Raw genomic sequence first — 228,879 nt, 5'->3', positions numbered from 1 at the left:
GCTGCGCCTACGCACCTGGCGCAGTTGAGCCAGCCCTCTTTTCACAACATCGCTTTGCATCGATATCTATCAACCCTATCCGCAGCCTAGCACCGCTGCGCGCAGCATGCCCTCCTTAAAGGCATAATTAATTTAACAACCTATTGCCAACTTTCCTTTTGCGAAGGCCGACGCCCAACCGCCCTAGCGGTCGAGGAAGCCCGGCGCGGGGGCGCTGGCCCCGTCGCCGCTGCTGCCGCCCCCAAAGATGTCGCGCAAGACCCGGTCGATCACGTTGTCCGCGCCACCGCCTTGGTTGCCGCCCCCTTGGGGTTGCTGCACTTGAGGCTCCGGCGCGGGCTGCGCTTCGCCGAAATCGCTTGGCGGTGCGGGGGCCAGCATCGGCAAGTCCGTCAATGGCATCCCCTCATGCACGCGGCTCATGGTTTCACGCCAAATCTCTGCCGGCAGGCCACCGCCAGTAACCCCTGTCAGCGGTGTGTTATCGTCATAGCCCATCCAGACACCGGCCACATAATCCGCCGAGAAACCGACAAACCATGCATCTTTGTTCGCTGAGGTCGTGCCCGTTTTCCCGGCCAACTGACGACCGCCAAACTTGGCGCGTTGGCCCGTCCCTTCAGAGATGACCTTCTCCATCATGTAGACCAACTGCCGCGCGGCATCTTCTTGAATGACACGCTCGTTGATGCCGCCACCGGTCCCCATCAAGGGTTCGGTTTCGCCCAGTAGACGCAGATCAATCAAACCATAGGGCGTCACGGACGACCCGCCGTTAAGAATACCCGCATAGGCACCGGTCATTTCCAGCAGCGTGCTTTCCGATGCGCCAAGCGCCAGCGCGGGGCCAGCAGCCAGATCGCTTTTGATCCCGAATTGCGAGGCGACCGAACTTACGATTTCACGACCCACACTTTCAGAGACCTTGACCGCCGGAATGTTAAGCGAACTTTTTAGCGCCTCGGTCAGGGTGACCGGTCCTTTGAAATTCTTGGTGTAGTTTTTGGGGCACCATTGACCTGAGCCGGGGATATTAAGGCAGTAGGATTCATCAACAATTATGTCGTTTGGTGAATAACCCAGATCAAGCGCGGCGGCATAGATGAAGGGCTTAAACGCCGAGCCCGTCTGACGCATTGCCTGCGTGGCACGGTTGAATGCGCCTGCGACTTTGGTTTTGCGCCCCCCCACCAGTGCGCGCACCGCACCGTCCGAAGACATAACAACAATCGCTGCCTGCGCTTTCGAGCTTTCGCGCACCTTGTTCTCGAAAATCCATTTCAAGCCGTCTTCAGCCGCACGCTGGATGCGCTGATCGAGCGTCGTTTTGATGATGACATCTTCGGTGGTGTTGCGCGTAAAGAATTCCGGCCCCGAGGACATGACCCAATCGGCAAAGTAACCACCTGCTTCGGCTTCTGCCGCTTCGGACAGTTGCGCGGGGTTGGCGATGGCTTCATCGGCTTCGGCAGCAGACAAATAGCCCTGCTCTTCCATCAGGCGGATCACTGTGGCGGCGCGGCTTTGTGACCGATCGAGGTTGTTGGTCGGCGACAGCGTTGTGGGCGCGGTCAAAAGACCGGCCAGCATCGCCCCTTCGGATGCCGACAATGCTGCAGCAGGCTTGCCAAAGAAACGTTGCGCTGCGGCCTCGGCGCCAAAGGCACCGCCGCCCATATAGGCGCGATTAAGATAGATCGAGAGGATGTCGTTCTTGGTATATTTAAGCTCCATTGCCATGGAAAAGAGCGCTTCCTTGGCTTTGCGGCCCAAAGAAGAACGTCGGCAATCGGCCTCATATTCTTTTTCCGTCATGCCTGTGCTGGGGTCATAGGGTTCCCCAAGACAGAGCAGTTTTGCCGTTTGCTGCGTGATGGTGGAGCCACCGTGCCCCTGTAATGGGCCGCGCCCCTCGCTGAGGTTAATGCGAACAGCCGAAGCGATGCCCCGCGGGCTGACCCCGAAGTGACGGTAGAACCGCCGATCTTCGGTGGCGATGACCGCGTTTTTAAGGTGTTTGGAAACGGATTCAGCCGACACCACGCCACCAAACTGATCCCCGCGCCACGCAAAGACGTCGCCTTCGCGGTCCAACATGGTGACAGAGCCGCGCGCGCGGCCATCCAGCAATGCGTCAAGCGGCGGGATTGTGGTATAGATATAGCCGACAGCCAAGCCAAGAACGAGGATTGCCACAAGGCTGACGCGCCAGGTTATTGTCCAAATCAAGCGCCAGAACCAACGGGCCAACCCAGCAAAGAACCCACCGATCCCCCCGCGCCGGGGCCGTTTGCCGCGGGCTGGCTTACGGCGCGCGGGCGCCGCCTTGCGCGCGGCAGGTTTGGCCTGCGCACGCGACTTGGGCTTCGGCTTTGCCTTACCCGGATACCGCTTGTCCGCCACCAAGGGGCGCTTTCGCTTGTTCTTGTCGGTCATAAAATTGCCTGCCCGGCCCTATTTTTTGCCACTTTAGCCTGACTGCAGCGGTTTGTTTAGCGCTGCAAGGCGCAATCGGCGTCAATTGTCTGATTAATTTATAGGCAGATTCCAGCCAGCGCCCGCTTTTTAGGCAGCAGTGCCAATGAATGGCGCAAATTTGGCAAGGAAACCTGTCCAAGAGCGCCTGATTCCCGGTTTTCTCATGCTGCACGGGCAACCGCCCGCTTCGGTAAGCACGCATTCGGACCCGCAGACAGGAAACGACCATATGAAACCCATCTTAATACTTCCCCTCGCAGCGGCGGTCAGCGCCCTGCCCGGGCTGGCGCTGGCACAGGACGCGGAATACGCGACGCTGGCGGATACGACCTTCATCTTCAACACACTCCTCTTCCTGATCGGCGGCTTCCTCGTCTTTTGGATGGCGGCAGGCTTTGCCATGCTGGAGGCCGGGCTTGTCCGCTCCAAGAACGTCACAACACAGCTGACCAAGAACATGGGCCTCTTTGCCATCGCGGCGGTCATGTATTGGCTCGTTGGTTACAACATCATGTACCCCGGTGACGGCAATTGGATCATGGAAGGCGTCTTTGGCACCTTCGCAACCAAAGACATCAAATCCGAGATCGACGCGGGCGGCTACTCCAACGCTTCTGACTTCTTCTTTCAGTTGATGTTCTGTGCCACCACGGCCTCCATCGTTTCTGGTGCGCTGGCTGAGCGGGTCAAACTTTGGCCCTTCCTGATCTTCGTGGTCGTACTGACAGGCTTTATCTACCCGATCGAGGCATCTTGGCAGTGGGGCGGCGGTTTCCTCTCCGCGATGGGCTTTAGCGACTTTGCTGGCTCGACCCTCGTGCACGCTGCTGGTGGCTTTGCCGCACTCGCCGGGGCCATCGTACTAGGGCCGCGTTTGGGCAAATACGGCAAGGATGGCCGCGTGATCCCGATGCCGGGCTCCAACCTTGCGCTCGCCACTCTGGGTACCTTCATCCTGTGGATGGGCTGGTTCGGCTTTAACGGCGCCTCGCAACTTGCCATGGGCACCATCGAAGACGTCGACGCCGTGGCGCAGATCTTTGCCAACACCAATATGGCCGCTGCCGCTGGTGCCGTTGCCGCGCTGATCCTGACACAGGTGCTCTACAAAAAGGTCGACCTGACCATGGTGCTTAACGGCGCGTTGGCTGGCCTCGTCTCGATCACTGCCGGGCCGCTTGACCCGACATTGTTCGGCGCGCTTTGGATCGGTGCCGTGGGTGGTATCATCGTGGTGCTGACCGTTCCCATGCTCGACAAGTTCAAGATCGATGACGTGGTCGGCGCGATCCCGGTTCACCTGATCGCTGGCTTCTGGGGCACGCTGGTTGTGCCGGTCTACACCGAAGGCACATCCTTTGTGACGCAGATCATTGGCTTTGCCGCAGTTGGCATCTTCGTCTTCGTGGTCAGCATCGTGGTCTGGATGATCATCAAGGCCGTAGCAGGCATCCGCGTCAGCGAAGAGGCTGAGATCACCGGTCTGGATATGTCGGAACTGGGGATGGAAGCCTACCCCGAGTTCGCCAAGGGCTAAGCACCCCCACATTACCATGACAATTGACCGCCCGGCCTGAAAAGGCCGGGCGGTTTTGCGTTATGCCACCAGCGGTAAAGAAATCGTAAAGGTTGTCCCGACGCCCGGTGCGCTGACATAGCGGATGCTGCCATTGTGACGGTCCAGAATCTGCCGTGTGATATGCAGCCCCAAACCGCTGCCATAGGCGGTTTTTGTGTCGGAACTGTCCAGTTGGCAAAACCGTGCAAACACTTGTTCTTCGGCCCCCGGCGGGATGCCACAGCCACTGTCATTCACGGCTACCACGGCCATCCCCTCTTCTTGCCGCAGGCTGACCTCGACCAACCCACCCAGCGGTGAAAACTTTACCGCGTTCGACAGCACGTTGGACAAAGCTTGGGCCAGCCGCTCGGCATCGCCCTGCACCATCAGCGCAGCTTCAGGAATGTCACAGGCAAAGCGAATATTCTTCTCGGGCTGCAAGCTCTCGGCCCGCGCCAGCGCGTCTTGAACCATGGGGCCGAGTGCGCATCGTTTCAGGTCTATGCTGAACTGCGCGCTGCTGAGGCACTGGGTATCAATCAAATCATTCACCAGCTTTGTCAGCGTCTCGGAACTGCTGGTCGCCTTTGCGATCAAGCGGGCCTTTTGCGCGTCGTTTACCTTGGTGCCGCCTTGCGACAACAAGCCAAGCGCGCCGTTAATCACCGTCAGCGGGGTCCGCAGTTCGTGACTTACCGTGGCAAGGAATTGCGCCTGCATCTGTTCGGCGGCAATCGCCTTTTGCGCGGCAATCTTCTGTACGGTGACATCCAAAAGCGCCACGGCCCAGCCGACGTGCTTTTGCCCCATTCCCAAAGAAATCGCATGGGCACGCACGGCGAAATGGCGGTGACCCAACTGAATGTCTATCACATCTGGCAAGCAGCCTTGTGCCGCAAGATAGCGAATAATCGGCCCTAACTCTCCGAATTCACGCAGCGCCGGGGCATGCACGGCCTCCCGGCGCAGCAATTCTGCCGCCGCTGGGTTCGTCTCAATTGCCTCGCCCTCGGGGTCGATCACGAAAACCGGATCGGTGCTGTTGTAAAACAAAAGCTCCCGCGCAATTGCGTTAACGTCAATCCAGCGGTTGTCGGCCACCAGCCAAACCACCAGCGTCAGCGAGAGGGCAAAGGAAAATGGCGTAGGGTCGGTGTGAAACAGGGTAACTCCGCCTATAATATAGGTCAGATTGGCCACCATCGGGATGAGCGTCGCAGCAAAAAGCTTGAGAAAAAAGCTCCGCACTGCTGGATTTGCCGTCCGCACCGCGCGGCCCGCGACGACTGCAGCCGCCATGATGACCACATAAAGATATGCAATCGCTATGAAAAACAGCGGGCCATGGTCCGAAAGAATATATGATCCATTCTCCCCCGACAGCCATTTGGTCTCTGACCCGTAGAACTTTCCATGCCAATTGTTGGTCACCGCCCCAAGGGTGATAAGCGCAGGCGCGACAACACCGCAAAGCGCCACAAGCCGCCGCGGCACCTTGGCCCCAAGCGCGTATTCATAAAGAAAAAAGGCCCAGAAGGTCGGCAGCAACACAAAGCCGATCCAAGCCCAACGGCTGACCGCAAAGGCGCAGGAGGCCGAAGTGGCAGAAAGCTCTATCCCGACCGACAAAAGCCAGAAATCCATGGCAAAGATGGCGCATAGGAACCAATGTTTACCGGGCAGGCTGCTATGTCCACGCACCCAAAGGGCCAGCACGGTGACGAGCGAAGCTGTCACAATCACCAGCTGCACGGCTGGCATGCTTACATCCATTCGAATGCACTGAAAAATTGATTCTAAAATCGGCCTGACCCTGAGTTTCCCCCAAAGGTATCCAAACAGACCATTCCGACCAAGTTTTGATCTAATCTGGACAGAACCGGGGCAATGGTGCCGCTGTGGTCCGGATCAACCCGGTACAGATAAAGAGATCGGGCCGCGACAAGCGCGGCCCAGATTGGTGTTAGATACCTACGTCAATGATCGCGCGGGCCAGAATTGGCACACTGTTTTGGTTCAACCCTGCGATGTTCATGCGGCTGTCACCAACCATGTAGATACCATGCTTTTCGCGCAGCGCTTCGACCTTGTCCGGGGTGGTGCCAAGGCGCGAGAACATGCCCCGGTGCTGGGCGAGGAAGCCAAAACGGTCCGATCCAGACAGGCGCTGCAATTCACCCGCCAGTTGCTCGCGCAGGGCCAGCATGGCGTTGCGCACCTCTTCCAGTTCGGCCATCCAGTCGGCCTTGAGTTTGTCATCGGTCAGGATGGTCGACACGATCCGCGCGCCGTGATCGGGCGGGAAACTGTAGTTCTGGCGGTTGAGGAAGGCCAGCGTGGCTTGGTTCAGCCCTTGGGCCGCCTCGGAAGCCACCACCATCAGGATGCCGGTCCGCTCACGGTAGATGCCGAAGTTCTTGGAACAGCTTGCCGCGATCAGACATTCCGGCACCGAAGAGGCCACTTTGCGCGTCGCCGCGGCATCGGCTTCCAGCCCGTCGCCAAAGCCCTGATAGGCGATGTCGATCATCGGCACGGCACCAGTGCTTTGCAGCACTTCGATCACCGCGTCCCATTCGGCACTGTTCAGGTTCGCGCCAGTCGGGTTGTGGCAGCAGCCGTGCAGCAGGACCACATCACCCTTCTTGGCGGTCTTGAGGTCTTCGATCATGCCGTCAAAGTTCACGCCGCCGGTGTCGCTGTCGAAATAGCGATAGTTGACCACTTCCATGCCCAGATAAGACAGGATCGACAGGTGGTTCGGCCATGTCGGGTCAGAGACGAAAACGCGCGCTTCAGGGTTGGCCATGCGCACCAGTTCAAACGCTTGACGCACAGCACCTGTGCCGCCGGGGGTGGCGGCGGCGGCAATCGCGCCGCGTGGCACGGCATCGCCCAAGACCAGTGCGGCCATCGCGTTGGTATAGGCCGGATCGCCGGCAAGGCCTGTGTAGACCTTGGTATCTTGGCTTTCCCAGATGCGCTGCTCGGCTGCTTTGACGGCGCGCATCACCGGGGTGTTGCCGTTGGCGTCTTTGTAGACACCGACGCCGAGGTCGATCTTCGTGTCGCGCGGGTCTTCGCGGTAGGCCTGTACAAGGGCGAGGATCTTGTCAGCGGGCTGGGCCTTGAGCGTCTCGAACATGGGGTTCTCCGGTTGGAAGTTAACTAAAAAGGGTTAAGCCGCGCCGGTGGCGACGGGCACGGTGGGGAACATGCCCCATTCCGACCATGAGCCATCATAGAGCGACCATTTGCGATGCCCCATCCGGTCTAGCGCCAGCGCCAGCACGGCAGCGGTGACGCCAGAACCACAAGAGGTGATGACGGGCTGCGCCAAATCCACGCCCGCCGCCTCGAAAATGGCGCGGGTCTGTTCGGGGGTCTTCATCGTTTTGTCGTCGTTGAGCAATTCGGTGAAGGGTACATTGCGTGCGCCGGGAATATGGCCTGCGCGCAGCCCTTCGCGTGGCTCTGGCGCATCGCCGCGGAACCGCGCCGCGGCGCGGGCGTCCACGATCTGCGGATCGCCGAGTTTCGAGGCATGGGCCACCTGCGTCACATCGCGCACCAACTGGTTCTGAAAGCGCACGGTCATATGGCGGTCGCGCGGCACGGGCGGCATATCTTCGGTCTCGCGCCCCTCGGCCTGCCATTTGGGCAGACCACCATCGAGCACGGCGACATTCTCCTGCCCCATCAGGCGGAACAGCCACCAGACACGCGCCGCTGACATCAGCCCGGCGCCGTCATAGACCACCACCTGATGCCCGTCGCCCACGCCCATCGCCCGCAGGCGCGACATGAATTTTTCAATCGGCGGCGCCATATGCGGCAGGTCCGACCGCGCGTCCGAGATGTCATCAATGTCAAAGAACCGCGCGCCGGGGATATGAGCGGCGTCATACTCGACCTTCGGATCACGCCCGGCGTCGGGCAGATACCATGACGCATCCAAGATGCGCAGGTCCGGGTCTTTCAGGTGCTGAGCCAACCAGTCGGTTGAAACCAATGTCTTGGGATCGTCGGCCATCGGGGCCTCCTTCGTCGCGGGCGTTGCCCTTGACTATAACCGGCAGGGGGTGCTGGCAAGTGGAAGGGGGCGGTGAGAGGGCCATCGCCTGCCCGCGGGTCGGCGATGTGACGTCGGTTCATGCCACTTTATGGATTAGACGAGATGTGCGTCCCGCGAGGTCGCGCCAAGCCTCACCAAATCGCCTACCCGGTCGCAACAAAGGTGCGCCTAGTATATTCTGGCACGCCTTTGGCGTGACGGGCGGGCAGGCGATGGCCCGGCGCCTGCGGCTTGATTTCGGGCCTGCCGCACGTATCAGCCGTGATCCTTCAACAACCGCTGCTTCTGCCGCGACCAATCGCGCTTGGCCGCCGTCTCGCGCTTGTCATGCAGCTTCTTACCCTTGGCCACACCGATCTTGATCTTCGCCATGCCGCGATGGTTGAAATACATCACCAGCGGCACCAGCGTCATGCCCTTGCGCTGCGTCGCATTCCACAGGTCCGCCAATTGCTTGCGGCTCACCAACAACTTACGGCGGCGACGTTCCTCGTGCTGAAAGGTCTTGGCCTGACGGTAAGGTGCCACGTAAGAGTTCACCAACCACAGCTCACCATCTTCCACGGCGGCGTAACTCTCGGCGATATTCGCCCCACCTTCGCGCAGGGATTTCACCTCGGACCCTTCAAGGATGATGCCGCATTCGATGTCTTCTTCGATAGCGTAATCAAACCGCGCGCGGCGGTTTTCGGCGATCACCTTGTAGTTCGGATCGGATTTGGAGCTGGTTTTGACCTGTGACATGCCAAAGCATGTAGAGCGCCCCCCGCCCCGGTGCAAGATGTGCGGTCAGGGTTCTTACACGTCAGTCGCCCAGTTTGGCGTGCACCTCATCCAAATCAATCTCGCCCACGGGTTGCTTGTTGCCGGGGTTGTCAAAGTCATATTTGAACAGATCGAAGTCGCGTTTGTAGATCTCGCGCATCAAATGCATCGACAGATCGTCAAAGTAATCCTCAACCGGATGTGCCCGCTTGGGCCCATGGCCCTCGCTCTCGTTAAAGCGCGGGATCGCCGCCAGATCGACCTGATGCGGCGTCTCCACGGCATCGAGCACCTTCTGCATGCCACCGTTAAACTGCTCGGTCCAAAAGATATTGTCGTAGGTACCGCCGTTGATGATGAAGGTGCTGACGTGCCCCGACACCGCAGACCAGTGAATGTCCGGGTCCATCGGCCGCCGCCAACGAATGGTATCGCGCGCAAACAGCAAGAAACGCCGGAAACTGGCGATCTGGTCGAATTCCTCTTTGCCGTCATCGCCGCCCACGTCGATCCCGTATTTCTGCACCAGCAGCGGCACCAGATTGCCGCGATACCGCCGCCCATTGCGCTGGATGCCGCAAATCTTGTCAAAGAAGGACGATAGGATACGCGTGTATGGGTTGCGCACGCAGGTGAAGGTATAAGATTTATGCGCCGTCACATTTTCGGAAATCGGCCCTTGGGAGGCATCCAACGCCCATTTGTGAATGCCTGTATTGGCATCGTGAATGTCCCCGTCAAAGAACGTGCCATGATCCGAATAATACATGATCTGGCCAATCGTCGAACAAGCGCATTTGGGCACCACCCGGTACACCAAGCTTTCGCTTTCCGTCATCCAAATTCCGGGGAAACCCATGCGCGCTCTGCCTCCTGCTGCCGCTGACTGTTTTAAGCAACAGTTTGGCATTGCCGTAGAAAAGCAAAGAAATGCTGTTTATTCAATCAGTCTTCACGATTAACTAGGTAAATGACCCACGACAAAAGGCCGATGCAAGCGGGCCGCGACAAGGACATTCGGAATCCTGCATGGCGAAAATTGCCTACATCCTGCTGTGCCACAAGGATCCGGAGGCCGTCATCCGGCAGGCCGAGCGGCTGACCGCCGTGGGCGACTATATGGCGATCCACTTCGACGCTTCCGCCAGTGCCGAGGATTACGCCCAGATCACCGCCGCCCTTGGCGACAACCCCAGCGTTACCTTCCCGCGCAAACGCGCCCGCTGCGGCTGGGGTGAATGGTCTTTGGTGCAGGCCACGCTGGATACGCTCACCGCCGCGATGGAATGCTTCCCCCGGGCCACGCATTTCTACCTGATGTCCGGCGATTGCATGGCGATCAAATCCGCCGAATACGCACATCAGTTTCTTGATGAGAATGACACCGACTTCATCGAAAGCGTGGACTATTTCAACAGTGATTGGATCAAGACCGGCTGGAAAGAAGAGCGGCTGATCTATCGCCACTGGTTCAACGAACGCACACAGCGCAAGCGGTTCTACGCGATGTTCGAGGTTCAGAAACGCCTTGGCCTCACCCGCCAAATTCCCGCCGACCTTCAAGTGCAAATCGGCAGCCAATGGTGGTGCCTGCGCCGCCGCACCATCGAGGCGCTGATGGAATTCACCCACAAACGCCGCGACGTGATGCGCTTTTTCCGCAGCACATGGATCCCGGATGAGACCTTCTTTCAAACCCTCGTGCGCCATCTGGTCCCCGAGGCGGAGATCTCCAACCGCAGCCTGACCTTCCTGCTCTTTACCGATTACGGAATGCCGGTGACCTTCTACAACGACCACTACGATTTGTTGCTAAGCCAAGACTACCTTTTCGCACGCAAGATCAGCCCCGAAGCGCTGGACCTCAAACGCCGCCTCGGCCTGCTCTATTCCGCCCGAGGGGTACAGTTTCAGATCAGCAACGAAGGTCGCAACCTCTTTAAGTTTCTCACCGCGCGGGGCCGTATCGGCCGCCGCTTCGCCCCCCGCTTTTGGGAGACCGAAGCCAGCCTTGGTCGCGAACGCGAACTGCTGATCGTCATCGCAAAGAAATGGCATGTGGCCAAACGTGTGCTCGAACGCATGCGTCAGGTGACCAACTTACCCGGCATCGACTTTCTGTTTAATGAGGAGGACACCCCTCTGCCTGATCTTGGCGGCACCCAAACCACGCTGGAAAAACGCACCCGCCACCGGCGCGCGCTGATGCGGATGCTCTATAACTATTACGATAGCGAGCGGCTGATCGTCTGTATGGATACATCCAACCTCGACCTGCTGAATGATTTCGCCTCGGACCGCGCCCAAGTGCGCATGCTTGAGATTGAGTGCAAGCTGACAGACCGGTACTTGAGTGACCACGCCCTACGTATCGGGCTGGCCGGAGAGCAGACGTCCCAAGAAACCCTGACGCGCCTGCTGCCCCCAATCCGAGGCGACATGCTGCACGAAGCCAATCAAATTCGTGATGCCCAGTTTGAAAACTATAGCCGCCTGTCTGAGTACGCCGACACAGAGACAAATACCGCAGCATTGGCACGCTTCTTGACCGTTACTGAGGATAAGGCCCGCGCGATCGCGCAGACTGATAATCTCTTCGCAGATTAGCACCACCACTCTAACTACATGGAACAGCCCCGACCGACAGGCGTTGGACCCGGAACGCCGATACCGCGCACCATCTGCGGATCGGCAAAACCAACATGCACCCAATGAGGTTATCCATGCACCCCAAGTTCACCGCCATCGCCACTTCCCTCCTGCTTGCCCCAGCTGCCCTCCTTGCCCAAGAGACCGCCCCGCAGGTAGACCGTATCAGCATGTCCCAGGCCATCAAGGCCGCGCAAAGCAGCATCGACGGCGGCGTGCTAGAAGCTGAAATCGAAACCGAAGGCGATGCGCTGGTCTACGAAATTGACCTCGTCCGCGGTGATGCCGTCTACGAAGTGACCGTGAATGCCGCTACGGGCGAGGTGCTCTCGCAATCCGAAGAGCAACTGACCAGCTTCCTCAGTGGTCTATTCCAGGAGGATGAGCTACGCGCCGCCGGTGAATCTCGCGAAGCCTTGATGAAAGCGCTGACCGAACTCGAAGGTCAAGACGGCACGCGGGTTGAAGAGCTATCGCTCGACGATGAAGACGACCACATGGTCTATGAAGTCGAACTGACCGACGCCACGGGCGAACGCGACGTGCTGATCGACGCCAGCACCGGCGAGATCACAAACGACGACTGATCCACAGCCTCAAGGTGCGGCTGCCCGAGCTGGCCGCACCTACACAGCCAAAAAACGCCCCTCCCCCTCATTTCATCCTTTCTTAAATACCGCTGCGCAACATCGGCCCCAGCCGCAACGTCAACGTTTACCCCCGCCTCACCGCTCAAATCTTACCGTCACCGGCCACCAAATCCACCGGATCGATCCCCCGTTTTTCCGCACTGGCCCGCACGGCGTCTCGCAGCGCGGCGCTCCGTTCAAGCAGGCGTCGGAAGCGGTCTTCGTCCAGCACCAGTAGGGTCGTGGGTGCGATGGCCCGGACATCCACCCGACGTACACGGTTGGTCAGGATCGCCATCTGCCCAAACATTTCCCCGCGCCCCAAACGCCAAGTTTGTCCCGCGCTTTCTAACTCAACCGCGCCCGAAGCGATGAAGAAAACGCTGCTCGCAGGGCTATCCTTGTGCAAAACCACATCGCCAATATCGACATAGCGGGTTTTGAGCGTCCGGCTCAGCCGCTTTAGCGCGGCATCCCCCAGATCTTTAAACAGAGGAAACTGCTCAATAAGCGCCCCGCGCCGCACGGCGAGATCCAGCCCCGGTCGACCTTCCGCTGCCATGCGCCGTGTCGTCAATTCCTGCATGAGTGCGGTATAGACTTCGGCCCCGAACAGCCCGTCTTCGCGCATCAACGTATATTCACGCTCTTCCAAACGCAGCGCGGTCCGGCGAATGAAACGGCGTTCCAATTCCTCGGCGTAACCGGGGTACTGTAGCCGCAAACCTTCCAGAGCGGTTTCAATCCCTTCGATGCGGCGCGCCAGCAGATCGTGCAGCAGTTCCGCCACCCGGCGCCCATGAATACGGCGAATGCGCCCGTCGATGAATGTCCCCAAGTCGCGCAAGATCAACCGCTGCGACAGCAACATCTCAAAGCGGTCCGCCGTCATCCGCGCCAATGGGCCAGACACACCATAGCGTCCGTGCAGAACCGCCGCTGCGCGGAAAGTGCGCCCATAGGCCACACTGCGCCGCGCCGCACGTTGATAGCCACTGCGGCCTTGGGTCCGCGCCCCTTCGATCAGCCGGTCAGCGTCAGAGAGCACCAGATCGGCCATCCGGGCCGAGATCGTCCGCTCCCGCACGCGGGCAAGGATCGTGTCGCGCTCATGGCCCGCCAGCGCGATCAGGCCAAGTGCGATGCGGTCCCGGTCAAGGATGTCGGTCGCCTCTTCGGCAGTCTTCACCGCCGTCTCTAACCGCTCGCCAAAGCGCTTGGCCTCAGACCGCACGATATCGCGGTTCAGATCGTAGTTTTCGGTCGTTTGGGCCACGTCCTCGCGCACGGTCTGTAGGGCAACAGCGATCACCTGCCGCGACAGCGCGTGGTCGATGGGGGAAAGCTGATCCAAGCCCAGCCGCCCAATGATCCAACGCAGCGTCGTACCTTGGGCCAGCAGGGTAAACAGGGTGAAACCGGTGGCCAGAATACCCACGATCCGTTGGATATCATCCGGCACCCGCACGCTTTCCGTCACCGCCAGCGCCAGCGCCAGCGTGACCGCCCCGCGCAAGCCCCCCCAGAGGATCGCCACCCGGTAGGGCCGCTCGACCGACGGCGAAAGTTTGGCGGCCGTCAGCAATGGCAGCAGGCCAAAAAGGATCACCGCGCGGGAAAGGATCGCCGCAATGACCACCACCGCAATAAGGAAGAAATCCTCCAGCCGGACTTCCTCCAGCAAGCGCGGGATCAGCAAAGCGGCAAGGATAAAGATGAGCGCCCCCGCCCAATGGGCCAGCACGTCCCAAAGTTCGCGCAGGTTGGTCAGCGCCTGCGGTGGCAACCGCCCCGGCGCGGTGAGGTTCAGCGTCAGCCCCGCCGCGACCACGGCGATCACACCCGACGCGCCAACGCTTTGCTCTGCCACGATATAGGCTAGGTAGGGCAGCGCGACCGAGATCGATTGCTGTGCCAGTTCGTGCCGTGCAAACAGCGCCATCACCCAAACAGAGACCCGCGCGCCCAGCCAGCCCACCAACGCCCCGCCCGCGATCAACATCGGAAATTGCGCAAGCGCACTGCCCAGCTCCGGGTCGGGAATGCCCAGCATGACATAGCCCATAAACAGACCGAAAAGCGCGATCGCCGCGGCATCGTTCAGCAGGCTTTCACCCTCAATGATCCGCGCCAACCGACGCGGAGCCGAGATTGAGCGAAAGATCGAGACCACCGCCGAGGGGTCAGTGGTCGAAACAATCGCCCCGATCAGTAGACAGGCCGCCAATGGAATGGCGCTAAACCAGAAAAGCGCGTAGCCAATGCTGACCGTCGCCACCACAACCGCCACAACCGCCAGCACAAGGATCGGCACCCAATCGTCGACCATCCGGCGCAGGTTCATCCCCAAGGTCGCTTGGAACAACAGCGTCGGCAGAAAGACGTATAGAAATACGTTCGACCGGATCGGCAGCCCCAGAATGGCGGCGGCCATCGGGTTCAGCGCATCGGTCAAATCCGTGCGCAACAAAAAGATCGCCGAGGCCCCGATAAGGATACCCACAACAGCAAGGATCACGCTGAATGGCAGGCGCAATCGCGCCGCCAAGGGCTCGGCCAAGCCGATGACCACAAAGAGCGACGCGATGATCGTGGTGACGAGGATGATGTCCATATAGGATGGAATACCAGAGTTTTACCTGAATGCGGGACACTTCTTGCCCCGCTCAGCGCTTGCAGTTCTCAGTGATGTTACTTCCGCGCGCGGCGTTCGGCCCGCCAGCGGGCAAAACGGCCCCGTCGTACGGCGATGTCGTCTTCGAACGCTTCGATCCTTGGGTCCAGCCGCGCCCGGCGGAAGCGCCGCCAGCGCACCCAGATCGCATAGACCAGCGCCGCGAAAAGCAGCAGCACAATGATGGTGACAAAGGGAATGCCCTTGGCCGCATCAGGCCCTTCGACCGCTCGCAACGAGATGGCATTGGGGTAGATCGACAATAGCTCACTGCGCCAACCATAGTGTTTCAGCGCGTAATACTGTGGTGCGCCGGTGGTGCTGCGTGCGTCTGCCGCCTCGGCCTGAAGGTTGGCGGTGTCGAATTTGAAATAGGGCGGCCAGCCCCAGCCCGTATCTTCGTTACGGTAGACCATGACATCGCCCTTGGCGCGGCGGGTCTGAATGAAAAAGACATCGCGGTTGACCGCCTGCCCGGCGCTGTCAGTCGACGACCCGGACCAGAATATAGAGCTGTTGCCGAAGTCGATCCGCTTTTCATAGGTGTCCGTGACACGCACGATATCGGTCTGTGGCAAGGTATAGTGGAAGAACGCCCCCACCATCACCCAAATGGTTACCCAGAACACCCATTTGACGATTTTCATCTTCGGCCCTTTCAATTACGTCGCGCGGCCGATCAGGGGCCTTCCCCTCCCGACATAGTGCCTCTGCGGCACTGCGGCAAATGCCTTACGCCTTAGCGCGAGGCATTTGTCGCGACCCACAAGCGATTTAGCTGCCCAAAAGTGCTTTGGTCAGGTCGCTGTCCGGCTCGGCCAGCGGGTCGATCACATCGAAATGATGCTTGCCCTCGGCCACAACCTGCTTCGCGCCCCAACTGCGGGCGAAATTCTCAGCCTGCTCAAGGAAAACGGGCCGCTCATCGGCGCCCACCCAAACCGTCACGTCAACCCCATGGGGCGGGGTCATGTTCATCGGGCTTTCAGCGGCGGCTTCGGCCTCATCCAGCTGCAAAGTGTCGTTCATCTCGGTCTGAAGCAGCGGTGTCAGATCGGCCACGGCTGAGATCGGCACGATCCGCGTGATCCGGTCGCGCACCTCGGCCCCCAGCAGCAAGGGGTCGGTCATCCGGGCCACCAGATGCCCGCCCGCTGAATGGCCCGACAGCACGATGGTGCCCTGCGTGCGGTTCGCCACTTCGGTCAACGCGGCGGCGATTTGTGTCGATATTTCCGAGATGCGCACATCGGGGCATAGGTCATAAGACGGCATCGCCACGGCATAGCCCCGCGCCAATGGCCCGGCAGCCAGATGCGACCAATAGCTCTTGTCGAACGCCTTCCAATAGCCGCCATGCACAAAGACGACAGTGCCGCGCGACACGCCCTCGGGCTGGAAGAAATCGAATTTTTGACGGTCCGAGGGGCCATAGCGCACATTCAACTGCGCCCGCGCGCCCAAGTTTGCGCGAAACGCCTCTGCCTCCTTCTCCCAGCGGGGCGGAAAGCCGTCGGCCCCATCGATATAGGCTGCATTTGCATAGGCGTCATCTAGCATCATTTGGGTCTCCCACCCCGGATTTGATCAAACTGAACTGGACAATCATACTCGTTGTTGCTTTGGAGGCTATAGAGAATAGCGGAGAGATGACATGACTGATGCTAAGACGGATCTGAAATCACTACTCAAAGACCCCAGCTTGCTGGAGACCCGCGCCTATATCGGCGGCCAATGGGTCGACGGCGACGACGGCACATTTGACGTGACCAACCCCGCGCGGGGCGATGTCATCGCACAGGTCGCTGACCTAAGCCGTGCACAGGTCGCAGGTGCTATTGCACAGGCAGAAAAGGCGCAGAAGGACTGGGCCAGTTGGACCGGTAAGGAACGCGCCACCGTGATGCGCAAATGGTTCGACCTGATGATGGAGAACCAAGACGATCTGGGCACCATCCTCACCGCCGAACAGGGCAAACCGCTGGCCGAAGCCAAGGGCGAGATCGCCTATGGCGCGTCCTTTATCGAATTCTTCGGCGAAGAGGCCAAGCGCGTCTACGGCGAGATGATCCCCGGCCACCAGCGCGACAAGCGCATCATGGTGATGAAGCAGCCCATCGGCGTTGCTGCTTCGATCACGCCGTGGAACTTCCCCAATGCGATGATCACCCGCAAGGCGGCCCCCGCGTTGGCGGCGGGCTGTTCCTTCGTGGCGCGCCCGGCGGCTGAGACACCGCTCTCGGCCATCGTCATGGGTGTGCTGGCCGAACGTGCGGGCATTCCGGCGGGCGTGTTCAACGTGCTGCCGTCGTCGTCCTCTTCGGCTGTGGGCAGGGAGTTCTGCGAGAACCCCGCCGTGCGCAAGCTGACCTTCACCGGCTCCACCGAGGTTGGGCGCATCCTGCTGAAACAGGCCGCCGATCAGGTGATGAAATGTTCGATGGAACTGGGCGGCAACGCGCCCTTCATCGTCTTTGACGACGCCGATCTTGATGCCGCCGTCGAAGGCGCGATCATGTGCAAGTTCCGCAACAACGGCCAGACCTGTGTCTGCGCCAACCGGATCTATGTGCAGGCGGGCGTCTATGACGAATTCGCGACCAAGCTGAAGGACCGGGTGAGCAAGATGAAGGTCGGCGACGGCCTTGAGGAAGGCACCGACCTTGGCCCGCTCATCAACCCCGAGGCGTCGGACAAGGTGCGCGAGCACATCAAGGATGCGGTCGACAACGGGGCCGAGATCATTCTGGGCAATGCCAAGGACGACATGGGCGGCAACTTCTTCGGCCCGACCATCGTGACCGGCGTGACGCAAGACATGAAGGTCGCCAAGGAAGAGACATTCGGCCCGCTCGCGCCGCTGTTTAAGTTCGACGATGTGGACGATGTGATCGCCATGGCGAACGACACGATCTTTGGCCTCGCGTCCTACTTCTATGCCAAAGACCTCAGCCGTGTGTACAAGGTCGCCGAGGCGCTGGAATACGGCATCGTTGGCGTGAACACCGGCATCATCTCGACCGAGCTTGCCCCCTTTGGTGGGGTCAAGCAATCCGGCCTTGGCCGCGAAGGCAGCCACCACGGGATCGAAGACTACCTTGAGATGAAATACGTCTGCTTGTCGGTCTAAGAACCGACCGGAGGAATGAAACGGGGCGTGCCTAAGGCGCGCCCCGTTGTGTTTTGCCTCAACGCTCCGGGCGGTCCTGCGCCAGCATCCAACCTTCTGCGCGGCTCAGGTGATGCGCGGCCTCAGCCACATCCCCTTCGCAGCGCTGCAACGCCCGACACCAAATCCGATGCGCGGATTGTGGCGACCACGGCAATGCCGCTTGCGCAAGCCAAGCCCGCAGAGCCGGTGGCAGGCGATCATATGCCGCCATTGGATCCCCCTGCCGCCGCCTGTGCTTCAGCCCGCTGCGCAGGTTTCGCTTTCTGCCAGACATGCTGATGGGCCGCCTTTAGTGCGCTTGCATATCCGCCGCGATGTCAGCGGCGCTCATGCTGGTGGGGAAATAGGTTGGCCAGTTGGTGAGTTCCGCAAGCACCTCGGCGCGATCATCACCCCAATAGAGGTGGTAGTGGTCGGCCTTTTCGGATGCGATTATATGGTCGCTGAATTGAATATACGCCGGTGCTTCGGCATCTCCACCCTCTTTGGCGAAAACATAGCGCACGCCGCGGTTGCCCTTTTCGTAGGTCAGCACTTCGTAGCCATCGCTGGCATAGCGCCCCTGCACCGGATCACCGTCCCGAAAGAAGGTCACAGCGTTGCCTTCGATGGTGATGCGATCCACATCGGTGGCATAGCCAACCTCGTAGTAGGCTTTGTATTCCTCCGCGGTCTTGTCGCCTTCTTCGGCTTTGTGCTGCATCACCGGATCAAGCGCGCCCTGTTGCAACAGCGGGAACACGGATTGCCAGTCGCCTGCCCAATCAGACAAGGGGCGATCCTTGATCTGCTCATCGTCGAAGTAGCCTTTGTAGATGTCTTCTTTGGCATGGTCGTGATCATGAGCGTGGTCGTGGTCGTGGTCGTGGTCGTGGTCGTGACTATGCGACTCATTCTTTGTCTCGGAAGCCGTTTCCGCATAAACCGGTGCAGAAAACGCGAGGCCAGCGCCAAGAGTGAGAAGGTAAAGCGGGGATGCGAGTGTCTTTTGCAATGTCGAGCTCCGTAGTTATGCCGAATGGCGATACTGATATGTTATATCATAACTCAACCGCCTTAGCCCTCTTAGGGCATCTTGGCAAGCTGACAGAACTCTCGACCGAAGGGCGGCAACAAAAAAACCGACAGCACTTTCATGCTGCCGGCTTCCGGGCGCGGGAGAGGTCGCCCTATCGGAATGACCTAACTTAGTTGGTCTGGGTCTGTGCCGCGCCGCCCGCATTCATCTGCTGGGTCAAGGCTGCCGCAAATTCTTCGCCTGTCATGCCGATAGCGAGCTGGCCGTCGGCGTCAACAACCTGATCGATCTGCACCACTGCACGGTCACTATCGACGTCCAGATCGCTGGACAGATCAATGGAATAGCGCACGGAACCATCGGGCTGCGGTTCAACGTTCGAGATCGTGCCGATTACAGTGTCATCTGAGGCCACAGCGATAGAGCTGCCATCAAGCGCGGTGTCCACGTCTGTGGCGCCAGTGGCGGCCTGGTCTGCGGGCAGGTTGCCTTCGACTTCAGCCGCGACATTCGCGTCGACTTCGGTGCCTGCCACATCGGCACTCACGTCAGAGCCCACTCCCGCATCCAGCGACTGTGCGGCGACTGGCGCGGCCATCAATGCTGCCACAGCTGTGGTCAGAGTCAGTTTGCGTAGGGAATTTGCATAGGTTGTCATGGGTCTTCCTTTCATTGCGCGTGCGGATTTTTGCACGCAGTTGCCCGAGCACGCCTGCCCGGTCCCCCCCCTCAACCCGGTTGCTGACGCTTGGTTTCGCGCCCACCGCTGCGCAGCAAAAACACGCCGTTTTCGACTCCCTCACCGGCAGATATCCTCCCAAAGCCATGCCCGCAGTTGCCCACCACCCAACGAAAAAGGCCCGCTTGATAGCGGGCCCTCACAAGCTTCAGCACAGGGCTGGGCTCAGTTCACGGATTTGGCGTCAACCACGTCCTTGTCGATCGCCTTCACCTCGGAAGAGATCGCAATTTGGCGCGGTTTCAGGGCTTCTGGAACCTGACGCTCAAGCTCGATATGCAGCATGCCATTGGCATGGGCCGCACCGGTCACCTGAACATGGTCTGCCAGATGAAAGCGGCGCTCAAAGGCGCGGGTGGCGATGCCACGGTGCAGGTAGGACTTGGCTTCATCCTCATCCGCCTTGCGGGCCGAGACGATCAGCGCCTTCTCACGCACTTCGACGCTCAGGTCGCTGTCAGAGAAACCGGCGACGGCGATGGAGATGCGGTAGGCATCGTTATCGAGCTTTTCGATATTGTACGGGGGATAGCTGGGGGTGGCCCCATCATTTGTCAGAACCCGGTCCATCATATTGGCGATCTGGTCGAAACCAACGCTGGAGCGGTAAAGGGGTGCGAAATCAAAGCTACGCATGTGTTCATCCTCATCATTGAGCGATTGACATATCGGGCCTTCCACCATTGGACAGACCCGATTTTTCAAGCGCCGAAGCCCTATAGAGGCACCTCGGCAAAGCTCATGTGGGAAGAATTTCGCGCGGTTTCAAGTCTTGGGGGCGCAGATTTACGGGCGGATAAATTTCGCCCCTGTCTCGCGCTCTTCGCCGACCCGGATGCGTTTGCCTGCGGGGTTGGAATCCAGAAACACACCTTTGCCCGCCACCAGTTCCGCCTGCAACAATGCCAATGGGGCACCAAGCGCCGTGCCAAGTGACACCTGCGCGCCCTTGACTTCGGCCTTGGCCGACACGACCGAGACAATGTGTGCCTCACCCGCGACAATGCTAAAGATTGGCGCCCCGCTAGAGCCGAAATCGACTGAACATGAGGTGACAAGAACCCCTTCTTGCTGGGCCAGAACCTTGCAAACCTCTTGGAGTGAAGGCGCTTCGGCCCGGTCGCGGGCATAGCTGACCACGCCCACACTGTCGCCGGGACGTGGGCGCGCGGCAGTACCGAAGGGGCGGATCGTCGTGTTGCGGATGGGGCGCGACAGTTCCAAAAGCGCTAGATCGTTGCGCACCCGGCCCGAGGAGACCTCACCATCATAGACGTAGTCGGGATGCACCACGGCGCGGCGGATATCGCGGTAGGCCCCGGCGCGGCCATTGCGCCAACCGGCAAGGAACTGCACCTCGCCATGGTCGATCCGGGCCTTGGTTTCGCGGTCAAACAGGCAATGCGCGGCGGTCAACACCAGACGCGGCGCAATCAATGTGCCCGTGCAAAATCCGGTGCCGCCGATGTCCAAACGGCCAACGGCCTCCCAAGCGGCGGCATCGACACCATTGTCGAGCGCTTTGAGCGCGCTGTCCTGCGCCACTGCCATAGTGGCCAAGGTAAAGACGCCGATAATAGCCGCCAACAATTGTCGCAAAATGTACCTCAAACTCATGTTCACTTTGGCGGATATAGGGGAGTTGCGGCGAAAATACGGCGTAGGCTTAACGCAAACGCGGCACCTGCGCGGGCGCATCGGGGTCGCGGCTGAGCGCGGGTGGTTTTGGCCCACCACAGGCCCAATCCAGCAGTTCGACACTATGCACCACAGGCACACCGGTGCCCGATCCGATCTGCATCATGCAACCGATGTTGCCCGCCGCGATGACATCTGGGGATTTCGCCTCTAGCGTCTTGATCTTTCGCTCTTTCAGCTTGGCCGAAATCTCTGGCTGCATCAAGTTATAGGTGCCCGCCGACCCACAACAAAGGTGACTGTCCGCCGGTTCCACCACAGTGAAGCCTGCCTTTTTAAGCAGTGCTTTCGGCGCGGTCTTGATTTGCTGCCCATGCTGAAGCGAACAAGCCGCGTGATAGGCAACGATCATGCCCTGCCCAGCTCTGACTGCAAAAGGCAGGTTCAACTCAGACAGTAATTCCGTGACATCCTTCGCCAGCGTCGAGACCTTTGCGGCATCTCCGGCCAGCGGGTCATTGCGGAACATATGGCCGTAATCTTTGACCGTCGTGCCGCAGCCCGAGGTATTGATCACGATGGCATCCAGCCCCTTGCCGTCGATCTCGGCGCTCCATGCGCGAATGTTGCGGGCGGCATGGGCGTGGCTTTCATCGGTCTTACCCATGTGATGGGTCAGCGCTCCGCAACAGCCCGCGCCTTCGGCCACCACCACCTCGCAACCCGCGCGGGTCAGCAGCCGGATCGTGGCATCGTTGATATCGGTGTTCAGCGCTTTTTGCGCACAGCCGGTCATCAGGGCGACACGCCGCAGCGGTTTGCCTTTTGCCGGAAAGCTTTGCGGATCGTCATTGCGGCTGACCGGGGGGATCATCTTGGGGGCCATCTCTAACATCGCGCGCAGCCGGGCGTCGGGCATCAGCCGCGCGAAGGGCCGCCCGATCTTGGCCCCCAAAAGCGCCAATCGAAAGCGTGTCGGATAGGGCAATATCCGCGCCAGCATCCAGCGCAGCGCGCGTTCGCCTAGGGGCCGTTTATACCGTTCCTCAATATAGCTGCGCGCGTGGTCGACCAGATGCATGTAATGCACGCCCGAGGGGCAGGTCGTCATACAGGCAAGGCAGGATAGGCAGCGGTCGATGTGCAGGACCGTCTTTGGGTCCGGGTCGCGGTCATTTTCCAGCATGTCCTTGATCAGATAGATGCGTCCACGCGGGCTGTCCAATTCATCGCCCAAAACCTGATAAGTCGGACAAGTCGCCGTGCAGAAACCGCAGTGCACACAGGCGCGCAGAATGTCGTTGCTGCGCTGCGTGTCAGGATCCTGCAATTGTTCGGGGGTGAATGTGGTTTGCATGGATGCTCCGAAATTATGTGCTGCGCATGAGGTTCGCGAGGACAAGGCCGAACCAAGGAACTGTGGTGCCCACTGCCCCCAGAACCCCGCTCCATCGGCGCATGGCGGGGCGCGGGTCGGCGCGGCGCAGCGCTTGGACCACCAGCGCGATCACCGCTATCCAAGCGGACCAGAGTGCGAGGGCCACGGCTCCGAGCAACCACAGGCTGTCGTTCCAATATCGCAAGAGGCCGTAGCGCAGGCCGATTGCGATCAGAAAGGCGGCCAGAACCACGGCCCCCAAGGCACGGATGGCCTGCAGGGAGGGTGGCATGGCGACCAGCGCTTTGAACAGAAACGGGCCGATCAGAAAAACGATGAGAAAGACCAGCATCAATGTCATGGGGTCAGCGCCAAGGCTTCGGCGTTGAAGATGCCGCGCGGGTCGAACTTAGCCCTGAGCCCTGCGGTCAGGCGCGCCACGCCTTGTGCTTCGGGTTCCTGCCGGGGCAGTGCCTGCGCTGCGTCATCGGCCCGCAAGAGTGTCGCATGGCCGTCATAGCCGCCCAACCGGGCACGCAGATCCGTGCCGGGGGCCATGCGCAGCCAGATCAGCCCCCCGGCCCAGTCATAAAGATGCGCCTCTGCCCCGGCCTTTGCCGCCAGCGCGGGGGCCTCGGTCGGGCGGCAATGCACCCGCCAGACATCCCCCGCCGCCCCATGAAAGGCCGCTACATCACGCAGGTCGCGCCAGAGCGTAGTGGAGGGTTTCGCCGCGAGACTCTCAAGCGCGGCACCGGTTGCCGAGATCAAATCCTTCAGCCGCTCGATGCGGTAGGTGACTGAGGTCTCAAACCCCTCCAATCGTAGATACGTCCGGCGCTCTGCCGGATCATGGGCGGCTGCGGTGACTTCGAAAGGGCTGCGCATCGCCTGTGCCATGGCGGCAATGGCTGCGGGGTCGTCCAGCCCCGAAAGGGCAAGCGTGGCGCTTGTCTCCGGTTCGGGCAGTACCTTGAACGAAACCTCGGTCAACGCGCCCAGTGTTCCACGCGATCCGGCCATCAGCTTGACCAGATCATAACCGGTGACATTCTTCATCACCCGCCCGCCATTCTTGATGACGTTCCCTTGTCCATCGACAAAGCGTACGCCCAACAGGAAATCTCGCGCTGCGCCGATGGCAAGCCGCCGCGGGCCGCTAACGTTGGCCGCAAAGATCCCGCCGATGGTCGGCGTGCCGCTGCGGCCCATAAGCGCGCGGTGGTCCATCGGTTCAAAGGCCAGCCGCTGCCCTTCGGCGGCCAATGTCGTCTCAATCTCGGAGACTGGCGTCCCCGCCTGCGCCACCAGCGTCAGCGCGCCCGGCTCATAGAGGCTGATGCCCCGCAATCCGGCAAGCGACAGGTCCGCCCCTGGCCCGGCCATGCCGCGCGTATTGCCACCCCGCAGGGACAAGGGCGCCTGCGCGGATCGGATCGCCTCGACCACTTCTGCTTCAGTCGTTACCGTCACGCGGCCACCGATGCACCGCTGCCGCGCCGCCCTTCCGTGACATCCAAAGGAAAGACCTTGGCCGGGTTCAACAGCCACGTCGGATCAAACACGTCCTTTACCGCCAGCTGCGCCTCAAGATCCGCTGCGGCATATTGCACATGCATCAGGTCGCGCTTTTCAATGCCGACGCCATGCTCTCCGGTCAGGCAACCGCCCGCCTCAACGCATAGCCGCAGGATATCCGCGCCAAAGGCTTCGCATTTTTCAAGGTCACCGGGTTTATTGGCATCAAACAAGATCAGCGGATGCATATTGCCGTCACCTGCATGAAAGACGTTACCGACCCTCAATCCGTATTCGACCGACATCTCGCCGATGCGCCGCAGCACCATGGGCAGTTCCGTCACCGGGATCGTGCCATCTAGGCACATGTAGTCGTTGATCTGCCCCATCGCGCCAAAGGCCGATTTGCGCCCCAACCAGATCGCCGCGCTTTCCTCGGCGCTGGTGCTTTCGCGCAATTCCACCGGGTTGTGTCGCTGGGCGATCTCGGCAATCAGCGCAAGCTGGTGGTCGATCTCGGCGTCGGAGCCTTCGACCTCGACGATCAGCAGCGCCTCGCACATCGGGTAGCCTGCATGGGCGAAAGCCTCCGTCGCCTCGATACAGGGGCGGTCCATAAATTCGATCGCGACAGGCAAGACGCCCGCCTTGATGATGTCGCTGACGCAGGCCCCGGCGACGGCGTTGCCGTCAAAGCCCATTAACACGGGCCGCGCGCCTTCGGGCTTGGGCAGGATGCGCAGCGTCGCCTCTGTCACCACGCCAAGCTGCCCTTCAGAGCCGCAGATCACACCCAAAAGATCCAGCCCGCTCGCATCCATATAGCCGCCGCCGATCTCGACCACTTCACCATCCATCATCACCATGGTGACGCCCAGCAGGTTGTTGGTGGTGACCCCGTATTTCAGACAGTGCGCCCCGCCGGAGTTCATCGCGATATTGCCCGCGATGGCGCAGGCCAGCTGGCTGGAGGGGTCAGGGGCGTAGAAAAAACCATCCTCCTCAACCGCGCCGGTCACGCTGAGATTGGTGCGCCCGGTTTGCACCCGCATGAGGCGGTTGTCATAATCAACCTCTAGCACTTCGGCCATGCGCGCCACGCCCAGCACCACGCTGTCCGCCGTGGGTAGCGCCCCACCCGCCAGCGATGTGCCCGACCCGCGCGGCACGACCGGAACGCCCTCTTCATGGCAGATGCGCAGCACGGTTGAGACTTCTTCGGTGTTGCCAGGCAAGGTGACAGCGAGGGGCGGACATTTATAGGCGGTTAGCGCGTCGCATTCATAGGCGCGAGTTTCATGCACATCATCGATCACGGCGCCCTGCGGCAAGGCCGCACTCAGCCGTGCAACGATCCGCGCCTTGCGCGCAATGATACCGGCATCTGGTTTTGGCATGTCCATCGCGATCCTCCCCCTACCGCGCAGCATAGGTATCGTGGCGCGGGTTTGACCAGTCTGCCGCGTGTTTGGTGCAATTGCACCACGAATTCACGGTATCACAGTGATTTGCGCAGCCCAAGCTTGGCCAAGCTTGGAACCGCGGCAAAATGCTCTATATAAAGCTTGTTATTTTAGTTGGTGTCATATGTTAAAACGCAGCCTCATCCTTGCCCTATTGGCTTTTGCCACACCGGCCTTGGCCGATCCTCCCGCCATTTTGAATGTCAGGGTCGATCAGCTTGGCGACCTGTGGAAGTTTGACGTGACCATCCGTCATAACGACAGCGGTTGGGATCACTATGCTGACGCTTGGCGCGTTCTTGACCCCGATGGGAAACCTCTGGGCACGCGCAATCTGGCGCATCCACATGTTCAGGAACAGCCCTTTACCCGGTCGCTCTCGGGCGTACGTATCCCCGAGGGTGTGACCGAAGTCAGCATTCAAGCGCGCGACAGCGTAGATGGCTGGGCGTCGGAAATTGTCCGCGTTCCACTGCGCTAAGCCAAGACGGGCCTAGACCCGGTGATAGGGTCCGCCCGATAGGATCGCCGCCGCACGGTAAAGCTGTTCCGCCAGCATGACCCGCACCAACATATGCGGCCAGACCATCTTGCCAAAAGAAAGCGCATGATCTGCCTGCGCCCGCAGGCTGGGATCAATGCCATCCGCCCCGCCGATGACAAAGGCCAAATCGCCCCGCCCGGCATCACGCCATGTGCCAAGACGTTCGGCGAAAGCGGGGGAGGTTTCGACCTTCCCGCGTTCGTCCAGCACACAGATCACCGCCCCTTGGGGGATCGCGCGCTGCAACAACGCAGCTTCGGCAGCCATGCCGCCGCCTTTCTTATCTTCCATCTCGACCACGCGCGCAGGGCCAAGGCCCAGACCGCGCCCGGTCCGGTCGAACCGGGTGAGATAATCATCAACAAGAGATTTTTCGGGACCGGCGCGAAGCCGGCCCATGGCGCAGATATGTACCCGCATGGCTTAGCCCCGCAAAAGCGGGATCAGTGCGGCATGACCGCGGCCGCGTCTTCGCCGCCCAGCCACATCTTTTCGAGTTGGTAGAACTCGCGCACTTCGGGGCGGAAGACATGCACAACAACGTCGCCTGTGTCGATCAAGACCCAGTCGCCGGTTTCGCGGCCTTCCATCTTGGACGTGCGTCCGGTGGCGTCTTTGACCGCCTGTGCCAGCTTTTCCGAGATCGCCGAAACCTGCCGCGTGGAGCGGCCTGAGCAGATCACCATATAGTCGCCGATGGCCGTCTTGCCGCGCAGATCGATCTGCACGATGTCTTCGGCCTTGTCGTCATTCAGCGAGGAAAGAATAAGCGCCAGCAGGTCGTCGCTGGTTGCGATTTGCGAGGCGGCAGTCATTGCGGCCCCATGGTCAGCAGCCTGCGCTGCGTCAACGTTAAGAGACAGGACATTGTCCTCCTTCGTAATGCACCGCCAATGCTGAACGCTTGCCCCGGTGCCGAGCCCCCCTAATTTAGCGATATAGGCCAGATTTTTCAATGGACCCTATGCGCTCCGCGTGAACCGGGGCGCAAATCCCCGCCTAGTCAGGCAAATTCTCTGCCACCGCGGCCCGTGAGAGCGCCAATTGACTGTCTTCGATGACTTTCACCTCGCGCTGCGGGAAGGGGATTGAGATGTCGTTTTCCTTGAACGCATCCCAAAGTGCCAGATAGACATTGCCGCGAATGTTGGTCAGCCCGCCAGTCGGATCCTTAATCCAGAAGCGCAGGATGTAATCCACCGACGAATCGCCAAAGCCGACGATATGGCAGACTGGCGCCTTGTAGCTCAGCACCCGGTCGACGCCCTTGGCCGCCTCAACCGCCAGTTTGCGCACCACATGCGGATCATCCGAATAGGCTGTTCCGAAATAGATATCGAGGCGCACAAAGTCGTTGGAGTGCGACCAGTTCACCACCTGCCCTGTAATGAGGTCTTCGTTCGGGATCAGGTATTCTTTGCCGTCCCGCGTCACCACAGAGGCATAGCGCGCGCCCAGCGTTTGGATCCAGCCAAAGGTCTCACCCAGACTGATCACATCGCCCGGTTTGATCGACTTATCCAGCAGGATGATCACGCCCGAGACGAGGTTCGACACAACCTTTTGCAGACCAAAACCAAGACCCACACCGATCGCACCCGACAGCACCGCAAGCCCGGTGAGGTCGATCCCCACGGCCCGCACACCGATGAAGAACGCCAAACCGTAGAGTAGGATCTGCACCCCCTTCACGGCCAGCACCTGCATGGAGGGGCTGATGTCTTCGTTCTTGCGGATCGTCGCGGCGGTGGTGGTGCTCACCAGCCGCGCCATGGTCAACAACGCACCGACCACCACAAGCGCGGTCAAAACGGTCAGCACCGAAAGCCGGAATTCACCGATGGTCAGCGCCACGTCATCCAGAAACACTGCCACATCATCGGCGACATTCAACATATAGAGCGTGGCATAGATCCACAGCCCCCATGTCACCATGCGCCGCAGCGGGCGGTTGCGCACCAGCCGCGCGGCAAAGGCGATGCCGACATAGATCGCCGCCAAGGTCGCCGCCAAACCGATAAGATAGGACCGGGATGGCCAAGTGACATTCTGCATCACCTGATACAAAAGCCCCGCCAGCAGCGCGAACCATATCAACCCCAGCCGCCGCTTGACCTGCACCACGCCCCGCAACTGCCATTTGGACCACCCCTCGCGGGAGCGGACCCAGTTTTGCAGCATCGTCCCGGTGACCCGATGCAAAATCCACGCCACCGCCACCAGCGCCAGCAAGATCAAGATTTGGTTCTGCCGCCAGCCGGGGCTGAGAACACTCTCACCAAAACCCAAAACACCGTCAAACAAAGCCCGCAGCGAAACGAGGAAGTTCGTAAAAGGGTGAGATTCAGGGATCATGGGCGTCCTTTGCAGCTAAGGGAAGATCACGGTTACATAGCCACAATGATAGGGCAAGTTCGCTGCACGGCGATGCCACCTTGCGAGACTCGCCAAGGCGCTATATCCCTTGCCCCATGATACTGGTGTTTGATCTTTGCGACCGTGCGCGTCTGCGCGAACGCTTTTTCGGCGCGACGCATAGCGTTCTGGCTCGACTATAAGCCAGCCCTCTTAGCCACACCCTTAGCCATTCCAAACCACGGGAGAGGACCATCATGTCCCCCAAGACGCTTTACGATAAAATCTGGGACGCCCATGTCGTCCACGAAGCCGATGACGGTACCTGCTTGCTTTATATCGACCGTCACCTCGTCCACGAAGTGACCAGCCCGCAGGCCTTTGAAGGGCTGCGCATGTCGGGCCGCACCGTCCGTGCACCGGACAAGACCATCGCCGTGCCGGACCACAACGTGCCCACCACCGAAGGCCGCGAAGACCCCGAGGCGATGACCGAAGACAGCCGCATTCAGGTCTCCGCCCTCGATAAAAACGCGCGTGAGTTCGGCGTGCATTACTACCCGGTGTCGGACGTGCGCCAAGGCATCGTGCATATCGTCGGGCCCGAGCAGGGCTGGACCCTGCCCGGCATGACCGTCGTCTGCGGCGACAGCCACACCGCGACCCACGGCGCTTTTGGCGCGCTGGCCCACGGCATCGGCACCTCCGAGGTTGAACACGTTCTTGCCACCCAGACGCTGATCCAGCGTAAGGGCAAGAACATGAAGGTCGAGATCACCGGCAAGCTGCGCCCCGGCGTAACGGCTAAGGACATCACCCTTTCCGTCATCGGCGCCACCGGTACGGCGGGCGGGACCGGCTATGTCATCGAATATTGCGGCGAAGCAATCCGCGACCTGTCGATGGAAGGCCGCATGACCGTCTGCAACATGGCGATCGAAGGCGGCGCCCGCGCGGGCCTGATCGCGCCGGACAAGAAGACCTTTGAGTATTGCAAAGGCCGCCCCCACGCCCCGAAAGGCGCACAATGGGAAGCGGCAATGGACTGGTGGAAAACCCTCTTCTCTGACGAGGACGCCCATTGGGACAAGGTCGTCACCCTCAAGGGCGAAGACATCGCGCCGGTCGTCACATGGGGCACCTCGCCCGAGGACGTGCTGCCAATCACTTCGGTCGTTCCTGCGCCCGAGGATTTTAAAGGCGGTAAGGTCGACGCGGTGAAACGCGCGCTGGAATATATGGACCTGACACCGGGCCAGAAACTCACCGACATCCAGATCGACACGGTTTTCATCGGTTCCTGCACCAATGGCCGCATCGAAGACTTGCGCGCTGCCGCTGCGGTGCTGAAGGGCAAAAAGATCAAGGACGGGTTGCGTGCCATGGTCGTGCCCGGCTCAGGCCTCGTGCGTGCTCAGGCCGAGGAAGAGGGACTGGCGGATATCTTCCGCGAGGCGGGTTTCGAATGGCGTCTTGCGGGCTGCTCGATGTGCCTGGCGATGAACCCCGACCAGCTTGCCCCCGGCGAACGCTGCGCGGCCACGTCAAACCGCAACTTTGAGGGGCGTCAGGGCTATAAAGGCCGCACGCATCTCGTCTCCCCCGGCATGGCCGCAGCCGCTGCACTCACTGGCCACCTTACCGACGTGCGCGAATTGGCGTGAGCGATCGGGGCGTGGATACCGGGCGCGTTGCGCAGGGCTCAGTCGGCCTTGCGCAGCTCACTGCCGGACTTCAGCACTTCGCTGCCGTCGTCCTGTTCGATTTTATAAGCCGGTTCGTCATCACTCGCTTTGCGGGTCACCTCGCTGCCCTGCAGCTTCAACGTGATCTTCTGCGTGTATTTCTTGACGATCTTGCCGGTCCCGGTGCCATTGCCCCAGTCCCATTCCACTTTCGTGCCAGTTTGGTACGACATGCCATGCCCTCCTGATTACCTAATTGCAAATAACGCGCCGGTCGGCGGCGCAGTTCCCGCACTCTCCGAAGGATACCCCGATGGAAAAGTTTACAGAAATCACCGGCACCGCGGCTCCCATGCCGCTGGTGAACATCGACACGGACATGATCATCCCCAAAGTCTTCCTCAAGACGATCAAACGCTCCGGCCTTGGCGTGAACCTGTTCGACGAAATGCGCTATGACCGCGAAGGAAATGAAATCCCCGATTTCGTGCTGAATCAACCGCAATACCGCGACGCTCAGATCCTCGTCGCGGGCGACAACTTCGGCTGTGGCTCTTCGCGCGAACACGCGCCTTGGGCGATCAAGGATTTCGGCATCCGCTGCGTTATTGCACCCAGCTTTGCCGATATCTTTCACAACAATTGCTTCAAGAACGGCATCCTGCCCATCGCCCTCCCGCAAGAACAGGTCGACGTGTTGATGAAGGACGCCGAAAAAGGCTCAAACGCGCGGATGACCATCGACCTTGAAGGTCAAACCATCACAACATCTGACGGCGAGAAATTTCCGTTTGAGGTCGACGCCTTCAAAAAGCACTGCTTGCTCAACGGTCTGGACGACATTGGCCTGACACTTGAGAAGGGCACGGCGATCGACACCTATGAGGATTCGCTCAACCAAAGCCGTCCTTGGGTCTAAGCGCGGCTTCCAAACTCAACTTGTGGGCGTAAATTCAGCGCCCACAAGATGTTGCGACTTGCCATTAAACCGCCATCTAATTGATGCAAGATCGCACCACCCTTTCCCTCAAAATACCCCATAACCCTGCTCTTCTCCACGCGGAGCCTTGAGGCGCGCTCGGAAAGAAGGCAAAAATTGGACAAGAATGAGGCGAGCCCCATCAAATGGGGCCATCAAGTTGGAACAAGCACGCGGCATCGTATCGCGGCTGGCCAGTTTGAAAGGGCAGAGCAGTGATCGGACGAATGACAGGCGCGGCGACGCGTGGCCTATTGGTGGCGCTATTGATAGCCACCCCCGCCCTGCTTTTGCCGGGTGCCGATGCGGAATCGAGCCAGATCACCGTGCTTCTCGCTTTTGTCGCGGCGATCTTAACGTTCTTAGAGTACAACTCGCGCCAGCCTAGCATCGTCGAATTCCGCGATGCGCCGCCGTTCAATCGCTTGCGGTTTATCAGCCTGCTTTTCACCATAGTCGTGCTGTCGCTGATCGCACGAGGCCAAGTCTCCGCCACTCTGCTGACAGGCGCGTTGACCTCCCTCGGCACAATCTTGGGCAATGCGCTCGACTTCCCCTATTCTCCGGTACGGCTGGTGGTGCTGATGATGCCCGTCGATGCGTCCTATGAGTCCGTCAATCTGATCCGCACGGCAGCAGGGCTGGCCTACCTCGTCTCGCTCATCGCACTGGCGACCTTTGTGCTGCTGGTGCGCGTCATGGGCTGGCCTGCCCGCCAAGGCGCATTTAACGTTTGGGTAAACCTGCCGCTCTTTGACCCAACCGCTGGTGGCGACGTGCTCTACCGCCTGCAACGCGACGCGCGGATCAACATCGCGCTTGGGTTCTTGTTGCCCTTCATAATCCCCGCAGTGGTCAAAGCCACTGCCGATCTGCTAGATCCGATCTCACTGAGCAATCCGCAAACCATGATCTGGACAATAAGCGCATGGGCATTCCTTCCGGCCAGTATGATCATGCGGGGCATCGCCATGGGGCGCGTGGCCGAGATGATCCACGACAAACGCCGCCGCGCCTACGCCGAAGCGCATATGCAGGCCGCCTGATCCGCCTGATCCGCCTGCTGCTGGCGTTTTTCCTGCTGACCGGTTTCGCGCAGGCCGAGCCACTGCGCATCGCCACCTTCAACACCGAATTGTCACGCAAAGGGCCCGGCATTCTGCTGCGCGACATCTTGCGCGGCAATGACCCAAGCGTATCGTCGGTGGTGCAAACCATCACCGCCGCCAATCCCGATATCATCGCCCTCCAAGGCATCGACTACGATCTCGAACGCAGCGCCCTCAACGCCCTTGCCGACGCCCTCACCGCCGCTGGCACGTCCTACCCCTACCACTTCGCCGGACCACCCAACGCTGGCCGTCAAAGCGATGTCGATCTCGACGGAGACGGCGAACTCGGCAGCCCCCGCGACGCACAAGGCTATGGTCGCTTCTTTGGCCAAGGCGCCATGGCGATCCTCTCGCGCTATCCCATCCAGCTAGAAAACCTGCAGGACTTCAGCACCCTTCTCTGGCGCGACCTCCCCGGCACGCTCTACCCTATGGTCGACGGCACCCCCTTCGCAGGAGCAGAGGCCCATGCCACACAGCGCCTGTCGTCCAACAGCCATTGGTCTTTGCCCATCCAGACACCCGACGGCCCCGTCACCCTGCTGACCTATCACGCCACCCCGCCCGTCTTCGATGGCCCCGAAGACCGCAATGGCCGGCGCAACCACGATGAAACAGCCTTCTGGTCTCACCACCTCGATAGAAACATCGGCACCCCGCCCCCTGACCATTTCGTCCTGCTCGGCGATGCCAACCTCGACCCCAAACGCGGCGACGGACGCGGCGACGCCATTGCCGCCCTGCTGTCCCACCCAGCCCTACAAGACCCGCTGTCCGGGCAATCCACAGTCAACTGGTCCCAAACCGGCCCGATGCGGGTCGACTATATCCTGCCCTCCCGCGACTGGCAGGTGGCCGACGCAGGCCTGATTTGGCCCAAGGGCGACGCCGCCAGCCGCCATGCGCTGGTTTGGGTCGATCTCACCCGTTAAGCCCCGCTATCTTGACCCTTCGGAACCCGCAGGCTACCCATCAGCAATAGTATTTTCAGGAGTTTCCCATGGCCAACCCATCCTTGCTCATCCTCCCCGGCGACGGCATCGGCCCCGAGGTCATGGCGCAGGTCACGCGCATCATCGACTGGTTCGGCGAAAAGCGCGATCTGGCCTTCGACGTAGAGCATGATCTGGTCGGCGGCGCGGCCTATGACAAACACGGCACGCCCCTGCACGACGACACGATGACCCGCGCCCTCGAAGTCGATGCGGTGCTTCTGGGTGCCGTTGGCGGCCCGAAATACGACGACCTCGACTTCTCGGTGAAACCCGAACGTGGCCTTTTGCGTCTGCGCAAGGAAATGGACCTTTTCTCCAACCTGCGCCCCGCGCAGTGCTTTGACGCACTGGCCGATTTCTCGTCGTTGAAGAAAGACATCGTCGCGGGCCTCGACATCATGATCGTTCGCGAACTGACCTCCGGCGTTTACTTCGGCGAACCGCGCGGCATTTTCGAAGAAGGCAACGAGCGCGTCGGCATCAACACGCAGCGCTATACCGAAAGCGAGATTGAGCGCGTCGCCCGCTCAGCATTTGAACTCGCCCGCCGCCGTAGCAGCAAGGTCTGCTCGATGGAAAAAGCCAATGTCATGGAAAGCGGCATCCTGTGGCGCGAAGTCACCCAACGGGTCCGCGATGCCGAATACCCCGACGTTGAGCTCAGCCACATGTACGCCGACAACGGCGCCATGCAACTGGTCCGCGCGCCCAAACAGTTCGACGTCATCGTCACCGATAACCTCTTTGGCGACATCCTCAGCGACTGCGCCGCGATGCTCACGGGCAGCCTCGGCATGCTGCCCTCCGCCAGCCTCGGCGCGCCCAATGCCGATGGCCGCCCCAAGGCGCTTTACGAGCCCGTCCACGGTTCAGCCCCCGACATCGCAGGCCAAGGCAAAGCGAACCCAATCGCCTGCATCCTCAGCTTCGCCATGGCACTGCGCTATTCCTTCGACCAAGGTGACGAAGCCGCGCGTCTGGAAAAAGCCGTCGAACAGGCACTGGCCGACGGCGCCCGCACCCCCGATCTGATGGGCCCCGAAGGCGGCACCCCGATCACGACCGAGGAAATGGGCAACGCGATCCTAAAGGCCCTCGACGCGAGCCTCTAACAAACGCGGGCGAGGTTTACCGCCTCGCCCCCCTCCCCTTCATCCTTTCTTAAATACCCGCGGGGGTGCAGCCGCAGGCTGCGGGGGCAGCGCCCTCAATTCCACCCTGCCAACCCAATGCAGCCCTTCCCATCCTTGACCAGACTGCATTTGCCAAACTTACCAAGCTACGCTATGCGCAGCGCATCGGTCGGGCTGTAGCGCAGCCTGGTAGCGCACCTGCTTCGGGAGCAGGGGGTCGGAGGTTCGAATCCTCTCAGCCCGACCAGTTTCCCTCTCGTATCAAGACGCAGTGTCAGAGATCGTACCGCGGCAACGGATTTGCTTAGCTATAGACCTTGATCAACATCCAGATCCCCATCCCCAACATCATGACATTCTCGGTAAGCGACACAAACCCCAGAGGGACATTGCTGGCCCCGCCCACGCAGGCGCATTTAAGTTCGCGTTTATCGACATAGACCGCCTTGATCACCGACACCGCACCAATCGAGCCGATTACGAGCGCGACCGGGGCCGATAGCCAGGTCAATGCACCCGCGGTCATCAAGATACCCGCCAGTGCCTCGCCAAAGGGATAGACCTTTCCATAGGGCACCCAACGCTGCGCCAGCAGATCGTAATTCAAAAACATCGTCGAAAAGCTCTCGATGTTCTGCAGTTTTTGCACGGCTAAGAAACACATGGATATTGAGATGAACCACTCGAAGGCACGCAAGGTAAGGATCGTGTCAAAAGCATACCACGACAAGCCCAACGCCATTAGAAAAGCCACACCAAAAATTGCGATAACAGGCTGATAGCTAGTGTCTGATTGTTCGTCTTTGGGTTTATCCAAGCCAAAATGGACGCGCAGATCATCGTACCCACCGATCCGCTCGCCGTCGATATAGGTCTGCGGAGTGGTATCGACCCCTTCTTTCGCCATGAAGGCATCCGTCTCTTCACGGGTCGTAAGGTGGTGATCGTCAATGGTATAGCCCTGCCGTTCCAACAGGTCTTTCGATTTCAATCCGTAGGGGCAGAGATGTTGCTCCATCACCATCCGGTAAAGGGTTGCAGTCTTGCTATGACCATCGGCCATCATATCCTCCAATTTACGCGTTTAAGACGCATTGCTGAGGAGGAAACAAGTTTCCAGCGCAGGAGAGTTCCGCAACCAGTGTAAATAGTTCCACGAGAAACAGGTTGCGCCCACTTCGTCGCGCGCGACAGGCACGTCCTTTTCGACGGCTTTCAGCCGGGGCTACTTAGATGCGCGGCCGGGATCGTGACCGTCCATGTCAATGTGTTTTCACTGGTCACGGTATCTGCTGACCCGTTGACCATGGCAGGTGCCAGAACCGAAAGGACTTTGCTGCCAAAGCCTGTCGTTTTCTTAAGCGAAGGATCAAGGGTGATCCCCGTTTCTGCCCACTGAAAGCGCAGCCCGCCCTTTTCTGTATAAGACCACTGGCAGGCGATATGCCCGTGCCCGTCGCTCATCACACCGTATTTTGTGGAATTGGTCGCCAGTTCATGCAGCGCCATACCGATCAACTGCAATGCCTGTGGGCCCAGTGAAACGGGGGGACCGGTCACATCAATAACGTCGTCTTGACCGTGCAAAAACGGGTCCAACTGCGCCCGAACCAACTGTTCTAGGTCAACAGACGACCACCCCCCATCAACCAATAAGTCAGTCGAACGGGCAAGCGCCTGAATGCGATCCCCGAAGGATTTGTTAAACTCGGCCAGTGATTTGGCAGAATTGGCCGTTTGGCGCTGCATCGCTGTGACCAATGACAGCATATTCTTTGCCCGGTGAATAACTTCACGCGACACCAGATCGCGCACCTCCTCAGCCTTCCGCGTGGCCGTCACATCATGGTGAATGTTTGAGATCGAAACGATGTCGCCAGAGAGCGTGCGAATGGGCGTGCAGGCAATCGTCACATGGCGCTTTGTGCCATCCTTGGCGATACGTACTGCATCGAACTGGCGCAGATTTCCCGCCACGATCTGATCGCGATACTCAAGCACGCTGGTTGGCCAATCCTGCGGATAGAGCAACTCAACCGACTGGCCCAAAGCCTCCTGTTCGGTATAGCCATAAAGCCGCTCTGCCGCCGGGTTCCAACTGATGATGCACCCTTCCAGATCATAGGTCAGGATCGCTTCGCCTGTGGTGGCGACCAGCGCGGCGAAGGTCTCGGCCTGCACATGGGCGCGCTCAATATCGCCATGGGCCATACGCCGCGTGGTCACATTGCGGTGCTGAAGCAGCAAACAAGGCACCCCCCGGATCGCCATACGGTTGGCATTCAGTTGAAACCAACGCCGCACGCCCGGACCATCGCAGGGGTACTCCCCCTCAAAAGACGCGCCGGTTTTCAGCGCTGTCCGAAGTCCGTCCAAAACGGCCTCGGCCTGCAACACGGCGTCCAACACAGCCATTTTGCAGATGTCGAAGTAATTGGCCCCCACATAATGCGACTTCAGGTCACCGCCGTTTTCTTCGCAAAAGAGTTTCCAAGCCGTATTGGCCGCCACAATCGTTCCCGTGGCGTCAAGGATCACGACCTCATCGGTCATTGCCTCTATCAATTCAAAATGGCTGGCGTCGAGCGCTACGCTCTGGGTGCTTTTCAACATATCAGTACAATAGCCCAGTTCCGGGACTGGCTAAAGTTAACATAGGTTTAATTACTAAGCGAAAACCCTTGTTTTATCGGCCTCGCTGGCCTCAGTCGCGCCAAAAACCGTGTGTTTTTAATCACATTTGCTTTAGCAAACACCTTCTTCCTTGAACCTCCAGCGGGGAAAGGCCGTTAGTCCCTCATACACGCATATGCGTCTGCCTTCGGCAGTGGCGCAATTACGGAGCGAATACATGCTGACACGACGACATTTCATTCAGACAACCACCGCGCTTTTTTCCGGCGCCATCGCCACGCCGCTGATGGCCCGCACCCGCCCCACCGGCGCAGAGAAGGCCGCGTGGGACGCACGGATCACCCCGGCAGGCTTTGACCCGGCCACCAGCAACCCATGGGGTGTACACCCGCGCTTCTTGCCGCAACGCGTGGTTGCCAATGATAACCTACGGGTCGGCGACGTTCACGTGGACGCCGTTGCGCGCTATGTTTACCACATCGAAGAAGGTGGCACCGCGATGCGTTACGGCGTGGCGATTGCGCGCGGCAACCTTTACGAGCCCGGCACTTATACGATCAAGCGCAAGGTGGAATGGCCGCATTGGACACCCACCCAAAACATGATTAAGCGCGACCCAGAACTCTATGCTGGCCTTGAAGACGGCGTACCACCCGGCCCGGAAAACCCGCTCGGCTCGCGTGCGCTGTATCTATTCGAAGGCAACCGCGACACCTATCTGCGCATCCACGGCACCCCCCAGCCGCAAAGCATCGGTGGCCGGGCAAGCTCGGGCTGTGTGCGGATGATCATGGCGCATATCAATCAGCTTTACCCGAATGTGCGGACCGGCTCGACGGCCTACCTGTACTCGGCAGAAGAAAGCGTTGTCGCGCGCAGTTAAGCGATAGCGACAAACGGGGGGCCACCCAGTAGCGGCCCCCCGTTAGCAATTCAGACCTAAATTCAGGCCGCGCTTTTGGTGCAGATCGGGTTGCCGCCCACCGCGCGCAGCGGCACCAAAGTTGTCTCAACCGGGCCGTTATGTTCGTACCAATAACAACCATCTTCGGGCAGCAAACGCGCCGTGGACAAGTCTTGGTTTGGCGCGGCGAGGTTAACCACCGCCTCTGACACTTTGCCTACGCGGGCAGGTTTGCCCTCTGGCCCAGTTGCGGGTACTGTACAGCCGGCGACGACCAGCAATGCCGCCCCGATCACATATGTTCCTGTCTTCATTGAAGCCTCTGCCATTCCTAATTATATCGCGGGCAATCTGACAGACCGGGTGGGGATTTCAAGCAGCAAGGGGCGCTGGCCTGCTGTTTGAGACGCGAGCTCACGGCCTTGTTAAGCCTGTGTCCCTGTTATGCCGCTTGAAGACCGTTTCCGCATCGCAAAAGGCCTGCGATGCGCTGACCCGCCCTATGGCCAACCAACAGGCTCCAAGCGCTCTCTACAGCAGGTTAGGTCTGTTCCGCCGCGAACCCTTTCCCGATGATCGGTCCCGTCGGGCGACCGGTCGGAGACCCTCCAAGAGGTTCAAGCGTAACCTCATAAAGCTGTTCGGCGCTTGGGTCCGGCAGATCGTCAAATGACAACTGCGCCGCCCCTGCGCCTGTCAACACACCAAGTGATGTTGGGCCCATGTCGGCTGATGGCAGGGTCCAGACCTGCAAACTTCGGTCTGCGGGCACGGGCACATCCGCCACGAAACGGACGGTTGCCGTATCATCACCATAATCGTCGACAACCGCCTGCGGCACGCCTTGGGCATCCATCAAAACGGCAACGACCTTGGGCGCTGGTGTCGGCTGCATCCACGCAACCCCAAAACCCACAGCAATGCCCGTAACCGAAGCGGCCAACACCCCGGCTAGCCAAGGCTTGGGCGCGGCGGGCTGGTTCGCGGGTTTTTCTGTCGGGACCCCGGCAAATTGCATCTTGGGTAATTGGTCTTTGTTGGCCAACTGTTCTGCAACTTGCACGCCAAAGCCATCCGGCAGGTCCACCGGAGCCGCAGACAGATCAAGCGGCAATAGACGGTCGCGCAGGTCACCGACACGCTGTGCCAACTCGATATCGCGGGCCATAATCTCTTCCACCAGCGCGGCTTCGGTAGGCGATAGAAGGCCCAGAACATATTCGTCTGAAAGGGCGATGATCTCTGCTGATAGATCGGTCATGACAAACACTCCTTCAGAGCCTGTAAACCCCTACGGATCAAAGACTTGATCGTACCAAGGGGCACATCCTGCCTCGTTGAGATTTCGGCGTGACTGTAGCCTGCGACATGAGCCAGCAGAATTGCATGGCGGCTTTGACTGTCTAACCCGCCAAGGCAATCACGAATGCGGCTCGGCCCGGCGAGGATTTCCCAGCCTTCCTCAGGCACGATCTGCTGGCGGCTTTCTTGCAATGTCGCAAGATCGGCCGGAGCCAGCGTGCTAAGCCGCTTGCCCCCCCGCAGAATATTCAAACAACGATTGCGCAATATCGCATAGATCCAGCCACGTGCAGAGCCGCTACTGGCGTTGAACTGTTTGGCCTTACGCCACACTTGCAGCATGGCATCCTGAAGCGCCTCTTCGGCCAGATCGCGGCGGGCCAGAATACGCTGCGCGACACCCAAAAGCTGTCTACCCTCGCTCTCAAGAATGGCATCGACACCAGCCTGATTACCCGCAGCACAATCGGCAAGCGCCCGCGAAAGCAGAGTGGACCGCGCGTCTGCGTCCGTATCTTTAGCCAAAATGGACTCCTCCCTGAATTCCCACACCGTAATGGGCAACCCCGTCGGAATGAAAGGGAAAGCCTGTCGTGGCAACGCGAATGCGACCGTTAAATTCTGCATAGATTTAACCTCTCTTACCCCTGAAGACACCCGGCGAAGCGATGCGGATGCAATTTTTCAAAAAACCTGCATCCAATTTTCGGGCTGGCGTGTCTTCGAGATATGGACGGCGATAACCGCCGTGCTTTTGAAGTCCAAACAAAGGGAATTTAACCATGCTTCGTATCGCAGCTTTCTCCACCACAGCTTTGACCCTGTCGCTTTCGGCCGCCGTCGCGGCACCGGCGGTTGGCCTTGTCGGTGAAAAGACATTGGTCATGTTCGACACAGAAACCCTGGCCGTTTCGGGCACGATGGATGTAACCGGCGTTGACAGCCTGCTTGGCCTTGACCTGCGCCCTTCCAACAACACATTGATCGGCGTCACACCTGACATGCAGATCGTGAGCATTGATCCCGCGTCTGGCGAAGCGACAGAAATGTCGATGATGGACACGCCGCTGCCAGTCGAAGACCAACCCGTCATCGTTGATTTCAACCCAATGGCCGACAAACTGCGCTTTATGACCGGTACGACCAACCACCGCGTTGACGTTGATTCCGGCGCCGTGACCGTCGATGGCAGCCTTGACTGGGAAACCGGTGACATGCACGTCGGCGAAACACCCGCGATTGCCGCCGCCGCTTACATCAACAGCTACGGCAAACCCGACAGCACCGCGATGTTCGACATCGACTCGACCATCGTTGCCGTGATCCAACAGGTTTCCCCCAACGACGGCACATTGGGCGCGATCGGCAAGCTGGGCATCGACGCCCCCGAAGCGGCCTACGCATTCGACATCCAAACCACTGCCGAGATGGAAAACATGGCATGGTTGGTCAACGGCAACACGCTTTACTCCGTTGATCTGGAGACAGGTGCCGCCACCGAAACAGGCATGATCGAAGGCGTCGACGGCATGATCCGCGACATCACCATCCTGCCAGCAATGTAATTTGCCACGATACCACAGTAGCGGGCCCAAACCGGGGCCCGCTATACGACAGAATTTCTGGATATCTGCGCGATACGTGTACAAGTTTCGCGTTTGGAAAGATCAGCCAGCGTTACAGCGCGTATGAAATATAGCGTAACGGCCCATACGATCGGTTCACGCCCCCAAGCCTTTTCCATCATTTTCAGATTTGGCCCGACGTGTGCAAAAATCAGAAAAGCCGCAGGTTAGTTCATCAATCAGATGGCGCCCCCGGCGGTGTTCGAGCCTGCAAGTTGTCCCACAAAATCATGAGGCTGCCATATGCGATCCACTTTTCAGCCACTTCAAATACCAAGCACATGAAGCTCAATTGATTTGAACGACTGTTGTTCCGTCCCAAAGGGGGACAGTGCTTTTTTAACATCCGCTAGGTAGTGTGGTTTCACGTCATCGCCATGCTTAGCCTCTGCGGAGCGATAGAGCAGGTCCAGAACCGCAATAGAGTCTGTTAGACCTGGCGCAGACAGGCCAAGGCGCTCCGAATTTAGTTCGTAGGCGACGGGCTTTTCCGCAGCTTCGCGCGCCGGCAACCGGATTTTGGGTCCATAAGGACGCGCGGGACAAGTCACTTACGAAACGGTACGATGCCGATCAAGTTGACCAACCTTAGGACACCCCATGACGATCACACATGAAGATGAACTTAATGGTCTTAAAGAAATTGGCCGGATCGTCGCGAACACGATGCAGCTGATGGCTAAGGCGATGAAGCCGGGCATGAAGACGCAAGAGCTTGATGATATCGGCCGCGCGCATCTGGAACTTGAAGGGGCGGTATCTGCGCCTAACCAAGTTTATGACTTCCCGGGAACGACCTGCATTAGTGTAAATGAAGAAATCGCACACGGCATCCCCGGCGAGCGCGTCATCCGCACCGGGGATCTGGTAAACATCGACGTGTCGGCGTCAAAGAATGGCTTTTTTGCTGACACCGGCGCGACTTTCCGTGTCGGGGCGGTCAAACCCTCTCTGGATCGCCTGTGCAGGGATGGAAAACGCGCGATGAAGATCGGAATTGATCAAGTTGGCAGTCACAAGCCAATTGCGGGCATTGGTAAAGCAATAGGTAAATTTGCGTCGCACCGCGGCTACACGCTTATCCAGAACCTTGCCAGTCACGGCGTCGGACGATCGCTCCACGAATACCCGACCGAAATCGCGACTTGGCCCACGCGGGGCGACAAACGCCGCATAAGCAGTGGGTTGGTGTTGACGGTCGAACCGTTCCTGTCCTTAGGCGGCCTTTGGGCAAGGGAGCGCGATGACGAATGGACACTTTATAGCGAACCCGCCGCGCCTGTCGTCCAATTCGAACACACGGTCGTTGCAACAGAACGTGGACCGATTGTTGTGACGTTGCCGGGCTGAATCGAATGCTTACTGAAGGGATCAACTAATATGATCGGACCTGGGCTCTCATTCCTCATAAGCCCAGTCGATCACGCGGGTGGCCCCGAGAGAAACAACAAGTTCGATGGGCCGCAGCACAGCGTTTGAGCGACACCGATGCAACCTTGCGCCGTCAAAGGACGCGGCAGAAAGCGCTGACACGTGTCGCGCTTGCACCAGATGAGCCACGCATAACCAGATACTCGCTCACAGTGGTTTTTGTGACATGAAGCGAATGATCGACTTTCTGCCGATGATACAGGCTGCCGTTTCCGCACCCTAGCGGGCATTGGCTCCCATGAAGGGTAAGCGATCGAACTGGCAAAAATCGGACGTTGTTCTTAACGTTCGGACCTCGCCACATCAAACAATTCCGCCGTCCGACACCAAAAAAGACAACGCAACGATTGCCTAATCCGATGTAGACTGACAGCCCTTAACTAAAGGGTAGGCTTGGCCCATGGTTACGCACGAGAATCATTTTCGGTTTCTGCTTCTGAACCGCCCCCGTCCCCGGGTGGCGAACGCCTAAGCGTTTCTTCGACCCCCGGGGCCTCTCAAATCATTTATTGAGACTTCGATCCTTTCCGGGGGACCATCATGCCTATTTCTTCACCACTGCACCTGCCTCTCGGCGGTGCATATCCAATCTCTTTGAGATGCCCACCACTTAGAGGAAGGTTCCAACTGACCCGTGCCGATCGGATCGGTATTGAACGGTTACTGAGCCTTGGCCTCACCGCAGCCTGCCCAAACCCAATTCTGATCGAAGGCTTTTTGCGGCACAAGTTGCGTCTGGCCCGGCCTGCGCCCGATCAGCCCCCAACGGACCTTGTGGTGGCTGGGCGACGCGTCACCTACATGACCAGCGGAACCAATGCCCGCAGCGGCAAACTGACCATGGTGTCAGATAGCGATAAAAGCTGCGTGCCGGTGACCTCATTCTTGGGGGCGACGCTGCTGGGCATGCGCAAGATGCAGAAGATGCCCCTGCTGTGTAGATTTCCACGCAGAAGTGAGCCGGGTGAGCAGATAATTTCCACTGAGATTTGAGCCATGTGACCTTTCCTCCAGCGCGATGCGCAACGGGGGACATTGGAGTGATACACATGGGACTTTTGAACATCATTCGACGTATGGCACTGCGCGAGAAACTATCGACCCGCGAGATCGCGCGTCGCACGGGGATGTCGCGCAACACCATCACCAAATATTTGAACGCGGGCACGATCGAGCCGCAGTTCACGACGCCGGAGCGGCAAAGTAAGCTCGATCCGTTCGTCGACAAGCTGACCGGGTGGCTGAAGGCGGAGGCCGGCAAGTCGCGCAAGCAGCGGCGCACGCTGAAGCAATTGCATGCCGATCTGATGGTTCTCGGATTTGACGGGTCCTACGGCCGGGTTGCGGCTTTTGCGCGTGAGTGGCGGGCCGATCGGCAACGGGATCAGCAGACGACGGGGCGCGGCACCTTTGTGCCGCTTTCGTTCCGCCCGGGCGAGGCGTTCCAGTTCGACTGGAGCGAGGATTTTGCCGTTCTGGGTGGTGAGCGCACGAAGCTGCAAGTCGCCCACATCAAGCTGTCGCACAGCCGTGCCTTTCTGGTCCGAGCCTATCTGCTACAAACGCATGAGATGCTGTTCGACGCTCATTGGCATGGGTTCCGGGTCTTCGGTGGCATCCCGGGGCGCGGGATTTACGACAATATGAAGACGGCAGTCGATCGCGTCGGTCGCGGAAAGGAGCGACAGGTCAACATGCGCTTTCTCGCAATGGCGAACCACTATGTATTTGGGCCAGCGTTCTGCAATCCGGCCGCAGGCTGGGAGAAGGGGCAGGTCGAGAAGAACGTGCAGGTTTCCCGACATCGACTGTGGCAACCCATGCCGGACTTCCCCGATCTTGCGGCTCTGAACGACTGGCTGGAACAGCAGTGTGTCGTATTATGGGGTAAGATCCCGCACGCAGCATTACCCGGGAGCGTTGCTGACGTTTAGGCCGCCGAACAAGCAGCTCTGATGCCATTACCACCCGCATTCGATGGCTTTGTCGAGCATAGCAAGCGGGTATCGCCGACCTGTCTGATCAGCTTTGAACGCAATCGCTACAGCGTTCCAGCGTCATTTGCGAACCGCCCGGTGAGCTTGCGGGTTTATCCTGAACGTCTGGTGATCGCCGCCGAAGGACAGATCCTGTGCGAACATACGCGGGTGATCCAGCGCAGCCACCAATTGCCACCACGCACGATTTACAACTGGCGGCATTACCTGGCCGTTCTCCAGCGCAAGCCCGGTGCCTTGCGGAACGGTGCCCCCTTTTCCGAATTCCCTCCAGCCCTCAAGCAGCTGCAAGATCTCATGTTGCGTCGCCCCGGCGGTGACCGGGAGATGGTCGACATCTTGGCGCTGGTTCTGCATCACGACGAACAGGCTGTGCTGGTCGCCGTGGAAATGGCCCTGGCTGAAGGTGTCGCGACCAAGACCCATGTGCTGAACCTTCTGCACCGTCTTATCGACGGAAAGACGGTCGGCGGGCCCGACATCGATACGCCGCAGGCGCTGATCCTTCAGCGCGAACCAGAAGCCAATGTCGAACGCTATGATGGTCTGCGGGCCCGGACCGCCGGAGGTCATCATGCGTCATGATCCCGCCAGCGGCGCCATCATCATCATGCTCCGCAGCCTGAAGATGCACGGCATGGCGCAAGCTGTCACCGACCTCATGGAACAAGGCGCACCAGCATTCGACGCTGCGGTGCCGATGCTTGCCCAGTTGTTGAAGGCTGAGGTCGCAGAACGGGAGGTGCGCTCCATTGCATATCACATGAAAGCCGCACGCTTCCCGGCTTATAAAGATCTGTCAGGCTTCGACTTTGCGGCCAGTGAGATCAACGAGGCCACTGTAAGGCAGCTGCATCGCTGCGAGTTCATGGATGGTGCCCAGAACGTTGTGCTGATCGGTGGCCCCGGCACCGGCAAAACGCATGTCGCGACAGCCCTTGGCGTGCAGGCTGTCGAACATCACCGCCGCAAGGTTCGCTTCTTCTCGACCATCGAGCTCGTCAACACGCTCGAGCAAGAGAAGGCAAAAGGCAAAGCTGGGCATCTTGCCGAAAGCCTCGTCCGCCTGGATCTCGTGATCCTGGACGAACTTGGCTACCTGCCGTTCAGTGCATCAGGCGGCGCGCTGCTCTTCCATCTGCTCAGCAAACTCTACGAGCGCACCAGCGTCGTCATCACCACGAACCTGAGCTTCAGCGAATGGGCTACCGTCTTCGGCGATCCTAAGATGACGACCGCACTCCTCGACCGCCTAACCCACCGTTGCCACATCTTGGAGACCGGAAACGATAGCTTCCGCTTCAAAGCCAGTGCAGCCGTAGCGGCGCAGAAAAAGAGGGAGGACAATCATGCATTGACCAGAGCCTGACACCCGAAACATAACTTAAAGGTGGCTCAAATCTCGATGGAAAACCCGGCTCACTTCTGCGTGGAAATCTACAATGCGACATATCTGAAAGCCTATCGCATCCCGTCCAGCCTGGGCGCAAAAAAGGGGGGCGTGGCCGCCTGATCGGTCGCACCAGGGGCGGCATGAAGGCGCTGCTCAGCAGCCTGCCGAACGTCGATTGGTTGCTCGGAGATCGCGGCTATAATGCAGATTGGCTCAGGGAAGCGTTGGAAGACAAAGGGATACGCCCCTGGCCCCCCGGACGAAAACAACGCAAGATCCCCGTCAAATATGACAAGCGCCGCTCCAAACGCCGCAACCGCATTGAGATCATGTTCGGCAGGCTAAAGGACTGGCGTCGTGTCGCAATCAGATATGATAGATGCCCGGCGGTATTCGGCTCAGCCATAGCTCTCGCCGCAATCGTCATGTTCTGGCGATGAAACGAGAACGAGTCCTGACCCTTCTGTATCTCAGTTTTGCTATGTTGCCCCCGTCAGCCGCCTTGGCCGAGGTCGCTGACGGGGCGGTGTATGGCGTCTGAGCCTTGTGGGTTTGACCACGTTTGCTAGCGAGCCAGCGCCGTCTCTCTTCATCATCTCGAACAGTTGAATGTGGCCAATCAGGACCACGGACCAGAAGGAAGAGAACATGGATAAGTTAACACACTCTGCGATCATCGGCACAGATGTCAGCCGCGATTGGCTGGATATTCACTGCCTGCCAGGCGGACAGCGACAGCGCCTGCCCAACACTGAGGAAGGCCACGCGCAGATTGCCGACCTGGCGGCTTCACTCAACGCGCTTGTGTGCTTTGAGGCGACTGGTGGGCAAGAATGGCGCTTGTGGTCTGCTCTGGATGCCGCAGCAATCGCGACACGGCAATTGCCACCCGCTCAGATCAAAGCCTTCGCCGCCAGCCGTGGCACACGCGCCAAGACGGACCGGATCGACGCGGAGCTTATCGCGCGGTTCATGGTCTTCAGACCTGATGCCGGGCGCAACCTGCCGCACGAAAAGATACGCGTTCTCAGAGCCTTGGTATCAAAACGCGGTCAGCTCGTGGAAACGCGGAAGCGACTTCTGGCGCAGGTCAAGGCGCATGGGAAGTTGGGGTCGTCTGACATATTTGCGAGTATGGATGATGAGTTGAAAACCCTTCTCGACCACCAAATAGCAGACCTTGAGGCTCAGATCGAACAGGCCATTGCGGCGGATGAAACGCTTGCCAAAACCGCCAACATCTTGCGCTCCGTTCCTGGCATTGGCCCTGTCGCCAGCACCATGTTGATCGCCGAGATGCCCGAACTCGGCCAAATCTCAGGCGAGCAGGCCGCAGCGCTCACGGGCCTTGCCCCCATTGCCCACGACAGCGGCGCGATGCGCGGCAAGCGTGCAATTGCCGGTGGTCGACGACTGCTTCGGCATGTCATGTTCCAAGCTGCCCTCGTTGCCAGCCATCACAACCCAGTCCTCAGAATCTTCGCCGATCGACTGCGCAACGCCGGAAAATCACACAAGGTTATCATCACAGCCGTTGCGCGAAAACTCGTCACAATCGTCAATGCGCTCGTGAAAGCAGATCAGAAATGGCGCACTCAGAGCGCTTGAGAAATACAGTTGCTAAAAGGGGAATCTTGAGACCGTCCGACAGGGCGGTCTTTTTTTGTGCGAATGATCGCAGTAGAAGGTTTCAGACTTAAGGCTTGTGCCTTGAAAATTCGGCATTTTACGTTTGCATAGAAAGGGCTCCTTTTGATTGCAAAATAGCCAATTAGGTGGCCGAAATTCAATTCCTTGTAAGCGATATCAATGGCTTATTTTTTCGAAATGGCCATTATTCGGTTGTCGTGATACGCCTAATTGGAGGGCTGACGGTGAAAGATACAGACGCGCGGCTGGGGATACTGATGCTTGATACGCGGTTCCCTCGAATTCTGGGGGATGTCGGCAATGCGGGCAGTTGGCCGTTTCCGGTGCGCTATGCGGTTGTGCCCGGCGCAACGCCCGAAGCGATTGTATGCGACGATATCGAACCCTTTGTGCAGGCGTTTATCGCGGCGGGGCGGGCGTTGGTTGCCGAAGGCTGCACCGGCATCGCCACCACCTGCGGGTTCTTGGCGCTGATCCGGCCTCGGCTGGCCGAAGCGCTTGGCGTGCCTGTTGCCGCCTCGGCGCTTGAGCAAGCGGGCCAGATCAGCGCCTGTCTTCCGCCAGAGCAGCGGGTGGGGATTTTGACGATCTCAGCGGGCTCATTGTCGTCCGCCCATCTGCGCGCCGCTGGTGTGCCTGATGGCAGCCCGGTGGTGGGGTTAGAGGGCAGCAGCTTTGCGCAGACCATCCTTGGCAATCTCCCCGAGCTTGATATCGCACAGGCGCGGGCCGAGATGGTGCAGGCGGCGCTGCGATTGGTAGACGCCCATGCAGATGTTGGTGCTATACTGTTGGAATGCACGAATATGGTGCCCTATGCGCCTGACATCGCGTTGGCGACTGGGCGGACCGTGCATTCAATCCACAGCTATCTCAACTGGTTTCACGCAGGCCTGCTGCCGCCCCGTTTCGCCTAGACCGGATCGCGCAGCCAGCCTTCGGCGAAGTGCATCTGACTGACCCCGGCAAGCGGCAGAAGGCGGTGCAGTTCCGCCTCAAACGCTTCTTGCCGTAGCTTGCCCCAGCGAACGCCACGCTCGGGCCAGAGCGCGTTGATGCGCAAGGTGTCCACATCGCGGTGCGCTTTCATATCGACGCGGCCCACCAACCTGTCGCCCTGAAGCAAAGGAAAGACATAGTAGCCGTATTTGCGCTGCGCCTCGGGCACGAAAACCTCGATCCGATAGTCGAAACCGAAAAGCCTTGCCGCGCGCTTGCGGTCCCGCAGGGCCGGGTCGAACGGGCTGAGCACGCGCAGCCGTTTGGGTGGACCACGGGTGAGGGCGGGGTCATCGGCCCAACCGGGGCGGATAAAGGCGGGCTTCAGGCTGCCATCAGCGGCCTCGATGTCGATCTCTTCTAGCCGTCCGGCAGCCAGCTCAGCCGCACACCATCCCCGCGCCTCGGCTGGCGAAATATGCGCCCAGAAGGCGGCCAATTCGCCCGCCGTGGCAAAGCCCAACCGCGCCAGTGCCTGATCGCAACACCAGTCAATGGTCTGCGCGGTATCGGGGGCATGGGCCGGATCATGTAGGGCGGCGGGCACCACTCGTTCCGTCAGATCATAGCGCTTGCGAAACCCCTCGCGCCCCGCCACTGCCAATTCACCGCTGCGCCAAAGATACTCCAGCGCGGTTTTCGACGGATGCCATTCCCACCAGCCCCCGCTGCTGCGCGGTTCGTCAAGTCCCACATCTGAAGAGGTCACTGGCCCCTCGGCGCGGGTCTGATCCATCACGCTTTTTAACTGCGCCTCGAAATCACCGCGCTGCCAGTTCTTCCAGCGTTCTAACAGCTTGGCCGCATCGCGCGTTCGGCGCAGATGCCACTGCGGGTAGAATTTCATCGGGATGACGGCGGCGTCATGGGTCCAATGCTCAAACAGCGCGCGGTCTTTTTCATAGAGCCGTTTCAATGCTGTCGGGCGATAGCGGGGGCGGCGGGCGAAAAGGATCAGGTCATGCGCCCGCGCTACGGTGTTGATGCTATCAAGCTGCACGAACCCCAAATCATGGATCACCTTCAACAGCGCCGCACCCTTGGCCGGCCCCTGTGGCGGCTCAGACAGCAGGTGTCGCGCCAAAAACAACCGCCGTGCGGCGGCATTGCCAAGCGTTGGGCGGGTCACCCCGGACGGCGGCGGCGCAGGGTATCGCCCAGCGATAGGGTCGGGGTAAGGGTGATCTGGGACTGCACCTCGGGGTCCGGGTCGGGGACCGTCTGGTTGAGGATGATCCGCGCGGCGGCTTGGCCTATCTCGTTCCGGCAAGCATCCATCGTTGCCAATTGACGCGGCAGGCCTTGCAGCAATTCGACGTTGTTAAATCCGGCGAGGCCAATTTGACCGGGAATGTCGATGCCCTGGTCGATCAGATGCAACAACCCGCCCGCGCCGATCATGTCGTTGGAATAATAAAGAAAATCTAGGTCGGGCGACCGTTCGAGCATTTCTTGCGTCATCTCGCGCCCCTTGGCCAAAGCCGAACCGCCAGAGTAAAAGGCGCGGTCTTCGATCTCGACCCCTGCCTTGGCCAGCCCTTCGGTGAAGCCTTCAAACCGTTTGCGGGCGCGGTGATCGAGCGGCATTTTCGTGCCCATAAAGCCGATCCGCTCATAGCCTTCGCGCAGGATCGCCTGCGCCATCTCGCGCCCCGCGCGGCGGTGCGAAATACCCACCATCGCGTCAATCGGTTTGCCATCGGTGTCCATAATCTCAACCACCGGAATGCCCGCATTGCGCAGCATGGCGCGCGTTGCCTCGGAATGCTCAAGCCCGGCGATGATCACCCCCGAAGGCCGCCACGACAACATCTCATACAGCACCCGTTCTTCCTTCTCGGGCAGGTAGTCGGTGACCCCTACGACCGGCTGAAGCGGTGTATCTTCAAGAACCTGATTGATGCCGTTCAGCACTTCGGGAAACACCATATTGCCCAGCGAAGGGATCACGACGGCAACGAGGTTCACCCGTTGGCTGGCCAACGATCCGGCGATCTGGTTTGGCACATAGCCAAGGGCCTTGGCAGCAGCAAGCACGCGGTCGCGGGTGGCGTCGGATACGTCACCACGCTTGCGCAGCACACGGCTGACCGTCATCTCGGAAACGCCGCATGCATCGGATACATCGCGCAGGGTCAACGGGCGTTTGGGGGGTGTGGTCAATTTAGTTTTCCTGTTTGCCTCTGCCATAGTTAGCGCGAAGCGAGACGCGCGATCAAGCACTGCCGCCGCAGTACTGCGAAGCAGGTCCAATCGGTTGCCATTCTGCCGATGACATCGCCCCGTGCTTGCGATAAACCGCCCCTGTCGGCCCCGTGGCTCAACTGGATAGAGCAGCCCCCTCCTAAGGGGCAGGTTGCAGGTTCGAATCCTGCCGGGGTCGCCAATAATATACTAACTAGTGCCAACGAAAGCCAATGTCTGCGCAAAAACAAGCAATAGTCTGCGCAAAACGAGGCCCAAGGTGCCGCAAAATCAAAATTTATATTTCAATTTCAGATAGTTGTGTCTTGCTTCGATCAGGGGGAGACTTCACCTGTACTGGTCACTTTTGCGCTGATTTGACAGCGAGATCGATTTCCTTTCACTGGGTGACACCAAGGTTCCGGAACCTTTCACCCCCCGTCTTTCAGGCCTGAACGGCCCGGGAGCACCGCCGCGGCCTTCACACCGCGCCATGAAAGGACTCCGCCATGACACTTGCGACGACCACGATCCCGTTCAGCACGATCAAATTCATCGACAACATCCCGCGCCTGTCGGATCTGACCGAGCGGCTCACACAGAAGCTGCGCGAGATCCGAATGGACTTGACCAATCGTGAACCGCAAAGGGTGGCCGACGGGACACCAGAGAGCATCTACGACCTGATCACCGACGCCGATACGGCGAGGATCAGGCGGCGGGCGATGCGGTATCTCGAGCGGCTGCATAGCTCCACCGGAGTACAGCATCTGCCAGAGCGCGACGCGGCCTTGCTGACGCCGTTGCGCGGCGGCCTGCCGGTTGCCCGGATCGAGACGGAACATGAGGCGGACGAAATCGCGGCCGCGCTTCACGCAGAAATGCCGTGGATGGCCCCGGCCACGGAAGTCGTCTGGCATGGCCTGAGAGCTTCGGCCCGCAAGGAATTGCCCGGACTACGGTTCGACCCGCTGGTGCTGGTCGGCTCTCCCGGCATCGGCAAGAGCTTCTGGGCGCGCCGCCTTGCGCATCATCTCGGGGTGCCGACTACTTCCATCGATGCTACGGGAGAGCCTGCTGCCTTCTCCCTGGTCGGCGCACAACGCGGCTGGAGCAGCGCTGCGCCAGGCAAGCTGATGCAGACCGCCCTGCGAGAGCGGCATGCCGGGCCCATCGTGATCATTGACGAGGTGGAGAAATCTGGGAATGTCCAATCGAAACAGGGATCGCGTCATACGCTAACCGATGCCTTGTTACCCCTCCTCGAACGGATGACAGCCGAAACCTGGGAATGCCCCTACTATCAAATCCGTGTCGACATGTCCTGGACGAACTGGGTGATGACCGCCAACAGCCAGTGGGGGTTACCCGCACCTCTGATAAGCCGCTGCGTCGTGCTCGATCTGCCGGATCTGACGCAAGCGCAGCTACAGTTCTTCGTCGAAGAGCAGGGCGCGAAGCGGGGCCTCCCCCGACTAGCCATCGACGCCACACTGGAAGCCATCGAGCGCAGGATGGCCGCTGCTGGCCGAACGCCCAGCCTGCGGACTGTCAGCCGCATGCTTGACCGCGTGGAATTGATGGCGCAGAGGCCGGTGCTCCAATGATGCTCATCGAGAACAAAGCGAGCCGTATCCGCCGCTCTTCGCACGAAGGTCGGCTAAGGGCCGTTTCTAATATAGGTGAGTTTCCGCTGTGCCCCTTGAGGTTATCGAGCTATAGCCATATCCATGACTGATACATTTCCTCCATGTCCTGAATGCTCCTCGACTTATGTCTATCAGGTCGATCATTTGTTGAACTGCCCAGAATGCGGCCACGAATGGGGCCCCGAGGACCAGGCCGATACAGCGTCAGACGTGCGTGACAGCGTTGGAAACATTCTTGTGGATGGCGACACGGTCACCGTTGTCAAGGATTTGAAGGTTAAAGGGTCTTCGTTGGTGGTTAAGGTCGGGACTAAGGTGCGCGGTATTCGGTTGGTCGACGGCGATCACGACATAGATTGTAAAGTTCCGGGGATCGGCCAGATGGGCCTGAAATCTCAATATGTGAAGAAAGTTTCTGGATAGCTTCGATCGCCCAAACAGGTCCATTTTGACCGTTCATAGATCAAAGTCATCAGCAAACGGCAGCGTCGTCAGTAATACATATCGACCTGCTCATTAGATCTATCCTGTCCAAGGGCAATCGCAACCGTTTGGTGGCGTATCTTTGCGTCAAAACGTGTTCGGGCGTTGCGCACGCGTAGCTCGATCGTGGCTTCGGAGATTCCAAGTTTATAAGTCACTTCGGCAGTGCGGAGTGCGGAGTCCTTCAGCAGAATATGCAAGGCAGTCGCGCTGTTTGGCGGACAGGGATGTCACAGACTGAGATCGGGGTGGCTTATGTCAGCGATGTCGAGGATGATCCTCCATGGGGGGAGTGTCATGAACTCTGTGTATCTGGTCTGGCCCATGCGGGTTTTAGATACAGTCACGCATTGAAGCGATCCTCGAACATTATGGCGAAATGATTGCGGGCCGCAAACCATTCTCGAACATTCCGGCCGCCTTTCTCAAAGTTGCGGATCGCCAAGTAGATCAGCTTCGTGGCTGCGTCTTCGGTCGGGAACGATCCTCGCGTCTTGATCGATTTTCGGATTACCCGATTCAAGCTTTCAATTGCGTTGGTGGTGTAGATGATTTTCCGGATGGCGGGATCAAAGGCAAAGAACGGTATTACCTCTTGCCAAGCCCTGCGCCAGGCGGGGGCGATAGAGGCATATTTCCCGGCCCATTTTTCTTCAAAGGCATCCAGCTCCGCAGCGGCTTGCTCGGCTGTAGGGGCACTGTAAATCCGCCGCAGATCAGCGGCCACCTCCTTGCGATCTTTCCAGGCACAGAAATTCAACGAGTGGCGCACGAGATGGACAATGCACGTTTGCACGACCGTGTCCGGAAAGGCTGCGGTAATGGCATCAGGGAAGCCCTTGAGGCCGTCCACGACCGCAATCAGGATGTCTTGAAGCCCACGGTTCTTCAGCTCTGTCATCACCGAGAGCCAGAATTTGGCGCCCTCGTTGTCAGCGATCCAAAGACCAAGAACCTCGCGCACGCCATCCCTGCTGACACCAAGGGCCACGTAGACGGCTTTGTTCTTGACCATGCGGCTATCGGCGTCGCGGATCTTGACCCGTAGAGCGTCAAAAATGACGATGGGATACATCCGGTCCAGCGCTCGGGATTGCCACTCCCGAACCTCATCCAACACCGCATCGGTCACGCGGCTGATCAAGTCTGGCGAAACTTGCAGGCCATAGACGTCCTCAAGATGAGCACGGATGTCGCGGACGGTTAGACCCGCAGCGTAAAGCCCGATAATCTTGTCATCCATCCCATCAATGCGGGTCTGTCCCTTCTTCACCAGTTCAGGCTCGAAGCGGCCGTCCCGGTCCCGCGGCACAGCGATAGGCAGTTCGCCGTCTTGCCCCTTCAATCTCTTAGCAGATGAGCCGTTGCGACGGTTGGCCTGATCAGGCGGGGCATCTTTTCCGTCTTCATAGCCCAGATGTGCAGTCAGCTCAGCCCCGAGCATCCGTTCCATCAGCTTGATCTTGAGCTCTTTCATTAGCCCGGCATCGCCAAGCAGATCTTCAGGCCGCTCGCAGCCCTTCAGCAGCTCGTCCAACAGTTCCTTGGAAATAGTCATAGTCTTTGCTCCTCTCAGGAAGCATGGACCAGATCCCAGTTACACAGAAGACAGGACACTCTCTCCATGGGGTAAAAACCGCGAATGAACTCTTCGTCCGCACCTCCCGGCAGCTCTCCAAATCTAATGGCTCGAAAGAGACCTATCCCGCCTTCGCAGCCCTCGGCTTCGTTGCCGAGATTGACGTTTCATCGCTGCGCAAAGCGATCGCGGTCAATAATAGGCCAGAACTTCCTGCCACAAGGAAAGCGACAGGAACGATGACGACGCCACCTGCATAAAAGGTGCCTGCGATCAAGGCGAACAGGGTGGCGACGAGGCTGGAGCCGGATGCGAGTAGGGACGATCCAATTCCGGCGACATCGCCAAGAGTGCGCATTGCCATAGCGTTCAGGTTTCCGAACAGTATCCCGATCGCAAAGAAAATCCCGAATCCAAGCACAATGAAGATCACGAGAGGTAGCACATCATCTGTGAGAAGGCAGGCCGCGAGCATGACTACGCTCGCGGCACTCATTCCAATAAAGCCAGAGCGTGCCATTGCACTGGCCCCGAAACGTTCGACAAGCATTCCATTCGTATAAGATGCCAGTCCTATACCGGCTGCGAGGATGGCGAAAAGAAGCGGGAAACCCCGGTCGATACCATAGGCGTCGAAGAACAGCTCGGCAGCTACACTCAGATAGAAAAGCTGAGCGCCGAAGACCAAGCCGGTCGCGAATATCAGTAAGACAACACGGCGGTTTGTTAAGATGCGGGCTGCGTTCGAGACCAGAGGCGTGAAACGGATGGGGATCCGCCTCTCCGGGGGAAGTGTCTCGGGATGCCGCAGAACCATCCAGATGCCGAGCGCAAGCGCCAGCACCAGATACATGACGAACACCCCCCGCCATCCAGCAAGAACGATAATACCTTGGCCAAGTGCAGGCCCGATCATGGGGACCAAAATGAAAAGTGTGAACATAAACGACATCACGCGGGCCATCGCGTCACCTTCGAACTGATCACGTATCATCGCCCGCGTCGCGATCTTGGGGCCGGAAACGCCAATACCTTGAAGGATCCGGCCAAAGATAAGGACTTCCATTGAGGCAGCCGTCATCGCGACGACCGTGCCTGCAATATAGACGGTCAAGCCGGCGATAAGTGCGGCCTTGCGTCCGAAGGCATCGGAGGCCGGACCGATCAATAGTTCACCGAACACCATGCCGAAAATGAACAGCGAGACCACGTGTTGCGTGCGAAGCGGTGGCTGTGCCTGAAGAGTTTCCTCAATGGAAAGAAGCCCGGGAAGTATCGCATCAATACTGATGGCGGTGAGGGAGGTCAGGAGCGCATAGAGGATCAGTCGTGACCGCCCTTCCACGGTCATGGTCTCACGGTGGGGCAAGGTGACCTCCTGATATCCTAACAAGGCATTCTTCAAATTGGAAAACGATTTGGGAGTCCACCCTTAGCCGATGCAGAGATACCATCTGCGAATGCCTGCTCCGTCCGCTTTGCCGCCTGTCGTTCTTAGAAAAATGCTGTGCAATGCAATAACGACCGCTTCGACGGGCTGCAACGCAGCATTGGAACATCGACTGAATGACCGGTCTGGGCCGAAAGCCGCCATCCGCCCACTAAGCGAGATGCTGCCGTCGCAGCCAGCACAGCCGACATTCGCCGCGACCGCGAAATTTGAACAAGCTCGAACCTAAAGTCTGCGGACGAAGTGAGCTTTCGCTGCGGATGCGCAAGGCTGCTTACCAAAGGCCAACTTCTAAGTCAGATTACCAGGGGCATCTGCGATCAAGCGATGAAGCAGGCCGGACAGCTGCTCCAAATCTCCCTCGGTCCAACGGTCACGAAAAACATAGCCTGCCTGTTTTGTGAATGTGACACGCGCCTCGTGAACTTTCTCCAACCCAGATTCGGTCAGGACTACAAATGCCAACCTTGCGTCCCTTTCGTCCGTTTGTCGCGCTACCACCCCGATCTTCTCCAAGGGCGCTGCCATACGCGTTACCGTCGACGCGCTCACGTGCATCCGCTTTGCAAGTTCGACACGGGACAGGCGATGTAGCGGCGCTTGTTCCAAGTGCATGAGGAGAAAAACCTCGTTCACCGAGAGACCGTGGACTGAAGCGAAATCGCCCGAAAGTCGTGCTTTGATCTGATCCGCTGATTGCAGAAGGCGAAGAGTGTTTGTGAGGCATAAATCATTCATGTCGCCAATGTATACATATTGCTTGCGGACGCAAGCACATTGCAATACTGGTGCGCGAATTATCCTGATCAACAATTGGTGACGTCATGGACCTTGAAATTGTTTTCTCTATTGCTGGCTTACTTGCGATGGCAGGCTGGCTTGTTTTGCTCGCATCGCCACTCATTCCACATTGGTCTGACCTGATTGCTGGTCATGTCATTCCGACCTTGCTCTCATTGGGCTATGTCACTCTCGTCCTCTTTTTTCCATCAAATGACGGCGGCGGATTTGGCAGTCTCGCCGAAGTTATCGACCTGTTCGCGAACCCAAATGCGATGATGGCAGGGTGGGTGCATTATCTGGCGTTTGACTTATTGATCGGAGCCTGGATGTGCAGAACGTCAAGGCGCGATGGTCTGAGCTTCTGGCTTGTCGCGCCCTGCCTTCCATTCACGTTCCTTTTTGGTCCAGCAGGTTTCCTTGCCTTTTCAATCGTTCGCATCTTTGCGCCGAAAAAAGCGACCTAAACTGGTTCAAACCAAAGAAAGATTTTTTCTATGCATGACGATGACACACAACACATTCACCTGATTTGCGGCTCAACGGGCGCGGGCAAAACGACATATGCCCGCGCGTTGGCCAACAGCAGCGGAGGTGTCGTATTTTCGATCGATGAATGGATGGTATCCTTGTTTGGGGAGGACGCACCGGACGCCTTGGACCCCGCATGGATTTTTCCACGCGTCCATCGTTGCGAGGCGCAAATGTGGGCAATGGCATTGCAGCTTGGCAAGTTGGGTGTTCCGTCGATCCTGGACTTTGGATTTCAGCGGCAAGAACACCGTCAGACGTATGGCAGACTCGCGAAACAAGCCCAGTTTACGGCAAAGCTGCACGTCCTAAATGTCGATGCTTCAGAGCGCTGGAAACGTATTGAGGCGCGCAATACCAACCAAGGTGAGAGCTTTCATATGGAAATCACACGCGGCATGTTTGACTATATCGAAACGACTTGGGAACTGCCCAGCGATGATGAGGTGGCCTCAATGTCGCTGGCAGATTTGGAATAGCGTCTAACAATTACTTCATAGAGCGGTCGTTCGTACAGCATGCAACGTCATGCACTTTGGGCTCGAAGTCGTCGTTAGCTGCAGTGAGCGCGGAGGTCTGCTGGGCGCCCAAAGAAGTCATTGCTCATTTAAGCGCAATCGCCCGCCTTTGCCCAGCGCGACTAGAGGAGCCCGGTGAGAACCGCCAGGCTCACCGCCAAAGTTGTAGTGACCGATTTGAGAATTGTCGCCGCGCTTGTGGCATAGACAACGTAGTCCGCTAAGTCTGGCCAACTTAGAATGATCGCCACAATTCCGATATTCTTGATATAGTCGAACAGCCCGCTGCCGACCGCAAGGAAAACACTGAGATGCATGAACCTTCTGTTTGGCATGCGGCTCCCAAACCAGAGAATTGTGTTGCTTAGTGTCATCGCGAGCAAGACCGGATAAAGCATATCCAAAGGTATCTGATGTGAGAGATAGTATTCACGCCCAGCAATGCCCAGAGCATCAAGAAACGTGGCTGCATCTGAAGGACTGTAGCCGAACGGACGCATGTCGAATGGCCGCTGTCCGGAAACGACTTCGAGGTGAGCGAGTGTGACGCTGACCATTACAAGATAAACAGTGGCGGCCAGTATCGCCGCAACAATTGCGATTTTTCCGACGCGCATTGAAAGGTATCTGTTCTTCATTCTGTGGCCTCCTTGTTCTGAGCCACACATGCAATCAGACGAAGCCACCCGCATTATCATTTGATAAGGCTTGCCAAGATGGATCTGAAAACCTTTCTTACCCAGTCACCTGATCTGTCAGAGGAGGCCTGCGAGGAATTTGTGACCCATTGGAAGCAGAGGCGCTTCGACAAGGGCGCGCACGTTTGCCGCCAAGGAGAACCCGAAACAGGAGAGTATGTAGTCCTGGCAGGGTGTTTGATGAGCAGTATTTGTGATGAAGAGGGCAAAGAGGTGTGTGTTGGGTTCTACGTTGGTCCCTGTGTCGTTACGCCAAACATCGCGCGAACGCGGGATGGTGTGTCGCTCGTTTCCATTACGGCAACGAACGATGCCTTAATGGTCAGAATCGACAGTCATTTGCTCATAGATCAGATGGTCGCATCTCAGCCCATCCGCGATTGGGCAAATACGATCCTACGAAATGCTCTGAGTGAGAAAGCACAGCGGGAGTGGTGCCTTGCAGCTCTTGGCGGGGCTGAACGGCTCGACTGGTTTCGCCGAGCTTTCTCGGGCTATGAGGCCATATTCACACACACATCCATCGCATCCTATTTAGGGATGACACCGGTTACGCTGAGCCGCCTGCGGGCTCGCGAAAAGGCAACCGCCAAGTCGAAACCGGCGGGTTGATGCGTTCGGACAAATTGTGGCTTTCGGACTACGCACAACACTCCACCTCAAGGGCCTAAAGCCGCCAAGCGGCAGTGCGACAGGCGCGGCATACCGCAATCGCACCGCAGTAGGGAAATTTGGTATGTTCGTCCGTCAGCATGATGCTGAAGAGGACCGCATTGCGCCGTTACATTGCAGCGCGAGCCGGGTCGGTCTCAGTTCCGCAGGAACTCGCAAGTCCGCATGACAGCATCTTGGTCTTCAATGATATCCAGATGACCGGTTTCAGGAAGGATTTCATAGGCACCGTTCTCGGTTACCGGCGACATTACCGGCTCGAACAATGTAGCGTCAAAGGCTTCATCATCGGCACCCGCCAACAAGAGAAAGCGGGGCAACTCGGCGATATCAGCAAGGTAGTCATCGCGGGGGGCAAATGAGGCGTTCAAACGATAGCTATAGCCGGTCGTCGCCGTCGCACCTTGCGGACCGTCCAATACCTTTCGTGGAAACCGAAACTGAATAACCGTCAGTCCGTTCAACATCCTGAGACCAACCTTGTTCAACATTGTCAGACCGATCATCCGGCGCACAAGAACATGGCTCCATCCCCCGGCGTCGACGCGCATGGTCGGGGCGTCGTATTTCAGGAAAGGGGCCAGCAGCACCGCCTTGCTGATCATGCTTCCATGATCCCCACCGGCAAACCGAACGACAAGCCCACCTCCGCTGGAATGGCCAATCATGTATACCGGCTGCTCGGGCCGCCTATAGGCCGCGATTAGATCCGCCAGATCGTCTTCGAACGCCCCGATGTAGCCGACATCACCTCGTATCGCGGGCGCTACGCCGTGCCCCCGCAGATCAGGCAAAAGAACCTCGGAGCCACAATGCCGCGACAGATAATCCGCGACCGGGATGTAAGCCGCACCATGCCAGCCCGATCCATGCAAAATGACGGCCAAGGGCGCGGTAGGAGCAGCAGTTGGAAAATGCCGCAAAGGCAAGTCTGCTCCATCCCGAGCACGATAGGCTATCAATTCGCCTGTCGTGTTCAGCTGATCACCTTGGTCAGTGAGAGACGTGAATTCCAGCGTTTCGCCGGGGGCAATCGGGGTGGGCCACTGCGATAGAATAAGACCCACCGCGATCATCAGATAGGCTGAGACCGATAGAGTGGCGAAGACCACAAGCTTCTTTAGCATTCTATGCACGTCGGGCCCCATGGATTGCCACCCCGCCACTATAAACGCGATTGCTTAGTCGCGGATAAAGCAGAACAGGTTTTCAAGAAAATAGCCGCCAGACCGATTTGGCCTGCTCGAGCCAGTTCAGTCGGACAGGCACAGCTTGTTGCCGTGGAGGTCTCTAACATAGGCAGAGAACTTCGGGCCACGCTGACCGGGAGCGCCTTCGCATGTGCCGCCCAGTTCGAGCGCACGGCGGTGCATCCTTTCGACATCTTCCTTGCCGCCCACGCAGAAGCCGACCATCGAGCCATTGCCGATGGTCGCCGGCCTTTCGTCGAAAGGGCGCGCGACGGCGAAGGCAAAACCCTCGCCGAGCCAATAGGTCATGCGGTCCGAAGGTGCCATGCTGTGGAGACCTTCGCCTTCAAAAAGAGCATCGTAGAAAGCTTTGGATGCGGGCATGTCGTTCGTTCCGACGACAAAGTAGTTCATTTTCATAATAGGAGTTCCGGTAAGATTTGGGGGCTAAATTGTTGTTCCCGTCTATCACACCACGACGACGTTGCCACGTTTGTGCCCGGTCTCGACGTAGGCATGGGCCTCTTTCAGATCGGCGAGTGGATATATTCGATCCATGACCGGCGCGAGGCGGCCTTGATCGATGAGGATTATAATCTCGGCCAGCAATGCACGCAAACGCTGCGGCTTTTCCAGACCCACGGCTGCGAACATCGCGCGTTTCTGGCCGATGAGACTGGACAACAGGACCGCGGGTAAGCGCCTCAGCGTCAGCACCGGGCAAAGGTAACGTCCCGCCTCGGCCAGCGCAGGTTTGGCGGCAGAGAAGGACGTGACGCCTACCGTGTCGAAAATCACATCGTATCCGGCCCCGCGAAGCAATGCCTCTTTGGTGGCGTAGTCTATCACGCAGGTGGCCCCGAGGGATGCCACGAGATCGGCGTTGCGGGCGCTACTGGTGGCCGTCACCTCTGCGCCCATGTCGGCGCCGATCTGCACCGCGGCGCTGCCGAGGCTTCCAGCCCCGCCGAGGATCAGCACACGGTCGCCGCTTCGGACGCGACCGAGGTTGCACAGGTAGTGCCATGACGTCAGCACGCCGTCGCACAGAACGGCCGCATCCTCATGCGAAAGGCTGTCGGGCTTGAGCATCAGAACCCCGTCCTCGTCGAGGCAGATATGGCTGGCATTTGCTCCGAAGCGCATCCCGGCCTCGCCGAAGACCATATCACCCGGTGCAAAGCGGCTGACCTTATCGCCGATCGCGATTACCTCGCCTGACAGGCCAGTGCCGGACAGACCGTTCCGCGGACGCCGCAGGCCAAGGAAAGGACGGGCAAACAGTGGCTCACCCCTGCGCATCATGCCGTCGGCGCGTGTGACGGCAGAAGCGCCGATGCGGATCAGCACCTCTGACGGGCCAGGTTCGGCCAGTGGAAGCGTGACGGGGGTGAGGACGTCGGGGCGGCCATAGCGAGGAATGTGCCAAGCAGAGCGGGTCGCGGTCATGGGGTTCTCCTTGCTCCTTAGGTTTCCATTGGATTAAAGGTTTCAATTCGTTCCGCGCAGGGCCTATGATGCCCCACTGTGGTTCAAAAACGATCCGGATGACGCATGGCCTGGAAATCCCTTCCCGCCTTCCTTTCCGTTGCGCGACACGGCTCGCTCAGGTCCGCGGCCGAGCAACTGGGCGGGACACATGCAACCCTGCGCCGCCAAGTCGAGGCGCTTGAGGCACAGCTCGGCACGCAGCTCTTCCGGCGCGGCGCGGAGGGCTTGTCCTTGACCGCTGCCGGGCGGCTGCTGCTGCCGCAGGCGCTCGAAGCTGAGGCGGCATTGCTCAAGGGGTTCAATGCGGTGCAGGGGCTCGACCGCGAGGCCGCTGGGCGCATCCGGCTCTCGGCCGACCCTATGACAGCTCATTACCTGCTGGCGCCGGTGCTGGCCGAATTTGCCGCGCTCTATCCTGAGATCGAGATCGAGCTGCGGCTTGCCTATACGCCCGACTCGATCGCTCGGAATGAGACTGACGTCTCGATCCGCCACGCCGCCGCGATCGAGGACGACGCAGTGGGGCGCAAGCTCTTTCCACTTTCGATCGGCGTGGTGGCATCGCGGGACTACATCGACCGGGCGCTACCTGCGGCAGACCGCAATGGGCGCGGTCTGAGCTGGATCGGCTATGGGGACGTGCCCGAGCTTGCCACCATGATCGCAGAATCCGCCTTTCCGGAGGCGAGCGTCCGCCACTCTGTGCCCGACCCGGAAATGCATTTGCACTTGGTCCGCGCGGGCGCGGGGATGACCTTCCTTGCGACCTGGGTCACGGCGGTCTTCCCCGAGCTCCAACGCGTCCCCGGCACCGGGCTCGACCAGCGGCGTTCGACCTGGGTTCTCCTGCACAGCGATCTGCGCCGGGTGCGCCGGGTCCGGCTCTTCGTCGACTACCTTTGCAGCGCTCTCCAGGAACGGCGCGCGGCATTTCTGGGTTCTTAATTTGATCGACTTCCCGTTGAGGTCGGGACGCATGGTCAGACCGCTATCGAGACGAAACAGACCTTGATCCGGATTGTCCGACGCCGCTCACCTACAGTTGGAATAAACCTAAGGCATTCACCACCTCGCGCTTTGTCGTCTCGGTTCGCTCACGAGCCCGTTCCGTGCCCTCTTTGATTACCTCAAGAACGTATCCCCGGTCCTGGGAGAATTGCGCCCTGCGTTCACGAATTGGGGCAATGAGGTCTTGGATAATACCTTCCAAACGCGCCTTGATCTTGCGATCGCCAAGCCCGCCGCGTTGATACTGCGATTTGAGATTGGCAAGCTCGCCCTGGTCTTGGTCGAAGGCGTCGAGATAGGTGAAGACGACATTGCCTTCGATGCAGCCCGGGTCTTCGACACGCAGGTGGTTCGGATCGGTGTACATCGCTCTGACAGCTCTTCTAATTTCCTCCGACGATGCCGACAGCGCAATGGCGTTACCACCGGATTTCGACATTTTGGCCTTGCCATCGATACCCGGCAACCGACCTGATTTCGGGATGATCGCCCGAGCCTCGGGCAGCACGGGGCGACCTGCGACTGCATTGATCCGCCGCACGATTTCGTTCGTTTGTTCGATGAGCGGGGCCTGGTCCTCGCCGACCGGAACGACAGTTGCCTTGAAAGCCGTGATATCCGCAGCCTGTGCCGCTGGATAACAGAGAAACCCTGCGGGAATATCGCGCCCGAACCCACGCGCGCGAATTTCATCCTTGATAGTCGGGTTGCGTTCGAGCCGCGCGACCGTGACAAAATTCAGGTAGAGCATCGACAGTTCGGCCAGCGCTGGAAGTTGCGATTGCAGGCAGATCGCTGTGCGACCAGGGTCAATGCCCACGGCCAAGTAGTCAAGCGCGACCTCGATCACGCTACGACGCACTTTCTCTGGATCATGCGCGTTGTCTGTCAGGGCCTGGGTGTCCGCCAGCAGAAGGAATTGTTCATGGCTGTCCTGATAGCGCAGCCGGTTTGAAAGTGAGCCTGCATAGTGCCCGATGTGAAGCGGTCCAGTCGTGCGATCGCCTGTCAGTATGGTTGGCCTGTTCATTTACTTCTTCTCATAAAACGAGAGGCAGCGCATCGGGAAGCTTGGAAAACAAAAGGCCGCCCCTGCGGCGGCCTCGGAATACGTTTGGTCATCCGGCCACCCTGTCAGGAGGCCAGCCACCAAAACATTGCGATGGTCGTAGAGTTTTCCATAAAACACTAATTAACGTCGACATGATCGTGCGTCAATCGAATGGTGGAAAGGGTTTGATTCAGCCTTTCGCTGCAGGAGGAATGAAAGTCCGCTCAGTCCTGTGGATCGGCGTTACTGCGGCGCGCAGCGAAGGTCCGGTTTCCGCCCTTTCTGTAGGCCACCGTTCCCGACCAAAACCGGTTCTTACCCAAGACCATTATTCCGACGATGAAGCTTCCTCAAAGCGGACTTTCGCGGCACTTTTCAGAATTATCCAACAGGTAGAAGCAGGGAATGCGGGACGAAGCTGCCGGCTCGCAGCTTGCCGTGCTAATATTCTTTTGTCCCCGGGGCTTGTTGAAGGCGCAAAAAATCTCAATTCTACTCGGGCGGTTCGCCATCTACACAAGCAATATGAGACATAGGCGTATTTTTACGCCATGCGCTTTGAGTTCTTCCTGTTGCAGACTAAATGCGACCGCATCGCCGAGCTGAGGTAGCAAGCTTACGATATATCTCGGCTTGCTGCTTCCGAAGATTCATCAAAATTGCTTATAGCAGGCTTTAGCTTGACCCACAGACACAAGCACCCCGCCAGCCCGCTGATAGGGTGCTTGTGTTTTTTGTTCATCCGGCACGAAGACCCGGCATTCCGACTGACCAATTCGCGGCCAACGAAAGCGCCTTTTCCGCTTCGGCATCGTTTAGCTTCTGTCGAAACTCATGCCATGTCGCGCCGTCGGTAAATTCACCAAAATCGTGAGCTAATTGCTCATAGGCCAGCGCAAGGACGGAATCCAGCGGCACACCACGCCCCTCGTCATATAGCGTCGCCATCCAGCGCATGGCGCGCGGCTCGCCACATTCCGCAGCTTTGAAAAGCCATAGTGCGGCATCAATATCGCTTTGCTCGATCCCCTCCCAATTCAGATACATAAGGCCAATATTTAGATAGGCTACAGGTTCCCCGCCGTTTGCCGCGCGTTGATACCAAGCAAGCGCTTCATCCATATCTTTGGCAACGCCCCATCCCATTTGATATTGTTTGCCCATGTTGATCTCGGCGGCGGGCACACCCATTACGGCGGCTCTGTGGTACCATTCTGTTGCCCTTTGGTGATCCTGTGAGACACCGATCCCTTCATTGTACAAGTTACCCAGATTGATCTGGGCAGCAGGGTGATCTTGATTGGCAGCGGCAAGGTAATACGTCCTTGCTTTGGCATGATTAACGGGTATGCCCATGCCTTCATCATATATAAGGCCCAAGGTGTATTGCGCATCCGCCAGACTTTGGTCCGCAGCAATTTGCAAAAGACCAACGGCACGGTCGGGGTTTGGGTCAGAACCTTGCAAAACCAATACTGCTGCACGGTAAGCTGCCAGCGCGTAGGTCCTATCCGCCTTCAGACACTTTTCGTACCAGCTAAGCGCTTGGCCGGGGTCATGTGCCAGTTCCCCTCCTACATCGTGCATATTGCCCAAGTTGAACATTGCTTTGACGGACCCTTGTTCCGCCCCGCGAACAAAGTAGGACATCGCCACATCAAGATCAGCGTCGACGGCCAGCCCATTCCGGTAGCACACACCGACAGAGTTAAGCCCGCCCGCATGGTTCTGATCAGCGGCCTTCCGCACCCATTCGAGAGAGGTTACAAAATTCTGCGACACGCCCAACCCGTCAAAGTACAGGCGGCCCAACTCACATTGAGCTTCAGCATTTCCCTCGTTGGCTAAAGCACCGAAAATTTCATGCGCTCGATCATACTGACCTTCCTCCCGCGCTTTCATTCCACTTTCTATGTCGAATGATCCCGTGCCAAACGATTGGAATGGTTTCAATATACGGTCGAGAAGTGAGCCTTTGTTGCGAGTTTGCATTTTAAAGTATCCTCTATTGCCATGCCCCACGGCCTCAAGAACGCACGCCTTTATGGCGAGGTATCGACCTGATCTTGACCTAACGCTGCCGGCAGAGGATCACTACATACCTTGCCGGTTTTTTAAGAACAGGCTAAATTTGCAGCGAAGAATTGCTGAACCACTGGCCCGCCACGCATTTATCAATCGCCAAGGGTGGATGGCTTTCTCTCCACTCAATCCAAGGATGCGCTTTCGCTCATAGCGAATGACGGCTCTTCGCCATTCCTGAAACCTGCCGCTTCGGCCAAAACCTGATTTTCAGCATGCAATCCAAATGCTGCATTGCGGCCCCTTATAGAAGGCATTGGTTTCACCCTGGAAAACCAATAATTTTGCGTGGATCGCGGTGGCAAAATCTGGGTCAGGGCCATCAACGTGCCGCCTATCTTAACAAGGGCCGTAATTATGAGACTTGTAAAAAAGGCCATCAGCGGTGACCTTTCCATTGCTGAACCGGGCGATCCGCTTGCCTACCGCAAGGCTTGGCGTGAACATCGCCAGCACACGCCACTGAATATCCCAAGCTGCGTGGTCATCTGCGAAACGGTAAAACTCGACGCAAGACGCATAGAGCCCTGTCAGAAACGTTCCCAAACAGATGACTATGAACGCCCAAGTCATATCCCACCAGCGGCTATCAATCCTGACAACACGCCAACCAATCCCTTAGCGAGGTTACAGTCGATCACTGGCAACCTATAGATTGGCAAGGATCAGCACCGTAAGATTGCGCGCCCGAAATCCGGCGGTTTCGTCAACGTTTATCATCTATGTCACCATATTTCACCCGTACGCCCATCATGCCCTTTGGATTGGCGCAGCGTGCTCTTATTGGCCTAAAGGGGCCCCAAAACCATTCGTGCGGTGATCAGATCTGCATGGTTTCGTGCAACGCCAGCGTTCTGGCCACATGTTCTGCCGCCTCTAACGCGCCCTCAAGAAAGCCTCCGAATTCCGGGGCTGTCTCGGTCGAGGCAAATATCACCCCGCGTGCGGAAAGAGCACGCAGGTTGGTCGGCAAACCATAGCGGGGGTGGCTTCGGACCGGGTGACGATCCTGTGGCCGCGCGATGTCCGGAATGGTCGCCCAGTCCTGCAATACAAGGTGCATCGGGTCGGCCATTTCCGGACCGAACATCGCCGTCAGCTGCATCACCGCAAGGCGCATCATCTCATCTTTGTGCTGGGCACGTGCATCCGCGGGGACCCCGACGAAACCGAATAGCGCATAGGGACCGCCCTGCCTTGGTGAAGCATCATGGATTTCGACCATCGGCCCTTGCTGGCTCATGGCGTCGCCGGACAGCCCGGCTTTTCGCCAGTAAGGCTCGTCGTAGACCGCAACGATCTTGGCCTGACCGGCCATCCAGGTCGGTACGTTTTGTAGGGCCTGCATTCGGGCCGCATCCAGGGCAGGTTCAAAAGTAACGGTATCGGCGATGACCCGAGGCGGCATGGCCATCACGATCCTGTTGGCCTTGATGGTCTGTGCTCTGCCGTTTTGATCAACCTGGGCCGTGACGTTGTCGGCCGAATGATCGACCGACGTCAGCCGCGTGTTGGTAATAATCATTCCCGGGTCCAGCGCCTTGGTCAAGGCATCGACCAAACGGCCGATCCCTCCCGCCAAGCGGTAGGACCCCTCCATAGAGGCATAGCCGCGTCCGCGCTGCACGGTCCCGTTTTGCTCTTGATAGACCAAGTCACCTGTTGAGAACTGCTCAAACACAGGGATCTGAAATCGTTCAGCAAGGGCCGCGATGCGCAACTGGCCCGGCCAGAACCACGCAGGCCCAAGGTCGAACGCGCCGCCCGAAAACTCTTTGGTCAGGATACGCCCGCCAAGGCGGTCCTGTGCTTCAATCAGTAAGAAATCGCGGCCTTGGCGAGCCAGATGGTCGGCAAGCGCAAGACCCGACAGGCCACCGCCCACGATCAGAGTATCGGTCTGCATCAGAACCCCTCTCCCATCGGTCTGAGGTCCAGCTCATGGGTCCAGGTGGACCGAGGTTGATCCGCCAGCGCCAGATAGGTGCGGGCAATATCGGCTGGTTTTATCATCCTTGCAGGGTCCATTTTGTGCAGCGCGCGGCTGACATTCGTGTCAACAATCCCGTCAAGAACCACATGAACGACGTGGATACCCTGCGGCCCATATTCACGCGCCAGCGATTGGGTCAACGCCCGCAACCCTGCCTTGGCCGAGGCAAAGGCAGCAAAATTCCTGCCACCCCGCAGACTCGCTGTTGCGCCAGAGACGATGAAGGTGCCACCGCCATCTTCTACCATCGCAGGCAACACGCTTCGGGCCAGATTAACCGCCGAAAGCACCATCGCACGCCATGTTGCCTCAAAGTCTGCATTTGTGGTGTCCTCGAAGCCCCCGATCACCAACTTCGCCGCGTTGTGAACCACCAGTTTTGGTGCCCCAAGGGTTTGGATCAGGTCAGACACGGTTTGAGCCGTTTGAGCAGGGTCGGATAGGTCTACGGCATGTGTAGTGCCCGCCGCCGCATCGGGGATCGAGCGGTTGAGACCGACGGATGTATAGCCGTTCTGTGAAAAGACGCGCATTAAGGTTTGCCCAAGCCCGGCACCCGCCCCGCCAATGATTGCAAGTGGATCTGACATCTCAACCTCCGACATTGAGGGCTGTTGGCGTTTCCGCAAGATGGCCGGATTTGATCCAAAGCCGCGCGCCCTTGGGCCCGGAAACGACGTTCAGCGGCGTGTGGGGCGGTAGGCGCAGCCAAGAATTGATCGCGAAGACCTCATCGCCTTCGATAAATCTGCCTTCGATCACAAGGGCTTCGAACCCGTTGTGGCCGGTCTGCGCAACCGTCACATCGGCCGCCCAAAGCTCGATCCGCACCCGTTCCCGCGCATCCTCGAACAGCGGGATTTCTGAAACACCCGCACGCACTGGCTTCGGGGTCTGGGTGGTGGTGTCTATGGTGATCTGCTGACGGTCATTCATGTCAAACTGCCACAGCTTGACGAAGATCGTCGCCCCCGCAGCCGAGCTTGGGGTATGCGAAGACGTCGGCGGGTTGCGCACGTAGGTGCCAACCGGGAAGTCACCGTGTTCATCCTGAAAGACGCCCTCAAGCACCAGAAACTCTTCGCCGCCCGTATGGGTGTGCGCCGAAAACGCGCTGCCCGACGCATAGCGGACGATGGTCGTCGCCCGCGCGACTTCGTCCCCGATCCGGTCCAGCATCCGCCGGTCCACGCCCTTCATCGGGGATGCAACCCACGGCTCCCTGTCCGAATGTACAAACGCACGTTCATCAAAATTTGCGTTCAGGTCCATGGTGCATCCTTCCGGTTCAGCGCGAAGAGGCGCTACATAACTACCTATCAGTTGGTAGGCTTCCAGTTAGATATTGCCCTCCCCACTGTCAACACCTATCTACCACATGATAGACAGGAGTCTCACATGCCACCGACAATGAAAGACAAGATCCTTGATGCCGCTGAAAAGCGTGTCCGCGGTGCGGGTTTCTCAGCGATGAGCTTTCGCGATCTGGCAAGCGATGTCGGCATCAAAAGCGCAAGCGTTCACTATCACTTTCCGACCAAACCCGATCTGGGCGAAGCATTGGTTGATCGCTACACCAGCCAGTTCAAAGAGGAACTTGAACAGATCGGCACGACAAGCTTGCAAACGGCGTTGGACAACTACGTTGCGCTCTACTCTCAAGCGCTTGTTTTGGACGAAACCATCTGTCTTTGCGCAATCATGGGCGCAGAAGCGATCGGGCTGCCCAAGAATGTAAACCAGAAAACAAAAGCATTTTTCAAAATGAACAGGATATGGCTGCTTGACCTGTTCCAACGCAATGGCGTTCAAAACCCCGAAGACACGTCCTGCCTCATCGTCGCGGCGCTGGAAGGCGGCATGATCGTTGCTTCATCCTCCGACGATCGTGCGATGTTCGACCAGATCGCCAAGGCCGCGATCCGAAGTATCGCAAAGATTTGACGTCTACAAAGAGCACTCTTGGTTGCCGATAGCTGCGCTTGTACGTCGAGAAACTGTATCACCGCACTGAACGTCCTATTTTTCGAGTTCAACTATGCCGGTTGCGCAGGCAATCAAAGACCACTTTCCGCCCAAGGTTTCGGTCGACATGAACGGCCCAAAGCGGACGCTTGGTTCGGTTCCGAAGTACTGCAGCTGCGGCGAACCAAGCCGCCATTCGGAGCAATAGCAAATCTTGTGACGTCTTCCTTTGGATCTGTAATTTAGCCTGTGAACTCGCAACTGGAGCTTTCGCAAGTGCAATGGATAATCGCCAACGACTTTGTGTAGGATATTAAGATCTGTTCAGCACCCTTAAGTCACCCGCTCGCAGCCCCCCCCCCCTTTCCGAATCAATCCTATGCGGACCTATGACGGCCAATCTTGGCTTGTCATTTCGGTTCCTTTCCTTTCGGCCCCCGCGGGCTAAGTCATCATGAAGGCGTAGCTCAAGGTCACAGCAGCCCATTATGCTTTCAGCGCGAGAAAAGAGAGACACGGATGACAGTTCGCAAATCCCCGCAAGAACCCTCAAAACGAGAGACTATCGCCGAGCGGACCAGTGCTGCCGCAACCGAAATCATTGGTAAAGAAACCAGCCAACGATTGCAAAAGAGTGCTCGGCTGCGTGCAGCCCGGTTGTCGCAGGAGCAGGCTGGGCTTTCCAGGACTTCAAAGACAGCTTGAAGATGCCCGCGCCATCTAATTCCAACAGTATAGGCTGGAAGTCAGTTGGCGAGGCATCCTACTGGTCGCTACCATGGTAAGAAAAACTTTGCCGCTACGGAATTCAATCCCCTTCTGTGCTTCAAAGGCACCCGCTAATCTGACTGACTTTGAGTTGGCGACGCGCTAAGGTTCGATATCGGCTCGAGCCTAACTTAGTTCAGTAGAGGTAGCACTTGTTAGAACAACACGACTTCCGGGCCGACATCGACGCTGTCGGTCGCAGCAACGCAATTCTTACCCTTTTAGAAACCGTCGCGTTGGCCACCGGGATGGGATTTGCAGCAGTCGCACGAGTTACTGAATCTCGGTGGGTAACTTGTCGTGCTATCGATCACATTTCATTCGGACTAATGCCGGGGGACGAGTTGGATGTCGAAAGCACACTTTGCCACGAAGTGCGGCAATACAACCAGGAGATCGTTATCGACGATGTCTATGCCGATGAAACCTATGTCGACCACCACTGTCCTTCTCGCTATGGATTTCGTGGCTATATCTCTGTCCCAATCTATCTTCAGGACGGCTCCTTCTTTGGCACTCTGTGTGCCATCGATCCGCAACCTCGTAAGCTGAAGAATGACCGCGTGCTGTCGATGTTCAGACTTTTTGCGCAAATTATCGGCGAGATTCTGGATGCCGACGAGGAACTGACTGCCAGCCGAGAGGCCGTAGCACACGAACAAGAGCTGGCCCGTATTCAAGAGCGTTTTATTGCCATCCTGGCCCATGATTTGCGCAATCCCGTCAATGCGCTCAAAGCTGGCCTACGCCTGATAGCGCGGCGAAATATCGATGATAAGACGGTTGAGCTGGTCGACCTGATGCGTGGCTCGGCCAATCGGATGGAGCATCTGATTGAAAACCTTCTCGATCAGGCCCGCCGTCGCCAAGGCGAGGGCATCGTTATTGATAAAACCTTGAGCTCAACCTTGAAGCCAGCGCTGCACCAGATTGTCGCAGAACTTCAAGCGGCGGCACCGGACCAGAAGATCGAAACCAACTTTGATCTCCTTGAACCAATCGCTTGTGACGTGCCTCGTATATCTCAAATGTGTTCGAACCTTCTGGCGAATGCGGTGACCCACGGGGCTTCGGGTGCGCCCATCCAAGTGGAGTCCACCGCGATAACAGGGAACTTTTCGCTGTCGGTCACCAATTCGGGAAAGAAGATTCCTGATGACATGTTGCCCAGTCTCTTCCTACCATTCGAGCGCCGCAAAGACCGCCCGAGCCGAGAAGGGTTGGGGCTGGGACTTTTTATCGCCTCCGAAATCGCGAAAGGGCACGGGGGCACCCTGGACGTGTCATCAGACGACAACCGCACTGTCTTTACCTTCCAGATGCCCATCCGGGAAGCGACCACAACTTGAGGATCTGGAGTGTTGGTTGGGGCTGATCATCGACACGCCACGGATGCTCGAAGCGTCAGTTTTCAAGGGACAACTCAATTCAAGCTCCCATCAACAGTCTCGGCAGCCTGCCGAAACGCTCCCCGCCCATTCCTGCCGTTCACCTCACCTCGGTTATGCTGCGGTGCAGCCCGTCAGGCCGGCCATTCGCTGCACCCGCGAAATCAGAGGCCGCTCGAACTCACAGTCTGCGGACAAAGCCGCCGCCGACACTTTTGGTTTGAACGGCCGCTCTCCGCGAATGGCGTCGATCAACACGAACGTCCCTGAACCGACCTTCATCACCACGACTGGAGCCGCGCCGCAGCATCCTCCACAATGCTGACCTCCGCAGCGCTACTGACGCATGGTATTTTCTGGCGATCTCAAGGGGGGCTTATCCAAAACGAAGCGAGAGCGGCCAAGATTTCTCGGCCGCTTTCGTTTGACGAGTTTCATAGGTGGCAAGCGCCGCGAAACGGATCAGGCGAGGGTCAACCCCATTTCATCTCGCCCGTCAGAACCTTGGCGCCGACATCCAATGCGACGCTCATCCCCAGATCGGGGTAACGGGCTGTCATTGCTGCGTGCAGCTCTTCCGAATTTTCCGCGGTAGCCAGCTCTTCCTCAATGGCCAGAAGATACCCTTTCGTGAATTCCACTGCATCCAGACCCATCGGTGCGTCCAGCGTCATGTGGCCGGGCACAACAACCTGCGGATTGCGGGCGATGATCGCGTCAAGATTGGCGATCCATGCGGCGCGCTGTTCCTTGGTCGGGGTGTCAGCTGTCCAGACATGCGTGCCGGAAAAGACCATAACACCACCGAACACGGCCTGCAGGTCTTCGACCCAAAGATAGCGACGGTTCGCCGGCCCATCGGCCGCGACAATCTCGATGGCGTGACCATCCACTGTCAACGTCGTGCTGTCGTCAGCGTCGGGAATGATCACCTCTGCCACAGTTGCAGGGCCGTTTTCGCCCAGTTGCGGCCCCCATGTTTCGACCTTTTTGGCCACGTTGGCGTTGATGGCCGCAACGGTTTCGCTGGCTGCGATGACGCGGGCCTCGGGGAAGGCTTCGACGATCGGGCTTAGGCTGAAGTAGAAATCAGGGTCGCTCTGGCTGATATAGATCGTGGTCAGGGTCTTGCCTGTCGCCTTGATTTTTTCGGCCAATGCGCGGCCATCGGGGAGGGTGAAGCCGCCGTCAATCAGCACGGCCTCGTTTGCGCCTTCAATCAGAACCGGAGCGCGGTAAAAGCCGTTTTCGCCAGCAGGGAAATGTGTCCAGGTGAGGCCGTTTTCATCGGCAAATGAGAGTCTGGGCGCGATCAGGGCGGCGGCCCCGGCTGCGGTGGAAAGTCTTAGAATGTCTCTGCGATTCATTGTTTTGTCCTTTTGTTAAACTGGGCTCAGGCCAGCCCGAGTGCGGCGCGTACCGCATCGGGGCCGGAATATAGGGTGCTGGAGTCCAGCCCGCGGCGGGTGCCATCGACCTCGGCAATGAGGGCGGGAACGCCTTGCAGGTTAAACGCCGTCATCAATTTGCGGGCCTCTGCGGTACGGGTTTGGACCAGATCAACGAGGGCGGCGTCAGGTGTCGAAACTCGCGCGGCGGCATCGGCAAGTCCAAGGTCGGCCAGCAGGCGTGCGACGACCACAGAGGAGGTCACATCCTTGCCATCCACATATCGTGCCGATTGAATGGCCACGAGCGCCTCGATCACGCGATCAGGGCTGCTGTCAGCCACCGCCGTTACAGCAAGAGTTGCTACTGTGGAGTCCAAAGACGCATCGTCGGCCCCCAGAACATCGCGGCGATAGGCTTCGGTGAATGGTCGACCGCTTAATTTGGCGATGCGCTGATCGTTTGCCCAGGCTTGCGTTGCGAAGCTTTTCATCGGACGCGCGCCGCTGCCGGCGAACAGTCCGGTCGCATGTGGCTGAAGGTCGATGTCGGCATCAGTCGCAAATGTGCCAATGGTCGCCGAAGCGCCGTAGCACCAGCCGCAGAGCGGATCAAAAAGATAATGCAGTGTCGTTTTCTGTGTCATGGTCTGTCTCCTTGGTCCCTATATACGCGCATCAATTACCCGCGATAAGATAAACAATTTTGACACTGCGTATGCTAAAGACTTACAATCTGGTCATGACTAAATCACATAACCTTAACCGTCTTGCCTATTTCGCGGCCGTGGTCGAAACCGGCTCCTTCACCAATGCCGCAGACCGCCTTGGCGTGACAAAGGCCGTGGTCAGCAGCCAAGTCACGCAGTTGGAGCAAGAGCTGAAGGCAGCTTTACTGGTGCGCAACACGCGCAAGGTCAGTGCCACCGAGGCGGGCAAACTGTTCTACACGCGCTGCGCGTTGATCCTGATCGAGGCGGAAGAAGCCTTCAGCGAGCTATCGCAACTCTCAGAGCAGCCCGTGGGCACATTGCGCATTACCGCCCCAAATGATTACGGTACGGCGATCGTGGCCCCGCTTGTTGCGGCGTTCCGGCGTCAATACCCCGAATGTCAGGTAGAGCTATACCTCGGGGATGATCACAGGGATCTCATGGCGGGCGCGCTTGATCTGGCCATTCGGGTCGGGTGGCTGCGCGATTCCACCCTGTTGGCGCGCAAGCTGGGCGGGTTTCGACAGCTTCTCGTCGGCGCGGGCGACAAATCCGGCCAGTTTGATTACATTCAACACCCCAGCGATCTCGCCACGTCACCCTTCGTCGCTAACAAGGCGCTGTCTAATCCGTTGCACTGGTTGTTCGAAAACACCGCTGGCGAAACGGCCTCCGTCACAATGCAAAGCGATCTTTCAATCGATAGCGCGCCAGCGATCATGGCCGCCGTGCAGGAAGGAGCAGGTTTGGCGATCCTACCTGACTATCTGGTGCATGATCGTCTGACCTCGGGCGCGCTGACACAGGTATTGCCCGCGTGGCAACTCCCTGAAGGGGGGGTCTTCGCGGTGCTTCCGGCGGCAAAATTCCACGCCGCAAAAGTATCTGTCTTTACGGAAATGCTGCGGCAAGCGGAAAAGGTAAGGAGCAGTGGTTGAGCGCCATAGGCCCGCACTATCTCTGGATATTCGTGAATGCCCACTATCACTAATGGGGAGCCGTATGTGCAAATACAGCTAACGGCAGGTCTCCGCTCTTCGCACGTGCCGCAGCATAGGTCAGTTTGGGCTCACTGCCGCCGTTAGATCGGTTGCAGCATGTCCGCCCTTCAAGCCGCACTGGGCCGATGAGGACGGCCCAGAGCTGCCGTTCGCCCGCTTTGGATATGTTGCAGTGCAGCTAACCAGCCCTTTGCGTCGGCAAGTTGTTTCTGAGGTTCACTTCTTGTGAACTGTCTGGCTACTGTGCTTCGATAAACAGCATTGCAAGGGGCATCAGCGTGACGATACTTGAAGAGGTAGAGAAAGGCCGCAAAGAAATCCGCACCGACGACTACGCGATGTCGATTGGCGAATGGGTATCTATGTATGAAGACGGTGATCTGGACATTCATCCTGAGTTTCAGCGATTTTTCCGCTGGACAGAAGAGCAAAAGAGCAATCTCGTCGAGTCCATACTTCTCGGTATCCCGCTCCCACCCATCTTTGTTTCTCAGCGCGAAGATGGTGTGTGGGACGTGATTGACGGCTTACAGAGGCTATCAACAATTTTTCAGTTGATGGGCATTTTCGTAGATCACAAAGGTGTCAAGCAAGACGCGCTGGTTCTTACAAAAACCAAGTACATTCCATCGCTTGATGGAGCAAGCTGGGACGGGGAAAAACCAATTCCACCAGAACTTAAGCGGATTTTGCGGCGAAATAAACTTAGCGTCAGTATCATTCTTCGGGAGAGTGACGAGAACACAAAATTTGATCTGTTTGAACGATTAAACACAGGAGGAACTAAGCTTAGCAATCAGGAAGTGCGCAATTGCATTTTGGTTATGGTCAATCAGGATTTCTACAACTGGATACGAGAGCTCTCCAATGACGAAAACTTTGTCGCTACAACTGCGCTCAGCGATAAGAACCTACAGGAAGCATATGATGTGGAACTCGTTTTGCGGTTCCTGCTGCTGGTAGACGCAAGTGAGGATGAGTTGAAATCCGTTGGCGACGTCGGAGTTTACCTTAGCACAAAAATGGTTGAGCTGGCGAAAGACGCCGCCTTCGACCGTGGCTATTGGGAGGCGCGCTTCAGAGGCGTGTTTCAGTTGCTTTCGGATCACGTCGGTGACGCCTCATTTAAGCGCTATTCAAATGCCAAAGGCCGTCATGAAGGTGGATTTGTTATTTCTCAATATGAGGCCGTAACAGCTGGCGTAGCTGCTCGTATTGATGCGGAGTTGGATGAGGCGGCAACAGCGACGCGAGTTCAACAACTTTGGGAACATGAAGAATACACTGAATGGGCCAAATCTGGAGTTACGGCCGCCCGGAGACTTCGTCGAATAATACCATTTTCTCGCTCTCACTTCACCAAATGAAAATCCGTACTGTTGATGATCTTGTCAGAAAGATTGCAGAGGATAGAGTTTGGCGAATTCGAGAAATCTCTATGCTTAAACGAGCATGTCTCAATCCGAAAAGTAGCGACCGTGAAAAGGAAGTACAACGACGATCAATGATCCCGTTGGCCTATGCTCACTGGGAAGGCTTTGTGAAAGGAACCGGGCAAAATTATCTGAATTTTGTCGCAAGTCAGAGGCTAACCCTTTCTGAACTCACGCCATGTTTTCAGTCAATATACTTTAGTATCGAGATGGCTGGCGAGCTTCGAGCTGAGAAGCGATACAAAGTCTTAAACGTGTTGAAGAAGCTGGAAGAGAGTTCGAAAAATCGGGTACATATCAGAACCAAAGGAGTAATATCGACACAAGACAACTTAAATAGCGATGCTTTGCGCGATGTCTGTCTGAATTTGGGATTAGACTTTTCCAATTTTTCGCCTTTTGTGCCTTTTATCGACAAAATTCTTCTCGCCAAACGCAACTGTATTGCACATGGTGAAAATATCTTCATCACAGAGGAAAACGTAGATGAGGTTTGTTCTAATGTAGTTACCTGTATCGACCAATTTAGGAATGAAGTTGAAAACTCTGCTGTCAACGGTAGCTACAAGCGATAAGCGAGCCCGCAAAAACTCTAAACTGAAAGATTTTTGTTGGTCTACGTAGCCGTCAGCGCTGCCGCAATGTCAGCTCTTGAATGGGTCAGAAGTGTATGCATGCAAATGCAGCGAACTTCCGGAATCCGCCCAGAGAACTTGCAACATGCCAAACTTCGCACAGCTGGATAGGCACCTTCTAAATTCCAAATAAGACCATGAAGGCAAGAGCCGCGCAAAGGAGGAACAACGTTTCGACTACCAAAATGATGCTGTAGCTGAGTTTGACCTTTACGACCTTGGCGAGACTCGTTTTCACCCCTAAGGCCGCTATTGCGATGACCAAACACCATTTCGATAGCTCGTTCAGCAAGGCGAGCACTGCACTCGGCAGCATCTCCAAATTTGCCAAGACCGCACAACTGGCAAACATCACCAGAAACCACGGCACGCCGAGCGACTGCTGCTGCGCGCCTCTGAAGCTGAACATCACGACCAGCATCACGACGGGCAGAAGTGCGACGCGCAGGATCTTGACGTAGGTGGCAAAGACACCGGCCTCGTCACTGATGGAGTACCCTGCCCCTACCACCTGCGCGACATCGTGGATCGTGGCGCCAACCAGAAAGCCGCTTTCGATATCGCTGAGACCCAGCGACTGGAAAAGAATGGGATAGGTGATCATTGCGATGGTCGACAGGGCTGTGACCCCGATCACAACGAAAAGCGTGTCCTGCTCACGGTCTTTATGCGGGGGAAGGACGGAGGTGATCGCCAAAGCCGCTGAGGCCCCGCAAATCGCGACTGAACCGCCCGCCAGCATGCCAAAAGCGGTGCGGCGACCAAAGAAACGGGCCATCACCACGCCGCACCCAAAGGTTGCCAGAACGAAGCCGATAATGGCGATGACGGGGGTAAGCCCAAGACTCATGACCTCCGCCAACCCCAATCGCAAGCCCAGCAGACCGACCCCAAAGCGCAGCAGCGCTTTCGCGGCAAAATCGACCCCAAGGGCGCAGGAGCTGTCTTCCGACAGGAAGTGAAAGGCCATGCCGAGCAGTAAGGCAAAGAGCATCACAGGCGCGCCATAGTGGTCAGACAAGAAGGTGGCAGCTACCGCGATGACAGTCGCAAGCAGCAGCCCCCCGGCGTAGGGGGAGACGCGGGATTTAACGGTCAGTAACATAGGTTTTCCTCAGCGCAGCTTCAGGCCGTCTGCTGTTTCAGCCGCAACTCGGCAGAACGGGCATGTCCTTCCATCCCCTCCATCCGGCTGATGCGGGCGGTGCGCAGGGCCAGCTCATGCGAGGCCTCGGCATCGCAACGTTGCCATGTCACGGTCTTGGTAAACTTGTGGACGGACAAGCCACCGGTATAGCGCGCAGCTCCGCTGGTCGGCAGCACATGGTTCGGGCCCGAGGTCTTGTCGCCAAAGGCAACCGTGGTCTCCTCTCCCAGAAACAGCGAGCCATAAGCAGAGAGCCTGCCTAGCCACCAGTCGAGGTCTTCGGCCTGCACCTGAAGATGTTCCGGCGCGTAGCGATCGGCCACTTGGGCGGCTTCTTCGCGGGTGTCGCATAAGACCACCTCGGCGCGTTCCGCCCACGCCACGCGTGCGGCGCTGGCGTTTGGCTCGGGCAGGCTGTCGATCATCTCCGGCGCGCGTTTCAAAACTGTTTCTGCCAGCCCACGGTCCGTCGTGACCAGCCAAACCGGACTGTCGGCCCCGTGTTCCGCTTGGCTGACAAGATCCCAAGCAACCGTTTCTGGGTCTGCGCTATGATCGGCGACGACAAGTGAATCGGTCGGACCTGCGAACATGTCGATCCCCACAGCGCCAAACAACATGCGCTTGGCCTCCGCCACATAGCTGTTGCCAGGACCGACGAGGATATCAGCAGGCGCACCCCCAAACAGCCCCCTCGCCATGGCCGCGACCCCCTGCACCCCCCCGAGGTTCAGGATCAGGTCCGCCCCGCAAAGGTCCATCGCAAAGACAATCGCATCAGGAATACCAATGCCGAGGCGCGTGGGCGAGCAAGCGGTGATATGCGGCACGCCTGCGACTTTGGCGGTGGTGATCGTCATCAAAGCGCTGGCGATATGGCTGTATCTGCCGCCGGGTACATAGCAGCCCGCGCTTGAGACGGGGATTTGCTTTTGGCCCGCAATCAGCCCCGGCATGACTTCGATTTCGCAATCGGCCATTGTCGCCTTCTGTGCTTCGGCGAAGCGACGGATGTTGGCATGCGCGAAGCGGATATCGTCCTTCAGGTCTTGCGGCACCCGCGCAGAGGCGGCGGCGCGCTCTGCTGCAGAGACCGGGATGTCCCCGGTCCAGCCATCAAGGTCACGCGCATAGCCCCGCACGGCTGCCTCGCCGCCCTCTTCAATTTTGGTAAGCATCTGTGCAACCAGGCTGCGAATGTCTTTGCCCTCGACCGCAGGGCGGGTCTCGACTTGCTTCAGATACGTGATTGCCATGCTCTTACCTCGGTTCAATGTGGGAATGTCGATGGATGGCCTCGGCCAATACGTCGATTGTGTCGATGATCGGAACGGGGGCGGTCAACGCCGGGGCAAGCAACGAAAACTCTGAACAGGCGACGAATAGAAGCTTGGCCCCCTGCTCGGCCAATTCGGTGGCCGCCCCGGTCAATGTCTGCTGCGCCTGTGGGGAGGCCCCCTGCGCCTTGATCAGCCGGATCGCGGCCAACATGCGATCGGCATCGGCAGGCCAAAGGGCCGTCAGCCCGGCGCGCTCCAACGCCCCGTTAAACACACCGGCCATGCGCACGGCGGGAGAGGCGAGGATGCCAATGGCGGAGCCAGAAGGAAGCTGCTGCGCCGCGCGGTCAATGGACAGTGTCACCATGTTCAAGAACGGGATCGAGACTGCCGCTTCGATCGCCGGAGCGTAGTGATGGGCGGTGTTGCAGGGCATGGCGAGGGCCGTGGCCCCGGCCCGTTCCAACCGCTGCGCCATAGTTGCCAACGACGGGCCGGGATCCTCTCCCGTCCCCTCGATCAGATGCGCGATCCGCGACGGCACCTGCGGGTTCATATCGATCAAAAGCGGTAGATGATCAGCGTCGTCGTCTGCATCCACGGTGGCAAGCACACGCTGCTGCAAAAGGATCGTCGCCTCCGGCCCCATACCGCCCAACACGCCAACGACCGGGCGGCTCATGACGCCACCTCACCCACTGCAGCGCAAATCAGGTCGGCGATCAGCGAGCAATCGTCCAGCGAGAAGCTGAGCGGCAGGCGCATGTCGAACAGGGTCGCCATGATCCGGTCTGTCTCCGGCAGGCTCTGTGCCGGAACATAGCGCCAAGAAGGATGCGCGGAGGTAAAGCCCGCAGGTTCTTGCGCACCGAACCATTTAAGCTCCACCCCACGGGAAGCGGCAGCCTCCAATACTGCGCGGCAGGCGTCGGGGGTGAAGTCCGGCAAACGGAATTGGATGGAGGATCCGACATGCGTCTCGGCGGCGGGGAGGTTGATCGTCGCCACGCGGTCCTGCGCTTCCAGCCTCTTTTCAACCAGCGCATAGCGCGCGTTCCAGCGGGCGATGTTGCGGTCGAGATCGGCAAGCTGCGGACGCAGGATTGCCGCACGCAAAGCGTCCATCCGGGCGGAGCAATTAGGCATGTCATAGCGCGCATCGGCAAAGGCCTCTGGCGCCGGTCCGGCGCCATGGCGTTCGTAGAGCATATAGCTGCCAGACAAGACCGTCGCTCGAGCAGTAAGGTCGGGGTCATCGGTGGTGAGCAAGCCCCCCTCGCCAGAATTCATGTGTTTGTAAGTCTGGGTCGAGAAACAGGCCAATTTGCCGAAATTTCCGGACCGCATGCCGTTCCACCGTGCCCCCATCGTGTGGGCGCAATCTTCGATCACGGTCACCTGCTCTGCGTCACAGGTCGACATCAGCCGGTCCATGTCACACAGATGCCCGCGCATATGAGACAGCAGCAGCACCCGCGCGCCGGAACTGGCGATTTTGCTTTGCAGATCATCGAGGTCAATCCGCAGGTTCTCGTCAATCTCGACCAACACCGCATCGCCGCCCACCGCCCGGATCGCACCGGGCACTGGGGCCAGCGTATAAGCGTTGGTCAGCACCTTAGCGCCGGGCCCCACGCCACAGGCGCGCAGGGCGATTTGCAACGCCTGCCCGCCTGAGGTGACGGCAAGGCAGAATTTGCTGCCCTGCCAATCACGATATTCGGTCTCAAGCTGGGCCACGTCCCCTGCCTCATCCGGCAAAAGGTTGTAGCGGTGCAAGCGCCCCGATTGCAGAACCGCAACTGCGGCTGCGATCGCGCTCTTGGAAAGCGCCTCTTGCTGAGTGAAACTGCCGGTAAACCTGCGCGTCACGAGAGCTGTCCTCTTTACAGATTGACCCGGCGGTTGGACATGTCGAAGGCGAAGTCATAGCCACCAAGCGCCGCTGCTCCGCCAGTGTGGAGGAATACGACGCGCTCGTCTTTGAACTCGCCTTTACGGGCGAGATCGATCAAACCAGCCGCGCCCTTTGCGGAGTAGCAAGGATCAAGCAGGATGCCTTCAAGCTCGGCGAACATCTGGATCGCCTCAATCCCGCTGTCGGTGGGGATTCCATAGCCGTCGCCAACGTAATCGGTGTTGGCCATCACGTCCTCGCGCTTGACTACGCCGGGGCAGCCCAGCTTTTCTGCGGTTTTGCAGGCGAGGTCATAGACCATCTGTTCCTGTTTGGGCTGAGGCGCACGGGTGCCGATGCCGAGGATGGGGATTTGGGCGTTCATCGCGCACATGCCGGTGACAAGCCCGGCCTGCGTGCCCGAAGAGCCCGTGCCGTGGACCAAGCGGTCGATCTTCATCCCAGAGCTGTTCACCTGATTAAGGAGCTCAAACGCGCAGTTCACATAGCCCAAAGCGCCCGTGGGGTTCGAGCCGCCACCGGGGATGACATAGACCTTATGTCCCTCAGCCCGTTTCTGCCCGGCAGCCTTTTCCATTTCGCCGGGCATGTCGTGACCGCCAGGGAATTTCTCGGTGGTGGCACCGTGGAGATGGTCCAGCAGCACATTGCCGTTGGTATTATAGTTGGCATCGTCATAGCCAGTGCGGTCTTCCAACAGGATGTGACAGGCCAACCCCAGCTTGGCCGCGGCTGCGGCGGTTTGACGGCCATGGTTGGTTTGGGTGGCGCCTTGGGTCATCACCATATCCGCGCCTTGTTCGATGGCCTCTGCCATCAAAAATTCCAGTTTGCGGGTCTTGTTGCCGCCCGTCGAAAGACCAGTACAGTCGTCGCGTTTGATCCAGATCTCGGTGCCAAGTTCCTTTGACAGCCGTTTCATATGCTCAACCGGTGTCGGCAGATGGGCAAGGTGGACGCGGGGAAAACGGGATAGATGCATGGGTGTTCCTTAAATTTGCTGTGGTGTGAGCGGCGTGGCGCGCTGCTGCGAGATGGGCTTGCGGATCTGACAGGGGCTGGAATTGCTTCGGCCTCCGCTCGTCATTTTATCCGCGCATGCGGGCGTAAGACGGATCATAGGGCGACGCCTCGATCACCTCGGTGCCGACCATTTCCCCATATAGATCAAGCGGGATCTGTGTGCCGGGCGTAGCCAGTGTGGGGTCAACAAAAGCATAGGCGAGGTTCATGCCAACCCGGTGCCCCCAGTCGCCCGAGGTCACGGTGCCGACCACCTTGCCGTCTTGCATCAGCGAGGCGCCGCCATGCGCGGGGGCGTGGGTCGCGTCGACCTTAAGTGTCACCAGCTTCTTGCGCGGCCCTTTTGACATGCGCTTGTGCAGCGCCGCTTTGCCAATGAAATCTGCAGGCTTGTCGGGTTTCACAAAACGGTCCAGCGCGGTCTCGAATGGGTCGAATTCGGTCAGAAGATCGGCTTTCCAGTGCATGAACCCCTTCTCTAACCGCATCGCGTCAACGGCACGGGCACCGAAGAGCTTCAGACCATGCGCCGCGCCAGCCTTGCGCAGCGCCAGATAGGCCGCATAGAGCGCGTTATTTGGCACGTGAATTTCATAGGCCAACTCGCCCGAGAAGCTGACACCGAGCACGGTGGCAGGCACAAAACCGATGAAGCATTCCTTCACGCTTAGCCATGGGAACGCCTCTTTCGACCAGTCGCCGCGAGAACAGGCGCTGAGCACATCGCGCGCCTTTGGGCCCGCGAGCACGAGGATCGTCTGGTCGTTGGTCAGGCTGCGGATCTGCACCTCTTCATCATCACGCAGATGCATCTGCAGCCAGTCCATGTCGTGATATTCGCTGGCGGCTGCCGAGCCGTACCAGACACGCTGCGGACCGCGATCTGAAGCGGGCAGATTGGCCACCGTGGCCTCGCCCTTGACCATCCCGTGGTGGTTCAGCAGGTAGCCCAGGCCCACCCGTCCGTCGCGCTTGGTCACGGCACCGCAGAACATCCGGTCAAGAAAGCTGTGCCGGTCGCTGCCGGTGATCTCGAACCGATTGAAGCCGTTTACTTCGCAAAGGCCGACATTCTCCTGCACGTTCTTCACTTCAGCCGCGACCACGTCAAAGGCTTCGTCGAAGTTGAAGCTCAGGGTTGGATGGAAGTCCGGCGACGGCTTGATGTAGTCGACCCGTTCCCAGCCGTTGACGACGGTGAATTCGGCCCCTTCAGCAGCCATCACCGGGGTCAACGGTGTGGTTTTGGCAGGCCGCGCTGCGGGGCGATGCTCATGCGGGAAATGGAAGCGGAATTCGTTCTGGTAGTCCTCGATGGCCTTGAGTGCGGTGAGCTCGACATTGGCATGGCCGGTGAAACGGCGTGGGTCGATCACCCAAGTGTCATACTGCGCTTCGCCATGGACGATCTGCTGAGCCAGCAACCAGCCGTGCCCCCCGCCCTCGCCCAGACCTGCGCGCAGGCCGATGATACAATAGGCGTTGCGCTTGCCGGGAATCGGGCCGACCAGCGGCGCGCCGTCGATGGTATAGGTGATCGGGCCGTTGACAATGGACCGGATGCCGGTCTCGGCCAGCGCGGGCATACGCTCAAAGGCACCTTCGAGCACGTCCATGACCCGCTCAAGATCATCCGGGCAAAGGGCGTTGACGAAATTCGGGTCGATCCCGTCCATCCCCCAAGTCTTGCAGTCCTGCTCATAAAAGCCGACCAGCAAGCCGTTCTTTTCCTGTCGGCTGTAGTAATCCGAGATCGGACAACGCAACAGAGGCATGCGGTGACCGGCCTCAACAATGGCGGGAATGTCTTCGGTCAGAAAATACTGGTGCTCCATCGAGGCCACCGGATGATGCACCCCCATCATGCTGCCAACCTCATTCACCCGGTAGCCACAGGCGTTGACGACGATATCACAGTCGATATCGCCATGTTTGGTGTGGACCGTCCAGGTGTCGTCTCTGTGCTGCGTCAGGGCGGTGACCGGCGTATTGCGGTAGACCTCGGCCCCGGCCTTGCGTGCGTGATAAGCTAAAGCCTGACAAAGCTGTGCGGGATCGATGTCGCCGTCCAAAGGGTCCCAAAGCCCGCCCAGCAAGTTCTCAGTCGAGATCAGCGGGTGGCGTCGAGCGCATTCTTCGGCGTCGATGACTTCCAGATCCACATCCATGCCGCGCGCCATTGAGGCAAAATGGCGATAGCCCTGCATCTGCGCTTCAGTGTTGGCCAGTCGGATGCCGCCGTCCGCGTGGTGGTAGTTGATCGGATACTCCGGGTCTTCGGACAAACGTTTGTAAAGGTTGATGGAATGGGTCTTAAGCCCCACCATTGTCTGGTTGCCGCCGAAATTCGTGACCTGCGCCGCCGAATGCCAAGTTGTGCCTGACGTAAGCTCATCACGCTCAACCAAGACGACATCTGTCCAGCCTTCTTGTGTGAGGTGATAAAGCGTCGAGCAGCCAGCGATACCGCCGCCGATAACAACCACTTTGGTCCGAGATTTCATGGGGTGCGCCTCCGATACATATTGAGATCAGAGGGGCAGAGCGATGGTCAAACAGCAAACGCTGACGTGGGTGTTCGAAAAAATCAAAAGATAGTTTCGATAATATGCTTAGAGCGATTTTCAGGCGGTAGAAGGGTCTCCGCCCCGCCCCCGTTAATCAATCAGCTGGAAACTCTCTGCCAACCAAGGTTCGCTGGCGTGCAACGGTTCAATCGCGTGCTGGCGAATGAGGTCGCGGACTTTGGCGTCGACCAATTCGACGACGGAGCGAGAACAATCTGGTGTGGTCATTAGAGCCAATGTCCGAGCAAAAGCCTTGCCCGGAAAGCGATGCATGCGCAGATCGCCGTGAAACCGCTTGGCGCGGGAAAACAACAGCGGGGTTGTGATTGTCCAGCCCGCGCTTGCCGCCACCATCGCCATCAAGGTTTGGTTATTGCTGCATTCGAACCGATGCGGGGATGTCACCCCCAAGCGCCGCAAGTGGGTGTCGATCTGCCGGGCGATCATCAGGTTGCCGGAGAACCGCAGGAAGGGCAGCTTTGCCGTGCCCTCCATGATCTGCGTGAGGGACTCCGGGACAAGGCGTGGCAGTACGATGATAAAAGGGTCGCGCAAGAGCGGGCGCTCTTGCAAATCGCTGATCGATTCCCCCGGCGCGGTGCATATGCCGAGGTCAAGCTGGCGGTTGCGCAGCATACCGATCAGGTCGTGGCTTACCCCGGTGTGATACATGAAATCACAGGTGGGCATCATCTTGGTCAGTGAGACGGCCAAATACGGCACGATATCGCTTTCAAAGTCCTCAATTGCACCAATTCTGAGAAAACTCGCGTCGGCCACGCTGCCCGCCGATGCCTCCGCCTTAGCCCGGCGGATCGTGCGCAGCGCTTCGTCGATCTTGCGGGAAAAGACCTGTCCTTTGGGCGTCAGAACCATCGGGCGCCGCGCATGGTTGAACAGCTCTACGCCCAGGTGGTCTTCCAAACTACGCAGATGATGCGACACGGTGCTTACCGTCAATCCGGCATCCCGCGCCGCGGCTTGCAGCGAGCCTTCCTTGGCGCAGACCTGAAACAGTTCGAGCGATTTCAGGCTGATATCTCTTGCGGCTTTGGTTCGAGACATGGCGGCGTCCTATTCCTGCTGACGTTACGTTAACTAATCGCAATTTTTGAAAGTATAAATATCAAATCTTCGCAGGAGGCATTTGGTCTTCTGAGGTTGCCCAAAAACGTGGAAGCCTCAGACCACATAAAAATTCGAAAACGACGCCAACGGGAGACGACATGAGACATCTACTTTTAGCCAGCACCTGTACTCTGGGTTTCGCAGGGACGGCCTATGCCCAAGACTGCGGAGAAGTCAGCATCACGCAAATGGACTGGGCCTCGGCCAATGTGGTGACGTCGGTCGCCAAATTCCTGATGGAGGAAGGCTACGGTTGCGACGTGACCTTGGTGCCGTCATCAACACCCACAGCCTTGACCGCCGTGGCAGAGACCGGGACGCCGGATATTCTGACCGAGCTTTGGGTCAACACGGCCCCGGCCTATAGCAAAATGGTCGAAGCCGGTAAGCTTGTTGAACTGACCGACGTGCTGTCCGACGGCGGCATTGAGGGCTGGTTTGTCCCGCAATATGTGGTCGACGCAAACCCCGAAGCAGCCACACTTGATGGCATTCTTGCCAATCCCGACCTGGCCGGCGGGCGGTTTGACAATTGCCCCGATGGATGGGCCTGCCGCACCGTCAATGATGCCATGAACAAGGTCATCGATATGGAAGGCAAAGGCATCGAAGTCTTCAACCACGGCTCTGGCGAAACCCTCGCCACCGCGATCGCGTCAGCCTATGCGGATGAGGAACCGTGGTTTGGCTTTTATTGGTCGCCGACCTCGATCTTGGGGAAATACCCGATGGTGCTGGTCGATATGGGCGGCTACGACGAGAAAACTCATGCCTGTAACAGTGACAAGGAATGCACCGAGCCCGGCATCTCCGCCTATCCACGCGCTGCGGTGAAAACGGCAGCCACCACAGATTTCGTGGAGCGCGCGCCGGAAGTCGCTGAACTGATGTCGAACCTGTCTTTCACCAACGACAAAATGAACGCGATCCTTGCGTGGATGGAAGACAACAATGCCTCCGCCGAAGAGGCCGCCGTGTACTTCCTGTCGAACAACCCCGACATCTGGGGCGAATGGCTGAACGATGCGGCACGCGAGAACCTCTCAGCGCTCCTTCAATAACCGATAGGCTCACTGCTCGGCCCCGCGTCAACGCGCTTGGGGCCGGGCATCCAAGGCAGCGAGAGGTCTCCCCAAGCAATGTACGAGCAAGTTTTCAATGGATTTGGGCTGCGAGGGTGGTGCGACACAGATGCCGCCACGGGGCCAATGAGCATGGCGCAGTTGCTGCAAAGAAAGAACAGCAACGATGCCGCCGAGACTGGCCCGCTCCTGCCCTTTCCGTCGTTTGACAAGCTGCATGAAGCCTGCAATGCCATCCCGCAATCACGCGATATTACCTTGAACGTCGAGCGGGGTTTTTTAGGGATCAAAGACGGTCTGAAGCTTGTTCTTGATCCACTTACCCAGCCCCTGTCTTGGATGCTCGACGGTGCGCTCTATGTCTTTACCACCGTGCCGTGGTGGGTGCTTGTCCCGCTCTTGGTATGGGCCGCCTGGGGGGCGACGCGTAAGGTTGGGGTGACCGTTTTTGTTGCCATCGTCTTTTTGTTCTTCGGCCTGATCGACCATCTGGATGTCGCTCTGCAAACCCTCGCGATTATTTTTGTCTGCACCGGGCTTTGCGTACTCATAGGTGTTCCTGCTGGTATCTTGATGTCGCGGTCCGACAGGATGCAAAGATTGATGCTGCCCGTGCTCGATATGCTGCAAACTCTTCCGAGTTTCGTCTATCTGATCCCGCTTATTTTCCTGTTCTCGGTGACCGAGCCCAAGCTCTACGGCATCGCGATCATCCTTTACGCGATTGTGCCCGTGATCCGCCTGACTGACCTCGGCATACGGCTGGTGGATCAAGATGTCGTCGAGGCGGCCAATGCCTTTGGCATGACGGACCGGCAAAAGCTCTTTGGCGTGCAGTTACCACTGGCCCTGCCCAACATCATGGCGGGCGTGAACCAGACCATCATGATGAGCCTCGCCATGGTCGTGATTGCGTCCCTCGTCTCCGCGCCGGGCTTGGGCGTCTTGGTGCTCCGCGGCATCCGAAATCTGGAACTGGGCGTCGGGCTTGTCGCGGGCTTTGGCATCGTGCTGCTGGCGGTGGTCTTGGACCGCTGCTCAAAGGCCGCGCTCCTACGCATTGATCCTGCACATGACACAGAGTGAGCGGAAGATGACCCACCCCAAGATCCAGATTCGCAACCTCTACAAGATTTTCGGCGCGTCCCCCGAGCGTGTGCTGCCCTTGGTCAAAGATCAGGGGATCGGCAAACCCGAACTGCTTGCCAATCATGGCCATGTGCTGGGGCTGCGAGACATTAGCATCGACATGCAAGCTGGCGAAATCTCAGTGATTATGGGGCTGTCAGGCTCCGGGAAATCGACGCTGATCCGTCACCTGAACCGGCTTATCGACCCCACTGCGGGTGAAATATTGCTCGATGGTCAGGACGTGATGCAGCTCGATAATGACGCGCTGCGCGGGTTGCGACAGCGCAGCATGTCGATGGTGTTTCAGAAGTTCGCGCTCCTACCGCATAAGACAGTTCTGGAAAACGCGGCGATGGCGCTGAAGACCCGTGGTGTGGATCAGGAAACCCGCGAGGCGGAGGCACGCAAATGGCTCGAACGCGTCGATCTCGGTGGGTTTGAGGACCGCTACCCCCGTCAGCTGTCGGGCGGCATGCAGCAACGCGTCGGCATCGCCCGCGCTTTGACGGCGAACACTGACATCATGCTGCTTGACGAGGCTTTCTCGGCCCTTGACCCCCTGATCCGCACCGACATGCAGGACTTGCTGTTGGAGCTGCAAAGGGAGCTTCACAAGACCATCGTTTTCATCACTCACGATCTGGATGAAGCGCTTAAACTTGCGGATCACCTTGTGATCCTCAAAGACGGATCCGTGGTCCAGCAAGGCGCGCCGCAGGAGATCGTGATGAACCCCGCGGACCCCTATATCGAAGCCTTTGTGAGCGACATCAACCGCGCCCGCGTTCTGCGGGCCGGTACCATCGCACTGCCGACCCTGCCCGATGACATTTTCTTTGCCGAGGTCGCTTGGGACGACACGCTTGAGACAGTCATTCGCGCCGCCAAAGGACAAGCAGATGCCACCATAGCGGTGCGTAGAACCGGGCAGCCGCCGGGCAAGATCGAGGTCGGTGAACTGCTCGCAGCACTCATCCCCTATGACGGGGTAAACGCCGAAACACATCCCTGAAAACGCCCCCGTTGCCGGCAGGGTGATCCAGCCTGCCCGGCGGGCGCAAGAAGCATGAGAAAGAGAGGCCATATGAAGATCATCGTCCCCGTAAAGCGGGTCATCGACTACAACGTCAAAGTGCGCGTCAAGGCAGATGGCAGCGGTGTCGATCTGGCCAACGTCAAAATGTCCATGAACCCTTTTGATGAAATCGCTGTCGAACAAGCCATCCGCCTCAAGGAAAGCGGCGCGGCGTCGGAGGTGATCGTGGTGTCTATCGGGGTCAAACAAGCGCAAGAGGTGCTGCGCACGGCGCTGGCGATGGGGGCCGACCGGGCGATCCTGATCAACGCCGCACAGGACGTGCATGACGATATTGAACCGCTGACCGTGGCGAAGCTCCTAAAAGCCGTGATTGACAGCGAGGCACCGCAGCTGGTGATCGCTGGGAAGCAGGCGATCGACAACGATATGGGCGCAACCGGTCAGATGCTTGCGGCACTCTTGGGCTGGGGGCAAGCGACCTTTGCCTCCGAACTGACGGTCGCGGATGGACGTGCTCGGGTGACACGCGAGGTCGATGGCGGGTTGCAAACCATCGAGGTTGATCTGCCTGCCATCGTCACCGCCGATCTGCGCCTGAACGAGCCGCGCTATGCCTCTTTGCCGAATATCATGAAGGCCAAGAAAAAACCGCTGGAGGAAAAGACCGCAGCCGATCTGGGTGTGGATATCACACCGCGCCTCAAGGTTTTGGAAACCGAAGAGCCCGCCGCACGCAAAGCGGGGGTCAAGGTCCAGTCCGTTGCGGAACTTGTCGAAAAACTGAAAACCGAAGCGGGAGTGCTCTGACGATGTCCGTTCTACTTATTGCAGAAACCACCGACGGCGCGCTGGCATTTGATGCCACCGCCAAAGCCGTCACCGCCCTTGCGCCATTGGGCGAGATCACCTTGCTAATTTTCGGCGTGCCCGACGCCGCCGCGCTGGCCGCGCAAATCTCCGGCGTCACAAAAGTGCTGCTGGCCGAGGATGATACGCTGTCGCATGGGCTGGCTGAACCGACCGCAGCACTCGTACAGTCGATCGCGGCGGACAATAGCCATATCGCGGCGCCCGCGACCACTCGATGGCGCAATGTGCTGCCGCGTTTGGCAGCGCTACTTGATGTAATGATCATTCCAGACGTCATCGAAGTAATCGACGCTGAGACCTTCCGCCGTCCGATCTATGCCGGTAATGCGCTGCGAAAGGTGCAATCCTCTGACCCGATTAAAGTGCTCACCCTCCGCACTGCCGGGTTCGACGCCGCCGAGCAGACGCAGGCCCCCGCGCCGGTTGAAACACTCACCATTGACCTCCCAGCGGGCCCGAGCCGCTGGATAGAGGATCGGGTGGCGAAATCTGATCGTCCAGAGCTAACCTCGGCCTCCGTGGTTGTCTCAGGCGGACGCGGTGTGGGTTCGGAAGAGGATTTCGCACTGATTTCCGGCTTGGCTGACACGTTGGGCGCGGCTGTTGGGGCGTCGCGTGCGGCGGTCGACAGCGGTTTCGCCCCCAACGACTGGCAGGTCGGCCAAACCGGCAAGGTGGTGGCACCCGACCTTTATATCGCTTGCGGCATTTCGGGCGCGATCCAGCACCTCGCCGGGATGAAAGACAGCAAGGTGATCGTGGCGATCAACAAAGACGAAGAAGCGCCGATCTTTCAGGTCGCTGACTACGGGCTTGTCGCCAACCTCTTTGAGGCGGTGCCTGAATTGACGGAACAGTTGGGATGAAAAGGCGCTTGATTGACGGTCGCGCCCGGGCGGCGCGGCTGCGGGCGGAGGTGGCCAGGGCGGTTCAAGAAATGCGCCATCGCGACGGCAGGGTGCCGGGTCTTGCGGTGGTACTGGTCGGGTCCGACCCTGCCAGCGGCGTCTATGTGCGCGCCAAAGTGCGTGCCTGTGAGGAGGTTGGTCTGCGCTCTGAATTGCACGACCTGCCCGACAGCACAACGGAAGCCGATTTGCTTGCCCTGATTGCCAGCCTGAACGACGACCCGTTGACGGACGGTATCCTTGTACAACTGCCCCTACCCCCGCAGATAGAGCGCGCCCGGGTGCTGGCGGCGATCTCACCCGATAAGGATGTGGACGGCTTCCACCCGGTCAACGCCGGCCGCTTGGCGACCGGGCAAGCGGCGCTGGTGCCCTGTACGCCACAAGGCTGTCTCATGCTGCTTCAAGACGAAATTGGCAGCCTGCGCTGGCTTACCGCCTGTGTGATCGGCTGCTCGTCCATCGTTGGGCGGCCAATGGTTCAACTTTTGCTGCAACAGGACTGCTCAGTCTTGGTCGCGCATAAGTTCACCGCCGATCCCGCCGCGATGGCCCGGCAAGCCGATATTCTGGTCGTCGCCGCAGGGGTGCCGGATTTGGTCCAGCCCGATTGGATCAAGCCGGGCGCTGTGGTGATCGACGTCGGCATCAACCGCGTCAGCAAGCCCGATGGCAGCAGCCGCATTGTTGGCGATGTTTCCGACGAAGCCGCGGCCTGTGCGGCGGCAATCACACCAGTGCCGGGCGGCGTCGGACCGATGACGATTGCTTGCCTATTGTCCAATACACTCCAAGCCGCGCGTGCTAATGGATCGAAAAATGCGGCCTCTCATGCTGCATAACTTAATCTTCAAGGACCATCTCATGACTAAGTTTTGCCTGACCGTTACCTGTCCCTCCCAACGCGGGATCGTTGCCGCTATTGCAAAATACATTGCCGAGAACGGGTGCAATATCACCGACAGCGCCCAGTTTGACGATCCCGACAACGGCCAGTTTTTCATGCGCGTCAGTGCAGATTCCGAAACTGGCACGCCCATGGAGGATTTGAGGGAAGGTTTTGCCAAAATCGCCGAGCCCTTCGGTATGGACTATAAGTTTCACGACAAAGACACGACGATGAAGGTCGTGGTCATGGTATCGCGCTTCGGCCACTGCCTAAACGATCTTTTGTACCGTGTGCGCATCGGGGCACTTCCGATCGAGATCGTGGCCGTGATCTCGAACCATATGGATTATCAAAAAGTCGTTGTGAACCATGACATCCCCTTCCACCACATCAAGGTGACGAAGGAGAACAAGCCCGAGGCTGAGGCCCGGATTATGGAGGTGGTCGAAGACACGGGCGCTGAACTCATCGTGTTGGCCCGCTACATGCAGATCCTGTCGGATGCGATGTGCCAAAAGATGAGCGGTCGGATCATCAACATCCACCATTCCTTCCTGCCCTCCTTCAAAGGCGCGAACCCTTACAAGCAGGCCTATGAGCGCGGCGTAAAGCTGATCGGTGCGACATCGCATTACGTGACGGCCGATCTCGACGAGGGGCCGATTATTGAGCAGGACATTGTCCGGATCACCCAAGCGCAAAGCGCGTCGGACTACGTGTCCCTTGGGCGGGATGTAGAATCCAGCGTGCTGGCCAGAGCGATCCATGCCCATGCGCATCACCGGGTCTTTTTGAATGGCAACAAGACAGTCGTGTTTCCCGCCTCGCCCGGCAGCTACAGTTCAAAAAGGATGGGCTGATGACGAACTTTGCCGCACGCTCCAACTAAACTGAGAGTGCTTCTGCAATAGGTCAGCTCTCAATTTCTTCCGCAGTTGATAAGCGACCTTGTAGGTAACTCCGAGCTTCCCGCTCAACCTCTCGGAGGGCAGAAAATCTTGTGCCCTGCCCTTCGCGTGAGCCGCAATCATCGTCTCGGCGCCGATGAACCAGATCATGAGAGCAAGATGTGTCCGGTGACAGTTCGTGTCCGTCGTGACAGAGAAATGACGGCGGCAAACACAGCATTGATAATTTTTTCACTTCTTGATCTGAACAATGCTTGCCGAGCCACATCCTCGCACTTCACGCCCTCAGGCCAGCGCACCTTCCGCATCCGACTGATGCAAGCGATTTCCGTTTTGAAACACTTTTGTACGCCGCCTATTGGGAGAGCCATGGAAAGCCGCATCCAATGGCTACTGAAAGGATCCATTTCAAACAGCTCCGTCATGGCTATCCTATGAATGACACTTCCGGCCCAATACAGATCCTCGTGGCTGACCCAGAGAGTGGCCGGGAACAACCATTTGCGGACGGTCGTGCCTAACGCAGTCAGCGCCCGCTGCCGGAGACGCAGTGGTTCTCTTTGTTCGGTTTCTGCTTGCTGTATCCGTTAGCCCGTAGTTGAGGAGGACACGGGCCTGTGGTCTCGACGCAAAAGCCCCGTCGACAAGATCGTCAAGGATCTCAAGCGCGCGACCTGCCAACACTGTCCAAAAGCGCGCCGACGCGGGACAGCCCTAGTTCAAGATTGACCCCTGAGGGCTTTCAAAGCTTGAGACCGATCCGCAGCTGAAGGTTCGCGTCCGACTTTACTCGGTACCCACATTGAATTTGATATCATCGGCATGACACGCTCCTGAAAATTGCGGAAGGCGCGTATCACGAAACTGTCACGTCGCGAATGGCTTCCCCGCAGTAGATCTGATCTACCTGCCGAGTCCAAAACCGCGGCTGCCGGTGCCTAACATGGGTGCTGCCCGATCCAGCGCCAGTTGGCTTCGCGAAAAACGCACCGGCGTGCGCAGCCCATCGATGCCCTCGGGTTCAATCCGCATGTTACGGGCAACGATCTGTGGCTCGCTCAACGCTTCGGCAACTGTATTGATCGGGCCTGCAGGCACCCCGCGACCGATGAGCCTTTCAATCAAAGACGTTTTCGTGTGATGAGCGGTCCGTTCCGCAATCAGGCGACAAAGCGTATCCCGGTGCCGAACACGGGCCGGGTTCGTCACGTATCGCGTGTCATCAGCCGCCTCAGGCATATCAAGAACCTCGCAAAGCTTACGGAACTGCCGATCATTGCCACAGGCAATAATCAGATGACCTTCGTGTGCCGGGAACACCTGATAAGGTACGATGTTAGGGTGCGCATTGCCGAGCCGTGTGGGGACGGCGTCGCCTAAGAGGTAATTGCCCGCCTGATTGGCCAGAACGCCAACTCCGCAATCCAGCAGCGACAGATCGACGTGCTGCCCCTGCCCCGACCGAGCGCGCTCGGCCAGCGCCGCTTGAATGCCGATCACGCCGTAAAGCCCAGTGAAAACATCCACCCATGCCACGCCGACTTTCTGGGGCGCGCCGTCTGGTTCGCCAGTCAAGTCCATGATGCCGCACATGCCTTGGATCAGGAAATCATAACCCGCCTCCTTGGCACGCGGTCCATCCTGACCAAAGCCACTGACCGAGGCATAGACCAGACTTGGGTTCTCAGATGCCAATGATGCATAGTCCAAGCCGAACTTCGCTAGGCCCCCGACTTTGAAGTTCTCGATCACCACATCGGCCTGCGCAATCAGCGCTTTAAGTTGCGCCAAATCCGCGGGATCGGTGAAGTCGCAGGTCAGTGAAGTTTTGCCGCGATTAGCCGAGTGGAAATAGGCCGATACCGTTTCAGTGCTGCCATCGGGCCGGGTCCGTTCGATAAACGGAGGGCCCCAACGCCGGGTGTCGTCCCCCTCCGGCGCTTCGACCTTGATCACCTCTGCGCCGAGATCCGCAAGCGTCTGCCCAATCCAAGGCCCTGCGAGAATTCGCGCCAGTTCGACGACCTTCAGCCCGGCCAGAGGCGCTGACCCGGACATCAGGTGTGAGGCTCGGAATGGATGTGGGACAGGAATGGCATGATTTTAGCCCTACTCATCTTGAGGTGAATTTCATTGCAGCTCAGTTGTTTGCCGGGCGGAGTTCAGAGGTTCTGCTCCACGATCCGCCATGCGTTTTCGGCTCGGACACGGGCCAGATGGCCCAGTTTCAACGCTTTTTGCGACGCGGCATTGCCATCAAGCCCGCGCTTGTAGACGCCTTGAATGATCGCGGCACTGCGGAAGAAGGAAAACACCACGAAAAACAGGTGGTTCGATACATTGTCGCGCCCTGAAAAGCGGCAGTAAAGTTCGAGAAACTCTTGTTCGGTCGGAATCCCCAAGGCCTCGAAGTCCAGCCCCTTGAACTGCCCCGTGGGCAGGTTATCGGCGTGGTAGTTTGCACAGACATACCCTAGATCAGCAAGCGGATGGCCCAGCGTGCAAAGCTCCCAATCCAGCAGTGCGCGGACCTCGGGCGTGCCATCGCGCACAATCGCATTTCCCGGGCGGAAGTCGCCATGCACAATCGCGGCCTCGTCGTCAGCGGGCAGATTGGCCGGTAGCCATTCCATCAGCTTGTCCATCGCCGTGATGGTCTCGGTTTCTGTGGCTTTGTATTGCTTGGTCCAGCGGGCGACCTGCCGCGACAGATACCCTTCGGGGCGACCGAAATCACTCAGACCCACGGCCTCGGGCTTCACCGCATGCAATTCGGCCAGTGCCTTGATGAAGCTTTCGTAAAAGGCACGACGTTCAGGTGGGGTCAATCCCGGCAGGCTGGGGTCGTGAAAGACCCGACCTTCGATCATTTCCATCACGTAGAAATCAGTGCCTATCACGGATGGGTCAGTACACAGATGTAGCATCTTCGGCACCGGCACAGGCGTGTCGCGCAGGGCATGCATCACCCGGTATTCACGATCCACGGCATGGGCGGAAGGCAGCAGCGTGCCCGGGGGCTTCTTACGCAGGACGTATTTGCGACCACCGGCGGACAATTGATAGGTTGGATTGCTCTGGCCTGCATTGAACTGACGTACCTGCAGGTCGCCGTAAAATCCTTCCAGATGGTCGGAAAGATAGGCCTCCAGCCCGGCCTCGTCAAAGCTGAGGGCCTCGCTGACATTGATAAGGGGCGGTCCACCATTCTCGTTCATTTCGTGCTTCCTTTTGTGACGTGTCCTGTCGGTGTGCCGTTCAGATCCGCGAAACTGCGGCCTTCCCGCGCCATGTCGCGCAGCAATTGCGGCACCTGCCAGAACTGGGGGTCTTCGTTGGCATAAAGCTCGATCCGCCGGATCAGCTCTGCGGGACCGATCAGGTCCGCCTGATGCATCGGCCCACCGCGGTGGCGGGGAAAACCGTAGCCAAAAAGCTCGACCGCATCGATGTCTACCGGGCGTAGGGCGATGCCCTCTTCGAGCACGCGAACAGCTTCGGCGATCATTGCGGTGAGGCAGCGGGAAACAATGTCGTCGCTAGCGAACGCGCGATCAGCGAGGTTCAACCTGCGGCGCTCCGCCGCAACAATCTCCAATGCTCCGGGATTGCCACCCTGCTGCTTTCCGCCCTCGTAGACATAATAGCCCTGTTCGGTCTTTCGACCAAACCAACCCTGATCGCAAATCAGATCGGCCACGCGGGAATAGCGCTCTCCAACTGGCCGGGCGGCAGCCTTTCGGTCGCGGGTGGCCTTGGCGATGTCGAGCCCGGCAAGGTCGGACACTGCGAAGGGCCCCATGGCAAAACCGAAATCCTCTAATGCGCCGTCGATCTCGGTGAAGCTGGCACCGTCGAGCAGTAGGTAATCGGCCGCTCGGCGGTATTGGGTCAGAATGCGATTGCCGATGAAGCCGTCGCAGACCTCTGCCCGCACCGGGACCTTGCCGAGTTTGCGTGCGAAGGCGAAGGCCGAGGCAACACAGTCCGGCGCGGTCTCCTCCGCGACCACCACTTCGATCAGCCGCATGATATGGGCGGGCGAAAAGAAATGCAGACCGATCACATATCGGGGCCGCTTGGTGGCGGCGGCGATTTCGTTCACATCGAGATAGGAGGTGTTGGTGGCGAGGATCGCGCCGGGTTTGCAGATCATATCCAGCTTGGTGAAAAGTGCCGTTTTGGCGGACATATCCTCAAAGATCGCTTCGATCACCAGATCGGCTTTGCCTGCGGCATCCAGACTGTCGGTGCAGTCCAGCGCAGCGAGAGCGGCATCATGCGCTTGTTCGGTCAGCTTGCCGCGTTTCAGCGCCCCGGCGAGATTGCTCTCGACCCCGGCACGCGCTTGCGCGACCCGTTCGCTTTGCGCTTCAATCAGGTCGACGTAGTATCCTCCGATGAGCAGGGACGTGGCAATGCCGACCCCCATCGTCCCACCGCCGATCACGGCGATGCGGACTATTTGTCGGGGCTGCGCGGCCTTCTCAGGGATATCAACGTTGGCGCGTTCGGCAAAGAACGCATGCACCAGCCCGGCACGTTCCCCCGCCGCCATCAATTCCATGAACAGCGCCCGTTCTTTGGCGAGCCCTTCGTCTATCGGCAGAGTGGCGGCGCAGACGGCCTCCAGTGCTGTCAGCGGTGCTTGCAAGGCAGGACGCTTAGCCTTCAGGCGCGCTTTTGCGGCCTCCACTGCGGCAAGGTCTTCGGCCACATCGCGCGTATCTGTCCGGCGGGCAGCAAGCTTTCCAGTCAGCACGTCGCGCGCGGCGGCAATGCCCGCCTCACGTGGCGCGCCTTCGGCCAATCGCTCCAGAATGCCGAGGTCCAACGCCTCAGCGGCAGACACGTCGCGCCCGGAACAGATGATATCAATCGCGCCTGCCAGCCCGGTAAGCCTCGGCAGGCGCTGCGCGCCCCCGGCGCCGGGCAACAGCCCCAGCTTCACTTCCGGCAGGCCAATCCGCAGACCCCCGACGCCGACGCGCAGATGGGTAGCAAGTGCCACTTCCAGCGCACCGCCAAAAGCCACACCGTGCAGCGCCGCGATCACTGGCTTTTCGCTGTCATTCAGCGCTTTGAGTATGTGCGGCAGGGTCGGTTCGATATCAGCCTTGCCAAAATCCTTGATGTCAGCGCCTGCCGAAAAGAACCGCCCTTCGCCATAGAGCACGATGGCGCGCACTGCGGGATCTTGTTGCAGCGTTTTGAAGCCCTCATAGATCGCCGTGCGCAACGCCAGCCCGATGGCGTTGACGGGCGGCTTGGCCAACCCGATCAAGCCGATCTCACCCTCTGTCTCGATGACCACCAATCTGTTGACGTTATCTTTCATGGCCTGTGCCCCTTCCGCGTTCATTTCAACCGTTCGAGAATCACGGCGATGCCTTGACCAAATCCGATGCACATCGACAGACAGCCATAGCGCCCGCCGCTGGCTTCAAGCTGCCCAAGCCCTGTGAGCATGAGCCGCGCGCCCGAGGCACCAAGCGGATGGCCCACGGCAATGGCGCCGCCGTTTGGATTGAGCCGGCTGTCGTCGGGCGAGAGGTCGAGCGCTTTACAGCAGGCAAGCACCTGCGACGCGAAAGCCTCGTTGATCTCGATCACATCCATCTGCTCAAGGGATAGCCCTGCCCGGCTGAGCGCCTTTGGAATGGCAAGCGCGGGGCCGATCCCCATCACCCGAGGGGCCACGCCCGATACGGCCCCGGCGAGGATGCGCCCGCGTGGCGCGGGACCGAGGCCGTTCCGGCCAATCAGCAAAGCCGCAGCACCGTCGTTGATGCCCGATGCATTGGCGGCGGTCACGACACCTGCGGGGTCCAGGGGGCGCAGGCTGGCCATTTTTTCCAGCGTGGTGTCCGGGCGCGGATGCTCGTCCTCGGCCACGGTGGTGACCGCGCCTTTGCGTCCGGCAATCTCAATCGGGATCAACTCGCCATCGAAGAAGCCACCTTTGCGAGCGGCTTCGAAACGCCGCTGGCTGCTGGCGGCAAAAGCATCGCAGGCTGCGCGGGTGAGCCCGTAATCGGCGGCGAGATTATCGGCCGTTTGCGGCATGCTGTCGTGGCCAAAGGCCGCCTGAAAGCGTGGATTGGGAAAGGGTTTGCCCGCTGTCGCGTCATGAATTTCGCCCTGACGCGACCAAGCGGTCGCAGATTTCCCCACGACAAAAGGCGCACGGGTCATGCTTTCGACACCGCCCGCGACAAACAACTCGCCCTCACCCACCGTGACCGCCCGCGCCACATCCAGCGCGGCGGACATGCTTGATCCACACAGCCGGTTCACCGTCTGCGCGCCGACCTCTTCCGGCAGACCAGCGAGCAGTGCTGAGAAACGGGCAAGGTTGCGGCTGTCCTCGCCGGATTGGCAGACGTTGCCGAGCACCACATCCTCGACCATTTCGGCCTGCAAGGTGCTGCGCGACATCAGTGCTTTGATGACCTGTGCCATCAGATCGTCAGGCCTGATCGCCGCAAGCGCCCCGCCGTGCCGTCCGAAGGGGCTGCGGAGTCCGTCGTAGATATAGGCGTCCAACATCTTCTGCTCCTTGGGTATTGGCTCAGGCCGTGGTGAAACGGCCAGCTTCGGCCATGGATTTGATCGAGGGCATCACTTTGACTTCAAGATATTCCTCCAGCCCAAAGGCACCGCCTTCGCGTCCGTTGCCGGAAAGTTTGAAGCCCCCGAAAGGCGAGCCATAGGCCGCGCCCTGCCCGTTGATCGCCACGACCCCCGCGCGCAACTGGTTGGCCACGCGTTGCGCCCGTGCGGCGCTGCCGGTTTGAACATAGGCGGCAAGGCCGTAATCGCTGTCATTGGCGATGCGGATGGCGTCTTCTTCGGTGTCAAAGGGTATGATCGAAAGCACCGGGCCAAAGATTTCCTCGCGGGCGATGCGCATGTCGTTGCTCACATCGGCAAAGATAGTCGGCTTGGCGAACCAGCCCTTGGTCAGCCCGTCGGGCCGCCCCAGACCACCCGCTAGAAGTCGTGCGCCCTCATCGATGCCAAGCTGGATCATCGTCTGCACCCGATTGTACTGCATCTCATCAAAGAGCGGGCCGATATGGCTGCCTTCCTTGGCCGGATCATCCACCACCTGCGCCTCGGCGGTCTGGCGCGCCAGATCGACGACTTGGTCATAGCAGCTGCGCTCAACCAACATGCGTGTGGGCGCGTTGCAGCCCTGACCTGTATTGAGGAAACACCGCGTGACCGATGCAGGAACAACCGTTTCCAGATCGGCATCGGCAAAGATCAGATTGGCCGATTTGCCTCCCAATTCCAGTGCCACGCGTTTCACGCTCTCGGAACTGTCGCGCGAGACCATGGCCCCGGCGCGCGTCGATCCAGTGAAAGACATCATCGCAACATCCGGGTGGCGCGACATGGCGCTGCCCACATCGGCCCCATCACCGAAGACAAGGTTGAACACCCCGGCGGGATAGCCTGCTTCATGCACACATTCGGCGAAGATGACCGCCGACAGCGGCGTGTGTTCAGAAGGTTTGAGGACGCAGGTCGCCCCGGCGGCGAGCGCCGGCATAACCTTTTGGGCGATCTGGTTAATCGGCCAGTTCCACGGCGTGATCAGACCGCACACACCGATGGGTTCTTTGCGGATGATATCGCCATTTGGCAGCCTGTATTCTTCCTCATGCGCCTCAAGCGCTGCGATATAGGCGGCGGCATGACGCGGCCCGCAGCCGGCTTGCGCGTTGCGCGCCAGTGTGATGGGGGCGCCCATCTCCTGACTGATCGCCCGACCCATGTCGTCAGTGCGGTCCTCAAGCGCTTTTTGCAGCGCGCGCAGATATCCCAGACGTTCGGCCTTGGAGCTCAGCGAAAAGCTTGCAAACGCGCGTTTGGCGGCGGCAACGGCATGGTCAACATCTGCCGCGCTGCCCAGAGTAACGGTGCCGATCTGGGCCTCTGTCGCGGGGTTCATAATTGGAAAGGGTTTGCCGCCCTGCCCTGCGCCCCATGCGCCGTCGATGTAATTTTTGTCGACTGTGATCATGCCGTTCTGATGTCCGTTCACTTGGCTGCAACCTCCAGAAGGCCGCGTTCTTCCAGTACCTTGCGGGCATGGCGGAAACATTCCAGCGACTGGGGCACGCCGCAGTAGATGCCGATGATGTGTAAGATCGAACGGATCTCTTCCTTGGTGACGCCGTTGTTGATCGCGCCGTTACAATGGATCTCCCATTCGTGCATCTTGCCTAAAGCGGCCAGCATCACGAGGTTCAGCATCGAGCGGGTTTTGAGGTCGATGGTGTCATCGCCCCAGCCAAAGCCCCAGCACCAAGCGGTCATCGCTTCCTGAAATGGCAGCGAAAAGTCATCGGCTGCCGCCAGGTTTTTCTCGACGTATTCTGCGCCGACGACCTTCTTGCGTTGCTGAAGACCCAGTTCGAAAAGTTTCTCGTCCATCTGTCTATTCCTTTTGCTTTGTACCTGCGGAGGGGGTCAGGCGACCACGCCATCCGCATAGAGTGTGTCAATCTGATCATTGCCGTAGCCCAGCTCCGCGAGGATCTGGCGCGTGTGCTGGCCGACGGTGGGGGATTGGGCGCGATCATCGCCCGGAACGAAGGCTGGCAGGCCGGGGATATTCGGCACTGGCCAAGGATCATTGGCACCGGCCTGCTGCAGCCATGAGAAGACGCCAACCGCTTCGGCCTGCGGATGGTGAACAAGCTCGCGGTAGGTCTGCACGACCTCGTTCTGCAATCCAGCCTTGCTCAGCAGGTCCGACAGTTCCGCCGTTTTCCAGCTTGCGGTGAAGCGGCGCACGTAGTCGTAGAGGAAATCGATATCCTCCAGACGCCCGGCAATGGTGCGGTATTTCTCGTTGGCCCAGAGATCATCGAGCTTCAGCAAGTCGCAGAACACCTCGAACTCGCGGTCGCGCACGATGTTAATCTGGATATGCCCATCGCTGGTCTGAAAGGTGCCCGAAGGCGCGGTTGAGGCCCGGCGCGGCCCGGTGCGATAGCCGCTCAGCAGACGCACGGCCTGAATGCTGGCGGCGGCTTCGAGCAGACTTACTTCAATCTTGCGGCCCTCCGCCCCATCGCGTCGGGCGTAAAGTGCTGCAGCCAGCGCCTGTTGCGCATAAAGCCCGGTGGACATGTCGAAATAGCTGACCGGTGTGTGGTGAGGCGTACCGTCGGTGCCGGTGTTTTCAGCAACAAAACCGCTGAACGCCTGCAACATCGGGTCCATCGCGGGCCGGTCGCGCATCGGGCCGCATTGGCCGAAGCCGGAAACCGACACATAGATCAGGCCCGGATTGAGCGCGCGCAGCCGTTCGTAGCCGTAGCCCAGCCGTTCGGCCACGCCCGGGCGGTAGCCTTCGATAAAGACATCCGCCTGCGCGATCAGCTTGTCCACGATCTCCCCGCTGGGTTCGCTCTTGAGGTTCATCGCCAAGGCCCGCTTGCCGGTATTGGCAACGATGGAATAGGCCGTGTGATCGCCAAAGACGCCACCGATCAGACGCGCCCAGTCGCCCCCCTGCGGTTCGATCTTGATCACGTCGGCGCCCTGCTGGGCCATCAGCATGCCGCAATAGGGTCCTGCCAGACCTTGGGAAAGGTCAACGACCTTCAGCCCTTCATATGGTCGCTCAAAGCTCATGACTGGTTCCTCTTTTCCAAAACCTCAAACACGCGGGTGAAGTCCGATTGCGGCGGCAGGCTGTCTTCGACAAGGTTCCAAACCTCGGCCACACGTTCGCCCATCATGTTGGAAGTGCCTGCCTCTTTCACGAACTCGTTGTAGAGGCGCACGTCCTTGTTGAGCAGTTCCGCGAAAAAGCCTGCGTCATAGGTGCCGGGCAGAACGCGATTGGGAAACTTATCCTCGATCGCTGTATTGTTGCCGGTCGAGACCTTCACCACGTCGAGGATGGTTTTCATCTCGACCCCATGGGCCAGACCAAACAGCACCGCCTCAGAGGAGGCCGCCATAGCGGTGGCCGACAGGAAGTTGTTCAACAGTTTCACCGCCTGCCCCTGTCCGGGCGTTTCACCGACATGGAACGTATTCTTGCTGAACAGATCGAGGATCGCCTGGTGCCGCTCCATTTGGGTCTTGGGGCCGGACCAGATGATGGTGATCGCGGCCTTGAGCGCGCCTTGCCGCCCGCCGCTGACCGGCGCATCGACATATGTCATGCCCGCGCCCTCGATGGTGGTAGCGGCCTGTTTCGCGGCGGCGGGGCCGATGGTGGACATGTCGATGATGACTTTGCCCGCGACGCCGTCAAGCGCGGCGATCTCTTCGGCGACGGCGTTTACGATCTTGCCGTCGGGCAATGACAGAAAGACCGTGTCAGCGCCCGCGATAACTTCGGAAAGGCTGTCTGCGGCGGTGCCGCCCTCAGGGGTGAGGTCCGGCACCCGGTCATAGCACAAGACCGGGGTGTCACCCTTGCAGATGAAGGCACACATGGGTTCGCCCATTTGGCCCAGCCCGATGAAACCGATGGTTTTAGGAGCGCTCATTTCAAACCCTTTCATTGGTGTATGGTTTCAGTTCCAACCGGGCGATCTGGTTCTGGTGAACCTCGTCCGGCCCGTCTGCCAAGCGGATCGCACGGGCCCGTGCATAGGCGTAGGAAAGCCCGAAATCGCTGGAGATACCGGCGGCCCCATGGACCTGAATTGCCCAGTCGATGACCTGCGCAGCCATGCGCGGGGCGACCACTTTGATCATGCCGATGTCCTTGCGGGCCTCTTTGTTACCGACCTTGTCCATCCGATCAGCGGCCTTGAGCGTCAGTAAACGCGCCTGATCGATCATGATGCGGGATTCCGCGATCCGCTCGCGTGTGACACCTTGATCGGACAGGAGTTTGCCGAAGGGCCGCCGCTCAAGCGCGCGCTTGCACATCTTCTCAAGGGCCACTTCGGCCTGCCCGATCATCCGCATGCAGTGGTGGATGCGGCCAGGTCCAAGCCGCCCTTGGGCGATCTCAAAGCCGCGCCCTTCGCCCAGCAGGATGTTTTCCGCAGGGACGCGTACGTTGTCATAAATGATCTCGCCATGCCCATGCGGCGCGTCGGAAAAACCGAAGACCGGGATCATCCGCTTGATCGTCAGGCCCGGTGTGTCACGCGGCACCAGGATCATGCTCTGTTGGCGATAAGGTTCGGCCTCTGGGTCAGTTTTACCCATCACGATGAACAGTTTGCAGCGCGAGTCGCCCGAACCTGAGGTCCACCATTTGCGCCCGTTGATGACGTACTCATCGCCATCGCGGGTGATGGTCAGGCTGATGTTTCGCGCGTCCGAGGACGCGGCATCGGGTTCTGTCATGGAAAAGCAGGAGCGGATTTCGCCCGCCAAAAGCGGCTCCATCCACTCTTTCTTCTGCGCCTCGGTGCCAAAACGTTCCAGCGTTTCCATATTCCCGGTATCGGGTGCGGAACAGTTGAACACTTCCGCCGACCAAGGTGCGCGCCCCATGATCTCGCAAAGCGGTGCATATTCGAGGTTGGTCAGTCCGCCACCCCGTCGGCTCTCGGGCAGAAAGAGGTTCCACAACCCGGCCTCGCGGGCCTTGGGTTTGAGCTCTTCGATGATCGGCACGCCGCCCCAGTTTTCCCAGTGCTCGATGCCGTGGCCCATTTCCTGGAGCTGCTGATTGTGAAGCTCCTGATTGGGGTAGATGTGCTCTTCCATGAAGGCGTTGAGCCTGTCGCAGAGGTCTTTCACCTTGGGGCTGTGATCGAAATCCATTGATAGTACTCCTTTATTTTCTGGCCAATGGCCGTTTTCAGGGTGCAAGAGGCCGCGGCCTAAAATCGGCCGTTGAGCTACCTCCCGCAGCTTGGGTTCAGTTTTCGCTCAGAAACGCGGCCTTATGGCCCGACGATGGTTGTCCCCCCGTCCACGACGATGACCTCGCCGGTGATGAAACGGGCCGATGGTCCGGCCAAGAAAGTCGCCACCCCGCCGATGTCTTCAGGAGCGCCAAGCCGCCGGACCGGGGTCCGCGCAATACGGTCGTCGCGCAGGCTGTCGTTCTCCCAAAGGGCGCGGGCAAAATCGGTCTTGATGAGCCCCGGCATGATGCAGTTGACGGTGATATTCTTCGGCCCCCACTCTACCGCGAGGGATCGCGTGACACCGACATCCGCCGTTTTCGAAATGCCGTAAGCCCCAAGGGTGGCCGAGCCACGTAGACCGCCGATGGAGGAAACGATGATGAACGCCCCGCCACCCGCTTCGGCCATATGCGGCATGGCGGCGTTGGCGAACCAGATCGCACTGTGGACGTTGGAGGTCATCACTTTGTTGAACGCCTCGTCAGTTAGGTCGGCGAGCGGGCCATAGACCGGGTTCACCGCCGCGTTGGCGACGAAAATGTCCAGACGGCCCCATGTGTCATGGGTCTTGGCCACCAAGGCTTCACATTCGTCGCGCCGCGAAATGTTGCAGGCCACGGCCATGGCCTCCCCCCCGGCATCACGGATCTCCTGCGCCGCGGCTTCGCAGGCCTCAATCTTGCGGCTAGCGATGGCGACCTTGGCGCCCATGGCGGCGAGGTGGTGCGCGATGGACAGGCCGATCCCTTTGCTGCCGCCGGTCACGATGGCGACTTTGCCTTCAAGCGAGAATGGGTTCTTCATAGGGTTGTCTCCAGTCGTTTGGGTCATGCTGGCGTGTCCTTCATCCGCAGTTGCAGACGTTCGCCGGTGTAAGGATTGGCCTCGGCCATGGCTTCATCGAGTTCGACACCAAGCCCCGGCGCCGTTGGCGGGATGACATAGCCGTCTTCCCAGCGGATCGGGGTCTTGAGAATCTCGGCCTGAAAGCCGCCCCATTGCTCGATCCCCTCCATGACGAGAAAGTTCGGACTACAGGCAGAAACCTGAATATTCGCCGCACCGACCAGAGGGCCGCAGAACAGATGCGGTGCGATCTGGGCGTGGAAAGCCTCACCCATGGAGGCGATCTTTTTGGCCTCCAGAATGCCACCGACGCGGCCAAGGTTCATCTGCAGGATCGACGCTGCATTCTGGCGCAGCAAATCGGCGAATTCGTATTTGGTGGTCAGCCGCTCGCCGGTTGCGACAGGGATGCGGGTTCCGGCGGCAACAAGCGCCATTCCTGAGATATTGTCAGGCGGCGTGGGTTCCTCAAGCCAGAGCGGATCATGCGGTTCCAACTTGCGCGCCAGACGCAGCGCACCCGAAGGGGACATCTCACCATGCGTGCCGATGAGGATATCGCAGCTTGCACCCACCGCTTCGCGAACACGGGCGGTGTAGCGGTCGGCAAAGTCGAGTGTCTCCATCGAAAGCTGACGAGGATCAAAGGCAGTATAAGGCCGCGCCGGATCAAATTTCAGCGCCGTGAACCCTTGCGCGACATATTCCAAGGCCCGCTCTGCCGCGGCGTCTGGATCGTCATAAACTTTCTGGTTCGACGCGGCATCGGGGGCGGCATTCAGATAGGTGTAGCTGCGCAGGCGCTCATGTACTTGGCCGCCGAGCAGTTCATAAATTGGCTTGTCGAGGGCTTTGCCGATGATGTCCCACAGGGCCATCTCGATGCCGCTGAAGATGCCCATGACAGTCGGATCAGGACGTTGCGAGAAGCCTGCCGAATAGACCAGTCGGAAGTGCCGTTCGATCTTGAAAGGGTCTGTGCCCGCGAAATGCCGCTCGAACATGTCGTCGATCATCGCGGTCAGGGCCTTGGGGTGGAACGCCACGCCGTAGATTTCTCCGTAGCCCACTGTGCCGCAATCCGTGGTGACCTTGACGAAAACCCAATAGGGACCGCCCCGGTGAATGGATTTATTGCCGACCACGAAGGTCTTAATATCCTTGATCTTCATCTGCTTGCTCGCTTCTTGGGTTCGATGTGGGTCATGTCAGGCGATGTCCTCGAGGATCATATCCGCGGCTTTCTCGCCAATCATGATGCAGGCGGCATTGGTGTTGGCCGATACCAGCGTCGGCATGATCGAGGCGTCCGCTACCCGCAGGCCGGTCAGCCCATGCACCCTGAGCCGAGGGTCGACGACGGCGCCCGCGTCCACCCCCATGCGGCAGGTGGAACTGGGGTGAAAGATCGACGAGCCATTGGCGCGAACGTAGTCCAACAGGGCGTCATCGCTGGTCACATCACGACCGGGCAACATTTCCTCGCTGATGTAATCGGCCAAAGACGGTTGCGCCGCGACCTTGCGGACCAGTTTCATACCAGCAATCATGGTGTCGCGGTCGGTGGTTGTATCGAGGTAATTCGGCTGAATTGTCGGTTTCGCCCGATGATCCGGGCCGGTGATCCGCACATGGCCACGGCTTTCCGGGCGCAGCTGGCACATGGTCACGGTGAAGCCTGAAAACGGGTCCAGTGTGCGGCCGCGTTTCTGCGCGGTGTAGCGCAGGAAGTGAAACTGCACATCCGGCGTGGCGCATTCCGGGCGGGTTTTCGCAAACACGCCGACCTGCCCCGCGCTCAGTGACATTGGCCCGCTGCGGTCTTTGAGCCATTGCAGGGCAACCCCGACTTTACGCGGCCAACTGCGGACCTCGTCATTGACCGTGACAGGCTGTGCGCAGCGGTAGGTACTGCGGCAGGTATAATGGTCCTGAAGGTTCTCACCGACCTCTGGCAGGTCATGCGTGACATCAACGCCGCGTGTGCGCAGCATCTCGGCGTTACCGATGCCAGAAACCTGCAAAATCTGCGGTGAGTTGATGGCCCCCGCCGCCAGCAGCACCTCGCGCCCGGCGTACAGGGTTTCTACCTTGCCACCCTGTTCGACCTCAACCCCAACCACGCGGGTCCCTTCGAGGATAAGGCGGCGTACCAGGGTGTCGGTCTGCACATGCAGATTGGGCCGCTTGCGTGCGGGCTTCAAATAGGCCGTGGCCGCGCTGCTGCGCCAGCCGTTGCGGGTGGTGACCTGAAAATACCCGGCACCCTCTTGCTCACGGCCATTGTAATCGGGGTTTGGCGGGATGCCGGCCTCATTCGCCGCGGCGATATAGGCGTCGCAGAGCGGGTTCGCGCTGGCGCGGCTGACCCCAAGCGGGCCATCGCGGCCATGGAATTCCTCGTCGATATCGTCGATCGACGCACCCTCGGCCCGGCGGAAATAGGGCAACACATCCGCATAGCTCCAGCCCGGATTGCCAAGCTGCCGCCAATGATCGAAATCCGCCGCCTGCCCGCGGGCATAGACCAGCCCGTTGATCGAACTGCATCCGCCCAGCACCTTTCCACGCGGCCAGTCAAAGCGACGTCCGGCAGATTGCGGCACGTTCTCGGTCTGGTACTGCCAGTTGATGCGGGTGTCGTCCATCGTGCGGTAGTAACCGATGGGGATGTGGATCCAGGGGTTCAGATCGCGCGGCCCGGCCTCGAGCAGCAGCACACGCAAGCCCGGTTTGGCCGAAAGCCGGTTCGCCAGCACGCAGCCGGTCGAGCCCGCGCCGACGATGATGAAGTCATAAGCCGCGTCGCTCATATCTTGACCACCTTATGTCCGCCCGACAGAGTCTGCGGCGCGAATTCGGCCATGTCCGGGATCTCCCAGCCCTGCCCCGGCTGTGCGGCGATCAGCGCCTTGGTGTATTCATGTTGCGGAGATGTGAAGATGCGGCCAACGCCGCCCCGCTCCACCACTTCGCCGTGTTTCATCACCAGCACTTCGTTGCAGATCTGCGCGGCAACGCGAAGGTCATGGGTGATGAAGATCACGGTGAGGCCAAGCCGGTCGCGGATGTCGTTGATCAGCTTGAGCACCTCACGCTGGATCGATACGTCCAGCGCCGACACCGCTTCATCCGCGATAAGCACCTTGGGATTGACCACAAGTGCGCGTGCGATGCACAGGCGTTGGCGCTGGCCGCCCGAGAACTGGCTGGGATAGCGGTGAACGGAATATTTTGGCATCTGCACGATTTCGAGCAGTTCATAGACCCGCTTCCACGCTTCTTCGCGCGGCATTCCGAAATTGATCGCGCCTTGGATCAACTGGCTGCCGATCGTGCGGCGCGGATTGAGCGAGCCGTAGGGGTCCTGAAAGACGATTTGAATGTCCTTGCGGTGGCGGCGCAGCTCGGCAGCGGTCTTGCTGGCAAAGTCCACACCCGAGATGTTGATTGCCCCGCTGTCGGGATCAATGAGACGCATCAGACAGCGCACCAGCGTGGTCTTGCCCGAACCGGATTCGCCCACAATGCCCAGTGTCTCGCCCCGGCGCACCTGAAAGGAAATATCGTTCACGGCGGCGACGGTCCGGCTTTTCTTGAACATGCCGCCCGAGGTGTGAAAGGTCTTCATCAGCCCCTGCACGTCAACGACAACAGGGTTTTCCGAGATCGTCATCTCCCGGTCTTCGGCACGGCGCGGCACCGCGTCGATCAACGCACGGGTGTAGGGGTGTTGCGGATTGTTGAGCACCTCGTCGGCGGTGCCCTGCTCTACGATCTGGCCGTGGCGCATGACGACCACACGGTCGGCGATCTCGGCCACCACGCCGAAGTCATGGGTGATGAACATGATGCCGGCGTCGTGTTTGGCGTTGAGCTGTTTCAGCAGATGCAGGATTTGCTTTTGGGTCGTGACATCCAGCGCGGTGGTCGGCTCGTCCGCGATCAGGAGTTTGGGGTCGAGCGCCAGCGCCATGGCGATCATAATCCGCTGGCGCTGGCCGCCTGAGAGTTGGTGTGGGTACGAGTTGAATAGCCGCTCGGGATCCGGAAGCCGCACCTCATCAAGCAACTTTAATGTACGCTCACGCCGCTCTGCCGCATCAAAGGACCGGTGGACGCGCAAGACCTCTTCGATCTGGTTGCCGACGGTATAGGCCGGGTTGAGGGCAGTCATCGGCTCCTGAAAGATCATCGCCATACGGTCGCCGCGAAGCTTGTTATGCTCGCTTTCGCTGAGTTTCAGGACATCGCGCCCATCAAATTCGATCTCACCCCCGGTTACCTTCAGGCTGGAAGCCAAGAGCCCCATCGTAGCCAGCGACGTGATCGACTTGCCGGAGCCGGATTCCCCCACGACGCAGAGGATTTCCTTGGGTCGGACGTCAAAGGTCAGGTTCTCGACCGCATTAGCCCGCTCCACCTGAACCGGCAATGCCACCGTAAGGTTGCGGATCGAAAGAATTGGCTTGGTCGAATTGGTCATTTGCTCACCGATCTTGCCAGAGTGTTTCATCAGATTGCCCATCAGCTGCGGTCCTCCGGGGCAGTCACGTCGCGCAGCCCGTCGCCGAGCAGATTGATGGCCAGCACCAGCATGAAAAGCGCGGTCCCCGGCACGGCGATCAGCCAGCCGTCAAAGAACATCAGCCCCTTGGCGTCCGAAATCATCAGACCCCAGCTTGGTGTGGGCGGCTGCACCCCCAGCCCGAGGAAGGACAGTGCCGCTTCGAGCAAAATGGCATGGGCCATCTCAAGGGTGGCGATCACGATGATATGGTTAGAGATATTGGGCAGGACATCGCTGAAAAGAATGCGCGGCGTGGAACTTCCCAAAGCCTGCGCCGAGGCCACGAAATCCAGCCCGCGCACCTGCTGCGTCGCACTGCGCACCACCACCGCAAAACGGTCCCAGATCAGAAGGCCGATGACCCAGATCACTACTGTAAGCGAAGACCCGACAATGCTGATGACCGCCAGCGCCACCAGAACCACCGGCATCGAGAGGCGCGTGGTGATGATGAAGTTGATCACCATATCCACCCGACCGCCGAAATAGCCGGCACAGATACCCAAGATGGTACCGATCACACCCGAGATCAGCATGGCGGAAAAGCCGATCATCAGCGAGATCCGCGCGCCGTACATCAAACGCGAAAGGTAGTCGCGGCCGAGATGGTCCGTGCCAAGGATATGGTCCCATGTGGTTTTGGGGCTATCGAACCAGACCGGCGGGATCAGTTTGCGCGACAGCATCTGCGCATAGGGATCATGCGGCGCGATCAGCGGCGCCAGAAGGGCCACCAGAACGATCACAGCGATGACAAAGCCGCCGAGCATCAATCCGCGATGGGTCTTCGCGTGTTGGAACATCATCTGCCGGGGGGAGCGAACGAGCGCCTCGCTGGGCATCGTGGGGGCGTTGTTTTGCAGCGGGCTCATATCATCCGATCCTAATCCGCGGGTCCAGCCAAGCGTTCAAGACGTCGGCAAGGAAGGTGAGTGCGATGTAAAAAAAGCTGAGAACCAGCACGATGGCCTGCATCATTGGCAGATCTGCCCGCTGGATCGATTCCCAAGCCAGAAAGCCAAGGCCATTGATCGCAAAGATCGTCTCGATCACGATGGACCCGCCCAGCATGAAGCCGAACTGCACCGCCGCCAGTGACACCACCGGAATGATCGCATTGCGCAGCGCATGTTTGAACATCAGCGAGAAGCGACTGACCCCCTTTGCGCGGGCGGTCCGGATGAAATCGGAGCGCAGAACTTCCAGCATCCCGGCCCGGGTCAGGCGCATGACACCCGGTGTGATGTAATAGCCAAGGGCAATGGAAGGCATGACGAAATGCAGCCAGGTATCACTGCCCGAGACCGGCAGGATGCGCCAGTTAATGGCGAACCAAAGCATCATCGTCAGCGCAAACCAAAAGCTCGGCATCGCCTGCCCCACTACGGCCACGGTCAGGGCAAATCGGTCAAACAAACTGTTGGGCCGGATCGCTGCCAGTACCCCCAAGGGGATGGAGAGGACCAGCGCAAAGACAAGCGCGCTCAGACCAAGTGTCATGGTGGTGGGCAGGCGTTGGAAAATCTCATCCGCAACCGGCTGGTTGAGGTAATGCGATTGGCCCAGATCCCCCTGAAGCGCCCCGGTCAGCCAGTTGAAGTACTGGACCGGGATGGGTTTGTCATAGCCGTAAGCCTCGCGAATGGTCTGTAGGTCCTCTTGGGTGGCGCTTTCGCCCGCAAGGGCAATGGCCGGATCCCCAGAAAGGAAATTGAGCGAAAAAGTGAGCGACGACACGGTCAAGGCGACAAGTAGAGCCGTCGATATTCGCCTGAGAAGAAATGCAAGCACCGGTCAACCTCGATTGCTGTTGGTGTGAGAATGGGTTTGCCCCGTCTGCGGATACCCAAGTTCAGGATACCCGCGGGGTTTGGTGGCGCCTTTAAGGGTGGAAGCTTGAGCGGCCCACGCCTAAGGCAGCGTGTTACTTCCAGCTGGCCTCATAGAGACGGGGGATCTCATCCGCCGTTGGCGTGAAGTCGAGATCATTGGAGAACACGTAGTATTTGGCGTAGGTGAACATCGGCAGCCAATAGACTTCTTCGGCGATGATATTCAGCGCCTCTTGATAGGCCTCTTTGCGCACTTCGGGATCAACCGAGGTATCACCGCGCGCCAGCGCTTCGGCAGTGCGCGGATCCTTGGCCGGATCATCGCTGCTGCCCGAGAAGAAATGACTGGTGATCGCTGCCACATCGGGGATCGAGCTTGAGCCCCAAGTCATGTGGTTCACCGGGGTCTCGCCGTTCTGAACTTTTTCAAGCAGCGAGCTGTACTGCAGCCAGTTCAGATTGGCCTGAATACCAACCGCCGCCAGGTCGCCGATCACCGCTTCGGTGAACTCACGCTCGCGGTAGCCATAGAGGTCGAACTTAAACCCGTCCGGATATCCCGCCTCGGCCAACAGCGCCTTGGCCTTTTCCGGGTTATAGTCATAGTGCGGTACATCCTGAGAACAGGCAAATTGCTCAGGATGGCAGGCGGAATGGATGGCGACCGAGGCCGGGCCGACCAGTTCCTTGGCAATGGCTTCACGGTTGATTGCATGGGCAAATGCGGCGCGGACCTTTTGATCGGTAAAGTAGTCCTGACCGGAGCTGCCATCGACGTCAAAGGCGAGATAGGAGATCCGCAGCGTCTTTTCGTTGACCACCTGCACCTGCCCGCTTTCCTCAAGGCGCAGAGCCTGCTCTTTCGGCACGTCCCATGCCCAATCGAGCCCGCCTGTCATCAGTTCGGCCAGTTGGGTGTTCGACTCGCCAATTGTCCGGAAATTGATATTGCCAATCTGAGGGGTGCCTTTCGGCCCGCCGGCAAAATACTGGTCGTTCTTCGCCCAATTGACGTATTTGCCCGTTCTTACATCACTGACCGTGTAGGGGCCGGTCCCGATCGGCGTCACCTTCGACAGGTCCCGCGTGCCATCGGCACCGATGGACGAATTTTCGTAGTAACCCTCAGGCATGATCGAGATTTCATTCGCCAGATAGGCAAAGGCATTTGGGAAAGGCTGCACCAGCTCCAGACGGACCTTGTATTGGTCGATCTTGGTGGCGCTTTTCATCCAGTTGACGACGGATTGCGCAGGAACGCCGCTTGCTTCGTCGGCCAGGAAATTGATCGTATAGACGACGTCATCTGCATCAAAGGTGCTGCCATCGTGGAAGACGACGCCTTCGCGCAGATCGAATTCGACCTCGGTGTTGCTCTTCCATTCCCAAGAGGTGGCAAGCAGAGGATCAAACTCACCGGTTTCATTGTTGAAAAGGACAAGACCGTCCCATCCCATATGGCCCATGATGACGAGTTCACGGGTCACGCTGAAATAGGGGTCGACAACGGCGACTTCTTTGTCGGTTGCCCAATTCAATGTGTCTTCTGCCTTACCGGCCATTGCCGGCATGGCAGTGGTGGCCAAAAGGCTCGCAGAAAGTGCAAGATACATCGGTCTCATTAGCAGTCTCCTCCCAGAGATTTATTGGCACTCATTCCTACCGAAAGTTGCCTCCCTGCAACTCCCCTTGCGTGCCGGTACGACCGCCTGACATCTCTATCTAACTGGTCGATCTGACAGAAACCTCGCTTAGGGCTAGGCATAAAGCAAATTCTAAATTAGCATCAGGCCATAACAAATCCTGATGGTGGCCAGATTCCATGCTACGGTTCAATATTCGGCAGATTGAAGCTTTTCGCGCGGTGATTGAAACCGGAAATATGACGCAGGCCGCCGAGGTGCTTGGCGTCACCCAGCCTGCGATCAGCCGCCTGATCCGAGATCTCGAAGGAGAGTATGGTCTGCAGTTGTTTGCCCGGCATGCCGGGCGCATTGATCCCACGAAAGATGCCCTTGCTTTTCATGCAGAAGTCGAACGCTGTTACGGAGAGCTTGAACAGATGGTGAAGTTCGCCACCGAACTCGGCGCCCACCGCAAGAAAAGGCTCCGCCTCGCTTCGACCGTTGGGCATTCCTATTTCTTCCTCCCCGAAGTCATCAAGACATTTCACGCGCGTTGGCCGGATGTCCTGATCAGCTTGATCAGCGGCCCCTCGCCTGAGGTCGTCGGTCATGTGGAAAAAGGCAGATGCGATATAGGACTGGCGCTCTTGCCGCTTAACGTCCACGGCGTAGCGATCAAGACGATGCCTGAGACTAACCTTGTTTGCGTCATGCCGAAGGGCCACGCTCTGTCCAAGCTCAACACCATTACGCCGCAGGATCTCACAACGATCCCTTTGCTGCTAATTTCTGAAAGCAGCCTGATGCGAAAGCGGCTGCTAAAAGCGTTTAACGAGGCAGATGTCACCCCAAACGTCATTTTGGATTCCACTTACACAGGACCGATCTGCAGTTTGGTCGCAAATGGGATGGGCGTGTCGATCATGGATATTCTGACAGCCGACGCCTATTCGAATCTTGAGATCGAAATTCGGCCCTTCAGCCCCAGTATTCCCTGTGAGTTGAAGCTGGTGCTGCCCGAGTCGCAGGTGCTGGCGCCGCCCGCGCAAACCTTCGTGGAAATGTTGATGGATAGCGCTCGTTGAGCTGAGACGGTTAAGGCCTTTATAGGACCAAGCCCATTTTTCGCGTTACACCCACATGATGTACGACAGATTACGCAAAATAGGCAATAATACGTTGCCTCAGCATCGCTAACGCCTATGACCCGTTTCCCGCCCACACCTGCCGTTCGTGACATGCGCGGCGAAAGTCAGCATTCCGCCCGACCTGCATGTTTCGTTCAGCCGGTCAGCCGCCCAGGTTGGGTCCGCTTCGGGCTGACAGCGGTCATCGGGGCAACTCCAGGGAGGCCCTGATGATGCATGACCAAGTGCTGAAGCGCCGCAAGGCAGCTGTGAGCCCCAAACCGCCATTCAGAACCTTGTCGCGAGGTGCATAAAGTAATGGTATACATAGGCTTTAGCCCGGAAGGATCATGCCGTGAAGTCACCCGTGCTGTTCGATCTTGATGAAACGCTGTTCAACAGAACAGCCTCTGTTCGTCTCTTTGTCGAACACCAATTCTCAGGGAAAGACTTGGGGCGGTTCACCAGCTTGGATGCAATCTGCGACCGCTTCATGATGCTGGATGCCCGGGGGAGCGTATCAAAGACCATCGTCTATAAGACCATAACGCAAGAGATGGGGCTTGGTGGTGACGATGATGGACAGGCGCTTTTTGATGAATACGAGACAAACGCTTGGCGACACGCATTCGCCTTCGAAGGGATGCGCGAGCTGTTGCTCTGGCTGCACCAGGACGGCCGGAAGATCGGTATCGTCAGCAATGGTCAGACCCATATTCAGTTGCGGAGCCTGCTTGCACTTAACCTTGATCGGCTGGTCGATACATATCTAATCTCGGAAACCGAAGCGTGTCGAAAGCCTGATCCAGAGATATTCCGGCGCGCGGCGCAAAGGCTGGCTGCCGAACCGCAGGACTGCATTTTCGTTGGGGACTCTCCTCACGCCGACATGGCTGGAGCGCGGGCAGTTGACATGAGGACCGTATGGTTCCCAAACGGCTTGCAGTGGCCCAGCGATTTCGATTGGCGACCGGACGCAATGATTTCGTCTTTGGATGATGTGCGTGGGGTCGTCGAGAAGCTGGATCGTGAGGTCGCAAAGCGCCAACCTTCTGAATAGGGCATCTGAGGATCGAATTGGCGAACGGCGGGAATGTCCGCATTGCGGCCCGTGGTTCAGACCGCAGCGAAGGTCGGGTGTCGTTCGTGCATATGATTGACGTTCTGCGGTATTCAATTAAGCTGCAACGACCAGAAACAGGTTAGGTCGGTGCGGTTGGCCCGGCCCCCAATTCCAAGCGGGTCCTTACGTGCATCGGCGCTCCGATAGTCGCGTCCCATGGTCCAGACGCCTGCACATGTCGTGCGGGCCAAGCAAAGGACATGGAAATGCAGCAACAGATCGCAGTGGTGACACTTGGAATATCCGACCTCGAAAGATCGAAGGCGTTCTATCAGGAGGGGTTCGGCTGGACCCCGGTCTTCGAGAACGCGGAAATCGCCTTCTACCAGATGAACGGATTTGTCTTTGGCACATGGCTGAAATCGTCCCTTGAAGACGACACGAAGCAGCAAATTCTATCGGGGTCGGGTGCTGTAACGCTTGCACACAATGTGCCCGAAGAAAGCAATGTTCAAACTGTCATCGACCAGCTCGTTGCCGCCGGGGCGGTAGTGCTTCGCGAAGCTGATGAGCCTCCCCAAGGCGGCCGCCGCGGATATATTGCGGACCCCGACGGTCATGTATGGGAAATCGCGTTTAACCCACTGTGGCCAATCGACGAAGACGGACATGTGGCCTTTAAAATGTAACGCAATGAAAGCCTGCTGAGCGACGTGTCCGGTGCGTCGCTCAGCAGGCGTTTCAAACCAGATGCGGACTTTCGTGCGACAATGTCAGACGGCAGCTTGGTCCGCTCTGCCGACACTCGCCCCTCGAAAATGCCGCGCTGCGCGTGAATGTCAGCAATACGAAAGCCGCGCTGCAGCGTTACACCATCGGATGAACGGCAGGAGTGGGCCGGTCACGACACTCGATCAGCTTTCGAAAGTTAGCGGGAAAAACATCTCTTGGGTTCGACTTAGAAATAGAAGTTGCAGGGCTGACTGCGGTGTTTGGGATCCTAAGATGCCGTTGTCCGTCAATTCTTTGATCACCTGACCTGCCACTGATTGTTGCCGTTAAACAACGACATCGGTTACTTGTCTTCGGGAACTGCATACTTCACCCACGGTGTGCTAACAGGCCCATCTGCCCCAAGGTGTCTCCGAAATCATCCAGAAGGTAAACGGGGCCGAAATCCTGACCCTCGGGCGCGAAACGGGTTACGCCTGCATCCTGGAGCTTGCGCGCCATCACTCGACCATCCGTCTTCTCGCGCATAGACAACAATTTTAGCGTTGTGAATTTTGCGTGGAACGCTGCAATATGTGCGTTGGTCACATACAGCCCTTTCCGGCGTGTCGTGGGATTGAACAGCTCAATCGCTGGTACGTGACCGGCATTGTAAAGATCGGTCATTGAGCTGTTCCGACTCAATCCGACATCACGTGCAAATTTGCCTAGGGTTGTGTGTTCAGGGCGCTCGTCGCGCAATTTCTCCATATCGCTTCGTCTTGCATATACAGATGCGAAACCGACGAGTTCTCGGTGTCGCCTGGTTTCCACCAGACCGTCCCGCGCCAAATCAATAGCGTCTTTGATACCGATGCGTGCGCGTGAAGCAGCAACACCCAGAGGCAGCCAGTCCGCGTCATCGACTTCCACAGTGGGGGCATTCTTTGTGAGTTTTCCAAGAAGAGCGTCGGCATCGGCCGTGTCCCATTGCAGTTTCGAGACAGATTGAGGAACAGCCGGTTTAAGGATTTTTTGACTTACGAGGTTCTCGAACTGATTGGATGATACGCCCAGTCGCTTTCTCATGTCCGTTGCAATGACTAGGCGCTTGGCTTGCGCAAGAACTGGACGTGCAAGCGTGGCGTCGAATGTGAGGCGGGCGTCAGGGCGGTCATCCAGGGGATCGATAATGTCGGCATGCTCTAAAAAACGCCGCGTGATCTGTGTGGACTTTCCGATCTCTTTTGCCGCAGTCAGCACAGAGTAAAGCCGCGGCGTGGCGAGGCTTTTCCCCAAAATGGTTTCGCCAGCCGGAATGGCCCAAGTCTGAAAGATGACCTCGCGCATTATATCGCGATACAGGTCGCATCGCGGATCGTGTGCCATGTCCAACGTCAACCACTGGTATAGTCGCCCGAATGCCTTCTGTGCGCTGTATTGCGTTCCTTCAACTCTGCTTGCCAAGTCATGTAAAGTTTCGGTTAATGCATTCGGTCCCTTGCTTGCGCAATCAAACCCGACCTCTCGTTTTGTTCTACGTCTGCATGACGTGTCCGGCATAATTCGGACCATCTCGGCACCTAAAAGTTGGCAGAACCGACTAGCCGTATCGGTGGGCTGCGTCGCGAGCCACGTAGGGTCCGTTCCGTACGCAAGACGGTCGTCCAGCCAGTGGTCATAGCTTGTGATCGGCTGGCGGGGCTGGTCCAGTTTTCCAGCTAAAATATCCTCAGCGACATTTTTTAAACGCGTGGCAAAATCATACCGTGCCGATAGAGACGCTATGTTCCAGAGCGGAACGAGGGGCCGTCCATGGCGCAGGCACACCTCCACGTACCTCAGCTGCCAGTCGCCCCGCATGACCATCTGGCCCTGAGGAGGTGCCGTGCCAGACTGAATATCTTCCCGGAGACAGGCAGGGCATCCTCTGACTACAGGATTGATCAGGGCGCGAGAGACGAAATCCTCCCCTCTGAACCGGACCTGTACCCTCTCCAAAGGGAGTGGCGACCAAGACAACATTTCACGGAGCACGGCATCCTGCAGGCCAAACATTTCTGCGATGATTTGGGTCTGGGGCCTGTCGAGATTGATCAGTTTCCTCGTCGACAATCCGAGCTCATTGCATATGCTGGCAAGCGATTGGCCCCGCATGCCGGCTGCGCGTGATACAAAAGACGCCATCCCCTCACGGGGTTGAGGCTCTGGTCTTATGGAGATTGTAACAGGCAGGAATCGGCTCCAAAGGTAAAATGCCTACTTAAAGTCATCCATGACTGGAAGGACTTCAAGCTCTGGACCGAACATACTTTCGGCCGATAGGTGAAACTGATCATTGCCTGCAGAATCCCGGGAGACGGCCTTCTCCTGTCTATACGCATCGGCTGGAACTGTGAATGCGTAGACGGCATTAATGGCAGCAATTACTGGGACTTGACCCTACCCCAAACTCGCGGATTCGAAATTTGCGAGGGCAGATCGAAGGTTTTCCATAATCTCTTCGGCTAAAACTTCTGGTTCCGGTAAATTGTCCAGGTCCGTCATAGACGCGTCGCGAAGTCAAAAGAGATCGAGGCTTGCCTTGTCGCGTCCAAGCAGCTCTTCCCGGTCAAAAGCGCGCCATCGCCCATCTGGCGATTCCTCGCTCCATGTCGCGCTGCGTTCATGGCGGTTGCCGGGGTTGTAGCAGGACACAAAGTCTTCGAGATGCGCGTAGGTAAGGGGTTTCTGCTTCAAAGTGTGATGCACGTTGGTCCGATAATCATAGTACCAGACCTTTGACGTTTGTGGATCGGGACTCGCAGCACGGTTATCGAAGAAGATCACGTTTGCCTTGACGCCTTGGGCGTAGAAGATGCCGGTTGGCAGTCGTAAGATCGTGTGCAGGTCTGTCGTCTGGAGTAGCTTGCGCCGGATCGTCTCACCTGCGCCTCCCTCGAAAAGAACGTTATCTGGTACTACAACGGCGGAACGGCCCGTCGTCTTCAGCATCGTTCGGATATGCTGGACGAAGTTCAGCTGCTTGTTCGACGTGGTCGCCCAGAAGTCCTGCCGAGCTGCTCGGGGTTTTGGTTGACACCAGGTGGCATGCGATATGGCCTGAGACTGTATTTCTTTTTGCGATCATGGCGTTCAGGGCGCGCAAACGCAATCGGCATGAGTATCAGATGAGTCCACAAGAACTCTGCCTAGATGGGAAATCCGTCCTTTACCGGCCACAACTTCGTGTCGTTGCCTCGGATGCCGCCCATATATGAACCGGAAAGCATGAAAAGACTTCTGTTTGCGTTATGACCTTGCGCCATGACCTATCCTGTTCATTCGAACCAAGGGTATGTGTTATCGAAACCCAATGAAGCTGAACCTATTCCCAAACAAGACCCTGGAACGGATACACTGGATTTCGCTGTATCTCGGCCTGCCGCCCGACGGTATCGATGCCGCTTTTCCATCCGAGGATGCCTGCGAGGCTCGGTTGTATCAGGTTAGGTGGCCAGATGGACCGGTATGTCCGAGCTGCTTTCAAATGAGTGTCCATTTTCTTGAACTGCGAAAAATCCAGACCTGCCGGAAATGCAAGAAGCAGTTCAGCCTGACATCGGGAACCGACCTGCATGGCATCCACCGGGGGCTACGGTCCTATTTCGGGCTCGCCGAAGAGATCATCCAGGACCGGCAGAGGGGGGCCATGCCGACTTTGCGCGAACTGCAGGACAATCATGGTATGGCCTATGCGACTGCGATCAGGCTCCGGAAGAAATTGACAGAAGATCTGGCAAAGTTCCATGGAGGCCTGCTTGGGCGCTGCATCTGCGTTGATTTTCCAAGTATGTCCCCAGATATGGTGTTCGGGAGCGAAAACCACCTGCTGCATCTCGAAGGCGAAATGCAGCGTCGGCGCTGGCAAAAGCTCGGAATTGAGTAAAGTAGATACTCTGTCCACACCTCAGCGCTCCCTCAAGCTTTCATTCGCGAAAATCGAAACCTAAATCCTCATCACAGGGCGCAAACAGATCTGGGCCAAGTGATGGGACGACAGCCGTGACCGACCTGAATATGGCGATCGGGCGTGCGAATTTCGGAGGAGCGAAAGAAAGCTAATGTGCTGTAATGAAATAATAATTGACACGAATCGAATGACGCTGAACGGTTTCCGCCGAACCGCACCGTACGGGTTCGAGAACATTAGAACACGGGTTCCGCATCGCCATGCGCACCTGAATATGAACCGCTAGAAGAGGGCTGCTGGCCGCGTAATCCTGCCTGGGAATAACTTCAGAGAGTTCAGGCGACCGCGATCAAAACCCAAGAACCTTAACTCAAGAACTCACTCGCATGGGCGGATGAGAACGGAGACGCCATGCCATATCCTCTTGAATGGGACACATCGACAGGCAAGCAGAAAAAGCTTCCCGCGCTGAAAGTGAATCCGATCCGCGGTGTCCTGCCTTATGATGGCTACCGCAATCCGCTGACTCGCAGCAGCTCGGCGTCACGCGTGTCGATGACGGTCGCCACGGCGGCAACTAAGGGACAGGACAAGGTCTATCACTTCGATGGTCAGAGGGAGATGGCGGTTGGTGTCGAGGCGATGCTGTCGCCCGAACTTTACGGGCTTGAGGTTCAGCTGCCGCCCATCTTCTATCCGTACGGAAAGAAGAAACCCAACGAACATAGCTTCGATCTGCGCATCACGTTCAGGGATGGCTTCAGGCGTGCGGTGTTTGTGCGCAATGGCAACAGCCTCGCAAGTCAAAAGACCCAGGACGAGATCAGGGCAGTTTTCGAAGCGACCCCGGCTTCTTTCGCGGACGACAAGATCGTCGTGAACGGCGATCACTACACGCGTGCTTACCGGGACAATCTGCTCCGGGTCTTTGGTGCCACCAAGGCAGTCGACGAAGATGCCGATAGGCACGTTCTGGATCGGGCGCGCTCCGGCCATTACTGGCTGATGTGCGAATTGCTGGCGCAATGCGACATCGAATGCGAGCGGGCGTTCGACGCGGTCCTCCGCCATATCGGTAAGGGCGTGATCACGGCGAACTGGCACGCGGTCATCTCTGAATACTCGCGGATCTGGCTCGCCTGATGTCCGCCGCCATCCACTATAAAATCCCTCAGGGCTCCGAACTGGTGCTGGAACGGTGCCGCTGGCGCGTGGTCGGCAAGGATGTCGACGGATATGCCGTTGAGGCACTCGACAATGGCGAATTCACCGTTCTGCCTTTTCAGCGTGTCACTGAGGCGCTGACCGTCGGTGACGGCGAAGTCATCACGCCTGTCATGGCCGAGAGGCACCAGAAACTTCTGGCTTACACGGGCGGCTTGAGAAAGGTGGCTCAGTTGCCCGAGGCCGAACAGCGCGATGTGCGCGCGCGTCTCGGCCTCGTCCACGCGATGGATGCCTTGGAGTCCGAGGGCAGAAAGCTTACCCAGCGGCACCTTGATCGACGTGATGTCCGGCAGCGTCTTCGCGAAATGGCAAAGACACTCTCCAACGACCCGCAGCTTTTTCATGACGTCCACATCGGCAGTGCCAAGCGTCCGCACTCCTTGCCGACCGGTCGCATCCTTCAGGAAATGCGCAACACCTTTATCAGTTTTGGTCGCGAGCCGATCGTCTTGGCGCGTCGGCATCATCTTAAAGGGCCGCCGGAAGATCAAAGGGGGCATATGTGCGCAACGCAGGAACGGTTCATCGACTATGTCATCAACCTGTATCTGCGTAATGAGCAGCCAAAGATCGGGCCACTTTACGATGGGGCAAAGGAAGCTTTCACGCTTTCCGAGCAGGATATTCTCGACGGCGTGAAATTCCCGTCCGTGACGACTATCCGGACGCGCATTCGGGAGTTGCCTCTCACAATGGTAGAAGCGGGACGGAACGGCAAACGCCATGCCCAGAACAAGTACGGTGCTGGATCGACGGACGTTCGGGCCCTGAAGTACGGTGAGACGTGCCCGACCGATCAGTATCTCATGTCAATCTTCACGAATGCGAACGGCCAGATCAGCATCAAAAAAATCGATCGCGCGAAGGCGAACGATCCGCTTGAAAAAGGGGAAATCCGGCGTCTGTGGCTCTTCTTCAAGATTGATCTTGCAACCAGGTTGCCCTTGGCATGGATCCTTGCCGAGACGGCCGACGGCGATCACCAGAAGAAACTCGTCCGGATGGCCATGCGCGACAAGACACGTGAGAAAATCCGCTATGGCTGCAAGCGCGATCCCGCACCGCCGGTACGTCTGGCGCTGGTCAAGTCGGATAATGGTACGGCCGCACGGAATGCCGACATCTATGCCAGCCAGCTCGGGCTCGGCACGGCCGTCATGACGGGCCGGGCCTACAACTCGACCGACAATGCTTATGCGGAACGTCCCTTCGGTACCTTGCAATGGGGGGTGCTGAACTTCCTCTCCGGATACACTGGCAGCCGGCCCGGCGAGTTGCATGGCTACGATGGCCAGAAGCAGGCTTCACTCACGCCAGATGCGTTGATGGGGATCATCACTCGCTACTTCATCGATGAGTACCCGTACACACCGCACAACGGCACGGGCATGTTCGGTGCGACGCCTTGGCAGAAATTCGACGAGGTCAGCCAGCGAACAGACGGAATCGATGCCCCTTGTCCCGAGATGCTGCGTCTGCATCTCGGGGAGGAGGAGCAGGCGACAACGTCGTCGGAGGGGGTCAAGTTCTTCGGCATCCCATACAACTCGTCGGCATTGCAGCACTTTGCGGGCGGCGCACGCAAGAAATGCACCGTCATGCTGAACCCAGACGACCTGCGTCAGGTGACTGTCCTTAGTGAAGAATCGAAGGAGATCATCACAGCGGACCTGAAGATGACGACATTCGCGGACCTGACGCTTGAAGAGGCCTTGGCTGTCATGCGCTCCGCCAGTGAAGCAAATCCTGAATTGCGGACATTGCACGAGAGCCATCTCTCGGAGGCTAGAAGGCGTAGGGTTCGCGAGTCGGGATTCTATCCTGACTCCAATCTGCCTTCGTCATATTCGCGGATCGACAAGCTTAGAAAAGACGCAGCCGACATGGCAAACGTGGAGTTCGCGCCCATGTACCGGTCGACCACAACGATGGCAGCCGGAAAGATCATGGACCGGACCAATTCGACCTGTCCCCGTGATGAATTGTCGACACAGGATGAGATGACGGCACCCGCCGCACCAGAAGACTCCCTGCCGTCGAAACCGTCCACGCAATCGATCGAACCCGACGCGCTGCGGCCCGATGCGGAGATCGACCAACCGTCCACCATTACGAAACCTATGTTCAACCCAATCAAGGAGAGTAAAGTATGAGCGAATTTATCATTGATGCGTACCGCGACGCGGCCGCAAATACGGGCAATCGGATCTATCCCCTGGTACGTGCCGCGAAGCTGAAGTCGGACTTTGCCCGGGTGTTCAGCGCGCACATGGGACACCTGATCAGCGGCGGCCGTTTCGAGACCGAGGGTCTTCTCGTGACTGGCCCCTCCGGGACCGGCAAGACGACAGAAATTGGCGCCCTGATCCGCCGCTTCAATGACGACAAGATCACCCTCCCGGACGGGTCTTGCGCGCGTTTTGCTGAATGTGTGCTCAAGGGTATCGGTACCTGGAAAGATCTCAGCAAGGCGACCGCAAACGCCATCGGCTATCCGGTCAGCGCCAAGGCCAGGCTGACACAGAACGAGATTTGGGACATCATCTTTCGGGAGGCCAAGCTCGCAGGGATTGTCGGCATTCATTTCGACGAGGCTCAGCACATCTTTCGCGGGAAGAGTGACGCAGACCGCCGCGCTGTGCTCGATTCCTTCAAGACCTTGATGAAATCCCATGACTGGCCGCTGATGCTGATTTTTTCGGGCGTACCGGAACTGGATGATTATATCAATTCTGAGCCCCAGCTCCATCGGCTCCTGCACCGCATCCGCTTCACCGACATCGATGTGCCTCATGATTATCTGACCATCCACGAAATTGTCGGCAGCTATGCGCTCCGGGCCGGGGTCGAGGTGGATCATGATCTGATGACGCAGGACTTCTTCGACCGGCTGGTCGCCGCCTCGGCATCACGGTGGGGCCTCTTGCTGGAAGTCACGAAAAGTGCAGTCGCGGGTTCGCAGGATGTCCGCGCCGAGACCCTGACCAGGGATCACTTCACGGATTGGTGGGTCGCTAAGACCAAGTGCTCCCGGGCCGCCACACCGTTCACCCATAGTGGCTACCAGACGCTGTACCGGAAAGACCACCCGTTCATGAATGCTCTGGAAAACTGAAAACAGTCTTATCCAGCGAAAAAGGTTTCATGGCCCGCCTCTTCGAGGCGGGCTTTTTCGTGGAAGACGCGAGTCGATCTACCGTGGAAAAAGATCAAAAATAGTTTGCGCAGACTATGCCTTTCTTGCGCAGGCTATTGCTTTCGATTCGTTTTCGGAGCCGCACAAGTAGCTGTTTTCATTGTATTTTTAAACATCCATTTTGCGGGCGGTTTTCGGTTTGCGCAGACATTCCCTTTCGTTGGCAACTAGATAAGGCGGTTGTGACGATGCGTGACTGGTTGTCACTGGCGGCGACTGGCGCTCAAGGGGACATTCTGGGGGGCATCAAGGGACAGCAGTGGGCTGAGGTTTAAGGAGACGCTTGGCCGATTTCGATCTTGCCCTTCGTAATAGGCTTTCTACTCGCACCGGCGCTAGAGGGCTTGATCCGCGGCAGTTTCACCGCATCCGGCGGTGTGATCCCCTGTTCTTGCTGAAGTCTCCGATCAGCGTGGTGATGTTGGCATTTTCGATCTGGCTGCTTGTGCGTATGTTTCGACAGAGCCGCCCCGTCTAGGTGTTCAGTCCCGGCATCTGGTGGATCGGGTTTAGGATGAATCTGTCTGGCTCGGATGTCCAGAACTTGCAGATGCATTCGTAGGGCGTGAGACCGCCGAGGGTCTTGAGCCTGCGCGCGAAGTTGCGGGCTGCCATGAAGTCCGCCAAGTGAGTGCGCAGTTGGTCGTGGTCATCGTAGTGGAAACGCTCGAACGTCGCGTCTTTGATCGTGCGGTTCATGCGCTCCACCTGACCGTTGCTCCACGGATGGTTTGGCTTGGTAAGGCGATGCTCGATACCATTGGCCTCACAGATCATGTCGAAACGCATTGGCCTTGAATATGCGGTGTTGCGATTGCGCGAGGCACCACGCCTTGACCACCCAATGCGGCGCAGGTTGGTCGATCTCCACCGCCTCCTTTCTTTAGACCCTGTCATAAATGCTTTCGAACCCGACTTATCGTCTTGAGCCCTCCTCGATCCCGCCAGCGCCGAAGTGGAGGAACTCTGCCTGCTCACCGACCGGCTCTATGATCTATTGATCGACATTAGCGACCTGAACACGAACCGGGATGGGCAGGCGCTCGACCTTCCGGCGCAGATGGCCACCTGAAGTGCTTCGCCGGCGGCGCAACGCGCGCTGTCCGCGGCATTCTTCTGGGGCGCAGAACAAGATATCCAACCTGAAAAGACCATCTTCTGCAAAGCGTAATGATCAAAAAAGTAACCCGTGCTGCAGATTTCTTCTTCGTCTCCCAAAAGAACGACCAATGTTCTCGTTACCAGCACCATCACCAGCACCAAAACCAGCCTTCGAATTCTACCGAAAAGGATCTTGCCGAATACCACGCATCTCCCAACCGCAGAAAACATGACGCCGATGAATCAGGCAACACCAACACCATTCATGCATGCAAGGGAGACAGACATGCTCAGCACAGACACTGCGAATATCAGCCAGACCCGCTACGACGCGGTCGCTGCGACTGAGAGACACCTGCGTTACAATGGCGCCAGGCTTTGCAACCTGCTCGACGCGCTCGACGATCCAGCCGGCTTCGAGGCCTTGTGCCGACTGCATAGCGCATTCAGCCATCCTTTCCCGGATGCGGATGCGATCGAAGATGCCGTGAACGAAATCACCCGCTTTCTCGCGGACCAGTCGCGTTCATCGCTCGACAAGATCAGCACTGAGCGAAACTTCGCGGCAGCCGATATGGCTCAGTGGCACGGAGCCCGGATCAGCGAGATCCATGGTAAGTTTTTCCATGCTCGGTGACCCGGGCTGCATATTACAAATTAGCCAAGAGAGCCGCCTTAAGGACCATCCTGGAACGTTCGGCCCAGAGCAGGATAACTGCGATATCACGCTGTGGCTCAATCAGCGTTTTCCACTCTCGAAAGCGCGTGTGCTGGTTGGTCGGCACTATACCCAACGCGACCTCGAGATCGCTGGCCTTGCGGTTACAAGTTCCGCCACGCATTCGGTTTCCCTGGCCCCGCTCGCTTTCGAGGCGTTTTGGCCCTGGGGTACCAAATCGAAGAAACGGACGCTGACAGTTATCAGTGCCCATCTTGTTATGGGCATCACTCAAGGCATGAAGCGCTGAATGCCTACTTGCGCATCGAAAGCGCACTACGGGTTTGGCGTTTACATTAGAGGAAACAGAAACTCCTGACATAGGGCGGCGCAAGCCGCCCATTTTTATTGGAACACTCCGGATACCGACAGGAGAGCAATTCGACGAGTCGCGGCAGGACGCCCACCCGAAAACTCCGCGCCCCGACAGCTCGCGCACCGTGGGATTTGAAGCGTCTGAATTTAGGTTGAATATCGGAGCGACCGCCAGTTAGCAAAAAAGTCATAAATCCGTTTTTGAACGCCGCTTCACCGCCCCAGAACCTTCAGGGACAAGAGCGAACCAGTCCTTACACCATTTACTTCGCCAAAACAAGAAAATCGGGCGTTTCCGCCCGATTGACCCTTTACGCCTGCAAAACGGCTACATTAACCCGGCCGATGGCCATTAATTGGTAGTCAGAACAAGGCGCAAGGTGCATCTGATGCTCACACTGGGCAAGAGAAACGCCAACGATGACATTTTATCAGCATTTTGTTGACGTGGTGATTTTTTATGTAAAGATGCTGAAAAGGAACCAACCCATGATGCGACCAAAATCCGAAAGCCTCCTAACATGACCCAACATGTCGTCGTTATCGGCGCCGGGATTGTCGGCGTCTCTGCCGCGATCTGGCTGCGCCGCGCCGGGGCGGAGGTAACGTTGCTGGACCGGTCTGAGCCGGGGCGCGGCACCTCGCATGGCAATGGTGGCGTGCTGGCGGCGGCGGGCGTTGCGCCGGTGACCGGGCCGGGCCTGCTGCGGAAATCGCCGGGGATGCTACGCGACCCCGAGTTTCCGCTGTTCCTACGCTGGCCCTATCTGCCCCGCCTGCTGCCGTGGCTGCGCCGCTACATGGCCCACGCCAACGATGCCGACACCCGCCGCATCTCTGCCGGGTTGGCGCCCATCGTCAGCGACAGCGTAGCGCAACACAAAGCCCTCTGTGCCGATCTAGGGTTGGAGGATTGGGTCCGGGATAGCGACTATTGCTTTGCCTATACCAGCCGCCCGGCCTTCGAGGCCGAAGCCTATACATGGGCGCTCCGCCGCGATGCGGGCTTCGTGCCAGAGATCATCGAGAGCGGCGCGGTCAGGGAATTCGACCCGGCCTATGGCCCGCAGATCACCTGTATCGCACGACTGGCCGACCACGGCTTCATCGCCGACCCCGGCGGCTATGTTCGGGCGCTGGCCAAGGCGTTTGAGGGAATGGGCGGCACCATCAAACGGGCCGAGGTTGAGGACATCACGATCCTTGATGAAGAGGTCACCTCAGTCTTGACCGACCAAGGCCCGCTGTCCTGCGACGACGTGCTGCTGGCCACCGGCGTCTGGTCGAAACCACTGATGCGCAAGCTGGGGATCAACGTGCCGCTGGAATCCGAACGCGGCTACCATATCGTCTTCAAGGATGCAGAGGGCGGTCCGTCGCGCCCCACCATGATGGCAGCAGGCAAATTCGTCGCCACGCCGATGGCCGACGGGCTGCGCTGCGCCGGGATCGTCGAATTCGGCGGGCTAGAGGCGGGCGCAACCAAAGCGCCCTTGGCGCTGCTGCGCCGTCAGGCCAAGGCCGCCTTTCCGAACCTCACCGCCGAGGAAGAGATCGAATGGCTGGGGCACCGACCCGCCCCCAGCGACTCTCTGCCCCTGATCGGGCAGATCGGGACGAGCCGGGTCTATACCGCCTTCGGGCACCACCACATTGGGTTGACGGGCGGGCCGAAAACGGGCCGACTGATCGCCGGATTGATCACGGGGCAGCCGCCAAACACGGATCTAACCCCGTATCACCCCCAGCGCTTTGACAGATAACGCCAAGCGCGCACGCAAATAAACAAGGGAGAAACCACATGACACTGACAGCAAGACTGATGGCCGGCGCGGCCATGACCGCCCTGACACTGGGCACCGCCATGCCTGCCTTCGCGGCCGAGAAATGGGATATGCCGATGGCCTATTCGGCCTCGAACTTCCATTCCGAGAACGGCGTGCAATTCGCCGAATGCGTGACCGAAGCCACTGGCGGCGAGATTGAGATCACCGTGCATCCGGGCGGCGCGCTTTTCGCTGGGGCCGACATCAAACGCGCGATCCAGACCGGGCAGGTCCAACTGGGCGAGCGTCTGCTTTCCGGCCACCAGAACGAAAACGCGGTTTTCGGCTTTGACTCCATCCCCTTCCTCGCGCCGTCCTTTAAGGCGAGCGCGAAGCTTTGGGAAGCAGCTAAGCCCAAAGTCGAAGCCGTGCTGGAAGAGCAAAACCTCGTCCTGCTTTATAACGTGCCATGGCCGCCTCAAGGTCTCTATTTCAAAAAGGAGGTCGGCTCGGTCGAGGATATGAAGGGCGTGAAATTCCGTTCTTACAACAACACCACCGCGCGTCTCGCCGAACTGACCGGCATGTCGCCCGTCACCATCGAGGCCGCCGAAGTCAGCCAAGCCTTCGCCACCGGCGTGGCGGAATCGATGATTTCCTCGGGGGCCACCGGCTATGACCAGAAGGTCTGGGAAAGCCTGACCCATTTCTACGAAGTCGACGCTTGGCTGCCGCGCAACTACGTGATGGTGAACGCCGATGTCTGGGCCGAAGTCACGGACGCCAACAAAGAGGCGATCACCACCTGCGCCACCGAGGCCGAAGAGCGCGGCTTGCAAGCCTCCAAGGACTACACCCAGTTCACCTATGATGGGCTGCGCGAAGGCGGCATGAAGGTGGAGCCAGCCAGCGAAGAGCTGATGTCCGGCCTGCGTGAAGTGGGTGAAACAATGACGCAAGAGTGGCTTGAAGCCGCTGGCGAAGACGGCGCAGCAATCGTCGATGACTATAAGGCGATGCAATAATCGCACAACTTGCGGCGGCCCTGTTTCGGGGCCGCCGTTCTCATGCTGGTGCATGATTTAGGGAGGGTCGGATGAAGACGCTGCGCAGACTATTAGACGGGCTTTATACCGGGGCGGGAGCACTTGCGGCGCTCTGTCTTGTGACCATCCTCACCTTGATCGTGGCCCAGATGGTCGCCCGTTGGACCGGCAATGTCTTTCCGGGCGCTGCCAGCTATGCAGGCTATGCCATGGCCGGGGCCAGTTTCCTTGCCTTTGCCAATGCGCTCAACCGCGGCTCGCATATCCGCGTGTCGATCCTGCTCAACGCCCTCAGCACGGGCGGGAAGCGGCTGCTTGATATCTGGTGTTTCGCCGTGGCGGCGGCGGTTGCGTGGTATTTCACCTATTACGCCTATTGGTTCGTCTACTGGTCGTGGAAGTTCAACGAGGTCAGCCAAGACCAAGACGCCACCGCGCTGTGGATACCGCAATCTGTCATGGTCATCGGCGGCGGCATCCTCGCCATCGCGCTGACGGACAACCTTTTGCACCTCATCTTCAAGGGCGACCACCGCGTCACCCGTGACCTAGTCGATCAAAGCTTCGGGGAATGACGCCATGACCGAGATCTATGCCATTGCCCTGTTTCTAATCGTCCTGTTCTTCCTGCTCGGCACCGGTGTCTGGGTCGGCTTGGCCCTGATGGGCGTGGCTTGGGTCGGGATGGAGCTTTTCACCACGCGCCCCGTCGGCGACGCGATGATCACCACGATCTGGGCCAGTTCCTCTAGCTGGACGCTGACAGCCCTGCCGCTCTTTGTCTGGATGGGTGAAATCCTTTACCGCACGCGATTGTCACAAGACATGTTTCGCGGGCTGTCGCCTTGGCTCGCGAAACTACCGGGCGGGCTGGTGCATACCAATATCGTCGGCTGCACCGTGTTTGCCGCTGTCTCCGGCTCCTCTGCCGCGACACTGACAACTGTGGGCAAGATGTCGATCCCCGAACTTCGCGCGCGCAACTATCCTGAGAAGATGATCATAGGCACATTGGCGGGCGCTGCCACGTTGGGCCTGATGATCCCCCCCTCGCTGGCGCTGATCGTCTATGGGGTGACGGTGAACGAAAGCATCACCAAGCTGTTCTTTGCGGGGGTCATGCCCGGCCTGCTGCTGGCGCTGATGTTCATGGGCTATGTCGCAATCACCAGCAAGCTGTCGAAAGACTGGAACCCCGATGTCGAGACCGACATGAGCTTCGCCGACAAGCTGCGCAACTCGCGCTTCCTGCTGCCGGTCTTTGCGCTGATCTCGGTCGTGATCGGCTCCATGTATCTGGGCCTTGCCACCGCGACCGAGGCTGCCGCGATTGGCGTCATCGGCTCGCTGACACTGGCGCTGTTCCAAGGTTCGCTGAACTGGCACAGCTTCCGCGAAAGCCTGATGGGTGCGATGCGCACCTCCGCTATGATCGCGCTGATCCTTGCTGGCGCGGCGTTCCTGAAACTGTCGATGGGGTTCACCGGCCTGCCCCGGGCGCTGGCCGACGGGATCGCGGCGATGGAACTGTCGCGGTTCGAGCTGCTGATGGCGCTGTTGGTCTTCTACATCGTGCTGGGCATGTTCCTCGACGGGATTTCCTCGGTCGTGCTGACCATGGCCGTGGTGGAGCCGATGGTGCGTGGCGCAGGCATCGACCTGATCTGGTTCGGCATCTTCGTTGTGGTCGTGGTTGAGATGGCGCAGATCACCCCGCCGATTGGCTTTAACCTTTTCGTGCTGCAAGGCATGACCGATCACGAGATGGGCTATATCACCAAGGCCGCGCTGCCGATGTTTGCAATCATGGTCTTCATGGTCTTCGTGCTGATCTGGTTCCCCGAGGTGGCGACGTGGTTGCCTGAAAACTTGCGCAGCGGCCCGGCCAGCGGGTGATCAATCATGCTGCATATCCTCAGACTGGCCTCGCGCCATGCGCGGGCCTGCCTGATCGTGGGGCTGCTGGCGGGGCTGGGACTGCCCAGCCTTGCGGCGGCGCTGGCCGACTGGCTGCCGCAGATGGTGGCCGCGCTGCTGACGATCACCGCGCTCAGGATCGGGCATCGCGCGGCACTCGGGGCTGTACGGGATCTGCTTTGGGGGCTGGCCTCAGTGCTGGCTTTGCAGACGCTGCTGCCGCTGGCGCTGTTGGGGGGCTTCGTGCTGGCCGGGCTGGGGCAGACCCCCGCCGCACTGGCCGTGACGCTGGCCGCCGCGGCCCCAGCGCTGACGGGCAGCGTCAACCTTGCCCTGTTGCTGCGGCTCGACGCCGGGCGGATGATGCAACTGATGGTGCTGGGCACCGCGGCTTTTCCGCTGACGGTACTGCCGGTCTTGGCCTTGCTGCCGCAACTCGGACCAGCCTCGGACGTGGCCCAAGCCGCGCTGCGTCTGTTGGCGGTGATCCTTGGGGCGACGGGCTTGGGCTTTGCCCTGCGCCATGTCCTCTTGCCGCGCCCCTCAGCGCGTCAGATCGAGGCGCTCGACGGGGCGTCGGTGCTGGCCTTCTCGGTCATCGTCATCGGGCTCATGGCGGCACTCAACCACGCGCTGCGGAGCGATCCTTGGGCGGTGGCGGGCTGGACGGTGCTGGCCTTCGCCCTAAGCTATCTGTTGCAAGCGGGCACATTGCTGCTGACCCGGCGCGGCCCGCTGCGCGCCGTGGCCGGCCCGCTGGCGATTGGTGCAGGCAACCGCAATATCGCGCTGTTCCTCGTGGCGCTGCCTGCCGAGGTCGTCGCGCCCTTGATGATCTTTATCGGCTGCTGGCAACTGCCGATGTATCTGACCCCGGTGCTGCTGCCGCGCCTTTACGAAAGGATGCTCTCCGATGACTGACTGGCCCCGCATCCGCAGCGTCGGTCTCTCTGGCCTATTGGTCACCTTTGCCGAGAAGATGTCCGAACCCGCCAACCGCGCCGCCCTCGCCTTTCGCGCGGCGGTAGAGGAGCAGGACTGGCCCGAGGTGAGCGAGACGAGCACCTCGCTGGTGTCGACCTTAGTGCAGTTTGAGGTTTCGCAGGAGGCCATCGCAAAGATGACCGACCGTCTGCGCGGATTACTCGAAGCCCGCGACTGGTTCGCCGAAGCCCTCCCCGCCGGACGTAGCCTGTGGCATGTGCCGACCGTCTATGGCACCGATCTTGCCCCGCAGTTGGAGGAGGCCGCCGAGGCCGCGGGCCTCGACCCCGACGCGGCGATCGCGGAACTGTCGCAGGCGCGGGTGCGGGTGCTGACCATCGGCTTCGCCCCCGGCCAGCCCTATATGGGCGAACTGCCCCCGCATTGGGACATTCCGCGCCAACAGGGGCTGACGAAATCGGTGCCGCCGGGCTCGCTGGTCGTCGCGATCCGGCAGTTGATCATCTTCACCAATGCCTCCCCCACCGGCTGGCGGCATATCGGCCAGACGGCCTTTCGCACCTTCCGACCTGGCAGCGACATGCCCTTCCCCCTGTCGCCGGGCGATGAGCTGATATTCCCGTCGATCACCCGGCAAGAGTTCGACCGCATCGCCGATGACCCCACCGGCGGTGCCGAGCGGGAGGCGCTGACATGAGCGGCACGCTGACCATCTTCCAAGCTGGCCCGACGATGACGGTCCAAGACCTTGGCCGCCCCGGCTACCGGGCTTTGGGCTTGACCCATGGCGGTGCGGCGGACCCGACCGCCCTGCACGAAGGGGCCGCCTTGCTGGGCCAGGACCCGAACTGTGCGGCAATTGAAATGGCGGGCAGCGGCGGCAGTTTTCATGCCGATCAAGACATCCGCATCGCGCTGACCGGCGCGCAGATGCAAGTGAGCATCGACGGTGACCCGATTGCATGGAACGCCAGCCACCTGCTGCCTGCGGGGGCCAAACTGACCATCGGCGGCGGGCGGGACGGGGCTTACGGCTACCTGCATGTGGGCGGCGGCTTTGATGTTGAGCCGGTGATGGGGTCACGCTCAAGCCATCTGGCCGCTGGCATGGGCGCGCTGCTGCAAAGTGGTGAGACCCTGCCGCTGGGGGCGGACAAGGGCGGAGAGACGAACCTGACCCTGCCCCGCGACAGCCGCTTTGGCGCGGAGCGTGTTCGCATCGTCGCCTCCATGCAGACCGACGCCTTTGACGAGGCAACCCGTGCGCGCTTTACCGAAACCACCTTCCGCCGCGATGCCCGCGCCAACCGCATGGGCGCACGGATGGATCACGAGGGCGAGGGTTTCGCGACCGGCGGGCAGCTTACCATCGTCTCTGAGGTCATCACCCCCGGCGACATCCAGATCACTGGCGACGGCGCGCCCTTCGTGCTGATGTGTGAATGTCAGACCACCGGCGGCTACCCCCGCATTGGCACGGTGATCCCCTGCGACCTGCCGATCGTCGCGCAGGCGCAGCCCGGCGCGGCGCTGCAGTTCGAGTTTATCGACCTCGACGAAGCCCTCGCCGCCGAGACGCGCCACCGCGCCGACCTCGCTACCCTACCCAAGCGCCGCCAACCGCTCTTGCGCGATCCCGCGCGGATCCGTGACCTCTTGGGCTATCAACTGATCTCCGGCGTGGTCTCGGCCACCGCCGACCCCTTCGAAAAGGACAAGCCATGACATCCGTCGATCTGAACGCCGACATGGGCGAAAGCTTTGGCCCTTGGACGATGGGCGACGACGCGGCACTGTTGAAGGTCGTGACCTCGGCCAACATCGCCTGCGGTGGCCATGCGGGTGACGCGGATGTGATGGCGGCGACGATGCGGATGGCCCATGAAAACGGCGTCGGCATCGGCGCGCATCCGGGGTTCATGGACCTCGCTGGTTTTGGCCGCAACCGCCTCTCGGTGCCGCGCAGCACCTTGCAGAACCAAATCCGCTATCAGGTCGCGGCAAGCGTCGGCATGGCGCGGAGCGTCGGGGCCGAAGTGCGGCATCTGAAACTGCACGGGGCGCTGGCAAATATGGCGTCTGAGGATGAAGGCTTGGCCCGCGATCTCTATGAGGCGGCGCTGAGCGTGGCGCCCGATCTCATCGTCATGGTCCTCGCCTCCACAGCGCAGGAACGGGCGGTGAAATCACTAGGCTGCAACTGGGCCGGAGAAATCTTTGCCGACCGCGCCTATAACGATGACGCCACGCTGGTCGACCGCAGTAAGCCGGGTGCCGTGATCCATGACGCCAACACCGCCGCGGCGCGGATGGTCGAGATGGTCAAAGCCGGCGCGATCATCACCGAAAGCGGCAAACACATCCCCACGCGGATCGACACGATCTGTCTGCATGGCGACACGGCAGAGGCCGTTCAAATCGCAACCGCCGTCCGCAAGGGTTTGCAGGACGGCGGGGTAACTTTGGCAAAGTTCGGCGGCAGCGTTTAGCTGCGCACCAGCTTTTCATAGTCCAAGGCAATCTCACGGGTCAGCGCGCCGACCTCAAACTTCCAGTCGCCGATTTGCCCCACCGGGGTCACTTCGGCGGCGGTGCCGGTCAGCCAGCACTGCTCAAAGCCTTCCAGCTCCTCGGGCATGATGTGGCGCTCGTGGACGGTAATCCCCTTGTCTTTCAACATGCCAATGACCGTCTGACGGGTGATGCCGTTAAGGAAGCAATCAGGCGTCGGCGTGTGCACTTCGCCATCCTTGACGAAGAAGATATTCGCGCCCGTCGCCTCGGCCACATAGCCGCGGTAGTCGTACATCATCGCGTCCGAACAGCCCTTTGCTTCGGCGGCGTGTTTGGACATGGTGCAGATCATATAGAGACCCGCCGCCTTGGCGTGGCTTGGGATCGTCTCAGGCGAGGGGCGCTTCCATTTGGAGATGTCGAGCTTGGCGCCCTTCATCTTGGCGTCACCGTAATAGGCACCCCATTCCCATGCCGCGATAGCCAAGCGCACCGGGTTGCGGGCCGAGGCGACACCCATGTCTTCGCCAACACCGCGCCATGCGACCGCGCGCACATAGGCGTCTTGCAGGCCAGAGGCGGCGAGGACTTCGGCCTTGGCGGCTTCGATCTCGTCAATGGTGTAGGGGATCTCAAAGTCGATCATTTCGGCCGAGCGCTTCAAACGCTCGGAATGCTCCCGGCTTTTGAAGATCTTGCCGTTGTAGGCGCGCTCGCCCTCGAACACCGAAGACGCATAGTGCAGCGCATGGGTTAGGATGTGGACATTGGCCTCGCGCCACTCGACCATTTTGCCATCCATCCAGATGTGCCCGTCCCGGTTGTCATATCCGCCTGCCATGGTGTTTCCCCTCCAAATGACCCGCTATCTTTTCAAAAATTGCGCTGTATCAACTCAATATCGACATTTAATTGCGCAAAACACGGGATTCGATAGCCTTTCACTATTGGAATGTCAACAACGCTGACGTAAACTGACCCCCAACAGGCCCGAGAGAGAATGAGATATACTATGGCTGACGGGCGCATGATGGCCCCTAGCAGTGGCGACAGCCTTCTGTTTTTGACCGACGAACAACTGCGGCAGGGGATTGAAGCGATGTTCTTTGCCTATCGCGGTTTTACTGCGGATCCCGATAGGATTCTGGCCGATATGGCCTATGGCCGCGCGCATCACCGCGCCATCCACTTTATCAACCGCGCCCCCGGCACGACAGTGAACAACCTGCTCAACATCCTTGGGGTCACGAAACAATCGCTCAACCGTGTCTTGCGCACGTTGATCGCCGATGGTCTGGTGCAAAGCAAGGTTGGCCGCAATGACAAGCGCGAGCGGCATCTGTTCCTGACCGACGAGGGTCGCAAGCTGGAACAGGAGCTATCGGACGCTCAGCGCGCGCGCATGCGGCTGGCCTTTCGCACCGCCGGGCCCGACGCCGTGGCCGGTTTCAGAACGGTATTGGAGGCCATGATGGACCCTGAAATGCGCCAAAGCTTTGACCGGCTGCGCGAAAGCGCCCCATGAACGAGCTTGACGCGCACCTGCTGGTTGTCGACGACGATGAACGCATCCGCAGCCTGTTGAAGAAATTCTTGATGCGGCATGGCTTTCTGGTCAGCACCGCCCGCGATGCCGCCCATGCCCGCCGGGTGCTGGCCGGGTTGGAATTCGACCTCATCGTGCTCGACGTGATGATGCCCGGCGAAGACGGCATGGCGCTGACCCGATCGTTGCGCGAAACCCTGCAAACGCCGATCTTGCTGCTGACCGCCAAGGGCGAGACAGACAACCGCATTGAAGGGTTGGAGGCCGGGGCCGATGATTACCTGCCCAAACCCTTTGAGCCGAAAGAACTGCTGCTGCGCATCAATGCGATCTTGCGCCGTATGCCCGATACCTCTGCCGCCGATGCCGCGCCAAAAGTCCTGTCGCTCGGCGTGATCCGCTATGACATGGAGCGGGGCGAGATGTGGCAGGGCGACGATCTGGTACGCCTCACCGCGACCGAAGTGCAACTGATGAAGATCTTTGCCGCGCAACCCGGTATCGCCCTCAGCCGGTCCAAACTGGTCGAAGAATTGGGCCGCGACCGGGGCCAAGCGCAGGAACGCGCGGTTGATGTTCAGATCACCCGCCTGCGCCGCAAGATCGAAAGCGATCCGAAACAGCCGCAATACCTGCAAACCGTGCGCGGCGCGGGCTATATGCTGGCGCCGGACTGAGCTAGGCCCGCCTGCCCAAACGGGCCGGTAAAATTCATCACGCAAGCCCGCTAGCAATGCGCGGCGCGAAGTTCTATTGTCGCGCGAAATTCCGACCAACGAGGCGCGTAATGTCTGACACACCCGTAGAAGAGATGAACTTTGAGACCGCCATGGCCGAGCTTGAAAAAGTCTTGGGCCAGCTTGAAAATGGCAATGTCGCGCTGGACGAAAGCATCGCGCTCTACGAACGCGGGGCCAAGCTTAAGGCGCGCTGCGAAACCAAGCTGAAAGAGGCCGAAGAAAAAGTCGCCGCGATCACGCTGGATGGCGATGGCAACCCGAATGGGCTGAAACCCGTCGAAGGGCTTTGACCGCCTGCATGACCTTCCAGCCCACCCCCCTTTCCTTGGCAGAGGCGCTTGCCCATGCCCGTGATCTGGCACAAGCGCAGATCGAAGCGGCCTTGACCGAGCGCAAAGGCCCGGTGGCCGAGGCAATGCGCTATGCCTGCGGTGGTGGTAAAGGGCTGCGCGGCTTTCTGGTGATCGAATCTGCCCGGCTGCACGGTATCGCCCCCGGCATGGCCGCCCCGGCAGCGGGCGCGATCGAAGCGTTGCATGCCTATTCGCTGGTGCATGACGATCTACCCTGTATGGACGACGACGATCTGCGCCGGGGCCAGCCCACCGTGCACCGCAAGTGGGATCAGGCGACCGCCGTTCTGGCCGGGGATGCGCTGCAAACGCTGGCATTTGAACTGCTCGGACAGCTTGCCTGCCCTGCGGAGGCGCGTCTGACCCTGATGACCAGCCTTGCGCAAGCGGCAGGTGTGGGCGGTATGGTCGGCGGCCAAGCGCTAGATATCGCCGCCGAAGCCGCCCCCGCGCCGCTCTCGCTGGCCGAGATCACGGCGCTTCAGGCGGGCAAGACCGGTGCGTTGATCGAATGGTCTGCTATGGCTGGCCCCCGCATGGCCGGTGCCGATGCCACCGCCCTTGGGGCCTACGCCAAACACCTTGGCCTTGCATTCCAGATCGCCGATGACATCCTTGACGTCGAAGGCGACGCCGAGACCGTGGGCAAGGCCGTGGGCAAAGATGACGCGGCGGGCAAAGCAACGTTTGTGTCGCACCTTGGGTTGGCGGGGGCCAAAACCCGCGCCGCCGAATTGGTGGACATGGCCTGTGACGCCCTATCTGACTATGGACAAGAGGCGCAGAGCTTGCGAGCCGCTGCCGCCTTCGTTATTGCCCGCGACAGCTAGTCGAGCGGCACATGCGCCGCACCGGCACCAGAAAGGCCCCCGATGAGTGACACCGCTGACACACCCCTGCTAGATCAGATCACCCGCCCCGCGGACCTAAAGCGCCTTTCCGATGCAGAGTTGACGCAAGTCGCCCGCGAGCTGCGGACCGAGACGATTTCAGCGGTATCGGAAACTGGTGGGCATCTGGGCGCGGGTCTTGGTGTGGTAGAGTTGACCGTGGCGCTGCACGCGGTCTTTGACACCCCGCGCGACAAGATCATCTGGGACGTAAGCCACCAGTGTTACCCCCACAAGATCCTCACCGAACGCCGCGACCGCATCCGCAGCCTGCGCATGAAAGACGGGCTTTCGGGTTTCACGAAACGCAGTGAATCCCCCTATGATCCGTTCGGCGCGGCGCATAGTTCGACCTCGATCTCAGCGGCATTGGGGTTCGCCGTTGGGCGTGATCTGGGCGGCGTGATCCCCGAAGGTTTGGGCGATGCGATCGCCGTGATCGGTGATGGCGCGATGAGCGCGGGCATGGCCTATGAGGCGCTGAACAACGCGGGCGACCTGAAGAAGCGTCTGATCGTTATTCTGAACGACAACGAGATGTCCATCGCCCCGCCCGTCGGCGCGATGTCGAGCTATCTCAGCCGTCTCTACGCCGAAGCGCCGTTTCAAGATTTCAAAGCCGCCGCCAAAGGCGCGGTGAGCCTGCTGCCCGGACCCTTCCGCGAAGGGGCAAAACGCGCCAAAGATATGCTCAAGGGCATGGCCGTGGGCGGTACTCTGTTTGAGAACCTCGGGTTCTCCTATCTCGGGCCAATCAACGGGCATGACATGGATCAGCTTCTGCCCGTCTTGCGCACAGTGCAACAACGCGCGACAGGTCCGATCCTGATCCATATCCAGACACAAAAAGGCAAAGGCTATGGCCCTGCCGAGGCCGCGCGGGATCGCGGCCATGCCACGGCCAAGTTCAACGTGGTAACGGGAGAGCAGAAGAAGTCCCCCTCCAACGCGCCCAGCTATACCCGCGTTTTCGCCGACAGCCTGCTGGCCGAGGCTGCCGAGGACGACAAGATCTGCGCCGTGACCGCCGCGATGCCCGATGGCACCGGGCTGGATCTATTCGCCGAACGCTATCCCAGCCGTTGCTTTGATGTAGGCATCGCCGAGCAACATGGCGTGACCTTTTGTGCGGGGCTTGCCGCTGCGGGGATGAAACCCTTCTGCGCGATGTATTCGACCTTCCTGCAACGCGGTTACGACCAAGTCGTGCATGATGTCGCAATCCAGCGCCTGCCCGTGCGTTTCGCCATCGACCGCGCCGGGCTGGTGGGGGCCGACGGGCCGACCCACGCGGGCGCATTCGACGTGGCCTTCCTTGCCAACCTGCCGGGTTTCGTGGTGATGGCCGCCGCAGATGAGGCCGAGTTGCGCCACATGGTTGCCACTGCCGCTGCGCATGACGATGGACCCATCGCCTTCCGCTATCCGCGCGGCGAAGGGCGCGGGGTCGAGATGCCAGAGCGCGGCACGCCGCTTGAGATCGGCAAGGGGCGGATTATCCGGGAGGGCAGCAAGGTCGCGCTTTTGTCCTTTGGCACCCGCTTAGAAGAGGTCGAAAAGGCCGCCGAAGCACTGAACGCCAAAGGCATCACTCCCACCATCGCCGACGCGCGGTTTGCCAAGCCATTGGACCGGGATATGATCCTCAAACTGGCCGAGGATCACGAAGCGCTGATCACCATCGAAGAGGGCGCAGTGGGCGGCTTTGGCAGCCATGTGGCACAACTGCTTGCCGATGAAGCGGTCTTTGACAAGGGGCTCAAGTTCCGCTCCATGGTGCTGCCTGACATCTTTATCGATCAGGCCAACCCGACGGATATGTATGCGGTTGCGGGTATGAACGCCGACCAAATCACCGCCAAAGTGCTTGAGGTGCTCGGCATCGGCGATCTGGACGCGCAGCGCGCCTAACTGTTGGCGGCGGTCAGCACCAGCAGGGTGCCCGCGGCAAGCGTTATCGCCACGCAGAGATAACCCAAAAGCACGAACAACCCGTCGCGGGTGAAAAGGCCGAAAACCAGCAGCGCCACGGTGCCAGCACCCAGCGATGACATCATCGGAAGCACCTCCATAAAGGGCCAGCCGAAGGGGATAATCGTCACCATGACGAGCGTGATAAAACGCATTTTCCCCGTGGTCAGAAACTGAAGCCGAGGCTTGCAACGCCCATCAACAAAGGCGCAGGGACGGCGCAGAAACCGCACGCAACCGCTTAACCGGTGGCCGGCAATCTCACGGCGCAGCAGGAATTTCGGCATCCAAAGCCTGCGCCGCCCGGTGACCGCCTGTACCGCCAGCAGAATGATGATCAGAGCCGCCATCGTAGACACGCCGGGAATGCCCGACAACGGCGAGACCAGCAGCAGCGCCACGATCAAAATCAACGGTGTGATTGAGCGGTCGCCGATCTCATGCAGTACATCGTTGATCGACACCGCTTCTTTCTCTGCCGCGCGCTCCATGCTGTCCAGCAGATGGGCCAACGTGTGTTCGTCTTGACGCATGCAGAGCCTCGGGTTCAGTCCTCCGCTCCCAAAAGAGCGGCCAGACCAGAGCGATAATCAGTGTAGATCGGTTGCCAGCCCAACGCTGCCTTGGCGTGATCGTTCCGCACCTTCTTGCTCTCTGCATAAAAGCTGCGGGCCATGGGGGTCATCTCGGCCGCTTCAAAATCCACAGCCGGAGGCAGCGGCAAGCCCAGGAGGTCGGCAGCATGGCCAATCACGTCCTGCGGCGGGGCGGGATCGTCATCACAAAGGTTATAGACCGCGCCCGGTTGCGGCGTGGCCAGCGACAATTCCAGCGCCTGCGCGATATCCTCCACATGGATGCGCGAAAAGACTTGGCCCTGCTTGATGATCCGCCGTGCCGTGCCCTTGCGCACCTTGGCAAACGGCCCCCGACCGGGGCCGTAGATGCCCGCCAGCCGAAAGATATGCAGCGGCAGGTCTGGGATCGCGCCCCATGCGGCCTCGGCCTGCACCCGCGCTGCACCGCGTCGGGTTGAGGGGGCGAGAGGTGTATTTTCATCCACCCAATCGCCGCCGTGATCGCCGTAGACACCGGTGGTCGACAGATAGCCGACCCATCGCAGATGGGGGGCGGCGGCGGCGATTTCATTGTGCAGGTCCAACAGCACCGGGTCGCCCTCTGGCCCCGGCCCGGCCGAGACCAAGAGGTTAGGAACATGCTGCAAAAGCGGGATCACATCGTCGCCGGGCCAAAGCATAGGCTCCACACCGGTCGCGGCGATTTCATCCAGTTTTTCAGGGCTGCGGGTGGTCCCAATGATGCGCCAGCCTTGCGGGATCAGCCGCGCGGCCAATGCGCGGGCGCTGTAGCCGTGGCCAAGTGAAAGAAGCGTCTTATCCATGCTGTCAAAGTGGCCCACGCGGGCTCTGGTCACAAGCACCAAGCGGTGAATTTAATCTTTCAACAGATCAATCGCCATATAGCCAAACTGCGGCCCGGCCCATTGCCGCGAGCGGCGGATTTTGCCTGTGCCAGCCTCTACCCAATAGTCATTGCTAAAGGTGGTCTCGCCATAGGCGCAGTCTTCGCGGAAGTGACGGGCCGACAGGCGCCGATCCACGATCTGGATCGTCTCGGACCCCAGATGCGTCACATCGCAAGCAAAGGGCACCGTCTGCGCCGTGCCATCCAGCCGCGCAAGCGTAATCAGCCGTTCGCCCCCGCCGCCCTGTCCGTCGCGCGCCGCGATCACCGTCTGAGCCTCAGCAGAACGCATGTCACCGCCCAGCCCCTTGGTGCCCACCAAAACGCCTTCCCGCAGAATGACCTGTATCTGATCGGACGATTGCCAGACTTCGACCGTGCCCGGTGTGCCATCGGATCGCTGAGCAACCCGCTGGAGGAAGTCTTGCAACCCCGTCTTTTCCGGCACCACCTGCAACACCGCGCCGGGCGTTTTGTCGAGCAACGCACGGGTCACGGTGACCTTGCCCTTGGCGGGTGCCTCTGGCCCCGTGCGGGCCTTGAGAATGGTGAACAGCGTGCTGCCCGCGCTGAACAACGGGCTGCGTTCCGCTTCGCGCCCGCCACCGGCACAGGCGGTCAAAGCAAGGCTGGCGATCAGAAGAAGGCCGGTTGCAAGATGCTTCATTCCCAGACCCTCGACCATTGATCTTCTAATGCGTTGCGGTGGCCACTGCGCACCTGTTCATACAAACGACCCGGCACTTCAAGCCGCGCCCCGCCATCGCGTTGGATGGGCCGGATCGTGGTCGAAACGCTGCGCTTGTCCGGTTCGCCAAGGAACCAACCGATTGGGATCGTCAGGTTGATCCCTTTGTCAAAGGAGCCTTCGCCGAAATCATCAGCCGAAACATCCGTGATGGTGAAGAACCCGCCGACCTTCCAGCCGTTGGCGAATTCGCGCGTCAGGGTGACCGTCGCGCCGACGTCCCCTGCCAGATAGCGGCCTACGTCCAACTGCCCGTGATAGCCGCTGCCCATCTCGTAATAGGCCGAAACATGGCCCGTCGCGACGCTGTAGTCGAGAAAACCCAAACCGCCATCATAGTCGCGTTGCTTCACGTAGTTTGCTTCAACCCCAAGGGCGAGGTTGCTGCTCACCGGCTTCCACAAAAGCTCAGCCGAGACGCCGCCGAACATCCGCTCTAGATAGCCCGCTGAGACCCGCGCATAGAGATCGTTTCCGGCCTTCCATTGCTTGCTTACATAGGCGTTGTCGATGAATGTCTCGCCTTCATTCGCATAGCGCGGCCCATCGGTGCGAACATGTGGCAGAACGGAATTGCTGTCTTGGGATTTATCGCCGACATTGCCAAACAAGCGATGCTTTAGCCCGCCCGCGATCGTCCAACCCGGTGCAGGTCGATAGGCCGCCGTGGCCTCTATGCCGCCATCAAGGCGAACCGGCTCTTCCGGGTCGAAATAGCTGGGGGATACATAGGGGCCGATGGACCAAGCGAAATCGGGATAGAGGTCATCATTCTCTAGAGCATCCGGCAGGCGCGGTGCCGCCTCTCCAATGCCGGCCACGGCCAAAAGCGCATCCTCCATTGATCGGCTTTATGAGAACCCAAGCCTCGACACACGCCTGATCGGCGGTGACAAACTGATCGTCGAGAAAGATCGGCGTTATTTCCTGTCGCTGGGTGCCGCAGGGAGCGAGGCACAGTTTCCCTTTAACCGCGATGATGTCTCGGCGCTGGATGCGCTAGCGATCATTGGGGGCGTGAACGATTCCCGTGCCGACCCCGAGGGCATCTTGATCCTGCGCGAATACCCTGCCAGCGCGGTCAGTGCCGGCGTGCGCGGCCCACGCCGCACGCGGGTTGTTTTCACGCTTGATCTGACAAGTTCTGACGGGCTTTTCTCGGCCCGAAATTTTCATATTCAATCCGGCGATCTGGTACTGGCGACCGAGACACCGCTATCCGATACACGCACCATTCTAGGCATCGTCGGATCGGTCTTTGGCCTTGTGAACACAGCCGGAAATCTCTGAATCTAAGCTCAGATGATCTGCTTGTCCTCGGGTACCAGCGCGTTGATCTGCGCAAGGTGCTCGGGCAGGCAGCAGGTCAGAAAATCATAATTTTCGACCACATGCGTCCGTGCAGCCGGACCAAGATGCGCATGGTCCTGAGGATTGGCCAACACATCGACCACCTGCGCGGCCAAGGCATCAGGATCAAAGAAATCCACCAAAAGCCCGGTCTCTCCATGGGTCACCGCTTCGCGTACCGGGGCCACATCCGCGGCGACAATCGTCGCTTGCATCGACATGGATTCTAGCAGCGACCATGACAGCACAAAGGGCATCGTCAGGTAGATGTGGCAGCGACTGATCTGCACAAGCTTCATGAAATCAGGGTAAGGCACTTTGCCCACGAAATGCACCCGCTCCCAATCGACGGTATCGCCCAGTTCCGTTGCCATCTCTCCGCGCAGCCCGCCGGGGTGGTCGCTTTGCTTCCCATAGGACACCTCATTGCCGCCGACGATCACCACCCGCGCATTCGGTCGCTCGCGCAGGATACGCGGCAAGGCACGCATCATCGTGTGAAAGCCCCGCGTCTTTTCCAAATTGCGCGCCACATAGGTCACAATCTCATCGTCGCGCGTCACCGGTTGCGCCAAGCGCCCCAGCCTTAAACTGACATCCGGGTCCGGTAGCAACTGATCGGTGCGGATACCATCGTGACAGACATACAGCTTGCGATGAAAGCTTTCCGGGAAACGATCACGCTGCCAATAGGTCGGGCAATGGCCCAGATCGACGGTTTCTATATTCGCCAGCGGCACAAGGTTGCGCGCGTGGTTCAGATAGGGCGCATGGGCCGAGATTTTCTCGGCAGGGTCAAACCCCACCATGCCGCCGGTCATGTTATAGTAATATTCGAAATAGCCGATGATCGGCACATCGTGCCAAAGCTGTTTGAAAAAGCTCAACTCCCCCCAGCCGATATGGCCGATGATGATATCGGGACGAAAGCCTTCTTTTTCTTCGATCTGCTGCGCGGCCATGACCGCCCCAAATCCATTGCCTGCGGCCTCTTCCCAGACGGTTGACAGACCGTAGGCTTTGGCATCCGGCCGATGATGCGAACGGTAGACACGGGTTTCGACCCCCGAAAGCTTTGGCGCGTTTTGACGTTGGGTGAGGAAATAAATGCGATGGCCGCCCGCTTGGGCCAACCATTGCAGCAATTCCCGGTACTGACCGGGCATGTTCTGATGCACAAAGAGAAAATTCATCCGACCGTCCCGTCATTACCTTGGTCCACAGTTAGCCCCATGCGTCGCGCTCTGGCAACATGTCGCGCCTTTTCATCATGCCCGCCTGCTTGAACCTCCCCCGCCCCTATGTCACCTTTGGCCATGACAGATAAAACATTCCCCTCTTGGCCCGATGTGGCCGCGCAATTGGTCGAAGTCGCCGCCGGACGGCGCCCCGCTGACACGATCATCACCGGGGGCATCTGGGTAAATGTGCACACCCGCGAATGCCTGCCCGATCATGACATCGCCATTGCCGCCGGGCGCATCGCCTTTGTCGGACCGGATGCCAGCCATTGCCGTGGCGACAACACCCAGATCATCGAGGCAAAGGGCCGCTATATGGTCCCCGGACTCTGTGACGGGCATATGCATATTGAATCCACCATGCTCACCCCAGCCGAGTTCGCCCGCGCCGTGATCCCGCATGGCACGACCTCGGCCTTCACTGACCCACATGAGATCGCCAATGTGCTGGGCCTGAACGGCGTGCGCATGATGCATGACGAAGCGCTGATGCAGCCCATCAACATCTTCACCCAGATGCCCTCCTGCGCGCCTTCTGCGCCGGGGCTGGAGACGACAGGCTTTGAGATCACCGCCGAGGATGTGGCCGAAGCGATGGCATGGCCCGGTATTATCGGCTTGGGCGAGATGATGAATTTCCCCGGTGTCAGCAATGCCGACCCGCAAATGCTGGCCGAGATTGCAGCGACGCAACGCGCGAACAAGACCGTCGGCGGGCATTATGCCTCCCCCGACCTCGGCCCCGCCTTTGCCGCCTATGTCGCTGGTGGCCCGGCGGATGACCACGAAGGCACCTGCGAAGCCGACGCAGTGGCGCGGATGCGGCAGGGGATGCGATCGATGATCCGGCTGGGGAGCGCGTGGTATGACGTGAAAACCCAAATCACCGCGATAACCGAAAAGGGCCTCGACCCGCGCAATATGATCCTCTGCACCGATGACAGCCACTCCGGCACCATCACCAATGAAGGGCATATGAACCGCGTGGTCCGCCATGCCATCGACTGCGGCTGCGACCCTCTGGTCGCGCTGCAAATGGCAACGATCAACACTGCAACACATTTCGGGCTAGAGCGCGAGATCGGTTCGCTGACACCGGGCCGCCGTGCGGATGTGATCCTGTCGTCGGACCTTAAGACACTGCCCGTCGAAATGGTCATTGCCCGTGGCGAGGTTGTCGCGGAAGACGGCGAATGCCGAGTCGATTGCCCGCATTACGACTGGCCCGATATGGCACGCAGCACCGTCAATATGGCCCGCGACCTAAGCGCCGATGCCTTCGACATCCCCGCCCCCGAAGGCGCAAACGCCGTCACGGCCAATGTCATCGGCGTGGTCGAAAACCAAGCGCCAACACGTGCGTTGAAGTTTGAACTGCCGGTCACCGAAGGCCGGGTGCAGGCCACGGGCGAGGTCTGCCAGATCGCGCTGGTCGAACGCCACCGCGCCACCGGCACAGTCACCAACGCTTTCGTCTCGGGCTTTGGCTACGAGGGGCGCATGGCGATGGCCTCTACCGTGGCGCATGACAGCCACCATATGATTGTCGTGGGAACTGATGCCGAACAAATGGCGCTGGCCGCCAACCGGCTGCGGGAGGTTGGCGGCGGCATCACGATCTTCCGCGACGGCGAAGAATTGGCGCTTGTCGCCCTCCCTATCGCCGGATTGATGTCAGATCGCCCCGCCGCTGAGGTGGCCGCCGATGCCGAAGCCCTCGTGCAGGCGATGATCGACTGCGGCTGCAAACTGAACAACGCCTATATGCAGCACTCTCTCTTGGCCCTTGTGGTGATCCCAGAATTGCGGATCTCGGACCTTGGGCTGGTCGATGTGCAGAAATTTGAAATCATCCCATTGTTAGAGCCGCAAACATGACCACAATCCTGACACCGGACACCCCGAACCCCGAAGAGTTTCGCGATGCCACCGCCGCCGTGGACCGGCTGACCGAACTGTACACCAACGCCACCCAGTTCCTGCGCGATGGCTTTGCCAAAGCAATGCAGACCACGGCTCCCGAGGCCCGCATTCGCGCCTTCTATCCCGAAGTGCGTTTTCGCACTTCCTCCTATGCCCATGTCGATACGCGGCTCTCTTTTGGCCATGTCTCCTCTCCCGGCAGTTTTTCCGCGACGATCACACGGCCTGATCTGTTTCGGAATTACCTGATCCAGCAGATTGGGCTGCTTATTGAAAACCACGACCAACCGGTGATTATCGGCCCCTCTAGCACGCCGATCCCGGTGCATTTCGCCATGGGCGGCGATAATGCCATGAATGTGCCGCAAGAGGGTGCCGCCGATTTCACCCTGCGCGATGTCTTTGACGTGCCGGATCTGAGCACCACCAACGACGATATCGTAAATGGCACCTATGTTCCCGAAGATGATGTGCGCCCGCTTGCGCCCTTTACGGCGCAGCGTGTCGACTACTCGCTCGCTCGGCTAGCGCATTACACCGCCACCGATCCAGAGCATTTTCAGACCCATGTTCTTTTCACGAACTACCAGTTCTATGTGACAGAGTTCGAGCAATACGCCCGGACCATGCTGCGCGACCCGGAGAGCGGCTACACGTCGTTCGTCTCAACCGGCAATGCCGAGATCAGCGACCCCGATGCGCCTCTACCCGAGACGCTGAAAACCCCGCAGATGCCGACCTATCACCTGAAACGTGCGGATGGCTCTGGGATCACGCTGGTCAACATCGGTGTCGGCCCATCCAACGCCAAAACAGCGACCGATCATATCGCCGTGCTGCGCCCCCATGCGTGGCTGATGGTCGGCCACTGCGCCGGTCTCCGTAATACGCAGGCTTTGGGCGACTTCGTACTGGCGCATGGCTACCTGCGCGAGGACCACGTGCTCGACGACGATCTGCCGGTCTGGGTGCCGATCCCGGCGCTGGCCGAAATTCAGATCGCGCTAGAGCAGTCGGTGGCGCAGGTCACCCAGCTCGAAGGCTATGAGCTGAAACGCATCATGCGCACCGGCACGGTCGCCACGATCGACAACCGCAACTGGGAATTGCGCGATCAATCCGGCCCGGTGCAACGCCTTAGCCAGTCCCGCGCCGTCGCGCTGGATATGGAAAGTGCGACCATCGCCGCCAATGGCTACCGTTTCCGCGTTCCCTACGGCACGCTGCTCTGCGTTTCTGACAAGCCGCTTCATGGCGAGTTGAAACTGCCCGGAATGGCCTCGGATTTCTATAAATCGCAGGTTGCACGGCATTTGATGATCGGCATTCGCGCGATGGAACTGTTGCGCCGCATGCCGCTAGAGAGAATTCACAGCCGAAAATTGCGTTCCTTCGACGAAACTGCGTTCCTGTAAGGCTAAAAACAGCGGAAAATCGCATGTTTTCGCGTTTAGAGCGCCACAATTCGTTGTGTTATCCCACAACATACCGTTACATTCCGGCCATGAGGCCCTAAAACGCGGGCAGTCTAAGGAGAATAAAATGGCAAAACCGATGACCAAGACCCAGCTCGTTGCTGCTCTGGCAGAAGAGATGGACACCGACAAGAAATCCGCAGGCGCAGCGCTCGACGCCGTTTGCAACCTGATCACCCGTGAAGTGTCCGCCGGCGGTGCCGTGACCCTGCCGGGCGTTGGCAAAATCTATTGCCGTGAGCGCCCCGAGCGGATGGTCCGCAACCCCGCCACTGGCGAGCAGTTCAAAAAAGACGCCGACAAAGTGGTCAAGATGACCATCGCGAAGGCACTGAAGGACAGCGTGAACGAGTAAGCCTTGGGCTGAATGTTCGCGAAAGGGTCGCCTTCGGGCGGCCCTTTTTCGTTGGAAGATGATGAGTGAAGGCGCCTGCGCCTTGTTTCCTGGCTTGGTGGTATTTTCTACCTTCTTCCCACCTTGTTCTCCTTCTTCAAACCCGCCATTGCTTAGCAAGTTCAGAACAGGGGGCATTTTCGTGGACATACGCGCAATTCTCATGGGCTTGGCCTTTGCCGTGATGTGGTCTTCGGCCTTCACCTCGGCGCGTATCATCGTCATGGACGCCTCGCCGCTACTGGCCCTTTCCCTCCGCTACCTAATCTCTGGCCTCATCGGTGTCGGCATCGCCCTGGCCTTGGGCCAAAGCTGGCGCCTTACCCCCGCGCAATGGCGTGCCACGATCGTTTTTGGCGTTTTGCAAAACGCAGTCTACCTCGGCCTAAACTTCATCGCCATGCAAACGATCGAAGCCTCCCTCGCCGCGATCATTGCCTCTACGATGCCATTGCTTGTCGGCTTCGCTGTTTGGGCCTTCATGGGTGAAAAACTCCGCCCGCTCGGCATCGCGGGTCTTTTTGCCGGCGTGCTGGGTGTTGCCATCATCATGGGCGCGCGCCTTGGCGGCCAAGTTGACCTCTACGGTCTCATACTCTGCGCAATCGGCGTTGTCGCCCTTACCGCAGCCACCCTGCTGGTACGCGGGGCGACCTCTGGCGGTAATTTCCTCATGGTCGTCGGCTTGCAAATGCTGGTGGGCTGCGTGGCCCTCTCTATCGCTACCCTCTTGTTCGAGACACCGCGCATCGACCCCAGCCTGCGCCTAACGCTGGCCTTCGCCTATACCTGCCTTGTGCCCGGCCTTGCTGCTACCGTGGTCTGGTTCTGGCTCGTAAACCGCATCGGCGCCACGCGGGCTGCGACGTTTCACTTCCTCAATCCGTTCTTCGGCGTGGCCATTGCGGCACTGTTGCTGGGTGAAATGCTCGGACCCCGCGACATCCTTGGTGTGGCGATCATCGCGGGCGGCATCCTTGCCGTGCAAGTCTCGCGCCAGCGCAAGGCATAACGCCAGTGTGAGCCGCAAACCCTTTGAATTTCGCGGCCACACCCCATCTAATAGGCCAAGCCCATAACTGGAGGACGCCATGCCCCATTACGAGAAAACGAACGAAGCCCTTGATGCACTCAGCCCTGAGGAGTTCCACGTCACCCAACGCAGCGGCACCGAACGTCCCGGCACAGGTAAATACCTGAGCAACAAAGAGCCGGGCATCTATGTCGATATCGTTTCGGGCGAGCCCTTGTTCGCCAGCAGTGACAAATACGAGAGCGGTTGCGGCTGGCCCAGCTTTACCAAACCGATCGAGCCCGCCTATGTCGAAGAGCTTGAGGATGCCACCCTCGGCATGGTCCGCACCGAGGTCCGCAGCAAGCATGGCGACAGCCACCTTGGCCACGTCTTTCCCGACGGCCCCCCCGACCGTGGCGGCCTGCGCTACTGCATCAACTCCGCCTCCCTGCGGTTTGTCCACCGCGACGACATGGAAGCCGAAGGCTATGGCGAGTACCTTAACCAAGTGGAGAATGTGACATGACGACCGAACGCGCAGTACTGGCCGGTGGCTGTTTCTGGGGCATGCAAGACCTGATCCGCCGCCGCCTCGGCGTGGTCTCGACCCGCGTTGGCTATACCGGTGGCGATGTGCCCAATGCGACCTATCGCGACCACGGCACCCATGCCGAAGGGATTGAGATCACTTTTGACCCAGAAAAGACCTCTTACCGCGAATTGCTGGAGTTCTTTTTCCAGATCCACGACCCCACCACGATCAACCGCCAAGGCAATGATCGCGGCATGAGCTACCGCTCTGCGATCTACTATGTGAACGACGAACAAAAAGCCGTGGCCGAAGATACAATTGCCGATGTGGAAGCATCCGGCCTTTGGCCTGGTAAAGTGGTCACCGAAGTTGAGCCGGTCGGTGATTTCTGGGAAGCCGAGACTGAGCATCAGGATTACCTTGAGCGTCTGCCCAACGGCTATACCTGCCACTTCCCCCGTGCGGATTGGGTGCTACCAAAACGCGAAGCAGCCGAGTAACACCGCAGCCCCCGGCCCCGCGCCGGGGGTTAGCCCACGGCCACGCGTGGCCGTCCCGAGGCTTCGACGGTAAGCTCTGCCTCAACGAAAACCTCCCGCCCTTCGACTCCCGCCGTGCGGATGTCGCGCGTCACTTGGCATTCAATCTCAACCGCCCCTGCGGATTCGGCGCGGGCGCGGGCGGCCTTGGTCAGAACAGTCTCTAATTGGGCCAAAGCGCTCTCCGCATCTGGGAAATCCTTTGGCCCTTCAACTAGATGCACCCGGAACTTCCCTTCGCCCGGCGATGTCACACTGCCGCTTTCGCGCGTGATGACCCGCCCCACCACCGCACCAATGGCGTTGGCGACGGCGGCATGTTCAGGCAGGATCATCTGGGTACCCAAGGCTTCTCCGACTGCCGGGTAATAGGTCGATGCCGAAGCGCCAAGCCCGACAATCGGCATGTTCAGACCCGCATCGATCCGCAACACCCCCCGGTGCCCCGCCAGCCCGCGTTGCAATAACACATGGCGCGCCAAGGTTTCTGGGGGAAGGCCAAAATCGGTGCCTTCCTCGGCAAAAGCAGTCTCTAACAACGCCTGATTGGTCTGATAGGTAAGACGGCCAATAATGATCTGCGCCAGCGCTTCCGGCTTAGGGCAGAACTGTAGTCCAGACCCACCGCGCTTGCGCCCGAAAAGCTCAAGCGCCTTACGGGCGGCACCGCGATCCCATGCCGAAAGCTGCCCGGTCACATGGCTCGCGTCCGATGGGGTGACCCCTGCGACCTGAACCAGCCCACGCGCCACCAGCCGCGCCAGTGCGCCTTGTTCCATCCGATTGCGCAGCACATCTCCCAAGGGGCGCACCGCGTCACCGATCCGATCCAGCAGGGACAGGTCCCGTGGCGCCAGCCCTTCGGTCGCCTGCCCCGGTACGGCGCGAACAAAGCGGCCATCATGCTCCCCTGGGACGTTGCGGCGCAACTGTGCGTCTAGCGCGGTATGCACCACCTCTGGCGCGTCGACAGCGATCAGAGAGACGGGCAGCAAACGTTTTGGCCCAAGCGTCACCCCCGCCGTCAGCCCTTCGGCTATGAAATGCACTTCGCTGTCACCGCCCAGACCATGGGTGCGCATCGCCACGGCCTCGACCATGGTGCGGTATGGCCCCACTTGCGCACCTGCTGGATCAATCGCCGGACGCCCATCACGCAGCAACGCCACATCCGTCGTTGTGCCGCCAATGTCAGAAACCATCGCCGTTTCGGCCCCCGTCAACCAGCGCGCGCCGACCAGTGACGCCGCCGGGCCACTGAGGATCGTCTCTATCGGTCTTTGGCGGGCCTGCGCGCTCGACATCAGGGCCCCATCGCCGCGCACCACCATCATCGGGGCGTCGATGCCCAAGGCACGCAATTGGTCTTCGGTGCGCCCGATCAGCTGGTCAATCATGCCGATCAACCGCGCGTTTAATAAGGCAGTTAAGGCACGTTTCGGGCCATTAAGCTTGGCGGAAAGAGTGTGGGAGGCAGAAATCGGGCGGCCCGCCCTCTGCGCCACCAGTTCCATCACCCGCAACTCATGCGCAGGATTGCGGGTGGCGAATTGGCTGGCCACGGCGAAACCGCTTACCTCATGCTTGTGTGTCTCTAAAAAGGCGATTAGCGCGGTTTCGTCCAGCGCCGCAGCCTCTGCCCCGGCGTGGTCATGGCCCCCGGCCAGCAAGAGGAACGGATCGCCGCGCAGCGCGTCAGCTAGGCTATGTGCCTCCAGATCGCGCGCGGGAAACCCAACATAAATCAGCGCCACGCGGCCGCCCTGTCCTTCGACCAGCGCGTTGGTGGCAAGGGTCGTCGACAGCGACGCCATTGCGATCTCGGCCGCTGCCACACCGGATTGCGCCAGCACAGCGCTAACAGCTTTGCCAACGCCAATTGCCAAATCTTGACGGGTTGTCAGGGCCTTGGCCGACGCGATCACGTCGACTTCATCGCGGATCAGCACCGCATCCGTATAGGTGCCGCCCGTGTCCACGCCCAGTAAAACCGCCAATGGCGCGCCCCCTATGCCAATCGCTCTACCGCCCAACGCGCTGCATCAGCAACAGTCGGATCAGCATCTTCGGTCAAAGATTGCGCCGCACTGCGCAGCGGTGCCAGCCCCGAATTCCCTATCGCATAGAGCACGTTGCGCACAAACCGATCCCGCCCGATCCGCTTGATCGGAGAGCCCGAGTAACGCGCGCGAAAGGCGGTATCGTCCAGTGCGGCAAGCTCGGCCAGATCGGCAGGCTGCACTACTGGCCCGTGATAGCGCATATCGCTCGCCGTCACGGCGAACTTGTTCCATGGGCATGCGGCAAGGCAATCGTCGCAACCATAGATCCGGTTGCCCAGCTTTTCGCGGAGTTCCAGATCAACGGGGCCTTTATGCTCAATCGTCAGATAGGAAATGCAGCGCCGCGCGTCGAGTTGATAGGGGCCGGGAAAAGCATCTGTCGGACAGACATCAAGGCAAGCGCGACAGGAACCACAGTGATCGACCTCTTGCGCGTCTGGGGCAAGGTCCAGCGTGGTGAAAACAGAGCCTAAAAAGGCCCAGTTGCCGAACTTACGGCTTAGCAGATTGGTATGCTTCCCCTGCCAGCCCAGCCCCGCCGCCTGCGCCAAGGCTTTTTCGGGCACCGGGGCAGTATCGACAAAAACCTTCACCTCAGGGTCAGCCGCGCGCGCCTCTTCCATCAGCCAACGCGCCAGCCGCTTCAGCCGTTTCTTGACGATATCGTGGTAGTCACGCCCCTGCGCATAGACCGAGATGGCACCCTTGTCGGGATGCTCCAACACCGCGCGGGGGTCATGTTCGGGGGTATAGCTTTCGGCCAGCATGATGACCGACCGCGCCTCGGGCCAGAGGGCGGCAGGATTGCCGCGCCAGTGCATCCGGTCTTCCATCCAGCCCATCTGCCCATGATACCCGGCCTCAACAAAACGAGCGAGGCGTTCGGGCACTTCGGGGACATCGGCAGGGCGGCAAATACGGCAGGCAACAAAGCCTTCTTCAAGCGCTCGCGCGACCAGTCGTGTCTTCAGGTCTTCGCTGTCCACGGTCACCTTCTTGGCGCCCCGAACGCCATCAGAAATCCAAGTTGTTGTATTGCCTTGGCGGCGGGAAACCCGGAACTTGATCCGCAAGGATCGAGCGGAAAGCCGGGCGGGATTTGATCTTGGCGTACCAGTCTTTGACCACATCCGACCGGTTCCAATCGACATCGGAAATATAGTCGAGCGAGGACAGATGTGCCGCAGCCGCAAAATCGGCCAGTGTCATCACGTCGCCCGCCAACCACCGGCGGTGATCCAGCAGCCACGTCATATAGTCCAGATGGTACTTGATCGCCTTGGCCCCGGCTTTGACGTTCTTACTGTCCGGATAGCCCTGTTTGGTGACTTTCTTATTTACCCGCTCATAAAGCAGTTTGGATGTCACCTCATGGTGGAACTTATCATCGAACCAACTGACCAATCGGCGCACCTCAAGCCGCTGCACCGGGTCGCTGGGCAGCAGAGACGCTTCGGGGCGGGTCTCTTCGATATATTCGCAGATCGCGGCGCTTTCGGACATCATGATCCCGTCGAGCCGCAGAACGGGCACCTTGCCCGCCGGGTTACGGCGCAGAAAATCCGGGTCTTGCTCCCAGTAACGTTCCTCAACCAGTTCCACCTCGATCTTCTTCTCCCCAAGGCTGAGCCGCACCTTGCGACAAAAGGGGGACAAGGGAACGTGAAACAAGCGAGCCGTCATAAGAAGTCCGTGTGATTAAAGGGATTGCACTCTTCCATGCCTGCTGGCGCAGGGATTTTCAACTGTCGAAACAGGCGGCACGACCGTCCGCGCGGATGGTCGCCGCCCCGTCCATAATCTGCGCCGTGCGCTTGCGGGTAAAGTCACTAGGGCGCGAGGCAGAGCGGTCTTTGGGCGCGGGTAGAATAGCGGCGAGCCGCGCCGCCTGTGTCGCACTAAGCTCTGCGGCGCTGACCCCAAAGTAATGCGGGGCCGCCGCGCCGACACCAAACACGCCTTCGTCAAACTCTGCCACGTTCAGGTAAACCTCAATAATCCGCCGCTTGGGCCAAAGCGCTTCGACCAACGGCGTCATCCCCGCCTCCATCGCTTTGCGTATCCACGACCGGCCATGCCAGAGATAGACATTCTTGACCGTCTGCTGGCTGATCGTCGATGCCCCGCGTTCAGAGCCGTTTTCGATCGCGGTGCGGATCGCCTCCATGTCAAAGCCCCAATGGTTGCAGAAATTCGCATCCTCCGCTGCCACGGCAGAGCGGGCCATGACCGGGGCAATCTGGTTCAGCGGCACCCAATCGCGCTGAACCCCACCCAAACGGCGGCTTTCGGAAAACATGTAGACGCCGGTGGGCGGGTTAACGAACCGAAAAAGCAGCACCAGCAAAACCACCAATGCGCCAGACAAAAGGGCTGCACCAAACAGCCAGCGGGTGACCCGTTCTTTCAACGTGATTCTTGGCGCGGCTTTGCGGCGGGTTTGGCCTTTTGAGGCGGTCTTTTTGCGCGTGGTCATGAATTAGCTATAGGCTGCTCGCAGGGATTTGTGAACTTTTCTCACGCGCGGTGATCTCTTGCGCGAGATAGGCACCGATCCGGGCCGATCCACGAGCGGAGGGATGAACGTTGTCCCCTGCGAAAAGCCCACGATCCCCCCGGTCGATCACGTTCTCGGAATCGACGAAATAGATTCCCGGGCGACCTGCGGCAAAAGTGGCGATGCGGGATTCGATTTCGACCAGATCATCGCGGCAGCCCGCGAAGGAACCGGAGCCAGAACCGGCGTAATACCCCATCCACATGACTTGCGCGCCTGTTTCGGCGCTAAGCCTTTGCAGAAAAGCCGGAATGCTGCCGCTTTGACCGTCCGGGCCGATCAGCGCATTCACGGATGCGCCGCAGGCACCACAGCCGCAATCGGCGCTTAGATCATTAGCCCCGCCGTTAACCACCACCCAATTCCAGCGCCCGCCGGGGAACTGCCTTTGAATGTCAAAGCCGACGGCAGAGGCGATGGTCGAGCCATTGTCGAACTGTGCGCCGGGAACCGCGCGGCTGGTGACGCTGCGGCCCGTTTGGTTGGAAATGACATCGGGGATCGCCGCGTTGCCGTTCCACGCCATAATGGAATCGCCCAACACAAGGATGTCGCCCCCGCCACGCGGTGCGGTGTCGGTGCAGGCGCTGAGGCCTGTGATTATCAGCAATACCGCTAGAATTCTTCGCATGATCTGCCTCCCGTGGAGAGGCAGAGGTAGCGCAGACAATTTTGAATACCACCCCCGCCCGGAATCAAGCCGCAGGCGCCGGGCCATCGCCTGCCCGTACCCGCGGGCTGGCGATTTGGGGAACCTTGGCGCAACTCTGCAGAGTCACGCCAAAGCTGATCTATTAAGCGGCACGAAGGACCGTCGCAATCACCACCCCACGGGCAGCCGATGGCCCTTGTTACTCTGCCGGAACTGCCGCCTCTTCCACGCTCAGTGGCGCAGGCAGATGCACCAGCATCTCTTTCGGGCAGACCTGCAAGAAGTTGTGCTTCTCCGTGTCCCAATGCTGGAGGATATCCGCGCCCTTGCGGCTGTTGGTCTCCGCTACATGACGCTCAATCAACCCATGCAACTGATTCAGCCAATGCTCTACAGTGACCGCACAGGTCACAATGGTTTCGGCATTCATCAGCTTCGGCGCCAGCCCTTCGGGATCATACAAATAGGCCATCCCCCCGGTCATCCCGGCGGCAAAGTTCGCGCCGATCTCACCAAGGATCACCGCCACACCGCCGGTCATATATTCACAACCGTTGCTGCCACAGCCTTCGATCACCACATGCGCGCCCGAGTTGCGCACGGCAAAACGCTCGCCCGCGCGGCCCGCGGCAAAGAGATAGCCCGCCGTCGCACCATAAAGCACCGTGTTGCCGATGATCGTATTCTCCGACGCCACAATCGGGCTCGCCATCGTTGGCCGTACCACAATCGTACCGCCCGACAGGCCTTTGCCGACATAGTCGTTGGCATCGCCCGAGACTTCCAGCTTTAACCCTGGCGCCGCAAAAGCGCCCAAAGATTGCCCGGCGCTGCCGGTCAGCTTCACCGTCAGGTGATCCGGCTGCAAGGAATTGCGCATCCCGAACCGCTTGACGATATGGCTGCTGACCCGCGTGCCCACGGTGCGGTGCGTATTCTGCACCGCATAGGACAGCTGCATCTTCTCACCGTCTTCCAAGAACCGCGCCGCATCGCGCACGATCTGAGAATCCAGCGTATCAAGCACCACCTGACGCGGCTTGTCGCGGTCATAGACGTTCTCATGCGCGCCATCGACGGTAATCAACAGCGGGTTCAGGTCCAGATCATCCAAATGCGCAGAGCCTCGGCTGACCTGCGTCAACAGGTCCGCACGGCCGATGACTTCATCAAGGCTGCGTGCCCCGATGCTGGCCAGAATCTCGCGCACTTCGGTCGCGTAGAAGGTGATGAGGTTCACCACTTTGTCAGCATTGCCGGTGAACTTGCCACGCAGGGCTTCGTCTTGGGTGCAGACGCCCACAGGGCAGGTGTTCGACTGGCACTGACGCACCATGATACAGCCCATGGCGATCAACGCGGCGGTGCCGATGCCATATTCCTCGGCCCCCATCATCGCCGCCATGACGATGTCGCGCCCGGTGCGCAGGCCGCCATCGGTGCGCAATGTCACCCGGTCGCGCAGGTTGTTCATCGACAGAACCTGATGCGCCTCGGTCAGGCCCATCTCCCACGGCAGACCCGCATATTTGATCGAAGTCGCAGGCGAGGCCCCGGTGCCGCCGTTATGGCCCGAAATCAGGATGATGTCGGCCTTGGCCTTGGCCACGCCCGCAGCAATCGTGCCGACACCGCTCGACGCCACCAGCTTGACCGTCACCTTGCAGCGCGGGTTGATCTGCTTGAGATCATAGATCAGCTGCGCAAGGTCTTCGATTGAGTAGATATCGTGGTGCGGCGGGGGCGAGATCAGCGTCACGCCCTTGGTCGAATGCCGCAGCCGCGCGATCAGATCAGTAACCTTCATCCCCGGAAGCTGTCCACCCTCACCGGGCTTCGCGCCCTGCGCGACCTTGATCTCCAGTTCTTCGCACTGGTTCAGATACTCCGCCGTCACACCAAAGCGCCCGGAGGCCACCTGTTTGATCTTGGCCGACGGGTTGTCACCATTGGCCTCAGGCACGAAATGCGCGGGATCTTCGCCGCCTTCGCCGCTGTCAGACTTCGCACCGATGCGGTTCATCGCCACGTTCAGCGTTTTATGCGCTTCGGGCGACAGCGCGCCCAACGACATGCCCGGCGTTACGAACCGCTTACGGATCGAGGTGATGCTTTCCACCTCCTCCAATGGCACAGGATTGCCGCGCGGCTTGATGTCGAGCAGATCGCGCAGATGGATCGGCGGGTTGCTCTGCATCTTCTTCGAATACTGCTGCCACATCTGAAAAGAGGCGCGGTTACAGGCCATTTGCAGCATATGCATGCTGCTGGCTTCCCACGCATGTTTCTCGCCAGTTTTGCGCTGCTTGTAAAAACCGCCGATGGGCATGACGACGCCATCACCCTGCCAGCCACGCGCGTGGACTTCTTCGGCTTTGCGTTGAATGCCTACCACGCCGATGCCGCTGATGCGGCTGGTCATGCCGGGGAAATACTCCGCGCACATGGCGCGGCTCAGGCCTACGGCTTCAAAGTTCAAACCACCACGGTAGGAGGAGATCACGCTGATCCCCATCTTTGCCATGATCTTGAGCAGGCCTTGGTCGATCGCCTCACGGTATTTTTGTACCGCTTGCGTCAACGTCATATCCAGCAGGCCGCGCCCGATCCGGTCGGCCAAGGAATCCTCGGCCAGATAGGCGTTCACTACGGTCGCACCGCAACCCACCAACACGGCAAAGTAATGCGGATCAACACATTCCGCCGAGCGCACGTTCAGCGACGTAAAGGTCCGCAAGCCTTTGCGCACCAAATGGCTGTGCACCGCACTGGTGGCAAGGATCATCGGCATCGCGACTTTGTCTGCGTCGCTGTACTGATCGGTCAGCACCAGATGCCCCGCGCCAGAGCGCACTGCATCCTCGGCCTCGGCCCGAATGCGCGCCAGCCCGGCACTTAGGTTACTGCTGCCTGCTTCAAAGGTACAATCAATGGTGACGGTATGCACCTTGAACTGCGACATCAGTTCTTCGAACTGAGCGTTGCCGACAAAGGGGCTGTCGAGCACCAGAATCTCGGTCTGGCTGCTGTCTTCGTCCAGCACGTTCTTTAGGTTCCCGAACCGGGTCTTAAGGCTCATCACCCGGAATTCACGCAAGCTGTCAATCGGCGGGTTGGTAACTTGGCTAAAGTTCTGGCGGAAGAAGTGACTGAGGGGGCGGTACTGCCCGCTCAAAACAGCCGAGGGCGTGTCATCACCCATCGACGCCAGCGTCTCTTTACCGTCCTCGGCCATCGGCGCGAGGATCTGCTCCAACTCTTCGATGGTATAACCCGCCGCAACCTGACGACGGCGCAGGTCATTGCCCTCAAAGAGCGGCTTTTCAGTGACCGCGCTTAGCGCGTCATCCAACTCATGGATCTTGCCAACCCAATCGCCAAAGGGCTGGTTGCCTGAAAGCTTGTCTTTGATTTCAGTATCGTGGAACAGCTTGCCCTCAGTCATATCGACGGCAATCATCTGCCCCGGCCCAAGCGCGCCTTTGGCCACAACACGTGCTTCGTCCAGCGGCACCATACCGGCTTCGGAACCCGCGATCAGCATACCATCAGAAGTCACCACATAGCGCATTGGACGCAGACCGTTCCGGTCAAGCCCGGCGCAAACCCAACGCCCATCGGTCATCGCCAGCGCGGCTGGGCCGTCCCATGGTTCCATCACCGAGTTGCAGTAGGAATACATGTCGCGCCACGCTTGGGGCAGCTCCACGGCCAGTTTGGACCACGACTCGGGCACCAGCATCGTCTTGGCCATCGGCGCTGAGCGGCCTGCGCGCACCAACACCTCAAACACCGAATCCAAGGCAGCAGAGTCGCTCGACCCGGCTGCGACGATCGGTTTGATATCTTCAGCCATGTCACCAAAGGTCGAAGATGCCATGCGGATTTCGTGACTCTTCATCCAGTTGGTGTTGCCTTTCAGCGTGTTAATTTCGCCGTTATGCGCCAACATGCGGAAGGGCTGCGCCAGCCACCACTGCGGGAAGGTGTTCGTCGAATAGCGCTGGTGATAGATCGCAAAGGCGCTGATGAACTTATCATCTTTCAGGTCGGGATAGAATTCGGCCACCTGTTCGGCCAGCATCATGCCCTTGTAGATGATGCTGCGGCAGGACATCGACGCGATATACATCTGTGGCACCTGCGCGGCGATCGCGGCTTTCTCAATCCGGCGGCGGATCACGTATAGCTCACGCTCGAATGTCTCTTCATCCACGCCCTTGGCGTTAGAGATCAGGATTTGCTCAATCTCGGGCCGTGTCGCATTGGCCTTATCGCCCAGCACTGAGATATCAACCGGCACATGGCGCCAGCCGTAGATATAATAGCCCATGCGCAGCACTTCGGTTTCCACGATGGTCCGGCATGTCTCTTGTGCGGCAAAGTTGGTGCGCGGCAGGAACACTTGCCCCACAGCAATCAGCTCATTTTCACGGGGGGTATGGCCGGTACGGCGCACCTGATCGTAAAAGAACGGCACGGGGATCTGCAGGTGAATGCCCGCACCATCGCCGGTCATCCCATCAGCATCTACCGCGCCACGGTGCCAGATCGCCTTTAACGCGTTAATCCCGTTCGAGACAACTTCGCGGGTCTTTTCGCCGTTGATGTTAACCACCAGTCCAACACCGCAAGAGGAATGTTCCTCTTCGAAGCTATACATACCCTTTTCGGCCATCATCGCGCGTTTGGCTTCTTCGCGGGCTACCCAGGCGTCATCATATTTGGTCATGGCTTGGTTCCTTCCACAAATGCCGCAAATCTTGCTGTGACTTCGGCCTTGGTTTTGGTTTCTTGCGTCCCGGCAAAGTCATGACCTGCGGGTTTCGCATCTATGTAAATCTCGGGTTTGGGCAGCAGCCCGCGCCGTCGCTTATTCTGCGGCGATGCGCTGCACCCCATTGAAATCATTCAGGATCGCTTCGGCGCAATCGCGACCGTCTTTGATCGCCCACACCACCAAGCTTGCGCCGCGCACAATGTCACCCACGGCATAAACGCCTTCCAGCGCGGTGGCCCCGGTGACGTAATCCGCCTTGATTGTCCCCCAGCGGTTGACCGGCAGGTCCGGCTCATCCCACAGCACCGGCAGGTCTTCGGGCTCAAAGCCCAGAGCCATGATCACCAGATCGGCGTCTTCGACGTAGTCGGCCCCTTCGATGACTTCGGGTGCCTGACGACCCGTCACATCGGGCGCACCAAGTCGCATTTTTTGCACCATGACCCCGGTCACCGGATCACCGACAAAGCCTTTTGGCGCGCTAAGCCATTCGAAAATCACGCCTTCTTCCTCGGCGTTCTGCACTTCGCGCTGGCTGCCCGGCATATTGGCCCGGTCACGACGGTAAAGGCATTTCACGCTTTCCGCGCCCTGCCGGATTGAGGTCCGCACGCAGTCCATCGCCGTGTCGCCGCCGCCGATCACGACAACCTTTTTGCCAGCGGCATTCAGGCGTCCATTCTCGAATTCTTCAACCGTGTCGCCAAAGCTTTTGCGGTTGGAAGCGGTCAGAAAATCAATCGCTCGCTCTACGCCAAAGCCACCCACGCCGGGGGCTTCAATCTCGCGGGTTTTGTAGACGCCTGTGGCGATGATCACTGCATCATGTTTGCCACGGATCGCGCCAAAGCTGATGTCGCGGCCTACGTCGCAGTTCAATTCAAAGGTCACACCGCCATCGACCAGTTGCGCATTGCGGCGCTCTACCACATCTTTTTCAAGCTTGAAGCCGGGGATACCGTAGGTCAGCAACCCGCCCGCGCGGTCATAGCGGTCATAGATCGTAACCTGCACACCGGCACGGCGCAGCATATCAGCTGCGGCCAAACCACCGGGGCCAGCCCCGATGATGCCGACACTTTCCTGACGTTCCTCACGCGGGGCGGCGGGTTTGACCCAGCCTTTCTCCCAAGCGGTGTCAGTGATGTATTTCTCGATCGAGCCGATGGTCACGGTGCCGTGGCCTGATTGCTCAATCACACAGTTGCCTTCGCACAGACGGTCTTGGGGACAGATACGGCCACAGATCTCGGGGAAGGTGTTTGTCGCCTGACTGATCTCATAGGCTTCTTCCAACCGGCCTTCGGCGGTGAGGCGCAGCCAGTCGGGGATGTTGTTATGCAGCGGGCAATGGGTCTGGCAATAAGGCACACCGCACTGGCTGCACCGGCTTGATTGCTCGGCGGCTTTGCGGTCAGCGTATTCGGCATAGATCTCGTCGAAATCTGTTCGGCGCAGGTTGGGCGGACGCTTCTCAGGCATGTCCCGCGCCACATCCGTAAATTTCAGCATAACCTGCTTCGCCATATACCCGTTCCTTCGACAAATTCCGTCAGAAGGCCCAAATACAAGAGCGCAAAAGTAAATAAAAGACAGCAGTGCTGACCTATTTACCTCTTTCCGGCCAAATGAACCGCCCGGACATCATTTTTATGCATAAATTAAAGTCCGATTCGGACCTATATGCTTATAAACCCGTGTAGAGCGCAATAATCGCGATCACGCCCACAAAGATTCGCCACCAACCGAACAGCGCGTAGCCATAGCGGCTCACGTAATCGAGCACCCAACGCACCACGATCACGGCAGAGATGAAAGCCATCGCAAAACCAACTGCGATCTCACCCATGGCCGAGGCATCCAGCACATCGCGGTTCTTATAGATGTCATAGGCAAAGGCACCCGCCATGGTCGGCATCGACAAGAAGAACGAAAATTCCGCCGCCGCGCGCTTGCTCGACCCCAGCAACAACGCCCCGACGATCGTCGCGCCCGAGCGTGACGTGCCGGGGATCATAGCGAGGCATTGGATCACCCCAATTTTAAAGGCCATCGAAAGCGGAAATTTTGTCGCGTCAGAATAGGTCGGCGCGGGCGCAATACGGTCAACAACCAAAAGGACCACCCCGCCCAGCACCAGCATGATGGCAATCAGCAGCGGCGTTTCAAAAAGGACCGTTTTGATAAACTCATGCGCCATGACGCCAATCACGACCGCAGGCAGAAAGGCCAAAAGAACGGACCACACAAAGCGCCGCGCTTGCGGATCATGCGGTGCCGCCGAAAACACGGCCCAAAGCCGTGCTGAGTACACCGTTAGGATCGCCAGAACCGCGCCCAGTTGAATGACAACCTCAAAGGACCGCCCGGCGCTGTGGAAACCCAAGAAATGCCCGGCCAACAAAAGATGCCCAGTCGAAGATACGGGGATGAACTCTGTCAGCCCCTCTAGCAAACCCAGAAAGGCGGCGATCAGAGTAGTCGAGTTTTCCATTATCCCTGCCGCAGATTACGCGCCGAAGCTTTGATTGCGTCATATTGCCCTGAGGGCCGGAAGCGCCACAGATAGTCAGGCAGCACCGCATCCATCGCCATCGGGGTGATGCCAAGCTCGGTAAAGCCGCGCGCATCCTCGGCCACGACGTTATCATTGCGCAGGTTTTTGACCTGATCGCGCGTCAACATCTTATTGGTAAACAGCCCAAAGGTGACCGATTGCAGCATGTCGAAACCAAAGGCCACCATCTTGGCGACGAACCACGGCATGTTCAGCACCAAGCGTCGACGGTGGATCACTTCGAGCATCCGCTGCATCAAGCCACGGAACGTATCCACGTCCGGCCCGCCCAATTCATAGATGCCCGATGCGACTTGCCCCTCAAGCGCCTTTTCAGCAGCCTTGGCAACATCATCGACAAAGACAGGCTGAAAGCGGGTCGAAGCACCAGCAACAGGCAGGATTGGCCCGGTGCGGGTCATACCTGCAAAGCGGTTAAAGAACTCATCCTCTGGCCCAAACATGATTGATGGGCGCAGGATCACAGCATGGGGCATATGCTTGAGCACCGCCGCCTCGCCTTCGCCCTTTGTGCGGGCATAGTCACTGTCGGCTTCCATATCCGCGCCAATGGCAGAGACTTGAACAAAGCGATCAACGCCCTCACCCGCGGCCATACGCGCGATGCGCTCTGCCCCTTCGGACTGCACGGCGTCAAAACCGTTTTTGCCGGTCTCAACCAGAATTCCCACGCAGTTCACTACCGCATCGGCCCCGCGCAGCGCATCGCGCACAGAGCCATCGTCGCGGATGTTGCACAAAATCGGCTCGACTTGGCCGACCACACCATAAGTGCGCACAAAGAGCGCCTCGTTGGGATGACGCACCGCCACCCGCACCCGCCAGCCAGCTCTGGCCATGCGATACGCGATATAGCGTCCGACAAACCCCGAACCGCCATAAATCGTGACCAGCTTAGACATTTTGCCGCTCCTGTAGATCAAATTCTTTCACAGGATGTACCTGCGCGCCGCCCCTGTCACAAGACCAAACCCCAATGCACAGCAGCCATCGCGGAGGATTTTCAGGTTTTCGCCCAAATTGCGATTGACAGTCACCCAGCCGAGCCTTAGAGCACCCCACACGATACGTGCCCAGGTGGCGGAATGGTAGACGCGCTAGCTTCAGGTGCTAGTACTGGCAACGGTGTGGAGGTTCGAGTCCTCTCCTGGGCACCATATAAACTCAGCTAAGGCTTTGGGTTTATTCACCTTATCAGGTTTGTTACCCTACATAGGTCCACTTTCAGGTCCACGTTAGGTACACATCTATGGCCCGCCCAGCGCTAAAGCTTAAATACGTTAAACTCGATGAGAACGGGCGTTTCCGTTACAGGCGAAGAGTCCCCAAGTCACTTCACAGGGCACTGGGTAAGGCAGAGTTTTCAAAGGTGCTGGGTATCTCAGAACGAGAGGCCACCTTAGCCTACGGTGAGTATCATCGTGATGTTGAGCGACAGATTGCACTGGTGAACTCAACAGGGGAGATCGCCACCCCCCTGGAACATCATGAGCACATAAAATCTTTCTTCAGGCTCAACGGCCTCACCCCACATGGCCCCGGTGCTACCACGGATGAGAAAACTGCAAGACGCGAATATTCAGAAGAGATACTCAATAAGTATCCCCTTATTGAAGAAACCGGGGCCTATGAAGGCGTTTCAGAAGCAGACAGCAAGTTGGTCGTCGCCCTCAGGCTTGGTGCTGATACAGTTCAAAGCGAACCCACTGTCACCGACGCCTTTCACCTATACCTAAAAGAGAAAATGAACCCTGACCCTTTCAAGCAGCGGAAAAACGTGAACAACTTCAGACGCATCGAAGAACATGCGCTAGCTGCCTTCGGGTCCAATCTACCGATTACGAAGATCAAACGTTCCCACGCAAGAGCCCTCCGAGACAGGCTGCTCAAGAGGATGAAGCCAGCTTCCGCACGACGGCAGATCAATAACATCAAAGCGGTCATAAATTTTGCCGCCCGTGAATACGATCTTGCCGAGTGTACTTGCTTCAGAAACCTTGAGTACCCTGAAGCGTCAACTGCTCCTAGTGACCTTCGTGAACCGCTTCCAACCGATATCATCGACAGCATGTATGAAGCTTTGCAACCTCATCCTACGCTCTTGGAAATTTGGACGTTGATGCATCATACCGGGGCACAGAATGCAGAGATACTCGGTCTTCACATAGATGAGATCAGCTTAGGAGATGATGTCCCTCATATCGAGATTAAGCCGAATTCTTCCCGGGGCCTTAAGGATTCAGCCCGAAGAAGGAAGGTACCCCTCGCCGGCAGTCGTGCGTTAAAGGTAGCGAAAGATATTAAGGCACGCGAAACTGAATCGGGTGAGGCGTTCCCGAAGTTCGCCAAACCTCGGGGCCATGATAACTTCAGCAACCAACTCATGAGAATACTTCGACGCTTCACGCCGGACCGAAAACACGGAATCTACTCACTACGCCATAACATGAAGGACTCACTTCGAGCTGCCGATGTCTCCTCACGGCTTCAGGATGCAATTCTTGGACACAGCTTAGGGTCAGGGGCTCAAGCAAACTATGGGTCAGGCTTCACGCTCCAGAAGAAACAAGCAGCACTTCGGGCGAGCCTAAAAGGTTGGCATCCTCCCTTGGACCGAAATTCTCCCTTGGACTGAGTCTAAGCAACCACGAAAGGAAGCAAAGCATTCATGACCACACAGGACGGATCAGCACTTCCCCTACGACCAGCTCTCGCCCCTATTCCTGATAACCCAGATCAGAAGGGCGAAATCTTGCGAGCAGCCCAAATGGCAGAGTTACTTTATAGGCCAAAATCACGAGAGGCTATTGCTCTCACTAGGACACTCACCGACGAGCTCATGCAAATCGAGCTGAAAACAGGCAAAAGGTCTCGTAGGCGAACCATTGAAGAGGAGAAACGTCTGCTAGCTAGCCTTTCTGCATTTTGGTCCGATCTGATGATCCACTCTAACAACGAAGCCGCTTTGGGATGTTGTTATCATCCCACTAATCAGGATGACTACGCTAACAATTTGGCTGCCCGACGACAGTTAGAGGCAGTGATAGAGGTGTGGGAGGATCATGGCCTTGTCGAATTCTTTGTAGGCTTTAGCCCGCTCGACGACTTTGACGGTGAAGCTTATCGACGTAGAGGCTTTGCCCGACGGGTGAGAGCTACGGAAAGACTGGTCAATCTGACCAAACGATCAGGAGTTGAGCCTGCTTATATTCAGGACCATATCGAATACGCTCATCGGGCCAGCTTCCCAATAGAGGCTAAAACTTGCGATGGGAAAAAGGCAACTTTCAAGCCGAAAGCACTAAGCGATCAAGCTGAGCCGATATGGCTACTGAACGAGTTCTTGGACCAACAAACCTACAGCTTCCCAACCAAGCCCCGGCTAAGGCGTCTGTTTCACATGGCCGACGACCCCGCCTTCAGCTGGAACAAGGGGGGGCGCATTTACGCTGTGGGCCCAGACAACTTTCAGACCCTTCCCTCGAGCGAAAGAAACCTAATCACTGTCAACGGTGAAGAAACGGCTGAGCTGGACATCAGTGCAAGCCACCTTACGATATTCTTGGGTCTTAATGGCGAACTGAACGAAGTTTCCAGCGACCTATACTCGTTGGACGGTTACTCCCGAGCTGCAGTGAAGCAAGTGATAACTGCTGCCTTTGGGAAAGGGGAAATGCCAACCAGATGGCCTCGCGGTGCTAAGAAAGGCATTGCCGAAGTAGACGGCATAGATGTCAGTGAAGTGCCGAAAATCGGCGAAGTTGTTAATGCCATTCTAGCCAAGTACCCAGCTCTCTCCCAACTAGAGGAAACGGATTTGGATTGGTCTGTTCTGCAATACCATGAATCCGAAGCTTTCCTGTCAGTGATGCTTTGCCTGATGAATGAACACACAGTGCCAAGCCTTCCCGTTCATGACAGCCTGATCGTGCCCCAGTCAAAAAAGGAATTGACTAGGTCCTTACTTCAGCAGGCCTATGTCACCCAATGCAATGTATTGCCCGCCATGACGTACTAATTAGCTTGTCTGTACAACCTGAAGCAAGAGTAGTAACCGCTCCATTGATACCGCGCTTATGCAGCTTGATTGTTTTGCGCAGCCATCGGCACCCAGTTCCACGGCAGCAGGTCATCTAAGCGGTTGATCTTGTGATCATGGATGCGGTCGAGGATGTCAGCGAGATAGGCCTGTGGGTTGAGGCCGTTTAGCTTTGCGGTTTCAATGATCGTCATGGCGCGGGCGAGTGTTTCTGCACCGGTGTCGGCCCCGGCAAACAGCCAGTTCTTTCTTCCGATTCCAATCGGTCGCAGGGCGCGTTCAGCTGGATTATTGTCGATGGCCACGCGACCGTCTTCCAGGAACAAGCTGAAGGCTTCCCGACGGTTGAGGCCATAGCGGAAGGCCTTGGCCAAATTGCTCTTTCCCGGGATGCCCAAGAGCTGTTGCTCGGACCAAGTAAAGAACGCCTCAACCTTCGGCAGGCTGAACTTTTGACGTGCCGCGTAACGGACGTCAGCAGGCTGGCCACTGATATCGCGCTCAACGTCATAGAGTTTGCCGACCTGGTCGAGCGCCTCGCGGGCGATCTCGGATTTGGTCGATGCCCAGAAGTCGTGGAAGTCACGGCGCAGGTGCGCCCAACAGGAAGCCTCGCGTAAACGAGGCAAACCATCAGGTCCAGGCGCGTAAAGCTTGGCATAACCCTTGTAACCGTCTGCCTGAAGGATACCGCTGGCATTAGCCAGGTGGTCCAAGACATGCTCCTCCTTCCAATCCGGCGCAAACCGATAGACGGCTCCAGGTGGCGCATCCCCCGCCCATGGGCGCTGGTCACGCACATAGGCCCAGATCCGTCCCTGCCTGACGCCTTTACCAAGCCCTTTGTCGCGCAAAGATCGGTCCAGCACCCGGATCGGCGTGTCATCCGCATGCAGCAGGTCGCTGCCCATGATGTCAGCCTCGATCCGTTCGATCAGTGGCGACAAGGCCTTCATGGCCCGCCCGCACCAGCCCACAAGGGTGGTCTCGGGGATGTCTGCGCCCATGCGGGCGAAGATCTCGTGCTGGCGATATAAGGGAAGATGATCGTCAAACTTCGCGACTAAAATATGAGCCAGCAGGTTCGGGCCTGCCATGCTGCCCGGGATCGGACGGCTGGGTGCAGGCTCCTGCACCATCCGCTCGCAGCGGCGACAGGACTTCTTGATCCGGGCGATCTGAACCACCTTCATCTGGGCTGCAATCATGTCCAGCAGTTCGCTGACATCCTCACCCACCACGCGCAGATCGCCGCCACAGTCAGCGCAGCATGTGCCGGGATCAAGTTCACGACGCTCGCGCGGTGTCGCATCCGAGACACGTGGACGTCGACGCAGCGCGGGCGCAGAGGGATCATCCGGTGCCGGCTCGTCCTGACCTTCGTCGATGGGCGCTTCATCGCCCTCGGCCACGGCCAGTAGCAAGTCTTCAAGGGCCAGTTCCAGCTGCTCGATCTCGCGCTCGATCTTTTCCGATGACTTGCCGAAGGCCAGCTTCTGCAACTTTGCGATCCGCAGGCGGAGGGCCTGAACCAGCTGGTCGTGGACCCGCAATGTCGCCGAGATCTTGGCATTTTCCGCCTGCAAAGCCGCAATCATCGCCTTCAATATGGCGGGATCATCGGGGAGGTTTTGCGTTACATTCGACATGCACATGGCTACCACAATGCACGTGATAGCGCCATAAAAACAAAGCGTTTTAGCCTATATATTCAGCCCACGCGAGCGGGCGGCGCGCCCCAATCCGGCCTGCGCCAGTCAATGCCTTCCCACAACATTGCAAGCTGCGCGGACGTCAGACGGGCGGCCCCCTCGGTCATTGCAGGCCAAGGGAAGCGGCCGCGTTCCAGGACTTTATAATAGAGGCAAAAGCCCTGACCGTCCCAATACAGAAGCTTGAGCCGATCTCCCCTGCGGCCGCGAAAGGCGAAGACCGCACCGCCCGTCGGCTTCTGGCGCAGGACATCCTGGGTCAGCGCAGCAAGACCAGCAATGCCCTTGCGCATGTCCGTGACACCGCAAGCCACGTAGACGCGAACGCCAGTGCCCGGACCAATCATACTGCTTCCACAGCACGGATTAGCTGCGTCAGCGCCAAGGCAGCCATGTTGCTGTCGAAGTGCAGGCTGCGGCCGTTGCGCAAGCGCAGTTCGACAGCCATCGGGGCCGCGACGGTGGGTGTGTCAGCGATGGCGGGAACGCCGTGTTCAGGAATATCGAAAGGAAGGAAGAGCGCACCTGCGTCAGGCGACCAAAGTCCTTTGTTCTTCAGATCATGCCGCCACGCATAGATCTGTTGCCGCGTGATCTCGTGGCGCTGCGCCACCTGCGTGACCGTCGCACCATCCGTGTCCACCGACATGACAATTCCAAGCTTCTCTTCGTCGCTCCAGCGCCGCCGACGTTCAAACCCCAGTATCTCACCACGCATAGCCGACCCCCACCTAAGACACGTCGCTAACGACGTCGTTAAGCACGTCTCTTAGCAAATCATCAGCAGATCAGGCAGGTGGTCCCAATCGAGTGGTTACCAAGAGTATCAAGTTTCATATTATTGTTTCGCTAACCTCCCTACACCCTTTCTGTGAGTAGGCACTGAGAGACTCAGAGAATGAGTCATCCTTGTCGACTACTTATGACTTACTATGAGCGTTACTTTGTACAGTAAGCGCTGGGCAGACGGGCGGCAAATTCCAACAACAATAACAACAGTAAAGCCAACCCCTTTTTTGAAGTGATCTCTTTCAACCCCCTACCCCCCCTTAAGTGCCTTAGATTCACAAGGCTCAATGCCTATCTGAGCCCATTCCGAGCCTGCCAATAGACCTTGCCCATGTGTCAGACCAACGATGTATCGGAATAGGCAGACAATGAAGTCGGTTTAGACTTTTGGCAGACACCCTGCCGCAACTTCTTAGACATCATTGGCAGACAAGAAAGGCACGCAATGCTCATAGGATATGCAAGAACATCGACACTCGAACAAAAAGCAGGATTTGACTCTCAGAGAGACGCGCTGGAAGCTGTCGGGTGTGACAGGGTATGGGAAGAGCAAAGGAGCTCTGTAGGGCCTCGTGAGGCGCTCTCAGAGGCCATCGGGTTCTGTCGGGAAGGCGATGTGTTCGTGGTTACTAAGCTGGACCGTTTGGCAAGATCCGTAAGGCACCTTGGGGAGATTGTTGAAGAACTTGAAAGTAAAAGTGTCGGCCTGAGGGTTATCGACCTTGGCTTAGATACAGCCACCGCAACGGGAAAGCTGATGCTAAATGTTTTCGGGTCAGTTGCTCAGTTCGAACGCGAAATGATGTTGGAGCGCCAGCTTGAAGGTATCGCTAAAGCTAAAGCGGAGCGAAAGTATAAAGGAAGGAAACCAACTGCGATGGCAAAAGCAACTCAGGTTGAAAGCCTACTCAACCAAGGACGATCTAAGCGGAAAATAGCGCTTGCAGTAGGAATTTCTGAAAGATCGGTCTATCGGATAGCCAATTCAATTTGCTAGCGCCAGTTAATCAACCTACGAAAGGGTTGCCTTCTTTACTGCCAAGAGCATTTACAAGAAGGCAACCCCTAGCATCAGAAGAGATCGGAGAATGCACCGGTTACATTCTGATGCTTGAGCGCCTCGCCTTTCACAAAGTCGATCATCGAGCGAGCTCGGCGTTCGAGATACTCATTCATTCCTGAGTTGCGAAATGCTCTAATTAGGATTTCTTTGCTCTCTTCTGGTACCTCAGCCTCTTCTTTGGCCCCCCCTGCTAGTCCTCCAGTCTTACTTAGATAGGTAAACTCGAGCGCATTGGCCCCAAAATCAATCCTAATATCGGCGACCCCAAACGGGGAGTAGGCTCTCGAAATCTCAACAAATTCGGCATCGTTCTTGTCGAAGACTTCACTAACAGTGGTAGTCTTTCGGTCGACTACGGCCATGACTGCATGATAGAAGTCAGCCATATCGCCGGTGGTCTCGATACTGATATTGTACGCACGCCGATCACTGCGACTCTTGGTGTGCTGTTGAAAATCCAACACTCGAAATGTAGCGCCGATCCTACAGCCAAAGCCAACAGCCAAGTTACGCTCGCTTTTCCGGTCTATGAAGGAACTAAATTTCTTGTGGTTTGGGATCAGAAATTTTTCTCTGAACAGATCAGGGTTTATATCCGCAACCATAGATAGCACTTTATCACTATGGCGCTTGGAAAAAACAGAGAAGAGGGTATCCAAGTTTCTTGAGGCAATTCGGGCGATACAGTGAGCAGCAAAGTACTCCTGGAATGATCGATGAGTAAATGTGTATGTCAGCCCTTCCATCTTCAGGATACAGACACTTTGAACTAGATCGTCAACAAACGCATCCGCATCGATAGAAACCGATTCAATTCCCTTTACTGCTTCTACCGCAGAAAGCAGGTCACCCCTCGAAAATTCAACAGTCTGGTCGTAATATGTTTTTAAACACAGATATGACGTCAAACGAATAAAATCGAACTTATCTAGCTCAACATGAAACTTCCTCTTGTATCCTTTGGTAAGATCATGCCGATGATAAAGAGCTTCGAATGCCTGTTCATAGAATTGAAACATCTTGTTTGGAATGTCAGGGTTGTACGAAAATGTGACTAGCATCATATACGCTAAGAGGGGATTCGATAGAAAATCTGAGTGATCGGAATAAAGATTATCGAATTTTGAGAGAAATTTTCGCTTCAAGTCCTCGTCACAATTAGCTCGCTGAATCAAGAGCTTTGATGCCTCTTCAGTGAGGGGGCAGACATGGGCCTGCCGAAAGTTTTCCCACCCCATAAATCGCTCATCTGATCTGCTAGTCACAACTATTGTTAACTCAGGATTATTTTCCTGAAGCTCCAATATCATTGACTGAACATGATCGCGTCTGTCGAAACTAACTTCATCAAAACCATCAAGAAATAGTACGAACTCCCCCGCCCGCAATGCGGATTTAAAATCAGCCTGCGGAATGGTTGATCCCGACTTTACGATTGAGTGAAATATAAAATCAGAAATGTCTTTATGGGTTAAGCTATTCAGATTACGCAACTCCAAGAAGAAGGGGATCTTCCCATCTGATTTCTCAAAATAAGAAAGCCATAAGTACCTCATAAACATAGACTTGCCACCACCGCCTTCACCAATGATGACTGATGACTGGCCCGAGCGTATAAATTCTATCATTGAGTACTGATCAACTTCCTCATCGCCTAGCTTAAAGTATTGATCGACGTAAATTTCTAACGTCTTCGCTGCGGTATCACTTTTTAGGATGGTTTTGACGGTCATGCATTTATTGAAGCTGATCTGAAGATGATCGCGCAAATCTCTTTTGATGACCTCAGAACTTTCCGTTATCTTACGGATTTTCTTATTGGTATATGCTGTCGCCATATTTGACAGAAGGCCAGCGAACCCCTGAATACCGATTTGCGCTAAGATACCAGCTTCTGCGGCCATGAAATAAACTCCTTAAAAAATATCTCTATGATCAGTACCATTGATGCCGATGAATTCAAGCAGGATAGCTTGAAGACGCCAACCCCTCACCTAATATCTCAGCAAGCGACGCATGAGCTGTTCACCAAGTGCAAGGTGTGCTTGATCTTGATCATCGCGTGCTATCCTGATGCCTGTTATTTATTTAGCCAGCGCCTCGGCTGTTGCCCGGCACTCCTCCCTCAATCGATTCGGCTCAAGGAGATATCCTGATCAGCAAAATAGCCGACAAACTTGAGGGAGATATGAAACTCCGAAGCCGACCAAACTCACGGGATTCGGTTTTCTTGCAAGCGCTCGGGTGATTTTGCGGAGGCCAGCAAGGCCATTGCGCCACAGTATTTATTTTCACTTGCGAGGTTATAGTCTGATTGTAAGCACTCGGGGCTACTTAGCATGCAAGAACTTGCGAACTTAGACGTCTTTCTCTGCTCAAATGATAGCCCAGACGGTTGCTTGATGCTCTCTGACTTGGACGGTTTTCTGACCGGGATTGCATGCTCGCCTGAGATGATTCCAGAGACAGAATGGATCGCTCTGGCTCTCGGTGGAACGCTAGAGGTGCCTGAATGGGTCAAACAAACCATAGTCGCATTGTTCGGGAACATACTTCAAAAACTGCTGAACGATCCACCATTCGTGGAACCCAGCTTCTGGTTAGCGCCAGAAGGAGAGGTGATCGCAATGGATTGGTGCGCTGGTTTTATAGACGCAGTCTCTCTCAGGCCAAGGAAGTGGCTTAGGCTTACCGAGAGCGGTACGCAGGGCCATCTTATGACCCCGCTTATGCTCCACATGCTGGATGACGCTGGAAGCTCTCTAATGGGCATCCCTCAAGAAGACCTCAACCAAGCCCTAGACGAGGCAGCAGAAGCTATTCCGGAAGCTGTAGTCGGCATTTATCGATTCTGGCAGGAAGGTGTGTGACACGAGGCAGGTCAAAAAAAAAGGGCCAGTGTGTGTGGGAAGTGTGTGGGGTCGAGCGCCTCAAGAATCGACCAAACCATTGTTAAATATGAATTAATTTAACTGAAAATTTTCTGCGGAGGATGTGTCCGCCGTACATTTATGCGCCTAGCGCGTACGTCCATAATTTTAAACAATTACTGCGCTGGGCATCCGAAGGACTGTGACCTAAATTGTGCCCCAAATTGTGTCCTAAGTTCTTGGGGCGCTAAAGCAAGGCTCACAGTAGAGTTTGCTGCCCCACTGCTTGGCCCAATCACTCCCCCGCCTTATCCAACCGATACTTTCCGTCACCAACCTTAATAGGTACACCAATTGAGCATTTAGTAGCACCATTCCTTAAAATCAAATCAGCGAAAGCTTTATGGTCAAACTCTCGATTAATGATCTTAGCTAAATCCCTACCCGCCTTGGATAGCATAGCTACTTCAAGACTCAGTCTATGCTTCTCGGGGCCTTCGATTATGGCAGCAACATTTTCACGCAAAAGCTGCATCTGAACACTATTCTCGAGAACCATGTTATATGTTCGGTTCATCGTCCAGAAACCTGACTGCTCTAGAATTGTCTTATCTGAATATGGAAGACCGGGACTCATAGCATCGATATAGGTAATGCCATCGTCTATAGTATATGGCAAAACTCGATCAATTAATTTTGAAACTTCTCCATCGAGCAACGACACAAAATGCAGTGTAGCAGGAGATACGCTGCCAGCGTTCCGGACCTCCCCCTCTAGCAGCTTTGAATATATTAGCCTCAAATCATCACTAGAAGCATCTTCTGCATAGCGCTCAAACTTGTTTATCCAATCTTCGGAAGGGCCGTTTTCGTCACTGCTAGGGAGATCAGATTGCAAGTTTTCGATAGTGATCTTAGCTATAGCTTCTTTGTTTCTCTGGCCTCTATACTGCCGACCTAAAAAGCTATCCATTGCACGATCCATGATTTCTGGATCACTCACTGCCAGCTCAGCGGCTTTGTCCGCCATAGCTTGTGATATCTTGCTTCTCGCATCAAACTTGTCTTTGTTCCTTTGAGAAAAACCTTCGATATATGTCGCAGGATACTCCACAGAAGCCCCCACCAGTCGACTGAGAGCCTTTCCAGCAGGCCCTAAAAGTATCTGAGGGAGACCCCCATCTGAAAAAAGATCAAGCCAGGAATAAGAAGAATTATCATTTGGCATCGAAACCTCCAAAATAAGACCAATTATGGTCCAACTTATGGGGTTGGCAAGCCTGATATACGCGCCATACCCACAAACGAAAAAAGGAGGTAATCCGTTTCTCCTTTAGGGATGTGATGTGTCGAGCCTATTGGATGCCATCTGCCCGGACACTACCTATAATTATCATCAGGCAGCAATTGGCCTCTTTAAGCTGGGCTAGGTAGGCAAAAGCCGGTACTGGGCCGCAGTGATTTTCTATTTGGGTCAGTCTTGGGGTGGGTGTTGTAGCGATACACGCATCGAAGGCCGCACCCCAAACGTGTGTAATAAATGTGTGTGGTCGACCATCAGGGAGCCAAAGCAACCTATTGATTTTAAGTCAAAATCACTACTGAATGCTTGCTGGCGGAGGAGGTGGGATTCTCAGCCCGGAATCAGAAAAATAGGTCCACAAATGGGTCCACGCTCGCAAAACACACCAAGCCAAACTATTGTTTTAAAAAGCATTACTGACCCCCTTCGCTCCTCTCCTGGGCACCAATATCAACAGAAAAAACCCTCGCAAACTTCGGTTTTCGAGGGTTTTTTGTTTCCATAACCAACAGCTATCACACAAACTCACTCTCTATAGAGGCCGCGACTATGAAGCCCCTCTAAGCGGATTCGCTTCGCTCGGGCGCGTATGCATTGCCAATCAGTTCAGCTGCCGTCCGAAGTCTAGAAAGGTGATTGGCCACCACCGCATCCAAACTTCGATCACCCGAATTCCAAATGAGGTTCACCGCCCCGATCGGTTTCCCCTCCGCGATGATCGGAACCGCAATCGCCGACGGCAAGGCACCATAATCGACGGCCCGGCCCCAATGCCCCGGAGAGCGCACAGCATATCCTTGATCGCCTATCGCACGCAGAATTTTCGGCAATTGTAGCAGCGCCTGTACTTCCTCGCGCGGCAGGTGGGTTGCGAAAGTTTGCAGCACGCTTGTCCGCTCTGGCTTAGGCATCGCATATAGGTAGGCGGCTCCCAAAGCCGACAGAGTTGGCGAGGGTCGAAAGCCTACGGCATCCGGATAGATTGAATGAACCTTATAAACGCGCGTTGTATCTACGATCTCAACCCGGCCCCCGCCGATACCAGCAGCCAGATCGCAGGCCAGACCCGTTTCTTCGCTAAGTTGCAGGATGACGCTTTTGCCAACGGCGACAAGACGGTCAACGCGATGTGGCATTCCGCTGCCTTGCGGGAAACCGGAACCAAGCTGATAGCTGCCGTCGTTTCTGCGAAACAGCCATCGGCGCTCTTCTAACGTTGCGCATATGCGCAAGACTGTTGGTTTGGGCAGGCCGGTGCCTGTCGCAAGCGCGGCAAGGGAAATTTTGCCGCTGCTGTGAACCGCCTCAAGGATGGACATCCCCCGGTCTACCGATCTGTTCAACTTCGTCATATAATTCCACCTAGTGAAATGCATATTCGACAAGACCATCGGCGTTCAATAGCGTTCTGACACGCGCCTTACAGTTCGAAGGGAGATCGGACTGTGCCGTAAAAGGGCGTGATTGGGAGGATGCCGTGACCATATTGAACAGATCCGCATGGGCGGACTATGCCGCGTTTGTGCTATCGCTGATCGTGATCGGCGTCGTACTTTACGTATCGGTTTTCGGCGTGTTTTCGGACTCATACCTGCGTGTTGGTATGCTGCTTTTGGGTGGGCTGATTATCATCCTTACCGGTCTTCAGCGCGCCCAAAGCCCGAAAGATCGCGTGCTTCTGGCGCTCACTTCTGTCGCGCTAGCACTGGGCGTTTACCAATATTTCAGCGCCGCCGAAGAGATCGAGACAGGGCTCTATTTTCTAACGCGCACTGACATCTGGATGGGTGTGTTTGGCCTGATCGCCGTTATTGAACTGACCCGTAGGTCTGTTGGGCTGGTCATGGCTTTGGTCGCCGGAACCGTGCTGGCCTACGGGATTTTCGGGCATCTGGCGCCCGGCTTTCTCAGGCATGCGGGGGTCTCGGCTGACGAACTGATGACGGTGCTGTGGTTTTCCTTCGATGGTGTCTTTGGTCGGCCCATGGCAACCGTCGTTTCAACCATTCTAATCTTTATCCTTTTCGGCTCTCTGCTGGAGCTATTGGCCATTGATCTGGTTCTTGTGCGCCTTGCACTGGCGGCCACTGGTCGGTTGCGTTCTGGCCCCGCTGCCGCTGCAACGGTTGCAAGCGGGCTGTTCGGCACGATCTCAGGCTCTGCCGTCGCGAACGTAGTGGGAACAGGTGTCATCACGATCCCGCTCATTAAAAAACGGGGGTTTTCTGCTCGTTTCGCCGCCGCTGTGGAATCTGCCGCGTCAAGCGGCGGGCAAATCACGCCGCCAATCATGGGGGCCGTCGCCTTTATCATGGCGGACGTGACTGGCGTGCCTTACCTGACAATCTGCGCCGCTGCGGCGGTGCCTGCCATTTTGTATTACGGCGGGCTGTTCGTCGCGATCTCTAGCGCTGCGCGTAACATGGACCTCGTAGAAGAAACGCGGCCTACGATTTCATTCAACTGGCGCGAGCTTGTGCAAATGGCGGTATTCGTCATCGCGTTGACGGGGATTGTGGTGACAATGGTCGGCGGGGCGTCAGCTGCCTATGCAGGGTTCATCGGTGTGGCAATTGCCGCCATTTTGGGTTTCGCGATCCGGCCTGATCTTCTTTTCAATCGCACTGCGTGGGTCAAGTTCATTGGCACGGCTGGTCTGATATCCGCACAGTTGGTGGTGATCGTCGGGGCGGTTGGTATCGTCATTGGCGTTCTAAACATGACAGGCGTCGGGCTGCGCTTTGCCTCTCTGCTTTCCAGCCTTGCTGACGATCAATTGTTCCTGTCGCTGATCTTGATGGCTGTCGCCTGCCTGCTTTTGGGCATGGGGATGCCAACCGTGCCCGCCTATCTTATCATCATCTTGGTCATGGGGCCGTCGCTGCAAAAACTCGGCGTGCCTATCGTCCACACGCATATGTTCGTGCTCTATTTCGGCGTGCTGTCCGCCATCACCCCACCCGTGGCGCTGGCTGCCTTTGCAGCCGCCCCTATTGCGGGCTCCCCACCGATGAGCACCGCTTTGGAAGCCTCGCGCCTTGCCTTACCGGGTTTCGTCATACCGTTCGCTTTCATCTACAAACCCGCCCTCTTGCTGGGCACGGGGTTCCCGTTGATCGAATCGGCACAGGCGATCTTTTTCGTATTGCTCGCGACCATCCTGATCTCGCGGGCCTGCTACCCGCGCAGAGGCAAAGCTTACATGGTGCCTGTCGGTCTCGCCCTCGCAATTGCGCTGATATTCTTCGGAACGGTTGTTTCATGGGCTGCTGCGGCAGCCACCTTGGGGCTCATGGTGATTGACCGTCTGGAACTGAGAACAAAACCCAAAATTTCGCAATCTTGAGGAGGACCCCACCATGACTAGGACGAAACTCACCCGCCGCTCGGTACTGGCCAGCGCCGCTGCGGCCTCTGCGCTTGCCGTTCTGCCCCGCGCAGCCATGGCGAAAGAACTGTTGCGCATGTCAACGCTTGGCCCCGGCACCAGCCCCAACCTTGTGATGACAACCTTTGCCAATATCATCAATCGTGAGCTGAATGACTATGAAATTCAGGTCAACGCAACCGGAGCGGCCACGCGGCACGTGCTAGAAGTTGCTGCGGGCAAGACGGCATTTTGCATGTCGTCACCTTCGGTGAATGCGCTGATGGCCAATCAAAAAGCCATGTATGCAAAGATGGATCAAGCCCCAGAGCTGGCAAAGAAACTACGCGCCGTGGCAAATTTCCCCATGGGGGTCTATCACATTGCGGCTTATGAAGCCTCTGGCATTACGTCGCTTGAGGATGCGCGCGGCAAGCGCGTATTCCTCGGCCCTCCGGGAGGAGCCGCTTATGCGACGATGGAGCAGCTATTCAAAGCCGTGGCAGGCCTTGAGGCGGGCAAGAATTATGAGGCTGTAAAACTGGGATGGGATGCGGCTGCGGCCTCGTTCCAAGACGGGAATCTGGATATCTATTGCAATCCCACCAATGCCCCCAGCCCGGTGCTGACTCAAATTGCGGTGACGAATGCGATCCGTTTTCTGGGCATTCCCGAAGACAAGCTTGATGTCGAAGGCGTTCAGGCGCTGGTCAAACGCCCCGGCTTTGGCCTTGGCACACTTCCCGCCGGCGCTTACGGCGAAAACCAGATGAACGATGGCGACACGACAACGCTTCGCGTCACGGTTGGCATCGTGACCAATGACACCGCAGACGAAGAGATGGTCTATGAGATGACCAAAGCATTCTTTGCTGGCATCAAAGAAATGGGAGAAAGCGCGCCATGGCTGAGGGCCGTCACGCCCGAGGGTGCCGTGGCCGATCTAAACTTGCCGCTGCACCCGGGTGCCTTGCGCGCCCTTGAAGAACTTGGCGTTTCGATCCCTGATGTAGGTCGCGGCTAAACGAAACGGTCCGGGGTCCGATCACCCCGGACAACAACCTCTGGTGATACGGTCCTATGCCCAAAAACGTTCTCTTTATCATGTGCGACCAGCTTCGCTGGGATTACCTTTCGTGCACCGGGCACCCGCATCTGCACACCCCGAACATTGACGCGCTGGCGGCACGCGGCGTTCTGTTTGACCGTGCCTATGTGCAATCGCCGATCTGCGGCCCGTCGCGCATGTCGTTCTATACGGGGCGCTATGTCAGCTCGCATGGCTCAACGTGGAACAACATCCCCCTGAAAGTGGGAGAGATGACGCTGGGAGATCATCTGCGCCCCTTGGGCGTGCGTACGGCGCTGTGCGGCAAAACCCATATGGCTGCCGATATCGAAGGGCTGCGCCGCCTAGGGCTGTCGCCCGACAGCGAGATTGGCGTGCTGGTGTCTGAATGCGGTTTTGAACCCTATGAAAGAGACGACGGGCTGCACCCCGATGGCGCACGATATGCCCGCAACGCAGCCTATGACGACCATATGAAAGATCGCGGCTGGAAGGACGAGAACCCTTGGCAGTCTGTGGCCAACAGCGCCGAAGACGATGACGGAAATATCCTAAGCGGTTGGTTTCTAGACCACGCCGACAAACCGGCCCGCGCTGCGGATGAGGAAAGCGAAACGCCCTATATCACCGGGCGCGCAATGGATTTCATCCGCGAAGCCGGGGACAAACCTTGGTGTCTTCATCTAAGCTATATCAAACCCCACTGGCCCTATATCGTGCCCGCACCCTACCACGATATGTATGGCCCCGAGACGCATCTGGACCCGGTACGAAGCCCTGAGGAACAGCGTGATCCGCATCCTGTTTACGGCGCCTTTATGCAAGAACGCGTTTCGCGTGCCTTCAGCGATGACACCGCGCGGACGCGCGTTCTGACCGCCTATATGGGGCTGATTAAACAGCTTGATGATCAGATTGGTCGCCTCATGAGCTTTGTCGCCGAACAGGGGATCGCAGATGACACGATGATCGTTTTTACCTCGGATCATGGGGATTATCTTGGCGATCACTGGATGGGCGAAAAGGAACTTTTCCACGATGCTTCGGCCCGCATTCCGCTGATTGTCGTTGACCCCAGACCAGAAGCCGACGCGACGCGGGGGGTAAAGTCATCTGCTCTGGTTGAGGCAATCGATGTGGTGCCCACCATCCTCGACTTTTTCGGTGGCGCGTCTGTGCCGCATATCATTGAGGGCAAATCTTTGTTGCCCGTGCTGCATGGCAAGGCGGACAGGCTGCGCGACTTTGCCGTGTCTGAATACGATTACTCTTTGCGCGACGTGCGAAAGCGGCTTGGGGTCGAGGTGAAAGATTCCAAACTGACGATGCTGTTCGATGGACGATGGAAATTCGTCTTTGCCGAAGGGTTTCGCCCGATGCTGTTCGACGTTGAAGCTGACCCCGATGAATTAACCGACCTCGGTGCCGATCCGGGGTATCTGCCAGAGGCCGCCCGGCTTGAGCGGCTGTTCTTTAATTGGGCGCGGCGGACGTCACAGCGCACGACAATTTCAGATGCACAGATCGCGGCACGCGACGCCTCTATGGGAGAGGCCAAAGCGGGTATCCTTATCGGGTATCGAAACGAGGAAGAGTTGCGCCAAGTTTTGAACCCCGGCCTGAGCAAGACTGATCAGAAATAGCGAACGCGTTAGCGGGCAGGTCGAGCGTATGTGTTCGATGTGCCCGACGCTTATACCGTCGAGGTATTTGGTTCCGATTTTAACCTACCCGCGACCTTCGGCAAAGCACGTCAAGTAGTTGAAAACCGATGATGTCCCTGCCCGAAAAGGCAAAACGCTCCGCGGTTCAGCTATCGCGCATCCCCCGACAGCGCGCTATTGATCCGGCTGCCTCGCGTTTTGCATACATAGCTGCAACCGTGTTTCGAGCTCTTCCAAACTAAAAGGTTTTTTCAAACAATCGCTTGCCCCTGCCGCCAAGGCGCGTCGCAACAAATCATCATTTTTCCGAGTAGAGATCATTACAACAGGGACCCCCTGATAGAACGGCAACCTTCGAACACTGCTACAGAACTCAAGCCCGTCCATCGCCGGCATCATGAAATCAGTGATGATGATATCCGTCGCAATGCACTGGTTTGTTAGATCATCCAAAGCACGGGCCGGACATTCGTATTCCGCGACGCATGTAAACCCGACTTCGGCAAGGGACGCCTGAATCAGCTGCCGCGCTATGTCACAATCATCGACTACGACAGCATTCAAGTTCATTTCAATCCGCCCTCAACTTATATGATCACACCCCAAGACTCCCAGTATATGCAAAGAGCTAATTTGGAGTGAACTTTCAGATGCGTTTGCCAACAAACATTGCTGACGAAGCACGCACGCAAGCAATATCGCCCTTCTGCCAGACAAGCTCACCCTGAGCCGTGGCATATTTCCCCATGCTGACACAGGCCATGATGGGCACAATCTTTGCGGCGCTTTGAATAGCTTCGCGGGTGCTCTCGAACTGGATAGTCATGGTTTGTGCTCCTATGTTGAATTACCTCAACCTTCGCACAAGGTGCCGCCTGATGCCTGCTGGCGTTGGTATAACCGCTCTACTAATTGGTATATGAGCGGCCCCTGATAGGACTGTGTCAGGTCAGCACCCCCGTGCATTTGCGCAGAGCACTGACCCAATCAGTCAGGGACGGTTCAGCAGTTTTTCATACTTCGACACAAAAAGATGCGCGCCTTTCATCTTCTGCGTGACCCAGTCGCCGACGGTGAACAGCATCAAAAAGCTGTTGCCGCGCTTGGGCCCCAAGGGCAGCAGGATCGGCGCTTCGGGGCCCCAAGGGCGGTAGGTCTTCATATCTGTCAGCTTGCGGCCCGTGATCAGCCCGGTCAGCGTCTTTTTCAACCACGGCAACTGACGGCTAACCGCAACGATGGTCATATTGTCACCGGGGTTCGCAACGTCCCCGGCGGCAAAGACATTGGGCAGGGAGGAGGGGCGCATATAGTCATCGGTTTTGATCCGCTCAGCGGCAGTCACCTCTGCGCCGGGCAGGTTTTTAAGCAGGTCAGAGCAGGCCCGCGCACCAAGGACAGGAAAGATCAGGTCGAACGCTCGCTGCGTCCCATCGCCGAGGGTCACACTGCCCGCATGCGGTTCTGTTTTTGATGCAAGCCCTTCGGCCTTTTCGCCAAGGATGATCTCCACGCCACTGGCTTTCAATTTTCTGCTGAGCGATGTTCCAAGGCTGTCGGGCTTCGCCGCAAAAAGCTTGTCGTCCATCGTGATCAGGGTGATCTTTTTGTCTGGCATGGCATAGGCAATTTCGCCTGCAAGCTCGACACCCACAGCCCCGGCGCCGATAATGCCGATGGTCTTAGCCGACACCAGCTTTTCACGCGCCGCTTGGTTTGCCATGCGCATCCCATCAATGTCAGCGCCTTTAGGCTTGAACGGGGCCGCATAATCCGAACCGGTGGCGACAACGATATAATCCGCGTCAATCCGCGCGCCATCATCTAATGTGACCCCATTCCCATCAACGCCCGTTGCCCGCGCCGCAACCACCCGGCCGCGCTTTAGCAAACGATCATAAGGGATCAACGCCTCTTCGACCAAACCGGGCTGAACCAAGGCACGGATCATCGCTGGCGCATGCACAAAATGGCTGCGCTGTTCGATCAGCGTGACATCGGCTATGTCATCCATCGTCTTGGCGAGCTCAGCGCCCACATATCCGCCACCTATGATTGCGATACGTTTGCCCATTGGTGCTGCCTCCTTCTGATGATGTCTGGTTTCCGGGCATTTACCCATGCGGTCAGCTACCTAAGATAGGCACTCTTTCAGAGATTTCCCGCTTCGCCCCCCTGAAAACCGTTTCCGCTGCCACAAAAGCAGTCACATGCCCGCCCGATAAGCGCGGCAAAGGCGAGGCGATTCTCTTAAGCGATACAACATATTGTTTAGAATCATCGCACCTGCTTAACTCTCCTCAGCGACAGGGAGAGCCGCGGCACAATGAAAGACACCAAAGCAGAGGCTTTTCTGCGTTTTGACAACGTCAAGAAGAGCTACGATCAGGAAAACCTCGTCGTCAAAGGCTTCGACATGGATGTGCAGGAGGGGGAGTTCATCACCCTTCTTGGCCCTTCCGGGTCGGGCAAAACCACCGTTTTGATGATGCTCGCGGGGTTTGAGAGCGTCACCTCGGGCGATATCGCCATCAACGGCAAATCGATCAACAAGACGGCGCCCAACAAACGCAACATTGGCATGGTGTTCCAAAACTACGCGCTGTTCCCGCATATGACGGTGGCCGAAAACCTCGCCTATCCGCTGGCGGTGCGGAAAATGTCCAAGGCCGATATCAAAGAGCGTGTCGCGGAATATCTGGCATTGGTCGAACTTTCGGCCTTTGGCGACCGCCGCCCCGGTCAGCTTTCCGGTGGCCAGCGGCAGCGCGTGGCACTGGCCCGCGCGATGATCTTCCAGCCGACGCTCATTCTGATGGACGAACCTTTGGGCGCGCTCGACAAGAACCTGCGCGAACAAATGCAGTTTGAGATCACCCGCCTGCACAAGCAGATCGGCTTTACCGTGATCTATGTCACCCACGACCAGACCGAAGCACTTTCGATGTCCGACCGGATCGCGGTTTTCAACGATGGCGTCGTGCAGCAATGTGCGCCCCCGGCAGAGCTGTATGAGCGGCCCGTGAATGCCTTCGTGGCCGAGTTCATCGGCGAGAATAACTTCGTGCAGGGCAAGGTCAGCCAGATCGCAGGTGGGATCGCCAAAGTCGAGACAGACACTGGCACCATCACCACGCAAACCTCCGAAGGGCTGACCGAAGGTGCGCAATGCCGCGTGTCGATCCGGCCCGAGAAACTGTTCATTCACCCCACGACCCACGCCCATGACAACGCGCTGACGGCGACCTTTGTCACGCGCATCTATGTGGGCGATTTCATCCGCTATTATTTCCGCCTACCCGACGGCACCGACATTATCGTCAAGGTGCTCAACGACCTGTCCGCGCCGGAGTTCGAAGACGGCGCGACAGCGCAGCTGTTGTCCCTGACGAAAGATTGCATCGCCTTTGCCAATTGAGGGCGACCGGGGGCAAACCGGGGCCCCGCAAAAGACCTGGACATGACAAGGAGAGACCCGATGAAGAAACATCTGACGTATCTGGCCACGACGGCGCTGCTTGCCAGCCCTGTTCTGGCCCAAGATTTGACGGTGACGTCCTTCGGCGGCGCATATGGCGCGGCACAGATGGAGCACATGATTGAACCCTACATGAAGGAATCCGGCACCAACGTCTTGTTCGAAGACTACGGCGGCGGCGTGGCCGAGATGAAGGCGCAGGTCGAAGCCGGCAACATCCTGTGGGATGTGGTCGACATCGAAGTGATCGACCTCGAACGCGCATGCGCTGAGGGCTATCTGGAAGTGATCGACCAATCCGTTCTGCCCGAGGGCGACGATGGCACCGCAGCGGCGGATGACTTCATCGAAGACGCGCTGGCCAATGAATGTGGCGTCGGCAATATCGTTTGGTCCGTCGTCTTTGCGGTGAACACAGAAAACGGCGAAGGCCCGAAGACCATCGAAGACTTCTTTGACACCGAAGCCTTCCCCGGCAAACGCGGTCTGCGCAAACGCCCCCAAGTAAACATGGAATGGGCGCTGCTGGCCGATGGCGTTGCCCCCGAAGAAGTCTATGAGGTGCTGGCCACCGAAGAGGGCCAAGCCCAAGCCTTTGCCAAGCTCGACACCATCAAGGATGAGATCACTTGGTACGACAGCTGGTCTCAGGCCCCCGTCCTGCTGAACGACGGCGGTGCCACCATGGTGCAATCCGCCAACGGTCGTATCTTTGCCGCGATCAAGGACGATGGCGCCCCCTTCGAGATCGTCTGGGACAGCCATATCTATGACCTCGACGTCTGGGCGATCATGAAAGGCACCGAGAAGAAAGAAGAGGCGATGGAGTTCATCAAATTCGCCACCGGCACCGTGCCGCTCTCGGGGATGCAAGACGTGGCCTACGGCCCGACCCGCGCCTCTGCTCAGGCGCTGCTGCCCGAAGAGGTCAAGCAAGACCTGCCGACCGCGCACCTTGATGAGGGCGTGAAAGCCGATGGTATCTTCTGGGCCGACTACGGCGAAAGCCTTGGCGAGAAGTTCAACGAATGGCTGCTGCAATAAGCACCCTGCCCCGCGCCTTTCCGGGCGCGGGGACCCCAGACCTTAGAGATGAGTAATCGCGTGTCCAGCCTCACTTCCGAAGACGCCGCCAACGCCCGTCGCCAATTGCGCAGACGCCGCACGCAGGCGTTTTTGTTCGTGGTGCCGCTGCTGGTCTTTATCCTCTTTGCCTTTGTGGCCCCGATCACCACGATGCTGTTTCGCAGTGTCTATAACCCGACCGTCGCCGAACTGGTGCCTGAAACGCTGACCATGCTCGAAGATTGGTCCGGTGAGGAACTGCCCGGTGACGCCACGATCACCCGCTTTGCCATCGACATGAAGCGCATGGCCAATGACCGCACCTCTGGCCGTTTGGCGGATGAGATCAACCGCGCCCTGCCGGGCATGTCGAGCGTCGTAAAATCCACCGCCCGCGGTCTGCGCCGTGCCGATGATGCGGAACTCGCCGCCAACGGGGCCGAGATGCTGCTGGCCGAGAATGACCGCTGGGCCAAACCAGCCACATGGCGCGCGATCCGCAGCGCCGGGCAGGCCTATACCTCAAGCTATTACCTCACCGCCGTCGATCTGGAGTACGACGCCGAAGGCGAGATCATCATGCGTGATACGCAGATCTACAAACAGCTCTATACCAAGACGCTGAAGATGGCGCTGATCATCACCGGGCTGACCATGTTGCTGGGCTATCCGCTGGCGTTCTATATGTCCCAAGCCTCTCCGGCGACGGCGAACTTCCTGATGGTCTTTGTGCTGCTGCCGTTCTGGACTTCGCTTCTGGTGCGCACGACCGCTTGGATCGCCCTGCTGCAAGCGGGCGGCGTGGTGAACTCTACGCTGATTTGGGCGGGGCTGATCAATGAGCCGATTGAACTGCTCTACAATGAGTTCTCCACCATCCTCGCCATGACCCACATCCTGCTGCCCTTCATGGTGCTGCCGCTCTATGCGGTGATGCGCGGGATCGACGCGAGCTTCATGCGCGCCGCGATTTCGATGGGCTCGAACCCCATCGGCGCTTGGTACAAAATCTACCTGCCGATGAGCCTGCCGGGCCTCTCGGCTGGGGCGCTGTTGGTCTTCATCATCTCGGTGGGCTATTACATCACGCCCGCGCTGGTGGGCGGCACCGATGGTCAGATGATCTCCAACATCATCGCCTTCCACATGCAGGTCTCGAACAACTGGGAACTGGCGGCGGCGCTTGGCTCGCTCCTCTTGATCCTGATCCTCGTCCTCTACTGGCTGTTCGACCGTTTCGTCGGCACCGACAACCTCAAGCTGGGATGACGCCATGAGCCCATTGCCCGACTATTACACGATCTGGCACAAAGCGGGCCACTACGGCCTGCGCATCATGGCGGCCTTGGTGCTCATATTCCTGATGCTGCCGATCCTCGTGATCATGCCGCTGTCGTTCAATGCCGAGCCGTTCTTTACCTTTACTCAAGGCATGCTGTCACTCGACCCCGACGCCTATTCGACGCGCTGGTACCAAGAGATTGTCGATGACCAGAAATGGCGCATCGCGATCCGCAACAGCTTCCTTGTCGGCATCGCAGCTGCCAGTATCGCTACGGTGCTGGGGACACTGGCCGCCGTCGGCCTCGCCTCGCCTTGGATGCCGTTCAAACGGATCATTACCGCACTGTTGCTGTCGCCGATGATCGTGCCGTTGATCATCATCGCGGCGGGCATGTTCTTTTTCTACACTCAGTTCAATCTGGTCGGCACCTTCACCGGGCTGATCATCGCCCATGCGGCGCTTGGCGTGCCCTTTGTCATCATCACCGTCACCGCCACGCTCAGCGGTTTTGACCGCTCGCTCTTCGTGGCGGGGCTGAGCCTTGGGGCCTCTCCGATCAAGGTGTTCTGGGACGTGGTGATACCGCTCATTCGCCCGGGCGTGATCTCGGGCGGGCTCTTTGCCTTTGTCACATCTTTTGACGAGGTGGTGCTGGTGCTCTTCCTCGCAGGCCCCGAACAGCGCACGATTCCGCGGCAGATGTTCTCGGGTCTGCGTGAGCAGATCAACCCGACGATTCTGGCGGTGGCGACGCTGCTGGTGGTGCTCTCGGCGACGATGCTTTTCGTGCTGGAAGCGCTGCGCCGACGCTCGGCACGGCTGCGGGGTCAGGAATAGGCGAAACCGCCCGCGGGCGGCACCAAACACCTGATCCACAACCATATTCGGGGGGGGGGTGAGTGGTGAGCCGTGATGGGTTCGAACCATCGACCTACTGATTAAAAGTCAGTTGCTCTACCAACTGAGCTAACGGCCCACTAGGCGGGTAACTAGAAATTACGGGCGGCAGGGTCAAGCCCTTAATTACGAAAATAATGCGAGATGCTGGATTAGTTTCCATGCCGGGGTTATATGCCCCGAATGTACAGCGATCAGACCCCCGGATTGCCCTTCATGAAAATGCATGGGCTAGGCAATGACTTCGTCGTGTTTGATGCACGTGCGGAGGCAATCGACGTGACTCCGGCGATGGCGCAGGCCATCGGGCACCGGCAATTTGGCGTGGGATTCGATCAGCTTGCGGTCATCACGCAGGGTTCAGGCGACGCGCATCTGACGTTTTACAACAGCGACGGCTCCCTCTCCGCCGCCTGCGGCAATGCCACCCGCTGCATCGCGCGCTACCTGATGGACGAGTCGGGCCGCGATTCGCTGCATTTGACCACCGCGCGGGGTGATCTGGCGGCGAAAAACGCCGGGGGCGGTCTGACCTCCGTCAACATGGGCCACCCGCAGTTGAATTGGGAGGAGGTGCCACTGGCGCGCGAATTGGACACGCTGCACCTGCCGATTCACGGCGACCCCGTCGCCACCGGCATGGGCAATCCGCATTGCACCTTTTTCGTCGATGATGCCGAGGCGGTGGACCTCTCCGATCTCGGCCCCCGCGCCGAGCATGACCCGCTTTACCCTGAGCGCACCAATGTGCAGGTCGCGCAGATCGTCGGGCCGGACCATATCCGCATGCGCGTTTGGGAGCGCGGCGTTGGCGTCACGCTGGCCTCGGGCTCGTCGTCCTGCGCCACAGCCGTCGCCGCCGCCCGTCGGGGCCTCACGGGCCGCGCCGTGCGTATCGACCTCGACGGTGGTACGCTCCACATCGACTGGCGCGAGGATGGCGTATGGATGACGGGGCCGACCGCCCATGTCTTCTCCGGCACCTTCACCCCCGAGTTTCTGGAGAGCCTGACATGAGCGCCCCGATCTTCAGCACCATGGGCTGCCGTCTCAACGCCTATGAGACCGAGGCGATGAAGGAACTCGCCGAACAGGCCGGGCTGGAAAACGCCGTGGTGGTCAACACCTGCGCCGTCACCGCCGAGGCCGTGCGCAAAGCCCGCCAAGACATCCGTAAACTGCGCAAAGCGCATCCCGATGCGCGGCTGATCGTCACCGGCTGCGCCGCACAGACCGAGCCCGAGACCTTCAACGCCATGCCAGAGGTCGACGCCGTGATCGGCAACACCGAAAAAATGCAGGGCGCGACATGGCAGGGCATGGCCGCTGATTTTATCGGTGAGACCGAGACGGTGCAGGTCGACGACATCATGTCGGTGACCGAAACCGCGGGCCATTTGATCGACGGGTTTGGCACCCGCAGCCGCGCCTATGTGCAGGTCCAGAATGGCTGCGACCATCGCTGCACCTTCTGCATCATTCCTTACGGTCGCGGCAATTCACGCTCGGTCCCCGCAGGGGTCGTGGTGGATCAGATCAAGCGGTTGGTCGACAAGGGCTTTAACGAGGTGGTGCTGACCGGGGTCGACCTGACATCATGGGGGGCCGATCTGCCCGCCACGCCAAAGCTCGGCGATCTGGTGATGCGAATCTTGCGTCTGGTCCCGGATCTGCCGCGCTTGCGGATCTCCTCGATCGATTCGATTGAGGTGGATGAAAACCTGATGCAGGCCATCGCGACTGAGCCACGCCTGATGCCGCATCTGCACCTGTCGTTGCAGCATGGAGACGACATGATCCTCAAGCGCATGAAGCGCCGTCATCTACGCGACGACGCGATCCGTTTTGCTCAAGAGGCCCGCGCTTTGCGGCCCGACATGACCTTTGGTGCCGATATTATTGCCGGTTTCCCAACCGAGACCGAAGCGATGTTTGAAAACTCTCTGAAACTGGTCGAGGAATGTGACCTCACATGGTTGCATGTCTTCCCCTACTCTGCCCGCCCCGGCACCCCCGCGGCGCGGATGCCTGCGGTGAATGGTGCTGCGATCAAGACCCGCGCGGCACGGCTGCGCGCGGTGGGAGAGCGGCAAGTGCAGCGGCATCTAGAGGCGCAGATCGGGCAAACGCATGATGTGCTAATGGAGAACCCGCACATGGGGCGCACAGCGCAGTTCACCGAGGTGAGTTTTGCTGCGCCACAGGTCGAGGGCGACATCGTGCGGGCCGAGATTACTGGAATTTCAGGCGCGCAGCTGACTGCCTAACGCTGGGGGCATCGCCCTCCCTGAAGGGCGATGCAACTTGGCTGTATCCACACGGCCTGCCTTACCAGAGACTTTTCCGTATCATGAAACGGTGCAAAATCGCCCCCTGGTGAGAGGGAGGGCGATGCCCGGTGCGCGACCGGGCGGAACACGTTTTGAGGTTTTAAGCCAAATGGCCCCCGACATTTTGCAAGGCCATTAAAGCAAAAGGGCGCCGGTTTCCCGACGCCCTTTCTCATCTGTAAAAAGCCGTGGCCCGATCAGTCGTCCTTGCGGCGGTTCTTGACCGGTGCCCAGAGCTTTTTGTTGGTCAGATAGAGCAGCACCGAAAGCAGACCCAGCAACACAACACCGGCAAATCCAGCCTGTTTGCGTGCGCCCAGCTTGGGTTCGGCGGTCCACATCAGGAAGGCAGAGACATCCTCGGCCATGTGCTGCACGTCGTTGGCATGCTCATCCGAAAATTCGACCAGCTCATCCGACAAGGGCGGCGCCATGGCGATCCAACCACCGGGGAAAACGGTGTTTTCATAGAGCACGGTACCCGCCTGTTCCTTTTCCTCACCGGTATAACCGGTCAGCAGTGCGGTGATATACTCCGGCCCACCGATCCCTTTGAGGAACTGGTTGATGCCCAGACCGTAAGGACCATGGAACGCGGCGCGTTTCTTGGCCATCAGGGACAGGTCAGGTGCGTTGGGCAGGTTGGAGCCGGGGAAGTGGTCAACCGGGGTGCCGGGGCGGGTGTCGTCCAGCTCGGCGTCATAGACGTCATAGCCTTTGGCGTATTCGATCACCTGATCTTCGGGCATGTTCGGACCGCTTTCGTCCGCCAATGTCCGCATCGCCACATATTCCAGACCGTGGCACGCTGCGCAAACCTCGGTGTAGATCTGCAGACCGCGCTGAAGCTGGTTTACGTCATACCCGCCGAAGGGACCATCGAAAGAGAAGTCGATGTTGTCGATATGCGGTGTGGCGTGCGAATCATGCGCGTCGTCACCGTGATCGCCTTCTTCGGCGTGATCATCGGCAGCGTGTTCTTCGCCGTGATCATCAGCTTCCATGACACCTACGTTGGGGTGATCGCTATGCGCTTGGCCGTCAACATCATCTTCAGCGATCACGTCGTTCTCGGCGTTTTCCTCAGCTGTCGATTGCACTTCGTCGGTGGCTTCGACCTCTTCGGCGGGCGCTTCTGCCGCATCTTCTTCGGAAACTTCCTCTGTCGCGTCCTCAGCGGGTGCTTCTTCAGTTGTTTCTTCTTCAGCAGCTTCTTCTGCAGGTGCCTCTTCGGTCACAGCTTCGTCAGCTGCAGGGGCTTCTTCAGTCGCCACGGTCTCGGCAGGAGCTTCTTCGCTCGCAGCCTCTTCCGCTGGCGCCTCTTGAGGTGTCACTTCCTCGTCAGGCGCTTCCTCGGCGGGGGCCTCTGCGGTTGTGGGTTCCTCGGCAGGTGCTTCCTCGGCTGCGGGTTCGTCTGCCGGGGCCGCTTCGACTTCTGGTTCAGCCTCAGTCGCCTCGGCTTCTGCCGGTGCTTCTTCAGCTTGCGTTTCTTCCGCCGGTGCTTCTTCGGCTGCTGGTGCCTCAGTAGGCGCGGTCTCGGCTTCGGCCTCCGGCGTTTCCGCCGGAGTTGTTAGCTGTTCTTCTTCTGTCGCTGTGTCCTGCGCCAGCACTGCCGTTCCAGGCAGGGCGAGGCCCAAAGTTACCACGGCAGAAAGGAGGTTGGTCTTCATCATGGTCATGATCCTTATTCCGCCGGGTTCACAAGCGTCTTGGTACCGCCTGCCTTGGGCGCATAATGCGCGTCAAAGTCGGCTTCGATGGTTTCAGGCTGCGCCAGCGGCTTCTCGATCACGCCCAAGAGGGGCAGGATGACGAGGAAGTAGGCGAACCAGTAGGCCGATGCGATCAATGAGAAGCTCGCATAAGGCTCTTCTGCGGGCATCGCACCCAGCCACATCAGGGCAAAGAAGTCGATCACCAGCAGGGCGAACCACCATTTGAACATCGGGCGATACCGGCCCGACCGTACAGAGGATGTGTCCAGCCAAGGCACCAGCGCCATGACAGCAATTGCCCCGAACATCGCCAACACGCCAAAGAACTTGGCGTCGATGATGCCGCCGGTCACGAAGGACGCGATTTGGACAACCCAAACCTCGGAGGTGAAGGCCCGCAAGATCGCATAGAAGGGCAAGAAGTACCATTCCGGCACGATGTGCGCAGGCGTCGCCAGAGCGTTGGCTTCGATATAGTTGTCAGGGTGGCCAAGGTAGTTTGGCATAAAGCCAACAACCGCGAAGAACACTGTCAAGATAACCGCCAACGCGAACAAGTCCTTGATCACGAAGTAGGGCCAGAACGGCAGCGTGTCTTTCTTGGCGTCTTCTTTGGAGGTGCGGCGCACTTCAACCCCGGTAGGGTTGTTGTTGCCGGTCGTGTGGAAGGCCCAGATGTGGAGAACCACAAGACCCGCAATCACGAAGGGCAGCAGATAGTGCAGCGAGAAGAAGCGGTTCAGTGTCGCGTTATCAACGGCAGGTCCACCCAACAGGAAGGTCTGAAGACCCTCGCCGATAAAGGGGATCGCGCCAAAGAGGCCGGTAATAACCGTGGCACCCCAGAAGGACATCTGACCCCAAGGCAGAACGTAGCCCATAAAGCCCGTGGCCATCATCAACAGATAGATCAACATGCCGATAATCCATGTGATCTCACGCGGGGCTTTGTAGGACCCGTAGTAGAGACCACGGAAGATGTGGGCATAGACCGCGATAAAGAACAGTGACGCGCCGTTCATGTGCAGGTAGCGGATCATATAGCCGCCGTTCACGTCACGCATGATGTGTTCGACAGACGCAAAGGCCAGATCGACATGCGGCGTGTAGTGCATCACCAAAACGATGCCGGTGATGATCTGCAGTGCCAGACAGAAAGTCAGCACGATGCCCCAAATCCACATCCAGTTCAGGTTCTTGGGCGTGGGGATCATCAATGTGTCGTACAACAGGCCAACGATGGGAAGGCGGCGGTGCAGCCACTTTTCGCCGTTCGAATTCGGCTCGTAATGGTCGTGAGGAATTCCAGACATCTCTCTTCCGCTCCCTTAACCCAGTTTAATCGTGGACTCGTCCACGAATTCGGCGACAGGCACCGGCAAGTTGCGTGGGGCCGGCCCTTTACGGATGCGGCCCGCGGTATCGTAGTGCGATCCGTGGCAGGGGCAGAACCAGCCGCCAAAGTCGCCAGCATCACCCAGCGGCACGCAGCCGAGGTGTGTACAAACGCCCATCTGAACCAGCCACTCGCCAGTTTCGTCCAATGCGCGGTTTTCGTCTGTGGCAGGCACGTCGCTGCCAAGGTTCGCGTTTTGCGCAACCGGGTCCGGCAGGCTGGATACGTCGACGGCTTTCGCCTCTTCGATCTCGGCCTCAGTACGGCGGCGAATGAAAACGGGCTTGCCCAGCCATTTCACGGTCAACTGCGTCCCGGCATCAACGCCGGAGACATCCACGCGGATGGACGACAGCGCCTTTACGTCGGCAGAGGGGTTCATCTGGTTGACCAGCGGCCAGACGGCGGTACCAACGGCGACGGCACCTGTACCGGCTGTCGCGTAATACAGGAAATCCCTCCGGGTGCCTGCGTGTTCTTCTGCTTGGGACACGGGTTTACTCCAATTCTTGGCCAAATTTGGCCGTCAGACATAGGGGTGGCGTCACCTTGCCACCTGACTTCTCGCCGCTATCTACCGGGATGGACCGCGCCCGTCCAGATGTCAAAGCCGCGCATCTTGGATCAACCGCGCCACAACGCGGCAAAAATACCGCGATTGTGGCAATATCATTACGGCCCGATTACTGCGGCGGCACCGTATGCATCATTGCGGGACGCGAATCAAAGGCATCGAACCAAGCTGCCAGATCGGGGTTTCCGGCCCGCCAATCCCGCGCGCCATGGCGGAAATCGACATAACCCAAGGCGCAACCAAGCGCGATCTGCCCCATATCCAAAGGCCCGGCCAAATGCGCCGCCCATTGATTGTTAAGCGCCTTACAGGCCCGTTCGACCTTGCCCCACTGGCCTTCGACCCATTCGGGCATGCGTTTGTCTTCGGGGCGCAGCTTGCCTTCGTAGACCATGGCGAGCGCGGCATCGAGCATGCCGTCCGCCGTGGCCTCCAGCGTCAAAGTGTCCCACCTTCTTGTGCCTTGGGGGTACAGCCCAGCCCCCGCGCGGTCATCCAGATAGGCGCAGATCACCCGGCTGTCATAAAGCGTGCAGCCGTCTGGCCGCTCTAACGCGGGCACTTTGGTCAACGGGTTGCGCGCGGCAAAGCCCTCAGCCGGGGCCAGCGGCGTGCCCGAAGTCGGCTCTAGCGCGACATCATCAAGCTGCCCGGTCTCATGCAGCAGCACCATGACCTTGCGGACATAGGGCGAGGTTGGAGAATAGAATAGTTTCACGTGAAGTCCCCCCTTGGTTGACCGTACTATTCAACGGGGCAGAGCCAGACGCAACGGCGATCAAACGCCGCGCATCAGGGCCGCCACCACCGCCGGTTCCGTCCCAAATCCATGCGCCGCCATCTGATCCGCCGCCGCCAGACGCACGGCCTCATCCTTGTTCTGACTCAGCTTCCACGTGCCGTCGATCCCAGTGACGCGGATCTGGCAGGGCACGATCATACGCAGCATCTTGTCGCGCGCCTCGGGGGTCATCTTGTCCATCTTCCACGGGGTCTTGGGCGCCAGCCGCGCCTCATAGACCGCCGATTGCCGCGCCAGCAGATCGGGCAGTTCCTCTGCCGGGCGCGCCTCTAGCATCCCGGTCAGATGCACGGCGACGTAGTTCCATGTCGGCACTTGGTCTTCGATGCCGTACCAATCGGGCGAGACATAGCTGTCGGCCCCGGTCACCGCCAATCGCACCGGCTGCGGGGCCTTCAGCGCCCGCGCGATGGAGTTTGAGCGCACCAGATGGAGCTCTGCCAAATCCCCGGCAGCGTTCAGAATGAAGGGTACATGCGCCATCAGTGGCCCTTCCGCCCCGTTGATCGCCAAGACACCAAAGCCGGTGTCACGGGCAAAGGCAAGGTTCCGGTCACGGCCCTCTTTGCGGTAGATCGGATTGGGATGCATGACGGCTCCTGCGCGTTTCTTTTGGTATTGCAGAGCCCTCCCCAACTTGGCAACCTAGCATCATTCTCAGGGCGGGGCGAAATTCCCCACCGGCGGTAAGCGGTTCCCGCAAGCCCGCGAGCGGCCCCACGGGGTGTCAGCAGATCTGGTGCGATTCCAGAGCCGACGGTCACAGTCCGGATGGAAGAGAATGCGAACAGATGTGGGGCCTTGGCCCTGCCTATGCTCGTGATCGCCTTGGGTGGACGTGTCTGAACCTAAAGGAGATCACAATGACACAAGATCGTTCCGCCCGTTTCGCCTTTGTGCGCGCAAGTTGGCATGCGGATATCGTCGACCGCGCCTATGACGGATTTACCGAAGTTATCGACGCGGCGCAGGTCGACAGCTTTGCCGTTCCCGGCGCCTTTGAATTGCCGCTTATGGCACAGCGCTTGGCCAAGACGGGGCGCTATGACGCCGTGATCTGTGCGGCCTTCGTGGTGGATGGCGGTATCTACCGTCATGACTTCGTGGCCCAGACGGTTGTCGATGGGCTGATGCGCGTGGGGCTGGACTGCGACCTTCCGGTGCTGTCAGTCTCGCTGACCCCGCATCACTATCAGGAAACCGACCATCACAACGCGATCTACCGCGAGCATTTCGTGACCAAAGGGCGCGAGGCCGCGCAAGCCGCGCTTGGCATGACCCAAGCGCTGGAGGTGTTTTCTTCAAAAGAAAACGCCCCGGAAATTTCAAAAATTTCCGCAGCCTAGCCCAGATAGGCACGCAAGGCCGGTGGCGGGTTGTCGAGCAATTCCGCCGCCGGCCCCGGCGCATGGGCACGCCCGCCTTCGACAAAGATCACCTCATCCGCGATGCGGCGCACGTCATCCGGCGCATGGGTCACCATGATCAGCCCCGCCCCAGTCTCTCGGGCGAGGTCTTGGACCAAGTCCAGCATCTCGACCCTCAACGCGGGGCCGAGCGCGGCAAAAGGTTCATCCAACAACACCCAAGGCCGCGCCTGCACCAGCACCCGCGCCAGCGCCACGCGGCTTTGCTGGCCACCGGACAAAGCGCCGGGGCGTTTGGCGGCGTGATCGCTCAGCCCCACCCGCGAGAGGGCGGCATCAATCGCCTCTCGATCCGCCGCCTTCAGACGAAGGTCGGGGCGCAGACCAAGCCCGACGTTCTGACGCACGGTGAGATGGGGAAACAGGTTATTATCTTGAAACAGCATCGTCATGCCGCGCTGGCCGGGATGTTGATCCGTGATCTCCACCCCCTCCCGCAACAACCGCCCCGCCGCCACTGGCACAAAACCGCAAATCGCCGCCAACAACGTCGACTTGCCCGACCCGGAGGGACCGATCACGGCGTAGCTGCGCCCCGGTGCGAGCGTCATATCGGCAGAGAGGCTGAAATCGCCCCGCTCGATGCGCATTCCCTCAAGCGTCAGCATGCCAGCGCCCCCATTTGTCGCAGATGAAAAACACCGCCAGCGCCAAGATCAGCAGAAGCAGCGCCGCGCCCGCCGCGGCCTCCATCCGGTAAGCGCCCATCAGACGGTACATTTGCAAGGGCAGCGTCGCACGGTCCTGATCGGCGAACAGCGCGATCACGCCGAGGTCACCCACCGAAAGCGCCCCGGTCAGTCCGGCGGCAAAGCCCAGCTGCGGGCGCAAGCGCGGCAGGACCAACAGACGCCAAAGCGCCCAACCATTCATGCCGAGGGTCTGCGTCAGCGGGCCATAATCCTGCAACGTCTCGCGCAGGCGCGGCACCAGAATGCGCAGCACGAAGGGCAACGCCATCAGCGCGTTCACGAGGGCCGTAACGGGGAGGCTCAGCCGCGCCGGGTCAAGCACTGGGTTAATCAGAATGAACCAGCCCGTGCCGATCATCAGCGGCGAGGCGGCCAGCCCCATCAGGCCAATCGCCTCAACCCCGCCGCGCCGCCGGGTGGCGATCCAACCTGCCATCGGCAGGGCCAGTGCGGCGAGTACCATCACGCTGAGGCCCGCCACCAGAATGCTGTTCAATGTAGCTTGCCACACTGAAGGCGGCAGTTGCCCCAAACCTACCAATCCGCGCAGCACTACGGCCCCCAGCGGCAGCAGTAAAAACAAGGCGGCAACCGTAATCACGCCCCCGTCCAACACCCGTTGCCCTCCGCCCAGCGCATCCCAGCGGCGCAGGGGGCGGTCCAACCCGCCGCCCATGCTGATCGGCGGGATCAGCCAAAGCGCCGCAACCGCCGCAGCGCCAGCCAGAACAAGCTGCACCACTGACAAAAGCGCCGCCCGCCCAAGGTCAAAATCAAACCGAAATGCCTGATAGATCGCCAGTTCAATCGTCGTCGCACGTGGCCCGCCGCCCAATGTCAGCGCCACGGCAAAACTGGTCAGACAAATCACGAAGATCAGCGCCGCCACGCCGGGTAAAACTTGCCGCAGCATCGGCCATTCCAGTGCCAGAAACAGCGCCCGCGGCGTCATCTGCAGCTGCCCGGCCAGTCGAAACCGCTCGGACGGGATGCCCTGCCAGCCTTGCAACAAAAGCCGTGTCGCCAGCGGAAGATTAAAGAAAACATGGGCCAAAACGACGCCATGCAGCCCGTAGATCGACACGGGCGGCAGGCCAAGCGCCGCGCCAAATTGGTTCAGCACGCCCGAGCGGCCAAAGACCGTCAGCAGCCCCAACACCGCCACGATCACCGGCAGAATAAACGGCGCGCCGAGCAGGGTGATCAGCGCCCCGCGCCCCCAAAACCGCCGCCGCGCCAGCGCCCGCGCCACCGGCACGGCCAGCAGCACCGAGAGCACTGCTGACCAGACTGCCTGCGTCGCGGTAAACCGCACCGCCGCCCAATCCGCCGGACCAAGCCCCGCACCCACATCGGCTGCCGTGAAGACAGCGACCAAGGCGGCAAGGATCAGCCCCGCGACCAGTGCGGCGGCGAAAAGCCCCGTCTTGCCGCTTAACGCGACAGCGCGGTCAGCCATTCGTCCAAAGCCTCTTCACGGAGCGCGGGAACGTCGCCGTTCGGCACCAACAGCGCCTTGCCGGGCTGGATCATGCCCTCAAACCCTTCGGGCAGACCGCCTTCGGGCGTCACGGCGGGGTACATCCAGTTGGTCGTCGGCAGCACCGATTGCGCGGCATCAGAAACGAGGTATTGCAAAAACCGATCCGCCAGATCCGGCTGATCCGACCCCGCAAGCTTCCCTGCCACTTCGATCTGCATGTAGTGGCCTTCGTCAAACAGCGCGGCTGTCTTGCTGTCGTCCTCCTCTGCGATCAGGTGATAGGCGGGGGATGTCGTGTAGCTCAGCACCATGTCGGCCTCGCCTTCGAGGAACAGGCCGTAAGCCTCGGACCAGCCCTTGGTGACGGTCACGACGTTATCCGCCAGCCCTGCCCAAACGTCGGGCGCTTCATCGCCATAAGCCGCTTTGACCCACATCAACAGACCCAGACCGGGGGTTGAGGAGCGCGGGTCTTGAATGACGATCTTCAGATCACTCTCGGCCAGCGCTTTGAAGTCAGTGGGCGCGGGCGCGGAAAGGTCCGCGCCATGCACAAAGGCGAAATAGCCCCAGTCGTAGGGGACGAATACCTCATCTTCCCAAGTGATCGGCAGATCATAGTCAGCCTGCAACCCGCTCGGCGCGAACAGCTCAGTCTCCTTCGCCGCCGCGACAAGGCTGGTGTCGAGCCCCAGCACGATATCCGCGTCAGAGCGTGCGCCCTCAAGCTTGAGCCGCGCCAGCAGTGCCGCGCCATCGCCCATGCCGACGAATTTCAGGTCGCAGCCGCATTCTGCCTCGAACCCCTCTTCGATCGCCGGGCCAGGGCCCCATTCGGTGACGAAACTGTCGTAGGTATAGACCGTCAATTCAGGCGTTTCGGCCCATGCAGCCGATGCGCCCAAGACGCCCGCAGCAAGTGTAAGATACTTCATTGCATCCTCCTTTTGCGGCGAAAGGTAAAAGGTGGATGTCTGTCCTGACCTTCCCTCCGCCGGTGTTAACCGGTTCAGGTTCAACGGGTCCGCACAACACGTACATCTCAGCCCAAAGGCCCCCCGAGGTAGCGTTAGGGGTAGATCGGACCTGCACAATTGGCAAGGCAAATCCCCTTGAGGCAGGGCGCTGCCCCGGCTAAGGGTTTGACAACAGGAGGTCCGCCCATGTCGATCAACAGCTTTGGCCATCTTTACCGGGTCACCACATGGGGCGAGAGCCACGGGCCCGCCCTTGGTGCGACCATCGACGGATGCCCCCCCGGCGTGCCGATTGACGAGGGCATGATCCAACAGTGGCTGGACAAGCGTAAACCGGGCCAGAACAAATACACCACGCAGCGGCGTGAGGCGGATGAGGTACGGATCCTGTCGGGCACCTTCGAAGGGGTCACCACCGGCACGCCGATCCAGTTGATGATCGAAAACACCGATCAACGCTCGAAAGACTACGGCGACATCAAAGACAAGTTCCGCCCCGGTCATGCCGACATCACCTATTTCCAGAAATACGGCATCCGTGACTATCGCGGAGGTGGGCGTTCCTCGGCCCGTGAAACGGCGGCGCGGGTGGCGGCGGGTGGACTGGCGCGTGAGGCTATCAAGGTGCTGGCCCCGAACCTGCAGATCACCGGCTATATGGTGCAGATGGGTCCGCATAAGATCGACCGGGATGCCTTTGACTGGGACCAGATCGACCAGAACCCGTTTTGGGTGCCCGACGCCAAGGCGGCAGGCGACTGGGCCGAGTACCTCGACGGGCTGCGCAAATCGGGCAGCAGCGTGGGTGCGATCATCGAAGTCACCGCGCGCGGCGTGCCTGCGGGCATTGGCGCGCCGGTCTATGGCAAGCTCGACACCGATCTGGCCGCCGCGATGATGAGCATCAATGCCGTCAAAGGCGTGGAAATCGGCGAAGGAATGTCAGCTGCGATGCTGACCGGCGAGCTGAACGCGGATGAGATCACCATGGGGCCAGAGGGGCCGGAGTATTCCTCCAACCATGCGGGCGGTATCTTGGGCGGGATCAGCACCGGGCAGGATGTCGTGGTGCGTTTCGCGGTGAAGCCGACCTCAAGCATCCTGACCACGCGGCGCACCATCACCAAACAAGGCGAAGAGACCGAGATCATCACCAAGGGCCGCCATGATCCTTGCGTCGGCATTCGCGCCGTGCCGGTGGGCGAGGCGATGATGGCCTGCGTGCTGCTGGATCACCTGCTGCTGCACCGCGGGCAGATCGGCACCAATCGCGGGCGGATCGGCCCCGAAGCATGAGGACCAGAGTATGAAAGTCGATGATTTCTCCGCCCGCCCCGCCCTTGGCGTCGGGCTGAAGATCACGGCGATCCTGCTTTTCACCTGCATGTCTGCGATCATCAAATCGCTGGCCGACGACGTGCCAGCGGGCGAGTCTGTCTTCTTTCGATCCTTCTTTGCCATTCCGGTGATCCTGATCTGGCTGGCGCAACGCGGTAAATTGAAAAGCGGGCTGAAGACGCAAAACCCGATGGGCCATGTCTGGCGCGGGCTGTTCGGCACCACGGCGATGGGGCTGACCTTTACCGGCCTTGGCCTGCTGCCCCTGCCCGAGGTCACCGCCATCGGCTTTGCCACACCGATCTTTACCGTCATCCTCGCCGCCGTGTTGCTGGGTGAAAAAATCCGCCTGATCCGCGTGAGTGCCGTGGCGATCGGGCTGGTCGGGGTGATGATCATCCTTTGGCCGCGTTTTACCAACATCGGCACGATGGAGCAGACGGCCACCATTGGCGCGCTGCTGATCCTGATGGCGACAATGGTGCGCAGCCTCGTGCAGATTCACATCCGGCAATTGGTGCAGAACGAAGACACGGCGGCGATCGTGTTCTATTTCTCGGCCACCGCGTCGATCCTGGCGCTTTTCACCCTGCCCTTTGGCTGGGTAATGCCCGACCTGCAAACCTTCGGCCTGCTGGTTCTCGCCGGGTTGATCGGCGGGGTGGCGCAAATTTTGATCACCTCGGCCTATCGTTTTGGCTCGGCTTCAATGCTCGCGCCCTATGACTATACCTCGATGCTTTTTGCCATCGTGCTGGGCTATGTCTTTTTCGCAGAACTGCCGACGATGATGATGCTGGCGGGCGCGGCGCTGGTGATCAGCGCGGGCGCGCTGGTGATCTGGCGCGAGCGGCAGCTGGGGATGGAACGCGGCAAAGCACGGTCTGTCACCGATCCCAAGGCGTGATTCATTGCGGGCTTTCGCCTGACCAATCCTCTCCCTATGGTGCCCCGAAACCGGATAGAGGAGATGACCGATGAGCGACGCGGATCCGCAAGACCACAAGGAAAAGATGCAGCAGCGTCAGGCCGAGCAGCGCGCCAAGGTGGCCGAACTGCAAGACCCGGAAAAGGGGCTGGTACTGGTCCATACCGGGCCGGGCAAGGGCAAATCCTCCTCTGCTTTCGGAGTCGTGGTGCGCGCGCTTGGCTGGAAACAGCGCGTCGGTGTGGTGCAGTTCATCAAGGGCAAATGGAAGACCGGCGAACGGCTGTTCTTTGAACAGCTGGACGAGGTGACATGGCACACGATGGGCGAAGGGTTCACGTGGGATACCCAAGACCGCAACCGCGATATCGCCGCCGCCGAAGCCGCGTTTGGCAAGGCACGTGAGATGATGGCGAGCGGGGAGTATGACCTTGTGGTGATGGATGAGATCAACATCGCCATCCGCTATGAATACCTCAAGATCGAAGACGTGATCGCTGGGCTTGATGGCCGCGACAAACGCACAGCCGTGGTGCTGACAGGCCGCGACGCCCGGCCCGAGCTTTGCGACTATGCCGATCTGGTGACCGAGATGTCCGAGGTCAAACACCCGTTCAAAGCTGGCATCAAAGCGCAGCGCGGCGTGGATTACTAAGCCCCCTCGCTTTGCATTTCTGAAGATACCAAAGGCTGTCCTTACCCAAGGGCGGCCTTTTTTTATTCTCTCGCGATCCGGCGTCTCATCCCCACTCCATGCGGCGCGGGCCCGGAGCCACAGCATGCCCATTTGCCCAATGACGTGTTACCGAAATATAATTCATGGATGCATTCCGTAACATTTTGATTGAAACGAATCGCCGCGATGTGTAAATTGCAGGGCAACAACAGGAGTACCCCCATGCAGGCATTCATCTGCGACGCGCAGCGCACCCCCATTGGCCGTTACGGCGGCGCCCTCTCTTCGGTTCGCGCCGACGATCTGGCCGCGATCCCGCTGAAGGCGCTGATGGAGCGGAACCCATCGGTGGATTGGGCGCGGGTCGATGATGTCATCATGGGGTGTGCCAACCAAGCGGGCGAAGACAACCGCAACGTCGCGCGCATGGCCGCCCTGCTGGCAGGCCTGCCCGTCGATGTACCCGGCGCGACGATCAACCGCCTTTGCGCCAGCGGCATGGATGCCGTAGGTGCCGCCGCCCGCGCGATCCGCGCCGGTGATATGGATCTGGCCATCGCTGGCGGGATTGAAAGCATGTCGCGCGCGCCCTTCGTGATGCCCAAGGCCGAAACCGCGTTTTCGCGCAGCAATACCGTTTATGACACCACCATCGGCTGGCGCTTTGTGAACCCCAAGATGAAGGCGCAGTTCGGCGTGGATTCCATGCCCGAAACCGCCGACAACGTCGCCGCCGACCATGACGTGTCGCGCGAGGACCAAGACGCTTTTGCCGCGCGCAGCCAGCAACGCTGGGCAGAGGCGGATGAAAAGGGCCTCTTTGCCGAGGAAATTACCCCCGTCACGATCCCACAGCGCAAAGGCGACGACGTGATCGTCGACCGCGACGAGCACCCCCGCCCCGGCTCCACGCTGGAAAAACTCGCCAAGCTGCGCGGCATCAATGGCGCTGACCTGACTGTCACCGCGGGCAATGCCTCGGGCGTCAACGATGGCGCGGCAGCGATGCTGCTGGCCTCTGAGGCAGGCGTGAAAGATCACGGCCTCACCCCCATCGCCCGCGTTGTTGCCATGTCTGCCGCAGGTGTCGAGCCGCGCGTCATGGGCATCGGCCCGATCCCCGCGGTGCGCAAAGTGCTGGACCGCGCGGGCCTGACCATCGAACAGATGGACGTGATCGAACTCAATGAGGCTTTCGCCTCCCAAGGCCTCGCCACCCTTCGCGCGCTCGGCGTGGCGGATGACGCGCCCCATGTAAACGCCAACGGCGGTGCTATCGCCATCGGCCACCCGCTGGGCATGTCTGGTGCACGTCTCGTGATGACGGCGGCGCTGCAGCTCAAGCGGACGGGCGGCAAATACGCGCTATGTACAATGTGTGTGGGCGTGGGTCAGGGCGTTGCACTGATCCTCGAAAACGCAGGCTGAGACTTCTTTCCGAGAAAGGAACAGACCGATGTATGCACAGATGATCAAATCCACCGGCAAGGGCATCAAATCCCTCGACGAGATGGACCCCGAAGAGCGCGCCTTTCAGGAGCGTATCGACGCGGGCGGCAAAATTGAACCCAAGGACTGGATGCCCGAGGGCTATCGCAAAAACCTGGTCCGCCAGATCGGTCAGCACGCGCATTCCGAGATCGTCGGCCAATTGCCGGAAGGCAACTGGATCACCCGCGCGCCGACACTGGAGCGCAAGGCGATCCTGTTGGCCAAGGTACAGGATGAGGCAGGCCACGGTCTCTACCTCTATTGCGCGGCGGAAACGCTGGGCGTCACTCGCGACCAGATGACCCGCGACCTGCTGTCGGGCAAGATGAAGTACTCGTCGATATTCAACTACCCCACGCTGACATGGGCCGACATGGGCGCTGTTGGTTGGCTTGTCGACGGTGCCGCGATCATGAACCAAGTACCGCTGCAACGGACCTCTTATGGCCCTTATGCCCGCGCGATGGTGCGGATTTGCAAAGAGGAATCCTTTCACCAGCGCCAAGGCTTCGACATCATGATGAAGATGGCCAAGGGCACTGAGCCGCAGCGCAAAATGGCCCAAGACGCGCTGAATCGTTTCTGGTTCCCGGCGTTGATGATGTTCGGCCCGTCAGACAAAGACTCGGTCCATTCCGCGCAGTCGATGGCGTGGAAAATCAAGATGAACACCAACGATGAGCTGCGCCAGAAATTCGTCGATGAGACGGTGCCGCAGGCGGAATACCTCGGCCTCACGATCCCCGATGAAACCCTCAAGTTTAACGAGGACACCGGCCACTACGACTTTGCTGAGCCGGATTGGGAAGAGTTCTTTCAGGTGCTCAAGGGCAATGGCCCCTGCAACACCGAACGGCTGGCCGCGCGCAACAAGGCTTGGGACGAGGGCCGCTGGGTACGCGAGGGGCTTTTGGCCCACGCCGAGAAGAAGCGCAGCAAACAAATGGCAGCGGAGTAAGCAAGATGAGCAGCCCTGAATCCAGCGAATACAAAGGCACCGAGGCCGCGCCGCATGGCAAAACCCGGTCAACAGAATGGCCCCTTTGGGAAATCTTTATCCGTGGTCAGCACGGGTTAAGCCACCGCCATGTCGGCAGCTTACACGCTGCTGATGCGGAAATGGCCATCAAAAACGCCCGCGACGTCTATACCCGCCGCAACGAAGGCGTGAGCATCTGGGCGGTCGAGGCCAGCGCCATCGCCGCCTCCTCTCCCGAGGAAAAAGGCGCGCTTTATGAACCTGCGAACGACAAGGTTTACCGCCACCCTACCTTCTTCGACATTCCCGACGAAGTGGGGGCAATGTGACCACGGTTAACCCTAAATTCGAATTCCTCTGTCGCATGGGGGATAGCGCCCTTGTGCTGGGCCACCGCGTTTCGGAATGGTGCGGCACCGCCCCAGTGCTGGAAGAAGACATCGCGCTGGCCAATGTGGCGCTCGACCTGATCGGGCAAACGCAGCTGTGGCTGGGCATGGCGGGTGAAGTCGAAGGCGCAGGCCGCGATGCCGACAAGCTCGCCTTTCACCGCGATGTCTGGGATTTTCGCAATGTGCTGCTGGTTGAACAACCCAATGGCGATTTTGGTCAGACAATGATGCGGCAGTTCCTGTTCGACGCTTGGCATCTGTCGCAACTGACCGCGCTGATCGATTCCAGCGACAAAGAGATAGCGGCGATTGCCGAGAAATCCGCGAAGGAGGTAACCTACCACCTCGAACGTTCCTCCGATACGGTGATCGGCCTTGGCGACGGGACCGAGGAAAGCCACCGCCGCATGCAGGCAGCGCTTGATCTGCTCTGGCCATATGTGGGGGAAATGTTCCTCGGCGATGATGTGGACGCTGCCATGAAAGATGCGGGCATCGCCCCTGATCCGGCCAGCCTGCGGGCGAGCTATGACCAGTTGGTCGGCGACACGCTCGCTGCAGCGACCCTGATCAAACCCAAAGATGATTTTGCCCATAAGGGCGGGAAAAGCGGCGCGCGTCACAGTGAACATCTGGGCCATATGCTGACGCAGATGCAATGGCTGCAACGCGCCTACCCGGACGCCACATGGTGAAATCCGCCCCCCACAGCCGCCCGGCCCCCGCGCCGGTGCCGGGGGTGGTGCGCGATACCGCCCCGCGCGGTGCCGCGTTGGCCGGAAAGCCCACGTTAGAGACGGTTTGGGCATGGCTTTCGGCGATCCCGGACCCGGAGATCCCGGCCATTTCGCTTACCGATCTCGGCATCATCCGCGATGTGGAATGGGACGGCGATACTCTGGTTGTGACCATCACACCGACCTATTCGGGGTGCCCGGCCACCAGCATCATCAACCTTGATATCGAGATGGCGCTGCGCGACCACGGTATCGAAAATCTGGACTTAAAACGCCAGCTTTCTCCGCCTTGGACCACCGATTGGATGAGTGACACTGGCCGTGCCAAGCTGGAATCTTACGGCATCGCGCCGCCGCGCCCAGCAGGCGGCCCGCGGCATTGCCCGCATTGCAAAAGCCAAGCGGTGGAGCGGATCAGCCAGTTCGGATCGACCCCCTGTAAGGCCCAATGGCGCTGCTGCGACTGCCGTGAACCCTTCGACTATTTCAAATGTATCTGAGGCCCCGATGAGCCAGTTTCACCCCCTGTTAGTGACTGATATCCACCGCACCATCCGCGATGCGGTGGTGCTGACGCTGAAGCCGGAAAACCCCGAAGCTTTTACCTTTACCCAAGGCCAATACCTGACCTTCAAGCAGGACTTCGACGGCACCGAGCTGCGCCGCAACTACTCGATCTGCGCGGGGCTGGATGATGGCGAATTAAAGGTCGGCATCAAACGTGTAGATGGCGGCGCGTTTTCGACCTATGCCAATACCGAGCTTAAGGTCGGCGATACGCTCCGCGCGATGCCGCCGCAGGGCAAATTCTTTACGGCGATCGAGCCTGAGGTGGCGAAGAATTACCTTGGTTTTGCGGGCGGATCGGGCGTTACCCCGGTGCTATCGATCCTGAAGACTGTGCTCAAACGCGAGCCGAACTCGACCTTCACGCTGGTCTATGCCAACCGCGCGGTGAACACGATCATGTTCCGCGAAGAGTTAGAAGATCTCAAAAACCACTACATGGGGCGGTTGACGATTATCCATATCCTCGAATCCGGTCAGGACATGGAGTTGTTTGAGGGCCGTATCGATCAGGCGAAATGCGATGCGCTGTTTAAACATTGGATTCAGATCGACAATATCGACACCGCCTTCATTTGCGGCCCAGAGCCGATGATGCTAGCGATTGCCGAGGCGCTGAAGACCAACGGGCTAAGCGACGAACAAATCAAATTTGAACTCTTTAGTGAAAGCCAACAAGGCCGTCTGGCGAAACAAGAAATGGCCAAGCGCAGCGAAGGCCAAAGCGGCACCGAAGTGACTGTCATCATCGACGGGGCGCGGCGAAGTTTCACCATGCAAAAGGGTCAATCGGTACTCGAAGCGGCGCTGGAGAACGGGCAAGAAGCACCGTTTTCCTGCAAGGCCGGGGTCTGTTCGACCTGTATGGGCAAGGTGCTTGATGGCGAGGTCGAGATGATCTCGAACCACGCTTTGGAAGATTACGAGGTCGAGCGCGGCTATGTGCTGACCTGCCAAAGCTACCCGCTGAGCGACACGCTCACCATCGACTACGACACACATTAAAGGAGCCAACATGCGCGATATTCAAAGCTTTGCGGCGGGCGAATGGCTTGCCTCTGGTGCCGGTTCCCGCAACATTGCCAGCGCCATCACGGGCGAAGTGATCGCCCAAGCCGGAAACGATGCGCTGAATGTGCAGGCGATGCTGGGCTTTGCCCGGGAGCACGGCGGCCCTTCCTTGCGCGCGATGACCTTCCATGACCGCGCGCGGATGCTCAAGGCGCTGGCCCTGCATCTGATGGAGCATAAACAGGCGCTTTATGATCTGAGCTACGACACCGGGGCGACCCTTTCTGATCACAAGATCGACGTGGACGGGGGCATTGGCACGATGCTCGTCTTCGCCTCCAAGGGTCGGCGCGAGATGCCTGATGCGCATGTCTATCTGGATGGCGCGCCCGAGCAGTTAGGCCGTGATGGGCAGTTCATGGGGCGGCATATTTGCACGCCGTTGCAAGGCGTCGCGGTGCATATCAACGCCTTCAACTTCCCCGTTTGGGGCATGCTTGAAAAACTCGCCCCTACCCTGCTCGCGGGCGTTCCGGCCATCGTCAAACCCGCCACCGCGACCTGCTATGTTACCGAACATTGTGTGCGCTTGATGCTGGAGAGCGGGCTGCTGCCGAAAGGCGCACTGCAACTGGTCAGCGGCGGTCTGGGCGATATGCTGGACCACCTTGATTGTCAGGATGCCGTGGCCTTCACTGGCTCTGCCGACACTGCGCTGAAACTGCGCAGCAATCCCTTACTGCTGCAGAACTCGGTGCGTTTCACGTCTGAGCAGGACAGCCTTAACGCATCGGTCCTTGGTCCCGATGCGGCCCCTGGCACGCCGGAGTTTGATCTTTTCGTCAAAGAAGTACAGCGCGAGATGACCGCCAAAGCAGGTCAGAAATGCACCGCGATCCGCCGCGTGATGGTTCCAGAAACGCAGATCGACGCCGTGATCGCCGCTTTGTCGGAACGGCTTGCCAAGACCACCATCGGCGACCCACGCAATGAAAATACCCGCATGGGAGCGTTGGTTTCGAACAGCCAAAAGCGCGATGTGCTAGAAAAAGTCGCGCGGCTGGGTGCAGAGGCCGAGCGCGTCTTTGGCGACCCCGACAACTTTACCGTCAACGGCGCCGACAAAGACAAAGGCGCCTTCCTGCCGCCGATGCTGTATCACTGCGCCGACCCAGACAAAGCCGAGCGCGTGCATGACACCGAGGCTTTCGGCCCTGTTTCCACCCTCATGCCCTACCGTGATCTGGCCCATGCCACGCAGCTTTTGAACCGAGGGCAAGGGTCGCTCGTCGCCTCCATCATCACCAATGATGGCGAAGTCGCGCGCGAACTGACCATGGGCTCCGCCGCCTTCCACGGGCGGCTTTACTTCAACAACCGCAAATCCATGGGTGAGGCGACGGGCCACGGCTCCCCGCTGCCGCATATGGTGCACGGCGGGCCGGGCCGCGCAGGCGGCGGCGAAGAGCTGGGCGGCATTCGGGGCGTGATGCACTACATGCAGCGCACCGCCATACAAGGCAGCCCCGACATCCTGACTGCCATCGGTCAGCAATGGGTGCCGGGCGCGGAAGAGATCACCGACCGCGATCACCCTTTCACCCGGCGTTTCACCGAGCTGGACTTGGGCGAAACCTTTTATTCCAAATCTCGCGAAATCTCGCTTGAAGATATCGAAACCTTCGCCAATTTCACCGGCGACACGTTCTATGCACATATGGACGACGAAGCCGCCGCCGCGAATCCGTTCTTTCCGGGCCGCGTGGCACATGGCTACCTGTTGCTCAGCTTTGCTGCGGGCCTGTTCGTGCAGCCTGATCCCGGCCCCGTTTTGGCCAATACGGGTCTCGACAATCTTCGCTTCCTCGAACCTGTCTCTGCCGGGGACAGCATGAAAGTGCGGCTAACTGTCAAACACAAGACCCCGCGCAACGAAGAATATGGCGAGGTGCGGTGGCATGTGACCCTGACCAACCAACGGGAGGAAGCGGTCGCAGAATACGACCTGCTGACGATGAATGCCCTCTGAGCAATCTGCCCCCCTCGTTGCCGCTTTTGCGGGTTTGGGTGGTCAACGCGTCTGGTCATTGATGATCAGCCTCTTTGGCGATCTGGCCCAAGGAAATGGTGATGCGATCGACGGGCCGGTGCTGTCGAGCATTATGGCTGCACTTGATGTGCGACCTGAGGCAAGCCGCGTGGCGCTGCACAGGCTGCGCAATGATGGCTGGTTGCAGTCCCACAAAGTGGGCCGGATCAGCCAGCACAGCCTGACCGCGCAGGGTCGCGCGGAAAGTGCGGCCGCCAGCCCGCGCATCTATGCCGCCCCACCTGATCTGTCAGAGCCTTGGCAGATGGTGATGACCGAAGAGAACGGGCGCGAGACGGATACCGCCCTGCGCGCCTCTGGGTTCATCCCCGCCCTGCCGCGCGCCTATGTCGGGCGAGCCGATAGCACGGCCCCCAAAGGCTGCCTTGCCCTGCGCGGAGAAACCCCGCCCGATTGGCTGCGCCGCGCTGTAGAGCCTGCGGACCTTGCATCAGAATATGACGCGTTGCTCGTTGCGCTGAGCACAGCCGAAAACGAACTGACCCGCGTCCATCATATGGATGCACTGGGAGTTGCCGTGCTGCGGTGCCTTATCGTGCACAACTGGCGGCGCTTGGTTCTGAAACACCCCGCCCTGCCCGGTGGGGTGATCCGCCCCGATTGGTCCGGCTACCAATGCCACCTGCTGGTCGATCAATTGCTGCACCGCTATCCCCAGCCCGCCTTGCAAGATTTAGCCGCCACCTCGGCAACGGGCTGAGCCTGTGCAAAGCGCTGCTTTCCCATGGCGGGCAAGCGCGGTATAGACGACGGCATGACAAATTTCCTCTATCAGAATGACCTGCCGGATGACCTCGACCTTGGGCCGATGGTCGCCATTGATTGCGAGACGATGGGCCTCCACCCGCACCGCGACCGACTTTGCGTTGTGCAACTGTCGGGCGGCGATGGGCATGCACATCTGGTGCAGGTCGCCATGGGCCAGACCGAAGCACCGAACCTTTGTGCGCTTTTGGAAAACCCGCATGTGCTGAAACTGTTTCACTACGGTCGGTTCGACATTGCCGCGATGCTCAACACCTTTGGTGCCACCGCGACGCCGGTCTATTGCACCAAGATCGCAAGCCGCCTGATCCGTACCTATACTGACCGGCACGGGCTGGCCAAGCTGTGCCAAGAACTGCTGAGTGTCGACATCTCGAAACAGCAGCAATCCAGCGATTGGGGGGCCGAAAAACTGACCCAAGCGCAGATCGACTATGCCGCGTCGGATGTGCTGTATCTGCACCGTCTGCGCGATGAACTTAACAAACGCCTGATACGCGAAGGTCGGATGGACATGGCGCAGGCCTGTTTCGATTTCCTGCCGATGCGCGCCAAGCTGGATCTGGAGGGATGGCCGGACACGGACATCTTCGCACACGCATGAACACACCTTTCCTCGATACCGCCCGCCGCGTGATCCGATGCGAATCCGATGCGCTGATCCAGCTGGCCGAGAGCCTTGATGATCGTTTTCGCGCCGCCGTTGATCTGATGCGCGCCTGCAAGGGCCGCATCATCGTTACTGGCATCGGTAAATCGGGCCATATCGGCAACAAAATCGCAGCGACGTTGGCCTCTACCGGCACGCCCGCGCAATTTGTGCATCCGGCGGAGGCGAGCCATGGCGATCTGGGCATGATCACCGCAGCCGATGTGGTGCTGGCGATCTCCAATTCAGGCGAAGCGCCAGAGCTTGCCAACCTCATCGCCTATTCACGCCGCTATGCGATCCCGCTGATTGGCATCACCAGCCGCCCCGACAGCAGCTTGGGCCGCCACAGCGACGTGGTGCTGGAGCTGCCCCGTCTGGCAGAGGCTTGCGGCACCGGCGTTGTGCCAACCACCTCGACCACGCTAACGCTGGCGATGGGCGATGCGGTGGCCGTGGCGCTGATGGAGAACCGCGCCTTCACTGCCGAGCATTTCCGCGACTTCCACCCCGGCGGCAAGCTGGGTGCAAGGCTGAGCCGTGTGGCGGATTTGATGCATGTAGGCGATGCGCTGCCCGTGGTCTCTGCCGATGCCCCAATGGCCGACGCACTGAGCGAGATCAGCCGCAAGGGCTTTGGCGTGGTCTGCGTGACGGATAAGGCTGGTGCCCTATCGGGGATCATCACCATGGGCGACCTTGCGCGCCACCTTGACGGTTTGATGACCATGACCGCGGAAGAAGTCATGACCTCCGCGCCAATCACCATTGGCCCCGAAGAATTGGCAGAAAAAGCCGTTGGCGTAATGAACAACCGCAAGATCACCTGCCTGATCGTTACGGACCCCTCGCAAAACGATGGCAAGATGCCGCTAGGCCTACTGCATATCCATGACTGCCTGCGCGTCGGGCTGGGCTAAGGCGCGATGAAGGCCGATCGCCACTCACGCGTTGTTTCTTGGCTGAAAGTGCTCTTTCCGCTGATCGCGTTGGCGCTGCTGTCGACCCTGTTCCTGCTGTCGCGCGCGATTGAACCGCAGGCGGTGATCCCATTTGCGGATAAAGAAGTGCAAGAACGTCTGCGGGATCAGCAGATCACCGGGCCCTTCTATTCCGGCACCACGGCGGATGGCGATCTGATCTCATTCTCTGCCGAAAAGCTGACAACCCCCGGCGGCGTAAGCGGCACCAATGAAGCCGTAGACCTTGAGGCCACACTAGACTTGGAGGGGGGCGCCAAGATCACCCTTCAATCCAGCCGCGGCAGATTTGATACCGGCGCAGAGGAAGCGGAACTGGCAGGTGATGTGAAGATCAACACTTCGACCGGCTACCAGATCCTCTCTGAGCGGATGACATCGAACCTCACTACACTAGATCTTCTATCGCCTGGCCCGGTCAAAGCGACCAGCCCGGCGGGCGAGATCACCGCCGGAAGCATGGCAATCACCAATCGGCAGAACAGCGCCGGCTCGCAATTGCTTTTCACCGAGGGTGTGAAACTGATATACACGCCGCAAGCAACGAAAGAGTAACTGCCTTGAGACACTTGTTTATTTTGATGCTGCCGCTGCTTTTCGCGCTGCAGGCCGCCCCTGTCTCTGCTCAATCGGCCAGCGTGGCCTTTGGCGCGTTAGAGCAAGATACCAGCCTGCCTGTCGAAGTGACCGCAGATAATCTATCGGTTGATAATGCATCAGGCACCGCAGTTTTCACTGGTAACGTCCTGATTTCCCAAGGTGAAATGACGCTTTCCGCTGGCAAAGTGCAGGTGATCTATCGTGCGGCGGACCAGGGCATTGCCAAGCTTGAGGCGACCGGCGGCGTAGTCTTGGTTGCGGGCGCAGACGCCGCTGAATCGCAGCGCGCCGACTATGACATCGATGCGGGCACCTTGGTAATGAGTGGCGATGTGTTGATGACCCAAGGCGCAAGTGCGCTGAGTGCGCAGGAAATGACGGTGAACCTCACCAGCGGTACGGCGCAGATGTCGGGACGTGTGAAAACCATTCTGCAGCCCGGCAGCGCCAACTGATGCCCCCTGAACTCAAGGTTGCCGAGGGCGAATCCGGCCTGCGGATCAGCCATCTGCGTAAATCATACCGCAAGAAAGCGGTGATCCGCGATTTCTCGATGGAGCTTGACCGCGGTGAGGTCGTGGCGCTTTTGGGGCCAAACGGCTCGGGCAAGACAACCACTTTCTATGCCGTGGCCGGGCTGGTCACGCCCGAAGGTGGCCGCGTGACAGTGGATGGCAAGGATGTGACCACCCTGCCCATGTATCGCCGCGCGCAGCTTGGCATCGGTTATCTACCGCAGGAAATGAGCATCTTTCGCGGCCTGTCGGTGCAGGACAACATTAGCGCAATCCTCGATATCCGGGTCAAACACCGCCACCAACGCCGTGAACGGCTCGAAGAATTGCTGACCGAATTTTCTATCGAACACCTGCGCCGCGCACCCGCGTTGGCGCTGTCGGGGGGGGAACGTCGCCGCGTCGAAATCGCCCGCTGTCTGGCCGCCAACCCCAGTTACTTGTTGCTAGATGAACCTTTCGCCGGGGTCGATCCGATCTCTGTTGGGGACATCCGGCAATTGGTCGCCGATCTTAAGAAACGCGGCATCGGCGTGCTGATTACTGACCACAATGTACGCGAAACCCTAGAGATCGTAGACCGTGCCTACATCTTGCACGAAGGCAAGGTTTTGATGTCCGGAACGCCCGAAGAAGTTGTGCAAAACGAGAATGTGCGCCGTGTCTATCTGGGCGATAACTTCCGTATTTCCTGAGACTTAGCGCGCTTTTCCTGATTGACGAGCGCCCGGCGAAGCATTGCCTGCGTTTTGCAAGAAACCGCTCTGATTGTAGTCATTAAACGCCGTTGGGGTCATCGGCGCCATTGACTTTCAGACGGAAAAGCGGCCTCATTGATCTATGGTGAAATCGCGTTCCTGTTTGATCCTGCATCGCCCTTCCCGCGAAGGAACGATCAAAATCACTCTGGTCGCAGCACCATTCCTCCATATCTGATAATTGCCCCCGCTCCACACCCGTGGACCGTTTGGCAATGTTCGGAACAAGAAAGACAAGGAGACGATATGCGGTATCAGATCAGTGGCAAACAGATCGACATTGGCGATGCGCTTCGGACACATGTCCGGACGGAACTTGATGAGGCGGTAGGCAAATATGCCGAACGCCCGACCGATGCCTTGGTGGTGTTTTCCAAAACGGGCCACGAATTTGCCTGCGAGGCAACTGTGCATCTTTCCACCGGTCTCAATGCGTCGGCCAAGGCCAAGGCGACGGAAATCTATGCTGCTTTCGACAGTTGCTGCGCCAAGATGGAAAAACAGCTGCGCCGCTACAAGCGCCGCCTAAAGGACCATCACAAAGATCGCGCCGAACCGGTTGAACTTTTGGGGGCGTCCTCCTATATCCTCGCGTCAGACAGCGATTCAGATGCGCAGGAACCTGATACCCTCCAACCCATGATCATTGCAGAGATGCAGATGAAGGTGCCAACTTTGTCTGTGGGCGAAGCGGTCATGCAGATGGAATTGTCAGGCGATCCGGTGCTGCTGTTTCGTAAGGAAGGCCAGGAAGGGATGAATGTCGTGTACCGTCGCGAAGACGGGAACATCGGCTGGATCGACCCTTCATAACCCACGGCGGTAAACTCCGCCAAAGAGCAGGGCGCGCGGTATGGATTTCGGCAAACTCCTCAAGCCTGAGGCCGTGAAGGTTTTGACTTCGGCTTCGAGCAAGAAGCGGCTGATGCAGGATATCGGCGAACTCGTCCAGCAGGCCTATGGGCTGCCGGCCGGTCAGGTGGTGGATGCGCTGATGACGCGCGAAACCCTCGGGCCGACCGGTGTCGGTCATGGTGTCGCCCTGCCCCACGCGCGGATGAACGGTATCGACAAAGTCGTCGGTGCCTTCGTCTTGCTGGACAAGCCGATTGATTTCTCTTCGGTCGATCGTCAGCCGGTCGATGTGGCCTTTGCACTCTTCGCCCCCGAAGATGCGGGCGTGGAGCACTTGAAAGCCTTAGCGCTGGTGGCCCGTACACTGCGTGACAGCAGCATCTGCACCAAGCTGCGGTCGAACCCAGACCCGGCAACGCTTTATACGATCCTGACCGAAGACAAGGCCGACAAGGCCGCCTAAGACCTATCAGACCGCTGCGGGCTCTGCCTCTTTCGGAGTGGGCACGCCGCGGTTCGCTTTCTTCTCTCCCAGCATCAACATCGCCGGTGTCACCACGAGCGTTAGCACCGTGGCAACCACCAGACCGCCCGCAATGGCCGAGCTTAGTTCAGTCCACCACTGCGTTGATGGCGCGCCATAGACGATCTCGCGCGTAAAGAAGTTGATGTTGAGGCCGATTACCATGGGCATCAGTCCAAGCGCCGTGGTGACGGAGGTCAGCACCACAGGCCGCAGACGCTGTGCTCCGGTCCGCAGCGCGGCCTCAAGCGGTGAAAGCCCCGCTTTCTTAAGGTCATTGTAGGTGTCGATCAGAACGATATTGTTGTTCACCACGATCCCCGCCAGCGCGATCACCCCGATGCCGCCCATGACCACGCCAAAGGGCCGCCCCGTGATAATCAAGCCAAACAGCACGCCCGCGATGGAGAAGATGATAGCCGACATGACGACAAAGGCTTGGTAGAAAGTGTTGAACTGGATCACGAGGATCACGAACATCAAGAAGATCGCCGTGATAAACGCCCCAGCGAGGAAAATCATTGATTCCTGCTGGTCCTCCGCCTCACCGGCGAACGACGCTTCAACACCCGGCGGCAGGTCCATCGCATCAATCGCGCTGCGCAAGGCGACGGTCTGATCGTTGACCAGAACGCCCGGTGCAACGTTGGCCTCGATCGTAACGACCCGCTCTTGATCTACCCGCGTGATCGTGCCGGTGCGAGGGCTTGGCTCGAATGTCACGAAGTTCGAGATCGGCACCAGCCCGGCCGAAGTCGGGACGCGCAGTGATTGAAGCTCTTCCAAAGTGCGCTCATCAGAGGGAAAGCGCACGTTGATGTCGATAGAGCCTTCGGCGTCGTCGGGCCGGTAATCAGCCACGGTGATGCCGCGCGTCAGGAGTTGCACGGCTTGACCCAAGGTTGAGATATCGGCCCCAAACCGCGCGGCCTCGGACCGGTTTACCGCGATGCGCCATTCCACTCCCGGCAGGGGGCGCGAATCCGTCACATCGGTAAAACCACCGATATCCGACATCTCCTCGCGGATCTGATTGACCACCTGCTGCTGCACCTCGCTGTCATGCGCCTTGATCCGCAGATTGACTGGCTTCCCCGCAGAAGGGCCGTTTGAGGCGGTCTGAACCTGTACATCAATCCCCGGAATGGCCGCCATCTCGGTCCGGATTTCCTCACCGATCATGGCGGCGGTCCGGCGTTCATCCCATTCGGTGAACTCAACCTGAATGGTGCCGATCAGGTCGGCGCTGTCGCGATTGCTGCTGCCGGTGCGGGCATAGACGCTGGCAATCTCGTCGTAGGCAAAGAGACGTTGTTCGACCTGCCGCACCAGCGCGTCTTGCTCATAGATCGAAAAGTTGTCCCTAGCGCGGACCTGCACCTGTGCGAAATCAGGCTCTACTTCAGGGAAAAAGGTGATCCCATTGCCGAATTGCGCATAGGCGGTGAAGCCGCCCATCAGCATGGCAATGGCAAGGATCAGCGTCATCCATGGCCGCAGAATAGCGAATTGCAGCAGTTTGACATAGCCGCCGGTGAAGCCCTTCAGGTCACGCGGATCGCCCTGTTCGGCGGCATAGAGCGTGGCCTTATCCTTGGCCGATTGCGGGGGCCGTTTGCCGATGATCCCGCCAACCACGGGAATGAAAACCAGCGCCATGAAAAGCGATGCGGTCAGGGTCAGGATCACGGTGATGGGCAGGAACTTCATGAACTCCCCCACCGTGCCGGTCCAAAACAGCAACGGAAAGAACACGCTGAGCGTCGTGGCGGTAGAGGCGATGATCGGCCATGCCATACGCTTGGCGGCATGGGCATAGGCAGCGCGGGGCGCATGCCCCTCTTGCAGGCGGCGGTCGGCCAGTTCGGTGGTCACAATGGCCCCGTCCACCAGCATCCCCACCACAAGGATCAGCGAGAAGAGCACCACGAGGTTCATCGTATAGCCCATGACCCAAAGCGCCGTGACCCCGGCCAGAAACGCCCCCGGAATGGCCAGCCCCACTAGTAGCGCCGAGCGGACGCCCAGAGCCCAGACGATCACGATCATCACAAGGATCACCGCCGCGATGACATTGGCCTCAAGATCGCTGAGCATGTCTTGGACCTGCTCGGATTCGTCTTGGGTGTATTTCACGGTGATGCTGTCGGGCCATTCCGCGCGCATCTTGTCGATCAGCTCTCGCACCGCCGCGACTGTTTCAATGATGTTAGCGCCAGAGCGTTTCTTGATCTCAAGCGCCAGCGCGGGCTGCCCATCAATGCGGGCAAAGCCGGTCGGGTCTTTGAAGGTTCGGCGGATCGTGGCGACATCCGCGAAGGTCACCACCGTATCGCCGCGCACTTTGATCGGCAGAGACATGACATCTTCGACATTCTCGATCAGCCCCGGCACCTTGAGCACCAGCCGCCCCGCGCCGCTTTCAATCGCCCCTGCCGCAATCAGGCGGTTGTTGCGGTTGATCTGGCTGATCAGCTCTTCAAAGGAGATGTTGTAGGTCTCGAACACCGTGGGGTCGATCAGCACCTCCAGCAGTTCCGTACGCTCACCGCCGACATCAACCTCAAGTACGCCTGACAGCCCCTCAATCGCGTCCTTCAACTCCTCCGAAATGGTGTTGAGCGTCCGTTCCGGCACCGGGCCGGAGAGGATCGCCGTCAGGATCGGAAAAAGCGCTGTGTTGATCTCAGTCACGACCGGATCGGTGGCGTCTTCGGGCAAGTCGGATTTGGCCCGGTCCACACCTTCGCGTACCTTGTCGAGTGCTTCGTCGGAGTCGAACCCCGGCTCGAACTCCAACTGGACAGAGGCATGGCCCTCGGCCCCGTTGGAAGTGATCTGTTTCAGGCCGGTAATAGCGCTGAGTTCAGTCTCCAGCGGTTCTACCAACAGCCGTTCGCTGTCTTCGGGCGAAATCCCCTCAAGCGAGGTGGAGACATAAAGCGTCGGGATCGGGATCTCAGGCGAGCTTTCCTTGGGGATGCCGACATAGGCATAGGCACCAACAAGGAGGATCATGACCAAGCTTAGGATCACAACGCGTGCGCGACTGAAAGCGGCGTCGATCAGTGTGTTCATTCCACCTTCTCCGGCTGGGCAGCTTCGGCGCTGCCCGTGATTTGGCCGTCGCCCGCCGGGGTTTCCTCAAGTTCATCCAGTTCCGGCACGCCCGCTGAGGGCAGTTCTTCGGCGGGGTCTTCGTTGCTTGTCTCTGGCTGCGGGTCGACCACCTCGCCATCATTCACGAAGCCCTGCCCGATGGTGATGATCTGGCTCTCATCCGGCAGGCCCGCGATCCAGATACCGTCGGTCTGGGCCCGAACGATCGCGATTTTGTTAAAGACAACCTTGTTGTCTCCATTCACCGTTTTAACACCCAAAGTGCCATTTGTATCCAGCGACAGGATTGCAGGAGAGACGAAATGCGCGCGGGTCTCGCCCGTGGGAATGCGCACACGGGCAGAGATACCCGCTGGGATCGCGCCATCAGCGTTTTCGACCCTAATCTCGGCGGTAAAGGTACGGGTCTCGGCGCTGGCGCTGCTTGAGACGAACTGCACCTTGCCCTGCGCTTCTGTCCCGGTGATGAACATCACCTCGGCATTCTGCCCTTCTTTGATGTCTTTCAGCGCCTGTTGTGGCACCTGCACCTGGATCGTCAGCGGGGTGTTATCCACCAACCGCGCGATTTCTTCGCCGGTTGAGACGAACTCGCCCGCAGAGATATCCAACATCTCAAGCCGCCCCGGAAAGGGCGCGCGAATTTCGGTGTTGTTCAGTGCTTCTTCGGCCGTGGTGACAGCCGCTTGCGCTGCGGCCAAAGTTGCCCGCGCTTGGCTAACCCGATCAACGGTAGAGACGCCTCGGTTCAACAAGGCTTCGGCATTGTCATACTCGCGCTGCGCACGGTTCAATTCCTCTCGGGCACGGGCCAGATCGGAATCGCGCGCAGCAGTGCTAAGCCGGGCGATCAGATCACCCGCTGCGACCTCGGCACCTTTGGCAACCAGCACCTCGGCAATTTCGCCCCCTGATTCCGCGCGTACCATAGTATCACGATCCGGCAGCGCTTGGCCTTCGGCTACGAAGACCTGTGTCACACTATCAGCCTGAGAGCCGCGTACGGCAACCGTGACCGCTTTGGCCGCGATTGGCGCGGGCGCGGCTTCCTGCTCCTCTTCAGATGGAAGGATATAGCCGCTGCCCATCCACAGGCCGATCAGCAGCGCGATCCCTCCAGCGATGAATTTCGACCGTTTAGAGCCGGCATCGCTGTCAAAAGAGAGCGTCTGACGCTCTTGGGATGTGTCACTCATTAATAGAACTCCATCGCTGCGACCTCTTCTTTGCAGATCACGCGTCAAATCTTGGGCTTGCTTACCCGAGTTGCGACATCATCAAGCGCGGTACTAATCGTCTCGTAAAACTCCGCAAAGGAGTCGAGCCGCGCACGCACACCATCCGCTTCGGTGGGGAGCTTGTTGATCGTGTCGTTGATCTCGGCCTTGGCGTGGCGCGTGCCTGCCAGCGCGAATTTTGTCATCGCGGCATAGGCGTCATCGGCAAGTTGGAAGTAGTCCTGCCGGTCGCCGGTCTTGTTCACACGCCGGATCAGGCCCCGCTCTTCCAGCACGCGGATTGATGTGCTGATCGTGGCCCGGCTGACCGACAAACGACGCGAGAGCGCACCAAATGCGATCGGCTCGCCCTCAAAGACAAGCATGGCAAAGACCTGACCCGACATGCGGGGCAAACCCTCGCCCATCGCGATCACGCCCATCCGCATGATGAAATCATCGCGAACTTGGTCGATTTGGTCTGTGGTATCCATCTGTTCCCCGTCTACGGCAAGCTGCGTTGACGGTAGATAGCCAAGGGCCAGCACAAATCAAGTATATTCAGAAAATTCCGAACAGACTGAACGCTAATTGCCGCAAGGGAATTTCAGACAGAAATCCTTATTTCAACCCGTTCTGTGCAATGTAGCGGGCCAGATCGAGCACAAGTTGACCACGCGCCGTTGCAATGGCGTTCACTCCGCCTTCTCTGTTGAATGGCACACTTAGGTCAAACAGGCCCGAACGCTCCCGCCGGTCGTCTGGAACGGCCACGAAATACTGCCCGGATGCGCGGAATTCACCGGCTTCGGTGGCCACAAACTCAGCAAAGCGTAGCTCAAGACGGGCATCGGGGAAGGCCTCAAAGGGCCAAGGCTCTGACGCGATGCGCCGCCCCGTCATCCGAGCAAGGTTCTGGCTAAGCTCAAGCGCAACGGCGCGCTCTGGCGCATCGGCCCAAAGCACATCGGTGGAACTGACAAGGCTGCCATCCGCCATCTGCAAAGAGATCTCTTCGGCGGCGGCATAAGTCGGCAAGGACACATCACGCACTTCAACCGAACTAAAGGCGATAGAGGTCTTTTCCGTTACCACCGGTGCGCGCACGGTAAAACGCTCAGCAGTGCCGCCGCATGCCGCCAGAGCTGCCAGCAGTCCAAAAGTGATCAGGGGTCTTGCAATGTTCATGCTTTACCGTCCCAGCAATAGAGAATTGGGGTTACGTTCAATGGTCCGCGCCAAAGATGCAAGGGCATCGGCGGCTTTCTGGATGTCGCGCAGGGTTTGCTCAGCGGTGCGGCTGATCTGCTCACCCTTGTTATAGCCTTCGATGGTGCGGCTGGCCTGTGCGAAAAGCGCGGTCAAACGCTCAACCACCTGCGGCAGATCGCGGGCCGAGACGGCGATGTTATCCGCCGCATTGCGGGCCGAGGCCAAGGTGCGGTTTACATTCTCAACCGCGCCGCCTTCGCGCAACTCTACCAACGTGGCGTTCACCTCGTCCAATGCCCGCTTGAGCGCGCCCGGCAGGGCCACCGCGTCTTCGGTGCCGATCACCGCATCGGCGGATTCGGTAAGATCCGTCAGGGCGACGACCAACTCTTCAACCTCCAGCGTTTCCGCCTTGGCAGCGACCGCCTGAATGCTCTCCACCAGTTCTGGCACGCCCTCGACCGAAGACGAAACCGCACTCGCCGCTTCAGAGGCCACATCCAACGCGCTGGAAAGCTGTTCGACGATGCGCTCTTCCTCCAGCTTGGCAACCAGTTGTTCAACCCGAACGAGCGTTCCGTTCAGGGCGACAGGCACGTTCTTGACCTCTTCAGAGGACACCAGCCCAGTCAATTCGTTCAGCAATGTCCGCACGTCTTGCGGCGTCTCGCGCAGGTCTTCGTCAGAGACGAAAGATTCCGCCGAATTGAGGAAGGAAATCGCGCTGTTAAGCAACTCTTCGATCGGCAGGCTGTTGATGCGGGTAAAGACCCCTTCGACGGTGGCCGCCGCATCAGAGACATCGCTTTCTGTGGTAGGCATCAGCGCCAGATCAAGGTCGTTTTCGTTCAGCGTCGCTTCTGGTGCGTCATCGACCATTACCATTTCAACCTTCAAACCGCCCGTCAGCAAGCTGGCTGAGGCAAGCCTTGCGCGCAGCCCATCAGCGACACGGTCCTTAAGAAAGGCTAGCGCGGCATCTGCGGTGACTTCGCCTTGCAGCCCCAGATGCGCCGGTTGGATGGACAGGATCGCATTAAGCCGCACACGGCTGTCGCCAAAGCGTTCAAAATCGATGAGGCCAGAAAGGGTTTCGACCTCACCAATCTCTAGGCCGCTCATCTCAACCGGGGCGCCGACGATCAAGCCCGAGATATTGTCGTCGAACACCACGCTAAGCTTAAGCGGATCAACCTCGGATGCGTTGAATACAGAATTCCGCGCGGTTTCTTTATCGGGGAAAATCTCGAACACCGTGCCGTCAGACACCTGCGCGCCACCCGATACAAAGGTGTCAAAGGTAATACCGCCGCCCACGAGGGTCGCGAGCGAGGAAAAGTCGATTTCGGCCCCTGCCGGGCCGATGTTCACGCTAAAGCCGGACGCGTCCCAAAAACGGGTGGATTCATTGATAAGCTGGCGGTGCTCTTCAAAGATCAATGCTTCGACGATGGCGAAGTTGCCGCGCGGCGCGATCTTGGCATAGCCGACGCGGCCCACTTCGATACCTTTATAAAGGATCGGCGCATTGTCGGTCAGCTGGCCATTGGCTGTAGAGCGAAAAGCAATCTCAAGCCCGCCTTGACCGCCGCGGATCAATGGCTCGGTTGATGATCCCTGAAAGCGCTCAGCAGCCGGGCCAACCTGTTGGTCCCACGAACCTTCGATGTAGACACCGCTCAACACGGTACTGAGGCCGGTGATCCCCTGCGCGGTGACCTCTGGCTGTACGATCCAAAACACCGCGCCATTGTCGATATAGGGCGCCACATCTTTATCGAGGCGGATATGCGCCGTCACCCTGTCGAGGTCCGATGTGAAACCAACCTTTTCGACCACCCCGACCGTCACATCGCGAAAGCGCAGTTCGGTCTCTCCGGCGGAGATGCCAGCGCCTTCTTCGAATTCGATGACGATCAACGGGCCCCGTTCGGCATAGGAGCGGTACGCCACAAAAAGCGCCACGATCAGCGCAAGGATCGGGATGATCCAGATTACAGATGCCCCACTGAGAAACATCTTGCGTGTCGGGGAAATCGGAACGTCTGGAGGCGTATTAGTCATTGGTTTTCAGGCCCTCGTCCTTGGTCTGAGTATCCCAAATCATACGGGTATCAAACGCTTGTGCGGCTAACATGGTAAAGATCACGGAGAGGGCGAAAAAGATGCTCGCGGTACCGGGATTGATGGCTGCCAGTGATTTGAGTTGCACCAGAGACGACAAAATCGCAACCACAAAGATATCGATCATTGACCAACGGCCAATGTACTCAACCACTTCGTACAGGTAATGCCGCTGCCGTTGCGACGTGACAGAGCGCTGTTTGACGCTGATCGCAAGAAAGGCCACGGCCATGAATTTCGCCAGCGGAATGGCGACGGACGCAAAGAGGATGATAAATGCGATCCCCCAGTTACCGTAATGCGCCAGTTCGACTGCCCCACCGATGATCGTGCTTTCATCCACCTGAAACAGCGTCCGGGTCTTAAGCATTGGATAGGTGTTCGCGGGGATGTAGCACATCAGCCCAACCGTCCAAAACGCCCAGACACGTTGCAGGCTCTGACGGTCGCGCGACACAAGTCGGTGCCCGCAACGGCTGCAGGTCTGCGTGCCCATCGGCGCAGGCTTGCTACAACGGGTGCAGGCGACGATGCCCAGATCCCGCGCGCTCAGGATTTCTTGGGATGTTCCAGAGAGTTCCATACGGACCATTTGCATAAGAATCTGTCCTGCGCGATGACAAGCACCACCAACGCGCCGAACATGTAAAAGGCCGGCCCAAAGCCGACATCGGCCAGATCGGCCACTTTGACCAGCGCCACAGCACAGCCAATCGCAAAGACCTCAGCCATCGACCAAGGACGCAGTTCTTCTGACAGGCTAAAGGCCGCCACAGCATGACGCGCGGGCGGGCGATCCAGCACGATAGGGACCAGAACATAAAGCGTCAGCAACACCCGCAGCAGCGGGATGAAAAAAATTAGCGCCGCAGTAGCCAAGGACAGCAAGATCATCGGCCCCCCGGCAAAAGCCAGCGCGGCATCCAGCACCGAAACAGCATTGCGGTTGCCCGCCGCATCAATCGTCAAAAACGGAAAGACCGACGCGCCGATAATCAACACCATGACCGCCACCGCCACAGCGATGATTTGCAACCCGGCATTGTCACGTGGAGTGATCAGGGCCGTATGGCAACGTTCACAGGCCGCACGCTCCCCATCCGCGGGGCGCCGCAGCCGGTAAACGGCATCGCACTGCGGGCAGACGATGATCTCGTCCAGCGGCAATTCGGCAAGGGGTGTGTCGGGGTGATCCATTCTGAGTGGATATATGATGCCGCCCCCCGCCGTATCAACAAATATTCCCGACCCTGTGGCGTATCTGCACCGGCGGATGCTTGCGCTCTCGCGAATGTGACCGGAACAGTTGGGCCTGCGCCCCGTTAGTCCAGCAGAAATCACAAAGGAGAAAGCAATGACCGATATCAACAATGCAAAGATCCTGATCCTCGCCACCAACGGCTTTGAACAGTCCGAGTTGGAAAAACCCCTGAACGACCTGCGCGGGCACGGCGCCACCGTACATGTGGCCACCCCCGACGGGAATGAGATCAAGGGCTGGGACGAAGACGATTGGGGCAACACCACCCCCGCCGATCTGGCGCTGAAAGATGTGAATGTAGATGACTACCATGGCATCGTTCTGCCCGGCGGCCAGATCAATCCCGACCTACTGCGGGCCAACAAGGACGCCGTGGCACTGATCCGCAAGTTTCACGATAATGGCAAAACCGTTGCCGCGATTTGCCACGCGCCTTGGCTATTAATTGAAGCGGGCATTATCAAAGACCGCAAGGCCACCTGCTTTGGCTCAATCGCCACCGACGTGAAAAACGCCGGTGCGCATTACGAAGACAGCGAAGTGGTCGCCGATCAGGGCATCATTACTAGCCGTTCCCCCAAAGATCTGGACGCATTTGTGGCTAAGATTGTCGAGGAGATCGAAGAAGGCAAACACGAGCGCAAGGCCGCCTAAGCCACGCGTTTCGATTTGCGATTTACCCCCGGTCGTTTGGCCGGGGGTTTTTCATGGGCGACTTACTGACGCGCCAACTTCTGCCAGAACAGCCTCGGTATCCGCGCCGATTGCGCGGGGTGGGCTGGGCATCATCGGCGGTTCGGACCCAAAGCGCGGGGCGTGGCCCGATTGCAGCACGCCGTTCACTTTTAACATATTGCTACGCGATGCCATTTGCGGATGATCCGGGGCTTCGGAAAAGCTGAGGACCGGTGCCACACAGGCATCTGAGCCGTCGAAATGCGCCGCCCAATCGTCGCGACTGTGCGTTGCAAAAGCCGCAGCAAATTCGGTAGTGCGCTCGGCCCAGGTTGCGGTGTCATTTTGGCTTGACCCATAGTCAGCCGGAAGGTCCAATTTCTCTAGCAATATTGCGTAGAATTGCGGCTCTAACGCGCCCACAGCGACGAACTTGCCATCGGCACAGGTGTAGCAGCGGTAAAACGGAGCGGCGCCGTCGAGCCAATTCGCTGCGCGGGCCTCAGACCATGTGCCTTGGGCGAACATACCGTGGATCAGCCCCATCATCGCGGGCACCCCATCAACCATCGCAGCGTCAACCATTTGACCTTTGCCGGTCACCCCACGTTCGATTGCCGCCGACAGGATGCCGAACAGCAAAAACATCGTCCCGCCCCCATAGTCAGCCACCATGTTGAGCGGTGGCACCGGGGGCGCATCGGCGCTGCCCATGGCGTGCAAAGCCCCTGTTAGAGCCAGATAATTGATGTCATGCCCCGCCGTCTGCGCCCATGGGCCGGTCTGGCCCCAGCCCGTCATGCGGCCATAGATCAGCGTGTCAGAGCAATCCTTGGGACCAAGCCCCAAACGCTCCATCACGCCGGGGCGAAACCCTTCGATCAGCACATCGGCGGAGGCGATCAACGCCCGCGCCGCCGCATGGCCTTCGGGGGATTTGAGGTCAAGCACCACCGAACGCTTGCCACGCCTGTTGATGTTGGCGGGATCCGCCGGTGCAGCTTTGCGGTCTATGGTGATGACATCGGCACCCAAATCAGCCAGCAATTGCCCGGCAAGTGGCGCAGGCCCCAGTCCAGAAAACTCTACCACCCTTAGCGAAGCCAGCGGCCCTTTGCGTTCTGCCGTGCTCATGCCGCCCCCGGTACAAGCACCTGACGCGCGCCTTCGGTAAAATCGCTTAAGGAAAGTGCCCAAGTTGTTCCGGGCCAGCGCAGTTCCATCTGGCGCTTTCGTGGTCGGTAGACGGCGGTATAAAGTGTACCAAAGCCCGCGTTAAAAGCTGTTGAATAAAGTGGTGGTTTCAGGAACGCGCCGATGAATTTCTCTTCTGGGTCACGGTGCAGCCGCAACCGCTGCAAGAGGTAGCGTTCACGCTCAACCGTTGCAGTGAACCGTGCGTGGCTGATCCACTCAACGCTTTCTTGATGGTTCGTCGCCACGGCAGCACGGGTGATGACCGCCGGGCGGTCGGGGGCCATCATCGCGGTCAGGTAGTTACGCTTGCGGTCTAGCACGGTGACATTGTAGCTCATATGCGTCGGCACGCGCGATAGAACCTCGCCAGCCTCCTGCGCGGTTTCGCAGGTTTGTAGCACATAGCGCAGGATCAGCGGCACGCCGAACCCTTCGCCCACCACACGCCGCCCGCCGAAGGTCAGCGAGATCGACAGCCCCGCGTCATTCACCCCATCAACCAGCCCCCACAGCCCGTCCGAGGTGCCCATAACCTGACGACCCTGCCAATGCGTCCGCAACACCATCGCGTCAAATGCGTTGGGGTTATAATCATAGTTGCGCACCATGACCGGTTCTTTCCCGGCCCAAATCGCTTGGGAACAGGCCGAAAGATACGGTGGCGGGCAATAGAAACTGAGGAACCGCGCTGCGTGATCGCTGCCACCCGCAAGTGTGCACAGCTCATCATAAAGCGGTGCCATCTCTGGCATATGTTTGACCAACGCGCGGCGGCATTGGGCATAAGTAGGGCGCGCGGCCTCACCCTCCTTCAGCCACCACGCATGGTAGTCAGGCCAATAGGCCGCGAAGAGACCGGCCCACTTGGGGCCGGGCGTATCTTCGGACATTGCGCGCCAGTACATCGCGGCCTTTCATCTTGCTACAGGATCTTGAACGCCGGATCAGAGAGTTCCGGACCAGCAGACGCGGTGGGCAGGGGTTTGCCCTCTACGCTGCGCTTGATCCCGTGGATCCACTTTTTCGCCCGCTCATTCAACTGGAAAGACTTGGTCATTGAACGGCCCCGCGTCACAAGGATGCCAATGTCGGCCCCTTCATAGCGGTAGTCACCCGGTTGCAGGATGCGCAGGAAGAATGCTTCGTTCTCCGACTCCACCGCGCGGCGGTGATAATCGAAGCGGTCAAAGACCACGCTGCCGTCTTCCTTCATCTTGTAAATGCCGGTCTCAGGCGCATCGGTGCAGATATCCACGCTGTCGTCCGTGTGCTTGATAACCATCTGGCTCCACCCATCGATATTGGCGGCGTCGGCCCAGCGGCCGTTCAACTCATCCACATCAAGGTTGAACTTCTTCTTAGAGAATTCAAGCAGGTGGAATAGGAACAGCGGCGCATCGGCATGGGCAAAGGCGGCGTGGTTGGTCATCGAAGACGCACCTGTGATGCGCGGGTTCAATTCACCCAACCAAAGATCGCCGGTCTTTTTGTCGATCAAGAAATCAAGCTCAAAGTAACCACGATAGCCTTCTTTGCGCAGTTGCTCCCCGAACTTAAAGGTCAACTCACGCGCCTTTTCACGCACCTTAGGAGGGAAGGCGGTGGCGAGGATTTCATTGCCACACCAGCCGCCGCGATAAGGCGTCAGTTCTTTGAAACCGACCAGTTCGGTCATCAGCGGGCCAACGATCGTGCCTTCCTTTGTGGCGCAGGCTTCGATCGCTGCACCGCGACAATCGATCCGCTTCATGATCTTGATTTCACCTTCGCCGATAATCTCGCTCTCATGGCGGCGGAAGTCGGCTTCGGATTTGATGAAGAACGTCGTGTGCCCGCTGTCGCCATAGGCCGATTGCAGCACCAGATCATGGCCGATCCCGGCCTTCTCGCAGGTTTTTTTCAGGTCGTCATAAGACTTCACCTCTGCCAATACGTTCGGCACCGACGGCACGCCCGCCTTGTTGCCGATGCGGACGGTCTCAATCTTGTTGTCCATCGACTGGCGCAGCTTGGCT

Annotated in this window: 209 protein-coding genes, 4 tRNA genes, 3 pseudogenes and 2 riboswitches (2 of these 218 only partly in view); of the genes and pseudogenes, 103 read left to right on the top strand and 113 right to left on the bottom strand. The window is 58.8% G+C overall.

Going from position 1 to position 228,879, the window contains the following annotated elements; translation table 11 throughout:
- Both DSM110093_RS01880 and DSM110093_RS01875 read right to left on the bottom strand, forming a co-directional pair.
- Positions 1-60 carry the 5' end (the start) of a type I secretion system permease/ATPase gene (locus DSM110093_RS01880; RefSeq protein ID WP_243266452.1) on the bottom strand. Its footprint begins 1,677 nt before the window's first position, so 60 of the gene's 1,737 nt are visible here — the first part of the coding sequence; it begins with the start codon at positions 58-60; its stop codon lies off the left edge, out of view.
- Positions 61-183: 123 nt separating this feature from the next.
- Positions 184-2,436, bottom strand: a complete 2,253-nt coding sequence (locus DSM110093_RS01875) for a PBP1A family penicillin-binding protein (protein ID WP_243266451.1) — start codon at positions 2,434-2,436, stop codon at positions 184-186.
- Positions 2,437-2,707: 271 nt separating this feature from the next.
- On the opposite strand from DSM110093_RS01875, the gene amt reads away from it, so the two are divergent.
- On the top strand, positions 2,708-4,015 hold the full coding sequence (gene amt / locus DSM110093_RS01870) for an ammonium transporter (protein WP_243266450.1): 1,308 nt from the start codon (positions 2,708-2,710) through the stop codon (positions 4,013-4,015).
- A gap of 60 nt (positions 4,016-4,075) precedes the next feature.
- On the opposite strand, the gene DSM110093_RS01865 is transcribed toward amt, so the two are convergent.
- The 5 genes from DSM110093_RS01865 to DSM110093_RS01845 form a co-directional block, all read right to left on the bottom strand.
- Complete coding sequence (locus DSM110093_RS01865) at positions 4,076-5,800, bottom strand: histidine kinase N-terminal 7TM domain-containing protein (protein ID WP_243266449.1); 1,725 nt, start codon at positions 5,798-5,800, stop codon at positions 4,076-4,078.
- A gap of 202 nt (positions 5,801-6,002) precedes the next feature.
- On the bottom strand, positions 6,003-7,184 hold the full coding sequence (locus DSM110093_RS01860) for an amino acid aminotransferase (RefSeq protein WP_243266448.1): 1,182 nt from the start codon (positions 7,182-7,184) through the stop codon (positions 6,003-6,005).
- A gap of 33 nt (positions 7,185-7,217) precedes the next feature.
- On the bottom strand, positions 7,218-8,072 hold the full coding sequence (gene sseA / locus DSM110093_RS01855) for a 3-mercaptopyruvate sulfurtransferase (protein WP_243266447.1): 855 nt from the start codon (positions 8,070-8,072) through the stop codon (positions 7,218-7,220).
- A gap of 297 nt (positions 8,073-8,369) precedes the next feature.
- Positions 8,370-8,858, bottom strand: a complete 489-nt coding sequence (gene smpB / locus DSM110093_RS01850; protein WP_243262063.1) for an SsrA-binding protein SmpB — start codon at positions 8,856-8,858, stop codon at positions 8,370-8,372.
- A gap of 61 nt (positions 8,859-8,919) precedes the next feature.
- Positions 8,920-9,738, bottom strand: coding sequence for a sulfotransferase family protein (locus DSM110093_RS01845; protein ID WP_243266446.1), 819 nt, complete (start codon positions 9,736-9,738; stop codon positions 8,920-8,922).
- 170 nt (positions 9,739-9,908) lie between these two features.
- Between DSM110093_RS01845 and DSM110093_RS01840 the strand changes: the two genes are divergently transcribed.
- Both DSM110093_RS01840 and DSM110093_RS01835 read left to right on the top strand, forming a co-directional pair.
- Positions 9,909-11,486: a DUF5928 domain-containing protein gene (locus tag DSM110093_RS01840; RefSeq protein ID WP_243266445.1), complete on the top strand. Its 1,578-nt coding sequence runs from the start codon at positions 9,909-9,911 to the stop codon at positions 11,484-11,486.
- Positions 11,487-11,602: 116 nt separating this feature from the next.
- Entirely contained in the window at positions 11,603-12,115 is a 513-nt protein-coding gene (locus DSM110093_RS01835; protein ID WP_243266444.1) for a PepSY domain-containing protein, read from the top strand.
- Between the two features lie 145 nt (positions 12,116-12,260).
- Here DSM110093_RS01835 and DSM110093_RS01830 read toward each other — a convergent pair whose 3' ends face one another.
- The 3 genes from DSM110093_RS01830 to DSM110093_RS01820 all read right to left on the bottom strand — a co-directional run bounded on the left by DSM110093_RS01830 (position 12,261) and on the right by DSM110093_RS01820 (position 16,394).
- On the bottom strand, positions 12,261-14,771 hold the full coding sequence (locus DSM110093_RS01830) for a cation:proton antiporter (protein WP_243266443.1): 2,511 nt from the start codon (positions 14,769-14,771) through the stop codon (positions 12,261-12,263).
- A gap of 77 nt (positions 14,772-14,848) precedes the next feature.
- Positions 14,849-15,478 carry a DUF1523 family protein gene (locus DSM110093_RS01825; RefSeq protein WP_243266442.1) on the bottom strand — a complete coding sequence of 210 codons (630 nt, stop codon included), beginning with the start codon at positions 15,476-15,478 and terminating at the stop codon, positions 14,849-14,851.
- Between the two features lie 127 nt (positions 15,479-15,605).
- Positions 15,606-16,394, bottom strand: a complete 789-nt coding sequence (locus tag DSM110093_RS01820) for an alpha/beta hydrolase (protein WP_243266441.1) — start codon at positions 16,392-16,394, stop codon at positions 15,606-15,608.
- 91 nt (positions 16,395-16,485) lie between these two features.
- Here DSM110093_RS01820 and DSM110093_RS01815 point away from each other — a divergent pair, with 91 nt between their 5' ends.
- Positions 16,486-17,961: an NAD-dependent succinate-semialdehyde dehydrogenase gene (locus tag DSM110093_RS01815; RefSeq protein WP_243266440.1), complete on the top strand. Its 1,476-nt coding sequence runs from the start codon at positions 16,486-16,488 to the stop codon at positions 17,959-17,961.
- A gap of 58 nt (positions 17,962-18,019) precedes the next feature.
- On the opposite strand, the gene DSM110093_RS01810 is transcribed toward DSM110093_RS01815, so the two are convergent.
- From DSM110093_RS01810 to DSM110093_RS01770, 9 genes are all read right to left on the bottom strand, one after another.
- Positions 18,020-18,214 (bottom strand): DUF6525 family protein, encoded by a 195-nt coding sequence (locus DSM110093_RS01810; protein ID WP_347568633.1) that lies wholly within the window; start codon positions 18,212-18,214, stop codon positions 18,020-18,022.
- 78 nt (positions 18,215-18,292) lie between these two features.
- Positions 18,293-18,997: a metal-binding protein ZinT gene (locus DSM110093_RS01805; protein WP_243266438.1), complete on the bottom strand. Its 705-nt coding sequence runs from the start codon at positions 18,995-18,997 to the stop codon at positions 18,293-18,295.
- 193 nt (positions 18,998-19,190) lie between these two features.
- Positions 19,191-19,679: a hypothetical protein gene (locus DSM110093_RS01800; RefSeq protein WP_243266437.1), complete on the bottom strand. Its 489-nt coding sequence runs from the start codon at positions 19,677-19,679 to the stop codon at positions 19,191-19,193.
- A gap of 246 nt (positions 19,680-19,925) precedes the next feature.
- Positions 19,926-20,396, bottom strand: coding sequence for an Hsp20 family protein (locus tag DSM110093_RS01795; protein WP_243266436.1), 471 nt, complete (start codon positions 20,394-20,396; stop codon positions 19,926-19,928).
- 150 nt (positions 20,397-20,546) lie between these two features.
- Positions 20,547-21,377, bottom strand: coding sequence for a trypsin-like serine protease (locus tag DSM110093_RS01790; RefSeq protein ID WP_243266435.1), 831 nt, complete (start codon positions 21,375-21,377; stop codon positions 20,547-20,549).
- Between the two features lie 49 nt (positions 21,378-21,426).
- Complete coding sequence (glcF, locus tag DSM110093_RS01785) at positions 21,427-22,755, bottom strand: glycolate oxidase subunit GlcF (RefSeq protein ID WP_243266434.1); 1,329 nt, start codon at positions 22,753-22,755, stop codon at positions 21,427-21,429.
- Between the two features lie 13 nt (positions 22,756-22,768).
- Positions 22,769-23,137 (bottom strand): hypothetical protein, encoded by a 369-nt coding sequence (locus DSM110093_RS01780; RefSeq protein WP_243266433.1) that lies wholly within the window; start codon positions 23,135-23,137, stop codon positions 22,769-22,771.
- Positions 23,134-24,249 carry an FAD-binding protein gene (locus tag DSM110093_RS01775; RefSeq protein ID WP_243266432.1) on the bottom strand — a complete coding sequence of 372 codons (1,116 nt, stop codon included), beginning with the start codon at positions 24,247-24,249 and terminating at the stop codon, positions 23,134-23,136. Before DSM110093_RS01775 ends, DSM110093_RS01780 begins: the two co-directional genes overlap by 4 nt.
- A complete protein-coding gene (locus tag DSM110093_RS01770) occupies positions 24,246-25,697 on the bottom strand; it encodes an FAD-linked oxidase C-terminal domain-containing protein (protein WP_243266431.1) in 1,452 nt (483 codons plus the stop codon). The genes DSM110093_RS01775 and DSM110093_RS01770 overlap by 4 nt, the downstream gene beginning before the upstream one ends.
- Before the next feature lie 184 nt (positions 25,698-25,881).
- On the opposite strand from DSM110093_RS01770, the gene DSM110093_RS01765 reads away from it, so the two are divergent.
- Positions 25,882-26,238, top strand: a complete 357-nt coding sequence (locus DSM110093_RS01765) for a hypothetical protein (protein ID WP_243266430.1) — start codon at positions 25,882-25,884, stop codon at positions 26,236-26,238.
- 12 nt (positions 26,239-26,250) lie between these two features.
- On the opposite strand, the gene rlmH is transcribed toward DSM110093_RS01765, so the two are convergent.
- From rlmH to DSM110093_RS01750, 3 genes are all read right to left on the bottom strand, one after another.
- On the bottom strand, positions 26,251-26,721 hold the full coding sequence (rlmH, locus tag DSM110093_RS01760; protein WP_243266429.1) for a 23S rRNA (pseudouridine(1915)-N(3))-methyltransferase RlmH: 471 nt from the start codon (positions 26,719-26,721) through the stop codon (positions 26,251-26,253).
- Between the two features lie 23 nt (positions 26,722-26,744).
- A complete protein-coding gene (rsfS, locus tag DSM110093_RS01755; protein ID WP_067631153.1) occupies positions 26,745-27,116 on the bottom strand; it encodes a ribosome silencing factor in 372 nt (123 codons plus the stop codon).
- 184 nt (positions 27,117-27,300) lie between these two features.
- Positions 27,301-28,656: a mechanosensitive ion channel domain-containing protein gene (locus DSM110093_RS01750; protein ID WP_243266428.1), complete on the bottom strand. Its 1,356-nt coding sequence runs from the start codon at positions 28,654-28,656 to the stop codon at positions 27,301-27,303.
- A gap of 257 nt (positions 28,657-28,913) precedes the next feature.
- Between DSM110093_RS01750 and leuC the strand changes: the two genes are divergently transcribed.
- On the top strand, positions 28,914-30,320 hold the full coding sequence (gene leuC / locus DSM110093_RS01745; protein ID WP_243266427.1) for a 3-isopropylmalate dehydratase large subunit: 1,407 nt from the start codon (positions 28,914-28,916) through the stop codon (positions 30,318-30,320).
- Between the two features lie 38 nt (positions 30,321-30,358).
- Here the strand turns inward: leuC and DSM110093_RS01740 are convergent, their stop codons facing one another.
- Positions 30,359-30,574, bottom strand: coding sequence for a DUF2945 domain-containing protein (locus DSM110093_RS01740; RefSeq protein ID WP_067268510.1), 216 nt, complete (start codon positions 30,572-30,574; stop codon positions 30,359-30,361).
- An 80-nt stretch (positions 30,575-30,654) separates the two neighbouring features.
- Between DSM110093_RS01740 and leuD the strand changes: the two genes are divergently transcribed.
- The 5 genes from leuD to DSM110093_RS01715 all read left to right on the top strand — a co-directional run bounded on the left by leuD (position 30,655) and on the right by DSM110093_RS01715 (position 34,807).
- On the top strand, positions 30,655-31,260 hold the full coding sequence (leuD, locus tag DSM110093_RS01735) for a 3-isopropylmalate dehydratase small subunit (protein ID WP_243266426.1): 606 nt from the start codon (positions 30,655-30,657) through the stop codon (positions 31,258-31,260).
- Positions 31,261-31,535: 275 nt separating this feature from the next.
- A complete protein-coding gene (locus tag DSM110093_RS01730) occupies positions 31,536-32,366 on the top strand; it encodes a hypothetical protein (RefSeq protein ID WP_243266425.1) in 831 nt (276 codons plus the stop codon).
- Complete coding sequence (locus DSM110093_RS01725; protein WP_243266424.1) at positions 32,249-33,364, top strand: endonuclease/exonuclease/phosphatase family protein; 1,116 nt, start codon at positions 32,249-32,251, stop codon at positions 33,362-33,364. The genes DSM110093_RS01730 and DSM110093_RS01725 overlap by 118 nt, the downstream gene beginning before the upstream one ends.
- A gap of 68 nt (positions 33,365-33,432) precedes the next feature.
- Positions 33,433-34,539 carry a 3-isopropylmalate dehydrogenase gene (leuB, locus tag DSM110093_RS01720; RefSeq protein WP_243266423.1) on the top strand — a complete coding sequence of 369 codons (1,107 nt, stop codon included), beginning with the start codon at positions 33,433-33,435 and terminating at the stop codon, positions 34,537-34,539.
- A 191-nt stretch (positions 34,540-34,730) separates the two neighbouring features.
- A tRNA-Pro gene (locus DSM110093_RS01715) sits at positions 34,731-34,807 on the top strand.
- Between the two features lie 57 nt (positions 34,808-34,864).
- Here the strand turns inward: DSM110093_RS01715 and DSM110093_RS01710 are convergent.
- Together DSM110093_RS01710 and DSM110093_RS01705 are read right to left on the bottom strand one after the other, a co-directional pair.
- Complete coding sequence (locus tag DSM110093_RS01710; protein ID WP_243266422.1) at positions 34,865-35,626, bottom strand: glutaredoxin; 762 nt, start codon at positions 35,624-35,626, stop codon at positions 34,865-34,867.
- Positions 35,627-35,775: 149 nt separating this feature from the next.
- On the bottom strand, positions 35,776-37,113 hold the full coding sequence (locus DSM110093_RS01705) for a PAS domain S-box protein (protein ID WP_243266421.1): 1,338 nt from the start codon (positions 37,111-37,113) through the stop codon (positions 35,776-35,778).
- A gap of 298 nt (positions 37,114-37,411) precedes the next feature.
- Between DSM110093_RS01705 and DSM110093_RS01700 the strand changes: the two genes are divergently transcribed.
- Positions 37,412-38,077, top strand: coding sequence for a L,D-transpeptidase (locus tag DSM110093_RS01700; protein WP_243266420.1), 666 nt, complete (start codon positions 37,412-37,414; stop codon positions 38,075-38,077).
- Between the two features lie 62 nt (positions 38,078-38,139).
- Here DSM110093_RS01700 and DSM110093_RS01695 read toward each other — a convergent pair whose 3' ends face one another.
- The 3 genes from DSM110093_RS01695 to DSM110093_RS01685 all read right to left on the bottom strand — a co-directional run bounded on the left by DSM110093_RS01695 (position 38,140) and on the right by DSM110093_RS01685 (position 39,925).
- Positions 38,140-38,412 carry a hypothetical protein gene (locus tag DSM110093_RS01695; protein WP_243266419.1) on the bottom strand — a complete coding sequence of 91 codons (273 nt, stop codon included), beginning with the start codon at positions 38,410-38,412 and terminating at the stop codon, positions 38,140-38,142.
- Between the two features lie 227 nt (positions 38,413-38,639).
- Positions 38,640-39,359 carry an anti-sigma factor gene (locus DSM110093_RS01690; RefSeq protein WP_243266418.1) on the bottom strand — a complete coding sequence of 240 codons (720 nt, stop codon included), beginning with the start codon at positions 39,357-39,359 and terminating at the stop codon, positions 38,640-38,642.
- Positions 39,356-39,925, bottom strand: a complete 570-nt coding sequence (locus DSM110093_RS01685) for a sigma-70 family RNA polymerase sigma factor (RefSeq protein WP_243266417.1) — start codon at positions 39,923-39,925, stop codon at positions 39,356-39,358. Before DSM110093_RS01685 ends, DSM110093_RS01690 begins: the two co-directional genes overlap by 4 nt.
- A gap of 257 nt (positions 39,926-40,182) precedes the next feature.
- Here DSM110093_RS01685 and DSM110093_RS01680 point away from each other — a divergent pair, with 257 nt between their 5' ends.
- From DSM110093_RS01680 to DSM110093_RS01645, 8 genes and pseudogenes are all read left to right on the top strand, one after another.
- Positions 40,183-40,965, top strand: a complete 783-nt coding sequence (locus DSM110093_RS01680) for a DUF4394 domain-containing protein (protein WP_243266416.1) — start codon at positions 40,183-40,185, stop codon at positions 40,963-40,965.
- A gap of 660 nt (positions 40,966-41,625) precedes the next feature.
- Positions 41,626-42,375 carry a type I methionyl aminopeptidase gene (gene map, locus DSM110093_RS01675; protein WP_243266415.1) on the top strand — a complete coding sequence of 250 codons (750 nt, stop codon included), beginning with the start codon at positions 41,626-41,628 and terminating at the stop codon, positions 42,373-42,375.
- A 621-nt stretch (positions 42,376-42,996) separates the two neighbouring features.
- Positions 42,997-43,449 carry a hypothetical protein gene (locus DSM110093_RS01670; protein WP_243266414.1) on the top strand — a complete coding sequence of 151 codons (453 nt, stop codon included), beginning with the start codon at positions 42,997-42,999 and terminating at the stop codon, positions 43,447-43,449.
- Between the two features lie 56 nt (positions 43,450-43,505).
- Positions 43,506-45,038 (top strand): annotated as a pseudogene (gene istA / locus DSM110093_RS01665) (IS21 family transposase).
- A complete protein-coding gene (gene istB, locus DSM110093_RS01660) occupies positions 45,028-45,822 on the top strand; it encodes an IS21-like element helper ATPase IstB (protein WP_243265496.1) in 795 nt (264 codons plus the stop codon). Before istA ends, istB begins: the two are co-directional and overlap by 11 nt.
- 66 nt (positions 45,823-45,888) lie before the next feature.
- Positions 45,889-46,286: pseudogene (locus tag DSM110093_RS01655) on the top strand (transposase); the annotation flags it as partial.
- 208 nt (positions 46,287-46,494) lie between these two features.
- Positions 46,495-47,454, top strand: coding sequence for an IS110 family transposase (locus tag DSM110093_RS01650; RefSeq protein ID WP_243265498.1), 960 nt, complete (start codon positions 46,495-46,497; stop codon positions 47,452-47,454).
- 299 nt (positions 47,455-47,753) lie between these two features.
- The gene (locus tag DSM110093_RS01645; RefSeq protein ID WP_243267650.1) at positions 47,754-48,413 is read left to right on the top strand and encodes an aspartate/glutamate racemase family protein; all 660 of its coding nucleotides are present in this window, start codon (positions 47,754-47,756) and stop codon (positions 48,411-48,413) included.
- On the opposite strand, the gene DSM110093_RS01640 is transcribed toward DSM110093_RS01645, so the two are convergent.
- Together DSM110093_RS01640 and DSM110093_RS01635 are read right to left on the bottom strand one after the other, a co-directional pair.
- The gene (locus DSM110093_RS01640; RefSeq protein WP_243266413.1) at positions 48,410-49,624 is read right to left on the bottom strand and encodes a crosslink repair DNA glycosylase YcaQ family protein; all 1,215 of its coding nucleotides are present in this window, start codon (positions 49,622-49,624) and stop codon (positions 48,410-48,412) included. The two genes, DSM110093_RS01645 and DSM110093_RS01640, sit on opposite strands and share 4 nt — an antisense overlap.
- Positions 49,621-50,658 carry a LacI family DNA-binding transcriptional regulator gene (locus DSM110093_RS01635; protein ID WP_243266412.1) on the bottom strand — a complete coding sequence of 346 codons (1,038 nt, stop codon included), beginning with the start codon at positions 50,656-50,658 and terminating at the stop codon, positions 49,621-49,623. The genes DSM110093_RS01640 and DSM110093_RS01635 overlap by 4 nt, the downstream gene beginning before the upstream one ends.
- A 146-nt stretch (positions 50,659-50,804) precedes the next feature.
- On the opposite strand from DSM110093_RS01635, the gene DSM110093_RS01630 reads away from it, so the two are divergent.
- From DSM110093_RS01630 to DSM110093_RS01620, 3 genes are all read left to right on the top strand, one after another.
- A tRNA-Arg gene (locus DSM110093_RS01630) sits at positions 50,805-50,881 on the top strand.
- 307 nt (positions 50,882-51,188) lie between these two features.
- Positions 51,189-52,286 carry an AAA family ATPase gene (locus DSM110093_RS01625; protein WP_243266411.1) on the top strand — a complete coding sequence of 366 codons (1,098 nt, stop codon included), beginning with the start codon at positions 51,189-51,191 and terminating at the stop codon, positions 52,284-52,286.
- Positions 52,287-52,409: 123 nt separating this feature from the next.
- Positions 52,410-52,751, top strand: a complete 342-nt coding sequence (locus DSM110093_RS01620) for a zinc ribbon domain-containing protein YjdM (RefSeq protein WP_243266410.1) — start codon at positions 52,410-52,412, stop codon at positions 52,749-52,751.
- Positions 52,752-53,154: 403 nt separating this feature from the next.
- On the opposite strand, the gene DSM110093_RS01615 is transcribed toward DSM110093_RS01620, so the two are convergent.
- The gene (locus DSM110093_RS01615) at positions 53,155-54,369 is read right to left on the bottom strand and encodes an IS256 family transposase (protein ID WP_243266409.1); all 1,215 of its coding nucleotides are present in this window, start codon (positions 54,367-54,369) and stop codon (positions 53,155-53,157) included.
- Positions 54,370-54,511: 142 nt separating this feature from the next.
- Positions 54,512-55,759 (bottom strand): multidrug effflux MFS transporter, encoded by a 1,248-nt coding sequence (locus DSM110093_RS01610; protein WP_243266408.1) that lies wholly within the window; start codon positions 55,757-55,759, stop codon positions 54,512-54,514.
- Positions 55,760-56,664: 905 nt separating this feature from the next.
- Between DSM110093_RS01610 and DSM110093_RS01605 the strand changes: the two genes are divergently transcribed.
- Positions 56,665-57,087 carry an ABA4-like family protein gene (locus tag DSM110093_RS01605; RefSeq protein WP_209219683.1) on the top strand — a complete coding sequence of 141 codons (423 nt, stop codon included), beginning with the start codon at positions 56,665-56,667 and terminating at the stop codon, positions 57,085-57,087.
- 30 nt (positions 57,088-57,117) lie between these two features.
- Entirely contained in the window at positions 57,118-57,630 is a 513-nt protein-coding gene (locus DSM110093_RS01600; RefSeq protein ID WP_243266407.1) for an ATP-binding protein, read from the top strand.
- A gap of 161 nt (positions 57,631-57,791) precedes the next feature.
- Here DSM110093_RS01600 and DSM110093_RS01595 read toward each other — a convergent pair whose 3' ends face one another.
- Positions 57,792-58,307: a hypothetical protein gene (locus tag DSM110093_RS01595; protein WP_243266406.1), complete on the bottom strand. Its 516-nt coding sequence runs from the start codon at positions 58,305-58,307 to the stop codon at positions 57,792-57,794.
- Between the two features lie 78 nt (positions 58,308-58,385).
- On the opposite strand from DSM110093_RS01595, the gene DSM110093_RS01590 reads away from it, so the two are divergent.
- Positions 58,386-58,979, top strand: coding sequence for a Crp/Fnr family transcriptional regulator (locus DSM110093_RS01590; protein WP_243266405.1), 594 nt, complete (start codon positions 58,386-58,388; stop codon positions 58,977-58,979).
- Between the two features lie 197 nt (positions 58,980-59,176).
- Here DSM110093_RS01590 and DSM110093_RS01585 read toward each other — a convergent pair whose 3' ends face one another.
- From DSM110093_RS01585 to DSM110093_RS01575, 3 genes are all read right to left on the bottom strand, one after another.
- Positions 59,177-60,166 carry an alpha/beta hydrolase gene (locus DSM110093_RS01585; RefSeq protein WP_243266404.1) on the bottom strand — a complete coding sequence of 330 codons (990 nt, stop codon included), beginning with the start codon at positions 60,164-60,166 and terminating at the stop codon, positions 59,177-59,179.
- Positions 60,167-60,292: 126 nt separating this feature from the next.
- Positions 60,293-60,649, bottom strand: coding sequence for a VOC family protein (locus tag DSM110093_RS01580; protein ID WP_243266403.1), 357 nt, complete (start codon positions 60,647-60,649; stop codon positions 60,293-60,295).
- A gap of 48 nt (positions 60,650-60,697) precedes the next feature.
- Positions 60,698-61,678, bottom strand: coding sequence for an NAD(P)-dependent alcohol dehydrogenase (locus DSM110093_RS01575; protein ID WP_243266402.1), 981 nt, complete (start codon positions 61,676-61,678; stop codon positions 60,698-60,700).
- Positions 61,679-61,783: 105 nt separating this feature from the next.
- Here DSM110093_RS01575 and DSM110093_RS01570 point away from each other — a divergent pair, with 105 nt between their 5' ends.
- Positions 61,784-62,665, top strand: a complete 882-nt coding sequence (locus tag DSM110093_RS01570; RefSeq protein WP_243266401.1) for a LysR family transcriptional regulator — start codon at positions 61,784-61,786, stop codon at positions 62,663-62,665.
- A 91-nt stretch (positions 62,666-62,756) separates the two neighbouring features.
- Here the strand turns inward: DSM110093_RS01570 and trpS are convergent, their stop codons facing one another.
- From trpS to DSM110093_RS01555, 3 genes are all read right to left on the bottom strand, one after another.
- On the bottom strand, positions 62,757-63,758 hold the full coding sequence (gene trpS / locus DSM110093_RS01565) for a tryptophan--tRNA ligase (RefSeq protein WP_243266400.1): 1,002 nt from the start codon (positions 63,756-63,758) through the stop codon (positions 62,757-62,759).
- A 759-nt stretch (positions 63,759-64,517) separates the two neighbouring features.
- A complete protein-coding gene (locus DSM110093_RS01560) occupies positions 64,518-65,801 on the bottom strand; it encodes an SEL1-like repeat protein (RefSeq protein ID WP_243266399.1) in 1,284 nt (427 codons plus the stop codon).
- A 185-nt stretch (positions 65,802-65,986) separates the two neighbouring features.
- Positions 65,987-66,184, bottom strand: a complete 198-nt coding sequence (locus tag DSM110093_RS01555; RefSeq protein WP_243266398.1) for a hypothetical protein — start codon at positions 66,182-66,184, stop codon at positions 65,987-65,989.
- A gap of 34 nt (positions 66,185-66,218) precedes the next feature.
- Here DSM110093_RS01555 and DSM110093_RS01550 point away from each other — a divergent pair, with 34 nt between their 5' ends.
- Complete coding sequence (locus tag DSM110093_RS01550; RefSeq protein WP_243266397.1) at positions 66,219-66,515, top strand: hypothetical protein; 297 nt, start codon at positions 66,219-66,221, stop codon at positions 66,513-66,515.
- Between the two features lie 166 nt (positions 66,516-66,681).
- Here the strand turns inward: DSM110093_RS01550 and DSM110093_RS01545 are convergent, their stop codons facing one another.
- The 3 genes from DSM110093_RS01545 to DSM110093_RS01535 are packed head-to-tail and all read right to left on the bottom strand — an operon-like array spanning position 66,682 to position 69,126.
- Positions 66,682-67,767, bottom strand: a complete 1,086-nt coding sequence (locus tag DSM110093_RS01545) for an FAD-dependent oxidoreductase (RefSeq protein ID WP_243266396.1) — start codon at positions 67,765-67,767, stop codon at positions 66,682-66,684.
- Positions 67,767-68,444 carry an SDR family NAD(P)-dependent oxidoreductase gene (locus DSM110093_RS01540; RefSeq protein WP_243266395.1) on the bottom strand — a complete coding sequence of 226 codons (678 nt, stop codon included), beginning with the start codon at positions 68,442-68,444 and terminating at the stop codon, positions 67,767-67,769. The genes DSM110093_RS01545 and DSM110093_RS01540 overlap by 1 nt, the downstream gene beginning before the upstream one ends.
- A 1-nt stretch (position 68,445) precedes the next feature.
- Positions 68,446-69,126, bottom strand: coding sequence for a cupin domain-containing protein (locus DSM110093_RS01535; RefSeq protein WP_243266394.1), 681 nt, complete (start codon positions 69,124-69,126; stop codon positions 68,446-68,448).
- Between the two features lie 126 nt (positions 69,127-69,252).
- On the opposite strand from DSM110093_RS01535, the gene DSM110093_RS01530 reads away from it, so the two are divergent.
- Both DSM110093_RS01530 and DSM110093_RS01525 read left to right on the top strand, forming a co-directional pair.
- Positions 69,253-69,798, top strand: coding sequence for a TetR/AcrR family transcriptional regulator (locus DSM110093_RS01530; protein WP_243266393.1), 546 nt, complete (start codon positions 69,253-69,255; stop codon positions 69,796-69,798).
- A 941-nt stretch (positions 69,799-70,739) separates the two neighbouring features.
- Positions 70,740-71,936, top strand: a complete 1,197-nt coding sequence (locus DSM110093_RS01525) for a GAF domain-containing sensor histidine kinase (protein ID WP_243266392.1) — start codon at positions 70,740-70,742, stop codon at positions 71,934-71,936.
- A 512-nt stretch (positions 71,937-72,448) separates the two neighbouring features.
- Here DSM110093_RS01525 and DSM110093_RS01520 read toward each other — a convergent pair.
- Positions 72,449-73,342, bottom strand: a complete 894-nt coding sequence (locus tag DSM110093_RS01520) for an MBL fold metallo-hydrolase (protein ID WP_243266391.1) — start codon at positions 73,340-73,342, stop codon at positions 72,449-72,451.
- Positions 73,343-73,368: 26 nt separating this feature from the next.
- Entirely contained in the window at positions 73,369-74,010 is a 642-nt protein-coding gene (locus tag DSM110093_RS01515) for a DsbA family protein (RefSeq protein ID WP_243266390.1), read from the bottom strand.
- 95 nt (positions 74,011-74,105) lie between these two features.
- On the opposite strand from DSM110093_RS01515, the gene DSM110093_RS01510 reads away from it, so the two are divergent.
- From DSM110093_RS01510 to DSM110093_RS01500, 3 genes are all read left to right on the top strand, one after another.
- On the top strand, positions 74,106-75,014 hold the full coding sequence (locus DSM110093_RS01510; RefSeq protein WP_243266389.1) for a LysR family transcriptional regulator: 909 nt from the start codon (positions 74,106-74,108) through the stop codon (positions 75,012-75,014).
- Positions 75,015-75,355: 341 nt separating this feature from the next.
- Positions 75,356-76,444 carry a DUF262 domain-containing protein gene (locus DSM110093_RS01505; RefSeq protein ID WP_243266388.1) on the top strand — a complete coding sequence of 363 codons (1,089 nt, stop codon included), beginning with the start codon at positions 75,356-75,358 and terminating at the stop codon, positions 76,442-76,444.
- On the top strand, positions 76,441-77,085 hold the full coding sequence (locus DSM110093_RS01500) for an MAE_28990/MAE_18760 family HEPN-like nuclease (protein ID WP_243266387.1): 645 nt from the start codon (positions 76,441-76,443) through the stop codon (positions 77,083-77,085). The genes DSM110093_RS01505 and DSM110093_RS01500 overlap by 4 nt, the downstream gene beginning before the upstream one ends.
- Before the next feature lie 178 nt (positions 77,086-77,263).
- Here the strand turns inward: DSM110093_RS01500 and DSM110093_RS01495 are convergent, their stop codons facing one another.
- From DSM110093_RS01495 to DSM110093_RS01465, 7 genes are all read right to left on the bottom strand, one after another.
- A complete protein-coding gene (locus tag DSM110093_RS01495; RefSeq protein WP_243266386.1) occupies positions 77,264-78,250 on the bottom strand; it encodes a putative sulfate exporter family transporter in 987 nt (328 codons plus the stop codon).
- A gap of 20 nt (positions 78,251-78,270) precedes the next feature.
- Complete coding sequence (gene hisD, locus DSM110093_RS01490; RefSeq protein WP_243266385.1) at positions 78,271-79,548, bottom strand: histidinol dehydrogenase; 1,278 nt, start codon at positions 79,546-79,548, stop codon at positions 78,271-78,273.
- Positions 79,549-79,552: 4 nt separating this feature from the next.
- On the bottom strand, positions 79,553-80,254 hold the full coding sequence (locus tag DSM110093_RS01485) for an amino acid racemase (protein ID WP_243266384.1): 702 nt from the start codon (positions 80,252-80,254) through the stop codon (positions 79,553-79,555).
- The gene (locus tag DSM110093_RS01480; RefSeq protein ID WP_243266383.1) at positions 80,251-81,444 is read right to left on the bottom strand and encodes an aminotransferase class I/II-fold pyridoxal phosphate-dependent enzyme; all 1,194 of its coding nucleotides are present in this window, start codon (positions 81,442-81,444) and stop codon (positions 80,251-80,253) included. Before DSM110093_RS01480 ends, DSM110093_RS01485 begins: the two co-directional genes overlap by 4 nt.
- A 14-nt stretch (positions 81,445-81,458) precedes the next feature.
- The gene (locus DSM110093_RS01475; protein WP_243266382.1) at positions 81,459-82,472 is read right to left on the bottom strand and encodes a D-cysteine desulfhydrase; all 1,014 of its coding nucleotides are present in this window, start codon (positions 82,470-82,472) and stop codon (positions 81,459-81,461) included.
- Positions 82,473-82,578: 106 nt separating this feature from the next.
- A complete protein-coding gene (locus DSM110093_RS01470; protein ID WP_243266381.1) occupies positions 82,579-85,017 on the bottom strand; it encodes an FAD-dependent oxidoreductase in 2,439 nt (812 codons plus the stop codon).
- Between the two features lie 153 nt (positions 85,018-85,170).
- On the bottom strand, positions 85,171-86,145 hold the full coding sequence (locus DSM110093_RS01465; RefSeq protein ID WP_243266380.1) for a LysR family transcriptional regulator: 975 nt from the start codon (positions 86,143-86,145) through the stop codon (positions 85,171-85,173).
- Between the two features lie 161 nt (positions 86,146-86,306).
- Here DSM110093_RS01465 and DSM110093_RS01460 point away from each other — a divergent pair, with 161 nt between their 5' ends.
- The 7 genes from DSM110093_RS01460 to purU all read left to right on the top strand — a co-directional run bounded on the left by DSM110093_RS01460 (position 86,307) and on the right by purU (position 92,987).
- Positions 86,307-87,269 carry an ABC transporter substrate-binding protein gene (locus DSM110093_RS01460; RefSeq protein WP_243266379.1) on the top strand — a complete coding sequence of 321 codons (963 nt, stop codon included), beginning with the start codon at positions 86,307-86,309 and terminating at the stop codon, positions 87,267-87,269.
- Positions 87,270-87,347: 78 nt separating this feature from the next.
- Positions 87,348-88,376: an ABC transporter permease subunit gene (locus DSM110093_RS01455; RefSeq protein WP_243266378.1), complete on the top strand. Its 1,029-nt coding sequence runs from the start codon at positions 87,348-87,350 to the stop codon at positions 88,374-88,376.
- A 7-nt stretch (positions 88,377-88,383) separates the two neighbouring features.
- Complete coding sequence (locus DSM110093_RS01450) at positions 88,384-89,433, top strand: betaine/proline/choline family ABC transporter ATP-binding protein (protein WP_243266377.1); 1,050 nt, start codon at positions 88,384-88,386, stop codon at positions 89,431-89,433.
- 72 nt (positions 89,434-89,505) lie between these two features.
- Positions 89,506-90,267, top strand: coding sequence for an electron transfer flavoprotein subunit beta/FixA family protein (locus DSM110093_RS01445; RefSeq protein WP_243266376.1), 762 nt, complete (start codon positions 89,506-89,508; stop codon positions 90,265-90,267).
- A 2-nt stretch (positions 90,268-90,269) separates the two neighbouring features.
- Entirely contained in the window at positions 90,270-91,196 is a 927-nt protein-coding gene (locus tag DSM110093_RS01440) for an FAD-binding protein (protein WP_243266375.1), read from the top strand.
- Positions 91,193-92,080, top strand: a complete 888-nt coding sequence (gene folD, locus DSM110093_RS01435) for a bifunctional methylenetetrahydrofolate dehydrogenase/methenyltetrahydrofolate cyclohydrolase FolD (protein WP_243266374.1) — start codon at positions 91,193-91,195, stop codon at positions 92,078-92,080. Before DSM110093_RS01440 ends, folD begins: the two co-directional genes overlap by 4 nt.
- A 22-nt stretch (positions 92,081-92,102) precedes the next feature.
- A complete protein-coding gene (purU, locus tag DSM110093_RS01430; RefSeq protein WP_243266373.1) occupies positions 92,103-92,987 on the top strand; it encodes a formyltetrahydrofolate deformylase in 885 nt (294 codons plus the stop codon).
- A 951-nt stretch (positions 92,988-93,938) separates the two neighbouring features.
- Here the strand turns inward: purU and DSM110093_RS01425 are convergent.
- From DSM110093_RS01425 to DSM110093_RS01350, 16 genes are all read right to left on the bottom strand, one after another.
- Positions 93,939-95,093 carry a CaiB/BaiF CoA-transferase family protein gene (locus DSM110093_RS01425; protein WP_243266372.1) on the bottom strand — a complete coding sequence of 385 codons (1,155 nt, stop codon included), beginning with the start codon at positions 95,091-95,093 and terminating at the stop codon, positions 93,939-93,941.
- 104 nt (positions 95,094-95,197) lie between these two features.
- Positions 95,198-96,253, bottom strand: a complete 1,056-nt coding sequence (locus DSM110093_RS01420; RefSeq protein WP_243266371.1) for a phosphotransferase family protein — start codon at positions 96,251-96,253, stop codon at positions 95,198-95,200.
- The gene (locus DSM110093_RS01415) at positions 96,250-98,373 is read right to left on the bottom strand and encodes a 3-hydroxyacyl-CoA dehydrogenase NAD-binding domain-containing protein (protein ID WP_243266370.1); all 2,124 of its coding nucleotides are present in this window, start codon (positions 98,371-98,373) and stop codon (positions 96,250-96,252) included. The genes DSM110093_RS01420 and DSM110093_RS01415 overlap by 4 nt, the downstream gene beginning before the upstream one ends.
- Before the next feature lie 20 nt (positions 98,374-98,393).
- Positions 98,394-99,584, bottom strand: a complete 1,191-nt coding sequence (locus DSM110093_RS01410) for an acetyl-CoA C-acyltransferase (RefSeq protein ID WP_243266369.1) — start codon at positions 99,582-99,584, stop codon at positions 98,394-98,396.
- Positions 99,585-99,606: 22 nt separating this feature from the next.
- Entirely contained in the window at positions 99,607-101,067 is a 1,461-nt protein-coding gene (locus tag DSM110093_RS01405; protein ID WP_243266368.1) for an aldehyde dehydrogenase family protein, read from the bottom strand.
- 17 nt (positions 101,068-101,084) lie between these two features.
- Complete coding sequence (locus DSM110093_RS01400; protein ID WP_067627552.1) at positions 101,085-101,480, bottom strand: carboxymuconolactone decarboxylase family protein; 396 nt, start codon at positions 101,478-101,480, stop codon at positions 101,085-101,087.
- Positions 101,481-101,516: 36 nt separating this feature from the next.
- The gene (locus tag DSM110093_RS01395) at positions 101,517-102,689 is read right to left on the bottom strand and encodes a CoA transferase (RefSeq protein WP_243266367.1); all 1,173 of its coding nucleotides are present in this window, start codon (positions 102,687-102,689) and stop codon (positions 101,517-101,519) included.
- The gene (locus DSM110093_RS01390) at positions 102,686-103,558 is read right to left on the bottom strand and encodes an NAD(P)-dependent oxidoreductase (RefSeq protein ID WP_243266366.1); all 873 of its coding nucleotides are present in this window, start codon (positions 103,556-103,558) and stop codon (positions 102,686-102,688) included. The genes DSM110093_RS01395 and DSM110093_RS01390 overlap by 4 nt, the downstream gene beginning before the upstream one ends.
- A gap of 1 nt (position 103,559) precedes the next feature.
- Positions 103,560-104,795, bottom strand: coding sequence for an acyl-CoA dehydrogenase family protein (locus DSM110093_RS01385; RefSeq protein ID WP_243266365.1), 1,236 nt, complete (start codon positions 104,793-104,795; stop codon positions 103,560-103,562).
- Between the two features lie 122 nt (positions 104,796-104,917).
- A complete protein-coding gene (locus DSM110093_RS01380; RefSeq protein ID WP_243266364.1) occupies positions 104,918-105,715 on the bottom strand; it encodes an SDR family oxidoreductase in 798 nt (265 codons plus the stop codon).
- Positions 105,712-106,902, bottom strand: a complete 1,191-nt coding sequence (locus DSM110093_RS01375) for a mandelate racemase/muconate lactonizing enzyme family protein (RefSeq protein WP_243266363.1) — start codon at positions 106,900-106,902, stop codon at positions 105,712-105,714. The genes DSM110093_RS01380 and DSM110093_RS01375 overlap by 4 nt, the downstream gene beginning before the upstream one ends.
- 36 nt (positions 106,903-106,938) lie before the next feature.
- Complete coding sequence (locus DSM110093_RS01370; protein ID WP_243266362.1) at positions 106,939-108,543, bottom strand: choline dehydrogenase; 1,605 nt, start codon at positions 108,541-108,543, stop codon at positions 106,939-106,941.
- Entirely contained in the window at positions 108,540-110,246 is a 1,707-nt protein-coding gene (locus DSM110093_RS01365; RefSeq protein ID WP_243267649.1) for an ABC transporter ATP-binding protein, read from the bottom strand. The genes DSM110093_RS01370 and DSM110093_RS01365 overlap by 4 nt, the downstream gene beginning before the upstream one ends.
- An 11-nt stretch (positions 110,247-110,257) precedes the next feature.
- Positions 110,258-111,172 carry an ABC transporter permease gene (locus tag DSM110093_RS01360; RefSeq protein ID WP_243266361.1) on the bottom strand — a complete coding sequence of 305 codons (915 nt, stop codon included), beginning with the start codon at positions 111,170-111,172 and terminating at the stop codon, positions 110,258-110,260.
- Between the two features lies 1 nt (position 111,173).
- Positions 111,174-112,091, bottom strand: a complete 918-nt coding sequence (locus tag DSM110093_RS01355; RefSeq protein WP_243266360.1) for an ABC transporter permease — start codon at positions 112,089-112,091, stop codon at positions 111,174-111,176.
- A gap of 133 nt (positions 112,092-112,224) precedes the next feature.
- Entirely contained in the window at positions 112,225-113,754 is a 1,530-nt protein-coding gene (locus DSM110093_RS01350; RefSeq protein ID WP_243266359.1) for an ABC transporter substrate-binding protein, read from the bottom strand.
- Between the two features lie 200 nt (positions 113,755-113,954).
- On the opposite strand from DSM110093_RS01350, the gene DSM110093_RS01345 reads away from it, so the two are divergent.
- The 3 genes from DSM110093_RS01345 to DSM110093_RS01335 all read left to right on the top strand — a co-directional run bounded on the left by DSM110093_RS01345 (position 113,955) and on the right by DSM110093_RS01335 (position 116,636).
- Positions 113,955-114,842, top strand: a complete 888-nt coding sequence (locus DSM110093_RS01345; RefSeq protein ID WP_243266358.1) for a LysR substrate-binding domain-containing protein — start codon at positions 113,955-113,957, stop codon at positions 114,840-114,842.
- Between the two features lie 409 nt (positions 114,843-115,251).
- Positions 115,252-115,944, top strand: a complete 693-nt coding sequence (locus tag DSM110093_RS01340; RefSeq protein WP_243266357.1) for an HAD family hydrolase — start codon at positions 115,252-115,254, stop codon at positions 115,942-115,944.
- 269 nt (positions 115,945-116,213) lie between these two features.
- Positions 116,214-116,636: a VOC family protein gene (locus tag DSM110093_RS01335; RefSeq protein ID WP_243266356.1), complete on the top strand. Its 423-nt coding sequence runs from the start codon at positions 116,214-116,216 to the stop codon at positions 116,634-116,636.
- A 412-nt stretch (positions 116,637-117,048) separates the two neighbouring features.
- Here DSM110093_RS01335 and DSM110093_RS01330 read toward each other — a convergent pair whose 3' ends face one another.
- Both DSM110093_RS01330 and DSM110093_RS01325 read right to left on the bottom strand, forming a co-directional pair.
- A complete protein-coding gene (locus tag DSM110093_RS01330) occupies positions 117,049-118,815 on the bottom strand; it encodes a TniQ family protein (RefSeq protein WP_243267648.1) in 1,767 nt (588 codons plus the stop codon).
- 405 nt (positions 118,816-119,220) lie between these two features.
- On the bottom strand, positions 119,221-119,652 hold the full coding sequence (locus DSM110093_RS01325; protein WP_243266355.1) for an N-6 DNA methylase: 432 nt from the start codon (positions 119,650-119,652) through the stop codon (positions 119,221-119,223).
- 361 nt (positions 119,653-120,013) lie between these two features.
- Between DSM110093_RS01325 and DSM110093_RS01320 the strand changes: the two genes are divergently transcribed.
- From DSM110093_RS01320 to DSM110093_RS01305, 4 genes are all read left to right on the top strand, one after another.
- The gene (locus DSM110093_RS01320; RefSeq protein ID WP_243266354.1) at positions 120,014-120,586 is read left to right on the top strand and encodes a transposase; all 573 of its coding nucleotides are present in this window, start codon (positions 120,014-120,016) and stop codon (positions 120,584-120,586) included.
- A gap of 435 nt (positions 120,587-121,021) precedes the next feature.
- Positions 121,022-121,753 (top strand): hypothetical protein, encoded by a 732-nt coding sequence (locus DSM110093_RS01315; protein ID WP_243266353.1) that lies wholly within the window; start codon positions 121,022-121,024, stop codon positions 121,751-121,753.
- Positions 121,753-123,990: a Mu transposase C-terminal domain-containing protein gene (locus DSM110093_RS01310; RefSeq protein WP_243266352.1), complete on the top strand. Its 2,238-nt coding sequence runs from the start codon at positions 121,753-121,755 to the stop codon at positions 123,988-123,990. The genes DSM110093_RS01315 and DSM110093_RS01310 overlap by 1 nt, the downstream gene beginning before the upstream one ends.
- Positions 123,987-124,952 (top strand): ATP-binding protein, encoded by a 966-nt coding sequence (locus DSM110093_RS01305; RefSeq protein WP_243266351.1) that lies wholly within the window; start codon positions 123,987-123,989, stop codon positions 124,950-124,952. The genes DSM110093_RS01310 and DSM110093_RS01305 overlap by 4 nt, the downstream gene beginning before the upstream one ends.
- 555 nt (positions 124,953-125,507) lie before the next feature.
- On the opposite strand, the pseudogene DSM110093_RS01300 reads toward DSM110093_RS01305, so the two are convergent.
- Positions 125,508-125,816 (bottom strand): annotated as a pseudogene (locus DSM110093_RS01300) (integrase core domain-containing protein); the annotation flags it as partial.
- 406 nt (positions 125,817-126,222) lie between these two features.
- On the opposite strand from DSM110093_RS01300, the gene DSM110093_RS01295 reads away from it, so the two are divergent.
- From DSM110093_RS01295 to DSM110093_RS01250, 10 genes are all read left to right on the top strand, one after another.
- Entirely contained in the window at positions 126,223-126,771 is a 549-nt protein-coding gene (locus DSM110093_RS01295; protein WP_243266350.1) for a hypothetical protein, read from the top strand.
- A complete protein-coding gene (locus tag DSM110093_RS01290; RefSeq protein WP_243266349.1) occupies positions 126,761-127,102 on the top strand; it encodes a hypothetical protein in 342 nt (113 codons plus the stop codon). The genes DSM110093_RS01295 and DSM110093_RS01290 overlap by 11 nt, the downstream gene beginning before the upstream one ends.
- Positions 127,103-127,688: 586 nt before the next feature.
- Positions 127,689-128,930 carry an FAD-binding oxidoreductase gene (locus tag DSM110093_RS01285; RefSeq protein ID WP_243266348.1) on the top strand — a complete coding sequence of 414 codons (1,242 nt, stop codon included), beginning with the start codon at positions 127,689-127,691 and terminating at the stop codon, positions 128,928-128,930.
- A 38-nt stretch (positions 128,931-128,968) separates the two neighbouring features.
- The gene (locus DSM110093_RS01280; protein WP_243266347.1) at positions 128,969-129,958 is read left to right on the top strand and encodes a TRAP transporter substrate-binding protein; all 990 of its coding nucleotides are present in this window, start codon (positions 128,969-128,971) and stop codon (positions 129,956-129,958) included.
- Between the two features lie 71 nt (positions 129,959-130,029).
- Positions 130,030-130,554 carry a TRAP transporter small permease gene (locus DSM110093_RS01275; RefSeq protein WP_243266346.1) on the top strand — a complete coding sequence of 175 codons (525 nt, stop codon included), beginning with the start codon at positions 130,030-130,032 and terminating at the stop codon, positions 130,552-130,554.
- Between the two features lie 4 nt (positions 130,555-130,558).
- Positions 130,559-131,875 (top strand): TRAP transporter large permease subunit, encoded by a 1,317-nt coding sequence (locus DSM110093_RS01270; RefSeq protein ID WP_243266345.1) that lies wholly within the window; start codon positions 130,559-130,561, stop codon positions 131,873-131,875.
- Between the two features lie 6 nt (positions 131,876-131,881).
- Positions 131,882-132,817: a hypothetical protein gene (locus DSM110093_RS01265; protein ID WP_243266344.1), complete on the top strand. Its 936-nt coding sequence runs from the start codon at positions 131,882-131,884 to the stop codon at positions 132,815-132,817.
- Positions 132,810-133,538 carry an allophanate hydrolase subunit 1 gene (locus DSM110093_RS01260; protein WP_243266343.1) on the top strand — a complete coding sequence of 243 codons (729 nt, stop codon included), beginning with the start codon at positions 132,810-132,812 and terminating at the stop codon, positions 133,536-133,538. Before DSM110093_RS01265 ends, DSM110093_RS01260 begins: the two co-directional genes overlap by 8 nt.
- Complete coding sequence (locus DSM110093_RS01255) at positions 133,535-134,566, top strand: biotin-dependent carboxyltransferase family protein (protein ID WP_243266342.1); 1,032 nt, start codon at positions 133,535-133,537, stop codon at positions 134,564-134,566. Before DSM110093_RS01260 ends, DSM110093_RS01255 begins: the two co-directional genes overlap by 4 nt.
- Positions 134,563-135,330 carry a 5-oxoprolinase subunit PxpA gene (locus DSM110093_RS01250; RefSeq protein WP_243266341.1) on the top strand — a complete coding sequence of 256 codons (768 nt, stop codon included), beginning with the start codon at positions 134,563-134,565 and terminating at the stop codon, positions 135,328-135,330. Before DSM110093_RS01255 ends, DSM110093_RS01250 begins: the two co-directional genes overlap by 4 nt.
- Here the strand turns inward: DSM110093_RS01250 and DSM110093_RS01245 are convergent.
- Positions 135,327-136,196: a branched-chain amino acid aminotransferase gene (locus tag DSM110093_RS01245; protein ID WP_243266340.1), complete on the bottom strand. Its 870-nt coding sequence runs from the start codon at positions 136,194-136,196 to the stop codon at positions 135,327-135,329. The genes DSM110093_RS01250 and DSM110093_RS01245 overlap by 4 nt on opposite strands.
- Positions 136,197-136,367: 171 nt before the next feature.
- On the opposite strand from DSM110093_RS01245, the gene DSM110093_RS01240 reads away from it, so the two are divergent.
- From DSM110093_RS01240 to dxs, 5 genes are all read left to right on the top strand, one after another.
- Positions 136,368-136,880 (top strand): MarR family transcriptional regulator, encoded by a 513-nt coding sequence (locus DSM110093_RS01240; RefSeq protein ID WP_243266339.1) that lies wholly within the window; start codon positions 136,368-136,370, stop codon positions 136,878-136,880.
- Complete coding sequence (locus DSM110093_RS01235; RefSeq protein WP_093927741.1) at positions 136,877-137,578, top strand: response regulator; 702 nt, start codon at positions 136,877-136,879, stop codon at positions 137,576-137,578. The genes DSM110093_RS01240 and DSM110093_RS01235 overlap by 4 nt, the downstream gene beginning before the upstream one ends.
- Positions 137,579-137,688: 110 nt before the next feature.
- Positions 137,689-137,931 (top strand): exodeoxyribonuclease VII small subunit, encoded by a 243-nt coding sequence (locus DSM110093_RS01230; protein WP_067264990.1) that lies wholly within the window; start codon positions 137,689-137,691, stop codon positions 137,929-137,931.
- Positions 137,932-137,939: 8 nt separating this feature from the next.
- The gene (locus DSM110093_RS01225) at positions 137,940-138,824 is read left to right on the top strand and encodes a polyprenyl synthetase family protein (protein ID WP_243266338.1); all 885 of its coding nucleotides are present in this window, start codon (positions 137,940-137,942) and stop codon (positions 138,822-138,824) included.
- A gap of 42 nt (positions 138,825-138,866) precedes the next feature.
- Positions 138,867-140,795: a 1-deoxy-D-xylulose-5-phosphate synthase gene (gene dxs / locus DSM110093_RS01220; RefSeq protein WP_243266337.1), complete on the top strand. Its 1,929-nt coding sequence runs from the start codon at positions 138,867-138,869 to the stop codon at positions 140,793-140,795.
- On the opposite strand, the gene DSM110093_RS01215 is transcribed toward dxs, so the two are convergent.
- Genes DSM110093_RS01215 through DSM110093_RS01200 form a run of 4 tightly spaced genes read right to left on the bottom strand, consistent with a single transcriptional unit; the run spans position 140,792 to position 143,930 of the window.
- Entirely contained in the window at positions 140,792-141,388 is a 597-nt protein-coding gene (locus DSM110093_RS01215) for an exopolysaccharide biosynthesis protein (RefSeq protein WP_243266336.1), read from the bottom strand. The two genes, dxs and DSM110093_RS01215, sit on opposite strands and share 4 nt — an antisense overlap.
- A 14-nt stretch (positions 141,389-141,402) precedes the next feature.
- A complete protein-coding gene (locus DSM110093_RS01210; RefSeq protein WP_243266335.1) occupies positions 141,403-142,257 on the bottom strand; it encodes an SDR family oxidoreductase in 855 nt (284 codons plus the stop codon).
- Positions 142,258-142,308: 51 nt separating this feature from the next.
- Entirely contained in the window at positions 142,309-143,007 is a 699-nt protein-coding gene (locus tag DSM110093_RS01205) for a YjbF family lipoprotein (protein ID WP_243266334.1), read from the bottom strand.
- Complete coding sequence (locus DSM110093_RS01200) at positions 143,004-143,930, bottom strand: YjbH domain-containing protein (protein ID WP_243266333.1); 927 nt, start codon at positions 143,928-143,930, stop codon at positions 143,004-143,006. Before DSM110093_RS01200 ends, DSM110093_RS01205 begins: the two co-directional genes overlap by 4 nt.
- Between DSM110093_RS01200 and DSM110093_RS01195 the strand changes: the two genes are divergently transcribed.
- Positions 143,899-144,378 carry a hypothetical protein gene (locus DSM110093_RS01195; RefSeq protein ID WP_243266332.1) on the top strand — a complete coding sequence of 160 codons (480 nt, stop codon included), beginning with the start codon at positions 143,899-143,901 and terminating at the stop codon, positions 144,376-144,378. The two genes, DSM110093_RS01200 and DSM110093_RS01195, sit on opposite strands and share 32 nt — an antisense overlap.
- 8 nt (positions 144,379-144,386) lie before the next feature.
- On the opposite strand, the gene DSM110093_RS01190 is transcribed toward DSM110093_RS01195, so the two are convergent.
- Positions 144,387-145,631, bottom strand: a complete 1,245-nt coding sequence (locus DSM110093_RS01190; protein ID WP_243266331.1) for a glycosyltransferase family 4 protein — start codon at positions 145,629-145,631, stop codon at positions 144,387-144,389.
- 123 nt (positions 145,632-145,754) lie between these two features.
- On the opposite strand from DSM110093_RS01190, the gene ade reads away from it, so the two are divergent.
- The 6 genes from ade (at position 145,755) to msrA (ending at position 151,518) form a co-directional block, all read left to right on the top strand.
- Complete coding sequence (ade, locus tag DSM110093_RS01185; protein WP_243266330.1) at positions 145,755-147,557, top strand: adenine deaminase; 1,803 nt, start codon at positions 145,755-145,757, stop codon at positions 147,555-147,557.
- Complete coding sequence (locus DSM110093_RS01180) at positions 147,554-149,017, top strand: AMP nucleosidase (RefSeq protein ID WP_093927729.1); 1,464 nt, start codon at positions 147,554-147,556, stop codon at positions 149,015-149,017. Before ade ends, DSM110093_RS01180 begins: the two co-directional genes overlap by 4 nt.
- 127 nt (positions 149,018-149,144) lie before the next feature.
- A complete protein-coding gene (locus DSM110093_RS01175; RefSeq protein ID WP_007118569.1) occupies positions 149,145-149,432 on the top strand; it encodes an HU family DNA-binding protein in 288 nt (95 codons plus the stop codon).
- A gap of 181 nt (positions 149,433-149,613) precedes the next feature.
- On the top strand, positions 149,614-150,483 hold the full coding sequence (locus tag DSM110093_RS01170; protein ID WP_243266329.1) for a DMT family transporter: 870 nt from the start codon (positions 149,614-149,616) through the stop codon (positions 150,481-150,483).
- A gap of 79 nt (positions 150,484-150,562) precedes the next feature.
- Positions 150,563-151,012, top strand: a complete 450-nt coding sequence (gene msrB, locus DSM110093_RS01165) for a peptide-methionine (R)-S-oxide reductase MsrB (RefSeq protein ID WP_243266328.1) — start codon at positions 150,563-150,565, stop codon at positions 151,010-151,012.
- On the top strand, positions 151,009-151,518 hold the full coding sequence (msrA, locus tag DSM110093_RS01160; RefSeq protein WP_243266327.1) for a peptide-methionine (S)-S-oxide reductase MsrA: 510 nt from the start codon (positions 151,009-151,011) through the stop codon (positions 151,516-151,518). Before msrB ends, msrA begins: the two co-directional genes overlap by 4 nt.
- A gap of 29 nt (positions 151,519-151,547) precedes the next feature.
- On the opposite strand, the gene DSM110093_RS01155 is transcribed toward msrA, so the two are convergent.
- The 9 genes from DSM110093_RS01155 to DSM110093_RS01115 all read right to left on the bottom strand — a co-directional run bounded on the left by DSM110093_RS01155 (position 151,548) and on the right by DSM110093_RS01115 (position 165,089).
- Complete coding sequence (locus tag DSM110093_RS01155; protein ID WP_243266326.1) at positions 151,548-153,554, bottom strand: hydantoinase/oxoprolinase family protein; 2,007 nt, start codon at positions 153,552-153,554, stop codon at positions 151,548-151,550.
- Between the two features lie 11 nt (positions 153,555-153,565).
- Positions 153,566-154,612 (bottom strand): tRNA epoxyqueuosine(34) reductase QueG, encoded by a 1,047-nt coding sequence (queG, locus tag DSM110093_RS01150; RefSeq protein ID WP_243266325.1) that lies wholly within the window; start codon positions 154,610-154,612, stop codon positions 153,566-153,568.
- A 22-nt stretch (positions 154,613-154,634) separates the two neighbouring features.
- Positions 154,635-155,303: a glutathione S-transferase family protein gene (locus tag DSM110093_RS01145; RefSeq protein ID WP_093927724.1), complete on the bottom strand. Its 669-nt coding sequence runs from the start codon at positions 155,301-155,303 to the stop codon at positions 154,635-154,637.
- Positions 155,304-155,361: 58 nt separating this feature from the next.
- Positions 155,362-156,096 carry a monofunctional biosynthetic peptidoglycan transglycosylase gene (gene mtgA / locus DSM110093_RS01140; protein WP_243266324.1) on the bottom strand — a complete coding sequence of 245 codons (735 nt, stop codon included), beginning with the start codon at positions 156,094-156,096 and terminating at the stop codon, positions 155,362-155,364.
- 7 nt (positions 156,097-156,103) lie between these two features.
- Positions 156,104-156,808: an SGNH/GDSL hydrolase family protein gene (locus DSM110093_RS01135; RefSeq protein ID WP_243266323.1), complete on the bottom strand. Its 705-nt coding sequence runs from the start codon at positions 156,806-156,808 to the stop codon at positions 156,104-156,106.
- A gap of 220 nt (positions 156,809-157,028) precedes the next feature.
- Positions 157,029-161,561 carry a glutamate synthase large subunit gene (gltB, locus tag DSM110093_RS01130; RefSeq protein ID WP_243266322.1) on the bottom strand — a complete coding sequence of 1,511 codons (4,533 nt, stop codon included), beginning with the start codon at positions 161,559-161,561 and terminating at the stop codon, positions 157,029-157,031.
- Positions 161,562-161,702: 141 nt separating this feature from the next.
- Positions 161,703-163,136: an NAD(P)-dependent oxidoreductase gene (locus tag DSM110093_RS01125; RefSeq protein ID WP_243266321.1), complete on the bottom strand. Its 1,434-nt coding sequence runs from the start codon at positions 163,134-163,136 to the stop codon at positions 161,703-161,705.
- A 160-nt stretch (positions 163,137-163,296) separates the two neighbouring features.
- The gene (locus DSM110093_RS01120; RefSeq protein WP_243266320.1) at positions 163,297-164,103 is read right to left on the bottom strand and encodes an undecaprenyl-diphosphate phosphatase; all 807 of its coding nucleotides are present in this window, start codon (positions 164,101-164,103) and stop codon (positions 163,297-163,299) included.
- On the bottom strand, positions 164,103-165,089 hold the full coding sequence (locus DSM110093_RS01115) for a complex I NDUFA9 subunit family protein (protein WP_243266319.1): 987 nt from the start codon (positions 165,087-165,089) through the stop codon (positions 164,103-164,105). Before DSM110093_RS01115 ends, DSM110093_RS01120 begins: the two co-directional genes overlap by 1 nt.
- A gap of 169 nt (positions 165,090-165,258) precedes the next feature.
- On the opposite strand from DSM110093_RS01115, the gene DSM110093_RS01110 reads away from it, so the two are divergent.
- The 3 genes from DSM110093_RS01110 (at position 165,259) to DSM110093_RS01100 (ending at position 168,205) form a co-directional block, all read left to right on the top strand.
- Positions 165,259-165,344, top strand: a tRNA-Leu gene (locus tag DSM110093_RS01110).
- A gap of 92 nt (positions 165,345-165,436) precedes the next feature.
- Entirely contained in the window at positions 165,437-166,822 is a 1,386-nt protein-coding gene (locus tag DSM110093_RS01105; RefSeq protein ID WP_243266318.1) for a hypothetical protein, read from the top strand.
- A gap of 33 nt (positions 166,823-166,855) precedes the next feature.
- Positions 166,856-168,205, top strand: coding sequence for a hypothetical protein (locus tag DSM110093_RS01100; protein ID WP_243266317.1), 1,350 nt, complete (start codon positions 166,856-166,858; stop codon positions 168,203-168,205).
- A 56-nt stretch (positions 168,206-168,261) separates the two neighbouring features.
- On the opposite strand, the gene DSM110093_RS01095 is transcribed toward DSM110093_RS01100, so the two are convergent.
- The 3 genes from DSM110093_RS01095 to DSM110093_RS01085 form a co-directional block, all read right to left on the bottom strand.
- Positions 168,262-169,875, bottom strand: a complete 1,614-nt coding sequence (locus tag DSM110093_RS01095) for an IS66 family transposase (RefSeq protein ID WP_243266316.1) — start codon at positions 169,873-169,875, stop codon at positions 168,262-168,264.
- Positions 169,876-169,937: 62 nt separating this feature from the next.
- A complete protein-coding gene (gene tnpB / locus DSM110093_RS01090; RefSeq protein WP_086055032.1) occupies positions 169,938-170,285 on the bottom strand; it encodes an IS66 family insertion sequence element accessory protein TnpB in 348 nt (115 codons plus the stop codon).
- Positions 170,282-170,656 (bottom strand): transposase, encoded by a 375-nt coding sequence (locus DSM110093_RS01085; protein ID WP_243266315.1) that lies wholly within the window; start codon positions 170,654-170,656, stop codon positions 170,282-170,284. Before DSM110093_RS01085 ends, tnpB begins: the two co-directional genes overlap by 4 nt.
- A 516-nt stretch (positions 170,657-171,172) precedes the next feature.
- Between DSM110093_RS01085 and DSM110093_RS01080 the strand changes: the two genes are divergently transcribed.
- Entirely contained in the window at positions 171,173-171,724 is a 552-nt protein-coding gene (locus DSM110093_RS01080) for a recombinase family protein (RefSeq protein WP_243266314.1), read from the top strand.
- Between the two features lie 74 nt (positions 171,725-171,798).
- Here DSM110093_RS01080 and DSM110093_RS01075 read toward each other — a convergent pair whose 3' ends face one another.
- Positions 171,799-173,694, bottom strand: a complete 1,896-nt coding sequence (locus DSM110093_RS01075; protein WP_243266313.1) for an NACHT domain-containing protein — start codon at positions 173,692-173,694, stop codon at positions 171,799-171,801.
- 435 nt (positions 173,695-174,129) lie between these two features.
- Here DSM110093_RS01075 and DSM110093_RS01070 point away from each other — a divergent pair, with 435 nt between their 5' ends.
- Positions 174,130-174,660, top strand: a complete 531-nt coding sequence (locus DSM110093_RS01070) for a YecA family protein (RefSeq protein ID WP_243266312.1) — start codon at positions 174,130-174,132, stop codon at positions 174,658-174,660.
- Between the two features lie 295 nt (positions 174,661-174,955).
- On the opposite strand, the gene DSM110093_RS01065 is transcribed toward DSM110093_RS01070, so the two are convergent.
- On the bottom strand, positions 174,956-175,888 hold the full coding sequence (locus DSM110093_RS01065) for a DUF2806 domain-containing protein (RefSeq protein ID WP_243266311.1): 933 nt from the start codon (positions 175,886-175,888) through the stop codon (positions 174,956-174,958).
- Positions 175,889-176,523: 635 nt separating this feature from the next.
- Positions 176,524-177,315: a helix-turn-helix domain-containing protein gene (locus DSM110093_RS01060; protein ID WP_243266310.1), complete on the bottom strand. Its 792-nt coding sequence runs from the start codon at positions 177,313-177,315 to the stop codon at positions 176,524-176,526.
- Positions 177,316-177,440: 125 nt separating this feature from the next.
- Between DSM110093_RS01060 and DSM110093_RS01055 the strand changes: the two genes are divergently transcribed.
- The 3 genes from DSM110093_RS01055 to DSM110093_RS01045 are packed head-to-tail and all read left to right on the top strand — an operon-like array spanning position 177,441 to position 182,042.
- Positions 177,441-179,309 carry a TRAP transporter fused permease subunit gene (locus DSM110093_RS01055; protein WP_243266309.1) on the top strand — a complete coding sequence of 623 codons (1,869 nt, stop codon included), beginning with the start codon at positions 177,441-177,443 and terminating at the stop codon, positions 179,307-179,309.
- Between the two features lie 13 nt (positions 179,310-179,322).
- Complete coding sequence (locus DSM110093_RS01050; protein WP_243266308.1) at positions 179,323-180,354, top strand: TAXI family TRAP transporter solute-binding subunit; 1,032 nt, start codon at positions 179,323-179,325, stop codon at positions 180,352-180,354.
- Positions 180,355-180,410: 56 nt separating this feature from the next.
- Complete coding sequence (locus tag DSM110093_RS01045) at positions 180,411-182,042, top strand: sulfatase-like hydrolase/transferase (protein ID WP_243266307.1); 1,632 nt, start codon at positions 180,411-180,413, stop codon at positions 182,040-182,042.
- Between the two features lie 195 nt (positions 182,043-182,237).
- Here DSM110093_RS01045 and DSM110093_RS01040 read toward each other — a convergent pair whose 3' ends face one another.
- The 3 genes from DSM110093_RS01040 to DSM110093_RS01030 form a co-directional block, all read right to left on the bottom strand.
- A complete protein-coding gene (locus DSM110093_RS01040; protein WP_243266306.1) occupies positions 182,238-182,633 on the bottom strand; it encodes a response regulator in 396 nt (131 codons plus the stop codon).
- A 76-nt stretch (positions 182,634-182,709) separates the two neighbouring features.
- Entirely contained in the window at positions 182,710-182,889 is a 180-nt protein-coding gene (locus DSM110093_RS01035) for a hypothetical protein (RefSeq protein ID WP_243266305.1), read from the bottom strand.
- 165 nt (positions 182,890-183,054) lie between these two features.
- A complete protein-coding gene (locus DSM110093_RS01030) occupies positions 183,055-184,137 on the bottom strand; it encodes an FAD-dependent oxidoreductase (protein ID WP_243266304.1) in 1,083 nt (360 codons plus the stop codon).
- A 252-nt stretch (positions 184,138-184,389) separates the two neighbouring features.
- On the opposite strand from DSM110093_RS01030, the gene DSM110093_RS01025 reads away from it, so the two are divergent.
- The 4 genes from DSM110093_RS01025 to DSM110093_RS01010 are packed head-to-tail and all read left to right on the top strand — an operon-like array spanning position 184,390 to position 188,728.
- Positions 184,390-185,481: an ABC transporter ATP-binding protein gene (locus DSM110093_RS01025; RefSeq protein ID WP_243266303.1), complete on the top strand. Its 1,092-nt coding sequence runs from the start codon at positions 184,390-184,392 to the stop codon at positions 185,479-185,481.
- Positions 185,482-185,541: 60 nt separating this feature from the next.
- Entirely contained in the window at positions 185,542-186,585 is a 1,044-nt protein-coding gene (locus DSM110093_RS01020; RefSeq protein ID WP_243266302.1) for an ABC transporter substrate-binding protein, read from the top strand.
- A 60-nt stretch (positions 186,586-186,645) separates the two neighbouring features.
- Positions 186,646-187,875, top strand: coding sequence for an ABC transporter permease (locus DSM110093_RS01015; protein ID WP_243266301.1), 1,230 nt, complete (start codon positions 186,646-186,648; stop codon positions 187,873-187,875).
- Positions 187,876-187,879: 4 nt separating this feature from the next.
- Positions 187,880-188,728: an ABC transporter permease gene (locus tag DSM110093_RS01010; RefSeq protein ID WP_067623087.1), complete on the top strand. Its 849-nt coding sequence runs from the start codon at positions 187,880-187,882 to the stop codon at positions 188,726-188,728.
- Positions 188,729-188,791: 63 nt separating this feature from the next.
- Here DSM110093_RS01010 and DSM110093_RS01005 read toward each other — a convergent pair.
- Positions 188,792-188,867, bottom strand: a tRNA-Lys gene (locus DSM110093_RS01005).
- A gap of 104 nt (positions 188,868-188,971) precedes the next feature.
- Between DSM110093_RS01005 and dapF the strand changes: the two genes are divergently transcribed.
- Entirely contained in the window at positions 188,972-189,805 is an 834-nt protein-coding gene (gene dapF, locus DSM110093_RS01000) for a diaminopimelate epimerase (protein WP_243267647.1), read from the top strand.
- On the top strand, positions 189,802-191,055 hold the full coding sequence (gene mtaB / locus DSM110093_RS00995; protein WP_243266300.1) for a tRNA (N(6)-L-threonylcarbamoyladenosine(37)-C(2))-methylthiotransferase MtaB: 1,254 nt from the start codon (positions 189,802-189,804) through the stop codon (positions 191,053-191,055). The genes dapF and mtaB overlap by 4 nt, the downstream gene beginning before the upstream one ends.
- A gap of 260 nt (positions 191,056-191,315) precedes the next feature.
- On the opposite strand, the gene DSM110093_RS20870 is transcribed toward mtaB, so the two are convergent.
- From DSM110093_RS20870 to DSM110093_RS00970, 5 genes are all read right to left on the bottom strand, one after another.
- On the bottom strand, positions 191,316-192,791 hold the full coding sequence (locus tag DSM110093_RS20870; protein ID WP_279290853.1) for a cytochrome c1: 1,476 nt from the start codon (positions 192,789-192,791) through the stop codon (positions 191,316-191,318).
- Positions 192,792-192,802: 11 nt separating this feature from the next.
- Positions 192,803-194,146: a cytochrome b gene (gene petB, locus DSM110093_RS00985; protein ID WP_093927707.1), complete on the bottom strand. Its 1,344-nt coding sequence runs from the start codon at positions 194,144-194,146 to the stop codon at positions 192,803-192,805.
- A 15-nt stretch (positions 194,147-194,161) separates the two neighbouring features.
- Positions 194,162-194,722, bottom strand: coding sequence for a ubiquinol-cytochrome c reductase iron-sulfur subunit (petA, locus tag DSM110093_RS00980; RefSeq protein WP_243266299.1), 561 nt, complete (start codon positions 194,720-194,722; stop codon positions 194,162-194,164).
- A 190-nt stretch (positions 194,723-194,912) separates the two neighbouring features.
- The gene (locus DSM110093_RS00975; protein WP_243266298.1) at positions 194,913-195,521 is read right to left on the bottom strand and encodes a glutathione S-transferase; all 609 of its coding nucleotides are present in this window, start codon (positions 195,519-195,521) and stop codon (positions 194,913-194,915) included.
- 60 nt (positions 195,522-195,581) lie between these two features.
- Positions 195,582-196,196, bottom strand: coding sequence for an FMN-binding negative transcriptional regulator (locus DSM110093_RS00970; RefSeq protein ID WP_243266297.1), 615 nt, complete (start codon positions 196,194-196,196; stop codon positions 195,582-195,584).
- Positions 196,197-196,254: 58 nt separating this feature from the next.
- Positions 196,255-196,392, top strand: a riboswitch (FMN riboswitch).
- A gap of 76 nt (positions 196,393-196,468) precedes the next feature.
- On the opposite strand from DSM110093_RS00970, the gene DSM110093_RS00965 reads away from it, so the two are divergent.
- The gene (locus DSM110093_RS00965) at positions 196,469-196,951 is read left to right on the top strand and encodes a 6,7-dimethyl-8-ribityllumazine synthase (RefSeq protein ID WP_243266296.1); all 483 of its coding nucleotides are present in this window, start codon (positions 196,469-196,471) and stop codon (positions 196,949-196,951) included.
- Here the strand turns inward: DSM110093_RS00965 and DSM110093_RS00960 are convergent.
- Genes DSM110093_RS00960 through thiB form a run of 3 tightly spaced genes read right to left on the bottom strand, consistent with a single transcriptional unit; the run spans position 196,948 to position 200,142 of the window.
- A complete protein-coding gene (locus DSM110093_RS00960) occupies positions 196,948-197,640 on the bottom strand; it encodes an ATP-binding cassette domain-containing protein (protein WP_243266295.1) in 693 nt (230 codons plus the stop codon). The two genes, DSM110093_RS00965 and DSM110093_RS00960, sit on opposite strands and share 4 nt — an antisense overlap.
- Positions 197,627-199,183, bottom strand: a complete 1,557-nt coding sequence (locus DSM110093_RS00955; RefSeq protein WP_243266294.1) for a thiamine/thiamine pyrophosphate ABC transporter permease ThiP — start codon at positions 199,181-199,183, stop codon at positions 197,627-197,629. Before DSM110093_RS00955 ends, DSM110093_RS00960 begins: the two co-directional genes overlap by 14 nt.
- Positions 199,159-200,142, bottom strand: a complete 984-nt coding sequence (thiB, locus tag DSM110093_RS00950; protein WP_243266293.1) for a thiamine ABC transporter substrate binding subunit — start codon at positions 200,140-200,142, stop codon at positions 199,159-199,161. Before thiB ends, DSM110093_RS00955 begins: the two co-directional genes overlap by 25 nt.
- Positions 200,143-200,176: 34 nt before the next feature.
- A riboswitch (TPP riboswitch) is annotated at positions 200,177-200,278 on the bottom strand.
- A 92-nt stretch (positions 200,279-200,370) separates the two neighbouring features.
- On the opposite strand from thiB, the gene aroC reads away from it, so the two are divergent.
- The 18 genes from aroC (at position 200,371) to DSM110093_RS00860 (ending at position 215,998) form a co-directional block, all read left to right on the top strand.
- Positions 200,371-201,480 carry a chorismate synthase gene (gene aroC / locus DSM110093_RS00945; RefSeq protein WP_243266292.1) on the top strand — a complete coding sequence of 370 codons (1,110 nt, stop codon included), beginning with the start codon at positions 200,371-200,373 and terminating at the stop codon, positions 201,478-201,480.
- 10 nt (positions 201,481-201,490) lie between these two features.
- On the top strand, positions 201,491-202,429 hold the full coding sequence (locus DSM110093_RS00940) for a DMT family transporter (protein ID WP_243266291.1): 939 nt from the start codon (positions 201,491-201,493) through the stop codon (positions 202,427-202,429).
- 70 nt (positions 202,430-202,499) lie between these two features.
- Positions 202,500-203,105 carry a cob(I)yrinic acid a,c-diamide adenosyltransferase gene (cobO, locus tag DSM110093_RS00935; protein ID WP_243266290.1) on the top strand — a complete coding sequence of 202 codons (606 nt, stop codon included), beginning with the start codon at positions 202,500-202,502 and terminating at the stop codon, positions 203,103-203,105.
- 243 nt (positions 203,106-203,348) lie between these two features.
- Positions 203,349-204,554 carry a 3-oxoadipyl-CoA thiolase gene (gene pcaF / locus DSM110093_RS00930; RefSeq protein ID WP_243266289.1) on the top strand — a complete coding sequence of 402 codons (1,206 nt, stop codon included), beginning with the start codon at positions 203,349-203,351 and terminating at the stop codon, positions 204,552-204,554.
- Between the two features lie 28 nt (positions 204,555-204,582).
- On the top strand, positions 204,583-205,575 hold the full coding sequence (gene paaA, locus DSM110093_RS00925) for a 1,2-phenylacetyl-CoA epoxidase subunit PaaA (protein WP_243266288.1): 993 nt from the start codon (positions 204,583-204,585) through the stop codon (positions 205,573-205,575).
- 5 nt (positions 205,576-205,580) lie between these two features.
- A complete protein-coding gene (gene paaB, locus DSM110093_RS00920) occupies positions 205,581-205,925 on the top strand; it encodes a 1,2-phenylacetyl-CoA epoxidase subunit PaaB (RefSeq protein WP_243266287.1) in 345 nt (114 codons plus the stop codon).
- Positions 205,926-205,960: 35 nt separating this feature from the next.
- A complete protein-coding gene (paaC, locus tag DSM110093_RS00915; RefSeq protein WP_243267748.1) occupies positions 205,961-206,683 on the top strand; it encodes a 1,2-phenylacetyl-CoA epoxidase subunit PaaC in 723 nt (240 codons plus the stop codon).
- A complete protein-coding gene (gene paaD, locus DSM110093_RS00910) occupies positions 206,677-207,225 on the top strand; it encodes a 1,2-phenylacetyl-CoA epoxidase subunit PaaD (protein ID WP_243266286.1) in 549 nt (182 codons plus the stop codon). The genes paaC and paaD overlap by 7 nt, the downstream gene beginning before the upstream one ends.
- 7 nt (positions 207,226-207,232) lie before the next feature.
- A complete protein-coding gene (locus tag DSM110093_RS00905) occupies positions 207,233-208,297 on the top strand; it encodes a 2Fe-2S iron-sulfur cluster-binding protein (protein WP_243266285.1) in 1,065 nt (354 codons plus the stop codon).
- A 10-nt stretch (positions 208,298-208,307) separates the two neighbouring features.
- Complete coding sequence (paaZ, locus tag DSM110093_RS00900) at positions 208,308-210,332, top strand: phenylacetic acid degradation bifunctional protein PaaZ (protein ID WP_243266284.1); 2,025 nt, start codon at positions 208,308-208,310, stop codon at positions 210,330-210,332.
- The gene (locus DSM110093_RS00895; RefSeq protein WP_243266283.1) at positions 210,322-211,113 is read left to right on the top strand and encodes a PaaX family transcriptional regulator C-terminal domain-containing protein; all 792 of its coding nucleotides are present in this window, start codon (positions 210,322-210,324) and stop codon (positions 211,111-211,113) included. The genes paaZ and DSM110093_RS00895 overlap by 11 nt, the downstream gene beginning before the upstream one ends.
- Before the next feature lie 54 nt (positions 211,114-211,167).
- Positions 211,168-211,782 (top strand): ribonuclease D, encoded by a 615-nt coding sequence (locus DSM110093_RS00890; RefSeq protein WP_243266282.1) that lies wholly within the window; start codon positions 211,168-211,170, stop codon positions 211,780-211,782.
- Positions 211,779-212,747: a KpsF/GutQ family sugar-phosphate isomerase gene (locus DSM110093_RS00885; protein WP_243266281.1), complete on the top strand. Its 969-nt coding sequence runs from the start codon at positions 211,779-211,781 to the stop codon at positions 212,745-212,747. Before DSM110093_RS00890 ends, DSM110093_RS00885 begins: the two co-directional genes overlap by 4 nt.
- A 6-nt stretch (positions 212,748-212,753) precedes the next feature.
- A complete protein-coding gene (gene lptC, locus DSM110093_RS00880; protein ID WP_243266280.1) occupies positions 212,754-213,362 on the top strand; it encodes an LPS export ABC transporter periplasmic protein LptC in 609 nt (202 codons plus the stop codon).
- Positions 213,363-213,367: 5 nt separating this feature from the next.
- Complete coding sequence (gene lptA, locus DSM110093_RS00875) at positions 213,368-213,862, top strand: lipopolysaccharide transport periplasmic protein LptA (RefSeq protein ID WP_243266279.1); 495 nt, start codon at positions 213,368-213,370, stop codon at positions 213,860-213,862.
- Positions 213,859-214,617 (top strand): LPS export ABC transporter ATP-binding protein, encoded by a 759-nt coding sequence (gene lptB / locus DSM110093_RS00870; RefSeq protein ID WP_243267747.1) that lies wholly within the window; start codon positions 213,859-213,861, stop codon positions 214,615-214,617. Before lptA ends, lptB begins: the two co-directional genes overlap by 4 nt.
- A 309-nt stretch (positions 214,618-214,926) precedes the next feature.
- On the top strand, positions 214,927-215,493 hold the full coding sequence (gene raiA / locus DSM110093_RS00865) for a ribosome-associated translation inhibitor RaiA (RefSeq protein ID WP_243266278.1): 567 nt from the start codon (positions 214,927-214,929) through the stop codon (positions 215,491-215,493).
- 40 nt (positions 215,494-215,533) lie between these two features.
- On the top strand, positions 215,534-215,998 hold the full coding sequence (locus DSM110093_RS00860; RefSeq protein ID WP_093927685.1) for a PTS sugar transporter subunit IIA: 465 nt from the start codon (positions 215,534-215,536) through the stop codon (positions 215,996-215,998).
- A gap of 6 nt (positions 215,999-216,004) precedes the next feature.
- On the opposite strand, the gene DSM110093_RS00855 is transcribed toward DSM110093_RS00860, so the two are convergent.
- The 7 genes from DSM110093_RS00855 to DSM110093_RS00825 all read right to left on the bottom strand — a co-directional run bounded on the left by DSM110093_RS00855 (position 216,005) and on the right by DSM110093_RS00825 (position 224,928).
- Complete coding sequence (locus DSM110093_RS00855; RefSeq protein WP_243266277.1) at positions 216,005-219,136, bottom strand: efflux RND transporter permease subunit; 3,132 nt, start codon at positions 219,134-219,136, stop codon at positions 216,005-216,007.
- Positions 219,133-220,374, bottom strand: coding sequence for an efflux RND transporter periplasmic adaptor subunit (locus tag DSM110093_RS00850; protein WP_243266276.1), 1,242 nt, complete (start codon positions 220,372-220,374; stop codon positions 219,133-219,135). The genes DSM110093_RS00855 and DSM110093_RS00850 overlap by 4 nt, the downstream gene beginning before the upstream one ends.
- Before the next feature lie 44 nt (positions 220,375-220,418).
- Positions 220,419-220,889 (bottom strand): MarR family transcriptional regulator, encoded by a 471-nt coding sequence (locus DSM110093_RS00845; RefSeq protein ID WP_243266275.1) that lies wholly within the window; start codon positions 220,887-220,889, stop codon positions 220,419-220,421.
- A gap of 127 nt (positions 220,890-221,016) precedes the next feature.
- Positions 221,017-221,583 carry an ABC-type transport auxiliary lipoprotein family protein gene (locus DSM110093_RS00840; RefSeq protein WP_243266274.1) on the bottom strand — a complete coding sequence of 189 codons (567 nt, stop codon included), beginning with the start codon at positions 221,581-221,583 and terminating at the stop codon, positions 221,017-221,019.
- Between the two features lie 3 nt (positions 221,584-221,586).
- The gene (locus DSM110093_RS00835; RefSeq protein ID WP_243266273.1) at positions 221,587-223,671 is read right to left on the bottom strand and encodes an MlaD family protein; all 2,085 of its coding nucleotides are present in this window, start codon (positions 223,669-223,671) and stop codon (positions 221,587-221,589) included.
- On the bottom strand, positions 223,664-224,323 hold the full coding sequence (locus DSM110093_RS00830) for a paraquat-inducible protein A (RefSeq protein WP_347568644.1): 660 nt from the start codon (positions 224,321-224,323) through the stop codon (positions 223,664-223,666). Before DSM110093_RS00830 ends, DSM110093_RS00835 begins: the two co-directional genes overlap by 8 nt.
- Positions 224,281-224,928: a paraquat-inducible protein A gene (locus tag DSM110093_RS00825; RefSeq protein WP_243266272.1), complete on the bottom strand. Its 648-nt coding sequence runs from the start codon at positions 224,926-224,928 to the stop codon at positions 224,281-224,283. Before DSM110093_RS00825 ends, DSM110093_RS00830 begins: the two co-directional genes overlap by 43 nt.
- 157 nt (positions 224,929-225,085) lie before the next feature.
- On the opposite strand from DSM110093_RS00825, the gene DSM110093_RS00820 reads away from it, so the two are divergent.
- The gene (locus DSM110093_RS00820; RefSeq protein ID WP_243266271.1) at positions 225,086-225,646 is read left to right on the top strand and encodes a type 1 glutamine amidotransferase domain-containing protein; all 561 of its coding nucleotides are present in this window, start codon (positions 225,086-225,088) and stop codon (positions 225,644-225,646) included.
- 51 nt (positions 225,647-225,697) lie between these two features.
- Here the strand turns inward: DSM110093_RS00820 and DSM110093_RS00815 are convergent, their stop codons facing one another.
- The 3 genes in view from DSM110093_RS00815 to DSM110093_RS00805 are tightly spaced (at most 17 nt apart) and all read right to left on the bottom strand, a layout consistent with a single transcriptional unit that may run on beyond the window.
- Positions 225,698-226,801 (bottom strand): CaiB/BaiF CoA-transferase family protein, encoded by a 1,104-nt coding sequence (locus DSM110093_RS00815; protein ID WP_243266270.1) that lies wholly within the window; start codon positions 226,799-226,801, stop codon positions 225,698-225,700.
- On the bottom strand, positions 226,798-227,769 hold the full coding sequence (locus DSM110093_RS00810) for a C45 family peptidase (RefSeq protein ID WP_243266269.1): 972 nt from the start codon (positions 227,767-227,769) through the stop codon (positions 226,798-226,800). Before DSM110093_RS00810 ends, DSM110093_RS00815 begins: the two co-directional genes overlap by 4 nt.
- A 17-nt stretch (positions 227,770-227,786) precedes the next feature.
- On the bottom strand, positions 227,787-228,879 hold the 3' portion of the coding sequence (locus DSM110093_RS00805; protein WP_243266268.1) for a biotin carboxylase. It continues 365 nt past the right edge of the window; the window shows 1,093 of its 1,458 coding nt (coding positions 366-1,458); the start codon falls outside the window, past its right edge — the gene reads right to left on this strand; its stop codon occupies positions 227,787-227,789.

Source organism: Sulfitobacter sp. DSM 110093 (assembly GCF_022788715.1).
In the GTDB taxonomy this organism is placed as follows: domain Bacteria; phylum Pseudomonadota; class Alphaproteobacteria; order Rhodobacterales; family Rhodobacteraceae; genus Sulfitobacter.
This window is presented reverse-complemented; position numbering and strand designations above follow the sequence as displayed.

Coding starts and splice junctions, on each gene's coding strand:
- DSM110093_RS01825 (WP_243266442.1), bottom strand. CDS start 15,478: ATGAAAATCGTCAAATGGGTGTTCTGGGTAACCATTTGGGTGATGGTG.
- DSM110093_RS00890 (WP_243266282.1), top strand. CDS start 211,168: ATGACAAATTTCCTCTATCAGAATGACCTGCCGGATGACCTCGACCTT.
- map (WP_243266415.1), top strand. CDS start 41,626: ATGACGATCACACATGAAGATGAACTTAATGGTCTTAAAGAAATTGGC.
- DSM110093_RS01250 (WP_243266341.1), top strand. CDS start 134,563: ATGACATCCGTCGATCTGAACGCCGACATGGGCGAAAGCTTTGGCCCT.
- msrA (WP_243266327.1), top strand. CDS start 151,009: ATGACGACCGAACGCGCAGTACTGGCCGGTGGCTGTTTCTGGGGCATG.
- DSM110093_RS01620 (WP_243266410.1), top strand. CDS start 52,410: ATGACTGATACATTTCCTCCATGTCCTGAATGCTCCTCGACTTATGTC.
- DSM110093_RS01225 (WP_243266338.1), top strand. CDS start 137,940: ATGACCTTCCAGCCCACCCCCCTTTCCTTGGCAGAGGCGCTTGCCCAT.
- amt (WP_243266450.1), top strand. CDS start 2,708: ATGAAACCCATCTTAATACTTCCCCTCGCAGCGGCGGTCAGCGCCCTG.
- aroC (WP_243266292.1), top strand. CDS start 200,371: ATGTCGATCAACAGCTTTGGCCATCTTTACCGGGTCACCACATGGGGC.
- DSM110093_RS01290 (WP_243266349.1), top strand. CDS start 126,761: ATGCTCGGTGACCCGGGCTGCATATTACAAATTAGCCAAGAGAGCCGC.
- paaA (WP_243266288.1), top strand. CDS start 204,583: ATGTATGCACAGATGATCAAATCCACCGGCAAGGGCATCAAATCCCTC.
- DSM110093_RS01705 (WP_243266421.1), bottom strand. CDS start 37,113: ATGACCGATGAGGTCGTGATCCTTGACGCCACGGGAACGATTGTGGCG.
- DSM110093_RS01475 (WP_243266382.1), bottom strand. CDS start 82,472: ATGCATCTATCCCGTTTTCCCCGCGTCCACCTTGCCCATCTGCCGACA.
- DSM110093_RS01550 (WP_243266397.1), top strand. CDS start 66,219: ATGAGACTTGTAAAAAAGGCCATCAGCGGTGACCTTTCCATTGCTGAA.
- istB (WP_243265496.1), top strand. CDS start 45,028: ATGCGTCATGATCCCGCCAGCGGCGCCATCATCATCATGCTCCGCAGC.
- DSM110093_RS01445 (WP_243266376.1), top strand. CDS start 89,506: ATGAAGATCATCGTCCCCGTAAAGCGGGTCATCGACTACAACGTCAAA.
- DSM110093_RS01040 (WP_243266306.1), bottom strand. CDS start 182,633: ATGAACTTGAATGCTGTCGTAGTCGATGATTGTGACATAGCGCGGCAG.
- leuB (WP_243266423.1), top strand. CDS start 33,433: ATGGCCAACCCATCCTTGCTCATCCTCCCCGGCGACGGCATCGGCCCC.
- paaB (WP_243266287.1), top strand. CDS start 205,581: ATGAGCAGCCCTGAATCCAGCGAATACAAAGGCACCGAGGCCGCGCCG.
- DSM110093_RS01510 (WP_243266389.1), top strand. CDS start 74,106: ATGACTAAATCACATAACCTTAACCGTCTTGCCTATTTCGCGGCCGTG.
- DSM110093_RS01860 (WP_243266448.1), bottom strand. CDS start 7,184: ATGTTCGAGACGCTCAAGGCCCAGCCCGCTGACAAGATCCTCGCCCTT.
- DSM110093_RS01650 (WP_243265498.1), top strand. CDS start 46,495: ATGGATAAGTTAACACACTCTGCGATCATCGGCACAGATGTCAGCCGC.
- DSM110093_RS01425 (WP_243266372.1), bottom strand. CDS start 95,093: ATGTCCGGGTCAGCGCCTCTGGCCGGGCTGAAGGTCGTCGAACTGGCG.
- DSM110093_RS01835 (WP_243266444.1), top strand. CDS start 11,603: ATGCACCCCAAGTTCACCGCCATCGCCACTTCCCTCCTGCTTGCCCCA.
- DSM110093_RS01240 (WP_243266339.1), top strand. CDS start 136,368: ATGGCTGACGGGCGCATGATGGCCCCTAGCAGTGGCGACAGCCTTCTG.
- DSM110093_RS01370 (WP_243266362.1), bottom strand. CDS start 108,543: ATGAGCGACGCGGCTTATGACTTCATCATCGTCGGCGCGGGCTCGACC.
- DSM110093_RS01585 (WP_243266404.1), bottom strand. CDS start 60,166: ATGCTAAAGAAGCTTGTGGTCTTCGCCACTCTATCGGTCTCAGCCTAT.
- DSM110093_RS01345 (WP_243266358.1), top strand. CDS start 113,955: ATGCTACGGTTCAATATTCGGCAGATTGAAGCTTTTCGCGCGGTGATT.
- DSM110093_RS01050 (WP_243266308.1), top strand. CDS start 179,323: ATGACTAGGACGAAACTCACCCGCCGCTCGGTACTGGCCAGCGCCGCT.
- DSM110093_RS01450 (WP_243266377.1), top strand. CDS start 88,384: ATGACCCACCCCAAGATCCAGATTCGCAACCTCTACAAGATTTTCGGC.
- DSM110093_RS01280 (WP_243266347.1), top strand. CDS start 128,969: ATGACACTGACAGCAAGACTGATGGCCGGCGCGGCCATGACCGCCCTG.
- DSM110093_RS01060 (WP_243266310.1), bottom strand. CDS start 177,315: ATGACGAAGTTGAACAGATCGGTAGACCGGGGGATGTCCATCCTTGAG.
- mtgA (WP_243266324.1), bottom strand. CDS start 156,096: ATGACCACGCGCAAAAAGACCGCCTCAAAAGGCCAAACCCGCCGCAAA.
- DSM110093_RS00830 (WP_347568644.1), bottom strand. CDS start 224,323: ATGGTCCGTATGGAACTCTCTGGAACATCCCAAGAAATCCTGAGCGCG.
- DSM110093_RS01315 (WP_243266353.1), top strand. CDS start 121,022: ATGCCATATCCTCTTGAATGGGACACATCGACAGGCAAGCAGAAAAAG.
- DSM110093_RS01270 (WP_243266345.1), top strand. CDS start 130,559: ATGACCGAGATCTATGCCATTGCCCTGTTTCTAATCGTCCTGTTCTTC.
- DSM110093_RS01325 (WP_243266355.1), bottom strand. CDS start 119,652: ATGCTGAAGACGACGGGCCGTTCCGCCGTTGTAGTACCAGATAACGTT.
- DSM110093_RS01070 (WP_243266312.1), top strand. CDS start 174,130: ATGCAAGAACTTGCGAACTTAGACGTCTTTCTCTGCTCAAATGATAGC.
- DSM110093_RS01845 (WP_243266446.1), bottom strand. CDS start 9,738: ATGGGTTTCCCCGGAATTTGGATGACGGAAAGCGAAAGCTTGGTGTAC.
- DSM110093_RS01125 (WP_243266321.1), bottom strand. CDS start 163,136: ATGGCGAAGCAGGTTATGCTGAAATTTACGGATGTGGCGCGGGACATG.
- DSM110093_RS01285 (WP_243266348.1), top strand. CDS start 127,689: ATGACCCAACATGTCGTCGTTATCGGCGCCGGGATTGTCGGCGTCTCT.
- purU (WP_243266373.1), top strand. CDS start 92,103: ATGACTAAGTTTTGCCTGACCGTTACCTGTCCCTCCCAACGCGGGATC.
- cobO (WP_243266290.1), top strand. CDS start 202,500: ATGAGCGACGCGGATCCGCAAGACCACAAGGAAAAGATGCAGCAGCGT.
- DSM110093_RS01465 (WP_243266380.1), bottom strand. CDS start 86,145: ATGTCTCGAACCAAAGCCGCAAGAGATATCAGCCTGAAATCGCTCGAA.
- DSM110093_RS01235 (WP_093927741.1), top strand. CDS start 136,877: ATGAACGAGCTTGACGCGCACCTGCTGGTTGTCGACGACGATGAACGC.
- paaC (WP_243267748.1), top strand. CDS start 205,961: ATGGGGGATAGCGCCCTTGTGCTGGGCCACCGCGTTTCGGAATGGTGC.
- DSM110093_RS01470 (WP_243266381.1), bottom strand. CDS start 85,017: ATGAAATCTCGGACCAAAGTGGTTGTTATCGGCGGCGGTATCGCTGGC.
- leuD (WP_243266426.1), top strand. CDS start 30,655: ATGGAAAAGTTTACAGAAATCACCGGCACCGCGGCTCCCATGCCGCTG.
- DSM110093_RS01335 (WP_243266356.1), top strand. CDS start 116,214: ATGCAGCAACAGATCGCAGTGGTGACACTTGGAATATCCGACCTCGAA.
- DSM110093_RS01795 (WP_243266436.1), bottom strand. CDS start 20,396: ATGCGTAGCTTTGATTTCGCACCCCTTTACCGCTCCAGCGTTGGTTTC.
- DSM110093_RS00835 (WP_243266273.1), bottom strand. CDS start 223,671: ATGACTAATACGCCTCCAGACGTTCCGATTTCCCCGACACGCAAGATG.
- pcaF (WP_243266289.1), top strand. CDS start 203,349: ATGCAGGCATTCATCTGCGACGCGCAGCGCACCCCCATTGGCCGTTAC.
- glcF (WP_243266434.1), bottom strand. CDS start 22,755: ATGCAAACCACATTCACCCCCGAACAATTGCAGGATCCTGACACGCAG.
- DSM110093_RS00820 (WP_243266271.1), top strand. CDS start 225,086: ATGACCGATATCAACAATGCAAAGATCCTGATCCTCGCCACCAACGGC.
- DSM110093_RS01390 (WP_243266366.1), bottom strand. CDS start 103,558: ATGAGCGCTCCTAAAACCATCGGTTTCATCGGGCTGGGCCAAATGGGC.
- DSM110093_RS01310 (WP_243266352.1), top strand. CDS start 121,753: ATGTCCGCCGCCATCCACTATAAAATCCCTCAGGGCTCCGAACTGGTG.
- DSM110093_RS01770 (WP_243266431.1), bottom strand. CDS start 25,697: ATGGACATGCCAAAACCAGATGCCGGTATCATTGCGCGCAAGGCGCGG.
- paaZ (WP_243266284.1), top strand. CDS start 208,308: ATGCGCGATATTCAAAGCTTTGCGGCGGGCGAATGGCTTGCCTCTGGT.
- DSM110093_RS01515 (WP_243266390.1), bottom strand. CDS start 74,010: ATGACACAGAAAACGACACTGCATTATCTTTTTGATCCGCTCTGCGGC.
- DSM110093_RS01380 (WP_243266364.1), bottom strand. CDS start 105,715: ATGACCCAAACGACTGGAGACAACCCTATGAAGAACCCATTCTCGCTT.
- DSM110093_RS01530 (WP_243266393.1), top strand. CDS start 69,253: ATGCCACCGACAATGAAAGACAAGATCCTTGATGCCGCTGAAAAGCGT.
- DSM110093_RS01545 (WP_243266396.1), bottom strand. CDS start 67,767: ATGCAGACCGATACTCTGATCGTGGGCGGTGGCCTGTCGGGTCTTGCG.
- DSM110093_RS01830 (WP_243266443.1), bottom strand. CDS start 14,771: ATGGACATCATCCTCGTCACCACGATCATCGCGTCGCTCTTTGTGGTC.
- DSM110093_RS01245 (WP_243266340.1), bottom strand. CDS start 136,196: ATGGCAGGCGGATATGACAACCGGGACGGGCACATCTGGATGGATGGC.
- DSM110093_RS01710 (WP_243266422.1), bottom strand. CDS start 35,626: ATGATGGCCGATGGTCATAGCAAGACTGCAACCCTTTACCGGATGGTG.
- DSM110093_RS01065 (WP_243266311.1), bottom strand. CDS start 175,888: ATGCCAAATGATAATTCTTCTTATTCCTGGCTTGATCTTTTTTCAGAT.
- rlmH (WP_243266429.1), bottom strand. CDS start 26,721: ATGCGGGTACATATCTGCGCCATGGGCCGGCTTCGCGCCGGTCCCGAA.
- rsfS (WP_067631153.1), bottom strand. CDS start 27,116: ATGACTGCCGCCTCGCAAATCGCAACCAGCGACGACCTGCTGGCGCTT.
- DSM110093_RS01815 (WP_243266440.1), top strand. CDS start 16,486: ATGACTGATGCTAAGACGGATCTGAAATCACTACTCAAAGACCCCAGC.
- DSM110093_RS01010 (WP_067623087.1), top strand. CDS start 187,880: ATGAGCCCATTGCCCGACTATTACACGATCTGGCACAAAGCGGGCCAC.
- DSM110093_RS01780 (WP_243266433.1), bottom strand. CDS start 23,137: ATGACATTGATGCTGGTCTTTCTCATCGTTTTTCTGATCGGCCCGTTT.
- DSM110093_RS01625 (WP_243266411.1), top strand. CDS start 51,189: ATGACACTTGCGACGACCACGATCCCGTTCAGCACGATCAAATTCATC.
- DSM110093_RS01365 (WP_243267649.1), bottom strand. CDS start 110,246: ATGAAACACTCTGGCAAGATCGGTGAGCAAATGACCAATTCGACCAAG.
- DSM110093_RS01580 (WP_243266403.1), bottom strand. CDS start 60,649: ATGAAAATGAACTACTTTGTCGTCGGAACGAACGACATGCCCGCATCC.
- DSM110093_RS01485 (WP_243266384.1), bottom strand. CDS start 80,254: ATGAGCCGCCCGGTCGTTGGCGTGTTGGGCGGTATGGGGCCGGAGGCG.
- DSM110093_RS01405 (WP_243266368.1), bottom strand. CDS start 101,067: ATGATCACAGTCGACAAAAATTACATCGACGGCGCATGGGGCGCAGGG.
- DSM110093_RS00810 (WP_243266269.1), bottom strand. CDS start 227,769: ATGTACTGGCGCGCAATGTCCGAAGATACGCCCGGCCCCAAGTGGGCC.
- DSM110093_RS01025 (WP_243266303.1), top strand. CDS start 184,390: ATGAAAGACACCAAAGCAGAGGCTTTTCTGCGTTTTGACAACGTCAAG.
- DSM110093_RS01645 (WP_243267650.1), top strand. CDS start 47,754: ATGCTTGATACGCGGTTCCCTCGAATTCTGGGGGATGTCGGCAATGCG.
- raiA (WP_243266278.1), top strand. CDS start 214,927: ATGCGGTATCAGATCAGTGGCAAACAGATCGACATTGGCGATGCGCTT.
- DSM110093_RS00905 (WP_243266285.1), top strand. CDS start 207,233: ATGAGCCAGTTTCACCCCCTGTTAGTGACTGATATCCACCGCACCATC.
- DSM110093_RS01230 (WP_067264990.1), top strand. CDS start 137,689: ATGTCTGACACACCCGTAGAAGAGATGAACTTTGAGACCGCCATGGCC.
- DSM110093_RS01120 (WP_243266320.1), bottom strand. CDS start 164,103: ATGGAAAACTCGACTACTCTGATCGCCGCCTTTCTGGGTTTGCTAGAG.
- petB (WP_093927707.1), bottom strand. CDS start 194,146: ATGTCTGGAATTCCTCACGACCATTACGAGCCGAATTCGAACGGCGAA.
- DSM110093_RS00940 (WP_243266291.1), top strand. CDS start 201,491: ATGAAAGTCGATGATTTCTCCGCCCGCCCCGCCCTTGGCGTCGGGCTG.
- DSM110093_RS00955 (WP_243266294.1), bottom strand. CDS start 199,183: ATGGCTGACCGCGCTGTCGCGTTAAGCGGCAAGACGGGGCTTTTCGCC.
- DSM110093_RS01575 (WP_243266402.1), bottom strand. CDS start 61,678: ATGACCGCGACCCGCTCTGCTTGGCACATTCCTCGCTATGGCCGCCCC.
- DSM110093_RS01680 (WP_243266416.1), top strand. CDS start 40,183: ATGCTTCGTATCGCAGCTTTCTCCACCACAGCTTTGACCCTGTCGCTT.
- DSM110093_RS01100 (WP_243266317.1), top strand. CDS start 166,856: ATGACCACACAGGACGGATCAGCACTTCCCCTACGACCAGCTCTCGCC.
- DSM110093_RS01695 (WP_243266419.1), bottom strand. CDS start 38,412: ATGAAGACAGGAACATATGTGATCGGGGCGGCATTGCTGGTCGTCGCC.
- DSM110093_RS01455 (WP_243266378.1), top strand. CDS start 87,348: ATGTACGAGCAAGTTTTCAATGGATTTGGGCTGCGAGGGTGGTGCGAC.
- DSM110093_RS01030 (WP_243266304.1), bottom strand. CDS start 184,137: ATGGGCAAACGTATCGCAATCATAGGTGGCGGATATGTGGGCGCTGAG.
- DSM110093_RS01740 (WP_067268510.1), bottom strand. CDS start 30,574: ATGTCGTACCAAACTGGCACGAAAGTGGAATGGGACTGGGGCAATGGC.
- DSM110093_RS01175 (WP_007118569.1), top strand. CDS start 149,145: ATGGCAAAACCGATGACCAAGACCCAGCTCGTTGCTGCTCTGGCAGAA.
- DSM110093_RS01765 (WP_243266430.1), top strand. CDS start 25,882: ATGTTAAAACGCAGCCTCATCCTTGCCCTATTGGCTTTTGCCACACCG.
- DSM110093_RS01115 (WP_243266319.1), bottom strand. CDS start 165,089: ATGTCTAAGCTGGTCACGATTTATGGCGGTTCGGGGTTTGTCGGACGC.
- sseA (WP_243266447.1), bottom strand. CDS start 8,072: ATGGCCGACGATCCCAAGACATTGGTTTCAACCGACTGGTTGGCTCAG.
- DSM110093_RS01535 (WP_243266394.1), bottom strand. CDS start 69,126: ATGGACCTGAACGCAAATTTTGATGAACGTGCGTTTGTACATTCGGAC.
- DSM110093_RS01725 (WP_243266424.1), top strand. CDS start 32,249: ATGGGCATTCCTTCCGGCCAGTATGATCATGCGGGGCATCGCCATGGG.
- DSM110093_RS01105 (WP_243266318.1), top strand. CDS start 165,437: ATGGCCCGCCCAGCGCTAAAGCTTAAATACGTTAAACTCGATGAGAAC.
- DSM110093_RS00965 (WP_243266296.1), top strand. CDS start 196,469: ATGACACAAGATCGTTCCGCCCGTTTCGCCTTTGTGCGCGCAAGTTGG.
- DSM110093_RS01385 (WP_243266365.1), bottom strand. CDS start 104,795: ATGGATTTCGATCACAGCCCCAAGGTGAAAGACCTCTGCGACAGGCTC.
- DSM110093_RS01875 (WP_243266451.1), bottom strand. CDS start 2,436: ATGACCGACAAGAACAAGCGAAAGCGCCCCTTGGTGGCGGACAAGCGG.
- DSM110093_RS00845 (WP_243266275.1), bottom strand. CDS start 220,889: ATGGATACCACAGACCAAATCGACCAAGTTCGCGATGATTTCATCATG.
- DSM110093_RS01790 (WP_243266435.1), bottom strand. CDS start 21,377: ATGAGTTTGAGGTACATTTTGCGACAATTGTTGGCGGCTATTATCGGC.
- DSM110093_RS01820 (WP_243266441.1), bottom strand. CDS start 16,394: ATGATGCTAGATGACGCCTATGCAAATGCAGCCTATATCGATGGGGCC.
- DSM110093_RS01085 (WP_243266315.1), bottom strand. CDS start 170,656: ATGCGTGGTGAGATACTGGGGTTTGAACGTCGGCGGCGCTGGAGCGAC.
- lptC (WP_243266280.1), top strand. CDS start 212,754: ATGAAGGCCGATCGCCACTCACGCGTTGTTTCTTGGCTGAAAGTGCTC.
- DSM110093_RS01440 (WP_243266375.1), top strand. CDS start 90,270: ATGTCCGTTCTACTTATTGCAGAAACCACCGACGGCGCGCTGGCATTT.
- DSM110093_RS01205 (WP_243266334.1), bottom strand. CDS start 143,007: ATGAAGCATCTTGCAACCGGCCTTCTTCTGATCGCCAGCCTTGCTTTG.
- DSM110093_RS01275 (WP_243266346.1), top strand. CDS start 130,030: ATGAAGACGCTGCGCAGACTATTAGACGGGCTTTATACCGGGGCGGGA.
- DSM110093_RS01375 (WP_243266363.1), bottom strand. CDS start 106,902: ATGAAGATCAAGGATATTAAGACCTTCGTGGTCGGCAATAAATCCATT.
- DSM110093_RS01590 (WP_243266405.1), top strand. CDS start 58,386: ATGGATCTGAAAACCTTTCTTACCCAGTCACCTGATCTGTCAGAGGAG.
- DSM110093_RS00970 (WP_243266297.1), bottom strand. CDS start 196,196: ATGCATCCCAATCCGATCTACCGCAAAGAGGGCCGTGACCGGAACCTT.
- DSM110093_RS01570 (WP_243266401.1), top strand. CDS start 61,784: ATGGCCTGGAAATCCCTTCCCGCCTTCCTTTCCGTTGCGCGACACGGC.
- DSM110093_RS01840 (WP_243266445.1), top strand. CDS start 9,909: ATGGCGAAAATTGCCTACATCCTGCTGTGCCACAAGGATCCGGAGGCC.
- DSM110093_RS01395 (WP_243266367.1), bottom strand. CDS start 102,689: ATGAGCTTTGAGCGACCATATGAAGGGCTGAAGGTCGTTGACCTTTCC.
- DSM110093_RS01145 (WP_093927724.1), bottom strand. CDS start 155,303: ATGACGGCTCGCTTGTTTCACGTTCCCTTGTCCCCCTTTTGTCGCAAG.
- DSM110093_RS01595 (WP_243266406.1), bottom strand. CDS start 58,307: ATGAAGAACAGATACCTTTCAATGCGCGTCGGAAAAATCGCAATTGTT.
- DSM110093_RS01360 (WP_243266361.1), bottom strand. CDS start 111,172: ATGAGCCCGCTGCAAAACAACGCCCCCACGATGCCCAGCGAGGCGCTC.
- dapF (WP_243267647.1), top strand. CDS start 188,972: ATGTACAGCGATCAGACCCCCGGATTGCCCTTCATGAAAATGCATGGG.
- DSM110093_RS01615 (WP_243266409.1), bottom strand. CDS start 54,369: ATGACTATTTCCAAGGAACTGTTGGACGAGCTGCTGAAGGGCTGCGAG.
- leuC (WP_243266427.1), top strand. CDS start 28,914: ATGTCCCCCAAGACGCTTTACGATAAAATCTGGGACGCCCATGTCGTC.
- DSM110093_RS01410 (WP_243266369.1), bottom strand. CDS start 99,584: ATGTTGGACGCCTATATCTACGACGGACTCCGCAGCCCCTTCGGACGG.
- DSM110093_RS01255 (WP_243266342.1), top strand. CDS start 133,535: ATGAGCGGCACGCTGACCATCTTCCAAGCTGGCCCGACGATGACGGTC.
- DSM110093_RS01810 (WP_347568633.1), bottom strand. CDS start 18,214: ATGGCGGCATATGATCGCCTGCCACCGGCTCTGCGGGCTTGGCTTGCG.
- DSM110093_RS00840 (WP_243266274.1), bottom strand. CDS start 221,583: ATGAACATTGCAAGACCCCTGATCACTTTTGGACTGCTGGCAGCTCTG.
- DSM110093_RS01210 (WP_243266335.1), bottom strand. CDS start 142,257: ATGGATAAGACGCTTCTTTCACTTGGCCACGGCTACAGCGCCCGCGCA.
- DSM110093_RS00855 (WP_243266277.1), bottom strand. CDS start 219,136: ATGAACACACTGATCGACGCCGCTTTCAGTCGCGCACGCGTTGTGATC.
- ade (WP_243266330.1), top strand. CDS start 145,755: ATGACAGATAAAACATTCCCCTCTTGGCCCGATGTGGCCGCGCAATTG.
- DSM110093_RS01080 (WP_243266314.1), top strand. CDS start 171,173: ATGCTCATAGGATATGCAAGAACATCGACACTCGAACAAAAAGCAGGA.
- DSM110093_RS01330 (WP_243267648.1), bottom strand. CDS start 118,815: ATGCGGGGCCAATCGCTTGCCAGCATATGCAATGAGCTCGGATTGTCG.
- DSM110093_RS00825 (WP_243266272.1), bottom strand. CDS start 224,928: ATGGATCACCCCGACACACCCCTTGCCGAATTGCCGCTGGACGAGATC.
- DSM110093_RS01400 (WP_067627552.1), bottom strand. CDS start 101,480: ATGGACGAGAAACTTTTCGAACTGGGTCTTCAGCAACGCAAGAAGGTC.
- DSM110093_RS00960 (WP_243266295.1), bottom strand. CDS start 197,640: ATGCTGACGCTTGAGGGAATGCGCATCGAGCGGGGCGATTTCAGCCTC.
- DSM110093_RS00860 (WP_093927685.1), top strand. CDS start 215,534: ATGGATTTCGGCAAACTCCTCAAGCCTGAGGCCGTGAAGGTTTTGACT.
- DSM110093_RS01540 (WP_243266395.1), bottom strand. CDS start 68,444: ATGTCAGATCCACTTGCAATCATTGGCGGGGCGGGTGCCGGGCTTGGG.
- trpS (WP_243266400.1), bottom strand. CDS start 63,758: ATGAACAGGCCAACCATACTGACAGGCGATCGCACGACTGGACCGCTT.
- DSM110093_RS01035 (WP_243266305.1), bottom strand. CDS start 182,889: ATGACTATCCAGTTCGAGAGCACCCGCGAAGCTATTCAAAGCGCCGCA.
- DSM110093_RS00815 (WP_243266270.1), bottom strand. CDS start 226,801: ATGAGCACGGCAGAACGCAAAGGGCCGCTGGCTTCGCTAAGGGTGGTA.
- DSM110093_RS01190 (WP_243266331.1), bottom strand. CDS start 145,631: ATGAATTTTCTCTTTGTGCATCAGAACATGCCCGGTCAGTACCGGGAA.
- DSM110093_RS01605 (WP_209219683.1), top strand. CDS start 56,665: ATGGACCTTGAAATTGTTTTCTCTATTGCTGGCTTACTTGCGATGGCA.
- DSM110093_RS01700 (WP_243266420.1), top strand. CDS start 37,412: ATGCTGACACGACGACATTTCATTCAGACAACCACCGCGCTTTTTTCC.
- DSM110093_RS01420 (WP_243266371.1), bottom strand. CDS start 96,253: ATGAACGAGAATGGTGGACCGCCCCTTATCAATGTCAGCGAGGCCCTC.
- DSM110093_RS01020 (WP_243266302.1), top strand. CDS start 185,542: ATGAAGAAACATCTGACGTATCTGGCCACGACGGCGCTGCTTGCCAGC.
- DSM110093_RS01200 (WP_243266333.1), bottom strand. CDS start 143,930: ATGGAGGATGCGCTTTTGGCCGTGGCCGGCATTGGAGAGGCGGCACCG.
- DSM110093_RS01135 (WP_243266323.1), bottom strand. CDS start 156,808: ATGCGAAGAATTCTAGCGGTATTGCTGATAATCACAGGCCTCAGCGCC.
- tnpB (WP_086055032.1), bottom strand. CDS start 170,285: ATGATTGGTCCGGGCACTGGCGTTCGCGTCTACGTGGCTTGCGGTGTC.
- DSM110093_RS01260 (WP_243266343.1), top strand. CDS start 132,810: ATGACTGACTGGCCCCGCATCCGCAGCGTCGGTCTCTCTGGCCTATTG.
- mtaB (WP_243266300.1), top strand. CDS start 189,802: ATGAGCGCCCCGATCTTCAGCACCATGGGCTGCCGTCTCAACGCCTAT.
- DSM110093_RS01215 (WP_243266336.1), bottom strand. CDS start 141,388: ATGCGTCAAGACGAACACACGTTGGCCCATCTGCTGGACAGCATGGAG.
- DSM110093_RS01415 (WP_243266370.1), bottom strand. CDS start 98,373: ATGAAAGATAACGTCAACAGATTGGTGGTCATCGAGACAGAGGGTGAG.
- DSM110093_RS01520 (WP_243266391.1), bottom strand. CDS start 73,342: ATGAATCGCAGAGACATTCTAAGACTTTCCACCGCAGCCGGGGCCGCC.
- DSM110093_RS01350 (WP_243266359.1), bottom strand. CDS start 113,754: ATGAGACCGATGTATCTTGCACTTTCTGCGAGCCTTTTGGCCACCACT.
- smpB (WP_243262063.1), bottom strand. CDS start 8,858: ATGTCACAGGTCAAAACCAGCTCCAAATCCGATCCGAACTACAAGGTG.
- DSM110093_RS01865 (WP_243266449.1), bottom strand. CDS start 5,800: ATGCCAGCCGTGCAGCTGGTGATTGTGACAGCTTCGCTCGTCACCGTG.
- DSM110093_RS01800 (WP_243266437.1), bottom strand. CDS start 19,679: ATGACAACCTATGCAAATTCCCTACGCAAACTGACTCTGACCACAGCT.
- DSM110093_RS01555 (WP_243266398.1), bottom strand. CDS start 66,184: ATGGCCCTGACCCAGATTTTGCCACCGCGATCCACGCAAAATTATTGG.
- DSM110093_RS01265 (WP_243266344.1), top strand. CDS start 131,882: ATGCTGCATATCCTCAGACTGGCCTCGCGCCATGCGCGGGCCTGCCTG.
- DSM110093_RS01195 (WP_243266332.1), top strand. CDS start 143,899: ATGCCGGCCACGGCCAAAAGCGCATCCTCCATTGATCGGCTTTATGAG.
- DSM110093_RS20870 (WP_279290853.1), bottom strand. CDS start 192,791: ATGATGAAGACCAACCTCCTTTCTGCCGTGGTAACTTTGGGCCTCGCC.
- DSM110093_RS00895 (WP_243266283.1), top strand. CDS start 210,322: ATGCCCTCTGAGCAATCTGCCCCCCTCGTTGCCGCTTTTGCGGGTTTG.
- DSM110093_RS01460 (WP_243266379.1), top strand. CDS start 86,307: ATGAGACATCTACTTTTAGCCAGCACCTGTACTCTGGGTTTCGCAGGG.
- paaD (WP_243266286.1), top strand. CDS start 206,677: ATGGTGAAATCCGCCCCCCACAGCCGCCCGGCCCCCGCGCCGGTGCCG.
- DSM110093_RS01075 (WP_243266313.1), bottom strand. CDS start 173,694: ATGGCCGCAGAAGCTGGTATCTTAGCGCAAATCGGTATTCAGGGGTTC.
- DSM110093_RS01305 (WP_243266351.1), top strand. CDS start 123,987: ATGAGCGAATTTATCATTGATGCGTACCGCGACGCGGCCGCAAATACG.
- DSM110093_RS01320 (WP_243266354.1), top strand. CDS start 120,014: ATGAAGCTGAACCTATTCCCAAACAAGACCCTGGAACGGATACACTGG.
- dxs (WP_243266337.1), top strand. CDS start 138,867: ATGAGTGACACCGCTGACACACCCCTGCTAGATCAGATCACCCGCCCC.
- DSM110093_RS01095 (WP_243266316.1), bottom strand. CDS start 169,875: ATGTCGAATGTAACGCAAAACCTCCCCGATGATCCCGCCATATTGAAG.
- thiB (WP_243266293.1), bottom strand. CDS start 200,142: ATGAAGTATCTTACACTTGCTGCGGGCGTCTTGGGCGCATCGGCTGCA.
- hisD (WP_243266385.1), bottom strand. CDS start 79,548: ATGGCAATCACGTATCTGAAGCAAGTCGAGACCCGCCCTGCGGTCGAG.
- DSM110093_RS01045 (WP_243266307.1), top strand. CDS start 180,411: ATGCCCAAAAACGTTCTCTTTATCATGTGCGACCAGCTTCGCTGGGAT.
- DSM110093_RS01180 (WP_093927729.1), top strand. CDS start 147,554: ATGACCACAATCCTGACACCGGACACCCCGAACCCCGAAGAGTTTCGC.
- DSM110093_RS01500 (WP_243266387.1), top strand. CDS start 76,441: ATGAAAATCCGTACTGTTGATGATCTTGTCAGAAAGATTGCAGAGGAT.
- DSM110093_RS00850 (WP_243266276.1), bottom strand. CDS start 220,374: ATGAGTGACACATCCCAAGAGCGTCAGACGCTCTCTTTTGACAGCGAT.
- DSM110093_RS01600 (WP_243266407.1), top strand. CDS start 57,118: ATGCATGACGATGACACACAACACATTCACCTGATTTGCGGCTCAACG.
- msrB (WP_243266328.1), top strand. CDS start 150,563: ATGCCCCATTACGAGAAAACGAACGAAGCCCTTGATGCACTCAGCCCT.
- DSM110093_RS01750 (WP_243266428.1), bottom strand. CDS start 28,656: ATGATCCCTGAATCTCACCCTTTTACGAACTTCCTCGTTTCGCTGCGG.
- DSM110093_RS01670 (WP_243266414.1), top strand. CDS start 42,997: ATGCCTATTTCTTCACCACTGCACCTGCCTCTCGGCGGTGCATATCCA.
- folD (WP_243266374.1), top strand. CDS start 91,193: ATGAAAAGGCGCTTGATTGACGGTCGCGCCCGGGCGGCGCGGCTGCGG.
- gltB (WP_243266322.1), bottom strand. CDS start 161,561: ATGACCAAATATGATGACGCCTGGGTAGCCCGCGAAGAAGCCAAACGC.
- DSM110093_RS01690 (WP_243266418.1), bottom strand. CDS start 39,359: ATGACCGATCTATCAGCAGAGATCATCGCCCTTTCAGACGAATATGTT.
- DSM110093_RS00885 (WP_243266281.1), top strand. CDS start 211,779: ATGAACACACCTTTCCTCGATACCGCCCGCCGCGTGATCCGATGCGAA.
- DSM110093_RS01495 (WP_243266386.1), bottom strand. CDS start 78,250: ATGTTACTGACCGTTAAATCCCGCGTCTCCCCCTACGCCGGGGGGCTG.